At 74.0% G+C, this 227,557-nt stretch carries 207 protein-coding genes, 7 pseudogenes and 2 riboswitches (2 of these 216 cut by a window edge); of the genes and pseudogenes, 100 read left to right on the forward strand and 114 right to left on the reverse strand.

All coding sequences use genetic code 11. The annotated features are described in order from the left end of the window. Window positions 1-1,972: the 5' portion of a hypothetical protein gene (locus FHX32_RS06400; RefSeq protein ID WP_167179871.1), read on the reverse strand. Its footprint begins 710 nt before the window's first position; only the first 1,972 of its 2,682 coding nucleotides appear in the window; the start codon lies at window positions 1,970-1,972; its stop codon lies off the left edge, out of view. A gap of 149 nt (window positions 1,973-2,121) precedes the next feature. Between FHX32_RS06400 and FHX32_RS06405 the strand changes: the two genes are divergently transcribed. Next, the gene (locus tag FHX32_RS06405) at window positions 2,122-2,760 is read left to right on the forward strand and encodes a TetR/AcrR family transcriptional regulator (protein ID WP_043965396.1); all 639 of its coding nucleotides are present in this window, start codon (window positions 2,122-2,124) and stop codon (window positions 2,758-2,760) included. 64 nt (window positions 2,761-2,824) lie between these two features. Beyond that, window positions 2,825-3,052 (forward strand): DUF3107 domain-containing protein, encoded by a 228-nt coding sequence (locus FHX32_RS06410; protein ID WP_088997316.1) that lies wholly within the window; start codon window positions 2,825-2,827, stop codon window positions 3,050-3,052. 172 nt (window positions 3,053-3,224) lie between these two features. Here FHX32_RS06410 and FHX32_RS06415 read toward each other — a convergent pair whose 3' ends face one another. Next, window positions 3,225-3,878, reverse strand: a complete 654-nt coding sequence (locus FHX32_RS06415) for a ferritin-like fold-containing protein (RefSeq protein WP_167179872.1) — start codon at window positions 3,876-3,878, stop codon at window positions 3,225-3,227. A gap of 325 nt (window positions 3,879-4,203) precedes the next feature. Here FHX32_RS06415 and FHX32_RS06420 point away from each other — a divergent pair, with 325 nt between their 5' ends. The 3 genes from FHX32_RS06420 (at window position 4,204) to FHX32_RS06430 (ending at window position 7,862) form a co-directional block, all read left to right on the forward strand. Further along, on the forward strand, window positions 4,204-5,859 hold the full coding sequence (locus tag FHX32_RS06420; RefSeq protein ID WP_167179873.1) for a DEAD/DEAH box helicase: 1,656 nt from the start codon (window positions 4,204-4,206) through the stop codon (window positions 5,857-5,859). Between the two features lie 152 nt (window positions 5,860-6,011). Beyond that, window positions 6,012-7,292 (forward strand): class I SAM-dependent methyltransferase, encoded by a 1,281-nt coding sequence (locus FHX32_RS06425; protein WP_167179874.1) that lies wholly within the window; start codon window positions 6,012-6,014, stop codon window positions 7,290-7,292. 153 nt (window positions 7,293-7,445) lie between these two features. Beyond that, window positions 7,446-7,862, forward strand: coding sequence for a helix-turn-helix domain-containing protein (locus FHX32_RS06430; RefSeq protein WP_088997312.1), 417 nt, complete (start codon window positions 7,446-7,448; stop codon window positions 7,860-7,862). A 13-nt stretch (window positions 7,863-7,875) separates the two neighbouring features. On the opposite strand, the gene FHX32_RS06435 is transcribed toward FHX32_RS06430, so the two are convergent. The 8 genes from FHX32_RS06435 to FHX32_RS06470 all read right to left on the reverse strand — a co-directional run bounded on the left by FHX32_RS06435 (window position 7,876) and on the right by FHX32_RS06470 (window position 17,046). Beyond that, window positions 7,876-8,829 carry a hypothetical protein gene (locus FHX32_RS06435; protein WP_167179875.1) on the reverse strand — a complete coding sequence of 318 codons (954 nt, stop codon included), beginning with the start codon at window positions 8,827-8,829 and terminating at the stop codon, window positions 7,876-7,878. A gap of 237 nt (window positions 8,830-9,066) precedes the next feature. Then, window positions 9,067-11,211 (reverse strand): DEAD/DEAH box helicase, encoded by a 2,145-nt coding sequence (locus FHX32_RS06440; protein ID WP_167179876.1) that lies wholly within the window; start codon window positions 11,209-11,211, stop codon window positions 9,067-9,069. 245 nt (window positions 11,212-11,456) lie between these two features. Further along, window positions 11,457-12,203: an SDR family oxidoreductase gene (locus FHX32_RS06445; RefSeq protein ID WP_167182314.1), complete on the reverse strand. Its 747-nt coding sequence runs from the start codon at window positions 12,201-12,203 to the stop codon at window positions 11,457-11,459. A 121-nt stretch (window positions 12,204-12,324) separates the two neighbouring features. Next, complete coding sequence (locus FHX32_RS06450; RefSeq protein ID WP_167179877.1) at window positions 12,325-13,440, reverse strand: branched-chain amino acid ABC transporter permease; 1,116 nt, start codon at window positions 13,438-13,440, stop codon at window positions 12,325-12,327. Next, on the reverse strand, window positions 13,437-14,327 hold the full coding sequence (locus tag FHX32_RS06455) for a branched-chain amino acid ABC transporter permease (RefSeq protein ID WP_167179878.1): 891 nt from the start codon (window positions 14,325-14,327) through the stop codon (window positions 13,437-13,439). Before FHX32_RS06455 ends, FHX32_RS06450 begins: the two co-directional genes overlap by 4 nt. Next, the gene (locus FHX32_RS06460; RefSeq protein ID WP_208417972.1) at window positions 14,327-15,094 is read right to left on the reverse strand and encodes a branched-chain amino acid ABC transporter ATP-binding protein; all 768 of its coding nucleotides are present in this window, start codon (window positions 15,092-15,094) and stop codon (window positions 14,327-14,329) included. Before FHX32_RS06460 ends, FHX32_RS06455 begins: the two co-directional genes overlap by 1 nt. Continuing rightward, window positions 15,094-15,837: an ABC transporter ATP-binding protein gene (locus tag FHX32_RS06465; protein WP_167179879.1), complete on the reverse strand. Its 744-nt coding sequence runs from the start codon at window positions 15,835-15,837 to the stop codon at window positions 15,094-15,096. The genes FHX32_RS06460 and FHX32_RS06465 overlap by 1 nt, the downstream gene beginning before the upstream one ends. A gap of 3 nt (window positions 15,838-15,840) precedes the next feature. Beyond that, window positions 15,841-17,046 (reverse strand): substrate-binding domain-containing protein, encoded by a 1,206-nt coding sequence (locus tag FHX32_RS06470; protein WP_167179880.1) that lies wholly within the window; start codon window positions 17,044-17,046, stop codon window positions 15,841-15,843. A 766-nt stretch (window positions 17,047-17,812) separates the two neighbouring features. Here FHX32_RS06470 and FHX32_RS06475 point away from each other — a divergent pair. Both FHX32_RS06475 and FHX32_RS06480 read left to right on the forward strand, forming a co-directional pair. Then, complete coding sequence (locus FHX32_RS06475; protein ID WP_167179881.1) at window positions 17,813-18,568, forward strand: SDR family oxidoreductase; 756 nt, start codon at window positions 17,813-17,815, stop codon at window positions 18,566-18,568. A gap of 73 nt (window positions 18,569-18,641) precedes the next feature. Next, a complete protein-coding gene (locus FHX32_RS06480; protein ID WP_167179882.1) occupies window positions 18,642-19,565 on the forward strand; it encodes an RNA polymerase sigma-70 factor in 924 nt (307 codons plus the stop codon). 49 nt (window positions 19,566-19,614) lie between these two features. Here FHX32_RS06480 and FHX32_RS06485 read toward each other — a convergent pair whose 3' ends face one another. After that, a complete protein-coding gene (locus FHX32_RS06485; RefSeq protein ID WP_167179883.1) occupies window positions 19,615-20,745 on the reverse strand; it encodes a glycerophosphodiester phosphodiesterase in 1,131 nt (376 codons plus the stop codon). Between the two features lie 176 nt (window positions 20,746-20,921). On the opposite strand from FHX32_RS06485, the gene FHX32_RS06490 reads away from it, so the two are divergent. Beyond that, on the forward strand, window positions 20,922-22,223 hold the full coding sequence (locus FHX32_RS06490) for a TrkH family potassium uptake protein (RefSeq protein WP_486480935.1): 1,302 nt from the start codon (window positions 20,922-20,924) through the stop codon (window positions 22,221-22,223). Between the two features lie 25 nt (window positions 22,224-22,248). Further along, window positions 22,249-22,881: a potassium channel family protein gene (locus FHX32_RS06495; protein WP_167182320.1), complete on the forward strand. Its 633-nt coding sequence runs from the start codon at window positions 22,249-22,251 to the stop codon at window positions 22,879-22,881. 69 nt (window positions 22,882-22,950) lie between these two features. On the opposite strand, the gene FHX32_RS06500 is transcribed toward FHX32_RS06495, so the two are convergent. The 7 genes from FHX32_RS06500 to FHX32_RS06530 all read right to left on the reverse strand — a co-directional run bounded on the left by FHX32_RS06500 (window position 22,951) and on the right by FHX32_RS06530 (window position 31,800). Next, window positions 22,951-24,606 carry a serine/threonine-protein kinase gene (locus FHX32_RS06500; RefSeq protein ID WP_167179884.1) on the reverse strand — a complete coding sequence of 552 codons (1,656 nt, stop codon included), beginning with the start codon at window positions 24,604-24,606 and terminating at the stop codon, window positions 22,951-22,953. A 70-nt stretch (window positions 24,607-24,676) separates the two neighbouring features. After that, complete coding sequence (locus FHX32_RS06505) at window positions 24,677-26,230, reverse strand: fused MFS/spermidine synthase (RefSeq protein ID WP_167179885.1); 1,554 nt, start codon at window positions 26,228-26,230, stop codon at window positions 24,677-24,679. 36 nt (window positions 26,231-26,266) lie between these two features. Next, entirely contained in the window at window positions 26,267-27,271 is a 1,005-nt protein-coding gene (locus tag FHX32_RS06510; RefSeq protein ID WP_208418405.1) for a VldE C-terminal domain-containing protein, read from the reverse strand. 324 nt (window positions 27,272-27,595) lie between these two features. After that, entirely contained in the window at window positions 27,596-28,405 is an 810-nt protein-coding gene (locus FHX32_RS06515) for an inositol monophosphatase family protein (protein WP_167179887.1), read from the reverse strand. Beyond that, window positions 28,398-28,850, reverse strand: a complete 453-nt coding sequence (locus tag FHX32_RS06520; protein WP_167179888.1) for a response regulator — start codon at window positions 28,848-28,850, stop codon at window positions 28,398-28,400. The genes FHX32_RS06515 and FHX32_RS06520 overlap by 8 nt, the downstream gene beginning before the upstream one ends. Continuing rightward, a complete protein-coding gene (locus tag FHX32_RS06525) occupies window positions 28,847-30,604 on the reverse strand; it encodes a sensor histidine kinase (protein WP_486480936.1) in 1,758 nt (585 codons plus the stop codon). The genes FHX32_RS06520 and FHX32_RS06525 overlap by 4 nt, the downstream gene beginning before the upstream one ends. After that, window positions 30,601-31,800 (reverse strand): fused response regulator/phosphatase, encoded by a 1,200-nt coding sequence (locus FHX32_RS06530; protein WP_167179889.1) that lies wholly within the window; start codon window positions 31,798-31,800, stop codon window positions 30,601-30,603. Before FHX32_RS06530 ends, FHX32_RS06525 begins: the two co-directional genes overlap by 4 nt. A gap of 275 nt (window positions 31,801-32,075) precedes the next feature. On the opposite strand from FHX32_RS06530, the gene FHX32_RS06535 reads away from it, so the two are divergent. Both FHX32_RS06535 and FHX32_RS06540 read left to right on the forward strand, forming a co-directional pair. Further along, window positions 32,076-34,496 (forward strand): M28 family peptidase, encoded by a 2,421-nt coding sequence (locus FHX32_RS06535; protein WP_486480937.1) that lies wholly within the window; start codon window positions 32,076-32,078, stop codon window positions 34,494-34,496. A 69-nt stretch (window positions 34,497-34,565) separates the two neighbouring features. Beyond that, window positions 34,566-34,853: a hypothetical protein gene (locus FHX32_RS06540; protein ID WP_167179891.1), complete on the forward strand. Its 288-nt coding sequence runs from the start codon at window positions 34,566-34,568 to the stop codon at window positions 34,851-34,853. Window positions 34,854-34,871: 18 nt separating this feature from the next. On the opposite strand, the gene FHX32_RS06545 is transcribed toward FHX32_RS06540, so the two are convergent. From FHX32_RS06545 to FHX32_RS06555, 3 genes are all read right to left on the reverse strand, one after another. Beyond that, window positions 34,872-35,126: a Smr/MutS family protein gene (locus FHX32_RS06545; protein ID WP_013736060.1), complete on the reverse strand. Its 255-nt coding sequence runs from the start codon at window positions 35,124-35,126 to the stop codon at window positions 34,872-34,874. Window positions 35,127-35,290: 164 nt separating this feature from the next. Continuing rightward, complete coding sequence (locus FHX32_RS06550; RefSeq protein ID WP_088996159.1) at window positions 35,291-35,659, reverse strand: tetratricopeptide repeat protein; 369 nt, start codon at window positions 35,657-35,659, stop codon at window positions 35,291-35,293. An 89-nt stretch (window positions 35,660-35,748) separates the two neighbouring features. Continuing rightward, on the reverse strand, window positions 35,749-36,519 hold the full coding sequence (locus FHX32_RS06555) for an ROK family protein (RefSeq protein WP_167179892.1): 771 nt from the start codon (window positions 36,517-36,519) through the stop codon (window positions 35,749-35,751). A 139-nt stretch (window positions 36,520-36,658) separates the two neighbouring features. Here FHX32_RS06555 and FHX32_RS06560 point away from each other — a divergent pair, with 139 nt between their 5' ends. The 3 genes and pseudogenes from FHX32_RS06560 (at window position 36,659) to FHX32_RS06570 (ending at window position 39,628) form a co-directional block, all read left to right on the forward strand. Beyond that, window positions 36,659-38,296 carry an ABC-F family ATP-binding cassette domain-containing protein gene (locus tag FHX32_RS06560; protein WP_167179893.1) on the forward strand — a complete coding sequence of 546 codons (1,638 nt, stop codon included), beginning with the start codon at window positions 36,659-36,661 and terminating at the stop codon, window positions 38,294-38,296. A 38-nt stretch (window positions 38,297-38,334) separates the two neighbouring features. Beyond that, window positions 38,335-38,580, forward strand: a pseudogene (locus tag FHX32_RS06565) (hypothetical protein); the annotation flags it as partial. A gap of 322 nt (window positions 38,581-38,902) precedes the next feature. Next, window positions 38,903-39,628: a BON domain-containing class I SAM-dependent methyltransferase gene (locus FHX32_RS06570; RefSeq protein ID WP_167179895.1), complete on the forward strand. Its 726-nt coding sequence runs from the start codon at window positions 38,903-38,905 to the stop codon at window positions 39,626-39,628. A gap of 106 nt (window positions 39,629-39,734) precedes the next feature. On the opposite strand, the gene FHX32_RS06575 is transcribed toward FHX32_RS06570, so the two are convergent. Next, window positions 39,735-40,742, reverse strand: a complete 1,008-nt coding sequence (locus tag FHX32_RS06575) for a LacI family DNA-binding transcriptional regulator (protein ID WP_167179896.1) — start codon at window positions 40,740-40,742, stop codon at window positions 39,735-39,737. Between the two features lie 149 nt (window positions 40,743-40,891). On the opposite strand from FHX32_RS06575, the gene arfA reads away from it, so the two are divergent. The 7 genes from arfA (at window position 40,892) to FHX32_RS06610 (ending at window position 49,368) form a co-directional block, all read left to right on the forward strand. Then, the gene (arfA, locus tag FHX32_RS06580; protein WP_167179897.1) at window positions 40,892-42,406 is read left to right on the forward strand and encodes an arabinosylfuranosidase ArfA; all 1,515 of its coding nucleotides are present in this window, start codon (window positions 40,892-40,894) and stop codon (window positions 42,404-42,406) included. A 60-nt stretch (window positions 42,407-42,466) separates the two neighbouring features. After that, window positions 42,467-43,795 carry an ABC transporter substrate-binding protein gene (locus tag FHX32_RS06585; protein WP_167179898.1) on the forward strand — a complete coding sequence of 443 codons (1,329 nt, stop codon included), beginning with the start codon at window positions 42,467-42,469 and terminating at the stop codon, window positions 43,793-43,795. Between the two features lie 6 nt (window positions 43,796-43,801). After that, the gene (locus FHX32_RS06590) at window positions 43,802-44,767 is read left to right on the forward strand and encodes a carbohydrate ABC transporter permease (RefSeq protein ID WP_167179899.1); all 966 of its coding nucleotides are present in this window, start codon (window positions 43,802-43,804) and stop codon (window positions 44,765-44,767) included. A 10-nt stretch (window positions 44,768-44,777) separates the two neighbouring features. Beyond that, window positions 44,778-45,659, forward strand: a complete 882-nt coding sequence (locus FHX32_RS06595; protein WP_486480938.1) for a carbohydrate ABC transporter permease — start codon at window positions 44,778-44,780, stop codon at window positions 45,657-45,659. Beyond that, complete coding sequence (locus FHX32_RS06600) at window positions 45,656-46,669, forward strand: glycoside hydrolase family 43 protein (protein ID WP_167179900.1); 1,014 nt, start codon at window positions 45,656-45,658, stop codon at window positions 46,667-46,669. The genes FHX32_RS06595 and FHX32_RS06600 overlap by 4 nt, the downstream gene beginning before the upstream one ends. A 321-nt stretch (window positions 46,670-46,990) precedes the next feature. Further along, window positions 46,991-48,652, forward strand: a complete 1,662-nt coding sequence (locus tag FHX32_RS06605) for a family 10 glycosylhydrolase (RefSeq protein ID WP_167179901.1) — start codon at window positions 46,991-46,993, stop codon at window positions 48,650-48,652. 176 nt (window positions 48,653-48,828) lie between these two features. Further along, complete coding sequence (locus FHX32_RS06610; protein ID WP_167179902.1) at window positions 48,829-49,368, forward strand: phospholipase; 540 nt, start codon at window positions 48,829-48,831, stop codon at window positions 49,366-49,368. A 115-nt stretch (window positions 49,369-49,483) separates the two neighbouring features. Here FHX32_RS06610 and FHX32_RS06615 read toward each other — a convergent pair whose 3' ends face one another. Both FHX32_RS06615 and FHX32_RS06620 read right to left on the reverse strand, forming a co-directional pair. Then, a complete protein-coding gene (locus FHX32_RS06615) occupies window positions 49,484-52,327 on the reverse strand; it encodes a winged helix-turn-helix domain-containing protein (protein WP_167179903.1) in 2,844 nt (947 codons plus the stop codon). A gap of 142 nt (window positions 52,328-52,469) precedes the next feature. Beyond that, on the reverse strand, window positions 52,470-52,694 hold the full coding sequence (locus tag FHX32_RS06620) for an FmdB family zinc ribbon protein (protein ID WP_167179904.1): 225 nt from the start codon (window positions 52,692-52,694) through the stop codon (window positions 52,470-52,472). Window positions 52,695-52,732: 38 nt separating this feature from the next. Here FHX32_RS06620 and FHX32_RS06625 point away from each other — a divergent pair, with 38 nt between their 5' ends. From FHX32_RS06625 to FHX32_RS06635, 3 genes are all read left to right on the forward strand, one after another. Further along, window positions 52,733-54,277 carry a lytic murein transglycosylase gene (locus tag FHX32_RS06625; RefSeq protein WP_167179905.1) on the forward strand — a complete coding sequence of 515 codons (1,545 nt, stop codon included), beginning with the start codon at window positions 52,733-52,735 and terminating at the stop codon, window positions 54,275-54,277. A gap of 73 nt (window positions 54,278-54,350) precedes the next feature. Then, window positions 54,351-55,367, forward strand: coding sequence for a GNAT family N-acetyltransferase (locus tag FHX32_RS06630; RefSeq protein ID WP_167182332.1), 1,017 nt, complete (start codon window positions 54,351-54,353; stop codon window positions 55,365-55,367). Window positions 55,368-55,461: 94 nt separating this feature from the next. Beyond that, the gene (locus FHX32_RS06635; protein WP_167179906.1) at window positions 55,462-58,734 is read left to right on the forward strand and encodes a lamin tail domain-containing protein; all 3,273 of its coding nucleotides are present in this window, start codon (window positions 55,462-55,464) and stop codon (window positions 58,732-58,734) included. A gap of 124 nt (window positions 58,735-58,858) precedes the next feature. Here FHX32_RS06635 and hemB read toward each other — a convergent pair whose 3' ends face one another. The 5 genes from hemB to FHX32_RS06660 are packed head-to-tail and all read right to left on the reverse strand — an operon-like array spanning window position 58,859 to window position 64,540. Beyond that, window positions 58,859-59,842, reverse strand: a complete 984-nt coding sequence (gene hemB, locus FHX32_RS06640; protein ID WP_167179907.1) for a porphobilinogen synthase — start codon at window positions 59,840-59,842, stop codon at window positions 58,859-58,861. An 18-nt stretch (window positions 59,843-59,860) separates the two neighbouring features. After that, on the reverse strand, window positions 59,861-61,441 hold the full coding sequence (locus FHX32_RS06645) for a bifunctional uroporphyrinogen-III C-methyltransferase/uroporphyrinogen-III synthase (RefSeq protein WP_167179908.1): 1,581 nt from the start codon (window positions 61,439-61,441) through the stop codon (window positions 59,861-59,863). Then, a complete protein-coding gene (gene hemC / locus FHX32_RS06650; RefSeq protein WP_167179909.1) occupies window positions 61,438-62,406 on the reverse strand; it encodes a hydroxymethylbilane synthase in 969 nt (322 codons plus the stop codon). The genes FHX32_RS06645 and hemC overlap by 4 nt, the downstream gene beginning before the upstream one ends. Beyond that, window positions 62,403-63,773, reverse strand: a complete 1,371-nt coding sequence (locus tag FHX32_RS06655; RefSeq protein ID WP_167179910.1) for a glutamyl-tRNA reductase — start codon at window positions 63,771-63,773, stop codon at window positions 62,403-62,405. The genes hemC and FHX32_RS06655 overlap by 4 nt, the downstream gene beginning before the upstream one ends. Further along, a complete protein-coding gene (locus FHX32_RS06660; protein ID WP_167179911.1) occupies window positions 63,770-64,540 on the reverse strand; it encodes a redox-sensing transcriptional repressor Rex in 771 nt (256 codons plus the stop codon). The genes FHX32_RS06655 and FHX32_RS06660 overlap by 4 nt, the downstream gene beginning before the upstream one ends. Window positions 64,541-64,927: 387 nt before the next feature. On the opposite strand from FHX32_RS06660, the gene FHX32_RS06665 reads away from it, so the two are divergent. Then, on the forward strand, window positions 64,928-66,229 hold the full coding sequence (locus FHX32_RS06665; protein ID WP_167179912.1) for a sensor histidine kinase: 1,302 nt from the start codon (window positions 64,928-64,930) through the stop codon (window positions 66,227-66,229). Window positions 66,230-66,362: 133 nt separating this feature from the next. After that, the gene (locus FHX32_RS06670) at window positions 66,363-67,016 is read left to right on the forward strand and encodes a response regulator transcription factor (RefSeq protein ID WP_167182335.1); all 654 of its coding nucleotides are present in this window, start codon (window positions 66,363-66,365) and stop codon (window positions 67,014-67,016) included. A gap of 23 nt (window positions 67,017-67,039) precedes the next feature. Here the strand turns inward: FHX32_RS06670 and FHX32_RS06675 are convergent, their stop codons facing one another. The 3 genes from FHX32_RS06675 to FHX32_RS06685 all read right to left on the reverse strand — a co-directional run bounded on the left by FHX32_RS06675 (window position 67,040) and on the right by FHX32_RS06685 (window position 69,738). Further along, a complete protein-coding gene (locus tag FHX32_RS06675) occupies window positions 67,040-67,690 on the reverse strand; it encodes an HAD hydrolase-like protein (RefSeq protein WP_167179913.1) in 651 nt (216 codons plus the stop codon). Window positions 67,691-67,847: 157 nt separating this feature from the next. Further along, window positions 67,848-68,099: a glutaredoxin family protein gene (locus tag FHX32_RS06680; protein WP_088996181.1), complete on the reverse strand. Its 252-nt coding sequence runs from the start codon at window positions 68,097-68,099 to the stop codon at window positions 67,848-67,850. Continuing rightward, entirely contained in the window at window positions 68,092-69,738 is a 1,647-nt protein-coding gene (locus tag FHX32_RS06685; RefSeq protein WP_486480939.1) for an AMP-binding protein, read from the reverse strand. The genes FHX32_RS06680 and FHX32_RS06685 overlap by 8 nt, the downstream gene beginning before the upstream one ends. An 805-nt stretch (window positions 69,739-70,543) precedes the next feature. On the opposite strand from FHX32_RS06685, the gene FHX32_RS06690 reads away from it, so the two are divergent. From FHX32_RS06690 to FHX32_RS06700, 3 genes are all read left to right on the forward strand, one after another. Continuing rightward, entirely contained in the window at window positions 70,544-71,500 is a 957-nt protein-coding gene (locus tag FHX32_RS06690) for an ECF subfamily RNA polymerase sigma factor, BldN family (RefSeq protein WP_167179915.1), read from the forward strand. A 293-nt stretch (window positions 71,501-71,793) separates the two neighbouring features. Beyond that, window positions 71,794-72,678: a DUF5667 domain-containing protein gene (locus FHX32_RS06695; protein WP_167179916.1), complete on the forward strand. Its 885-nt coding sequence runs from the start codon at window positions 71,794-71,796 to the stop codon at window positions 72,676-72,678. 133 nt (window positions 72,679-72,811) lie between these two features. After that, window positions 72,812-73,687, forward strand: coding sequence for an HAD-IB family hydrolase (locus tag FHX32_RS06700; protein ID WP_167179917.1), 876 nt, complete (start codon window positions 72,812-72,814; stop codon window positions 73,685-73,687). Window positions 73,688-73,697: 10 nt separating this feature from the next. Here FHX32_RS06700 and FHX32_RS06705 read toward each other — a convergent pair whose 3' ends face one another. From FHX32_RS06705 to FHX32_RS06755, 11 genes and pseudogenes are all read right to left on the reverse strand, one after another. Beyond that, complete coding sequence (locus tag FHX32_RS06705; RefSeq protein WP_167182338.1) at window positions 73,698-74,555, reverse strand: lysophospholipid acyltransferase family protein; 858 nt, start codon at window positions 74,553-74,555, stop codon at window positions 73,698-73,700. Between the two features lie 451 nt (window positions 74,556-75,006). Then, the gene (locus FHX32_RS06710; protein WP_167179918.1) at window positions 75,007-76,080 is read right to left on the reverse strand and encodes an NAD-dependent epimerase/dehydratase family protein; all 1,074 of its coding nucleotides are present in this window, start codon (window positions 76,078-76,080) and stop codon (window positions 75,007-75,009) included. 120 nt (window positions 76,081-76,200) lie between these two features. Continuing rightward, entirely contained in the window at window positions 76,201-76,302 is a 102-nt protein-coding gene (locus FHX32_RS06715) for a 30S ribosomal protein bS22 (protein WP_007465623.1), read from the reverse strand. 222 nt (window positions 76,303-76,524) lie between these two features. Further along, complete coding sequence (locus FHX32_RS06720) at window positions 76,525-76,734, reverse strand: helix-turn-helix domain-containing protein (RefSeq protein ID WP_007465625.1); 210 nt, start codon at window positions 76,732-76,734, stop codon at window positions 76,525-76,527. 223 nt (window positions 76,735-76,957) lie between these two features. Further along, window positions 76,958-78,142, reverse strand: a complete 1,185-nt coding sequence (locus tag FHX32_RS06725) for an ABC transporter permease (RefSeq protein ID WP_167179919.1) — start codon at window positions 78,140-78,142, stop codon at window positions 76,958-76,960. Further along, window positions 78,139-79,080, reverse strand: a complete 942-nt coding sequence (locus FHX32_RS06730; RefSeq protein WP_486480940.1) for an ABC transporter ATP-binding protein — start codon at window positions 79,078-79,080, stop codon at window positions 78,139-78,141. The genes FHX32_RS06725 and FHX32_RS06730 overlap by 4 nt, the downstream gene beginning before the upstream one ends. Before the next feature lie 97 nt (window positions 79,081-79,177). Next, window positions 79,178-80,571, reverse strand: a pseudogene (locus FHX32_RS06735) (efflux RND transporter periplasmic adaptor subunit). Between the two features lie 115 nt (window positions 80,572-80,686). Beyond that, window positions 80,687-81,991 (reverse strand): hypothetical protein, encoded by a 1,305-nt coding sequence (locus FHX32_RS06740; RefSeq protein WP_486480941.1) that lies wholly within the window; start codon window positions 81,989-81,991, stop codon window positions 80,687-80,689. 118 nt (window positions 81,992-82,109) lie between these two features. After that, complete coding sequence (locus FHX32_RS06745; RefSeq protein WP_167179920.1) at window positions 82,110-82,445, reverse strand: YrdB family protein; 336 nt, start codon at window positions 82,443-82,445, stop codon at window positions 82,110-82,112. Then, on the reverse strand, window positions 82,445-83,011 hold the full coding sequence (locus tag FHX32_RS06750) for a TetR-like C-terminal domain-containing protein (RefSeq protein WP_486480942.1): 567 nt from the start codon (window positions 83,009-83,011) through the stop codon (window positions 82,445-82,447). The genes FHX32_RS06745 and FHX32_RS06750 overlap by 1 nt, the downstream gene beginning before the upstream one ends. 1 nt (window position 83,012) lies before the next feature. Then, entirely contained in the window at window positions 83,013-83,810 is a 798-nt protein-coding gene (locus FHX32_RS06755) for an alpha/beta fold hydrolase (protein WP_167179922.1), read from the reverse strand. A gap of 77 nt (window positions 83,811-83,887) precedes the next feature. Here FHX32_RS06755 and FHX32_RS06760 point away from each other — a divergent pair, with 77 nt between their 5' ends. Next, the gene (locus FHX32_RS06760) at window positions 83,888-84,292 is read left to right on the forward strand and encodes a VOC family protein (RefSeq protein ID WP_167179923.1); all 405 of its coding nucleotides are present in this window, start codon (window positions 83,888-83,890) and stop codon (window positions 84,290-84,292) included. Window position 84,293: 1 nt separating this feature from the next. On the opposite strand, the gene FHX32_RS06765 is transcribed toward FHX32_RS06760, so the two are convergent. Continuing rightward, window positions 84,294-85,214 (reverse strand): proline dehydrogenase family protein, encoded by a 921-nt coding sequence (locus tag FHX32_RS06765; protein ID WP_167179924.1) that lies wholly within the window; start codon window positions 85,212-85,214, stop codon window positions 84,294-84,296. 143 nt (window positions 85,215-85,357) lie between these two features. Here FHX32_RS06765 and FHX32_RS06770 point away from each other — a divergent pair, with 143 nt between their 5' ends. Genes FHX32_RS06770 through FHX32_RS06780 form a run of 3 tightly spaced genes read left to right on the forward strand, consistent with a single transcriptional unit; the run spans window position 85,358 to window position 87,399 of the window. Further along, window positions 85,358-85,627 carry a hypothetical protein gene (locus FHX32_RS06770; protein ID WP_486480943.1) on the forward strand — a complete coding sequence of 90 codons (270 nt, stop codon included), beginning with the start codon at window positions 85,358-85,360 and terminating at the stop codon, window positions 85,625-85,627. A gap of 1 nt (window position 85,628) precedes the next feature. Continuing rightward, window positions 85,629-86,795, forward strand: a complete 1,167-nt coding sequence (locus FHX32_RS06775; protein WP_167179925.1) for a glutathionylspermidine synthase family protein — start codon at window positions 85,629-85,631, stop codon at window positions 86,793-86,795. 19 nt (window positions 86,796-86,814) lie between these two features. Next, window positions 86,815-87,399, forward strand: a complete 585-nt coding sequence (locus tag FHX32_RS06780; RefSeq protein WP_109900003.1) for a CGNR zinc finger domain-containing protein — start codon at window positions 86,815-86,817, stop codon at window positions 87,397-87,399. A gap of 25 nt (window positions 87,400-87,424) precedes the next feature. Here the strand turns inward: FHX32_RS06780 and FHX32_RS06785 are convergent, their stop codons facing one another. Both FHX32_RS06785 and FHX32_RS06790 read right to left on the reverse strand, forming a co-directional pair. Further along, a complete protein-coding gene (locus FHX32_RS06785; RefSeq protein WP_167179926.1) occupies window positions 87,425-88,231 on the reverse strand; it encodes a sugar phosphate isomerase/epimerase family protein in 807 nt (268 codons plus the stop codon). A gap of 75 nt (window positions 88,232-88,306) precedes the next feature. Further along, entirely contained in the window at window positions 88,307-89,251 is a 945-nt protein-coding gene (locus FHX32_RS06790) for a Ppx/GppA phosphatase family protein (protein WP_167179927.1), read from the reverse strand. Window positions 89,252-89,325: 74 nt separating this feature from the next. On the opposite strand from FHX32_RS06790, the gene FHX32_RS06795 reads away from it, so the two are divergent. Continuing rightward, window positions 89,326-90,135 (forward strand): DUF3109 family protein, encoded by an 810-nt coding sequence (locus FHX32_RS06795; protein WP_167179928.1) that lies wholly within the window; start codon window positions 89,326-89,328, stop codon window positions 90,133-90,135. Between the two features lie 96 nt (window positions 90,136-90,231). On the opposite strand, the gene FHX32_RS06800 is transcribed toward FHX32_RS06795, so the two are convergent. Then, window positions 90,232-90,915 (reverse strand): response regulator transcription factor, encoded by a 684-nt coding sequence (locus FHX32_RS06800; RefSeq protein WP_167179929.1) that lies wholly within the window; start codon window positions 90,913-90,915, stop codon window positions 90,232-90,234. Between the two features lie 23 nt (window positions 90,916-90,938). Then, a complete protein-coding gene (locus FHX32_RS06805; RefSeq protein ID WP_167179930.1) occupies window positions 90,939-92,225 on the reverse strand; it encodes an ATP-binding protein in 1,287 nt (428 codons plus the stop codon). 197 nt (window positions 92,226-92,422) lie between these two features. On the opposite strand from FHX32_RS06805, the gene phoU reads away from it, so the two are divergent. Continuing rightward, window positions 92,423-93,076 (forward strand): phosphate signaling complex protein PhoU, encoded by a 654-nt coding sequence (gene phoU, locus FHX32_RS06810; protein ID WP_167179931.1) that lies wholly within the window; start codon window positions 92,423-92,425, stop codon window positions 93,074-93,076. Window positions 93,077-93,121: 45 nt separating this feature from the next. On the opposite strand, the gene FHX32_RS06815 is transcribed toward phoU, so the two are convergent. Further along, window positions 93,122-93,889 (reverse strand): phosphoglyceromutase, encoded by a 768-nt coding sequence (locus tag FHX32_RS06815; protein WP_167179932.1) that lies wholly within the window; start codon window positions 93,887-93,889, stop codon window positions 93,122-93,124. A 150-nt stretch (window positions 93,890-94,039) separates the two neighbouring features. Between FHX32_RS06815 and FHX32_RS06820 the strand changes: the two genes are divergently transcribed. Both FHX32_RS06820 and FHX32_RS06825 read left to right on the forward strand, forming a co-directional pair. Continuing rightward, complete coding sequence (locus tag FHX32_RS06820; RefSeq protein ID WP_167179933.1) at window positions 94,040-95,473, forward strand: MDR family MFS transporter; 1,434 nt, start codon at window positions 94,040-94,042, stop codon at window positions 95,471-95,473. A gap of 81 nt (window positions 95,474-95,554) precedes the next feature. Beyond that, a complete protein-coding gene (locus FHX32_RS06825; RefSeq protein ID WP_167179934.1) occupies window positions 95,555-96,937 on the forward strand; it encodes an MFS transporter in 1,383 nt (460 codons plus the stop codon). A gap of 437 nt (window positions 96,938-97,374) precedes the next feature. Here the strand turns inward: FHX32_RS06825 and FHX32_RS34915 are convergent, their stop codons facing one another. The 3 genes from FHX32_RS34915 to mshA all read right to left on the reverse strand — a co-directional run bounded on the left by FHX32_RS34915 (window position 97,375) and on the right by mshA (window position 100,771). Beyond that, complete coding sequence (locus tag FHX32_RS34915; RefSeq protein ID WP_486481083.1) at window positions 97,375-97,935, reverse strand: hypothetical protein; 561 nt, start codon at window positions 97,933-97,935, stop codon at window positions 97,375-97,377. A gap of 740 nt (window positions 97,936-98,675) precedes the next feature. Continuing rightward, window positions 98,676-99,281: a type III secretion system chaperone family protein gene (locus FHX32_RS06835; protein WP_167179936.1), complete on the reverse strand. Its 606-nt coding sequence runs from the start codon at window positions 99,279-99,281 to the stop codon at window positions 98,676-98,678. Between the two features lie 125 nt (window positions 99,282-99,406). Next, window positions 99,407-100,771, reverse strand: a complete 1,365-nt coding sequence (gene mshA / locus FHX32_RS06840; RefSeq protein WP_167179937.1) for a D-inositol-3-phosphate glycosyltransferase — start codon at window positions 100,769-100,771, stop codon at window positions 99,407-99,409. A gap of 189 nt (window positions 100,772-100,960) precedes the next feature. Here mshA and FHX32_RS06845 point away from each other — a divergent pair, with 189 nt between their 5' ends. Both FHX32_RS06845 and FHX32_RS06850 read left to right on the forward strand, forming a co-directional pair. Continuing rightward, on the forward strand, window positions 100,961-101,728 hold the full coding sequence (locus FHX32_RS06845; protein WP_167179938.1) for an SDR family NAD(P)-dependent oxidoreductase: 768 nt from the start codon (window positions 100,961-100,963) through the stop codon (window positions 101,726-101,728). 14 nt (window positions 101,729-101,742) lie between these two features. Further along, on the forward strand, window positions 101,743-102,540 hold the full coding sequence (locus FHX32_RS06850) for a class I SAM-dependent methyltransferase (RefSeq protein ID WP_167179939.1): 798 nt from the start codon (window positions 101,743-101,745) through the stop codon (window positions 102,538-102,540). A gap of 111 nt (window positions 102,541-102,651) precedes the next feature. Here the strand turns inward: FHX32_RS06850 and FHX32_RS06855 are convergent, their stop codons facing one another. Next, window positions 102,652-103,743, reverse strand: a complete 1,092-nt coding sequence (locus tag FHX32_RS06855; protein WP_167179940.1) for a UDP-N-acetylmuramate dehydrogenase — start codon at window positions 103,741-103,743, stop codon at window positions 102,652-102,654. Window positions 103,744-103,812: 69 nt separating this feature from the next. Between FHX32_RS06855 and FHX32_RS06860 the strand changes: the two genes are divergently transcribed. The 7 genes from FHX32_RS06860 (at window position 103,813) to FHX32_RS06890 (ending at window position 111,024) form a co-directional block, all read left to right on the forward strand. Then, window positions 103,813-104,574 carry a maleylpyruvate isomerase family mycothiol-dependent enzyme gene (locus FHX32_RS06860; protein ID WP_167179941.1) on the forward strand — a complete coding sequence of 254 codons (762 nt, stop codon included), beginning with the start codon at window positions 103,813-103,815 and terminating at the stop codon, window positions 104,572-104,574. A 252-nt stretch (window positions 104,575-104,826) separates the two neighbouring features. Then, a complete protein-coding gene (locus tag FHX32_RS06865; protein ID WP_088996216.1) occupies window positions 104,827-106,131 on the forward strand; it encodes an ABC transporter substrate-binding protein in 1,305 nt (434 codons plus the stop codon). 134 nt (window positions 106,132-106,265) lie between these two features. Then, on the forward strand, window positions 106,266-107,267 hold the full coding sequence (locus tag FHX32_RS06870; protein ID WP_167179942.1) for a carbohydrate ABC transporter permease: 1,002 nt from the start codon (window positions 106,266-106,268) through the stop codon (window positions 107,265-107,267). Next, window positions 107,264-108,097 (forward strand): carbohydrate ABC transporter permease, encoded by an 834-nt coding sequence (locus FHX32_RS06875; protein ID WP_167179943.1) that lies wholly within the window; start codon window positions 107,264-107,266, stop codon window positions 108,095-108,097. The genes FHX32_RS06870 and FHX32_RS06875 overlap by 4 nt, the downstream gene beginning before the upstream one ends. Continuing rightward, a complete protein-coding gene (locus FHX32_RS06880; protein WP_167179944.1) occupies window positions 108,094-109,467 on the forward strand; it encodes a GH1 family beta-glucosidase in 1,374 nt (457 codons plus the stop codon). The genes FHX32_RS06875 and FHX32_RS06880 overlap by 4 nt, the downstream gene beginning before the upstream one ends. A 20-nt stretch (window positions 109,468-109,487) precedes the next feature. Next, window positions 109,488-110,495, forward strand: coding sequence for a LacI family DNA-binding transcriptional regulator (locus tag FHX32_RS06885; protein ID WP_167179945.1), 1,008 nt, complete (start codon window positions 109,488-109,490; stop codon window positions 110,493-110,495). Window positions 110,496-110,610: 115 nt separating this feature from the next. Continuing rightward, the gene (locus tag FHX32_RS06890) at window positions 110,611-111,024 is read left to right on the forward strand and encodes a RidA family protein (protein ID WP_167179946.1); all 414 of its coding nucleotides are present in this window, start codon (window positions 110,611-110,613) and stop codon (window positions 111,022-111,024) included. Window positions 111,025-111,195: 171 nt separating this feature from the next. On the opposite strand, the gene FHX32_RS06895 is transcribed toward FHX32_RS06890, so the two are convergent. From FHX32_RS06895 to FHX32_RS06905, 3 genes are all read right to left on the reverse strand, one after another. Beyond that, window positions 111,196-111,468 carry a hypothetical protein gene (locus tag FHX32_RS06895; protein ID WP_167179947.1) on the reverse strand — a complete coding sequence of 91 codons (273 nt, stop codon included), beginning with the start codon at window positions 111,466-111,468 and terminating at the stop codon, window positions 111,196-111,198. 297 nt (window positions 111,469-111,765) lie between these two features. Then, the gene (locus tag FHX32_RS06900) at window positions 111,766-112,278 is read right to left on the reverse strand and encodes an O-acetyl-ADP-ribose deacetylase (RefSeq protein WP_167179948.1); all 513 of its coding nucleotides are present in this window, start codon (window positions 112,276-112,278) and stop codon (window positions 111,766-111,768) included. A gap of 1 nt (window position 112,279) precedes the next feature. Beyond that, window positions 112,280-113,071 carry an EI24 domain-containing protein gene (locus FHX32_RS06905; RefSeq protein WP_167179949.1) on the reverse strand — a complete coding sequence of 264 codons (792 nt, stop codon included), beginning with the start codon at window positions 113,069-113,071 and terminating at the stop codon, window positions 112,280-112,282. Between the two features lie 155 nt (window positions 113,072-113,226). Here FHX32_RS06905 and FHX32_RS06910 point away from each other — a divergent pair, with 155 nt between their 5' ends. Genes FHX32_RS06910 through FHX32_RS06930 form a run of 5 tightly spaced genes read left to right on the forward strand, consistent with a single transcriptional unit; the run spans window position 113,227 to window position 117,855 of the window. After that, on the forward strand, window positions 113,227-114,135 hold the full coding sequence (locus tag FHX32_RS06910) for an ABC transporter ATP-binding protein (protein WP_167179950.1): 909 nt from the start codon (window positions 113,227-113,229) through the stop codon (window positions 114,133-114,135). Next, complete coding sequence (locus FHX32_RS06915; protein ID WP_486480944.1) at window positions 114,132-114,881, forward strand: ABC transporter permease; 750 nt, start codon at window positions 114,132-114,134, stop codon at window positions 114,879-114,881. The genes FHX32_RS06910 and FHX32_RS06915 overlap by 4 nt, the downstream gene beginning before the upstream one ends. 11 nt (window positions 114,882-114,892) lie before the next feature. Next, window positions 114,893-116,161, forward strand: a complete 1,269-nt coding sequence (locus FHX32_RS06920) for a sensor histidine kinase (RefSeq protein ID WP_167179951.1) — start codon at window positions 114,893-114,895, stop codon at window positions 116,159-116,161. Then, window positions 116,158-116,799 carry a response regulator transcription factor gene (locus FHX32_RS06925; protein WP_167179952.1) on the forward strand — a complete coding sequence of 214 codons (642 nt, stop codon included), beginning with the start codon at window positions 116,158-116,160 and terminating at the stop codon, window positions 116,797-116,799. Before FHX32_RS06920 ends, FHX32_RS06925 begins: the two co-directional genes overlap by 4 nt. A 24-nt stretch (window positions 116,800-116,823) precedes the next feature. Then, the gene (locus tag FHX32_RS06930; RefSeq protein ID WP_167179953.1) at window positions 116,824-117,855 is read left to right on the forward strand and encodes a helix-turn-helix transcriptional regulator; all 1,032 of its coding nucleotides are present in this window, start codon (window positions 116,824-116,826) and stop codon (window positions 117,853-117,855) included. On the opposite strand, the gene FHX32_RS06935 is transcribed toward FHX32_RS06930, so the two are convergent. Further along, window positions 117,846-118,760, reverse strand: coding sequence for an SDR family oxidoreductase (locus tag FHX32_RS06935; RefSeq protein ID WP_167179954.1), 915 nt, complete (start codon window positions 118,758-118,760; stop codon window positions 117,846-117,848). The two genes, FHX32_RS06930 and FHX32_RS06935, sit on opposite strands and share 10 nt — an antisense overlap. Before the next feature lie 77 nt (window positions 118,761-118,837). On the opposite strand from FHX32_RS06935, the gene FHX32_RS06940 reads away from it, so the two are divergent. Both FHX32_RS06940 and FHX32_RS06945 read left to right on the forward strand, forming a co-directional pair. Beyond that, window positions 118,838-119,536, forward strand: a complete 699-nt coding sequence (locus FHX32_RS06940; RefSeq protein WP_167182352.1) for a DNA polymerase beta superfamily protein — start codon at window positions 118,838-118,840, stop codon at window positions 119,534-119,536. Between the two features lie 159 nt (window positions 119,537-119,695). Continuing rightward, the gene (locus tag FHX32_RS06945) at window positions 119,696-120,598 is read left to right on the forward strand and encodes a GNAT family N-acetyltransferase (RefSeq protein WP_167179955.1); all 903 of its coding nucleotides are present in this window, start codon (window positions 119,696-119,698) and stop codon (window positions 120,596-120,598) included. Window positions 120,599-120,643: 45 nt separating this feature from the next. Here FHX32_RS06945 and FHX32_RS06950 read toward each other — a convergent pair. From FHX32_RS06950 to FHX32_RS06960, 3 genes and pseudogenes are all read right to left on the reverse strand, one after another. Further along, window positions 120,644-120,769 (reverse strand): annotated as a pseudogene (locus tag FHX32_RS06950) (alanyl-tRNA editing protein); the annotation flags it as partial. A 15-nt stretch (window positions 120,770-120,784) separates the two neighbouring features. After that, window positions 120,785-122,071: an MFS transporter gene (locus tag FHX32_RS06955; protein ID WP_486480945.1), complete on the reverse strand. Its 1,287-nt coding sequence runs from the start codon at window positions 122,069-122,071 to the stop codon at window positions 120,785-120,787. A gap of 7 nt (window positions 122,072-122,078) precedes the next feature. After that, on the reverse strand, window positions 122,079-123,326 hold the full coding sequence (locus tag FHX32_RS06960; protein ID WP_167179956.1) for an aminotransferase class V-fold PLP-dependent enzyme: 1,248 nt from the start codon (window positions 123,324-123,326) through the stop codon (window positions 122,079-122,081). Here FHX32_RS06960 and FHX32_RS06965 point away from each other — a divergent pair. Further along, window positions 123,325-124,746, forward strand: a complete 1,422-nt coding sequence (locus FHX32_RS06965; protein WP_167179957.1) for an aminotransferase-like domain-containing protein — start codon at window positions 123,325-123,327, stop codon at window positions 124,744-124,746. The genes FHX32_RS06960 and FHX32_RS06965 overlap by 2 nt on opposite strands. Window positions 124,747-124,961: 215 nt before the next feature. On the opposite strand, the gene FHX32_RS06970 is transcribed toward FHX32_RS06965, so the two are convergent. The 5 genes from FHX32_RS06970 to FHX32_RS06990 all read right to left on the reverse strand — a co-directional run bounded on the left by FHX32_RS06970 (window position 124,962) and on the right by FHX32_RS06990 (window position 128,275). Beyond that, complete coding sequence (locus FHX32_RS06970; RefSeq protein ID WP_167179958.1) at window positions 124,962-125,699, reverse strand: alanyl-tRNA editing protein; 738 nt, start codon at window positions 125,697-125,699, stop codon at window positions 124,962-124,964. Window positions 125,700-125,710: 11 nt separating this feature from the next. Further along, complete coding sequence (locus FHX32_RS06975) at window positions 125,711-126,598, reverse strand: alpha/beta fold hydrolase (protein ID WP_167179959.1); 888 nt, start codon at window positions 126,596-126,598, stop codon at window positions 125,711-125,713. After that, window positions 126,595-126,909 carry a DUF2516 family protein gene (locus tag FHX32_RS06980; protein ID WP_167179960.1) on the reverse strand — a complete coding sequence of 105 codons (315 nt, stop codon included), beginning with the start codon at window positions 126,907-126,909 and terminating at the stop codon, window positions 126,595-126,597. Before FHX32_RS06980 ends, FHX32_RS06975 begins: the two co-directional genes overlap by 4 nt. 71 nt (window positions 126,910-126,980) lie before the next feature. Then, window positions 126,981-127,676, reverse strand: coding sequence for a hypothetical protein (locus tag FHX32_RS06985; protein ID WP_167179961.1), 696 nt, complete (start codon window positions 127,674-127,676; stop codon window positions 126,981-126,983). After that, the gene (locus tag FHX32_RS06990; RefSeq protein ID WP_167179962.1) at window positions 127,673-128,275 is read right to left on the reverse strand and encodes a helix-turn-helix domain-containing protein; all 603 of its coding nucleotides are present in this window, start codon (window positions 128,273-128,275) and stop codon (window positions 127,673-127,675) included. The genes FHX32_RS06985 and FHX32_RS06990 overlap by 4 nt, the downstream gene beginning before the upstream one ends. Window positions 128,276-128,385: 110 nt before the next feature. On the opposite strand from FHX32_RS06990, the gene FHX32_RS06995 reads away from it, so the two are divergent. Continuing rightward, the gene (locus FHX32_RS06995; protein ID WP_167179963.1) at window positions 128,386-129,183 is read left to right on the forward strand and encodes an alpha/beta fold hydrolase; all 798 of its coding nucleotides are present in this window, start codon (window positions 128,386-128,388) and stop codon (window positions 129,181-129,183) included. Between the two features lie 60 nt (window positions 129,184-129,243). Here the strand turns inward: FHX32_RS06995 and FHX32_RS07000 are convergent, their stop codons facing one another. The 4 genes from FHX32_RS07000 to FHX32_RS07015 form a co-directional block, all read right to left on the reverse strand. Then, window positions 129,244-130,203: an asparaginase gene (locus FHX32_RS07000; protein WP_167179964.1), complete on the reverse strand. Its 960-nt coding sequence runs from the start codon at window positions 130,201-130,203 to the stop codon at window positions 129,244-129,246. 94 nt (window positions 130,204-130,297) lie between these two features. Beyond that, window positions 130,298-131,140, reverse strand: coding sequence for a beta-keto acid cleavage family enzyme (locus FHX32_RS07005; RefSeq protein ID WP_167179965.1), 843 nt, complete (start codon window positions 131,138-131,140; stop codon window positions 130,298-130,300). A 93-nt stretch (window positions 131,141-131,233) separates the two neighbouring features. Beyond that, window positions 131,234-132,346, reverse strand: coding sequence for a CAF17-like 4Fe-4S cluster assembly/insertion protein YgfZ (gene ygfZ / locus FHX32_RS07010; RefSeq protein ID WP_167179966.1), 1,113 nt, complete (start codon window positions 132,344-132,346; stop codon window positions 131,234-131,236). Then, the gene (locus FHX32_RS07015; protein WP_088996240.1) at window positions 132,343-132,771 is read right to left on the reverse strand and encodes a Fur family transcriptional regulator; all 429 of its coding nucleotides are present in this window, start codon (window positions 132,769-132,771) and stop codon (window positions 132,343-132,345) included. The genes ygfZ and FHX32_RS07015 overlap by 4 nt, the downstream gene beginning before the upstream one ends. 68 nt (window positions 132,772-132,839) lie before the next feature. Between FHX32_RS07015 and FHX32_RS07020 the strand changes: the two genes are divergently transcribed. Beyond that, window positions 132,840-133,685, forward strand: a complete 846-nt coding sequence (locus tag FHX32_RS07020; RefSeq protein ID WP_167179967.1) for an aminotransferase class IV — start codon at window positions 132,840-132,842, stop codon at window positions 133,683-133,685. Between the two features lie 84 nt (window positions 133,686-133,769). Here the strand turns inward: FHX32_RS07020 and FHX32_RS07025 are convergent, their stop codons facing one another. Together FHX32_RS07025 and mtfM are read right to left on the reverse strand one after the other, a co-directional pair. Continuing rightward, a complete protein-coding gene (locus FHX32_RS07025; RefSeq protein WP_109898116.1) occupies window positions 133,770-134,363 on the reverse strand; it encodes a heme-binding beta-barrel domain-containing protein in 594 nt (197 codons plus the stop codon). A gap of 173 nt (window positions 134,364-134,536) precedes the next feature. Then, on the reverse strand, window positions 134,537-134,641 hold the full coding sequence (mtfM, locus tag FHX32_RS34920) for a small membrane protein MtfM (protein WP_043966460.1): 105 nt from the start codon (window positions 134,639-134,641) through the stop codon (window positions 134,537-134,539). Window positions 134,642-134,664: 23 nt separating this feature from the next. Between mtfM and FHX32_RS07030 the strand changes: the two genes are divergently transcribed. From FHX32_RS07030 to FHX32_RS07040, 3 genes are read left to right on the forward strand one after another with little or no spacing between them, the layout of a single operon-like run. Next, window positions 134,665-135,027 (forward strand): DsrE family protein, encoded by a 363-nt coding sequence (locus tag FHX32_RS07030; RefSeq protein WP_167179968.1) that lies wholly within the window; start codon window positions 134,665-134,667, stop codon window positions 135,025-135,027. Between the two features lie 58 nt (window positions 135,028-135,085). After that, window positions 135,086-135,466: an SCP2 sterol-binding domain-containing protein gene (locus FHX32_RS07035; RefSeq protein WP_167179969.1), complete on the forward strand. Its 381-nt coding sequence runs from the start codon at window positions 135,086-135,088 to the stop codon at window positions 135,464-135,466. Next, window positions 135,463-137,520: a glycogen debranching N-terminal domain-containing protein gene (locus FHX32_RS07040; protein ID WP_167179970.1), complete on the forward strand. Its 2,058-nt coding sequence runs from the start codon at window positions 135,463-135,465 to the stop codon at window positions 137,518-137,520. The genes FHX32_RS07035 and FHX32_RS07040 overlap by 4 nt, the downstream gene beginning before the upstream one ends. A gap of 62 nt (window positions 137,521-137,582) precedes the next feature. Here FHX32_RS07040 and FHX32_RS07045 read toward each other — a convergent pair whose 3' ends face one another. From FHX32_RS07045 to FHX32_RS07065, 6 genes are all read right to left on the reverse strand, one after another. Further along, window positions 137,583-138,440 carry a hypothetical protein gene (locus tag FHX32_RS07045; protein WP_167179971.1) on the reverse strand — a complete coding sequence of 286 codons (858 nt, stop codon included), beginning with the start codon at window positions 138,438-138,440 and terminating at the stop codon, window positions 137,583-137,585. Window positions 138,441-138,573: 133 nt separating this feature from the next. Further along, window positions 138,574-138,900 carry a DUF1416 domain-containing protein gene (locus tag FHX32_RS07050; protein ID WP_167179972.1) on the reverse strand — a complete coding sequence of 109 codons (327 nt, stop codon included), beginning with the start codon at window positions 138,898-138,900 and terminating at the stop codon, window positions 138,574-138,576. A 1-nt stretch (window position 138,901) separates the two neighbouring features. Continuing rightward, window positions 138,902-139,750, reverse strand: coding sequence for a sulfurtransferase (locus FHX32_RS07055; protein WP_167179973.1), 849 nt, complete (start codon window positions 139,748-139,750; stop codon window positions 138,902-138,904). Window positions 139,751-139,953: 203 nt separating this feature from the next. Then, window positions 139,954-140,031, reverse strand: coding sequence for an Ms5788A family Cys-rich leader peptide (locus FHX32_RS34925; protein WP_311202345.1), 78 nt, complete (start codon window positions 140,029-140,031; stop codon window positions 139,954-139,956). Window positions 140,032-140,148: 117 nt separating this feature from the next. Beyond that, on the reverse strand, window positions 140,149-140,934 hold the full coding sequence (locus FHX32_RS07060) for an LmeA family phospholipid-binding protein (RefSeq protein WP_167179974.1): 786 nt from the start codon (window positions 140,932-140,934) through the stop codon (window positions 140,149-140,151). A gap of 78 nt (window positions 140,935-141,012) precedes the next feature. Further along, entirely contained in the window at window positions 141,013-142,068 is a 1,056-nt protein-coding gene (locus FHX32_RS07065) for a hypothetical protein (RefSeq protein ID WP_167179975.1), read from the reverse strand. A 243-nt stretch (window positions 142,069-142,311) separates the two neighbouring features. Between FHX32_RS07065 and FHX32_RS07070 the strand changes: the two genes are divergently transcribed. From FHX32_RS07070 to FHX32_RS07085, 4 genes are all read left to right on the forward strand, one after another. Further along, complete coding sequence (locus FHX32_RS07070; protein WP_486480946.1) at window positions 142,312-143,031, forward strand: winged helix-turn-helix transcriptional regulator; 720 nt, start codon at window positions 142,312-142,314, stop codon at window positions 143,029-143,031. 158 nt (window positions 143,032-143,189) lie between these two features. Further along, on the forward strand, window positions 143,190-144,044 hold the full coding sequence (locus FHX32_RS07075) for a polysaccharide deacetylase family protein (protein ID WP_167179977.1): 855 nt from the start codon (window positions 143,190-143,192) through the stop codon (window positions 144,042-144,044). Window positions 144,045-144,105: 61 nt separating this feature from the next. Then, complete coding sequence (mshD, locus tag FHX32_RS07080; RefSeq protein ID WP_167179978.1) at window positions 144,106-145,032, forward strand: mycothiol synthase; 927 nt, start codon at window positions 144,106-144,108, stop codon at window positions 145,030-145,032. 40 nt (window positions 145,033-145,072) lie between these two features. After that, window positions 145,073-145,213, forward strand: a complete 141-nt coding sequence (locus FHX32_RS07085; protein ID WP_486480947.1) for a hypothetical protein — start codon at window positions 145,073-145,075, stop codon at window positions 145,211-145,213. A 134-nt stretch (window positions 145,214-145,347) separates the two neighbouring features. Here the strand turns inward: FHX32_RS07085 and FHX32_RS07090 are convergent, their stop codons facing one another. After that, on the reverse strand, window positions 145,348-146,577 hold the full coding sequence (locus FHX32_RS07090; protein WP_167179979.1) for an IS110 family RNA-guided transposase: 1,230 nt from the start codon (window positions 146,575-146,577) through the stop codon (window positions 145,348-145,350). A 236-nt stretch (window positions 146,578-146,813) separates the two neighbouring features. Then, entirely contained in the window at window positions 146,814-147,647 is an 834-nt protein-coding gene (locus FHX32_RS07095) for an NUDIX hydrolase (protein ID WP_167179980.1), read from the reverse strand. 71 nt (window positions 147,648-147,718) lie between these two features. Here FHX32_RS07095 and FHX32_RS07100 point away from each other — a divergent pair, with 71 nt between their 5' ends. Continuing rightward, window positions 147,719-148,687, forward strand: coding sequence for a Gfo/Idh/MocA family protein (locus FHX32_RS07100; RefSeq protein WP_167179981.1), 969 nt, complete (start codon window positions 147,719-147,721; stop codon window positions 148,685-148,687). Window positions 148,688-148,868: 181 nt separating this feature from the next. Here the strand turns inward: FHX32_RS07100 and FHX32_RS07105 are convergent, their stop codons facing one another. The 3 genes from FHX32_RS07105 to FHX32_RS07115 form a co-directional block, all read right to left on the reverse strand. Next, window positions 148,869-149,873 carry an inorganic phosphate transporter gene (locus FHX32_RS07105; RefSeq protein WP_167179982.1) on the reverse strand — a complete coding sequence of 335 codons (1,005 nt, stop codon included), beginning with the start codon at window positions 149,871-149,873 and terminating at the stop codon, window positions 148,869-148,871. 4 nt (window positions 149,874-149,877) lie between these two features. Further along, window positions 149,878-150,504: a DUF47 domain-containing protein gene (locus FHX32_RS07110; protein WP_088996260.1), complete on the reverse strand. Its 627-nt coding sequence runs from the start codon at window positions 150,502-150,504 to the stop codon at window positions 149,878-149,880. Window positions 150,505-150,649: 145 nt separating this feature from the next. Beyond that, entirely contained in the window at window positions 150,650-150,877 is a 228-nt protein-coding gene (locus FHX32_RS07115; protein ID WP_167178312.1) for a hypothetical protein, read from the reverse strand. A 598-nt stretch (window positions 150,878-151,475) separates the two neighbouring features. Between FHX32_RS07115 and sigJ the strand changes: the two genes are divergently transcribed. Further along, entirely contained in the window at window positions 151,476-152,441 is a 966-nt protein-coding gene (gene sigJ / locus FHX32_RS07120) for an RNA polymerase sigma factor SigJ (RefSeq protein WP_167179983.1), read from the forward strand. 80 nt (window positions 152,442-152,521) lie between these two features. Here the strand turns inward: sigJ and FHX32_RS07125 are convergent, their stop codons facing one another. Next, a complete protein-coding gene (locus FHX32_RS07125) occupies window positions 152,522-153,028 on the reverse strand; it encodes a ribonuclease FAU-1 family protein (RefSeq protein ID WP_167179984.1) in 507 nt (168 codons plus the stop codon). A 226-nt stretch (window positions 153,029-153,254) separates the two neighbouring features. On the opposite strand from FHX32_RS07125, the gene FHX32_RS07130 reads away from it, so the two are divergent. Next, entirely contained in the window at window positions 153,255-155,384 is a 2,130-nt protein-coding gene (locus FHX32_RS07130; protein WP_208418438.1) for an ATP-dependent DNA helicase, read from the forward strand. Window positions 155,385-155,519: 135 nt separating this feature from the next. On the opposite strand, the gene FHX32_RS07135 is transcribed toward FHX32_RS07130, so the two are convergent. Further along, the gene (locus FHX32_RS07135) at window positions 155,520-156,884 is read right to left on the reverse strand and encodes an AI-2E family transporter (RefSeq protein ID WP_167179986.1); all 1,365 of its coding nucleotides are present in this window, start codon (window positions 156,882-156,884) and stop codon (window positions 155,520-155,522) included. A 93-nt stretch (window positions 156,885-156,977) separates the two neighbouring features. Between FHX32_RS07135 and FHX32_RS07140 the strand changes: the two genes are divergently transcribed. After that, on the forward strand, window positions 156,978-157,316 hold the full coding sequence (locus FHX32_RS07140) for a GroES family chaperonin (RefSeq protein ID WP_109902438.1): 339 nt from the start codon (window positions 156,978-156,980) through the stop codon (window positions 157,314-157,316). Window positions 157,317-157,463: 147 nt separating this feature from the next. After that, window positions 157,464-157,631, forward strand: coding sequence for a hypothetical protein (locus FHX32_RS07145; RefSeq protein ID WP_167179987.1), 168 nt, complete (start codon window positions 157,464-157,466; stop codon window positions 157,629-157,631). A gap of 49 nt (window positions 157,632-157,680) precedes the next feature. Here FHX32_RS07145 and FHX32_RS07150 read toward each other — a convergent pair whose 3' ends face one another. Continuing rightward, on the reverse strand, window positions 157,681-159,165 hold the full coding sequence (locus FHX32_RS07150) for a PrsW family intramembrane metalloprotease (protein ID WP_167179988.1): 1,485 nt from the start codon (window positions 159,163-159,165) through the stop codon (window positions 157,681-157,683). A gap of 23 nt (window positions 159,166-159,188) precedes the next feature. Continuing rightward, window positions 159,189-159,310, forward strand: a riboswitch (SAM riboswitch). 45 nt (window positions 159,311-159,355) lie between these two features. Between FHX32_RS07150 and FHX32_RS07155 the strand changes: the two genes are divergently transcribed. Further along, a complete protein-coding gene (locus tag FHX32_RS07155; RefSeq protein ID WP_167179989.1) occupies window positions 159,356-160,615 on the forward strand; it encodes an aminotransferase class V-fold PLP-dependent enzyme in 1,260 nt (419 codons plus the stop codon). Between the two features lie 31 nt (window positions 160,616-160,646). On the opposite strand, the gene FHX32_RS07160 is transcribed toward FHX32_RS07155, so the two are convergent. Further along, window positions 160,647-161,930 carry an FUSC family protein gene (locus FHX32_RS07160; RefSeq protein WP_486480948.1) on the reverse strand — a complete coding sequence of 428 codons (1,284 nt, stop codon included), beginning with the start codon at window positions 161,928-161,930 and terminating at the stop codon, window positions 160,647-160,649. Between the two features lie 45 nt (window positions 161,931-161,975). Between FHX32_RS07160 and FHX32_RS07165 the strand changes: the two genes are divergently transcribed. Then, window positions 161,976-162,638 carry an HD domain-containing protein gene (locus FHX32_RS07165; protein ID WP_167179990.1) on the forward strand — a complete coding sequence of 221 codons (663 nt, stop codon included), beginning with the start codon at window positions 161,976-161,978 and terminating at the stop codon, window positions 162,636-162,638. Here FHX32_RS07165 and FHX32_RS07170 read toward each other — a convergent pair. Next, complete coding sequence (locus tag FHX32_RS07170; RefSeq protein ID WP_167179991.1) at window positions 162,583-162,894, reverse strand: DUF4031 domain-containing protein; 312 nt, start codon at window positions 162,892-162,894, stop codon at window positions 162,583-162,585. The genes FHX32_RS07165 and FHX32_RS07170 overlap by 56 nt on opposite strands. Window positions 162,895-162,960: 66 nt before the next feature. Between FHX32_RS07170 and FHX32_RS07175 the strand changes: the two genes are divergently transcribed. Then, complete coding sequence (locus FHX32_RS07175; protein WP_167179992.1) at window positions 162,961-164,361, forward strand: FAD-linked oxidase C-terminal domain-containing protein; 1,401 nt, start codon at window positions 162,961-162,963, stop codon at window positions 164,359-164,361. Window positions 164,362-164,392: 31 nt separating this feature from the next. On the opposite strand, the gene FHX32_RS07180 is transcribed toward FHX32_RS07175, so the two are convergent. Next, window positions 164,393-164,923 carry a hypothetical protein gene (locus FHX32_RS07180; RefSeq protein ID WP_167179993.1) on the reverse strand — a complete coding sequence of 177 codons (531 nt, stop codon included), beginning with the start codon at window positions 164,921-164,923 and terminating at the stop codon, window positions 164,393-164,395. An 84-nt stretch (window positions 164,924-165,007) separates the two neighbouring features. Next, entirely contained in the window at window positions 165,008-166,822 is a 1,815-nt protein-coding gene (locus FHX32_RS07185) for a glycerol-3-phosphate dehydrogenase/oxidase (protein ID WP_167182360.1), read from the reverse strand. A gap of 79 nt (window positions 166,823-166,901) precedes the next feature. Here FHX32_RS07185 and FHX32_RS07190 point away from each other — a divergent pair, with 79 nt between their 5' ends. From FHX32_RS07190 to FHX32_RS07200, 3 genes are all read left to right on the forward strand, one after another. After that, window positions 166,902-169,340, forward strand: coding sequence for a S8 family serine peptidase (locus tag FHX32_RS07190; protein WP_167179994.1), 2,439 nt, complete (start codon window positions 166,902-166,904; stop codon window positions 169,338-169,340). A gap of 86 nt (window positions 169,341-169,426) precedes the next feature. Next, window positions 169,427-170,362: a GNAT family N-acetyltransferase gene (locus FHX32_RS07195; protein ID WP_167179995.1), complete on the forward strand. Its 936-nt coding sequence runs from the start codon at window positions 169,427-169,429 to the stop codon at window positions 170,360-170,362. A gap of 75 nt (window positions 170,363-170,437) precedes the next feature. After that, window positions 170,438-170,683, forward strand: coding sequence for a hypothetical protein (locus tag FHX32_RS07200; protein ID WP_167179996.1), 246 nt, complete (start codon window positions 170,438-170,440; stop codon window positions 170,681-170,683). Window positions 170,684-170,740: 57 nt separating this feature from the next. On the opposite strand, the gene groL is transcribed toward FHX32_RS07200, so the two are convergent. The 3 genes from groL to FHX32_RS07215 all read right to left on the reverse strand — a co-directional run bounded on the left by groL (window position 170,741) and on the right by FHX32_RS07215 (window position 174,105). Then, on the reverse strand, window positions 170,741-172,363 hold the full coding sequence (groL, locus tag FHX32_RS07205) for a chaperonin GroEL (protein WP_088996274.1): 1,623 nt from the start codon (window positions 172,361-172,363) through the stop codon (window positions 170,741-170,743). 273 nt (window positions 172,364-172,636) lie between these two features. Then, window positions 172,637-173,797, reverse strand: a complete 1,161-nt coding sequence (locus FHX32_RS07210; protein WP_167179997.1) for a hypothetical protein — start codon at window positions 173,795-173,797, stop codon at window positions 172,637-172,639. Between the two features lie 104 nt (window positions 173,798-173,901). Then, window positions 173,902-174,105 (reverse strand): cold-shock protein, encoded by a 204-nt coding sequence (locus FHX32_RS07215; RefSeq protein WP_013288855.1) that lies wholly within the window; start codon window positions 174,103-174,105, stop codon window positions 173,902-173,904. Window positions 174,106-174,325: 220 nt separating this feature from the next. Between FHX32_RS07215 and FHX32_RS07220 the strand changes: the two genes are divergently transcribed. After that, window positions 174,326-174,856 (forward strand): GNAT family N-acetyltransferase, encoded by a 531-nt coding sequence (locus tag FHX32_RS07220; protein WP_167179998.1) that lies wholly within the window; start codon window positions 174,326-174,328, stop codon window positions 174,854-174,856. A gap of 174 nt (window positions 174,857-175,030) precedes the next feature. Here the strand turns inward: FHX32_RS07220 and paaN are convergent, their stop codons facing one another. Beyond that, a complete protein-coding gene (paaN, locus tag FHX32_RS07225) occupies window positions 175,031-176,704 on the reverse strand; it encodes a phenylacetic acid degradation protein PaaN (RefSeq protein WP_208417980.1) in 1,674 nt (557 codons plus the stop codon). A 139-nt stretch (window positions 176,705-176,843) separates the two neighbouring features. Here paaN and FHX32_RS07230 point away from each other — a divergent pair, with 139 nt between their 5' ends. Beyond that, window positions 176,844-177,134 carry a hypothetical protein gene (locus FHX32_RS07230; protein ID WP_167180000.1) on the forward strand — a complete coding sequence of 97 codons (291 nt, stop codon included), beginning with the start codon at window positions 176,844-176,846 and terminating at the stop codon, window positions 177,132-177,134. Window positions 177,135-177,162: 28 nt separating this feature from the next. Here FHX32_RS07230 and FHX32_RS07235 read toward each other — a convergent pair. The 3 genes and pseudogenes from FHX32_RS07235 to FHX32_RS07245 all read right to left on the reverse strand — a co-directional run bounded on the left by FHX32_RS07235 (window position 177,163) and on the right by FHX32_RS07245 (window position 181,057). Beyond that, window positions 177,163-178,182: pseudogene (locus tag FHX32_RS07235) on the reverse strand (GNAT family N-acetyltransferase). Window positions 178,183-178,568: 386 nt separating this feature from the next. Then, window positions 178,569-179,855 carry a threonine synthase gene (gene thrC, locus FHX32_RS07240; protein WP_167180001.1) on the reverse strand — a complete coding sequence of 429 codons (1,287 nt, stop codon included), beginning with the start codon at window positions 179,853-179,855 and terminating at the stop codon, window positions 178,569-178,571. A gap of 11 nt (window positions 179,856-179,866) precedes the next feature. Next, a riboswitch (SAM riboswitch) is annotated at window positions 179,867-180,002 on the reverse strand. A 74-nt stretch (window positions 180,003-180,076) separates the two neighbouring features. Then, window positions 180,077-181,057, reverse strand: a complete 981-nt coding sequence (locus FHX32_RS07245; protein ID WP_167180002.1) for a DMT family transporter — start codon at window positions 181,055-181,057, stop codon at window positions 180,077-180,079. 91 nt (window positions 181,058-181,148) lie between these two features. On the opposite strand from FHX32_RS07245, the gene FHX32_RS07250 reads away from it, so the two are divergent. Continuing rightward, window positions 181,149-181,472: a metalloregulator ArsR/SmtB family transcription factor gene (locus tag FHX32_RS07250; protein WP_167180003.1), complete on the forward strand. Its 324-nt coding sequence runs from the start codon at window positions 181,149-181,151 to the stop codon at window positions 181,470-181,472. Between the two features lie 233 nt (window positions 181,473-181,705). Then, window positions 181,706-182,374: a DUF4232 domain-containing protein gene (locus FHX32_RS07255; RefSeq protein ID WP_167180004.1), complete on the forward strand. Its 669-nt coding sequence runs from the start codon at window positions 181,706-181,708 to the stop codon at window positions 182,372-182,374. Between the two features lie 79 nt (window positions 182,375-182,453). Here the strand turns inward: FHX32_RS07255 and FHX32_RS07260 are convergent, their stop codons facing one another. The 3 genes from FHX32_RS07260 to FHX32_RS07270 all read right to left on the reverse strand — a co-directional run bounded on the left by FHX32_RS07260 (window position 182,454) and on the right by FHX32_RS07270 (window position 188,814). Further along, window positions 182,454-184,889 (reverse strand): choice-of-anchor D domain-containing protein, encoded by a 2,436-nt coding sequence (locus tag FHX32_RS07260; protein WP_167180005.1) that lies wholly within the window; start codon window positions 184,887-184,889, stop codon window positions 182,454-182,456. A 149-nt stretch (window positions 184,890-185,038) separates the two neighbouring features. Continuing rightward, complete coding sequence (locus FHX32_RS07265) at window positions 185,039-185,944, reverse strand: ABC transporter permease subunit (protein ID WP_167180006.1); 906 nt, start codon at window positions 185,942-185,944, stop codon at window positions 185,039-185,041. Further along, window positions 185,944-188,814 carry an alpha/beta fold hydrolase gene (locus FHX32_RS07270; protein WP_167180007.1) on the reverse strand — a complete coding sequence of 957 codons (2,871 nt, stop codon included), beginning with the start codon at window positions 188,812-188,814 and terminating at the stop codon, window positions 185,944-185,946. The genes FHX32_RS07265 and FHX32_RS07270 overlap by 1 nt, the downstream gene beginning before the upstream one ends. 382 nt (window positions 188,815-189,196) lie before the next feature. Between FHX32_RS07270 and FHX32_RS07275 the strand changes: the two genes are divergently transcribed. From FHX32_RS07275 to FHX32_RS07320, 11 genes and pseudogenes are all read left to right on the forward strand, one after another. Then, complete coding sequence (locus FHX32_RS07275; RefSeq protein ID WP_167180008.1) at window positions 189,197-190,387, forward strand: hypothetical protein; 1,191 nt, start codon at window positions 189,197-189,199, stop codon at window positions 190,385-190,387. Continuing rightward, window positions 190,374-192,695 (forward strand): nitrate- and nitrite sensing domain-containing protein, encoded by a 2,322-nt coding sequence (locus FHX32_RS07280; protein WP_167180009.1) that lies wholly within the window; start codon window positions 190,374-190,376, stop codon window positions 192,693-192,695. The genes FHX32_RS07275 and FHX32_RS07280 overlap by 14 nt, the downstream gene beginning before the upstream one ends. Next, window positions 192,692-193,168, forward strand: a complete 477-nt coding sequence (locus tag FHX32_RS07285) for a roadblock/LC7 domain-containing protein (protein WP_167180010.1) — start codon at window positions 192,692-192,694, stop codon at window positions 193,166-193,168. The genes FHX32_RS07280 and FHX32_RS07285 overlap by 4 nt, the downstream gene beginning before the upstream one ends. Beyond that, a complete protein-coding gene (locus tag FHX32_RS07290; protein ID WP_167180011.1) occupies window positions 193,165-193,638 on the forward strand; it encodes a DUF742 domain-containing protein in 474 nt (157 codons plus the stop codon). The genes FHX32_RS07285 and FHX32_RS07290 overlap by 4 nt, the downstream gene beginning before the upstream one ends. Continuing rightward, complete coding sequence (locus tag FHX32_RS07295) at window positions 193,616-194,359, forward strand: ATP/GTP-binding protein (RefSeq protein WP_167180012.1); 744 nt, start codon at window positions 193,616-193,618, stop codon at window positions 194,357-194,359. The genes FHX32_RS07290 and FHX32_RS07295 overlap by 23 nt, the downstream gene beginning before the upstream one ends. 43 nt (window positions 194,360-194,402) lie before the next feature. Further along, window positions 194,403-194,564: a hypothetical protein gene (locus tag FHX32_RS07300; RefSeq protein ID WP_167180013.1), complete on the forward strand. Its 162-nt coding sequence runs from the start codon at window positions 194,403-194,405 to the stop codon at window positions 194,562-194,564. Between the two features lie 9 nt (window positions 194,565-194,573). Next, window positions 194,574-195,161: pseudogene (locus tag FHX32_RS34930) on the forward strand (AAA family ATPase); the annotation flags it as partial. Window positions 195,162-195,299: 138 nt separating this feature from the next. Then, window positions 195,300-196,922: pseudogene (locus tag FHX32_RS07305) on the forward strand (AAA family ATPase); the annotation flags it as partial. Between the two features lie 141 nt (window positions 196,923-197,063). Beyond that, window positions 197,064-198,455: an N-acetylmuramoyl-L-alanine amidase gene (locus FHX32_RS07310; protein ID WP_486480949.1), complete on the forward strand. Its 1,392-nt coding sequence runs from the start codon at window positions 197,064-197,066 to the stop codon at window positions 198,453-198,455. Between the two features lie 166 nt (window positions 198,456-198,621). Then, window positions 198,622-199,563 carry an NAD-dependent epimerase/dehydratase family protein gene (locus FHX32_RS07315; protein WP_167180015.1) on the forward strand — a complete coding sequence of 314 codons (942 nt, stop codon included), beginning with the start codon at window positions 198,622-198,624 and terminating at the stop codon, window positions 199,561-199,563. Between the two features lie 8 nt (window positions 199,564-199,571). Further along, a complete protein-coding gene (locus FHX32_RS07320) occupies window positions 199,572-200,495 on the forward strand; it encodes an RNA polymerase sigma-70 factor (protein ID WP_167180016.1) in 924 nt (307 codons plus the stop codon). A gap of 119 nt (window positions 200,496-200,614) precedes the next feature. On the opposite strand, the pseudogene FHX32_RS34430 reads toward FHX32_RS07320, so the two are convergent. Then, a pseudogene (locus tag FHX32_RS34430) lies at window positions 200,615-201,004 on the reverse strand (gas vesicle protein K); the annotation flags it as partial. A gap of 266 nt (window positions 201,005-201,270) precedes the next feature. After that, window positions 201,271-201,780: a GNAT family N-acetyltransferase gene (locus FHX32_RS07330; RefSeq protein ID WP_167180017.1), complete on the reverse strand. Its 510-nt coding sequence runs from the start codon at window positions 201,778-201,780 to the stop codon at window positions 201,271-201,273. Between the two features lie 207 nt (window positions 201,781-201,987). On the opposite strand from FHX32_RS07330, the gene FHX32_RS07335 reads away from it, so the two are divergent. The 3 genes from FHX32_RS07335 (at window position 201,988) to FHX32_RS07345 (ending at window position 204,573) form a co-directional block, all read left to right on the forward strand. Next, entirely contained in the window at window positions 201,988-202,971 is a 984-nt protein-coding gene (locus FHX32_RS07335) for an ATP-binding cassette domain-containing protein (protein ID WP_167180018.1), read from the forward strand. Continuing rightward, window positions 202,968-203,624, forward strand: a complete 657-nt coding sequence (locus tag FHX32_RS07340) for a methionine ABC transporter permease (RefSeq protein WP_167180019.1) — start codon at window positions 202,968-202,970, stop codon at window positions 203,622-203,624. The genes FHX32_RS07335 and FHX32_RS07340 overlap by 4 nt, the downstream gene beginning before the upstream one ends. A gap of 133 nt (window positions 203,625-203,757) precedes the next feature. Continuing rightward, on the forward strand, window positions 203,758-204,573 hold the full coding sequence (locus FHX32_RS07345) for a MetQ/NlpA family ABC transporter substrate-binding protein (protein ID WP_167180020.1): 816 nt from the start codon (window positions 203,758-203,760) through the stop codon (window positions 204,571-204,573). 64 nt (window positions 204,574-204,637) lie between these two features. Here FHX32_RS07345 and FHX32_RS07350 read toward each other — a convergent pair whose 3' ends face one another. The 8 genes from FHX32_RS07350 to FHX32_RS07385 all read right to left on the reverse strand — a co-directional run bounded on the left by FHX32_RS07350 (window position 204,638) and on the right by FHX32_RS07385 (window position 211,326). After that, a complete protein-coding gene (locus FHX32_RS07350) occupies window positions 204,638-205,537 on the reverse strand; it encodes a hypothetical protein (protein WP_167180021.1) in 900 nt (299 codons plus the stop codon). Further along, the gene (locus tag FHX32_RS07355; RefSeq protein WP_167180022.1) at window positions 205,506-206,261 is read right to left on the reverse strand and encodes a DUF3618 domain-containing protein; all 756 of its coding nucleotides are present in this window, start codon (window positions 206,259-206,261) and stop codon (window positions 205,506-205,508) included. The genes FHX32_RS07350 and FHX32_RS07355 overlap by 32 nt, the downstream gene beginning before the upstream one ends. Before the next feature lie 22 nt (window positions 206,262-206,283). After that, entirely contained in the window at window positions 206,284-206,679 is a 396-nt protein-coding gene (locus FHX32_RS07360) for a phage holin family protein (RefSeq protein ID WP_167180023.1), read from the reverse strand. Continuing rightward, the gene (locus FHX32_RS07365) at window positions 206,676-207,383 is read right to left on the reverse strand and encodes a hypothetical protein (protein ID WP_167180024.1); all 708 of its coding nucleotides are present in this window, start codon (window positions 207,381-207,383) and stop codon (window positions 206,676-206,678) included. The genes FHX32_RS07360 and FHX32_RS07365 overlap by 4 nt, the downstream gene beginning before the upstream one ends. A 330-nt stretch (window positions 207,384-207,713) precedes the next feature. After that, window positions 207,714-208,259 carry a DUF3263 domain-containing protein gene (locus FHX32_RS07370; RefSeq protein ID WP_167180025.1) on the reverse strand — a complete coding sequence of 182 codons (546 nt, stop codon included), beginning with the start codon at window positions 208,257-208,259 and terminating at the stop codon, window positions 207,714-207,716. 136 nt (window positions 208,260-208,395) lie between these two features. Further along, on the reverse strand, window positions 208,396-209,412 hold the full coding sequence (locus FHX32_RS07375) for an ABC transporter permease subunit (RefSeq protein ID WP_167180026.1): 1,017 nt from the start codon (window positions 209,410-209,412) through the stop codon (window positions 208,396-208,398). Continuing rightward, on the reverse strand, window positions 209,409-210,419 hold the full coding sequence (locus FHX32_RS07380) for an ATP-binding cassette domain-containing protein (RefSeq protein WP_167180027.1): 1,011 nt from the start codon (window positions 210,417-210,419) through the stop codon (window positions 209,409-209,411). The genes FHX32_RS07375 and FHX32_RS07380 overlap by 4 nt, the downstream gene beginning before the upstream one ends. A 121-nt stretch (window positions 210,420-210,540) precedes the next feature. Then, window positions 210,541-211,326, reverse strand: coding sequence for a DeoR/GlpR family DNA-binding transcription regulator (locus FHX32_RS07385; RefSeq protein WP_088996312.1), 786 nt, complete (start codon window positions 211,324-211,326; stop codon window positions 210,541-210,543). A 196-nt stretch (window positions 211,327-211,522) separates the two neighbouring features. Here FHX32_RS07385 and FHX32_RS07390 point away from each other — a divergent pair, with 196 nt between their 5' ends. The 3 genes from FHX32_RS07390 to nagA are packed head-to-tail and all read left to right on the forward strand — an operon-like array spanning window position 211,523 to window position 214,478. After that, window positions 211,523-212,452: a sugar isomerase gene (locus FHX32_RS07390; protein WP_167180028.1), complete on the forward strand. Its 930-nt coding sequence runs from the start codon at window positions 211,523-211,525 to the stop codon at window positions 212,450-212,452. Beyond that, window positions 212,449-213,372: an ROK family protein gene (locus FHX32_RS07395; RefSeq protein ID WP_167180029.1), complete on the forward strand. Its 924-nt coding sequence runs from the start codon at window positions 212,449-212,451 to the stop codon at window positions 213,370-213,372. The genes FHX32_RS07390 and FHX32_RS07395 overlap by 4 nt, the downstream gene beginning before the upstream one ends. Beyond that, window positions 213,369-214,478 carry an N-acetylglucosamine-6-phosphate deacetylase gene (nagA, locus tag FHX32_RS07400; RefSeq protein WP_167180030.1) on the forward strand — a complete coding sequence of 370 codons (1,110 nt, stop codon included), beginning with the start codon at window positions 213,369-213,371 and terminating at the stop codon, window positions 214,476-214,478. Before FHX32_RS07395 ends, nagA begins: the two co-directional genes overlap by 4 nt. A gap of 284 nt (window positions 214,479-214,762) precedes the next feature. Here nagA and FHX32_RS07405 read toward each other — a convergent pair whose 3' ends face one another. After that, a complete protein-coding gene (locus FHX32_RS07405) occupies window positions 214,763-215,971 on the reverse strand; it encodes a DUF4032 domain-containing protein (RefSeq protein ID WP_167180031.1) in 1,209 nt (402 codons plus the stop codon). A 168-nt stretch (window positions 215,972-216,139) separates the two neighbouring features. Between FHX32_RS07405 and FHX32_RS07410 the strand changes: the two genes are divergently transcribed. Both FHX32_RS07410 and FHX32_RS07415 read left to right on the forward strand, forming a co-directional pair. Further along, the gene (locus FHX32_RS07410; RefSeq protein ID WP_486481084.1) at window positions 216,140-216,877 is read left to right on the forward strand and encodes a phosphatase PAP2 family protein; all 738 of its coding nucleotides are present in this window, start codon (window positions 216,140-216,142) and stop codon (window positions 216,875-216,877) included. Between the two features lie 10 nt (window positions 216,878-216,887). Continuing rightward, window positions 216,888-218,117 carry an APC family permease gene (locus FHX32_RS07415; RefSeq protein WP_167180033.1) on the forward strand — a complete coding sequence of 410 codons (1,230 nt, stop codon included), beginning with the start codon at window positions 216,888-216,890 and terminating at the stop codon, window positions 218,115-218,117. Window positions 218,118-218,171: 54 nt separating this feature from the next. Here the strand turns inward: FHX32_RS07415 and FHX32_RS07420 are convergent, their stop codons facing one another. Then, window positions 218,172-220,172 carry an NAD-binding protein gene (locus FHX32_RS07420; RefSeq protein WP_167180034.1) on the reverse strand — a complete coding sequence of 667 codons (2,001 nt, stop codon included), beginning with the start codon at window positions 220,170-220,172 and terminating at the stop codon, window positions 218,172-218,174. 94 nt (window positions 220,173-220,266) lie between these two features. On the opposite strand from FHX32_RS07420, the gene FHX32_RS07425 reads away from it, so the two are divergent. The 3 genes from FHX32_RS07425 (at window position 220,267) to FHX32_RS07435 (ending at window position 223,041) form a co-directional block, all read left to right on the forward strand. Continuing rightward, entirely contained in the window at window positions 220,267-220,758 is a 492-nt protein-coding gene (locus FHX32_RS07425; RefSeq protein WP_167180035.1) for an MSMEG_6728 family protein, read from the forward strand. A 39-nt stretch (window positions 220,759-220,797) separates the two neighbouring features. Then, window positions 220,798-222,327 (forward strand): FAD-dependent oxidoreductase, encoded by a 1,530-nt coding sequence (locus FHX32_RS07430; RefSeq protein ID WP_167180036.1) that lies wholly within the window; start codon window positions 220,798-220,800, stop codon window positions 222,325-222,327. Between the two features lie 270 nt (window positions 222,328-222,597). Then, window positions 222,598-223,041, forward strand: coding sequence for an HNH endonuclease (locus tag FHX32_RS07435; RefSeq protein WP_167180037.1), 444 nt, complete (start codon window positions 222,598-222,600; stop codon window positions 223,039-223,041). 70 nt (window positions 223,042-223,111) lie between these two features. On the opposite strand, the gene FHX32_RS34435 is transcribed toward FHX32_RS07435, so the two are convergent. From FHX32_RS34435 to FHX32_RS07450, 3 genes are all read right to left on the reverse strand, one after another. After that, a complete protein-coding gene (locus FHX32_RS34435) occupies window positions 223,112-224,659 on the reverse strand; it encodes a serine/threonine-protein kinase (protein ID WP_486480950.1) in 1,548 nt (515 codons plus the stop codon). A 126-nt stretch (window positions 224,660-224,785) separates the two neighbouring features. After that, window positions 224,786-225,553, reverse strand: a complete 768-nt coding sequence (locus FHX32_RS07445) for an enoyl-CoA hydratase-related protein (RefSeq protein WP_167180038.1) — start codon at window positions 225,551-225,553, stop codon at window positions 224,786-224,788. A 115-nt stretch (window positions 225,554-225,668) separates the two neighbouring features. Continuing rightward, window positions 225,669-227,557 carry the 3' portion of a M4 family metallopeptidase gene (locus tag FHX32_RS07450; protein ID WP_167180039.1) on the reverse strand. 505 nt of this gene lie beyond the right edge of the window, so the window shows 1,889 of its 2,394 coding nt (coding positions 506-2,394); its start codon lies beyond the right edge, outside the window; it ends in the stop codon at window positions 225,669-225,671.

Genomic DNA, 227,557 nt, shown 5'->3' on the forward strand with positions numbered 1-227,557 from the left:
CGCCGGCCCGGGGCTCGACGGACCGGCGGCGCACCGGGGGCGGTGGCGCGGCGGGCAGGCCGGGCACGTTCTGCGGCGCGGCGGCCAGCCCCATCCGCTCCTGGAGCAGGCGGGCGACCTGCCGGCTCACCTCGGCCGGGTCGGCGCCGTCGGCCAGGTCCAGCCGCAGGCTGTGCGCCCCGGCCGGGGTACGGCGCAGCGCCGCGTCCCGCACGCCGGCCACCTCGCGGACGGCGTCCAGGATCGCGTTGACGTCGAAGCCCTCCGGCCGCTCCCGCATCGGTGCGGGCTCGTCGTCGCGGCGCAGGTGGGTGGCGATGCGGGCGAGTTCCGGGGTTTCGGCGGACGGCTCCACGGCTGGCGGCTCCGGCACTACGGGCACGTCCGGCTCGGCCGGGACGCGCTGCGGCAGCACCGCCGACGTGTGGTCCGGCAGCCGGTCTTCGGCCGTCCGGGCCGCCGGCACCGGTTCGGAGGCGGATCGGCGGGCCGCGTAGGGAGGGGCGCTCGTCGGTGCGGGCGCGGGCGGAGTGCGGTCGCGGCGGGCGTCCCCGCTCGTGGCGGGCGCGGAGGCGGGACCAAGCGGGGTCGACGGGTCGCCGGGCGGTTCCGGCGTCGCGGCGGCCGGTTCGGCCGACCGGAAGCGGAACGGCCGGGTGTTCCGGGGCTCGTCCTCGGCCGGGGACGACGCGGCGCCGGACGCCTCGGGCGGGTACGGGGACGGGGGCCCGCTCGCCGGCACGGTGGCCGACGGGCCGCCCGCCCAGGACGGGCGCTGGGTCGGCGCGGGCCGCTCGACCGGGGCCGTCGGTGGCTCGTACGCCGGCCGGGGCTCGGCTGGTGGCTGGTACGCCGGGCGCGACTCGGCCGACGGCTCGTAGGCCGGCCGGGGCTCGGACTCGGCGCGGGTCGGCTGGTAGGGGCGGGACGGCTCGGGCCGGGGCGTCTCGTAGGGGCGGGACGGCTCGGCGCGCACCGGCTCGTACGGCCCGTTCGGCTCGCTGGCCCAGCCCGGGGTGGACTCGTCGCGGGCGCGCCGGCCGCCCTGCTCGGCCTCGTCCCGGACCCAGGACGGCGCCCAGCCACTGCCCCAGCTCGGTCGGTTCCAGTTCGGACCGGACCAGTCGGGCTCAGTGGGCGGCGTCCGGTCCGCGGGCGGCCCGGCGGCCGGAGCGGCCTGCTCACCGGCGCTCAGCGCGCGGTCGAGGCCGGCGGTGCTGTCGCCGCCCGGCGGGCCGGGGCGGGGCTCCGCGGTGGACCGCTCCGGCGGGAACTGGTCGCCCCAGCCGCGCTGGTCGACGGCGGTCGGCGGTTCCCCGGCCACCGACCGGTCGACCGTCGGCGCGTGGAAACCGGGCGGCACCTCGAACCCCGAGGCGGTCGTCCCGACCGGCGGCACCTGCACCGCGGGCGGCGCGGAGGTGGGCGGGCCCGGCTCCGCCCAGCGGTTCGGCGGGTCGTCGGACGCGTGCCGGGCCGGGCCGGGCTCCGGCTCGGCGAGCCCGTGCTGCGGGGCGGGCTGCTCGGCCGCCGGAGCGGGGCGCTGCGCCGGCACCACGAGGCGGTCGCCGTCGGAGTCCCGGCGCGGATCGCCGAGCGGACCGGGCGGGGCGCTCACCGGCGCCGCGCGGCCGGGCGGCGCGCTGACCGGGGCCGACCGGTCGGCCGGGTGCTGGCCGACGCCGTTGGTGTGCCGGCCGTTGGCCCGGGTCGCCGGGGCGTCGGCGGGCACGCCGGGCAGCGGTGGCGGCAGGTCACCGTGCCGGGGCGACGAGGCGCCCCAGCCGAGGGTCGGTTCGGGCTGGCGCCAGGACGGCGTCGGCTCCCGGGAACCAGCGGTCTCCCCGCTCCGGGCCCAGCCGGCCGGCGCGGGTGCCCACCCGTTGCCGGTACGGGCCAGGTCGTCCTGCTGACCCGTCCCGTCGCCGTGCTCTCCCGGGGTGGCGGCACCGGGTTGCCCTGATTCACTCACCGCGCGCTCCTTGGTCGCCCCCGCTGAGGCTACCGTGTGGTGACAGTGGCGATAAGTTACAGCGGCGGGCCAATTCCGCGACGGGTCACGAGCCCGGACCGGTTCGGGGGAAAAGTGCCGGCTCGTACACAGGAAACTCGGAGGTTCCCATGACCGCTGTGGGGAACGGCGCCCAGACCGCCGGCCGGCCCACGCGCCTACCCCGGTCCGCGCGTCGCAAGCAGTTGCTCGCCGCTGCCCAGGAGGTGTTCGTCGCACAGGGCTACCACGCTGCCGCGATGGACGACATCGCCGAGCGGGCGGGGGTCTCCAAGCCGGTGCTCTACCAGCACTTCCCGGGCAAGATGGAGCTGTACCTCGCGCTGCTCGACACCCACTGCGACGCGATCGTGGCCAAGGTGCACGACGCCATGCGCGGCACCAACGACAACAAGGAACGGGTCAGCGCCTCGGTCCGCGCGTACTTCGACTTCGTCGACCACGAGAGCGAGGCGTTCCGGCTGGTCTTCGAGTCCGACCTGCGCAACGACCCGGCCGTACGGCAGCGGGTGGAGCGGGTCGAGCAGGGCTGCATCGCGGCGATCACCGACACCATCATCTCGGACACCGGGGTGAGCCGGGCGCACGCCGAGCTGCTGGCCTCGGGCCTGGTCGGCGCCGCCGAGACCGCCGCGCAGTTCTGGCTGGCCGGCGGCCGGCAGGTGCCCAAGGCCGAGGCCGAGGCGTTGGTGGCGGCGCTGTCCTGGCGCGGCATCGCCAGCTTCCCGCTGCAAGGTGAGTCAGCCTGACCGCCACCCCCGAGATCGGATAGCCTTCGCACGGCGGCTTTTTCGCCCCAGTTGAGGAGGCACCGTGGAGGTCAAGATCGGCGTGCAGTACGCGCCGCGCGAGCTGGTTCTGGAGAGCGCGCAGTCGCCGGCCGAGATCGAGCAGATCGTGACCGACGCCATCGCGAAGAACACCGGCACGCTGTCCCTGACCGACGAGAAGGGCCGGCGGGTCGTCGTCCCGGTCGACAAGGTCGCCTACGTGGAGATCGCCGAGGCGTCGCCGCGCGCGGTCGGGTTCACCGTCCGCTGAGCGGGCCCTCCGTCCGCGGCAGGTGACCCCGCGCACCTGCCGCGGACCACGCGGCACCACCCCGAGGCGGCATCCGGCGAGTACGCCACCAGCTTCCGCCCGGCGCGCCACTCAGCGAGGCCACCTCCCCGAGCAGGCACGCGACGCCGTCCCGAGCGGGTGGGTCGGTGTGCTAGTTGTTCAGGCCCGCCGCGGCCATCCGCTCGGTGTGCGCGGCGGTCAGCCGGCGGAACAGCGCCTGCACGTCCACCTGGTCGCCCTGGGCGATCAGCGCGGTGAGCGCGCCCCGGTCGGCCGCGGCCACCCGGCCGGCCTGCGACAGCGCCTCGCCCACCAGCCGCCGCGCCCACATCGAGAGCCGGCCGGCCACCCGCGGGTCCAGCTCGATCGCGGCCCGGATCTCGGCGGCGGCGAACTCGGCGTAGCGCGACTCGTGCAGCACGTCGAGGACGAGCTGACGGTCCGGCTCGGCCAGCGCCACCGCGATCTCGCGCAGGAAGTCGTCAGTGATCGCGTCGCCGACGTACGCCTTGGTGACCGCCTCGGCCCAGTCCCGCGGCTCGGTCGAGTCGTGGTACGCCTGCAACGGCGCGACGTACGGGGCCATGGCGTCGTCGGGCAGCACGCCGAGCGTGGTGAGCCGGTCGGCCAGCCGCCGGTAGTTGCCGATCTCGGCGGCCGCCATCTCGCCCAGCGCCGCCCGACGGCGCAGGTCGGGGGCGAGCCGCGCGTCGGCGGCCATCCGTTCGAAGGCGAGCAGCTCGCCGAGGGCCACCAGGCCGAGCAGGTCGACGACGGCGGGGCCGGGCGGGGCGGGGGCGGACACGAGCGCAGGCTACCGCCCGCCGACGCCCCGTGGGGGACGCCTCGGACGACCACCTCGACAGTGACCTGGGTCACATCGCTTGCCCCCGGGCGCGAGGGCGCCAACCGGAATCAGGACGGGGTCCAGGCGGTTCAGGTAAGATGTAGCAGTTGCCGCGGGCGCCCATCCGGCCGGCCTTCGATCCGGTCGCAGTCCGACCCGCGGCGCGCGTGCGGCCCGGTCCGGCTCGGCAGTCTGCCGCCCCCGACCGTGTGGCCCGCGCCATACCGATCGCGCCCTGAGGACATGACGGGGCGCACCCACGAGAGGGCACCCCCAAATCCATATGAGCGAGCTGACCCAAGACCTCATGGACGGCCAGGAACTGGCCCCCACCGCTCCGGTACGCCCGGAGGCTCCCACCTTCGCCCAGCTCGGCGCGCGTCAGGAGACCGTCGACGCGCTGGCCGCCTCGGGCATCACCCGCGCCTTCGCGATCCAGGAGTACGCGCTGCCGATCGCGCTGCGCGGCAGCGACCTGATCGGCCAGGCGCCCACCGGCACCGGCAAGACCCTCGGCTTCGGCGTTCCGCTGCTGGAGCGGGTCTTCGCCCCGGGCGAGGGCGGCGAGGACGGCCTGCCCCAGGCGCTGGTCGTCGTACCCACCCGCGAGCTGGGCCTCCAGGTCGCCAAGGACCTGGCCGCCGCGGGCCGCACCCGGGGCGTCCGGGTGCTGCCGATCTACGGCGGCGTCGCGTACGAGCCGCAGATCGACGCCCTGCGCAAGGGCGTGGAGATCCTGGTCGGTACGCCCGGCCGGCTGCTCGACCTGGCCAAGCAGAAGCACCTGCGACTCGACCGGGTGCACGCGCTGGTGCTCGACGAGGCCGACCGGATGCTCGACCTGGGCTTCCTGGACGACGTCGAGAAGATCCTCGCGATGCTGCCGGAGGACCGGCAGACCATGCTCTTCTCGGCCACCATGCCGGACCCGATCGTCGCCCTCTCCCGGCGCTTCCTGCGCCACCCGGTGACGATCCACGCCGGCCACACCGCCGAGACCGGGCCGTCGCCGCAGACCCAGCAGCTGGCCTACCGCACCCACTCGCTCAACAAGATCGAGATCGTGGCGCGGATCCTGCAGGCCGAGGGTCGCGGACTGACCATGATCTTCACCCGTACCAAGCGGGCCGCCGACCGGGTCGCCGAGGACCTCGACTTCCGCGGCTTCGCGGTGGCCGCCGTGCACGGCGACCTCGGGCAGGGCGCGCGGGAGCGGGCGCTCCGGGCGTTCCGGGCCGGCAAGATCGACACGCTGGTCGCCACCGACGTGGCCGCCCGCGGCATCGACGTCAGCGGCGTCACCCACGTCATCAACTACGACTGCCCCGAGGACCAGGACACCTACACGCACCGCATCGGGCGCACCGGCCGGGCCGGCGCGACCGGTGTCGCGGTGACCTTCGTCGACTGGGACGACATGCCCCGCTGGCGGATCATCGACAAGACGCTGGGCCTGGACATGCCGGAGCCGCCGGAGACCTACCACACGTCCCCGCACCTCTACACCGACCTGGACATCTCACGCGACATCACCGGCACGCTGCCCACCGCGGAGCGCACCCGGGCCGGGCTGTCGGCCGAGGTCGAGGAGGACCTCGGCGGCGGCCGGTCGCGCCGGGGCGAGGGCCGGGGTGGCCGGCGCGGCGAGGGCCGCGGCCGGGAGCGCCACCGCGGCCGCGGCGAGTCGACCACCGGGCCGGACACCGACGAGCCCGCGGCCGAAGGCGCCACCGAGGAGGCCACCCGCACCCCGCGCCGCCGCCGGCGCCGCCGGGCCGGCGAGGTGGTCGCCGGTGAGCCGACCGCGGTGATCAGCGCCGAGGCCGCCGACGCCCCGGCCGCCGCCGAGGGCGACGCCCCGAAGCCGCGCCGCCGCCGGCGCCGCCGTGTTGGCGGTGGCTCCGCCGCCGGTACGCCGGCCGAGGCGACCGCCGACTGACGCACGCACCATCCGACGTCCCCGTACCGGGCTCCGGTGCGGGGACGTCCGGCTGAGGACCACCGAGACCCCTTCCGCGACCGCACCAGGCGCGGCCATGATCCCTGCCGCCGCACCCGATTCGGGCCGGGCCCGACCTGGAAGATGGAGCAATGCCGGAACCGCTGGACGCCGCCCTGACCGAGGTGCGGTCACTGTTGCTCGACCCCGCGCTGACCCGGGCGGTCGCCGCCGGACGCCGCCGCGGCCAGCGACCCTCGGTGGTCCGGGCCGAGCTGCGCCCGGTGGCGCTGAAGGCCGGCCCGCGGTTGCAGATCTCGACCTCGGACGGGGCCCGGCCGTACACCCGCAACGTCGCCCCCGGCCCGGAGGCGGCCGCGGCGGTGGACGCGCTGCTGGCCGAGCCGTTCGGCAACTGGCACGTGGAGACGGCCGAGGCGACCCTGCAACTGCGGGTGACCAAGTCCGGCGAGGCGCAGGTGCACCGGTCGGCGGCGACCCGGCCGACGGTTGAGCCGACCGGGCACGACCGGGCCAAGGAGTACCTGCTCGACCCGGGCGATCCGATCTTCGCCGAGATCGGCGGCTCGGCGGCGAAGCGGCGTCAGGTGGACGCGTTCCTGCGGGCCCTGGCGGCCACCCTGCCGGACGAGCTGACCGGCCCGCTGCGGGTGGTCGACCTGGGCTGCGGAAACGCGTACCTGACCTTCGCGGCGTACCACTACCTGGCCCAGCGCGGGCTGGACGTCGAGCTGGTCGGGGTGGACGTCCGGGAGGACCAGCGCCGGCGCAACACCGAGCTGGCCGAGCGGCTCGGCTGGGCCGACCGGGTCAGCTTCGTGGCCGGCACCATCGCCGACGCGGTGGTCGAGCCCACCCCCGACCTGGTGCTGGCGCTGCACGCCTGCGACACCGCCACCGACGAGGCGCTGGCCCGGGCGGTGCGCTGGCGGGCCCGCTGGGTGCTCGCCGCCCCCTGCTGCCACCACGACATCGCGGCCCAGCTGCGCGCCCGGCCGGCCCCGGCGCCGTACGAGCTGCTGACCCGGCAGGGCATCCTGCGCGAGCGCTTCGCGGACGTCCTCACCGACGCGCTGCGCGCCGGGCTGCTGCGGCTGCACGGCTACCGGGCCGAGGTGGTGGAGTTCGTCGACTCCCGACACACCCCGCGCAACCTGCTGATCCGCGCCCGGCGCTCCGGCGCCGAGCCGACCGGGCCGCAGCGCGCCGACTACCGGGCACTGGTCGACCAGTGGGCGGTCACCCCACGGCTGGAGGCCCTGCTCGCGGCGGCCCCGGCCAGGACGACCGCCGGCACGCCCGCCGGAACCCCGGCTGACACCATCCCGGTGGACACGCCGGCCGGGACGACCGCGAACACGCCGGCCGGGACGACCGCGGACACGGCCGGGACGTCGGCGGACACGGCGTAGGACGGCCCGAGGCCGCGCTCGCACCGGCCCTCGATCCGAGAGAAGTCCCGCCGGCGGGACGGTCTGGTCGATCAGTCAATTGTTTCCGCGCCGGGCCGTACTACCCTCGGAGGCGCACCGTCGGCGCCGGTCGGGAGGAGAGAGCCCGCAGGAATGGGTGCGGCAGACGTATCGCCACAGATGGCGTTCGCACGTTTCGTGCGGCGTGCCATCGACGACGCCCGCGAGGAACGCGGGTGGACCGTCACGGACCTGGCCGCCCACACCGGCGTGGGCCGCTCGACCGTCTTCCGTTGGCTGGCCGGCGACTGGCAGGACTACCCCGAACTGGCCAAGGTCCGCGGCTTCTGCGCCGCGCTCGACCTACCGGTCGCCGCCGCGTTCCGCGCCCTCGGGCTGCCCGACGCCGGTCCCGCCCCGCGCCGCCGCACCGACGACGGCCCGGTGGAGGCCGACGTCCGGGTGATCCTGCAACGGCTGGCCGACCCGACCGTGCCGGTCGAGGAGAAGCACCACATCCGCGACCTGCTGCGCTACCTCGCCCGCCGCCCGATCCGCCGCGCCGGCTGAGCCCGCGCCGCCGTCAGGGGACGGTGACGGTGAACTCGGCGGTGCGTACCTCGCCGGCCACCTGGAAGTCGAGGTAGAGCCGGTACCGGCCGGGGCCGGGCGTGGTCAGCCAGAAGCGCACCGCGCCGTCGACCAGTTCCGGCTCCGGGTGGACGTGCAGGTAACCGAGGTCCCCCTCGCGCAGCGCCACCAGGTGCCCGTACGCGCCGAGGTAGCGCTCCAGATCGGGAGTGCCGCCGCCGGGGGCGGTGATCCGGAAGGTCAGCGGCACGGTGAGCCCGGCCTGCGGGGTGCCCTCGACGCCGACGGTGAACCCGTCGACGGTGGCGGAGGCAGCCGGCGCGGGCAGCGGCCGCGGGGCGTACTCGCCGGACGCGACCAGGTCCGCCCCGAGGGTCAGCGGGACCTGCTGACCGTCGTCGGCGACGGCGGTGAAGTCGGCGTACGCCCGCCAGACGCCGGCCCGCGGCAGGGTCAGCGGCACCGACCAGGTGCCGTCGGCCGCCATGGCCGGGTGCAGGTGCTGATATCCGGTGAGGTCGCGGCGGACCACGATCAGGTGCATCGGCTTCTCGTGCACCACCGCGAACCGGGTGACCGCCCGCCGCTGCGCGTCGCGTACCTGGAAGCGCAGTTCGCCCTCCCTGCCGGCGGTGAACTCCCCGCTCAGCGGGGTCAGCGTGTAACCGGACGCGGTGACCGCCAGCCCGGCCGCCTCGGCCGCTGCGCTCTGGTCCGCGCCGTGCTCGTGCGCCCCGGTGCCCGGGGAGTGGATGTGGTCGGCGAGCGCGCTGTCCAGCCCGGTGCCGGCCGGCGACCCGTCGCCGTTGATCCGGCCCAGACCGAAGCCGAGCAGGACGGCCAGCACCAGCCCGCCGACCACCAGCGCCAGCCGCACGGTGCTTTCGTCGGGACGGGCGGCGTCCCGCTCGGGCACCGCCGGCGACCCGGGCTGCGGCTCGGTCATGGCGCCCACGCTACCGGCGCGACCAGCGACGATCGGCCAGGTGGCGGCGCGGGGTGGCGCCCGTCGCAATCCGCCCCGCCCGGGAACTTTCCCGCCAGCGCCGCCAGCGACTGACCACCCGGACCGGGGAGCCGTGCCAGCGACGGCACGGGCGGGCGGCCGTCAGCCGGCGAGGGCACGGGTGGCTTCAGCCGGACGGCGAGCAACCGTCAACCGGCCACCACGGGCGAGCCGGCGTCAGCCGGCGACGGCCAGGGCGAGCGGGAGCACGTCGGGGGCGCCGGCCCGGCGCAGTTCGCGGGCGGCCATGGTCATCGTCCAGCCGGAGTCGACCAGGTCGTCGACGAGCAGCACCGGCCCGTCCAGCCCGGCCAGGGCCGCCGCCAGGTCGTCCGGCACGGTGATCGCGCCGTGCAGGGCGCGTACCCGCTGCGCGCTGTTGCCGCGCGGCCCGCCCACCGGACCGGCCGCCGTCACCTGCCCGAGCAGCGGCAGCCGCCCGACCGTGGCGATCCGCTCGGCCAGCGAGCCGACCAGCCGGGGCCGACGACGCGAGCCGACCGCGACCACGCCGGCCGGGCGGCGCGGCCAGGGGTCGTCGCCGTGCGCCCAGGCCTTGAGCACCTCGACCACGGCGGCGACCACGTCGTCCGGCACCGGGTCGTCGGCCGCCTCGGGCCCGACCAGGCCGCGCAGCCGCCCGCCCCAGCCCAGGTCGGAGAGGCGGCCGACGGCGCGGCCGGGCAGCGCCTGCTCGCCGGGGGCGATCCGCCCCTTCAGCGGTACGCCAACCGCGTCCAGCCCGGTCGGCCAGAGCTTCTTCGGCGGGAGCTCCACGCCGGGCCGGCCGAGGAAGGTCTGCGCGGCGGCCAGCGCTGCGTCGGACACCGCGGGCGGGAACAGCGGCCCGGCGCATCGGTCGCACCGGCCGCAGTCGGCCGCCCCGGTGTCGTCCAGGCACTCCCGCAGGTAGCGCATCCGGCAGTCGGGCGTGGTCGCGTACTCCCGCATGGCCTGCTGCTCGGCGGTGCGCGCGGCGGCGACGCGGCGCAACCGGGCCTCGTCGTAGACCCACGGCTCGCCGGTGGCCAGCCAGCCGCCGCGGACCCGGCGCACCGCGCCGTCCACGTCGAGCACCTTGAGCATCAGTTCCAGCCGGGCCCGGCGCAGGTCGACGATCGGTTCCAGGGCCTGGGTGGAGAGCGGCCGGTCGGTGTGCAGCGCGGCCAGCACCGCCCGGACCTGCTCCTCCGGCGGGAAGGCGAGCGAGGCGAAGTACCGCCAGATGGCGGCGTCCTCGGGCCCGGGCAGCAGCAGCACCTCGGCGTGCTCGACGGCCCGGCCCGCCCGGCCGACCTGCTGGTAGTACGCGATCGGTGAGGGCGGTGCGCCGAGGTGCACCACGAAGCCGAGATCCGGCTTGTCGAAGCCCATGCCCAACGCGCTGGTGGCGACCAGCGCCTTGATCTTGTTGTCCAGCAGGTCCTGCTCGGCCGCCCGCCGGTCCGCGTCGTCGGCCTGCCCGGTGTACGCGGCGACCGGGTAGCCGCGCGCGCGGAGGAACTCGGCGGTCTCCCCCGCCGCGGCCACGGTGAGCGTGTAGACGATGCCGGAGCCGGGCAGCCGGTCCAGGTGGTCGGCGAGCCAGGCCAGCCGGTGCGCCGGGCCGGGCAGCTCGACCACGCCGAGCCGCAGCGACTCCCGGTCCAGGGTGCCGCGCAGCACCAGCGCGTCGCCCAGCTGCTCGGCGACGTCGGCGGTGACCCGGGCGTTGGCGGTGGCGGTGGTGGCCAGCACCGGCGTGCCGTCGGGCAGGTTGCCGAGGAAGGTACGCAGCCGCCGGTAGTCGGGCCGGAAGTCGTGCCCCCAGTCCGAGACGCAGTGTGCCTCGTCCACCACCAGCAGCCCGGTGGTCGCGGCCAGCTTGGGCAGCACGGTGTCCCGGAAGTCGGGGTTGTTCAGCCGCTCCGGGCTGATCAGCAGCACGTCGACCGCGCCGGCGTGGATCTCGGCGGTGATCTCGTCCCACTCGTCCAGGTTGGCGGAGTTGATGGTCCGGGCCCGGATGCCGGCCCGGGCGGCCGACTCGACCTGGTTGCGCATCAGCGCCAGCAGCGGCGAGACGATCACCGTCGGCCCGGTCAGCGGCCCGGCGGCCGGGCCGGCGGCAGAGCCGTCGGTCTGCCGCAGCAGGGCGGTGGCCACGAAGTAGACGGCCGACTTGCCCCATCCGGTGCGCTGCACGCAGAGCACCCGCCGCCGGTCGACCACCAGCGCCTCGATGGCCCGCCACTGGTCCTCGCGGAGCCGGGCGTGCTCGCCGGCCAGTCGCCGCAGCACCGCCTCGGCCCGTTCCCGTACCGCCGCCCGATCCTGGCTCATCCGGCATTTCTACCAGCGGCGGGTGACGACGCCCCGGTTCGCGCGGGAGTCTCCGGTCACGGTCCGGCCGGTGGCGTCCGTTCAGGCGCGGGGGACGCTCGGCACCGAAGCTCGCCGCGCCCAGCGGCGACGCGGCGCAGCCGGCGCCGAAGCTGGCGTACCAGATGCTCAACAGCTGAGCGTCGACGCGTCCACCGGGTGCCGCGGCCGCACGGAGAGCCGCGGCACCCGGTCGCGTTCGGCGGTCAGCGGCCGAGCACGGAGCCGCCGTTGACGCCGAGCACCTGCCCGGTGACGTAGCCGGCGGCCGGGCCGGCCAGGTAGCGGACGGCCTCGGCGATGTCGTCCGGTACGCCGGCCCGCCCGACCAGCGTCGCCGCCACCCGCTTCGCGTGTCCCTCCGGGGTCATCCGGTCTCCGAAGAACTCCGTCTCGGCCACGTAGCCGGGGCTGACCACGTTGACCGTGATCTGTTCCGGGCCGAGTTCCCCGGCCAGGTCGTACGCCCAGCCGTGCAGCGCCGCCTTCGCCGCCGAGTACGCCCCGCCGCCGCCCCGCTGGGCGGCGATCGAGCTGACCAGGATCACCCGGCCGCCGGGGCGACGCAGGGCCGGCCGCAGCGCCTCGGTGAGCAGCACGGCGGTGAGCACGTTGGCGTCCAGGTTGGCCCGCCAGTGCGCGGCGGTGCCGGCGAGCGTGCTGGTGTTCCCGCCCAGATAGCCGCCGGCGTTGTTGACCACCACGTCGACCGGCCGCCCGGCGACCGCCTCGACCACCCGGTCGAGCTGCTCCGGATCGGTCAGGTCGGCGCTGACCGCGCGCACCGCCCCCGCCCGCCCGCACTCGGCGTCGAGGCGCTCGGCCGTGGCCAGCAGCACATCACCGCGCCGCCCCACGATCAGAACCTCACACCCGTCCTTGGCGAGCCCGAGCGCGACAGCCGCCCCGATCCCGGTCCCCCCACCACTAACCACGGCCAACCGCTCACCCATACCGCACCGCCCCTCCCGCGAGAAGACCCCGTCGATCATGAAGTTAGCGTCACCGCCATCGGCGTGTCGCGACAATAACTTCATGATCAACGGGGTCAGCCCGAGGGCGCCCGGGTGGGGGTCAGGGGTGGGGGCGGAGGGTGTTGCGGAGGTGGGTGAGGCGGGGGGCGAGACTGGCCAGGCCGCCGGGGAAGAAGTAGACGGCCAGGATGAAGACGGTGCCGAGGACGAAGAGCGGCTGGGACAGGGGGCGGCTGAGGATCCCGGGCAGGGCGTCCACCGCGTCGCTGGTGCCGAACGCGACCAGCCGGTGGTCCAGGTACATGTAGAGGATGCCGCCGAGCACCGGGCCCCACCGGGTGCCGGGCCCACCGAGCACCACCATGACCAGCAGCGACAGGGTCAGCTCGGAAGAGGTGATGTGCGGCGAGGCGCCGCCGACGATCAGGCAGTAGACCACGCCCCCGGCCGAGGCCAGCCCGCCGGCCAGGGTGAACGCCACCAGCTTGAACCGGTACGGGTCGAGCCCGAGCACCCCGATCCGCCGCTCGTCGTCGCGCAGGCCGGCGAGCACCCGCCCGGTCGGCGAGCCACTCACCCGGTGCACCACGAAGATCACCACGACCAGGTAGGCCAGCGCCAACCAGTAGAGGTTGACAGTGTTGGCCACCCCGACCAGCGCCGGGGGCACGCCGGCGACGTCCAGCGGCAGCCCTTCCTCGCCGCCGGTGAGCCCGCCGAAGTCCCGAGCCACCAGGATCGCGCCGACCTGGGCGAACGCCAGCGTCACCATGGCGAACGCGATCCCGACGGTACGCAGCGCGACGGCGCCGAGCAGCGCGGCGAGAATCGTGCCGCCGGTGATGGTCAGCAGCGCGGCCTGCCACAGCGACAGTCCGGCCTTGGTGACCAGGATGTCGGTGCCGTAGACGCCGGCGGCGAAGTAGAGCGCGTGCCCGAAGGAGAGCATGCCGGTGCGGCCGAAGAGCAGGTCGTAGCCGGCCGCCAGGCCGCCGAAGACCAGGCACACGGCGAGCAGTTGCAGGGTACCGGGCGAGTTCAGCGGGCCCTCGAAGATGCCCGGCAGGTGCACGGTCGAGTACGGCAGGATCAGCGCGACCACCAGCGCGACCAGCGGCAGGAACGGGCGGACCCGGTGCCACCGGCCGGTGTCCGGCGTCAGTTCGGCGGGCACCGCCGGCGGCGCCGGAACCTCGGGACTCTTGACCTCGGTCATGCCGTTGCCACCTTTCCGGCAATGCCCTGCGGGCGCAGCAGCAGCACCACGGCCAGCAGCGCGACCACGCAGATGTCGCCCAGCCCGGAGGTGCCGTAGTAGTTCACGAACTGTTGCAGCAGGCCGACCGCGACCGCCGCGTACGCGGACCCGACCACCGAGCCCATCCCGCCGATCACCACCACGATGAACGCGAAGATCAGCAGCGAGCCGCCCTGGCCCGGCGAGACGGTGCCGAAGTAGACGCCACCGAGCGCGCCGGCCAGTGCCGCGGCCGCCCCGCCGGTCGCGAAGACCAGGGTGAACGCCTTACGCACGTCGATGCCGAGCGCGGTCACCATCTCCCGGTTCTCCACGCCGGCCCGGATCACCAGGCCGTACCGGGTCCAGCGGAGGAAGGCCAGGATCGCGCCGAGCACCACCACCGCGGCGATGATCAGCAGCAGGCCGCCGTTGGGCACCTGCGCGCCGAGGATGCCGGTCACCTCCCGGGTCCAGTCGGGGCGCGGGAACGGCCGGGCGTCGGCGCCCCAGGTGGCCTGGAGCAGCGCCACCCCGGCCAGCGACAGGCCGACGGTGACCAGCACCTGCTCGATGGTGCGGGAGTAGAGCGGGCGGATCAGCACCAACTCGACCAGCACCGCCACCAGCGTGCCGGCAGCCACCCCGAAGGCGACCGCGACCAGGAAGCCGAAACCGTCCCCGCCGGCTCCGGGCAGGTTGCCCGCCGCCCACCAGGTGGCGTACGCGCCGACGCCGAGGAACAGCCCGTGCGCGAAGTTGAGCACGTCGGCCAGGCCGAAGACCAGCGAGAGCCCGGAGGCGACCAGGAAGTAGAGCGCCGCCAGGCCGAGCCCGGTCAGCGTCAGCAGGACGATGGTGTCCATCAGTGCGCGTCCTTCCCCCCGGCCGGCCCACCGGACGCGGCCGACGCGTGCCCCTCCGCGGAGCCCACGCCGAGCAGCGACTTGGTCAGCGCGGTTTCCAGCAGCAACTGCTGCGCGTCCCCGGCCCAGGCCACCTGGCCGGCGGCGAGCACCACCGCGTCCCGGGCCAGCCGCCGGACCACCGCCAGGTTCTGCTCGACGAGCAGCACCGGCACGGACTCGGCGACCCGTTCCAGCACCTCGGCCACCTCGGTCACCACCTTCGGCGCCAACCCCTTGGTCGGCTCGTCGACCAGCAGCAGTCGGTTGTCGTTGAGCAGCACCCGGCCGATGGCGAGCATCTGCTGCTGCCCGCCGGAGAGCGAACCGGCGCGCTGCCGGCCCCGCCGGTCCAGCTCGGGGAAGAGCGCGTACACCTTGTCGTACGCCGGGGTGGTGCCGCGCCGTTCGGCCAGCCGCAGGTTCTCCGCCACGGTGAGCCCGGCGAAGACGCACCGGTCCTCGGGCACGTAGCCGAGCCCGCCGCGGACCAGCCGGTGGGTCGGCCGGGCCAGCAGGCTCTGCGCGCCCATCCGGATGGTGCCGCGTACCTCCCCACCGCGCGGGGTGAGGCCGACGATGGCGCGCAGGGTGGTGGTCTTGCCGACCCCGTTGCGGCCGAGCAGCACGGTGACGCCGGTCGGGGCGACGGTGAACGACACCCCTTGCAGGATGTGCAGCCCGGCGATCCGGACCGACAGGTTCTCCACGTCGAGGATGGGTTCCATCAGAGCGACTCCCCCAGGTAGGCCTCTTGCACGGTGGGGTTGGCCATCACCGTCTCCGGGGTGTCGCAGGCCAGCAGGGCGCCGTGGTGCATCACGGCGATCCGGTCGGCCAGCTCCAGGATCACGTCCATGTGGTGCTCCACCATCAGCACCGACCGGCCGCTGTCGCCGGTCAGCGAGCGGATCACCGCGACCAGCTCCGGCACGTCCTCGGCGCTGACCCCGGCCATCGGCTCGTCGAGCAGCATCACCCGCGGCTCGCCAGCCAGCAGCAGCGCGATCTCCAGCTTGCGCTTCTCGCCGTGGGCCAGCGTGCCGGCCAGCGCCGCGCCCCGGTGGGCGAGGCCGACGCGCTCCAGCGCCGCGTCGGCGGCGGCGGCCACCTCCCGGTCGGCCGCCGCCCGCCGCCACAGCTTCATCGAGCCCCCGCGGTGCGCCTGTACGGCGAGCCGCACGTTCTCCCGCACGCTGAGCGAGCCGAAGACCGAGGACGCCTGGAAGGTACGGCCCAGTCCGAGACGGGCCCGCCGGTGCGGCGGCAGGGACGAGATGTCCTGCCCGTCGAGGGTGACTCGTCCTTCCGTGGCCCGGCGCAGGCCGGTGATCAGGTTGAACAGTGAGGTCTTGCCGGCACCGTTCGGCCCGATGACGCCCAGGAACTCCCCGGGCGCCAGGTCGAGGTAGACGCTGTCGACGATGGCGACCTCACCGATCCGCCAGGTCAGACCGCGGGTGGCGAGCATGGTTCAGCCCTTCATCGCCACGGCCGGCGGCGCGCTCTCGTCGCCGGTGAGGCTCTTCTGCGCGGTGGCCGTGAAGGTGCTGCCGCTGCCGGTCAGCTTGGCCTGGAACATCGGCTGGAGCAGGGCGTGGTCCTCGGCGCGGATGGTCATCTTGCCCTTCACGCCGTCGAAGCTCCAGCCCTCCAGCGCGGTGATCATCTTCTCGACGTCGTCGCCACCCTCCTGCACGGCGCGGACGACCATCTGCGCGGCGGCGAAGCCGTCCGGGTGGAACAGGTCGAGCGTGCCACCCGGAATCTTGGCCTTGGCGGCCTTGGTGGCCTCGTTGTCGGTGGCCCCGTCGAAGTAGTGCGACAGGAACGAGATCTTGCTGCCGGCGGCGCCGAAGGTCGGCCAGCTGGCGCGGATGTCCAGGCCGGTGACGACCGTGGTCGAGGAGAGCACGCCCTGCTGGTCGAGGGTCTGCCACATGGCCGGGGCGGTGGTGCCGGCCCAGGCGACGAAGAGCAGGTCCGGCTTGGCGGCCTTGATCTGGCTGGCGAACGGGGTGAACTCGGTGGCGCTGGCCGGGGCCCGGACGCTGCTGACGGTCGCGCCGGCGCCGCCGATGACGGTCTTCACGGCCGCCTCGTTGGCGTCGCCGAAGGCGCCGTCCTGGGCGAAGACCACGACCTTCCTGCCGGCCGGGTCGCCGATGAACGACTTCGCGGTCAGCACGTCCTGGTACGACTGCCGGCCGGACCGGAAGGTGTACTTGTTCGCGCCGGTCACCGCGTCGGTCGCGGCCGGCCCGGAGATGAACAGCACCTTGTTCTGCGCGGCGATCGGCGCGACCTGCAGGGCCACCCCGGACGCCGTCGAACCGGCGATGATCTTGTGTCCCTTGCCGATCAGGTCCTTGGCCGCGGAGACCGCCTTCGCCGGGTCGCCGGCGTCGTCGACCTCGGTGATCTCGATGGCCCGGTCGCCGACCTTGTTGGTGCCCTTGGTGGCGAAGTCGAGGCCGGCCTTGAACCCCTCGATGTACTGCTTGCCGTAGCTGGCCAGCGCTCCCGACTGGGAGTAGACCAGGCCAACCTTGACCGGGGCGGCGCTGTCGCCGCCACCGGAGGCGGTGTCCTGCGGGCTGCCACAGGCCGTGGCGGCGAGCGCCGCGGCCATCATCGTGGCGGTGGACAGGAGCAGCCGCCGCGTCGTCCGGACCGTCATTGCGACTCCACGTGAGGACTCGGAGGGAGGGAACTCATTTGTCGGCTCACGCTAGAAGTGACGTCACGCACGGGCTATGTGGCCGAAACACACAAGTAACAGGGGTCGGGTGGCCGACCGTGACAGCTGTCGACCTGCGGCACTGACGGCGTACCGCCGCGATGGGCGCGGTAGCCATGACCGAAACCGGGCATGTGTCGCACCCCGCCACCGACCCCCACCGAACGCGGTACGTCGCTGCCCCGTCCCGCCGCCGGGGCCGGCCGTCCGGGTGTGCCGAGTCGCCACCCGACCGGCGGCGCTGTCACTGCCGCACGACCGCGAGCTGAGCCTTCCGCACACTTTCGGGTGCCCGCGCGCCGACCCTGCGGGCGCCCCGGCCGGCACCCGATAACGTCCTGTCGAGCTGCCCTCACAGACGGGGCACGACCCGCTGACCGTCGCTGGCTTCCGGCCGGCGACGAAGCAGCAAGACCGCGCTCGATCACGGTTGTGGTGGCCTCCCACCGCCTCCGAGGCCACCACAACAACGAAACAGCGCGATCTTGAGGTGTCCGGCCCGCGCCGCCCGGCCCGGTGGGATGGCTCGGCAGCTCGATGGTCCGGTGCGTGGGGCGGCTCGACAGCGTCCTTCGCGCGCACGCCACTTGCCACCGGGTGCGCCGGCTCACTACCGGCGGACCGTTGTCACGAATCGCCGCCCTGGCCGGTCGTAGGTGCTTGACTGCGGCGTGAGATGCCGCAGCAGGAAGGGAAGAGATCGATCATGAAGATCGTCGTCATCGGCGGCACCGGACTCATCGGCAGCAAGGTCGTGGCCATCCTGGAGGGGCAGGGCCACGAGGCGGTCGCCGCGTCGCCCAAGACCGGCGTCAACACCCTCACCGGTGAGGGCGTCAAGGAGGCACTGGCCGGCGCGGACGTCGTCGTCGACGTGTCCAACTCCCCGTCGTTCGAGGACTCGGCGGTGCTGGACTTCTTCCAGACCTCCACCCGTACCCTGCTCGCCGCCGGGGCCGAGGCCGGCGTGGCCCACTACGTGGCCCTGTCGATCGTCGGCTGCGACCGCATTCCGGACAGCGGTTACATGCGGGCGAAGGTCGCCCAGGAGAAGCTGGTGACCTCCGCCGACATCCCGTACTCGATCGTGCGGGCCACGCAGTTCATCGAGTTCGTCCCGGCCATCGTCGCGTCCGGGACCGACGGGGACACCGTCCACCTCTCCCCGGCGCTCATCCAGCCGATCGCGGCCGACGAGGTCTCCGGCACGGTCGCCGAGGTCAGCCTCGGCGCGCCGGTGAACGGCGTGGTCGAGGTCGGCGGACCGGAGCAGATCCCGCTCGACGAGCTGGGCCGGGCCACCCTCGCCGCGCAGGGAGACACGAAGGAGGTGGTCACCGACCCCGAGGCGCGGTACTTCGGCGCCCGGCTGGACGACCGCTCCCTGGTGACCGCCGACGGCGCGCGGAGAGGTACGACGACCGTGGCGCAGTGGCGCCAGCGGGCCGGCCAGCGGGCGTAGCGCCGGTCTGCGCCGTACGCGATGGGCCGGACTCCTCCGCCGGCCCACCGCGGCGCCCGCTACGTTTGGGCACATGGTGAGCGGTCGAGCGGACGCCGACGGCACCTCGGCCGCACCCGGATGCTCGGCCGTGACGGCCGACGACCTCACCGAGTTCCTCGCCATCCGTCCGCGCCTGTTCGGCATCGCCTACCGGATGCTGGCCAGCGTCACCGAGGCCGAGGACGTCGTCCAGGACGCCTGGCTGCGCTGGCAGGGGACGGACCGCCGGAAGGTCCGCAACGCGGCCGCCTTCCTGACCACCACTACCACCCGGCTGGCCGTCAACGCCGCCGGCTCGGCACGCGCGCTCCGCGAGCGGTACGTGGGGCCGTGGCTGCCGGAGCCGGTGGACACCAGCGCGGACCCGACGCTCGGCGCTGAACGGGCCGAGGCGCTGGACGCCGCCGTCCTGCTGCTGCTGGAGCGGCTCACCCCGAGCGAGCGGGCCGCGTACGTGCTGCGGGAGGCATTCGACTACTCGCACCGGCAGGTCGCCGAGGTCCTCGACATCACCGAGGCGAACGCTCGGCAACTGCTCAGCCGGGCCCGCCGGCACCTCGTCTCGCATCGGTCCGCCCCCGCGCCCCGCAGCGAGCGGCGGCGGCTGGTCGAGACGTTCGTCGCGGCGGCCCGGGACGGGAACCTGGCCCGGTTGGAGCAGCTCCTCGCCGAGGACGTGGTCGCCCGCTCCGACGGCGGCGGTCGGGTGGCCGCCGCGCGCAAGGACGTCAACGGGCCCGCCCGGGTCACGAACCTGCTGGACAACGTCTGGCGCAAGTACTGGCGCACCTCGAACTTCCGGGTCGTCGAGGCGAACGGCGACCCGGCGCTGCTGGTGGCGAACGCCGACGGCACGCCGGAGGCCGTGGTCTGCCTGGACGCCACGGACCAGGGGATCTCGCTGCTGCTCATCGTGGTCAACCCGGACAAGCTGCGGCAGTTCGCGGCCGGCTGAGACGGTGCCGGCCCGCCACCCGGAACGGTGGCGGGCCGGCGCGGGCGGGTCAGCGCTGGGCGAGCCCGGCGCGGGCGGCGACCGCGGTGTCCGGGTGGTCGGCGAAGACCCCGTCCAGGCCCAGGCCGAAGAAGAGCTCGTACTCGGCCTGGATGTCGCCACGGGCGTTCGGGTCGGCGCCGATCCGGAGGTCGGCCGGCAGGAACTGGTTCTCGGCACGGAACGTCCAGGCGTGCACCACCAGCCGCTGCCGGTGCGCGTCCCGGACCAGGGTGGTCGGGGCGAGCAGCCTCCCGGCGGCGTCGCGCGGGACGATCAGGTTCTTGTTCGCCCCGACGCCGTCGGCGTACCGGGCGATCCACGCCAGGCCGGCCGGCTTCGCCAGGTCCTGGTAGGTGCGGGGGTCACCGGCGACGGTGAAGTCGTACGGGCGGCCGCTGGCGTCGAGCAGCTGGGCGAGCCGGACGTCGATCATCCGGTCCAGCCTGCGCAGGTTCGCGGTCTCGAAGGACTGCACGATGACCGGCGAGTTCTTCCTGGTCAGCTGGTTGGCCCGGAGCACCTTCACCAGCGGCTCCTCCAGCGGCAGCCCGATCGAGGCGAAGTAGCTGGGGTGCTTGGTCTCCGGGTAGACGCCGATGGTGCGGCCCCGTGCCCGCCCCTCGGCCCGGGCGAGGTCGATGACCTCCTGGAGCGTGGGCACCGCGAACCGGCCGTCGAAGGCGGTGTTGGCCACCCGTACCTGCGGCAGCCGCTCCTCGGCCCGCAGCGTCTTCAGCTCGGCGAGCGTGAAGTCCTCGGTGAACCAGCCGGTCACCCGGGTGCCGTCGATGGTCTTCGTGGTCCGGCGGGCGGCGAACTCCGGGCGGGTGGCCACGTCGGTGGTGCCGGAGATCTCGTTCTCGTGCCGGGCAACCAACACGCCGTCGGAGGTGGAGACCAGGTCCGGCTCGATGAAGTCCGCGCCCTGCCGGATGGCCAGCCGGTACGCCTCCAGGGTGTGCTCGGGCCGGTATCCGCTGGCGCCCCGGTGGGCGATCACCAGCGGGCGGTTGCCGGCCTTCTCGGCACCGGCCGCCGGACCGGCCGCCGGGTCGGCCGACGCGCCCATGGTCGGCACGGCCACCACGGCTGCCAGCAGGGCTCCGGCCAGGCCGAGGGCGGAAAGGGTACGTCGCAACGCCGTCTCCTGTCGTCGTCGAGGAACGCCCACAGCAGACCGGCCCGGGTTGTCCGGCAGTTGGTCGACGGCTGGCGGCCAGGTGAACCCTCCGGGATACCGGTTTCTCCACCCCGATCCGGGCGGAACAGGAAGATTGTCTGGTGCTCCGGTTTTTTCGTCACCCCGTACGGCTGGTGCCGTTCGGTTTTCTGGCGACGATCCTGCTCGGCACCGGCCTGCTGATGCTGCCCTGGGCGACCAGTGATCACCAGTACACCCCGTTCGTCACCGCGCTGTTCACCGCGACCTCGGCGGTGTCGGTGACCGGGATGGCGGTGGTCGACACCCCGAACTACTGGAACGAGTTCGGCCTCGCGATGATCACCGTGCTCACCCAGGTCGGCGGGATCGGCATCGTCACCGGGGCGACCCTGGTGGTCCTGGTGGTCGCCCGGCGCCTCGGGCTGCGCAACCGGCTGCTGGTGCAGGCCGAGACCCAGGAGTTCGGGTTCGGCGACGTACGCCGGCTGCTCATGCGCATCGCCGCCACCTCGCTGATCTGCGAGGCGGTGATCGCGACGATCCTCACCGTCCGGCTGGCCGTCAGCCACGACTACCCGCTGGACCGGGCGCTCTGGCACGGCGTCTTCCACGCCGTGCAGGGCTTCAACAACGGCGGCTTCGCGCTCTACACCGACAACCTGATCGGCTTCTCCACCGACGCCTGGGTCACCCTGCCGCTGGCCATCGGCGCGATCATCGGCGGGCTCGGCTTCCCGGCGCTGTTCGAGGCGGTCCGCGAGTGGCGACAGCCGGCCCGCTGGGCGGTCGGCACCAAGCTGACCGTCTGGGGCAGCCTGGTGCTGCTCCTGGTCGGCTTCCTCGCCCTGCTCGTGGTGGAGTGGGGCAACCCGCGCACCCTCGGCCAGTTCGGCTGGCCGGACAAGCTGCTCGCGGCGTTCACCCAGGACGCCTTCATCCGCACCGGCGGGTTCAACGTGCTCGACACCAGCGGCCTCGGCGAGGAGACGTACCCCACCTTGGTCGCGCTGATGTTCATCGGCGGTGGCAGCGCCAGCACCGCCGGCGGGATCAAGGTGGCCACGTTCTTCCTGCTCGCGTTCGTCATCTGGGCCGAGCTGCGCGGCGAGCCGGACGTGACGATCGGGCACCGCCGGGTGGCCACCGCCAGCCAACGACAGGCGATCACCGTGGCGCTGATCAGCGTCGCGCTGGTGGTGGCCGGCACGGTGGGACTGATCGTGATGACCGAGGGTGTGCCCTTCTACGCCGCGCTGTTCGAGGTGACCTCGGCGTTCAGCACCACCGGGCTCTCCGTCGGCGTCGCCCCCACCCTGCCGGAGAGCGGCCAGCTCGCCCTCATCGCCCTGATGTACATCGGCCGCGTCGGGCCGCTCACTCTCGGGTCGGCGATCGCCCTGAACACCCGGCGACGGCTCTACCGCTACCCCGAGGAGCAACCCATTGTCGGCTGACAGCACCAACGACGGCGGCATCCTGGTGATCGGGCTCGGCCGGTTCGGCGGCTACCTGGCCGAGTCGCTGACCCACCTCGGCCACGAGGTGCTGGCCGTCGACCGCAACCCCGAACTCGTGCAGCGCTGGTCCGACCAGCTCGACCGGGTGGTGCAGGCCGACGCCACCGAACAGGACGCGCTGCGCCAGCTCGGCGCGTCCGACTTCCAGAGCGCGGTGGTCGCCATCGGCGCCTCGGTCGAGGCCAGCGTGCTCGCCGTGCTGGCCCTGGTGGAGCTCGGCGGGCCGCAGGTCTGGGCCCGGGCCACCTCGACCAAGCACGCCAAGATCCTGGCCTCGGTGGGGGCGCACCACGTGATCTTTCCGGAGGCGGAGACCGGGGAACGGGTGGCCCACCTGATCGTCAGCAAGATGCTCGACTTCATCGAGTTCGGCGAGGACTTCGCCATCGCCAAGGTACGCGCCCCGGAGAGCCTCGCCGGCCGGTCACTGGCCGAGGTGCGGCCGGCCGAGCGGCACGGCGTACGGGTGGTCGGCGTGCAACTGCCGGGCGAGCGGTTCCGCTACGCCACGGACGACACCATCGTCCTGCCGGGCAGCACGCTGATCGTCGAGGGAAGCATCGACGAGGTGCAGCGCTTCGCCGCGCTGACCTGACCAATCGCCCGGCCCGCCGTCAGGCCGCCCGCCCGGCCCGCCGTCAACTCGACGGCCGCCGGCCCGCCGTCAGGCCGGCGCGACCCGATCAGTCGTCGTCGCGGTCGTCGTCATCGTCCCCGTCTCTTTCCCCGGCTTTTTTCCACCACCGCTCCCCTTGCCCTTGCCGGAGTCGTCGGCCTTCGCCGTGCCGCCACCGGCCTTGCTGGTGGCCTTCTTCTTCGGCGGGGCCTTGGTCGCCGGGGGCTTGGGCGCCGTGCTGGGTGCCGCGCCGGCCACGCCGGACACCTGCACGCCGCAGGTGTCGCCGCCCAGGCGGAACTCGACCGGCAGCGGGTTCACGCCGGTGTGCCGGCCGGTCAGGGTGAGCTTCTCGGCCGCGCCGGGCGCCAGCGCGGGCCGCCCCGGCGCCGGCCGTACGGTCACCGTGCTGCCCTGCTGGTTTACCGGCGCGGGCGCCGCCTTCGTCACCGTCTGCCTGCCCGGGAAGGTGAAGCTCATCGTCCAGTCCCGCAACTCGCGGTCACCGGTGTTGGTGAGGGTCAGCTCGGCGGTGAAGTCCCTGCCGGTGTCGGTGCGCAGCGCGTACGCCACCCGGCAGGGGGCGGGCTTCTCCACCCCCATCCGGGCCGGCGTGGGCTCGTCAACGCCGCCGCTGGCCGGGCTGCGCGAGGTCAGCCCCCACAGCGACGCGGTCACCGCGACCAGCCCCGCGGCGGCCACCCCGGCCTCCAGCTTCCGGCGCCGGGCCACCGCCCGGCGGTTGCGGGTAAGCGAGAACGGCAGCGCGTCGGTCGCCGCCGACCAGGGCAGGATGGTGGTGCCGGCGCTGGCCAGCGTGGCCGCGTCGGCCGGCGCGGCGGCCGGGGAGACCGGCACCGCCGGCAGCATGCCGGCCGCCTCGGCGAGGGTGGCGGCCACCTCGACGGTGGCCGGCCGGGCCTCCGGGCGCTTGGCCAGGCAGCGGCGCACCAGGTCGGCCACCTCGTCGGCCAGCCCCGGCACCGGCGGCATCGGCTCCGGGTCGTTGTACATGTGCGCGCGCAGCATCTCGGTGGTGGTGCTGGCCTGCCAGGGCAGCCGGCCGGTGAGCATCCGGTAGAGCAGCAGGCCGACCGCGTACACGTCGGTGGCCGGCGAGACCTGTCCGTTGTCCAGCCGTTCCGGCGCCAGGTACGCGGGCGTGCCGAGCAGCGCGCCGTCCGGTCCCTTCTCGCTCTCCCCGACCAGCGCCGAGATGCCGAAGTCGACCACCTTCACCCCGGTGGGGGTCAGCATCACGTTGCCCGGGGTCACGTCGCGGTGCACCACCCCGCGGGCGTGCGCGGTGGCCAGCGCCGAGGCCACCTCCGCGCCGATCGTCACCACCTCCCGCCAGGGCAGCTGCCCGCCACGGCGCAACCGGCCGCTCAGCGACTCCCCGTCGATCAGCTCCATCACCACGTACGGCACGGTCAGCCCGACCTGCTCGGACTCGCCGTAGTCGTACACGTTGGTGATGTTGGGGTGGCAGAGCCGCGCGGCGGCCTGCGCCTCGATCCGGATCCGGTGCCGGAAGGCACGGTCGCTGGCGAGCCGGGAGGCGAGCACCTTGACCGCCACCTGCCGGCCGAGCACCTCGTCGTAGCCGCGCCAGACCACGGACATGCCACCCGCGCCGAGCTGCTCGATCAGCCGGTAGCGCTCGCCGAGCGGTTGCGCGCCGTTCTGAACCCCTCCACCCATGGTCAGCGTTGTTGCCCCGGCCGGCCCGGACTACACCTCCAGGGTCGGAATCGGTCAGGAAGTCACCCGTTCAGGCGGTCGCCAGCAGTTGGTCCACCGGGGCGTAGTCGTCGGTGAGCACCAGCGCGTCGCCGACGAATCCGCTCAGCTCCGCGCCGGACAGCAGGCTGGTCGCCTCGTCGAGGGTGTCCAGCCGGGCCCGCACCGCGGCCAGCGGAAGCGGGGCGTCGGAGGCGACGATGAGGAAGTTGGACCCCTGCTCGCCGGCGAGGGCGGCCGGCGGGGCGATCAGCGCGACGTTCCGGAACTCGGCGGCGACGGTGGCCAGTTCGCTGCGGATGAAGCGCAGCGGCGGGTAGTCGATGACGTTCTGCACGTAGACGCCGCCCGGCCGGGTCACCCGGCGGATCTCCGCGGCCATCTCTCGGGTGGCCAGGTGCCAGGGCACCACCAGGTGCCCGAAGGCGTCGCCGACCACCAGGTCGCGGCTGTCGCCGGGCTCGCCGGCCACCAGCATCCGGGCGTCACCCACCACCGCCCGCAGCGCCGGCCCCTGGCGTACGCCCAGCTCGCGCTCGCCCAGCTCGACCAGCCCGCCGTCGATCTCGAAGACCACGTTGTCGGTGCCCGGCCGGGTGGCGGTCAGGTAGCCCGGCACGGTGAACCCGCCGCCGCCCAGGTGCAGCGCGTCCAGCCGCCGCCCCGGCGGCGCCACCACGTCGGCCACCGCCCCGATCCACTGGGTGTACGCGTACTCCAGGTGGGTCGGGTCGGCGAGATCCACGTAGGAGTGTTGGGCCGAGTTGAGCAGCAGGGTCCGGCCGCTGCCGCGGTCCGGATCGGTCTCGACCCGGGCGCAGTGGTACGCCGTCTCGATGTCGCACGGGTTCGGGGCGACCGTGGTCAGCCCCGCCCCGACCAGGCCGAGCACGGCCAGCGCGGCCCTGGCCCGGGCCGGGCCGGGGGTGGCGGTGCGGTCCCGGCGGCGCAGCCACACCCCGAGGGCGAGCCCGGTGATCCCGAGCGCGGCGGCCAGGGCGAACAGGATGATCGTGCTGGGCAGGGCGGCGACCAGCACGAAGCCGGTGCCCAGGGTGGCCGTGATGCCGCCCAGCGTGCCGATGCCGGAGAGCCGGCCGACCACCTGGCCGGTACGGCGCAGGTCGGCCAGTTGCAGCTTCACCACCAGCGGGGTGACCGCGGCGAGCAGCGCCGCCGGCACGAAGACGGCGAGCGCGACCAGCAGCAGGATGGCGGTCGCCGCGCCGCCGCGCAGCACCTCACCCGCGTACCGGACCACCGGCAGGGTCACCGCGGTGGCGATGCCGGCCAGCACCAGCGCCGGGGCCAGCAGGGTGCGCGGGTCGCGCCGGTCGGCCAGCCAGCCGCCGGACCATGCCCCGTACGCGATGGCGGCCAGCGCGATGCCGATCACCGAGCTGGTCACCTGGAGGGTCACCCCGACGTACGGTCCCACCAGGCGCAGCGCGACCGTCTCCAGCACCAGGACGGCGCCGCTGGAGAAGAAGACCAGGAATGCGGCGAGGCCTCCTGGCAGGGCCCGGCCGGTGGCCGGCTCGGGCTGCGCGGGCGGGACCGCGACATCGGGCGATGGGGAGTTCACCGTCGCGATGGTACGCAGCGAACCTGGCGCTCCGGGTCAGTACATCGAGAGATGAACATGGTTCGTATGGTCGGCGGCCGGGCTGCCGCCGCCGCTGTACGAGCGCCAGCCGGTGCCCGGATGCCAGATCTGCCGGTACCAGATCACGTAGAGTACGCCGAGCCGGCTGGCGTTGCGCACGTGCCAGGCGGCCAGGCTGTCCCCGTACGCCTTGTCCCCGCCGGTCGCGGTCTTGTCCTCGAACCCGCCGGCGGCAGCCGAGAAGTCGCAGGCCCGGCCCTTCGGATGCTCACCGGAGCCGCCGCTGCGGTAGCAGGAGACGTAGCGTTTGTAGCCGGCCGCCTTGGTCTGCTGGAGGGCGTTGAGGGTGCGCGGGGTGATGCATCCGGAGGTGGTCGGGTCGTTCACCGAGCAGGACTCCGACGGCCAGGAACCGTCCGGGTTGCGCGGCGCCGGCTTGGCCGAGGTCGAGCTGGCCCCGCTGAAGCCGCCGCTGCCGCCGCCGCTGACCGCGGCGAGCGCGGCCTCGGCCTCCTTCTTCTTCTTCGCCATCACGGCGAGCTGCTTCTGCTGTTCGCGGACCTCGGTGTCGAGGGCGATCTTCGCGTGCTGCGCCTGCTGGCGCGCCTCGGCCAGCTCGCGCAGCCGCTTGCCGTCGCGCTGCGCCATCAGGTCCAGATTCGCCGCCCGCTCCAGGAACGCCACCGGGGAGGCGCTGTTGAGCAGCATCGAGGCCGGGGTGAGCCGCCCCACCCGGTAGGACTGCGCGGCCACCTCGGCTACCTGCTCGGTCAGCTCACCCAGCCGCGCCTCCAGCCCGGTCAGCTCCCCCACCAGCTCCTTCTGCCGGCGCTTGGAGTTGTCGAGCTTCGACTTGGCCTCGAGGTGCGCCTTCGCGGTTGCCTCCAGGGCGTCCCGGAGCTTCTTGGTGCCACCCTCGTTCGGCTCCGCGTACGCGGGCACCGCCCCCATCCCGAACAGCAGCGCGACGGCGGCGAGCAGGGCGATCAGCGGGCGGCGGCCACGACGCCCGGCGGGCATGGTCCTGGGCACGAAAGCATCCTTCCGTCAGCCGCCGGCCCCCGTGGTAGCGCTGCCTGGCGGCGGTCACCGCCGGCGCCGGTCGGCGGCCTGCTGGCGGAGACCGGCGGTCAGGATACCGGACCGTCGAGCCCGGACCAGCCCCCCGCGCGTCCGACGCCCACATCATCGACCCCCCGTACCCACCCCCTCACCCACCGCGCTCGCCACCCCGCTCACCGCCCCCCGTTCCGACCTCGCTCGGACACGGAAAGGGTGGCCTCTCCGCGTTGGGAGGCCACTCTTTCGGTGCACGTGCGCGGACCCTGAGCGGCGGGTGGCGGGTCAGGGAGTGAGGAGGGCGTCGCGGACCTGGATCCAGATCTCGTCGTTGGCGGCGACGAGCAGGCCGTGGCCCTCGTCCGCCGGGTGGTAGTCGGTGCCGTCGAAGCGCCGGGCCACCCCGCCCGCCGCCCGGACCAGCAGGGTGCCCGGCCCGTGGTCCCAGGGCAGGGTCCGCCAGAAGAGCACGAACTGCTGGTCGCCGAGGAGGATGTCGAGATACTCCCGCCCGGCGCAGTGCTGCCCGGGCAGCAGTTCGCCGAAGCGTGCGGCGCCCGTGTCGACGGTGGCCCGGGACGCCGGCGGCAGGAACCGGGTCATCGCCGCGCCGCGCAGCTCGCCGACCGGCGGCGCCGCCCGGGTGGTCCGCACCGGCCGCCCGTCCAGCCAGGTGCCCTCCCCCATCCGGGCGCTGGCCAGCGTGTCGGCGAGCGGGTCGAGCACCCACGCGGCGGCCGGCTCGCCGTCGGTCAGCAGGGACACCATCAGCGCGAACGGCCGCCGGCCGGCGGCGAAGTTCGAGGTGCCGTCGACCGGGTCGACCAGCCAGACGTCGCCCGACCCGCGCAGGTGACGCAGCAGGCCCGGATCATCGGCCACCGCCTCCTCGCCGACCACCACCGAGCCGGGACGCAGCCGGCGCAGGGTCACCGAGATCATCTCCTCGGCCCGCCGGTCAGCGACGGTGACGATCTCGCCGGGCGCCTTCTCGGCGACGTCGGCGTCGTCCAGCTTGCGGAACAGCGGCAGCACGACCTGGTCGGCGGTCTCGCGCAACAGCCCGCCGACGTCGTCGAGCAGGGTGTCAGCCACGCGGCGGCAGCTTCACCACGCTGACGAAGAACTCGTCGATCTGCCGGACCACCGAGATGAACCGCTCGAAGTCCACCGGCTTGGTCACGTACGCGTTCGCGTGCAGCTGGTAGCTGCGCAGGATGTCCTCGTCGGCCTGCGAGGTGGTCAGCACGACCACCGGGATCCGGCAGAGCTGCTCGTCCTTCTTGATCTCCTCGAGCACCTCCCGGCCGTCCCGCTTGGGGAGGTTCAGGTCGAGCAGGATCAGGTCGGGGGTGACCGCGTCCGCGTACCGGCCCTCGCGGCGCAGGTAGGCCAGCGCCTCGGCGCCGTCGGAGACGACGGTCAGCCGGTTGCGGAGCTTGTGCTCCTCGAACGCCTCCTGGGTCATCAACACGTCACCCGGGTCGTCCTCGACGAGCAGGACCTCGATCGGGCTCTTGCCGTCTGCCGGCGCGGTCATCCCACGGTCTCCTTCATGCCACCCGTTCTACCCTCGTCCGGCGCGCCCCGGAGGCCGTCCGCCGGCTGCGCCTCCTCGGCCCGTCCGGACTGCTCGGGCGCCGCCTCGTCGGCCGGCGCCGCCGGCTCGCCCGCCGGCCCCTCCGCGCCCGCCGTCGCGTCGTCCGCCGCCCCGGCGTCCTCGGTGGCCGCGGTCACCGCCGCGACGTCCGCCGGCAGCGCGGGCAGGGTGAACCGGATCGCCGTCCCCTCGGGCACGTCGGTGTCCACCCAGACCCGGCCGCCGTGGTACTCGACGATCTTCTTCACGATCGCCAGGCCGATCCCGGTGCCCGGGTACGCGTCCTTCGAGTGCAGCCGCTGGAAGATGACGAAGATCTTGTCGGCGAACTCCGGCTCGATGCCGATGCCGTTGTCCTGGCAGGTGATCTCCCACTCGTCGCCGACCAGGCGGGCCGACACGTGCACCCGCGGCCGCACGTCGGGACGGCGGAACTTGATCGAGTTGCTGACCAGGTTGGCCAGCAGGTTGGTCAGCAGCGGCTCCTCGCCGCGGATCACCGGCAGCTCGGACCAGGTCAGTTCGGCGTCGGCGTACTGCCGGGCCGCCTCGGTCTGCCCGGCCACGTCACCCATCACCTTGTTCAGGTCGACCTCGGTGAAGCCGGCGGTGAGCCGGCCGATCCGGGAGAAGGCCAGCAGGTCGTTGATCAGGCGCTGCATCCGCTGCGCGCCGTCGACGGCGAAGGCGATGTACTGGTCGGCCCGCTCGTCGAGCTGCCCGGCGTAGCGGCGCTGGAGCAGCTGGCAGAAGCTGGCCACCTTGCGCAGCGGCTCCTGCAGGTCGTGCGAGGCCACGTAGGCGAACTGCTCCAGGTCGCGGTTGGATCGCGTCAGCTCCTCGGCCTGCTTCTGCAGCTGGCTGTTGACCCACTCGATGCGTTCCCGGGCCTCGCGTACCTCGGCCAGGTCCTTGGCGATCTTCCGCCGCATCGCGTCCACGTCGTCGGCGAGGCGGCGGAACTCGGGCGGGCCGGCGCCGGTGATGCCCTGCTGGTAGTCGCCCTCGGCGACCTCGCGAACCTGGTCGGCGAGCGCGGTCAGCGGGCGGACCACCATCCGGTCCAGCGACAGCAGCAGCATCGCGCCGGTGACCACCACCACCAGCGCGGCGACGATCAGCAGGACGACCAGCAGGTTGCCGGTCCGCTGCACGTCCCGGGCGCTCTTCTCCCGGGCCGAGACGATCTCGTCCTGGAGTGCGTTGACCGCGTCCCGGACCTCGTCGAACTGCTGGCGGGCCTGGTCGGTGACCAGTGCCTGGCCGGCGGCCGTGCCCTCCTGCTCGGTCGTGGCGATCACCGGCAGGGCGACCGCCTGCCGCCACTGCTCGGCCTGGCTCTCAACCTGCCGCAGCTCCTCCCGGATCTCCGGGTGGTCGTCCAGCAGCTGCCGCATCGAGGCGACCCGGTCCCGTTCCAGCCGCAGCCCGTCGTCGTACGGGGCCAGGTCGGCCCGGTCGCCGCTGACCGCGAAGCCGCGGACCGCGGTCTCCTGATCGAGTAGCGCGTTGAGCAGCTCCTGCGCCTGCACCCGCAGCGGGGCGGTCTTGTTCAGCACGGCGTCGGTCTTGGCCCGGTTCTGCGCGGCCACGTACGCCTCGGCCACGGCCAGGCCGACCAGCAGCAGGCCGACCACGGCGAGCAGCGTGACGACCCGCTGGCGCAGGGTCCAGCCGGAGGTCTGTGCGGTCACCGGCCACCACCCCGGCTGAGCAGCAGCATGGCGACGTCGTCGGCGAGCGGGCCGCCGTTGAGCTGCTCGGCCCGCCCGACCAGCCAGGCCGGCAGCTCGGGCAGCGGCACCTGCCGGCTGGCCGGTTCCGCGAGCAGGTCGTTCAGGCCGGGCACGTCGAGGCGTTCGTCGCCCTCGCCGATCCGACCCTCGATCAGGCCGTCGGTGTACATCAACAGCGACCAGTCGTCGGCGTCGAACTCCAGGTCGTAGGCGACCGGCCGGCGCGGTCGTACGCCCAGCAGCAGGCCGCCGGGGGCGGGAACCGGTGCGACCCGGCCGCGGGAGAGCAGCAGCGGTGGCGGGTGACCGGCCAACCGCACGGTGGCCCGGTTGGCGTCCAGGTCCAGCCGGGCGGTGGCCACCGTCGCGAAGATCTCCTGCAGCCGGCGCTCGCTCATCAGCACCTGCTCCAGCGCGGGCAGCACCTCGTCGTCGGGCACCCCGGCGAGGATCAGGGCCCGCCAGGCCACCCGCAGTTCGACGCCGAGCGCCGCCTCGTCGGCACCGTGCCCGCAGACGTCACCGACGATCAGGTCGAGCCGGTCGGGGCGGGTCTGCACCACGTCGTAGAAGTCACCGCCGATCAGTGCGGCGTGCCGGCCCGGCCGGTAGAAGGCGTGCACCGCGACCTGGTCGGTGGTCATCAGCGGCTGCGGCAGCAGGCCGCGCTCCAGCCGGGCCGACTCGGCCTGGCGCAGCTCCACCTCACGCAGCCGGCGGGCGTTCTCGTCGGCCCGCTTGCGCTCCACCGCGTAGCGCAGCGCCCGGGTCAGCAGCACCCCGTCGACCTGGCCCTTGACCAGGTAGTCCTGCGCCCCCTCGGCGACCGCGACGATGCCCAGGTGCTCGTCCGAGCGGCCGGTCAGCACGCAGACCGCGGCGCCGCTGGCCATCTCCAGCACCGCCCGCAGCCCGTCCAGCCCCTGCGCGTCGGGAAGGCCGAGGTCGAGCAGGACGCAGTCCACGCCCATCACCCGCTGCCGGGCCTCGCTCAGGCTGGTCGCGACGAGCAGGTCGATCATCGAGTTGGTCTCGGCGAGCAGCTCGCCGACCAGGAAGGCGTCCCCCTCGTCGTCCTCGACCAGCAGCACCCGCAGCCGCTCGCCCGGCGGCAGGTTGGGGTGCCGTCCCAGCCCGCCGTGCGGGTACGGCACGACGGGGGAACCGGCCAGACCGGTCCCCCGGTACGGCCGGGTCACCGCCGCGAGACGCGGGAGTTCACTGGTGATTTCGGGCTCCTTCCGAGTGCCCTGCTGATCCTGTATCAGACAACGGTCGCACACAACACGACGGACCCGGCGCGGGGCGGGATGGCACGGATCACCACCCGTTGCCGGACAAACCGGATCCACGCCGGATCGGCCAGTGCCACCGGCGGCCAGGGCCGGGCAGGATGGTGCCCACCCTGGTCCCACCCCGAGGAGTCCCCGTGGGCGCACCCCCCACCCCCGCGGCGGAGCACGCGCCGGCCCGCCCCGGCTCGCCCGTGCTCGCCGCCGACCGCGCGTTCGCCCGGCCCCGCCGCCGGTTGCTCGCCGCCGCGGCGGCACTGGTCGCGCTGCTCGCCGTCGGCGCCGGCACCCTGCTCGACCTGCGCACCCCGGCGCCGCGCCCGGCCGACGCGCCGCCGGGCGAGTTCAGCGCGGCGCGGGCGTACGAGAACGTCAAGGTGATCGCGGCCCGGCCGCACGTGGCCGGCAGCCCGGCCAACGACCAGGTCCGCGCCCACGTCGAGGGGGTGCTGCGCGGGCTCGGCCTGGAGACCGAGGTGCAGGACACCGTGGCCCCGGAGGCCGGCCAGCTGAGCGGCTCGGCCGGCGGCGCCACCCTGGCCCGCGTGCGCAACGTGGTGGCCCGGCTGCCCGGCACCGACCCGACCGGCAAGGTGTTCCTGGTCGCCCATTACGACTCGGTGCAGACCGGCCCGGGCGGCAACGACGACGCGGCCGGCACCTCGGCCATCCTGGAGGTGGCCCGGGCGCTGGCGACCGGTCCGCGACCGCGCAACGACATCGTCTTCGTGCTCACCGACGCCGAGGAGGCGTGCCTCTGCGGCGCCTCGGCCTTCGCCGCCAGCCACCCGCTGGCGGCCGACGGCGGGGTGGTGCTCAACCTGGAGGCCCGCGGCTCGACCGGCCCGGTGATCATGTTCGAGACGTCCCGGAACAACGCCAAGCTGGTGGACGTCTTCGGGCGTGCGGCGCCGCACCCGGTGGGCACCTCGTTCGCGGTGGAGATCTACCGGGCGCTGCCCAACGACACCGACTTCACCGCGTTCCTCGACCAGGACTTCCTCGGGTTGAACTCGGCGTACATCGACGGCGGGGCGATCTACCACACGCCGCTGGACACCCCGGCCGCGCTGGACCGGGCGAGCCTCCAGCAGCACGGGGACAACGCGCTCGGCCTGGCCCGGGAGTTCGGCCGGGTGGACCTGGCCACGCTGCGCGCCGGCCAGGACGCCACCTACTTCCCGGTGCCCGGCGGGCTGGTCCACTACCCCGGCTGGCTGACCCTGCCCCTGGCCCTGGTCGCGCTGGCCGCGGTGGTCGCGCTCGGCTGGTTGACCCGCCGGCGCGGCCGGGCCACCACCGGCCGGCTGGCCGCCGGGTTCGGGCTGGCGCTACTGCCGATCGTGGCCGCCCCGGTGGCCGCGCAACTGCTCTGGGCTGCGGTCACCGCGCTCCGGCCCGGCTACGCCGGACTGCTCGACCCGTACCGGCCGACCTGGTACCGGCTGGCCGTGGTGGCGCTGGCCGTCGCCATCCTGTTCGCCTGGTACGCGCTGGCCCGCCGCCGGATCGGCCCGGCCGCGCTGGCGGTCGGCGCGCTGAGCTGGCTGGCCCTGCTCGGGGTGCTGCTCGCCGTGCTGGTGCCCGGCGGGGCGTACCTGCTCACCCTGCCGGCCCTGGCCGGCGCGCTCGGCGGGCTGGTGGCGCTGGCCACCCGGCTCGACGGCCCGTGGCCGGTGGTCGCGGTGACGGCGGCCGGCGCGGTGGCCGTGGTGATCCTGCTCCCGACGGCGGTGCTGCTCTTCCCGGCGCTCGGCATGGCGATGGGCGGGGTGGCCGCGCTGGTCGCGGTGCTGCTCGGCCTGGCCGCGCTGCCGGTGGTGGACCTGCTGCATCCGCAGGCCGGCGGCCAGCGCGGCCTGGTCGCGGTGCGCGCCCGCCGGTTCGGCGCGCTGCCGGCCGCGGCCGCCGCGCTCGCCGCGGTGGTGTTCACCGGGGTCGGGCTCGCCGTCGACCGGTTCGACGCCGCGCACCCGGCGCCCACCCACCTGATGTACGCCCTGGACGCCGGCACCGGCCAGGCCCGCTGGCTCAGCCACGAGGCCGACCCGCAGCCCTGGACCGGCCGGTACGTGGACGGCCCGGTCTCGGTGGCCGACGACTTCCCCGGCCTGGGCGACGGCGAGTTGCTCGGCGGCCCGGCGCAGGCAGCGAACCTGCCCGCTCCGAAACTGGACGTGCTCGCCGACAGCACCGCCGACGGCGAGCGCACGCTGCGACTGCGGCTCACCCCGCAACGCCCGGTCCGGCTGGCCACCCTGCACGTCGGCTCGGCGACGGCGACCGTGCTGCGCGCCGAGGTGGCCGGGCGCTCGGTGCCGGTCGAGACGCGGGACGGGAGGTGGGGCTTCGGCGTGGTCTTCCACGCCCCGCCGGCCGAGGGCATCGAGGTGACACTGACCGTCACGCCGAAGGCGGAGCGGGTGGAGCTGCGCGCGATGGACGCCAGCGACGGCCTGGACGCGCTGCCCGGCTTCCAGCCCCGCCCGGCGGACGTCGGGGTGGTCGGCTCGCACAGCTCGGAGATGCTCGCGGTCGCCCGCACCTATCCGCTCTGACAGCGTCGGGAGTGGCCGCCGCGACGGCGGCCACTCCCGGCCGTGGCGTTCGTCTGTCACGCTGGCCTCGTGAGCGACCGCTTCCGCCGGCTGCCGCCGCGGATCGAGCCGCGGTACGAGACGCAGGACGTCTCCCCGCCCCGACCGTTGCCCGAGGTGTCCGAGACGGTCGGGCTGACCGCGGGCGGCCAGGTCGCGGACCTCCAGCGGTTCGCCGAGGCCGTGGCCCGCGACCGAGCGGCACCGCACCAGTCCGAGGGGCAACCCCGCCGGTCGCGTCACCGGGTGCTGGTGTTCCTCCTCGCCGCCCTGGCGCTGGGGATGCTCGCCGTGTCGGTGCTCAGCTGGTGGGGCTGAGGCCAGCAGCGCCGGCCGCTACTTCCAGCGGAAATGCACGAAGAGGCGGCCGAAGTTCTTCGAGTCCTTCTCGACCCGGTGGTAGAGCTGCTTGACGTCCTTCTGGTCGAGGAACCGCAGCACCCGCTTCTTCAGCTGGCCGGAGCCCTTGCCGGGGATGATCTCGACGAGGGTGGCCTTCTTCGCCACCGCCTCGTCCATGATCCCGCGCAGCGCGCGGTCGATGTCGTGGCCCTTGTTGAAGATGTCGTGCAGGTCCAGCTTCAGCTTCACGCCGCACCCGCCGGCAGGTCAGGTCCCATGGGGTCGATGGTAGGCCGCGCCGCGGCGGCGGACCCGGGCGCGGCTGCGGCGGGCGGCGGAGACAGGTCGGGGCAGCCCTGTCGAACTGCCCCGTCCATGCGACCACACCCCGGGCTCGTCGCCCGGTCTCCACGTCACCGACCGCCGGCCACCCGGGTCTCGACCCGGCGCAGGGCGGTGCGGTAGTCGTCGTTGCCCGAGTGCATCGCCGCCGCGATGCGCAGGTGCCGCAGCGCGTCGGCGGGCCGGTTCAGCCGCTCCAGCGTCCGGCCCAGCACGTGGTGGGCGTAATGGTCGCTGGGGTCCCGGTCGACCAGTTCCCGCAGCTGCTCCTCGGCCCGGTTGAGCTGGGCCGACTGGAAGTAGGCCCGGGCCAGCAGCTGGCGGACCGCGGCGTTGCCCGGCTCGGCCTCGACGATCGGTTCGAGCAGCCGGGCAGCTCCGGTCGGGTCACCGGCTTCGAAGAACAGGTTCGCCCGCCGGTACTCGGCCAGAAGATCCATCGCACCCACCCCCTCGGGTCACGCCGCCACTGAGTCGACGCTGGCACAACACCTGCCGGACCGCGACTGTTCCCCGGCCGGTCGCCGGCTCAGGCGGTGGCGTCGTGCCGCCCGGCGGCCAGTTCCCAGGCGCGTACGCCGCCGACGATGCCGGCGCTGTTCGGCACCACCACCACGTCGTCGCCCATCCGGGCCAGCTGCTCGGGCCGGATCAGCCGGGAGTTGCCGCCGCCCAGGTAGAGCCGGTCCCAGCGGAACACCGGGCGCAGCCCGTCCACCACCTGCCGGATCCGGCGGGACCAGAACGCGTCGCCGAGCCGGCGCCGCTCCGGCTCCCCCACGTACGTGTCGTAGGTGGTGTTCCAGCGCACCGGGGCGTGCGACAGCTCCAGGTGCGGGGCGAGCACCCCGCCGTCGAAGAGCGCGCTGCCCAGCCCGGTGCCCAGGGTCAGCACCAGCTCGCAGCCGGTCCCGGCGACCACCCCGGCGCCGTGCACCTCCGCGTCGTTGAGCACCAGCGCGGGCACCCCGAACGCCTCGGCGAGGGCGGTCCGCGCGTCGTACCCGGACCACTCGGCGAGCAGCTCGGGCAGGATCTTGCTACGCGGGCCGGACCGGGTGACGTAGTGCGGGGTGGCCACCACCACCCCGTGCCGGATCATGCCGGGCATCCCGACGGTCAGCCGGTCCGCCGCGGGCAGCCGGGCGCCGAGGCCGAGCAGCGTCTTCACGAAGAGCGCGGGCGGCAGCGGGTACGGCGTGGGCACCCGCAGCGGCCGTGCCCGCATCGTCCCCGCCTCGTCGAGGACGGACGCCTTGATCCCGCCGCCCCCGCAGTCGATCGCCAGAGTGGTCACCACGCCGAGCAGTGTGCCCGCTCCACCGCGAATCTCCTCACCGATCTTGCACTTTGTGCCCGCGACATGCGGCTTTCCAGCCGACTTGCCCGGGCGCAAACTGCAAGATCGCCGAGTCCAGGCGGGGTAGGGTGGCGGGCTGATGAGCGCGACGATGATCGTCAAGGGGCTGGCCGCGGGGCATGGGGACCGGGCGTTGTTCTCGGGGTTGGACCTGGTGGTCGCGCCGGGGGACGTGGTGGGGCTGGTCGGGGTGAACGGGGCCGGCAAGTCGACGCTGCTGCGTACCCTCGCCGGGTTGCTGCCGGTGGAGGCCGGCAGCGTCACGCTCAGCCCGCCCACCGCGACCGTCGGGCACCTGCCGCAGGAGCCGGAGCGCCGCGCCGGCGAGACGGTCCGCGACTTCCTGGCCCGGCGCACCGGGGTGACCGGTGCGCAGGCCGCACTCGACACGGCGACCGAGGCGCTCAGCGCGGGCACCCCCGGCGCCGACGACGCGTACGCCGAGGCGCTGGAGCGCTGGCTCGCCCTCGGCGGCGCGGACCTGGACGAGCGGGCCGAGCAGGTGGCCGCCGAACTGGGCCTCGCGGTCGACCTGGAGCACCCGATGACCGGGCTCTCCGGCGGCCAGGCGGCCCGGGCCGGGCTCGCCTCGCTGCTGCTCAGCCGCTACGACGTTTTCCTGCTCGACGAGCCGACCAACGACCTGGACCTGGCCGGGCTGGAACGGCTGGAGCAGTTCGTCACCGGGCTGCGCGCCGGCACCGTGCTGGTCAGCCACGACCGGGAGTTCCTCACCCGAACGGTGACCCGGGTGCTGGAGCTGGACCTGCCGCAGCAGCAGGTCAACCACTTCGGCGGCGGCTACGCGGCCTACCTGGAGGAGCGCGAGGTGGCCCGCCGGCACGCCCGGGCGGACTACGAGGAGTACGCCGAGACCCGCGCGGCGCTGGAGGCGCGGGCCCGCACCCAGCGGGCCTGGATGGAGAAGGGCGTCAAGAACGCCCGGCGCAAGGCCACCGACAACGACAAGATCGGCCGGAAGTTCCGGACGGAGGCGACCGAGAAGCAGGCCGCGAAGGCCAAGCAGACCGAGCGGCTGATCGAGCGGCTGGACGTGGTCGAGGAGCCGCGCAAGGAGTGGGAGCTGCGGATGGAGATCGCCGCCGCGCCCCGCGCCGGCGCCGTCGTGGCCACGCTCCGCGATGCGGTGGTACGCCGGGGAGACTTCACCCTCGGGCCGGTGAACCTCCAGATCGACTGGGCCGACCGGGTCGCGGTGACCGGGGCGAACGGCTCCGGCAAGTCCACCCTGCTGGCCGCCCTGCTCGGCCGGCTGCCGCTGGACTCCGGGCAGGCCAGCCTCGGTCCCGGCGTGGTGGTCGGCGAGGTGGATCAGGCCCGTGGACTGTTCCTCGGCGACGCGCCCCTGATCGACGCGTTCCGGGCCGCCGTACCGGAGCTGTCGCCGGCGGACGCGCGGACCCTGCTGGCCAAGTTCGGCCTGCGCGCCGGGCACGTGCTCCGCCCGGCGGCCACCCTCTCGCCGGGTGAGCGGACCCGGGCGGCGCTGGCGCTGTTGCAGGGGCGCGGGGTCAACCTGCTGGTGCTGGACGAGCCGACCAACCACCTCGACCTGCCCGCCATCGAGCAGCTGGAGTCCGCGCTGGCCAGCTACCCCGGCACGCTGCTGCTGGTGACCCACGACCGGCGGATGCTCGCCGCGGTGGCGACCAACCGACGGCTGCGGGTGGACGCGGGACAGATCGCCGAGGATTGATCCGTGCCGGCCGGCGGCCACGGGGTGAGAATGACCCCATGCTCAAGTGGGAGTACGCGCTGCTGGTCCGTCGACGCCAGGCCGCCACCAACGACATCGGCTGGGAGGTCGTCTTCGTCTGGTACGGCCCGGACGGCTCCATGGTCGACGTGACGCCCTACGGCGACACCGCGCTGGCCCACCTGAACCGGGCCGGTGACCAGGGCTGGGAGCTGGTCGCGATGAGCGAGGACCCGTCCCTGCCCGGCAACAACGAGCTGCACCGCTACCACCTGAAGCGGCCGAAGCCGACCGTCCCGCCACCCCGGCAGCGAATGCGCGTCGGCGGCCGATCCCGCCGCACCGTCACCGGCTGACCCCGCCCCCGGACACCGACGAGGCCGATCCCTGGTCCGGCGGCCCGCGGCCCCTCGCCCCGCGGCCCGGCGCACCCGCAGGGGATGCCTCCGCCCGGCGCTCGGAACGTCCGGCGCCGTCGGAGCGCACCAGTCTTCCGGGCCCCGGCCTGCTCGGCCCTGCCGCCGGTGGGTACTTGGTCCGCTTCCGGGAGCGGCGGCCAGGCATATCGGACGGAGATGCGGGTAACGGGCGGCCGGAGGTGGGCCGATGGTCGCGATGGCACCGACTCCGCCCTCGGCCGAGCGGCTGCGGGCGGTCGACGGATTTCTCACCGAGGCGTGGGCGGAGCAGGTCCGGTACGACGACCGGCTGCGTGACCTGGCGGTCGAGGTGCGCTTCGACCGCGGGGTGGCCCATCTCAGCGGCGAGGTCGCCGAGCCCGCCCAACTGCGCCTGGTCCGGGACCTGGTCGGCCGGCTGGCGGGGGTGTTCGGGGTCTGGTGCCGGGTCCGGATCGGCGGTCGGGACCCGGTGGTGGTCGACCTGGGCTGCGGCGCCACCAAGCAGTGGCCGGGAAACCTGGGGCTGGACATCTACCCGGCGCCCGGGGTGGACGCGGTGGCCGACCTCTCCGGGTCGCTGCCGCTGGCCGACGACTCGGTCGACGTGTTCTTCGCGGTGCACATCCTGGAGCACCTGATCGACTTCCTGCCGCTGGTGGACGAGTGCCACCGGGTGCTGCGGCCGGGCGGCGTGCTGCACGTGATGAGCCCGTGGTGGGGGCACGTGAACGCGGTCGCCGACCCGACCCACGTCCGGCTGCTCGACGTACAGACGATCAAGGGGATCTGCCTTCAGCGCCCGCCCGGCACCCCGCGCTGGTACCCGCTGCACGCCGGCTGCGACGGCGCCTCCATCTTCGCCGACCTCACCCCGCTACCCTCCGACGCCGACCCCCCACCCCCCACCCACCTCTCCCGCTTCTTCGCCTGACCTACCCCCGATCCCGGAGGCCCAGCGTCGATCATGAAGTTGTTGACGTGACATTCGAACGGAGTGGCAACAACTTCATGATCAACCGGGTGGGCCCCGGAGGGGGTTAGGGGCCGAGGGTGGATTCTCGGGGGGTCAGGTGGTAGGGGGCGGGGAGTTCTCGGGGTGGGGCGGTGGGGTCGGAGTCGAGGCGGTTGGCGAGAAGTTCGACCGCGAGGCGGGCGATCCGCTCCTTGTCCGGCGCGATGGTGCTGAGGGTGGGGATGGAGAACCGGCCGTCCTCGATGTCGTCGAAGCCGGCCACCGCGACGTCCTCGGGCACCCGCAGGCCGGCCTCGTGCAGGGCGCGCAGGGCGCCGAGCGCCAGCGTGTCGTTGAAGCAGAAGACCGCGTCGGGGCGTATGCCGGAGGCCAGCAGGCCGCGCATCGCGGCCGCGCCGTCGGCGCGGTGCCAGGCCGGCGCGGGCGCCACCAGGCGCTCGTCGTAGTCGATGCCGGCGTCGGCGAGCGCGGCGGTGTAGCCGGCGAGCCGGAGCCGGGCGCTCGCGCCCTCCGGGGTGCGCTGCGAGCCGATGGCCGCGATCCGGCGCCGGCCGAGCCCGATCAGGTGGGCGGTCATCTCCTGGGCCGCGGCCACGTTGTCGATCACCACGTGGTCGGCCGGGCCGTGGTCGACCCGCTCGCCGAGCAGCACCATCGGGGTGCCGTCGAGGCCGGCGAGATCCTCGGCGGCGAGCGCCAGCGGGCTGAAGATCAGGCCGTCGATCAGGTGGTCGGTGATGCCTGAGGCGACCACCCGCTCCTGCTCGCGCCCGCCGCCGGTCTGGTCGATCAGCACCGTCCAGCCCAGCTCGGCGGCGGCGGTGACCACGTGCCGGGCCAGTTCGGCGAAGTACGGGATGTCCAGCTCCGGCACCGCCAGCGCGATCACGCCGGTACGCCCCTTGCGCAGGTTGCGGGCGGAGAGGTTGGGCCGGTAGTTCAGCTCGGCGATGGCCTGCTCGACCCGGGCTCGGGTGTCCGGCCGCACGTGGACGTAGCCGTTGACGACGTTCGAGACGGTCTTCACCGACACGCCGGCCCGCTCCGCGACGTCCTTGAGCCTGTGCCGCACTGACTTCCCTCCCCGAGTTGCTGACCGCACCTTACCGCGTCGCGGCCGAGAAACAGCCTCTTTACAACGTTGCTTACAACGTTGTAGAAACCAGGGACACCCGGTGACCGCGGTCACTGGGGCACCGGCAACAGGAAAGGTGGCACCCCTTGCGGACCGCGCAGCTCACCATCGACCCGGCCTTCGCGATCGGACCGGCCGACCGGCGCCTCTTCGGCTCGTTCGTCGAGCACATGGGCCGGTGCGTCTACGGCGGGGTCTACGAACCCGGGCACCCGACCGCGGACCCGCGGGGGCTGCGCGGCGACGTGCTGGCGCTGACCCGCGAGCTGGGCGTCTCCGTCGTCCGCTACCCCGGCGGCAACTTCGTCTCCGGCTACCGGTGGGAGGACGGGATCGGCCCGGTCGGCGACCGGCCGCGCCGGCTCGACCTGGCCTGGAAGACCATCGAGACCAACACCTTCGGCCTGGACGAGTTCATGACCTGGGCCGCCGAGGCCGGCGTGGAGCCGATGATGGCGGTCAACCTGGGCACCCGGGGCGTGCAGGAAGCCTGCGACCTGCTCGAGTACGCCAACCACCCGGGCGGCACCCAGCTGTCCGACCTACGCCGCAAGCACGGCGCCGAGCAGCCGTACGGGGTGCGGCTCTGGTGCCTCGGCAACGAACTGGACGGCCCGTGGCAGGTCGGCCACAAGACCGCCGACGAGTACGGCCGGCTGGCCGCCGAGACCGCCCGGGCGATGAAGATGATCGACCCGTCGATCAGCCTGGTCGCCTGCGGCAGCTCCAACCGGACCATGCCCACCTTCGCCTCCTGGGAGGCGACCGTGCTGGAGCACACCTACGAGCACGTCGACTACATCTCCGCGCACACCTACTACGACCCGTCCGACGGCGACCGGGCCAGCATCCTGGCCTCCGCCGTCGACATGGACAACTTCATCCGTGAGGTGGTCGCCACCGCCGACCACGTGGCCGCCAAGCAGCGGCACGGGCGGAAGCTCAAGATCTCCTTCGACGAGTGGAACGTCTGGTACCAGTCCCGCCTCCAGGCCGACCTGGACCGGCGCGGCTGGGTGGAGGCCCCCGCGCTGATCGAGGACGACTTCACCGCCGTCGACGCGGTGGTGGTCGGCGACCTGCTGATCACCCTGCTCCGGCACGCCGACCGGGTCGGGGTGGCCTGTCAGGCGCAGCTGGCCAACGTGATCGCCCCGATCCGCACCCGCACCGGCGGGCCGGCCTGGCGGCAGAGCATCTTCCACCCGTTCGCGCTGACCGCCCGCCATGCCCGGGGCACCGTGCTGCGCACCGAGCCGGTCTCGCCCCACTACGAGACCAGGCGGTACGGCGACGTGCCGGTGCTGGACACCGTCGCGGTGCACGACGAGGAGACCGGCGAGCTGACGGTCTTCGCCGTCAACCGGGACAACACGGACCTGGAGCTGAAGCTCGACCTGCGCGGCCTCGCAGGACTATCCGCTTCGTCCCACCTGAGCCTCGCCGCCGGGGACGACCCGTCGGCGACGAACACCGAGGCCGAACCCGACCGGGTGACGCCCCGGCAGTTGAACACCCCCACCATCGACAGCGGCCGGTGCTCCGTGCGCCTACCCGCCGTCTCCTGGAACGTGCTGCGTTTCGCCCCTGCCGGCGCCTGACGCCGGACCAGCCCTGACCAGGCACAATTTCAACCCGTCCCCCAAGGAGAGATACCAGCCATGATGCAGAACGACATGAGCCGGCGGCGGCTGCTCGGCCTCGGGCTCGGGCTCGGCGCCGCGGCCACGCTGACGCTGGCCGGCTGCGGCGGCGACGACGACGCGTCCGGCCCGGCGGCGGGCAACGGCGGCAAGGACTACACCGGTCCGAAGGTGGACCTGAAGCTCTGGAACGGCTTCACCGGCGGCGACGGCGACATCTTCAAGGCCCTGGTGAACCAGTTCAACACCGAGCACCAGAACATCGCCGTGTCGATCGCCACCTACCAGTGGGACGACTACTACAACAAGCTGCCCGGCGCCGCCTCGAGCGGAAACGGCCCGGACATCGCCGTCATGCACATGGACCAGCTCGCCACCTTCGCCGCCCGCGGCGTGATCACCGAGCTGGACGACGTGGCCAAGACCCTGGAGCTCTCCGAGGGCGACTTCGCCCCCACCGTCTGGCAGGGCGGCCTCTACAACAACAAGCGGTACGGCATCCCGCTGGACATGCACCCGCTCGGCTTCTACTACAACAAGGGGGTCATGGAGAAGGCCGGCCTGGACCCGAACAAGCCGCCGACGACGAAGGACGACTACACCGCCGCGCTGACCGAGCTGAAGAAGTCTGGCGTGCAGGGCTTCTGGGTCAGCCCGTTCCAGTTCACCGGCGGGATGACCTTCTACTCGCTGGTGCACCAGTGGGGCGGCAGCGTGTTCGACGCCGAGGCCACCAAGGCGGTCTTCAACTCCGACCAGGCCGTCGAGGCGTGCACCTGGCTGGTTGACCTGATCAAGCAGGGCCACTCCCCGGCCAACGTCGGCCAGGACGCCGACTACCTGGCCTTCAAGAGCGGCAAGAACGCCTTCAACTGGAACGGCATCTGGCAGATCAACGACCTGAAGAAGAGCCCGGAGATCCAGTGGGGCGTGGCGCCCCTGCCGCAGATCGGCAGCCAGCCGGCGGCCTGGGCCAACTCGCACAACTTCACCATCGTCAAGCAGCGGGCCAACGACGCCAACAAGGTCTCCGCGGCGAAGGTCTTCATCAACTGGCTCAGCCAGCACTCCCTCGACTGGGCCAAGGGCGGCCAGGTGCCGGCCCGCAAGACGGTCCGGGACAGCGCCGAGTTCAAGGCGCTCACCGAGGTCAACGCGCTCGCCCCGGAGCTGGAGTACGCGGCCTTTCCGCCGGCGGCCCCGGGCCTCGGCGAGGTCATGACCACCTTCTACAACTCCTTCAACGAGGCCGCGCTGGGCAAGAAGTCGCCCAAGCAGGCGCTGGACGACGGGGCGGCCAAGGCGAACAAGCAGCTCGAGGACAACCGCAAGAAGTACGGGAGCTGATGTCCCGTGGCGGACGTGATCGAGGTCGGGGCGGCGCGTGGTGACGCGCCGCCCCCGGCGGCCGGCACCGCCCGCCGGGGCGCCTCGCCGCGCCGGACCGGTCGGCTGACGCCGTACCTCTTCCTCGCCCCGTACCTGGTGCTGTTCGGGGTCTTCGGCCTGCTGCCGATCCTGCTCGGCGGCTGGCTCAGCGTGCACCAGTGGGACTTCCAGCTGCCCAACCGGCCCTTCGTCGGGCTGGACAACTACCGGGAGCTGTTCTCCGGCGACTCGGCCGTCTACGGCGACTGGTGGCAGAGCGTACGGGCCACGGCGATCTTCACCGTGTTCTCGGTGCCGCTGCTGGTGGTGGTCCCGCTGGGGCTGGCGCTGCTGCTGAACCGCTCGTTCCCCGGCCGGACCTTCTTCCGGGCGGTCTACTTCGCGCCGTACGTGCTCGGCGTGGCGGTGATCGGCCTGCTCTGGCGGTTCCTGCTCGATGCCAACCTGGGTCTGGTCAACCGGCTGCTCGGCGCGGTCGGCCTGCCGTCGGACACCCCGTGGGTGACAGACGTGCCGTGGGCCTGGGTGTCGCTGGTCGGGGTCACCGTCTGGTGGACCTCCGGCTTCAACGCGGTGATCTACCTGGCCGGCCTGCAGGACATCCCGGCCGAGCTGTACGAGGCGGCGAAGGTGGACGGCGCCAGCGCCTGGGACCGGTTCCGGCACGTCACCCTCCCCGGGTTGCGTCCGGTGCTGCTCTTCGTGATCACCACGACCGTGCTCGCCTCGGCGAATGTGTTCGGCCAGTCGTTCCTGATCACCCAGGGCGCGCCGGGCACCGAGACCCGCACGGTGGTGTGGTTCATCGTCGAGGAGGGGCTGCGGGACAACGACGCGGGTCGGGCCGCTGCGATGAGCATCGTGTTCGCCCTGATGCTGGCGGTGGTGAGCATCGCCAACTTCCGCCTCTTCCGCTACCGGGAAGACTGAGGGGACCGCCATGACGACGCCCACCCCCACCACCGTCGACCGGCGCGCCGGTGCCACGCGCGCCCCGGGCACGGCGCTGCGCCGCACCGCGCTCTACGCCACCCTGGTGGCGCTGGCCCTGGTCTTCCTGACCCCGCTGGTGTGGATGGTCATCACCTCGCTGAAGACCTACACCGGCGCCCAGCAGATCCCGCCCACCTGGCTGCCCGATCCGGTCTCCGGATACGGCTACGAGCAGATCGTGAACAACTCGGCGAACCCGGTGCTGCGCTGGTTCCTCAACAGCATGCTGGCCGCCACGCTGCACGCGCTGCTGGTGCTGGTCACCGCCTCGATGGCCGCGTACGCCCTGGCCCGGATGCGGTTCCGGGGTCGGGGGGCGACCTTCGCCCTGATCGTCGGGACGCTGTTCATCCCGCCCACCTCGCTGATCGTGCCGAACTTCCTGATCGTCGACACGCTGGACTGGATCGACACCCTCACCGTGGTGATCGTGCCGGGCGCGGCGAGCGCGTTCGGGGTGTTCTTCCTGCGGCAGTTCTTCCTCTCCCTGCCCCGGGAGTTGGAGGAGGCCGCGGTGCTGGACGGCGCCAACCAGTGGCAGATCTTCGTCCGGGTGGTGCTGCCGCTGTCCAAGCCGGCGCTGGCCACCCTGGCGGTGCTGTCGTTCCTGACCAACTGGAACGACTTCCTCTGGCCGATCTTCGTGCTGTTCAGTCCCGAGATGCTCACCCTGCCGCCGGGCCTGGGCCTGCTCCAGGGCGCCTACGTGACCGACTATCCGGTGATCATGGCCGGTGCGGTGCTGGCCAGCGTGCCGGTGCTGATCCTCTTCGTGCTCGCCCAGCGGCACATCATCCAGGGTGTGTCCCGCAGCGGCCTGAAGGGATGACCGTCCGCTGGCGCGGCGCGGCGGCGGCCCTCGCCGCCGCGCTGCTCGCCGCCGGCTGCGGCGGCGCCGACGATCCGAGACCCACGAGCACCGGGAGCGACCCGAACATGTTCACCAACCCGGTCGTACGCACCGACGCGCCCGACCCGCAGGCGATCCGGGTGGACGACACCTGGTACCTGTTCCACACCAACGCCGGCGGCCGGGACGTTCCGGTGCTCAGCTCGCCCGACCTGGTGGACTGGACTCCGATCGGCGACGCGCTGCCCGAGTTGCCCGGCTGGGCGGACGCCGGGAAGACCTGGGCACCGGAGGCGATCCAACTCGCGCCGGACCGGTTCCTGCTCTACTACACGGTGGCCGGGCGCGAGTCCGGCCGGCAGTGCGTCGGACGGGCGGTCGCCAGCGCGCCGCAGGGTCCGTACCGGGACGACTCGGCCGGGCCGCTGATCTGCCAGGCGGAGCTGGGCGGCTCGATCGACGCGAGTCCGTTCCGGGACACCGACGGCAGCCTGTGGCTGCTGTGGAAGAACGACGGCAACGCCATCGGGGTCGACACCTGGCTCTGGTCGCAGCGCCTCTCCGACGACGGGCTGCGTCTGGTCGGCGAGCCGACCAGGCTGCTCAAGCAGACCGAGCCGTGGGAGGGCACCCTGATCGAGGGCCCGTTCTTCCACCGGCAGGACGGGCGGCTGTACCTCTTCTTCGCCGCCAACGCCTACGACCGGGCCGAGTACGCCGAGGGCTACGCGGTCTGCGAGTCGCCCACCGGCCCGTGCGTGAAGGCCGCGGAGAACCCGATTTTGAAGACCAACGAGGTGGCCTCCGGCCCGGGGCACGCCTCGATGGTGGTCAAGGACGGCCGCACCTGGCTGCTCTACCACGCCTGGCCGCCCGGCCAGGAGGGCAGCGTCGACCCCGGCCGCCAGGTCTGGCTCGACGAAATCACCTGGCACGACGGCAAACCCCAGGTCAACGGCCCCACGGCAGAGCCACAGCAGAAGCCCTGACCAGGAACTCCTCCCACCGCGCCGACCACCACGGTGGCGGCCGGCGACCGCCGTCGGTACCCAGACCGGATCCCTGCCGACCGCCATCCTTCGGGCCGACCCGGCCAGCACGCCAGGTGTGCGCCTGATCACGAGGAGGAACGTGACGGCCGGACGCAGACGGCCACCTGTCCGACGGACGGACCGTTCCGGCCCGGACCCCTTGCGCGCGGCCGCCTGGTGTGAAAATTTCCTACCAGCGGCAGATAGCCGACGGCGAATGTTGCCGAGGGCCGCCGCGACCAAACCTGCCACGGGATTCCCGACGAAGGGACACACCGCATGAAGGCAACTCGGCTCGGAGCCGCCGGGCTGGCCGCGGCACTGCTCGGCGCGCTCGTCGCCGGCACCCCCGCGCATGCCACCGAAGCGGCGGCGACCGATGTCTCCGCCACCACCACCTGCGTCACCGACCCGGCCACGCCCAAGCGGCAGTTCCGGGCGATGTGGATCGCGTCCGTCACGAACATCGACTGGCCCACCAAGGCGTCCTGGACCGCGCCGGACCAGATCGCCGCCCAGAAGGCCGAATACCTGGGCTGGCTGGACCTGGCCGAGCGGCTGAACCACAACGCCGTCGTGGTCCAGGTCCGCCCGACCGCCGACGCGTTCTGGCCGTCGCCGCACGAGCCCTGGTCGGAGTACCTGACCGGGGTGCGCGGCAAGGACCCGGGCTGGGACCCGCTGGCCTTCGTCGTCGAGGAGGCGCACAAGCGGAACCTGGAGTTCCACGCCTGGTTCAACCCGTACCGCGTCTCCATGCCGGCCCCGAGCGGCGCCGGCGCGGACATCAACCAGCTCGCCCCGAACCACCCGGCGCGGCAGCACCCGGAGTGGACCTTCGCGTACCCGCCGGCCGGCGTCGCCGGCAGCCGGCTCTACTACAACCCCGGCATCCCCGAGGTCCGCGAGTTCGTGCAGACCGCGATGATGGACGCGGTCAAGCGGTACGACATCGACGGCGTGCACTTCGACGACTACTTCTACCCGTACCCGAGCGGCACCCACCAGGTGCCCGACGACGCCACGTTCGCGGCGTACAACCGCGGCTTCACCGACAAGGCCGACTGGCGGCGGGACAACATCAACCTGCTGATCCAGGAGATGAACGCCAAGATCAAGGCCGAGAAGCCGTGGGTGAAGTTCGGGGTCAGTCCGTTCGGCATCTGGCGTAACAAGTCCGCCGACCCGCTGGGCTCGGACACCACCGGCAGCCAGTCGTACGACATCATCTCCGCCGACACCCGCAAGTGGGTCAAGGAGGAGTGGATCGACTACGTGGTGCCGCAGCTGTACTGGTACATCGGCCAGTACCCGGCCGCCGACTACGCCCGGCTGGTGCCGTGGTGGGCGGACGTGGTGAAGGGCACCCGGGTGCAGCTCTACATCGGGCAGGCCGACTACAAGAGCGGTGCGCCGGCGTACGGGTCGTTCTGGATGAACCCGCAGGAGTTGTCCAACCACCTGACGCTGAACCGGGAGCACCCGGAGGTGCTGGGCAACGTGCACTTCTCCGCGGTCCAGGTCCGGGCGAACCGGCTCGGCGCGACCGACATCTACGCCGCCGAGCACTACTCCCGCCCGGCGCTGATCCCGACCATGTCGCACCTGCCGGCCAAGCCGCTGCTCATGCCGGTGGTCACCGGGTCGGCCCGGGAGGACGCCGGGATCCGGCTGCACTGGCGGCAGCCGGCCGACGGGATGGGCCCGCTCGGCACCGCCGCCTCGTACGCGATCTACCGCTTCGACGGCCTCGACCTGGCCGGCAAGTGCGACGTCGCGGACGCCGCGCACCTGGTGGACACCGTCCGGGCCACCCCCGGCGCGGTGCAGTCCTGGGTGGACACGACCGCCGAGCCGGGCAAGCGCTACACGTACTACGTGACGGCGCTCGACCGGCTGGCGAACGAGAGCCCGCTCAGCCCGCCGTACTTCGTGCACTGACCCACCGACCGAATGCCCCGGGCGTCCCCCGACGCCCGGGGCATTCGTCTGTTTCAACTCATGTCACCAATAGTTCACAGAGATACAAGATCCGGGGCGGGCCACTCATCGACACTAATCGACACCCGGTAACCCACCGGTAACAAAAGTTCCGCACACCCTCGCGGAGGTCCGCCATGCCCCGTCGTCTCGCCACCCTCCTCGCCTCGGGCGCGCTCGGTCTGCTGGTCGCGCTCGGCATCGCCAGCCCGGCCGCCGCCGTCACGCCCCAGCAGAAGCTCTCCGTCCTGTCCAGCTGGACCCAGACCAGCGCCACCAGCTACAACTCCTGGAACGCCGCCCGGCTGAACAAGAGCGCCTGGGCCGACTACGCGTTCGACTGGTCCACCGACTACTGCTCGTCCAGCCCGGACAACCCGCTCGGGTTCACCTTCAACCTCTCCTGCTACCGGCACGACTTCGGGTACCGCAACTACAAGGCGATGGGCCAGTTCCCGGCCAACAAGTCCCGCCTGGACAGCGCCTTCTACGCAGACCTGAAGCGGGTCTGCGCCACGTACAACTCGGTCGTCCGGCCCGCCTGCTACAGCCTGGCCTGGACCTACTACCAGGCGGTCAGCATCTTCGGCTCGGTCGCCGCCGTCCAGCAGGCCGACATCGACCGCGCCGCCAGGATGAAGGCCGACGCCGAACGCCGCGCCGCCGCCCGCTCCTGACCCCGGTGACCCTGCGGTGCTGCTCTGGTGATCAAGGGGTTCACGTCAGATCCGGGCCGGATCCTGACGCGAACCCCTTGATCAACCGTGTCGGGTCGGGCCGGGGCGGGGCGGGTCAGGCGTGCCCGGTGTGGGGGGTGGGGTGGCGGTGCGGGTCGGCCGCCGAGCGACGGGGGGACGGGGTCGGGACGCCGGTGGTGAACCGGGTGGAGTCGGCCGCCAGGTCGGGGTGCTCCACGCCGAGCGCGAGCGCCGCCGCCTCCTCCAGGCCCAGCTCGGCCCCCTCGCCGTACGCGTCGTCGAAGGCCGCGTCGCCCAGTTCCGCGCGCAGCTCCGACTGCCGCTCAGCCCAGTAGGCCCCGTAGATGCCCGGGGTGGAGCGCAGGTTGGCCCGGGTGGCCTGGGCCGCACCGAAGAGCCGGGCCGCGGTCAGCGGCTCGCCACCGGCGGCGCAGCGCACCGCTACCGCGTTCAGCGTGTCGCAGGCTCGGCCGTGGAAGCCGTGACTCATCCGGGACCGGAGCGCCACCAGCAGGTGCTCGTGCGCCGCGACCAGGTCACCCCGGGCCAGGGCGACCATGCCGAGCAGCATGTCCACCGAGCGCCGGCCCCGCTCCACCGGGCGGGCCGCCTCGACCGGGCGGGCGGCGCCCAGCAGCTCCGCCGCCTCGTCCAGCGCGCCCCGCCGCCAGAGCAGCTCGGCCAGCCCGAACACGGCGAACAGCGCGTCGCCCAGCACGTCCTGACCGTGTGCCCACTCGATGACCTCCCGGCAGACCCGCTCGGCCTCGGCGAACTGTCCCATGTCGACCAGCGGGGCGGCCCGGCCGGCGAGCACCCGCGCCAGCAGGCCGGCGTCCCCGGCCTGCCGGGCCGCCGCCTCGGCCCGCTGCGAGAAGCGCAGCTCCTCGGCGAACTCGCCGTCCGCGCCGGCGTGCAGCGAGTGCATGTGGTACGCCGCCGCCAGCTCGTCCTCCGGGATCACCTCGCCGGTTTCCGCGATCCGGCCGTAGAGCCGGAACAGCCAGAGCCGCCCCTCCCGGGCCAGACCCCGCTCCCGCCACCACTGGTCCAGCCCACCGGCCAGCCGCAGGCCGGCCCGGGCGCTGCCACCGGTGGTGCACCAGCGCAGCGCGGCGCGCAGCTCGCCGGCGAGCGGGTCGAGGGCGTACAGGGAGAGGGTGACCGGCCGGCCGTCCGGGCCCAGGTGGGCCCGCTCCAGCGCGTGCGCCGACCAGGCCACGTGCCGGTCCCGGGCGGCCCGCTCCTCGCCGGCCTCGGCCAGCCGCCGCGCCGCGTACGCCCGGATCGGGTCGAGCATCCGGTAGGTGCTGCCCGCCGCGTGCGGCTCGGCCAGCACCATCGACTTGTCCACCAGCACCGAGAGCGGGTCGAGCGGGTCGTCGCCGAGCAGCCACTCCACGGTGGCCAGGTCCACCGGGCCGGCGAAGACCGCCAGCCAGCGCAGCAGCCGGGCCGCCCGCGGCCCCAGCGTCCGGTACGACCAGGTGACCGTCGCCTGCATGGTGAGGTGCCGCTCGGTGGCCGACCGCTGCACCGCCCGGGTGGCCGGGGTGGGCGGCGTGGCGCCGGCCGCCGCCGCGACCAGGTCCACCGTGTCCTGCTGGTTGCCCGTCCAGCCGCGCTCCATCGGAAGCGGCTCCGGGTCGTCCCGGCCGGCGTCCAGGGTGCCGAGCACGTCGTCGAGGCGCTCGGCGAGCTGCCCGACCGAGAGCACCCGCAGCCGGGCAGCGGCCAGCTCGATGGCGAGCGGCAACCCGTCCAGCCGCCGCACCACCCGGCGCAGGTCGGCCGACTCGGCCGGGTCCGGCTGCCGGCCGCCCCGGGCCGCCGCGGTCCGGTCCAGCAGCAGCGCCACCGCGTCGCTCTCCGCGCCGTCGGCGGGCGGGTCGACCGAGAGCGGCGGGATCCGCCACACCACCTCGCCGGGCAGGCCGAACGACTCCCGGCTGGTCGCCAGCACCCGCACGCCCACCCCGCCGGCGAGCAGCCGGGAGATCACGTCGGCCGAGGCGGCCGGCTGGGCGTCGCAGGTGTCCAGCACGACCAGCATCCGACGGGCGGCGGCGTACTCGACCAGGGTGTCCACCATGGGCCGGCCGGGTTCCGGGCGCAGCCCGAGCACGGCGGCGATCGCGAACGCCACCAGCCCCGGGTCGGTGACGGTGGCGATGTCGACGAACCAGACCCCGTCCGGGTACGTCTCCACCAGGTCGGCGGCGAGCTCCACCGCGAGGCGGGTCTTGCCCGCCCCGCCCGCGCCCAGCACGGTGACCAGCCGGTGGTCCTCGACGAGCCGGCGCAGCTCGGCGCGCTCGGCCTGCCGGCCGACGAACGAGGTGACCTGGGTGGGCAGGTTGTGCGCCACCGCGTCGGCGGTACGCGGCCGCGGGAACTGCCGCTCCAGCCCCGGGGCGACCAGCTGGAACAACCGCTCCCGGTCGTCGAAGCCACGCAGCCGGTGCAGCCCGAGGTCGAGCAGGGAGGCGCCGGCCGGCAGCGGGTCGGCGTGCCGCGCGGTGGCGGCCGAGCAGAGCACCTGGCCGCCGTGCGCGGCGGCGGCGATCCGCGCCGCCCGGTGCACCTCGGGGCTGGCGTACTCGCCGTCGCGCGGCTCGGCCCAACCGGTGTGCAGGCCCATCCGCACCCGGGGCGCGGCCTCCGGGGTCGGCCACTCGTGGTCGACCAGGGCGCGTTGCGCGGTCAGGCACGCGGTGAGCGCCGCGGTCGCGTCGCCGAACGCCAGGAAGAACGAGTCGCCCTCGGTCAGCAGCTCCGCGCCCTCGGTCGCGGCGATCGTCCGGCGCAGCAGCCGGCGATGCTCGCGCAGCACCGGACGGTAGTCCGGGCCGAGCAGCTGGGCCAGCCGGGTCGAGCCTTCGATATCGGTGAAGACGAAGGTCACCCACCCGGTCGGGAGGTGGATCCGTGGCGACATGCGTGGAACCTCCGCCCGTGACGTCGGGTTCATGCTGCCTGATACCGAGCCGTCACGCATCGTGAGAACGGCCGGGCAGGTTCCGACCCAAGGTGCCACTGGACCTCGACGCGGGCAAGCGCCACGGCCCGAGCGCACGGAATCAGCAGCCGCAGGCACCCCCGCAGCAGCCACCGCCGCCACCCGCGGCGGGCGTGTCGCCGGACGCCGTGGCACCGCCCCGGCCGGTCACCGCGACCGTGGAGAGCAGTTTGACCGTGTCGTCGTGCCCCTGCGGGCAGGAGGCCGGCTCGCCGGCCCGGATCATCGGACGGTTGACCTCGAAGGTGTCGCCGCAGGCGCGGCAGCGGAACTCATACCGGGGCATGGCACCAGGGTACGACCGGACCTGACTCTGGACGGGACATGGGTGATACTCGACGGGTGGTGGACGGCGAGGACAGATCGACCCATCGACCCCTGCGCCCGGCCGCGCCCCTCGACGGGCCGCTCGCCGGCTCGGGCGCCGCGCCGGACGAGCCGGCGACCCGGCTGCCCCGCCCGCGTCGCCCGTGGCTGAGATCGGCCGCCCCGCGGGAGAAGACCGACGCGGCGAAGGGCGAGACGAAGGCCGGCGCCCCGGCGCGCGACACCGCCGCATCCGTCGGGGCCGAGGCCCGGCCGGGCGCCGCCGCGGACGCGCCGGACGCGGACGCCGCGAAGGCCGCCGCCACCACGCCGACCGCCGACGCGGACGCGGCCACCAAGGTGGACGGCAGCGCGGACACCGCCACCACCAGGTCGGGCGACGGCAAGGACAGCACGGCGGCCACCGCCGTCACGACCACGCCGAGCAGCAGCGCGGACGCCACCACCGCCAAGCCGGAGGGCAGCGCGGACGCCGGCACCACCAAGCCGGGCGGCGACGCGAAGGCCGCCAGCACCAAGCCGGGCGACGGCGAGGACGACAGCACGGGATCCACCGCCAAGTCGGATGACAGCGCGGGCAAGCCGGGCGCCGCGGGGGGCGGCGCGACGACGCCGGGGCGGCCGACGGGAGCCCGGCGGCGCCGGGTGCCGTTCGCGCACGCCGTACGGCAGCCGCCGCACCGGGTGGCGCTGGCCGCCGCCCGGGACTGGTCGCGGCGCTCCAGCGGCCGGCTCACCCTGCCCGGGGTGTTCCTGCTCGCCCTGGTCCTGACCACCGCCGCGGCCGGCGCCCTGGTGGTGCCCGCGACGGTCCGCGCGCCCCGGCCGGTCGCCGCCGACGACAGCGCCACCGCCACCCCGCCACCGGCACAGCCGGTACTGCCGGGCGGCACCCCGCTACCCACCGGGACGCTGCCACCGGGCGGCACGCTGCCCACCGGGCCGGCGGTGGGTGCGGTGGCCACCGGCCGGCCGGCCGACGCGCTCGCCGCCTGGGCACAGCAGGTCGGCCCGAAGGTCGGCATCTCGCCGGTCGCCATGCAGGCGTACGGCTACGCCGAACTGGTGCTCGCCGAAACCAACCGAAGCTGCGGCCTGAGCTGGACCACCCTCGCCGCGATCGGGTTCGTCGAGTCCGGGCACGGCCAGGCCAACAACGCCAAGCTCGGCCCGGACGGCCGGGCGCTGCCGGAGATCATCGGGCTGCCGCTGGACGGCCAGGGCGGCCGGATGCGGATCACCGACACCGACCGGGGCCAGTTGGACCGGGACACCACCTACGACCGCGCCATCGGGCCGATGCAGTTCATCCCGACCACCTGGCAGGAGATCGGCGCCGACGCGGACAACGACGGCCGCAAGGACCCGCACGACCTGGACGACGCCGCCCTGGCCGCCGGCAACTACCTCTGCAAGGGCGGCCGGAACCTCACCATCCCGGGCGACTGGTGGAACGCCATCCTGTCGTACAACGACGTCCGCCGCTACGCCCAGGACGTCTTCGACACCGCGAACCGTTACGGGCAGGCCAGCCGTACGTGAAGTGATCGTCCGCATACATTTGGAGAACTGGACCCTTCCTTCGGGCAGCCGTTAGCGGCAAGCTAGACGGGTGATGGTGCGCGAGTGGGACCCCAGGACCGCGTCGTCCGCCGAGATCGCGTCGCTGCTGGACACGCTGAACGCGGTCCTCGCGGCCGATCTGCCGCAGGATCCACCGTGGCGGGAGAGTTCCCTGCGTGAATACCTCTCCGAGGTGATGCCGGGCGAACGGCGGCTCTCCTGGGTCGCCCAGACCGAGCCGGACGGCAACGGGGCGCCGGGGCCCATCCTGGGCCAGGTGCAGGTGCTGCTGCTCGGTGACATCGGCGTGCTGGAGGTGCTGGTGCACCCGTCGGCCCGGCGTTCCGGGCTGGGCCGCGACCTGGTGCGGGTGGCCGCCCGCCGGGTCTACCACGAGGGGTTCCAGTCGATCGGGGTCGAGGTGGTCGGCGACACCCCGGCGGTGGCGTTCTACGAGGCGCTCGGCTTCACCCGGGAGTACGTCGAGACCCGCAGCGTGCTCGACCTGTCCACGGTGGACTGGGCCGAACTGGCCGAGATGGCCACCGGCATCGGCGCGGGCTACCACCTCGAGTTCTGCCCGGGCGGGCCGCCGGACGACCTGATCGAGGCGTACGCGCGGGCCAAGGCCGAGGTGCGCGACGTCGACGACGGCGAACTGCGCCCCAGCTCGTACGACCCGGAACGGCTCCGGGACAGCCTGGACTGCCTGCACCGGCGCGGCATGAAGCCGTACATCGTGCTCGCCCTGCACGAGCAGAGCGGCGAGGTGGCCGGGCTGACCGAGGTGGTGGTGCCGGCGCAGCACCCCACCCGCGCCGACCAGTACGACACCATCGTGGTGCAGGATCACCGGGGCTACGGGATCGACCGGGCGATCAAGGCGCGGATGCTGCTGGAGCTGCGCTCCGCCGAGCCGGAACTGGCCGAGGTGCAGACCTGGAACGCGCAGGCCAACGAGGCGATGCTCAAGGTCAACGCGGAGCTGGGCTACCGCCCCGACCGCGACTGGTGCGAATACAGTGTCGACGTCGCCGACCTGGTGCACCGTCTCGACGCCGCGCGCTGACCGGAATTCACGAAACAGTCCACCGGAGGATGGACGCTGGACAGCGACGCCCCTTAACGTGCGTTAGTTCCCGTCCACCCATCGTGGAGGCCCCATGCGCCCGCGCCGCACCATAGCCGCGCTCGCGACCGCCGCCGCCGTCACCGCCACGGCCGTCGGCGTCGCACCCCCCGCGGCCAGCGCCGCGCCCACCGACCTGTTCATCTCCGAGTACGTCGAGGGCTCGTCCAACAACAAGGCGATCGAGCTCTACAACGGCACCGGCGCCGCCGTCGACCTGGCCGCCGACGGATACCAGCTGCAGCTCTACTTCAACGGCTCCACCACCCCGACGAACGTGCCGCTGACCGGCACCGTGCCGGCCGGCGACGTGTTCGTGTTCGCCCACGCCTCCGCCGGGCCGGCGATCCTCGCCCAGGCCGACCAGACCATCACCGCCGGCTTGTTCAACGGCGACGACGCGGTCGTGCTGAGCCGCGGCGGCACCGTGCTCGACTCGCTCGGCCAGGTCGGCGTCGACCCGGGCGCCGAGTGGGGCAGCGGGCTGACCAGCACCGCCGACAACACGCTGCGCCGGTTGGCCGGCGTCACCGCCGGCGACACCGAACCGGCCGACGCCTTCGACCCGGCCGCCCAGTGGGCCGGCTTCGCCACCGACACGTTCGACGGGCTCGGCGCGCACTCCGCGGGCGGCGGCCCGATCGACGCGCCGGCCACCCTGGACTGCGGCGGCGCGCTGGTCACCCCGGTCGGCACCGCGGCGACCCGCGAGGTCACCGCGACCGACACCGACGACCGGATCGTCGACCTGGCGGTCACCTCGGTCACCCCGACCCCGACCGCGGGCGCGATCGGCCGCACCGCGGTCACCCCCGCCGACGCGGTCGGCGGCACCGCCCGGGCCACCGTCACGGCGAGCGCCGACCTGGCCGCCGGGGCGTACACCGTCGTGCTGACCGCCACCGACGCGGACGGCGGCACCGCCACCTGCACCCTCTCCGTGCAGGTCACCCGGGAGCTGACGATCGGCGAGGTGCAGGGCCCGACCACCGACGGCGAGTCCGGCCCGGCCGACCGCTCCCCTTACGCGCCGGCCAGCGGCAACGGCACCAGCAGCGCCCTCTACGACGTGCGCGGCGTGATCACCCAGCTGACCCTGGCCCGGAGCTCCTCCGGGCGGGACCAGCGCGGCTTCTTCCTGCAGAGCCGGGCGGACGCCACGGACGGCGACCCGACCAGCTCCGACGGCATCTTCGTGTTCATGGGCTCGTTCACCTCGCTGATCGGCGGCTACGTGCCGACCGTCGGCGACGAGGTGGTGCTCCGCGCCCGGGTGTCGGAGTACTTCAACATGACCCAGCTCTCCAGCGCCTCGCTGGTGCGGCGGATCGCCACCGGGGTCGACGTGGCCACCGCCGTCGCGGTCGCCGACGCGGTGCCCCCGGCCGACCTGGCCGCGGCGGGCCGGTTCTGGGAGCGGCACGAGGGCGCCCGGCTGCGGGTGCGCGCCGGCAGCGGCGTGGTGAGCGGGCGGAACGTCTTCGACTCCACCGCCGACGCCGAGCTGTGGGTGGTCGACCGGGACGACCCGCTGCTCGACCGCGCCGACCCGTACGCCCGCCGGGTGTTCCGCGACGCGCACCCGCTGGACAACGACCCCGGCCGCCGCTTCGACGACGGCAACGGCCAGCGGATCATGCTCGGCAGCATGGGCGTGAAGGGCAGCACCGGGGACAGTGGCGCGCTGCTGCCGCCGGCGCACACCTTCGACACGCTGAGCGCCGACGCGGTCGGCGGCCTCTACTACTCGTTCGAGAAGTACGGCGTGCAGGTCGAGCGGGCCGAGTTCGCCGCGGGCACCGACCCGTCGACGAACCACCCGCCGCAGCCGGCCAACCGGCCGGAGGAGGTGGCCGTCGCGACCTACAACGTGGAGAACCTGTACGACTTCCGGGACGACCCGTTCGACGGCTGCGACTTCGCCGGCAACGGGGGCTGTGCCGGCGTGGACCCGCCGTTCGACTACGTGCCGGGCAGCGAGCAGGAGTACCGCGACCAGCTCGCCGCGCTCGCCGACCAGATCACCACCGACCTGCACAGCCCGGACCTGATCCTCGTGCAGGAAGCCGAGGACCAGGACATCTGCGCCGTCGCCGACGGTCAGCTGAGCTGCGGCAGCACCAACAACGCCGACGGCGCGCCGGACAGCCTCCAGGACCTGGCGCTGACCATCGCGGCGGCCGGCGGTCCCGCCTACGCCGCCGCGTACGACCGGACGGGCGCGGACGCCCGGGGCATCACCGCCGCGTTCCTCTACCGCACGGACCGGGTGTCGCTGGCCGAGGCCACCGCGGCCGACCCGCTGCTGGGCTCGGCGCCGACCGTGCAGTACCGCGCGCCGGGGCTGGCCAGCAACGCGGACGTGCAGAACCCGAAGGCGCTCAACGCGGTGCTGCCGGCCGACGTGGACACCTCCACCGGCCGGGACGGCAACAACGTCTTCACCCGCGCCCCGCAGCTCGGCAAGTTCACCGTGGCCGCGGCGCCCGGTTCGACCGAGCGGTTCACGCTCTGGGCGGCCAGCAACCACTACTCGTCCGGCCCGGACAGCCGGGTCGGGCAGCGCCGGGAGCAGGCCGCGTACGGGGCCGCGATCGTCACCGCGATCGAGGCGGCGGACCCGCACGCCCGGGTGGTGTACGGCGGGGACCTGAACGTCTTCCCCCGCCCCGACGACCCGATCGCCACCGCTGACCGGCCGACCCCGTCGGACCAGCTCGCCCCGCTGTACGAGGCGGGGATGCGGAACCTCTGGGAGGACCTGCTCGCGGACGCACCGTCGTCGGCCTACTCGTACAGCTTCGAGGGGCAGGCGCAGACGCTGGACCACCTCTTCGTCAACGAGGCGCTGCACCGGGACCTGGTGCAGATGCGGGCCGCGCACATCAACGCGGACTGGCCGGCGGCGCACGCCGTTGACGGCACCCGCGGTTCCAGCGACCACGACCCGCAGGTGGCCCGGTTCCGCTCCCGGGCCACACTGAGCGTCGGCGACCTGGCGGTGGCCGAGGGCGACAAGGGCACCACTCCGCTCACCTTCACCGTCACCGTCTCCCGGCCGCTCTCCCAGCCGGTGCTGCTCTGCGCCGCGACCATCGGCATCACCGCCCGGTCCGGCCAGGACTACGACCCGTACGTCGGCTGCCGCACGCTGGCCGCCGGGCAGACCTCGCTGGCCTTCCCGGTGACCGTACGCGGCGACCGGAAGGCGGAGCCGGACGAGAAGCTCACCCTGGTGGTGGCCGGCGTGCCGGGGCTGCGCCTGGCCGATCCGATCGCCGCCGGCACCATCTCGAACGACGACTGACCCCCGTTCGACCGCCGACAGACGACGGCCCGCCCGCCCTGCTCCTCCGGGCGGGCGGGCCAACCGCGCCAACCTGAACGGCGAACCACCGCCCGGGTTGCAGCGGGACGGCCACCGGCTCGGGTCAGTAGCGCTGGCGGAGCAGCTGAGCGGCCTCGACCGCCCAGTAGGTGAGGATGATCTGGGCACCGGCCCGGCGGATCGAGGTGAGCGTCTCCAGCATCACCCGCTCCCGGTCGATCCAGCCGTTCGCGGCGGCCGCCTCGACCATCGCGTACTCGCCGGAGACCTGGTAGGCGGCGACCGGGACGTCGACCGCCGCGCGGACCGCGGACACCACGTCGAGGTACGGCAGCGCCGGCTTGACCATCACCATGTCGGCGCCCTCGGCGACGTCCAGCGCCACCTCGCGCAGCGACTCCCGCAGGTTCGCCGGGTCCTGCTGGTAGGTGCGCCGGTCACCCTCCAGCGCCGACTCCACCGCGTCGCGGAACGGGCCGAAGAACGCCGAAGCGTACTTCACCGCGTACGCCAGCACGGCGACGTCGGTGTGGCCGGCGGCGTCGAGCGCCTTGCGGACCACCCCGACCTGGCCGTCCATCATCCCGGACGGCCCGACCACGCCGACCCCGGCGGCGGCCTGGGCCACCGCCATCTCGGCGTACGCCGCCAGGGTGGCGTCGTTGTCCACCTCGCCGTCCGGGGTGAGCAGACCGCAGTGCCCGTGCGAGGTGAACTCGTCCAGGCAGAGATCGCTCATCACCACGGTGGCGTCACCCACCTCGGAGACCACGTCCCGGATGGCCACGTTCAGGATGCCGTTCGGGTCGATCCCGCCGGAGCCCTCCGGGTCCCGCCGCGTCGGCACCCCGAACAGCATGATCCCGCCGACCCCGGCCTGGACCGCCTCGACCGCGGCCTTGCGCAGCGAGTCCCGGGAGTGCTGGAGCACCCCGGGCAGCGAGGCGATCGCCCGCGGCTCGGTCAGCCCCTCCTTGACGAACATCGGCACGACCAGCTCGGCCGGGTCGACGCGGGTCTCGGAGACCAGCCGCCGCAGCGCCGCGGTGCGGCGCAGCCGGCGGGGCCGGATCTCGGGGTACGACATACGGGCCTCCTGCTGCGACTAGCGGAAACGGAGGGCGGTCGGCCCCTGCACCTTCGAGCCCCGGCGCTGCTTCGCCGGCATGGCGGCGAGCTTCTCGCGCAACTCGACGGCGTAGGCGGCGAGCGCCTCCACCAGGTCGGGGACCGAGGCGTGCGGCGGCTGGACGTCGACCCGCAGGCCGAACTCCGTCGCGGTCTCCGCCGTCTTGGGCCCGATGACGGCAACAACGGTACGCGCGTGCGGCTTCCCGGCGATGCCGACCAGGTTCCGGACCGTCGAGGACGAGGTGAAGAGCACCGCGTCGAAGCCACCCGACTTGATCGCGTCACGGATCTCGGCCGGCGGCGGGGCGGCCCGCACGGTCCGGTACGCGGTCACGTCATCGACCTCCCAGCCGCGCTCGGTGAGCCCGGCGGCAAGTGTCTCGGTGGCGATGTCGGCGCGCGGCAGCAGCACCCGGCCGACCGGGTCGAGCACCTCGTCGTGCGGCGAGAACTCGGCCAGCAACCCATCGGAGGACTGCTCCCCGGACGGGATCAGCTCCGGCTGGATGCCGAACGCGCGGACCGCGTCGGCGGTCGCGTCCCCGATGCAGGCGATCTTGACGCCACCGAAGTGCCGGGCGTCCAGACCGTGCTCGGCGAACTTCTCCCAGACCGCGCGGACCGCGTTCACCGAGGTGAAGATCACCCAGGCGTACCGGCCGTCGACCAGGCCCTTGACCGCCCGCTCCATCTGGGCCGGGGTGCGCGGCGGCTCCACCGCGATGGTCGGCACCTCGCACGGGATGGCACCGTACGCGCGCAGCCGGGCGCTCATCACCCCGGCCTGCTCCTTGGTCCGCGGGACCAGCACCTTCCAGCCGTACAGCGGCCGGTTCTCCCACCAGCCGAGCTTGTCCCGCTGGGTGACGCCGGCACCGACGGTGAGCACCACCCGGCCGGTGAAGCCGAGCGCCGCGGCGACGAAGCTGTCCACTGTCGATGTGGTGGTGTACTGCGTCTCCCCGGTGCCGTCGCCGGTCACCCCGACCGGGGTGGCGCCGTCGACTCCGGCGGCGAGCAGGCCGTCCCGGATCGCGGCGAGGTCACCGGCGTCCACGGCCAGCGCCAGCGAGCCCCGGCCGACGGCCGCCGCCAGCGCCTCGAAGTCCAGCTCGCTGACGTCCTCGACGTCGGCCGCGGTCCGTACGCCCGGCAGCGGCACACCCGCGTAGGTGGCCACCCCCTCGGCCTGGCCGACCCCCGGCACCACCTCGAAGTGCGCGGCGGTGCGCGCCACCGCCTGCACCTCCTTGACCACCGAGTCGTGCCCGAACGGGTCACCGGCGACCAGGTGCACGGCGTTCAGCCCGGAGCGGGCCGCCGAGATCAGCACCTTCGCCACGTCACCCGGCGCGCCCTCGGCCGGCGTGAACTGGGCGTCGGTCTTGGCCTGGGCGCGGACGGCGTCGAGCAGCGACTCGGGGACTCCCCGGTCGTACACCACCTGGTCGGCGTCGACCAGGGCGTCGTGCGCCCGACGGGTCAGCAGGCCCGGGTCGCCGGGACCGGCCCCGACGAACGCGATGCGGCCTACGGGCTTACGGGTGCGGGTCATTCTGTGCTCCCAAATTGCTGGGTCCCCGGGCCGGTGGGTCCTGCTTGGCCGAGGATCGAGTCGGCGCCGAGGTCGAGGAGTTCGGCGGCGAGTGCCTTGCCGATCTCCGCCGCGTCGGCGGGCGTACCGGTGCGGGACAGCCGGAGGTCACGGGTACCGTCCGGGCTGATCACCGCCCCGCGCAGGTAGATCTCTTCGCCGGCGTCGCCCTCGGCGAGCTCGGCGTAGGCGGCGACGGGTGCGCTGCACCCGGCCTCCAGGGTGGCCAGCAACGCCCGCTCCGCGACGACCGCGGCGCGGGACGGTGCGTGGTCGAGCACGGCCAGCAGCTCGACCAGGTCTTGGTCGTCGACCCGGCACTCCACCGCCAGCGCGCCCTGGGCGGGCGCGGGCAGCATCAGCATCGGGTCGAGCGTCTCGGTGACCACGTCGGTACGGCCCAGCCGGGCCAGGCCGGCCCGGGCCAGCACGACGGCGTCCAGGTCGGCCTCCGGGCCGAACACCCGTGCCAGGCGGGTGTCCACGTTGCCCCGGATCGGGGTGACCTCCAGCTGCATGCCGAGGGCGTGCAGCTGAGCGATGCGGCGCAGCGCACCGGTGCCGACGAGCGCGCCCGGCGGCAGCTCGGTGAGCGTCCGGCCGTCGCGGGCGACCAGCGCGTCCCGCGGATCCTGCCGCGGCGGCACGGCGGCGATGTGCAGCCCGGGCGCCGCCGCGGTGGGCAGGTCCTTGTAGGAGTGCACGGCGAAGTCGATGGTCCGCGCGGCGAGCGCGTCGCGCAGCGCGGAGACGAAGACGCCCACCCCGAGCCGGTGCACCGGCGCGGCGGAGCGGTCGCCGGCGGTGACCACCTCGACCAGTTCGACCGGGCGCCCGGTGGCGGCGGTCAGGGCCTCGGCGACGTGGCCGGACTGGGCCATCGCCAACTGGCTGCCCCGGGTACCGAGGCGCAGGGGCGTGCTCATCGCTCACCTCCGGCGGGCGGAACGGCGTCGGTGGCGCCGAACGCCGGGCTGACGTCGGTCTCCACGACGTCGGGGACGGTGTCGACCGGCGAGGTCTGCGGCACCTGGAGGTCGAACAGCTCGCGCAGCAGCGCCGCGTACTGGTCGCCGCCGGGCTCCGCGGCCAGCTGGCGGACCCGCACGGTGGGCTGGTGCAGCAGCCGCTGGACCACCCGGTGCACCGTCCGGGCCACCTCGGCCCGCTGGTCGTCGGTCAGGTCGGGGCGGCGCTGGGCGAGCCGGCGCAGCTCGGCGGTGACCACGTCGTCGGCGCGTCCGCGCAGGGCGGCCACGGTCGGCGCCACGTCCGTTCCGCGCAGCCAGGTGAGGAAACCCTCCACCTCGGTGGCGACGATCCGCTCCACGGCGGCGGCGTCGGCAGCGGCCGGCCCGTCGGCGAGCAGCGCGGCCATCCGGTCGATGTCGATCACCTCGACGCCGGGCAGCTCGGCGACGCCGGGCGCGACGTCGCGCGGCACGGCCAGGTCGAGCAGGATCAGCGGACCCCGGTCGGAGTCGCGGTCGGCCAGCGCCCGGCTGACCACGTCGCGGGTGAGGACCGGTTCGGTGGCCGCGGTGGCGGCCACTACGATATCCACTGTGGATAGAGTCGCGGTCAGCTCGGCCATCGGGGCCGCCGCGGCGCCGTACGACTCGGCCAGGCGGACGGCGCGGTCGGCCCCCCGGTTGGTCACGGTGAGCGGCCCGGCGCCCAGCCGGGAGAGGGTCGCCACGCCCAGCGAGCCCATCGCGCCGGCCCCGACCACCAGCGCCGGACGGCCGGCGAGGTCACCGTCGAGGTGGCCGGCCGCCAGCTCCAGCGCGGCGGTGACAACGCTCTGGCCGGCCCGGTCGATGCCGGTCTCCGCGTGGGCGCGCTTGCCCACCCGCAGCGCCTGCTGCATCAGCTCGTGCAGCAGCCGCCCGGCGGTGTCCGCCCCGCTCGCCCAGTGGTAGGCGTCACGGAGCTGGCCGAGGATCTGCGCCTCGCCGACCACCATCGAGTCCAGCCCGGCGGCGACCCGGAAGACGTGGTCGACGGCGGCGGCGTCGTAGTGCACGTAGAGATGGTTGGCGAGCGTGGCGGGCGGGCTGCCGGCCTGCTCGGCCAGCACGGCGCAGATGTCACCGAGGCCGCCGTGGAAACCGGACACCGCGGCGTAGACCTCCACCCGGTTGCAGGTGGAGACCAGCACGGCCTCGGTCACGTACGGCTGCGCGACCAGGCGGTCCAGGGTGCGGGTGAGCTCGGCGGGAGCCACCGCGAGCCGCTCCAGGGTGGCGACCGGAGCGGTGCGGTACGACGCGCCGACGACGAGCAGTTTCACTTGCCGATCGCCTCCTGGGTGTCGGTGACCGCGAGCCCGCCCGGCAGGGCGGTGAGGGCGGACCCACCGGTGGCGGGGAGCGCGGTCAGCGACGCCTTGCGGTGCTCGTGGAAGGACAGGATCTGCAGCTCGATGGCGAGGTCGACCTTGCGCACGTCGACCCCCTCCGGCACCGAGAGTACGCACGGCGCGAAGTTCAGGATGCTGGTCACACCGACCGCGACGAGTTGGTCGGCGACCCGCTGGGCGGCCGCGGCGGGGGTGGCGATCACGCCGATCGCGATCGACTCCGCGGCGGCGACCCGGGGCAGCTCGTCGACGTGCTGCACGACCAGGCCGTTGATCTCCTCGCCGACCCGCGCCGGGTCGGCGTCGAAGAGCGCGGCGATCCGGAAACCGCGGCTGGCGAACCCGTCGTAGCCGGCCAGGGCGTGACCGAGGTTACCCACACCGACCAGGGCGACCGCCCGGCGCTGGGTGAGCCCGAGCACGAACTCGATCTGGTCGATCAGCAGCGCCACGTCGTAGCCGACCCCGCGGGTGCCGTACGAGCCGAGGTGGGACAGGTCCTTGCGCAGCTTGGCGGAGTTGACCCCGGCGGCGCTGGCCAGCCCCTCGCTGGACACCGTCTCGTGCCCTGTCTCGGCGAGATTGTGCAGGGCACGAAGGTATTCGGGGAGCCGCGCGACCGTCGCCTCGGGCAGGTCAGGTAGCGCCGGTACGGCACCGGCGCGACCGGGCGCGCCAGGGTGACGGTGCTGACTCATGAGACTCCGTGCGGTGCGATCCTCGTCCAGCTCCAGTGGCCGGCCGTTTCGGGACTCCCGCTGGCGACCGAGATTGCCGGCTGTGCTAGCAGGGCGCGTCGGAATTACAGAGTAGGCGCTTGTGAACGCACGCACAAATCGCGATCTTGAAAGCTCGCGACGCGGCTCCACCAGGCCCTCCATTCCGCAAGATCGATCCGGCAACCGTGCCGGCGCCGCTCGGCGATTATTGCTCAATTACGACTTCTCTGACCAATCGCGCGACCGCGCGTCGCGGCCCCGACCGGCTCGGCGGCCACCCGCCCGGCCCAGGTAGGGCCAGCCCTACGCCGGAAACGGCGGCCGGCGGGATGGGTGGGCGCCCACCCCGCTGCCTAGCCTCGTGACATGACCGCCGTTCCCGCCACCGCCGACCAGCCGGCGCTGGCCCCGACCATCTCCCGCCAGCTCTTCATCGACTCCGGGTACGTCCTGGTCGGCCTGCCGCTGGCGCTGACCAGCTTCGTCGTGCTCATCGTGGGCCTCGCCGCCGGTCTCGGGCTGGTGGTGACCGTGATCGGCCTGCCGATCCTGAGCGGCACCCTCTACGCCGCCCGCGGGCTGGCCGACATCGAACGGTTGCGACTGCCCGCCGTGCTGCGACAGGCCCGAATCCGCCCGCAGTACCGGCTCGCCGAGCCCGGCGCGAGCGCCTGGCGGCGGATCTTCGTGCCGATGGGCGACGCCCAGTCCTGGCTGGATCTGGCGCACGGCATCCTCAAGCTGGTGGTGGCCGTCGCCAGCTTCGTGGTCACGCTGGTCTGGTGGGCCGGCGCCGTCGCCGGCTCGCTCTACTGGGCGTACGACTGGGCGCTGCCGCACGGCGACCCGGAGGACGTCGAACTGCCCCAGCTCCTCGGCCTGGGCGACTCAACCACCGCCCGGATCGGCCTGCACACCGCGATCGGGCTGTTCTTCCTGATCACGCTGCCGATCGTGGTCCGCGGCTGCGCCCTGATGGAGGCCAGCTTCGGCCGGGCGATGCTCACCGGGGTGGCCGAGATGCGCAACCGGATCACCGTGCTGGAGGAGCAGAAGCGGGCCGCCGTGTCGGCCGAGGCGAGCGCGCTGCGCCGGCTGGAACGGGACATCCACGACGGCCCGCAACAGCGCCTGGTCCGGCTGGCGATGGACCTGAGCCGGGCCCGCCAGCAGCTCGCCTCCGATCCGGAGGCGGCCGGTCGGACCCTGGACGAGGCGGTCACCCAGACCCGGGAGACGCTCGCCGAGTTGCGCGCGCTGTCCCGGGGCATCGCGCCGCCGATCCTGGTCGACCGGGGGCTGCCCAGCGCCCTCGCCGCGCTCGCCGGCCGCGGACTGATCCCGATCGAGCTGCGGGTGGACCCGGACCTCGGCACCCCGGCCGGGCGGCTCGACCCGGCGGTGGAGAGCACCGCGTACTTCGTGGTGGCCGAGGCGCTGACCAACGTCGCCAAGCACAGCCGGGCCACCGAGTGCCAGGTCGCGGTGACCCGGCAGGACCAGCGGCTGGTGGTCGCGGTCGGCGACGACGGTCAGGGCGGGGCACACCTGGCCAAGGGGCACGGGCTGGTCGGCATCGCCGACCGGGTCCGCGCCGCCGGCGGCCGGCTCGACGTGACCAGCCCGGCCGGCGGCCCCACCGAGGTCCGCGCGGAACTCCCGCTGTGACCCCGGTCGCCCCGCTTCGGGGTACGCGGTCCGTCGCGGCGCGGCGGGCGCGGTCCGACGTGGGCGTGGGGGCCCGGCCGGCCGCGCCGCGCTCCCCCGGCCCGGTGGTGCGCACGTGGTAGACAACGACACCATGCGGATCGTGATCGCGGACGACGGCATACTCCTGCGGGAGGGGCTGATCCGGCTGCTCAGCGAGCAGGGGCACGAGGTGGTGGCGGCGGTCGGCGACGGCGAGGCGCTGGTCGAGGCGGTGGTGGCCCACCGGCCCGACGTGTCGATCGTCGACGTCCGGATGCCGCCCTCGCACACCGACGAGGGGCTGCGCGCCGCGGTGGAGGCCCGGCGGCTGGTGCCGCGTACGCCGATCCTGGTGCTCTCCCAGTACGTCGAGGTCTCGTACGCCGACGACCTGCTCGCCACCACCGGGGCCGGCGGCGGCGGGATCGGCTACCTGCTGAAGGACCGGGTGGCCGCGATCGACGAGTTCCTCGACGCGCTGGACCGGGTTGCCGTCGGCGGCACGGTGCTCGACCCGGAGGTGGTCGGCCAGCTCTTCGCCCGGCGCCGCCGGGACGACCCGCTGCGCGAGCTGACCCCGCGCGAGCGGGAGGTGCTCGGGTTGATGGCCGAGGGCCGGTCCAACACCGCCATCGCCCGGACCCTGGTGGTCAGCGACGGCGCGGTGGAGAAGCACGTCCGCAACATCTTCACCAAGCTCAACCTCCCACCCGACACCGAACAACACCGCCGCGTCCTGGCCGTCCTCACCTACCTCCGCAACTGACCCTCCCCGGGGTGGACGCGGGGTTAGGGGAGGGTTTGGGCTAGTTTTACGGCTTCGGCGAGGGTGTCGGCCACGGGGTGGCCGGAGGCGTGCAGGCGGGCGGGGTCGGTGAAGCCGCCGGTGTAGAGGACGGCGCGGGCGCCGACCGAGGCGGCCGCGTCGGCGTCGTCGATGGAGTCGCCGATCAGCACCACGCCCCCGCCGTCCAGGCCCAGCTCGGCCAGGTGCCGCTCAAGCGACTCGGCCTTGCGGTCGCCGCCGATCTCGGCCCGCAGGCCGTCCACCCGGACGAAGTGCCCGCTCAGCCCGTAGGTGTGCACGGTCGGCACCAGTTCGTCGTGGAACCACATGGACAGCAGCGACTGGCTGCCCGACCAGGCCGCCATTGCCGACGCGGCGTCGTGCGCCAGCTCGCAGGTGGTCAGCCCCGCCCGGTACGCGTCGTGGAAGAGCCGGTCCAACCGCCCGAACGCCTCCTCGTCGACGGCCCGGCCGAGCACCTCGGCGTAGTAGTCGGCGACCGGCCGGCGGAACCGGACCCGGTGCTCCTCGGCGGTCACGCTCGGCCCGCCGACGCTGGCGAAGGCGGCGTTGGTGGCGGCGACCACCAGGCTGAGGTCGTTGAGCAGGGTGCCGTTCCAGTCCCACACCAGGTGGGTGCGTGCAGGGGTCATCGCCGCACCCTACCCAGCGCACACCACCGCCGTCCCGCCGTGCCCCGGCACGACCGGACAGGCCGACCCGCCCGTGCACCGGACAGGCCGGGCGGGACCGGACAGACCGGGCGGGACCGGCCGGTCCGCCGCGCCCGGTGGACCGGCCGGCGACGCGCTACAGCTGGGGCGTCGTGAGGTCCCGCAGCAGCCGCTCCTCCTCCACCCGCCAGTAGCCGTGCTCCTTGCCGTCGAGCAGCACCACGGGCAGCCGGTCGCCGTACTCGCGCTCCAGCTCGATGTCGCCGGTGACGTCCTGCTCGACCCACCGGTCGCCGGTGACGGCCACCACCCGGTCCAGGGCCGCCTTGGCGTCGTCGCAGAGATGGCAGCCGGGCCGGGTGATCAGGGTGAGTCGGGGTTCACGCATCGGTGTCCTCCGTGTTGCTGGCGCCGGCGCGAGCCGACGGGCGGTCGCCGGCCGGGTCCGCCGGGGACGGGTCCGACCGGAGCAGGGTCTTGCGCACCTTCCCGATCGCCGAGTGGGGCAGCGCGTCGACGAACTCGACCGCGGTCGGGCACTTGAACCGGGCCAGGTTGCGGGCGCAGTGGGCGAGCAGGTCCTCGCTGGTCACCGAACGCCCCGGCGCCGGCACCACGTACGCCCGGACAGTCTCGCCGGTCCGCGGGTGCGGCACACCCAGTACCGCCGACTCGGCCACGCCCGGGTGCGCGGACAGCACCAGCTCGACCTCGTGCGGATAGACGTTGAAGCCGTTGACCAGGATCAGCTCGCCGATCCGGTCGACCAGGAAGAGATCGCCGTCGGCGTCCGCGTAGGCGACGTCGCCGGTGGCCCACCAGCCGTCGGCGTCCGGCCCGCCCCGGCCGTCCGGCCAGTAGCCGGAGAAGAGGTTGGCGCCGCGTACCACGATCTGCCCCGGGTCGGTGCCCGGCGCGGGGTCGGCGAGGTCCAGCTCGTCGTCGTCCTCGTCCGGCTCGGCCACGCCGTCGCGCCACAGGTCCGTCCCGTCCGGGCCGACCAGGCGCAGCTGCACGCCGGGCAGCGGCCGGCCGATCGAGCCGGCCTTCGGCACCCCGCCGACCAGGGTGGTGGTGAGCACCGGGGCGGTCTCGGTGAGGCCGTAGCCGACGTGCACCGGGCGGCCGGCCACCTCGGCGAAGCGGGCCGCGACGGCCGGTTCCAGCGGCGCCGCGCCGCAGACCGCGACCCGTACCGAGGCCATCGCCGCGGCGGCCGCGCCGGCCTCCGCCGTGGACCAGGTCAGGAACATCGACGGTACGCCGACCAGCACGCTGACCCGGTGCCGGGCGATCTCGGCGAGCCCGCCGTCGCCGCCGAGGTCGTCGACCAGCACCCCGGTCGCGCCATGGTGGACCACCGCACCCAGCCCTGAGTTCAACCCGTACGCGTGGAACAGCGGCAGCGCCAACAGCACCCTGTCGTCCGGCCCGACCACCGGCGGTTCGATCCGCTCCACCTGCTCGTGGTTGGCCAGCAGCGCCCGGTGCGAGAGCATGGCGCCCTTCGGCCGGCCCTCGGTGCCCGAGGTGTAGAGCAGCACCGCGAGGTCGTCGCCGCCCCGGGCCGGGAACGGGCCGCCGACCGACGGCGCGCGGGGCGGGGTGGGGTGCACGGCGGTGAGCGCGGGCAGTTCCCCGGCGACGCCGGCGACCAGGTCACGGACCCGCTCGGTGCCGATCAGCACGGACGCGCCGGAGTCGGCGAGCACGTGCCGCAGCTCGGGGCCGGTGAACCCGGGGTTGACCGGCACCGCGACCAGCCCGGCGCGGAGCGCGCCGAGCAGGCCGAGCACGAAGTCGGGCGAGTTGGGCAGGGCGACCGCGACCCGGGCGGGCCGCCCGGCCGGGTCGGCCGCCGGCACCGCCGCCAGTGCGGCGGCCACCTCGGTCACCGCCGCGTCCAGTTCGGACCAGCTCAGGGTCTGTTCCCGCCAGTGCAGCGCGGGTCGGTCGCCGTGGGCGACGGCCGCCCGGCGGAGCCGGTCGGCGAGGTTCGGCGCGGAGCTGTCGGCTGCGTCCTGCACGGTGGCTGAGTCTGGCACAGCGCGGGCCGCCCGGCCATGCCGGACGCCGGCCCCGAACCCGCTCCCGGGCAACGCACGGAGTCGCCCCCGCCGCCGTGCCCGCCACCGAGCGGGTGCCGCCGGTCGGAGTGGACGTCGCTTCCGGACCCGACCTGCCGTGGACGCGCCGGCCGCCGCACGCCGTCCCGAGCGGGTGCCGCCGGTCGGGGTGGCTGCCGGCGGCCGGCACCGGCTCGGTCGGTCTCTCGGCGGGGCGACCCGACCGGGTCGGTGAGGCGGGCTCGGCCGGACGGCGGACGGGTCCCGTCCACAGGACACGCCGGGGTCGACCTCCGAGACACCTCCGGTCCCGTGGACAGGACGCACCGGCGCCCGCGGGACGGCTGGTCCGACGCACCGCGCGACCGTCCGCCCGGGACGGTCGACAAGCCCCAGGACGCCCTGCTGACCAGCATTTCCACTGCGGACCACGGGCCGTTGGGAAAGTCAACCGCACACGACGGACAACCGGTCCGCCATCGGTGCGACGCGGCGGGAAATACTTCCGCCCTGTGTAACGGACTTGCCACGCGCGGGTGACGTTGGCCCCTATCATCACTCGGGTCGGCTCACCCCATTTGCCGTGAGTCGACACCCCTCAGCCCGAGGAGGCCCCCGTGCCTGTGAGCGCATTGGACCAGCACCTCAAGGGGATCTGCCGCCCGTCGGCACACCCCGGACCCGCCCTGCCCGACCACAGACCCGACCCGGTGGCGGCGACGCACCGGCCGGCGCGGTCGACCGCCGGCGGGACGGAGGCGGCGCGGTGACGACCTTCGGCTACGCGGAGCGCCCCCTTGGTCTGACCGGCCCGGCGGCCCGCGCCACGGTGAACGAACGGCTCGCCGCCCGGGGCCCGGTGGAGGACACCGGCAGCCTCTCCGTACGGGGGGAGGGCACGTCGAAGCGGCTGCGCAACCGGCCGCACCACAACGACCCGCCACCGCGGCCGGCCACCCCGGGAGGAAACGCGAAGCCGGTCGGCGGCCGGGTCGCGGTCCCCGCCCGACCGTCCATGCCGGCGCAGAGCCGCCGTACCGGGGAGCCGCCAGCGGTGACCGACCCGTCCACGACCGAGACGGCGGTGCTCCCCGCGGTGCCGGCGGCCGCCCCGGTCAACACCTCCACGGGCTACCCGAGCCGGCCCGACCCGTCGGACCCGGCCACCGAGGTCTGGGCCCTGGTCGAGCGCGCCCAGGCGGGCGAGTCCGAGGCGTTCGGGCTGATCTACGACCGGTACGTGGACACCGTCTTCCGGTTCGTCTACTTCCGGGTCGGCAACCGCCAGCTCGCCGAGGACCTCACCTCGGACACGTTCCTGCGCGCCCTGAAGCGGATCGGCAGCTTCACCTGGCAGGGCCGGGATCTCGGCGCCTGGCTGGTCACCATCGCCCGCAACCTGGTCGCCGACCACTTCAAGTCCGGCCGGTACCGGCTGGAGGTGACCACCGGCGACGTGCTGGACGCCGACCGCGAGGACCGTGGCCCGGAGGGCAGCCCGGAGGCGGCGGTGGTCGAGCACATCACCAACGTCGCCCTGCTCAGCGCCGTCAAGCAGCTCAACCCGGAACAGCAGGAGTGCATAGTGCTCCGCTTCCTGCAGGGCTTCTCGGTGGCCGAGACGGCCCGGGCGATGGGCAAGAACGAGGGCGCGATCAAGGCGCTCCAGTACCGGGCGGTCCGGGCCCTGGCGCGACTGCTCCCCGACGGCTTCCAACCGTAGTCCCATCAGCGGGACTCGCACCCGTCGATCAGGGTTCCCCCAGCTCAGCGCCCTTCTCGTCGGGTGACTTCGGTCACTTTCTGTGATTTCGCACCCGCCGGGGCCGTAACCCGTGCCCGTCGCGGACCGTTTCTCCGGGTGCGACCGGTTGGTGGCTCCGGCATCCCCCCGGACCCCAGCGAGACAGGTTCCGGCGGCATGGCCGACCACGAACGTGGATTCGTGGTGCCCGCCGCCCGGTCGTCGGCGACGACAAGGCCCACCGGCCGTGACCAGCGAGAGGAGGGCCTGCGGTGGACAGCAACCTCTTCTCCCGTCGGCGCGCCGAGCGCTTCGCGCAACTTCTCGACGAGGCCAACGGCGGTCGGCGCCGCCACGCCCGGTCCCGGGCCGACGACCAGCTCGCCGCGCTCGTCGCGGTCGGGCAGCGGCTGCGTACGGAGGTGCCGGCCGTCGAGGTCGACCCGGACTTCCGTACCGGACTGCGGGCGATGCTGCTGGCCACCGCCGAGCGGGAGGGCATCGGCGCCCCGGCCGCGGCGGAACCGGCCGCCCAACGCGTCACCACCACCGCCACCACGAGCCGCGGTTCGCTGCTGCCCGCGGTCACCGCCCGCCGGGCCCGGGCCCGGGGCGCGATCCTGGTCGGGATCGCGGCCGGGGCGATCGCCGTCTCCGGCATCTCGGCGGCCAGCGAGAACGCCGTGCCGGGCGACGCGCTCTACGGGATGAAGCGGTCGACCGAGCGGGCCCAGCTCGCCCTGACCAGCTCGGACATCAGCCGGGGCCAGCTCTTCCTGGACTTCGCCCGGACCCGGCTGGGCGAGGCGGCCGCGCTGCGCGGGAACCAGACCGGCTTCAGCGCCGTGCTCGACGACATGGACGCCGACACCCGGCAGGGCGTACGCCTGCTGAACAGCGCGGCGGTGCAGCGCTCCGACCCGGCGGCGCTGGACGCGGTGAACTCCTTCCTGACCGGGCAGCGGCGGTCGGTGAACGCGCTGCTCGACGACGCGACCCGGGCCGAACGGGACCGCGCCCGGCGGTCGCTGGCCCTGCTGGACGCGATCCGCGAGCGCTCCGACGCGCTGCGCGCCGCGATCGCCTGCGGCCTGCCGGCCCCGGCCGGCAGCGACGCCCTCGGTCCGGCCCCGGCCGCCTGCCCGCCCGGCCGCTGACGCCCGCACCGGCACCTGGGTCCCGGAGAGCCGGACACGCCACAGCTCACCCGCCGGCCGGCCGCCGGACGCCCGCTCCCGGCTACCCTCGCCAGGAGGCACACGTCGCGCCGGTCGAGCGGAGGGAGGTCGCGTGGCCCGCAGCCGCAAGGTGACCGTCAGCACCGACGCCCACGGTCATACCGCCGGCTGGGCGGAAACGGACCCGGCGGCGCCGACTCCCCCGGAGCCGGACCCGACCACGGCGGCCTTCTTCGACGTGGACAACACGATGATGCAGGGCGCCTCAATCTACTGGTTCGCCCGCGGGCTCGCCGCGCGCAAGTACTTCACCACCTCCGACCTGGTCCGGTTCGCCTGGCAGCAGCTCCGGTTCCGGCTGCTCGCCACCGAGCACGCCGGCGACATGTCGCAGGCCAAGGAGGCGGCCCTCGCCTTCATCGAGGGCTGGCGGGTGGAGGACGTGGAGCGGCTCACCGAGGAGATCTTCGACGAGCTGATGGCGCCGCGGATCTGGAGCGGCACCCAGCGGCTGGCCCAGCGCCACCTCGACGCCGGCGAGCGGGTCTGGCTGGTCAGCGCCGCGCCGGTGGAGATCGGCCGGGTCATCGCGGCCCGCCTCGGGCTGACCGGCGCGATCGGCACGGTGGCCGAGATCGTGGACGGCGCGTACACCGGGCGGCTGGTCGGCGACCTGATGCACGGCCCGGCCAAGGCCGAGGCGATCACCCGGCTGGCCGCGGTCGAGGGACTGGACCTGAGCCGGTGCGCCGCCTACAGCGACTCGGCGAACGACCTGCCGATGCTGTCGGCGGTCGGCCGGGCGGTGGCGGTCAACCCGGACGGCACCCTGCTGCGGCAGGCCCGGCAGCACGGCTGGGAGGTGCGGGACTTCCGCACCGGGCGCCGGGCCGTCAAGATCGCCGTACCGTCCACCGCCGCCGCAGGCCTGGTCGCCGGGGCGGTAACCGCCGGCCTGGCGCTGCACCGCCGCCGCCGCGCCGACTGACCGGCCCGGGTCAGGGGCCGAACGGATCCGGCCGGCGCTCCAGCAGCTTGTGCAGGGTCTGCTGGATGGTCTCCCGCACCTGGTCGGCGAGGTTGAACACCACCAGCGGGTCGTCCGCCGAGTCGGTCAGGTGGGCGGTCGGGATCGGCGGGCAGAACTCGATCAGCCACTTGCTCGGCAGCGGCACCATGCCCAGCGGGCCGAGCCACGGAAAGGTCGGTGTGACCGGGAAGTACGGCAGCTTGAGCAGCCGGGCGAGCGGCTTGATGTCGGCGAGCATCGGATAGATCTCCTCGCCGCCGACGATGGCCACCGGCACGATCGGGGTGCCGGTACGCAGCGCGGCCGAGACGAACCCGCCGCGGCCGAAGCGTTGCAGCTTGTAACGCTCGGAGTAGAGCTTGCCGACGCCCTTGAAGCCCTCCGGGAAGACGCCGACCAGCTCGCCGTTGCCGAGCAGCCGCTCCGCGTCCGGGTTGCAGGCCACCGTGCCACCGGACTTGCGGGCCAGTTCGGAGACGACCGGCATCCGGAAGACCAGGTCCGCGCCGAGCAGCCGCAGGTAGCGGCGCGCCGGGTGCTGGTCGTGCAGGGCCGCCGAGAGGATCAGCGCGTCCAGTGCCACCGTGCCGGAGTGGTTGCCCACCACCAGGCCGGCTCCGTCGGTCGGCACGTGCTCGATGCCGGTGACCTCGGTGCGGAACCAGTCCCGGTAGAGCACCCGCAGCAGCGGGTGGAAGACCGCGCTGGTCAGCTCCGGGTCGAAGCCGAACTCGTCCACCTCGTAGTCGCCGGCCAGTCGGCGGCGCAGGAAGGCCAGGCCGTTGGCCACCTTGCGGTCCCAGTGGTCACCCGGCCGGTCCGGCACCGCCGGCCCCCGCCCGACTCCACCGCCGCCCTGCCCGTCACCGTCCTGGCCGTCACCGCGTTGGCCGTCGCCGTCCTGACCGTCGCCGTTCTGGCCGTCGCCGTTCCGGCCGGGGCCCGCCGCCGGCACGACCGGCGCGTCGCCGGCTGGCGCGTCGCCGGCGGTGGCGTCCGGGGCGTCGGTGGCCGGCTCCTCGCGGCCGGCCGGGGCGTCGGTGGCGGCGTCAGCCTGCGCGGACGTCACCGGCTCGTCGGTGGCCGCGGTGTCGGGCTCGTCGGCGGCGGGCCGGTGCCCGTTGGCCCGCGCCGCGCCCGGGTCGGCCACGGTCAGCGGTACGTCGTACCGGCGGTCACGCCGCTCCTCCGGCCCGCTCATGCCGGCACTCCGCTCCGCTCCGTGCCGTCATGAGGCACCTTCGCGCTGAGCCTGATGATTCGCTCGCTCCGCTCGCTCATGTGCGCTCCCGTACGGCGGCACGGATCTGCCGGATCCCGTCCAGCACGAGCCGCTCGGCGGCGGCCAACTGGTCCCGGGACACCACGACGCCACCGTGATGCGCCCGGATGAAGTCGTCGAAGGCGGCCGCCGTGGAGCGGGGCGTGAAGCCGTACTCGCGCTCCAGCCGGCTGGTGTCGACCACCCGGCCGTGCACGAAGAGGTCGACCTGGTCGAGACCGTAGCGGCCGAAACCGAGGTTACGGGCGAGCGCGGCGGCCCCGGACAGGCCCGGCTCCAGCACCGGCACAGCCACCCGGCCGGCCCGGCGGATCGCCTGTGAGAGCGAGAGCACCCCGGGCCCGGCGACGTTGTAGGTACCCGGGTGGTCCTCCACGATCGACCGGTGCAGCACCTCCAGCGCGTCGTCGAAGTGCAGGAACTGCAACCGGGGATCGCGGCCGAAGACGGTGGGCACCACCGGCTGGGAGAAGTACCGGGTGAGCGTGGTGTCGGCGGTGGAGCCGATGAACGGCGCGAAACGCAGCACCGTGGCGGTGACGTCGGGCCGGCGCCGGCGGAAGCCGCGCACGTACGCCTCGATGTCGAGGATGTCCCGGGCGAACCCGCCGCGCGGCACCTCGCGGGGCTCGGTCTCCTCGGTGAACACCGCCGGGTCCCGGAAGGAGGCCCCGTAGGCGGCGGTCGAGGAGCGGACCACCAGCTTGCGCAGCCGGGGCGCGCGCTGGCAGGCGGCGAGCAGCTGCATGGTGCCGATGACGTTCTGTTCCTTCATCGCCGACCGGCCGCCGTGCTGCTGGTCCGGGGCGCTGACCAGCGCGAGGTGCACCACCGCGGCCACCTCGAGGTCGGCCAGCAGCCCGCCGAGCGAGCCGGCGTCGACGCGGATCCGCTCGACCCGGTCGAGCAGGTCGGTGAACTCGGCGCCGGGCTCCGGCGGGTCGACGCCGATGACCCGCTCGATCCGCGGGTCCGCGGCGAGCCGGGCGGCGACGTGCGCGCCGAGGTAGCGGCCGACCCCGGTCACGACGACGACCCCCGGAGCACCTGGGGTGCCACCGGGGGTCATGTCTCGCACCTCCCCCGGCAGGCGGGACCGAGCCGGGACAGCCACGGCCTGATCACCTGAGCCTCCGAGGGTCTGCAGTCGGCGAGTGACGACGGACGCCGGGCCGTGGCCCGGCTCCGGTCACTTGCCGAGACGGCGACGCTGGACGCGGGTCTTGCGCAGCAGCTTGCGGTGCTTCTTCTTAGCCATGCGCTTGCGGCGCTTCTTGACCACCGAGCCCATACGAAAGCCTTTCGATGCAACGTGCGGGGCGACCGGATGACACCACCCTCCGGTGGCGTCGGCGACCGCTTGCGGACAACGGACCGGACCAGCGTGGGGGCGGCGGGGCGCACCGGTGTGCGGTCACGGTCGGGTCCAGGGTAGCGGGAGAGCTTCAGCAGGACCAACGCGACCCCGGTCGACGGGCGTCAACGCGCACCGGTCGAGGGGCCTGGGGGCGGCTCAGGCGGTTTCCTGAAAGGCTCCCCGGAGATATTCGTGCACCGCGTGCTCGGGCACCCGGAACGAGCGGCCGACCCGTACCGCGGTCAGCTCACCGCTGTGCACCAGGCGGTAGACCGTCATCTTCGACACCCGCATCACCGTCGCCACCTCGGCGACGGTGAGGAACTTGACCTCCGACAGCCGACCGTCGGACTGCGACCCGGCCATGGCTCACCGACCCATCCCATGCCCGGCGCGTGCCACCGGACGGGATCTCCCGCCCGGCACCGGCGAACGCGCGTGTTACCAGTACGGTAGCGGGGCGGCTGTTACCGGCGCGATCCCTTCGTACAACTGATCATAGTTCGGCCCCCGATTCACCCGTTCTGACCTGCCGATATCCGCCCGGCTACGCCTGGCGTCCGGTTGCCGGGACGGCCCGCCGGTTGGCTCACTCGGCACGGAGCGCCACCACCGGGTCGAGGCGGCCGGCCCGCTGCGCGGGCACCACGCCGAAGACGATGCCGACCGCCGCCGACACGCCGAACGCGAGCGCCAGCGACCACCAGGTGATCGCCGCCGGGATCGGCGACAGGGCGTCCACCAGCAGGGCGGTGCCCACGCCCAGGGCCATCCCGGTGAGCCCGCCGACCGAGGTGAGCAGTACCGCCTCCAGCAGGAACTGCACGCCGATGTCCCGGGGCCGGGCGCCGACCGCCTTGCGCAGGCCGATCTCCCGGGTCCGCTCCCGCACGCCGACCAGCATGATGTTGGAGACGCCGACCCCGCCCACCAGCAGCGAGATGCCCGCGATCGCTGCCAGTACGCCGGTGAGGACGCCCAGGATGTCGCCGAGCACGCCGAGGATCTGCTCCTGGGTCACCGCGCTGAACTCGGTGCCCGGGTGCCGGCGGGTCAGCTCCGCCACGATCCGGTCGCCCAGTTCGTCGATCCGCTCCCGGTCCGGCGCCTTCACCGCGATGCCGTCGACCCGCTGGGTGCCGTAGAGCCGCTGCGCGGCGGTCACCGGGACGTGCACCTCGTCGTCGCGGTCCACGCCGAGGCTCTGCCCGAGCGGGGCGAAGACGCCGATCACCCGGAACCGCACCCCGGCCACGGTGATCTGCCGCCCGACCGGGTCCCGGTCGGGGAAGAGGGCGCGCGCCACCGAGGCGCCGAGCACCGCCACCCGGCGGCTGGTGTCCACGTCGGAGCCGCTCAGGTACCGCCCGCGGGCCAGCTCGCGGGTGAACACCGACGGGGTGGTCTCCAGCACCCCCTGCACGGTGCTGAAGTCGGCCCGGCCGCCGGCCCGTACGGTCGCACCGGAGGCGACCGTCACCGCGACCCGGTCGCGGTCGCCGACCACCCGGGCGACGGTGTCCACGTCGGCCAGGGTGAGCGGGGAGACGGCCGGCGCGGCGCCCACGTCCAGCCGGCCGGGCACGACCAGCAGCAGGTTGGAGCCGAGCCCCTCGACCTGTTGCTCGACCTTCCGCTTGGTGCCGGTGCCGATGGCCACCAGGATCACCACCGAGGCGACCCCGATGATCACGCCGAGCATGGTCAGCGCGCTGCGCAGCCGGTTGGCCCGCAGCGCGCCCAACGCCACCCGCCAGGCCTCCGCCACCCTCACGAGCCGGCTCCGTCCCGGTCGTCCGGCGGGCGCGGAAGGCGCCCGGTGGCTCCGGTGGCGCCACCGGAGCCACCGGGCGGGTGCCCCGGGCCGCTTCCGGACGCGGACCGGGGCTCCGCGCTGGGAGCGGGCACCAGTGTGTCAGGTCCGTCCACGCCGCCGGACGGCGGTCGATCATGAAGCTCCGCGCGCCGGTCGGCGGCCCGGCGACCCGTTCCGCCCTCCGTCACCGGCGCACCGGCCGGCGCGGCGCTGTCCACGGCGACCACGCCGTCGCGCATCGCGATCCGCCGCCGGGCCCGGGCGGCCACCTCGTGGTCGTGGGTGACCAGCACCAGCGCCACGCCCGACTCGGCGTTGAGCCGCTCCAGCAGTTCCAGCACCGCCGCGCCGGTGGCGCTGTCGAGGTTGCCGGTGGGCTCGTCGGCGAGCAGCACGGCCGGGTCGGTGACCAGTGCCCGGGCGATGGCGACCCGCTGCTGCTCGCCCCCGGAGAGCTGGTTGGGGCGGTGGTTGAGCCGGTGACCGAGCCCGACCCGGTCGAGCACGGCGGCCGCCCGCGCCCGCCGCTGCCGGGCCCCGACCCCCCGGTAGACCAGGGGCAGCGCCACGTTGTCCAGCGCGGAGGTGCGGGGCAGCAGATGGAACGCCTGGAAGACGAACCCGATGGTCCGGTTGCGCAGCGCCGCCAGCTCCGCCGCGGAGAGCGTGGCCACCTCCCGACCGCCGATCAGCAGCCGGCCGCCGGTCGGCCGGTCCAGCCCGCCGAGCAGGTGCATGAGGGTCGACTTGCCGGAGCCGGACGGCCCGACCAGGGCCACGTAGTCGCCGGACGCGACGGTCAGCGAGACGCCGCGCAGCGCCGGCACCGACACTCCGTCCAGCTGGTACGTCCGGGAGACGTCGGTCGCCTCGATGGCGGCGGGCACCGCGCTCACCGGGCCACCCCGGGGCGACGCGGTCGCGGCCCCACCGCGCCTCCTGGCCGCCGGCTCCGCGGCCCCGCCGCGCCTCCTGGCCGCCGGCTCCGCGGCCTCACCGCAACTCCTGGCCGTCGCGGACCTGGTCGGTGCCGCGGACCACCACCCGGTCGCCGGGCTGGACGCCGCTGACGATCTGCACCAGGTCCTCGCCCTGCACCCCCAGGGTCACCGTGGCGCGGCCGGCCCGGCCGTCGCGGACCAGCCAGACCGCGTCCCGGCCGTCGGCCGAGAAGACCGCCGACGCCGGTACGGTCACCGCGTCGGCGGCCTCCCGGACCCGTAGCCGCACCACCGCGTTCATCCCGGGTCGGGGCACCGGCGCCGGCTCCCCCTCGCCGTAGCTGCCGGCCTCGAGGCTGAGCCGTACCCGGTAGGAGACGCCACCCCGGGCGGAGGTGGTGGGCAGCACGTCGACCGAGCGCACCCGCGCCGGATAGGTCGCCCCGGTCACCGCGTCGAGTTCGGCGGTGGCGACCAGACCGGGACGCACAGCAGCACGTCGGTCTCGTCGACCTCGGCGAGCAGGCCGAGGGCGCCGACGTCCACGATGGTCAGCACCGGTGTCCCGGCGGTGACCAGCCCGCCGACCGGCACCGCGTCGTCCACCCCGGCCGGCGGCCGGCCACCGGGCGGTACGAACGCGGACGGGTCCAGCCCGGCGGGCGCGCCGCCGGCCGCCCCGAGCAGGTCGTCCAGCCCCGCCGGCGAACCACCGGCGGCGGTGCCGCCCGGCTGCACGACGCCGGCGATGGGAGCACGCAGGGTCAGCGCGTCGACCGTCGCCTTCGCCAGGTCGTACGCCTGCTGTGCCTGCAGCCGTTGCGCGGCGGACAGCGCGCCGACCGCCGAGTCGAGGCCGGCGACCCCCCGCTGCACGGCCCGGATCGCCTGGTCGGCCTCGCGGGCGGCGACCCGGTACTGCTCCTGCGCGGCGGCGACCTGGGCGAGCAGCGCGCCGCGCAGGTGCGGGTCGCCGATCTTCCCGGCGGCGGCCCGGGCCGCCTCGAACGCCTCGGCGGCGGCCCGGTCGGTGCCCCGCCGGGAACCGCCCAGCTCGGTGCCGCCGATGCCCCGCCCGGCCCGCCTGGCGGCGGCGAGCGCCTCCCGGGCCTGGCGGAGCCGGGCCCGGGCGGCGGGCGAGTCGATCACGGCCAGCACCTGGCCCTTGCGGACCCGCTGGCCCGGTTGGACGCGCAGGCTGGCGAGGGTGCCGTCGGCGGCCGCGGTGAGGGTCGCCGCGGCGCGGGCGGTGACGGTGGCCGGGGCGTCCACCACCTCGGCGACCGCGGCGCGTTCGGCGGCCGCCAGGGCGACGTCGGGTTGCTCCTCGCCGCAGGACGCCCCGACGGTTCCGGTGAGGACGGTGACGGCGAGGAGGGCGGTGAGCAGGCGGGGCCGCGTCGCTGCGCGCAGCCGCGGCGAGTGGGTGCGGCGCACCCCGTCGATCCTACGAACGCGTCGCCACCAGCACCATCACGCGAAACCGCCGCCGTCGGCCGCCGACCCGACCCACCAGGTCGGCCCGCGGCGGGCCGGCGGACCAGCCGTGACGGCCGGGAAATCAGCCGGACAGGCCGCGGACGTACGCCACGCAGGCGTCGTGCAGGGCCGGCCAGGGCTCGCCGAAGACCTCCTCGGCGGCCTCGGCGACCGCCCGGCGCTCGTGCACCACGGCCCGGAAGAAGGCGAGCAGCCGCTCCTGCCCGAACCGGTCGACCAGATGCCGGACCGCCAGGTAGGAGATGCCGTAGCTGCCGGCGACCCGGTCGGCCGGGGCGTCGTCGGCCGGGCTGAGGTCGTCGAGCCGGCCGGTCCAGCCGCCGGCGGCCAGCCGACGCACCTCGTCCAGCCCCTCGTACCGGTCGACCGGCTGGCCGTCGACGCCGGCGAACTCGGCCAGCCCCTCCACCAGCCACCAGGTCGCGGTGCCCGGATAGCCGCGCTCGGGCAGCGACGCGGCGTGCGTCAGCTCGTGCCGGAGCAGGTCGTCCAGCCCGGCGGGGCTGAGCCCCTCGGCGTTCAGCACCACCTCGTGGTGACCGCCGCCGACGGTGACCGCGTACCCGCCGGTCCACTTCGGCCGGCCGCCGCCGTACCAGCGCTGCCACTCGGTACGGCCGGCGAGGAAGACCCGGTACCGGTCGGGCGGGCTGCCGTCCACCGCGTACGAGTCGGCGACCCGCGCCGCCGCCTCGGCCTGGCGCAGCAGCCGGGGCAGTTGCCCGCGCAGCGCCGGGGTGGTCGCCACCAGGGTCCGCGCGCCGACCGTAACGACCAGCTCGCTGGTCTCCCAGGGCCGGGTGCCGGTCGCCGCCGACCGGGACTCCTCCATCGCGACCAGGCGCGGCTGTTCCCCGCCCTCCGTCCACCGGGTGCCGACGAGCACCGGGCTGGGCCGGCAGTCCGGCGTCACGAAGCAGTACCGGAACTCCACCAGCAGGCGCCACTCCCCCGGCCGGCCGGGCACCGTCTCGGGCAGGCCGTTCGGGCTGGCCTGCCAGACCGTCACCCGGAGGGCGCGCAGCGCGGCGAAGCGCCGCCGCAGGTCGGGATGCGCGGCCGGCTCGGCCACCGCCAGGAAGCCGGCCCGGTCTCCGGCCAGCAGCGCGGTGGCCTGCCGGTCGAGCTGCCCGGTCATCCGCTCGGCGAGCTGGCGGGCGGCGACCGTGGCCGGGTCGGGGGCGGGGGTGCCGAGGCGGTCCAGCACGGCCCGGGCACCGCTGTCCCGGACCGCTCCGACCAGCAGCGCCACGGGCAGACCGCAGCTCAGCAGCAGCAGGAACACGGTGAGCGCGGCCCACAACTGCCGGCGCCGGCGGGTTGGGGACACGTCCAGCCGGTCGGTTTCCGGCGCCCCGTCAGTCACCCGCCGAAGGGTACGACCCTTCGGTCGCTCGGGCGAGAGCGGCCCGGCAGGTCGCCGTGCCCGACCGGCCGGCTAACAGCGCCGACCGATCCGGCCGCCCTGAGCCGGGTGACTCCGGTCAGGCCGGGCGGCCGGCACGGCGGAGCAGGGTGACCGTGACCGCCCAGGCCACGACCAGCGCGGCACCGGCCACCGGCCGGCCGAGCAGGGCGAGCAGCACGCCGCCGACGACGAACCAGGCCGCCTGGAACGCGTGCTTGGCGGCCGGCCGCAGTGGCACCGTCGCCTTGGGGGAGCCGAGGACGCCCCACAGCGCGGCGAGCAGCAGCGGGACGCCGACCGCGGCGGCCAGCCGGACCGGGACGGCGGCGTCCAGCGTCCAGCCCCACCAGCCGCCCACCACCAGCACGGCCATCTCCAGCACGAAGAGCAGCAGCAGACCCAGGGCGTACATCAGGACTCCTCGCGGGGCCAGGACCGGAACGCGGCGTCCAGGGCGGTCACCAGGTGGTCGAACGAGCGGTCGACCGCGCGGGGCAGGCCGAACCCGCCGGCCGCCTCCAGCGAGACGAACCCGTGCAGGGTGCTGCGCAGGATCCGGGTGGCGTCGGTGGCCGCCTCGCCGTCGAGCCCGTAACCCCGCAGGATGGCGAAGATGGCGCCGACGGCGCGCTCCCCGGCGGCGACGTGCTCCGGGTCGGTGGGATCGGGCACCCGTTGGGTGGCCGGGTAGCGACCGGGGTGCCGGCGGGCGTACGCCCGGTAGGCGTGGGCGGCGGCCCGCAGCGCGTCCCCGCCGGCCCGGCCGACGGCGGCCGTGGTCAGCTCGTTCGCCAGCTCGGCGGTGGCCAGCGCGGAGAGCTTCTGGGCCAGCGCGTCCGCGCCCCGGACGTGCTTGTAGAGGCTGGGCAGCGCGACGCCGAGCCGGCTGGCCAGCGCGGCGAGGGTGAGCTGGTCGGCGCCGACCTCGTCGGCGAGCCGGGCCGCCTCGCGCACCACCGCCTGCTGGTTGAGCCCCACCCTAGGCACCGGTGACCGCCAAAAACTCGGTGAGCTGGGCGGTCATCCGCGCCGGCTGGTCGGCGTGCGGGTAGTGGCCGGAGTCCTCGATCATCCGCGCCTCGGCGGTGGCGAAGAGCCGGCGGGCGGCCCGGGCCTCCGCGCCGGGGTCGGGGAAGTCCGGGTCCTTCGTGCCCATCAACACCAGCACCGGCTGTCGCACCTCCCGGGCGCGTGCCGTCCAGTGCGGCTCGACCGGCGCGGCCACGCCCCGGGTCGCCGCCATCCGGCCGGGTTCGCGCAGCTTGGCGACCATCGCCTTGCGGTACGTCGCGTCGTCGGCCGGCCGGCCGCACGGGAAGAGCGTGCGGTGGAACAGCCCGAACAGCCGGGGGCTGTGCAGCACGGCGGCCAGCGCGACCCGCAGGAACGGGTTGAGCTTCGGCTGCCGGACGAACGGGCTGACCTGGACGATGCCGTTGACCAGCTCGGGGGCGTCGGCGGCGGCGAAGACCACCGCCGCCGCGCTGGACGAGCTGCCGACCAGGGTGGCCGGCCCGCCGCCGAGGTCGCGGACCACCGCCAGCAGGTCGGCGGCGACCTCCGCCGGGGCGTACGACGGCCAGCCGGCGGTGGAGTCGCCGTGCCCCCGTACGTCCACCGACGCCACCCGGTGCCCCGCCGCCACGAGGAGCGGGACCAGGTGGCGGAAGGAGCCCCGGTTCTCGCCCATGCCGTGCGAGAGCACCACCAGCGGCCCCTGACCGCGCACGTCGTAGGCGATCCGGCCGCCGTCCCGCGCCACGTAGCTAATGTTCATAACCTAAAGGCTAATCGTATTAGCCGCGCCCGTCAAGGCTTGACCTCTACCCGACTTCAGGTCGCAGGATTCCCGGCATGCCGATCACCAACCCCGTTCCCCATCTGCGCATCGCCCGCCCGAGCCGCGACCTGGCCGCCGCCGAACGCTTCTGGGTCGGTGGGCTCGGCCTCGACGTGCTCTGGCGGTCCACCGCCACCGGGCCGGGCACGCACGACCTGCTGATGGTCGGCTGGCCGGCCGCGCACTGGCACCTGGAACTCGTCGGCGGTGCCACGCTCGCCGAACCGACCCCGACCGACGAGGACCTGCTCGTGCTCTACCTGGACGGGCCGGTCGACGCCGACCTGGTGAGGGAACTGGAACGGGCCGGCGGGACGAGGGTCTCCGCCGGCCCGTACTGGGACCGCTGGGGGGTGACGGTGGCCGATCCGGACGGCTACCGCCTGGTGCTCAGCACCCGGGGCTGGTCGAACAGCTGACTCACTTCTTCGAGATCAGGGCCCGGCCGAAGAACATCAGGTTGGCCGGGCGCTCGGCGAGCCGGCGCATCAGGTAGCCGTACCAGTCCTCGCCGTAGGGCAGGTACGTCCGCACCGTGTAGCCCTCGCCGACCAGCCGGGCCTGCTCCTCCGGCCGGATGCCGTACAGCATCTGGAACTCGAACCGCTCCGGCCCGCGGTCGAACCAGCGGGCCCGGTCCTCGCCGATCGCGATCAGCCGGGGGTCGTGGGTGGCCAGCATCGGGTAGCCCTCGCCGGACATCAGGATGTTCAGGCACCGGACGTAGGACTTGTCCACCTCGCGGGCGGACTGGTAGGCCACCGACTCCGGCTCCTTGTACGCGCCCTTGCACAGCCGCACCCGGGAACCGGCCGTGGCCAGCTCGCGGCAGTCCGACTCGGTCCGCCGCAGGTAGGCCTGCAGCACCGCGCCGGTCGACGGGAAGTCCTTGCGCAGCTTGGCCAGGATGTCCAGGGTCGAGTCGGTGGTGGTGTGGTCCTCCATGTCCAGGGTGACCGTGGTGCCCACCTCGTCGGCCGCCAGGCAGATCGCCCGCGCGTTGTCGTACGCCAACTGCTCGTCGAACGCCTGCCCGAGCGCGGAGAGCTTGACGCTCACCTCGGCGGCCGGGGTGAGCCCCGCCTCGGCGAGCATCCGCAGCAGCCGCAGGTACTCGTCCCGGGTGGCGTTGGCCTGCTCGGGGGTGACGGTGTCCTCGCCGAGGTTGTCGAGGGTGACCGCGAGACCGTTGTCGACGAGCCCGCGGGTCGCGCGCAACGCGTCGTCGGTCTTGGCGCCGGCGACGAACCGGCGGACGACGTCCCGGGTGAAAGGGGCCGTCGCGACGAGCCGCTCGACCTGGGATGACCGGGAGGCGGCGAGGATGACGGAACGGAGCATGCGCTGAGCGTAACGCCCCTGTGCGGCCGTGCGCCGGGCGGCGGCGGGGTGCGCTACCCGACGGCCGGCCGCCCCGCCCCGGGCCGCCCGGACCGGCCCACCCGGGGGCGGCGCGACTGGCGGAGATCGGCTACAACGATGCCGTGGAACAACGCCCCCGCCGCCGGCTCCGGTCGGCCTCCGTGCAGCTCGGCGCGCTGACCGCGCTGGCCCTCGCCCTCTCCGGCTGCAACCTGACCTCCGACGACGATGACGACGACTGCGCCCTCGGGCCGGTCGGTGGTGGCGACACCGTCGCGCTGGCGCTGCGGGCGCCGGCGGCCACCGCCGGCCGCGGCGCTCCGGAGCCGGTCGCCGCGGCCGTGCCGGAACGCGGCGGGTTCGGCACCCACCTCGCCGCCTGCGGCGGCTGAGGTGCGCCGCGAGTCGGTCATCCCACGGCCCGGCTGGGACGCCACCATCCGGGAGCAGGGGCTGGTGTACGTCGACACCGAACTGCCCGACGGCGGGGTGATGTCGTACTGGGACGAGACCGCGGCGTACGCCTTCGAGCTCGACGAGGTGCTCCGGCTGGAGGAGGCGACCGAGGAGCTGCACCGGATGTCGGTGGCCGCCGCCGAGCACGTGGTCGCCCGGCAGCGGTACGCCGAGTACGGGATCCCGGCCTGGGCGGCCGAGGCGGTGGCCCGGTCGCTGCGGGAGCGGCCGCCGACCCTCTACGGGCGCTTCGACCTCTGGTACGACGGCAGCTCGCCGCCGAAGCTGCTGGAGTACAACGCGGACACGCCCACCGCGCTGGTCGAGGCGGCGATCATCCAGTGGTACTGGCTGGAGCACACCCGGCCCGAGCTGGACCAGTGGAACAGCCTGCACGAGCAACGGGTTGGCGCCTGGGCCAAGATCGGTGCCGGCCTGCACGACCGGCGGGTGCACGTGGTCTGGTCGAACGAGGAGGAGTCCGGCGAGGACCACATGACCGCTGGCTACCTGGCCGAGACCGCCCGCCAGGCCGGGCTGGACGTCGAGCTGCTGCCGATCCAGCAGATCGGCTGGGACGGCCGGCGCTTCGTCGACGCCGCCGACCGGCCGGTCACCACCTGCTTCAAGCTCTACCCGTGGGAGTGGATGCTGGCCGAGCCGTACGGGCCGCTCGCGCTCGATCCGGGCACCCCGACCACCTGGATCGAGCCGGCCTGGAAGCTGCTGCTGTCGAACAAGGCGCTGCTGGCCGCGCTCTGGGAGCTCTATCCGGGGCACGAGCTGCTGCTGCCGGCGTATCTCGACGGGCCGCGCGGGATGTCCGAGTACGTGGCCAAGCCGTTGCTCGGCCGGGAGGGCGGCTCGGTGCGGATCGTCACCGCCGGCACCGAGTTCACCAATCCCGGGATCTACGGCGACGAGGGCTGGTGCTATCAGGAGTTCCGGGCGCTGCCCGAGTTCGCCGGCAACCGGATGGTGCTGGGCAGCTGGATCGTCGACGGTGAGTCGGCCGGGGTCGGGGTCCGGGAGAGCGTGAGCCTGATCACCGACGGTTACGCCCGGTTCCTGCCGCACTACATCGACGCACCGCGTGGCGGGTGAGTCGTCTACCGTTGGGGGCGTGAACTTCGACGCGTACGCCCGGACCGGCGTTGACCTCGTCAACGCCCGCCTGGACGACCTCGACAACCTGCGGGCCCTCTTCCCCGACGACAACGCGTGGATGCGCGACGAGGTGGCGGAGCGGGACCTGGCGATCTTCCGGCGGGCGCAGAAGCGGCTGCGCGACGTCTTCGAGTACGGCACCTCCGGGCGGGACGCCGAGGCGGTGGCCGAGCTCAACTCGCTGCTGGAGGCGTTCCCGGTGCAACCGCGCATCTCGGGGCACGACTCCAGCGACTGGCACATGCACGTGACCAGCCGCGGCTCCTCGGTGAGCGCCGAATACCTCGCCGGCGCGGTGTGGGGGCTGTCGGTCTGGCTCTGCGAGTACGGCAGCGCCCGGTTCGGCGTCTGCGCGGACGAGCGCTGCGGCAACGTCTACCTGGACACCTCGTCCAACTGCTGCCGGCGATTCTGCTCGGAGCGCTGCGCCACCCGCTCGCACGTCGCCGCGCACCGCGCCCGCAAGCGCGCGGCGGTCGGCGAGCAGGCGACGGTGGCCGCCCAGCCGGCCCCGGCCGAGTCGCTGACCCCGGTCAGCTGAGCCCGCCCCGTCCGGCGGGCGCCGGTCAGGCGTCCACCGGGGACGGGGTGCTCAGGTGCTCGCGGGCGAACTCCAGCGCGGCGCGCAGGTCCGCTTCGCGCACCGCGCGACTCTTCGCGCCCCGGGTGGTGACCTCCACCGCGACCGAGCCGGTGAAACCCCGCCCGGCCAGCGAGGAGAGTAGCTCCGCGCAGGGCTGGGTGCCGCGCCCCGGCACCAGGTGCTCGTCGCGTCCCTCGCCGGTGCCGTCGCCGAGGTGCACGTGGACCAGGCCGGCGCCCATCCGGTCGGCCATCGCCATGGCGTCGGTGTGCGAGGCGGCGCAGTGCGACAGGTCGAGCGTGTAGGAGGGGTAGCCGGTGGCGGTCGGGTCCCAGCCCGGGACGTACGGCACGAACTGCCGGCCGGCCATCCGGACCGGAAACATGTTCTCCACCGGGAACCGCAGGTCTGGGTACTCCTGGCCGATCTTGTCGAGCCCGTCGGCGAAGTTGCGGGCGTAGTCCCGCTGCCAGGTGAAGGGCGGGTGGACCACCACCGTCGGCGCCCCGAGCGTCGCGGCCAGCTCGGCGGAGCGGCGCAGCCGCTCCCACGGGTCGGGGCTCCACACCCGTTGGGTGACCAGCAGGCAGGGTGCGTGCACGGAGAGCACCGGCACGCCGTAGTGCTCGGAGAGGCCGCGCAGGGCGCCGGCGTCCTGGCTGACGGCGTCGGTCCAGACCATCACCTCGAGGCCGTCGTAGCCCAGCGCCGCGGCCAGCTGGAACGCCGCTGCGGTCCGCTCAGGGAAGACCGAGGAACTGGACAGGAGCACCGGGACTGGGGAAGTCACACCTGTCAGAGTAGCCCGCTCAGGTGACGGCATCGTGACGAGCAGCCGCAAACCGGTGCCAACCGTGCGGGTGGATCACACCGGATCGAGCTGGTCCAGGCGGCGTAGGATCACGCCCTCGCGCAGCGCCCAGGGGCAGATGTCCAGCGCGTCCACGTCCAGCCGGCGCATCGCCGCCTCGGCGACCACCGCGCCGGCCAGCAGCTGGTGGGCGCGGCCGGCGCTGACCCCGTCCAGTTCGGCCAGCTGCGCCGGCGGGATGTGCCGGATGAAGCCGAGCACCTGCCGCAGCCCGGCCCGGGTCAGTCGGCGGCGGGCCCAGAGCCCGGCGCCGGACGGGGCCGCGCCGGCCAGCCGGGCCAGGGTGCGGAACGTCTTCGAGGTGGCCACCGGCCGCTCCCAGCCCACCTCGGTCATCCGCTTCACCACCGGGTCGAGCAGCCTGTCGACGTACGCCCGCAGCTCGTCCACCCGCTCGGCCGACGGCGGGGCGGCACCGTCCGGGGTGGTACCGAGCCGGTCGCGGGTCAGTCGGCCCGCGCCGAGCGGCAGCGACTCCGCGACGTCCGGCTCCTCGTCGATGCCGGCGGCGAGCTCCAGCGAGCCGCCGCCGATGTCCAGCACCAGCAGCCGGCCGGCCGACCAGCCGAACCAGCGCCGGACCGCGAGGAAAGTCAGTCGGGCCTCGTCCGCACCGGAGAGCACCGCCAGGCGTACGCCCGTCTCGTCGTGGACCCGGGCCAGTACCTCGGGCGCGTTGGTGGCGTCCCGGACGGCGGAGGTGGCGAACGCGAGCAGGTCGTCGGTCGCCAGCCCGGCGGCCGCCGCCCTGGCCATGCTGACCGCCTTGACCAGGCCGTCCGCGCCGGCCTCGGTGAGCGCGCCGTCCGGGCCGATCTGCTCGGCGAGGCGCAGCACCACCTTCTCCGAGTGCGCCGGCCACGGGTGCGCCCCGTGGTGGGCGTCGACCACCAGCAGGTGCACCGTGTTGGAGCCGACGTCGAGGACACCCAGTCGCATGCTGTCGACCCTAGGGCCAACTCGTTTGCGCGGCTCGGCGGCCCGCGGGCGGCACCGCGCGTACGCTGGGCCGGGTGACAGGGCAGATCGAACTTCGCGTGCTGGTGGACGACCCGGCCGACCCGCGCAGTCGCGAGGTGCCGCTGGACTTCCCCCGGGAGTGGGTCGAGTTCGCCGACCCGGCCGACGAACAGCACCTGATCCGGGCCGACCTCACCTGGCTGCTCTCCCGCTGGACGTGCGTCTTCGGCCGGGGCTGCCACGGGATCATCGCCGGCCGCTCCGCCGAGGGCTGCTGCTCGCACGGCGCGTTCTTCACCGACTCCGACGACGAGAAGCGGGTCCGCTCCGCGGTCAAGCGGCTCACCCCGGAGACCTGGCAGCACTTCCGGCGCGGCTTCAAGCAGTGGACCGAGGAGGACACGGTCGACGGCAAGAACCCGGCCCGGCGGACCGCCACCCAGGACGCGGACGGCCCCTGCGTCTTCCTGAACGACGCCGACTTCCCGGCCGGGGGCGGCTGCGCGCTGCACGCCCAGGCGCTGCGTGACGGGGTGCACCCGCTGGAGTACAAGCCGGACGTCTGCTGGCAGCTGCCGATCCGCCGGGACCAGGACTGGGTCAAGCGGCCGGACAACACCAAGGTGCTGGTCTCCACGCTGTCGGAGTTCGACCGGCGCGGCTGGGGCTCCGGCGGGCACGACCTGGACTGGTGGTGCACCTCGTCGACCGACGCGCACGTCGGCGCCGAGCCGATGTACATCTCCTACGGCCCGGAGCTGACCGCGCTGATCGGCGCCCCCGCGTACGCCAAGCTGGCCGAACTCTGCGGCGCCCGGTCCCGCCAGGGCATGGTCGCCCCGCACCCCGCCGACCCCACCTGAGCCAACCGCGGTGATCTTGTTCGGACCCGAGAGGGATCCTGGTGCCGGACAGCCCCTCCGTGGGCGGTTCCGTACCAGGACCTCGCGGGGGCGGGATCAGGGCTCGAACTTGTAGCCGAGGCCCCGGACGGTGACGATGAAGCGCGGCGCGGACGGCTCCGGCTCGATCTTCGAACGCAGCCGCTTGACGTGCACGTCCAGCGTCTTGGTGTCGCCGACGTAGTCGGCGCCCCAGACCCGGTCGATGAGCTGCCCCCGGGTGAGCACCCGGCCGGCGTTGCGCAGCAGCAGCTCGAGCAGCTCGAACTCCTTCAGCGGCAGCTGCACCGGTGCGCCGTCGACGGTCACCACGTGCCGCTCGATGTCCATCCGGACCGGGCCCGCGGCCAGCGTCGGGACGCCCGACTCGGTCACCTCGGCGCTCTGCCGGCGCAGCACCGCCCGGATCCGGGCGACCAGCTCGCGCGGCGAGTACGGCTTGGTCACGTAGTCGTCGGCGCCGATCTCCAGACCGACCACCTTGTCGATCTCGCTGTCCCGCGCGGTGACCATGATGATCGGCACGTGCGAGCGCTGCCGCAGCTGCCGGCACACCTCGGTGCCCGACATCTCGGGCAGCATCAGGTCGAGCAGCACGATGTCGGCGCCGGTCCGGTCGAACTCGGTGAGGGCGGTCGGGCCCGTCGCGGCGACGGAGACCTCGAAACCCTCCTTACGGAGCATGTACGACAGGGCGTCGGAGAACGACTCCTCGTCCTCGACCACCAGAACGCGGCTCAACGGGCTCTTCCTTTCCATTGCTGTCAGACCTGCCGGAGCTCGGCCGGACCGGCCTCGATCCCAGCGGATGGCAGTGTCGCCAGGAGGTCGTCCGGGGGACGGGCGGGCAGCCGCAGGGTGAACGTCGATCCACCACCAAGAGTGCTCGCCACCTCGACCCGTCCGCCATGGTTGCTCGCGATGTGTTTGACGATGGCCAGCCCGAGGCCGGTGCCGCCGGTGTCCCGGGAGCGCGCCTGGTCGGCCCGGTAGAACCGCTCGAAGATCCGGTCGACGTCGGTCGGGGCGATGCCGATGCCCTGGTCGGTGACGGCGATCTCGACGTGCTCGTCGTCGGCCCGGGTGGCGATTCGCACCGTGGTGTCCTCGCCCGAGTAGTTGATGGCGTTCTCCACCAGGTTGGACACGGCGGTGGCGAGCTGGGTGTCGCTGCCGTACACGGTCAGGCCGCGCTCGCCGGCGACCTCCACCTCGATCCGCCGGGCGGCGGCGCTGGTGCGGGTGCGGTCGACCACCTCGGCGACCACCCAGTCCACCGCGACCGGCTCCGGCGGCGGCTGCGGCTCGGCGCCCTGCAACCGGGTCAGCTCCAGCAGTTCCTGCACCAGCCGGCCGAGCCGGGTCGACTCGTGCTGGATCCGCTCGGCGAAGCGCCGGGCGGCGACCAGGTCCTCGGACAGGTCCGGCGCCTCCGCGCCGGCCGGCTCGGTGGCGTCCAGCAACGCCTCGGCCAGCAGTTGCAGGGCGCCGATCGGCGTCTTCAGCTCGTGGCTGACGTTCGCCACGAAGTCCCGCCGCACCCGGGCCAGCCGGTGCGACTCGGTCACGTCCACCGCCTCCACGGCGACGTGCCCGCCGCCGATCGCCATCGCCCGCAGGTGCACCCCGAGCGGGTTCTCCCCGGCGGAGTCGCGGCCACGCGGCAGGTCCAGCTCGATCTCGCGCCGCACGCCGGTGCGGCGCACCTGGCCGGCGAGCGTACGGATCAGCGGGTGGGCGGCGACCGAACCGGGCGTCGCGCCGGTGCGGAGCAGCCCCATCGCCCGGGCGGCCGGGTTGACCCGGACGGGCTGGTCGTCCGCGTCCAGCACCACCACGCCGGCGCGGAGCGAGTCGATCGTCCGGCGGCCGAGCCCCGCCTGCTGGTCGTCGGGTATCGCGAGCCTCCCCATGCCGAGACGGCGGCCGGACCGGCCCGCCGCCGAGGTGACCCGGGCGCGTACCGCCGGGACCATCACGACCAGCAGCAACCCGGTGGCCAGCCCGGCCACCAGGCCCACGACCACACCGACGGTCACCGCCCACTCCACCCGGCGATCGTAGGGTCATTGTTAACCTGGGCATCGCCCATAACAGGACGAACCACCTTCACGTCCGGGAAAGTTCACCCCCGCGTCCGGCGTCGTTCACCCGGGTTCATCTGCGGTCCGCCCGTGCGGCCTAGCGTGGGCGGCGCACCTGCCCACCCGCGCCGGCCCGACCGGCCCACCGATTCCAGGACGTGAGAATGCGCGACGAGTTCCGGGCTGACCTGCAGATCGTCAGCCAGCTGCTGGTGGACATGGCGGAGGGGATCCGGGCCGCGATGCGGCAGGCCACCCGCGCCCTGCTCACCGCGGACCGCCGGGCCGCGGAGACGGTGATCGAGCGGGACACCGAGATCGACGACCTCTACCGGCACGTCGAGGAGCGGGTCTGCGACCTGCTCGCCCGGCAGGCACCGGTCGCCTCCGACCTGCGCGCCATGATCACGGCGCTGCACGTCGCGGCCGACCTGGAGCGGATGGGCGATCTGGCCGACCACGTGGCGAAGACCGCGCTGCGGCGGCACCCGTCGCCGGCCGTGCCGGCCGAGCTGCGGCCGATCTTCACCGACATGGCCGCGATCGCCGACCGGATGGCCGAGAAGATCGCGTCGGTGCTGGCCAAGCCTGACGTGGCGGTGGCCGCCGAGCTGGACCGCGTCGACGACGCCATGGACGACCTGCACCGCAGCCTGTTCGCGGTGCTGCTGGGCGAGGACTGGCCGTACGGGGTGGAGACCGCTATCGACGCCACCCTGCTCGGCCGCTTCTACGAGCGGTTCGCCGACCACGCGGTGAACACCGCCGAGCACGTGATCTACCTGATCACCGGGGAGACCGCGCCCTCGGCCAGCTGAGCCGCCGCTCGGGGCCCCGGCCGACCGGCCGGGGCCCCGACGCGTTCAACGGCCCTGGTTCGCCACCGCGGCGGCGGCCTCCTTGGCGGCCGCCGGGTCGAGGTAGGTGCCGCCCAGGGTGTGCGGGCGCAGGTGCGCGTCGAGGTCGTAGCGCAGCGGGATGCCGGTCGGGATGTTCAGCTTGGCGATCGCCTCGTCGGAGATCTGGTCCAGGTGCTTGACCAGCGCCCGCAGCGAGTTGCCGTGCGCGGCCACCAGCACCGTACGGCCGGCCAGGATGTCCGGCACGATCGAGTCGTACCAGTAGGGCAGCATCCGCTCGACGACGTCCTTCAGGCACTCGGTACGCGGCATCAGCTCGCTCGGCAGCAGCGCGTACCGCGGGTCGCCGACCTGGGACCACTCGTCGCCGTCCGCGATCGGCGGCGGCGGGGTGTCGTACGAGCGGCGCCAGAGCATGAACTGCTCCTCGCCGTACTCGTCCAGCGTCTGCTTCTTGTTCTTGCCCTGCAGCGCGCCGTAGTGGCGCTCGTTGAGCCGCCAGGACCGGCGGACCGCGATCCAGTGCCGGTCCGCGGCGTTCAGCGCCAGCTCGGCGGTACGGATCGCGCGGCGCAGCACGCTGGTGTGCACCACGTCCGGCAGCAGGTCGTGCTCGCGCAGCAGCTCGCCGCCGCGGCGCGCCTCGTCCTCGCCCTTCTCGGTGAGGTCGACGTCGACCCAGCCGGTGAAGAGGTTCTTGGCGTTCCAGTCGCTCTCGCCGTGCCGCAGCAGGACCAGCGTCCCGACGGTGGGCCCCTCGCTCGCAGTCATGCGGATCATCCTGCCGTACCCGGCGGTCGGACACGCGGCGAGCGGTCGTGACGACCACCACGTGGAAAAGCCGATGACCGGCAAACCGGCCCGGCACTAGGTTGTAAGGCGCTTGTGATTGATCGGTCATTACCGAGGCGGGGGCGGCAGATGCGGACGGTACGGGGCTGGTTCAGGGACACGGCGGGCGGACTGCCGGCGCGGTTCTGGTACCTCTGGACCGGCACCCTGATCAACCGGCTCGGCTCGTTCGTGCTGGTGTTCCTGGCCATCTATCTCACCCAGGAGCGCGGCTTCTCCGCCTCGCAGGCCGGCCTGGTGATCGGGCTCTGGGGCGTCGGCGGCGCGGTCGGCACCACGGTCGGCGGCACGCTGACCGATCGCTGGGGTCGCCGACCCACCCTGTTCACCGCGCACCTGGGCGCGGCCATCATGATGCTCACCCTGGGCCTCGCCCGGGACCTGTGGGCGGTGGCGCTCGGCGCGCTGCTGCTCGGCATGTTCGCCGAGGCGGCCCGGCCGGCGTTCGGCGCGATGATGATCGACGTGGTGCCGGCCAAGGACCGGCTGCGGGCCTTCTCGCTGAACTACTGGGCGATCAACCTCGGCTTCGCCTGCGCGGCGGTGCTCGCCGGTCTGGCCGCCCAGGCCGACTACCTGCTGCTCTTCGTGGTCGACGCGGTCACCATGCTGGTCACTGCGCTGATCATCTTCATCAAGGTCGGCGAGACCCGGACCGCGGTCACCGTGGCGCCGGGACAGGCCAAGGGCAAGCCGCCGGCCGGGGCGCTGCGCACCATCCTGACCGACCGGGTCTTCCTGGGCTTCGTGGCGTTGAACCTGCTCTCCGCGCTGGTCTTCCTCCAGCACATCTCGATGCTGCCGATCGCGATGGGCGACTCGGGCCTGACCCCCGCCACCTACGGCTCGGTGATCGCGCTCAACGGCGTGCTGATCGTGGTGGGACAACTCTTCGTACCCCGGCTGATCCGGGGCCGGAGCCGGTCGCACGTGCTCGCCCTGGCCTCGGTGGTGATGGGCGTCGGGTTCGGGCTGACCGCGCTCGCCGACGCCGCCTGGTTCTACGGCATCACCGTGCTGATCTGGACGCTCGGCGAGATGCTCAACTCGCCGTCCAACGCCACCCTCATCGCCGAACTCTCCCCCGCCGACCTGCGTGGCCGCTACCAGGGCGTCTTCTCGCTCTCCTGGCAGGTGGCCGGCGCCGTGGCCCCGATCCTCGGCGGCCTGGTCCGGGAGCAGGCCGGCAACGGCGCGCTCTGGCTCGGCTGCGCGGCGATCGGCGCCGTGACGGCGGTCGCCCACCTGGTCTCCGGGCCGGCCCGGGAGCGGCGCGCGGCCGCGCTGCGGGCGGCGGCCGAGCAGGTCGTGCCGGTCACCGCCACCCGGACGCCGGCGCCCGAGGCGGCCGAGGCGGCGGCCACCGCCCCCGCCCTGCCGGTCCGGCCGGGTGCCGCGGATGCCGCACCGTCGGCCGCCGCTACCGACGGGGCCGGGGTGAACGGTTCGGCGGACGGCGGCCCGGGCCGGGCCCGGTCGACCGAGTCCGCCGGGGCCCGGTGACCAGCGACACGTGGCGCCCGACGACCGGGCTCCCTACGGTCTGGACGGAACTGTTAGTTAACTGAACTGTTCGGAGGACGCGTGCGGTCCCTGCGGCGCTGGCTGGACGACACCGTCGGCGGTCTGCCCGCCACCTTCTGGTACCTCTGGGCCGGGCTGCTGATCAACCGGGCCGGCGCGTTCGCGATGCTCTTCCTGTCGCTCTACCTGACCTCGGCGCGCGGCGCGAGCGAGGCGGTGGCCGGCACGGTGGTCGGGGCGTACGGGGCCGGCGGGGCGGCCGGGGTGCTGCTCGGTGGGGTGCTCGCCGACCGGTGGGGCCGCCGGTCCACGCTGCTCGCGGCGCACCTGGTCACCGCCGCCCTGATGGTCGCGCTGGCGTTCAGCCGGCACCTGGTGGTGATCGCGGTGCTCGCCGCGCTGGTCGGCGTCGTCCACTCGATGCCCAGCCCGGCGTTCGTCGCGGCGATCGTCGACGTGGTGCCCGAGCAGCGCCGCTCGCGCGCCTTCAACCTCCAGTTCTGGGCGTTCAACCTGGGCATGGCGGTGGCCTCGCTGCTGGCCGGCGTGCTCGCCGAGGCGAGCTTCGTCGCGCTGTTCCTGGTCGACGCGGCGGCCACCCTGCTGGCCGCGGTGGTGATCGCCTGGAAGGTGCCGGAGACCCGCCCGGGCCCCGCCCGTAGCGCCCGCCGCGCTCCGATCCTGGATCGTTTCCGTTCGTCCGGCCCGGAAACTGTCCAGGATCCGGGCTACCGAGCTGCGGCGACGGCGGCCGACCGAAGCCGGGTCGGCCCGGACGGCAGGCCGGTGGGGCCGGGCGGAAGGTCCCGTCGGCCCGGGCTGCACACCGCGTTGACCGACCGGATCTTCGTGGTCTTCGTGGGCCTGACCTTCGTGCTGGCCGTACTGACCCTGCAGACCTCGACCATCATGCCGCTGGCCATGCGGTCGGACGGACTCGGCCCGTCCGCGTACGGAGCGGTGGTGGCGCTCGGCGGGGTGCTGATCGTGCTCGGCCAACTCTTCGTGCCCCGGTTGATCGAGCGGCACCGCAAGGACCATGTGCTGGCCGTCTCCACCGGGTTGCTCGCGCTCGGCTTCGGCGTCCTCGCGTTCGCCGACGACCTGCCGGTCTACCTGGGTGCCGCGGTGGTCTGGACGGTCGGCTCGATGCTCGCCGCGCCGCCGAACGCGCAGATCAACGCCGACCTCGCCCCGCCCGAGCTGCGGGCCCGCTACCAGTCGGTCTTCTACCTGGCCTTCCCGGCCGCGTCGTTCGTGGCGCCCACCCTCGGCGGGGTGAGCCTGCAGTACCTCGGCGAGCGGCACTGGTTGATCGTCGGCGGGTTGGGACTGCTCGCCGCCGCCGGGCACCTCTGGGCCGGTCCGCCACGGGAGCGGCGGGTGGCCGCGCTGCGCCGGGCCGCCGCCGAGCGCCCCGAACCGGCGCTCACCGGCCGTTGACCGGCGGACAGCCGACCCGTCCGAAACGCAAAGCGCCCGCCACGACCCAGTCGTGACGGGCACTCGCACCGTATGACCGGCGGCGGCGGGCGGCACTCACCCCCGTAAGCGTCGCCCGCTCGCGCCGCCGGTCCAAACGAGTGGACACCGTCCCCCAACGATGTTGCTCCACTCGTCCCCTGCGCCTCGCTCGGTGCACGGATCTGATCGATCCGCCGCTCCCCCGAACGTTTCCAAGCGTGGCGCGGTGCAATAAAGTTAGTTCGCCCGGTTTACGGATTCAACCCGCTCCGGCTGTCTCGCCGGTCACACAGATCCCGTGGACCGTTTCACCGGGCCTCGTCTGTGGCCAACAGCGCATACCCGCCGGCAATTCCCACAAACACCCCGGGCCCCGGAAACCCGACCGTCGTGCCGGGCACCGGGCAACCCGTTCCTCACGCGTCCTCCCGGTCCGGGGACTCGGTCCGGAAGAAGTTGCTCTGCCGGCCGTCGCGCAGTTGCTCCTGGTAGATCAGGTTCAGCTTGCGCAGGTCGAAGGTGTGGAACCACTCGTCCCAGGTGATCTCGCGGATCCGGCTGCTCTCCCGGTAGCCCGGGATGTTGAACGTCAGCACGCCGGCCCGGCCCTCCCGCTCGGTGCCGGTGATGGTGGCCGGCTTCGCGCCCCGTTCCCGGGCCCAGCGCTGGATCACCTCGTGGTTGCTGGTCACCAGGCTCCGCCCCGGGCGCTCCGGCTGATCGGCGAGGGACGAGATCACCTGCGACGAGGTGGCCGAGCGGGAACTGCTCCGCCCGGTACGGACCCCGCCACCCGCGGTCGGCGCCGGCATCTGCTTCGCCGCCGCCGTGGTCTTCCCGGCCGCCGGCGCCTTCTTCGCGGCCGTGGTGATCCGCCGCGCCGCCGTGGTCTTCTTCGCCGCCGTGGTCTTCTTCGCCGCGGGCGCCTTCTTCGCGGGCGCCTTCTTGGCCGCCGCCGTCGTCCGCCGCGCCGCCATGGTCTTCTTCGCGGCCGGCGCCTTCTTGGCCGGCGCCTTCTTCGCCGCCGCCGTCGTCCGCCGCGCCGCCGTGGTCTTCTTCGCCGCCGTGGTCTTCTTCGCGGCCGGTGCCTTCTTCGCGGGCGCCTTCTTCGCGGGCGCCTTCTTCGCCGGTGCCGTGGTCCGCCGCGCGGTCGCGGTCTTCTTCGCGGCGGTCGCGCCAACCGTCTTCTTCGCCGGCGCCTTCTTCGCGGCAGTCTTCTTCGCGGCGGTCTTCTTCGCGGCGGTCTTCTTCAGCGCGGCCTTCTTCGCCGGGGCGGTCTTGTTCGCCGGGGCGGCCTTGGCGCGGGCCGGTGCCGCCTTGCCGGCCGCCTTCTTCGTGGCCGCCGCGCGGCCCGCCGCCGCCCGGGTGCCCGTGGCACGGCCCGCCGGCCCGGTGCTCCGCCGTCCCGCTCCACCGGCCGCCCGCAGCGTCCGGACCAGCGTCTTCACCAGTTCCGGCTTACGCAGCGCGGATATTCCGGAGACCCCGTGCCGGCGCAGCTGGCCGCGGAGGTCGTCGACCCGCATCCGGGAGATCTCCGACTCGGAGATCCCCGGGGTGTTCGGGGTCCGGTTGCCCGCCTGCCGTTTCGTCCTGGTCGCAGTCCCGCCGCGACCTGAGCTGTTCCGCTGAGCCATGGGACGCTCACGCTCCTCGACAGTCCGTCTTCGGCACGCGGCGGGTCCCAACTGCCGCACCGCGCGGTGCGGCATACCCGTCAGGACGGGTCCGAACCTCCGGCGGTCACATTGGTGCGCCCGGCACCGGAATCGGCGTTCCCGGAGCCGCCCGTCCCCCCGGCGGCGGACCCGTCACCCGCGGCACCTCCGCCGGACGGTTCGAAGAGGTGCGCGAACGCCGCCAGGTTCGCGGTGGATTCGCCGCGCTTGACCCGCCACTCCCACTCCCGGCGGATCGAGCTGCCGAAGCCGATCTCCAACATCGTGTCGAAGGACTCGTCGGCGTACGTCAGCACCGCGCCGAGCAGCCGGTCGAGCTCGTCCGCGTCGACGCCCGCCGGATTGACCCGACCGGTCAGGTAGACGTCCCCCACCGCGTCGATGGAGAAGGACACCCCGTACATCCGGGCGTTGCGCTGCAACAGCCAGGCCCACAGCTCCTCGCGGCGCTCGTCCGGCTGGCGCATCACGAACGCCTCGATCCGCAGCGCGTGCTCGCCGATGATCAGGTTGCAGATGGTCTTGAGCTTGTGGGTGCCGGGCAGGATGACCGCGTACGACCCCGGGCCGGTGGACTCCCAGGCCAGCTCCCGCTCGTCGCAGACGGACTCGATCAGCGCTTCAAGATCGCTCTTCCCGCTCACCGGACCCACTCTACGGCCGCCCCGGCCGGCTCACCCGACGGCCGAGCCACCGGGCCCGCGACGGGCCGCCCGCCGCCCGCGACCGCGACCGAGGCACGGACGCGACGCGCGGCCAGGGCGTGGGGTCACCAGGAACAGGAGAGGGCTGGATCGCCGGCCAGTTCGGCGGCGAGCCGGGCGCGGTGCGCGGAGATCGCCTCGCCGTAGACGTCGAGCAGCCCGGCGACCGTACGGTCCCAGGAGAAGTGGCGCGCGTGCCGCTCGGCGTTGCGGGACAGCTCCTCCCGGCGCCGCCGGTCCGGCAGCAGGCGGCCGAGCGAGGCCGCCCAGTCGGCCGGGTCGTGGCCGTCGACCAGTTCCCCGCTGACCTGGTCCCGCACCGCGGTCACCAGGCCGCCGACGGCGGCCGCCAGCACCGGCGTACCGCAGGCCTGCGCCTCCAGGGCGACCAGGCCGAAGGACTCGTTGTACGACGGCACCGCGACCAGGTCCGCGGCCCGGTACAGAGCGGGCAGGTCGTCCCCGGTCTGCGGGGGCAGGAAACGCACCCGGTCGGCGATGCCGAGCGAGCCGGCCAGCTCGATCAACGCGGTCGGCCGGTCGAGGCCGCTGCCGCTCGGGCCGCCACAGACCACCACGGTCAGCTCGGCGGCCAGCTCCGGATCGCACTCGCGCAGCGCGGCGGCCGCCCGGACCAGCACGTCGGGCGCCTTCAGCGGTTGGATGCGGCCGACGAACGCCACCACGTACCCGGTGGTGGGCAGCCCGAGCCGGCGGCGAGCCGCGACCCGGGCCGCGTGCCGGTCACCCCGGGCCGGCCGGAACCGGGCCAGGTCGACGCCGGGTTCGACCACCGCGACCCGGGCCGGTTCGGCGTCGTACCGGCCGATCAGGTCCCGGGCCTCGACCCCGGTGTTGGCGATCAGCCGGTCGGCCTCGGCGACCACCTGTTCCTCGCCGATCACCCGGGCCTTCGGCTCGGGCCGGTCACCGGTCGCCAGCTGGGCGTTCTTGACCTTCGCCAGGGTGTGCGCGGTGTGCACCAGCGGCACCCCCCACCGTTCCTTGGCGAGCCAGCCGACCTGGCCGGAGAGCCAGTAGTGGGAGTGGATGAGCTCGTACCAGCCCGGCGGGCGGGCCGCCTCGGCCCGGAGCACCCCGGTGCTGAAGGCACACAGCTGGCCGGGCAGTTCCTCCTTGGTGAGCCCTTCGAGCGGGCCGGAGATGACGTGCCGGACGTGCACCCCGGGTGCCATCTCGACGACCGGGGGCAGGTCTCCGGAGGTGGCCCGGGTGAAGATGTCCACCTCGACGTTCGCCTCGGCCAACCGCCGCGCCACCTCGAGGATGTAGACGTTCATCCCGCCGGCGTCGCCGGTGCCCGGCTGGTGCAGGGGTGAGGTGTGCACCGAGAGGGTCGCGATCCGCCGGGGCCGCGGCCACGGCCGGGCACCTCGCTGCCGACCGACGCCGGTGTGCAATTCCGCCACGTCCGCTCCCTCTGCCACGGTTGATGCCGTCCCGCACGCCCGGCGCTTTTCGGACAACGTCCTCGCCGGATGTCATCTTCCCCATCGGGCATCGGTAATGCTCCGGGAGGCGGCCGGGCGTGACGGACCTCATCGCGGCACCGCCCGCCCGGCGCGAGCCGGCGCACCGGCCGGGGTGACAATGGCCGGATGAGCAGCCCAGTCGCCATCGTCACCGGAGCGTCCAGCGGGATCGGCGCGGCCACCGCCCGCCGGCTCGCCGCCGAGGGTTTCCACGTGCTCGCCGCCGCCCGCCGTACCGACCGGCTGGCCGGCCTGGTCGACGAGATCACCGCGGCCGGCGGCACCGCCGCCGCGGTGACCTGCGACGTCACCTCCGACGAGTCGGTCGCCGGGCTCGCCGAGGCGGCGGCCGCGGCACCCGGGCCGGTCACCCTGCTGGTGAACAACGCCGGCGGGGCGCGCGGGCTGGACCCGGTGGAGTCCGGCTCGGTCGCCGACTGGCAGTGGATGTACGACACGAACGTCCTCGGCACGCTGCGGGTCACCCAGGCGCTGCTGCCGGCGCTGGAGTCCTCCGGAGCCGGCACCATCGTGATCGTCTCGTCCACCGCCGGATTGGTCGTGTACGAGGGCGGGGGCGGCTACACCGCCGCCAAGCACGCGCAGACCGCGGTCGCCGGCACGCTGCGGCTGGAACTCTGCGGCCGGCCGGTCCGGGTGATCGAGATCGACCCCGGGATGGTGAAGACCGACGAGTTCGGGCTGGTCCGGTTCGACGGCGACGCCGACAAGGCCGCCGCGGTCTACGCCGGGGTGGCCGAGCCGCTGGTCGCCGACGACGTCGCCGACTGCATCGCCTGGTGCGCCACCCGTCCGCACCACGTCAACGTGGACCGGCTGGTCGTCCGCCCGCTGGCGCAGGCCGCCCAGCACAAGGTGCACCGGGTCGGCTGAGGCGGGGCCCGGGCGTGGCGGGGACGGCGCGGCGCCGGCCGCTCGGCGTGGTGACCCGGGGGACCACCAACCCCAACCGGTTACGCCGGGTGGACAACTGGATCGTCGCGACCTGCGGGGACCGGTTGCGCGCGGCGGCCGACCCGCTGGTGGTCGACCTCGGCTACGGGGCGACCCCGGTGACCGCGGTGGAACTGCGCGCCCGGCTGGCCGCCGCGGTCCGCGCCGACGTGCGGGTGGTCGGGCTGGAGATCGATCCGGTACGCGTGACCGCCGCCGAGCCGGCCGCCGACCCGCCGTGGCTCACCTTCGCCCGGGGCGGCTTCGAACTGGCCGGGCTGCGGCCCGCCCTGGTCCGGGCGTTCAACGTGCTGCGCCAGTACGACGAGAGCGAGGTCGCCGGCGCCTGGCGGACGATGACCGGCGGGCTCGCCCCCGGCGGGCTGCTGGTCGAGGGGACCTGCGACGAGCTGGGCCGGCTCGGCGGCTGGGTGCTGCTCGACGCCGACGGGCCGCACACGCTGACCCTGGCCGCGAAGCTCGGCACCCTGGGCAGCCCGGCCGACCTGGCCGAGCGGCTGCCCAAGGCGCTGATCCACCGCAACGTGCCGGGCGAGCCGGTGCACGAGTTCCTCCGCGCGCTCGACGACGCCTGGCACGCCGCCGCCGGCTACGTCCCGTTCGGCCCCCGGCAACGCTGGCTGCGCGCCGTCGAGTCGGTCAAGTCCGCCGGCTGGCCGATCCTCGACCGCCCCCGCCGCTGGCGCCTGGGCGAACTCACCCTCCCCTGGCCCACCATCGCCCCCACCTGACCCCCATCCTCCACCCCGACGATCTTGCACTTTCGGCCCTCGAATCGCACCCGTTCGCCGGTTATGCCCGGCCCACAACTGCAAGATCGCGGGAAGACCCAGGGGTGGGGGTCAGATGGTGCAGTTGATGAGGACGGGTTCGGGGTGGAGGGTCACGCCGAAGCGGTGGTGGACGCCGTCACGGATCTCCCGGGCCAGTTCGACGAGGGCGGCGGTGCTGGCGTTGCCGCCGCGGTTGGTCAGCGCCAGGGTGTGCTTGCTGGAGATGGCCACGCCCTCCGGGCCGGGGTGGCCCTTGCCGAAGCCGGCCTTGTCGATCAGCCAGGCGGCGCTGACCTTGACCACGTCCCCCGCACCCGGCCAGGCCGGCGGGTCGCCGAGGTCGGCCGCGCGCTCGCGCAGCAGCTCGTACGCCGACCGGTCCAGCACGGGGTTGGTGAAGAACGAGCCGACCGAGCGGGTGTCCGGGTCGGTGGGGTCGAGCACCATGCCCTTGCCGGCGCGCAGCCGCAGCACGGTGGCCCGGGCGTCGGCCAGCGGCACCCGGTCACCCACCTCGCCGCCGAGCGCCCGGGCCAGTTCCGCGTAGCGCACCGGGCCGGAGAGCGGCGACCGGGCGAGCCGGAAGTCGACGGCGAGCACCACCCAGCGGTCGCTGTACTTGAAGATGCTGGACCGGTAGGAGAAGCCGCAGTCGGCGGCGGCGATCCGCCCGGTGACGCCCTCGACCCGGTCGTATACCTGGACGGCGGTGATGGTCTCGGCGACCTCCTGCCCGTACGCGCCGACGTTCTGGATCGGGGTGGCGCCGGTCGAGCCGGGGACCCCGGAGAGGCACTCCAGGCCGGACCAGCCGTTGGCCACGGTGGCGGCGACCAGTTCGTCCCACGGCTCGCCCGCCTCGACCCGTACGGTGACCGAGTCCTCATCCTCGGCGAGCACCCGCAGCCCACGCGAACGGACCAGCACCACCGTGCCGGGGAAACCGGCGTCCCCGATGACCACGTTGCTGCCGCCGGCGAGGATCAGGACCTGTTCGTCCCGTCCCTGCGCCTCCCGTACGCTTCGGACGATTTCCTCCCCGCTGGTGGCTGTCGTTATCCGCCCTGCCGGCCCGCCCAGGCGCAACGTGGTGAAACGCGCCAGATCGCACATGGCGTCGGGTCCGGCTCCGGTTGTCGGCTGGGCGTAGACGTCTGACACGCCTTTCACCCTAGGCTGTGGGTAGCCGCGGCACCCACTGGTGGCCGAGTCACCCCCGGGAGGATGGCGATGAGCAGACTGCACGGCACCAAGGACTTCTGGATCGGCGCTCTCCGTACGGAGGGGCCGGCGTTCGCCGCCGCCGTGGCCGAGGCACCCCCCGAGACCCCGGTGCTCTCCTGCCCCGGCTGGACCGTCGCCGACCTCACCCTGCACCTGGCCGCCTTCTACCGCTGGGTGCACTCGTTCGCCGGCTCCGGAGCGACCACCGCCCCGCCCAAGCGCCCCGACCTCGCCGAACTCGACCCGGGCAGCACCCCGTCGCAGGTGTGGCAGCACGAGTTCGACCAGTTGATGACCCTCTTCGACGGGCTCGACCCGGAGGCCCCGGCGTGGAACTGGGCGCCGCAGCCGAAGCGGGCCGGATTCTGGCCGCGCCGGGCCGCGCACGAGACGACGGTGCACCGCTGGGACGCGCAACTCGCCATCGCCGCCGGCGCGCCGGTCGAGGCGAAGCTCGCGGCCGACGGGGTGAGCGAGGTGCTGGACACCTGGCTGCCCGCCGGCCGGCGACGCACCCAGGGCCAGTGGCACGGGGTGGTGCATCTCTCCGCGGTGGACGCCGCTCAGGAGTGGTACCTGCGGCTGCGCGGCGAGGGGGTCGCCCTGCTGGACACCGCGACCATCTTCGATCACGACGACCACCATGCCCGGGTGCAGGTCAGCGGCACGGCGAGCGACCTGCTGCTGGCGCTGTGGGGCCGGGTCAGCTTCGACACCCTCGACGTGCTGGGCGACCGCGCCCTGCTCGACGGCCTCCGCACCGGCTGACCGCCGCACCCGTCCCGAGTCAGTGGCCTCCCGGCACCGGGGGGCCACTTTCTTGTCGCCGACTCGGCGCGGCAGCCGCGCCACGTCGGGAGCCGGCGCCCGCCACCTGCGCCGGTAGCGCCGAGGTAACGATCCGGACGCCTCAGAGAGCGCTCTCTTGACACCGGGTCCGAGCGGCCAGCAGTCTACGTGAGAGCGCTCTCTCAGATTCATCCACCACCACCCGCCCGACCTGAGAGGGGTCCAAGACAGATGGGTGCCTTTTCGCGCCGCCGCCTCGCGGCGGTCGCCCTGGTCGCCGCCAGCGCACTGCTCGTCAGCACCGGCTGCGGTGGCGACGACGCCGCCGACGACGGCACGATCACGCTGACCGTCGACGTCTTCGGCCAGTTCGGCTACGAGCAGCTCTACCAGGAGTACATGGCCAGCCACCCCGGCGTGAAGATCGTCGAACGGGGCACCGGCGGCAACCTCGACGAGTACTCGCCGAAGCTCACCCAGTGGCTCGCCGCCGGCAAGGGCGCCGGCGACGTCGTAGCCATCGAGGAGGGGCTGCTGGTCGAGTACAAGGCCAATCCCGGCAACTTCGTGAACCTGCTCGACCACGGCGCCGCCGAGCTCAAGGGCAACTTCCTCGACTGGAAGTGGAACGGCGGGCTGACCGCCGACGGCAAGCAGCTCATCGGCCTCGGCACCGACGTGGGCGGCATGGCGATGTGCTACCGCAAGGACCTGTTCGCCAAGGCGGGGCTGCCCACCGACCGCGAGGCGGTCTCGAAGCTCTGGCCCACCTGGCAGGACTACATCCGGGTCGGCGAGCAGTTCACCGCGAAGAAGACCGGCGCGGCGTTCCTGGACGCGGCCACCAACACCTTCAACACCATCCTGCTGCAGACCGCCGGCAACGCCCAGGGCTACAGCTACTACGACACCTCGGACAACCTGGTGGTGGACAGCAACCCTGCGGTCCGGCAGGCCTGGGACACCACCATGGACATCATCGACTCGGGCCTGTCCGGCAAGTACGGCGCCTGGTCCGAGGAGTGGGTCTCCGCCTTCAAGCAGGCCAAGTTCGCCACCATCGCCTGCCCGGCCTGGATGACCGGGGTCATCGAGGGCAACGCCGGCGCTGCCGCGTCCGGCAAGTGGGACATCGCCCAGGTGCCCGGCAACGGCGGCAACTGGGGCGGCTCCTACCTCGCGGTGCCCAAGCAGAGCAAGCACCAGGCCGAGGCGATCGAGCTGGCCAAGTTCCTCACCAGCGCCAAGGGGCAGATCGGCGCGTTCAAGGCCAAGGGGCCGCTGCCGTCGTCGCCGCAGGCCCTCGAGGACCCGGCGATCACCGGGGCGACCAACGCGTACTTCTCCGGCGCGCCGGTCGGCCAGATCTTCGCCGCCGGGGCGAAGAACCTCAAGCCGGTCTACATGGGGCCGAAGAACCAGGCGGTCCGGACCGAGGTGGAGAACGCCGTGCGGACCGTCGAGCTGGGCCAGCGCAACCCCGACCAGGGCTGGACCGACGCGGTCGCCAACGCCAAGAAGGCCGCCGCCAAGTAGCCCTCCGCCGCCCCTGCCCGCCCCCGGGCTCGGCCGACCCCGGGGCCGGTCGTCGCGCCCCCGCGACGCCCAGCCCCGGGCGGCCGGCGGGGCGCCGGACCCGGGGCGGTCGGCGTGGAAAGGAGTTTCCGGCCATGAGCGTCCAGCTCGACGCGCGGCCTCCGGTGGTACCGGCGGCCGCCGCCCGGCCCACCCGGGCACACCGGCTCAGCCGGTTCGACACCAGGTACTCGCCCTACCTCTACATCGCCCCGTTCTTCCTGCTCTTCGCGGTGTTCGGGGTGTACCCGCTGGTGTACACCTTCTGGGTCTCGCTGCACGACTGGGACCTGCTCGGCAGCGACCATCCGTTCGTCGGCGCGGAGAACTACACCCGGCTGATGGCCGACGCCGACTTCTGGCACGCGGTGGTGAACACCCTCGGCATCTTCGTCATCTCCACCGTCCCGCAACTGCTCGCCGCGCTCTGGTTGGCCAACCTGCTCAACCGGTCGCTGCGGGCCCGCACCGGGTGGCGGATGGCGGTGCTGATCCCGAACGTCACCTCCACCGCCGCCGTCGCGATCGTCTTCGGAGTGCTCTTCGGCCGCGAGTTCGGCATGGTGAACTGGCTGCTCGACCTGGTCGGGATCGACGCGGTCAACTGGAAGTCGGACCGGTTCGCCTCCTGGGTGGCCATCTCGACGATGGTCGACTGGCGGTGGACCGGCTACAACGCGCTGATCTTCCTGGCCGCCATGCAGGCCATCCCGCGGGACCTCTACGAGTCGGCGGCGATCGACGGGGCGAACCGCGCTCGGCAGTTCTGGTCGATCACCGTGCCGCTGCTCAAGCCGACGATCATCTTCGCGGTCATCATCTCCACCATCGGCGGGCTCCAGCTCTTCACCGAGCCGCGGTTGTTCCACTCCGGCACCAACCCGATCCGCGGCGGATCGCTGCGCGAGTCACAGACGGTCACCATGTACATGTTCGAGAACGCCTTCGCGCCGCACTACAACTTCGGCTACGGCTCGGCGGTGGCGTGGCTGCTCTTCGCCCTGATCGCCGTCGTGGCGGCGGTCAACGTACTGATCATCCGGCGGCTCGGCGGGCAGACGCCCGGTGGCCGGGCCGCGAAGGGAGACCTCCGATGAGCCGGCTGTGGCGGGCCAGCCCGCTGACGTACGGCGCACTGCTCGCCGCCGCGTTCCTGTCGATCTTCCCGATCTACTGGATGTTCGTGGTGGCCAGCCGGTCGAGCGACGCGATGGGGCAGGTGCCGCCGCCGGTCACCCCCGGCGGCAACCTGGGCGCGAACATCGCCCGGCTGTTCGAGAACACCGACGCGTACTTCCTGACCGGGCTGATCAACTCGGCGATCGTGTCGACCACCGTCACCGTCTCGGTGGTGTTCTTCTCCACCCTGGCCGGGTTCGCCTTCGCCAAGCTGCGCTTCCGGGGTCGCAACGCGCTGCTGCTGGTGATCATCGCGACCATGATGGTGCCGACCCAGCTCGGCGTCATCCCGCTGTACATGCTGATGACGAAGCTGAACTGGAACGACCGGCTGCCGGCCGTGATCGTGCCGGCGCTGGTCACCGGCTTCGGAGTGTTCATGATGCGGCAGTACGCCGGCCAGGCGGTCAGCAGCGAGCTGATCGAGGCGGCCCGGGTCGACGGCTGCGGCACGGCCCGGATCTACTGGAACGTGGTGCTGCCCGCGCTGCGCCCCGCCGCGGCGGTGCTCGGCCTGCTCACCTTCATGACGACCTGGAACGACTTCCTCTGGCCGTACGCTGTGCTCAACGACCCGGAGAACCCGACCGTGCAGCTCTCGCTGCGGGCCCTGTCCGACGGGTACTACCAGGACATGTCGCAGGTGTTCACCGGTACGGCCATCGCGACGCTCCCGCTGCTGCTGGTCTTCGTCCTGTTCGGCCGCCAGATCATCGGCGGCATCATGGAAGGTGCGGTCAAGGCTTGAGCAATCTCCGATTTCCCGAGAACTTCCTCTGGGGCGCCGCCACCGCCGCCTACCAGATCGAGGGCGCGGCCCGCGACGACGGTCGCGGTCCGTCCATCTGGGACACCTTCAGCCGTACGCCCGGAAAGGTGCACCAGGGGCACACCGGCGACGTGGCCTGCGACCACTACCACCGGTACGCCGACGACGTGGCGCTGATGGCGGAGCTGGGGCTGCGGGCGTACCGGTTCTCGGTGGCCTGGCCCCGGATCCAGCCGGACGGCACCGGCCCGGTCAACCCGCGCGGCCTGGACTTCTACGACCGGCTGGTCGACGCGCTGCTCGACCGGGGCATCGACCCGATCGTCACGCTCTACCACTGGGACCTGCCGCAGGCCCTGGGCGACCGGGGCGGCTGGACCAACCGGGAGACCGCCGAGCATTTCGCCACGTACGCCACCGCGGTGCACGCCCGGCTCGGTGACCGGGTGGGCACCTGGACCACGCTCAACGAGCCGTGGTGCTCGGCCTACCTCGGGTACGGCAACGGGGTGCACGCGCCCGGCGAGCAGGACCCGGCGGCGGCCTTCACCGCCGTACACCACCTGCTGCTCGGGCACGGCCTGGCGGCCCGGGCGCTGCGCGCGGCCGGTGCGGAGACGATCGGGGTCACCCTCAACCCGGCCGACGTGCGCCCCGCCGACCCGGCCAGCGCCGCCGACGCCGCCGCGGTACGCCTGGTCGACGGCCTGCACAACCGGATCTTCCTGGACCCGCTGCTGGCCGGCGGCTACCCGGAGGACGTGCTGGAGCACGTCGGCGGGTTCGTCGAGCCGTCGTTCGTCCGGGACGGCGACGAGAAGCTGATCGCCGCGCCGATCGACCTGCTCGGGGTCAACTACTACCAGCCGACCTACGTCGCCGGCCGGCCCGGCGGGGCCGGGGGCGGCGGCGCCTATCCCGGCACCGAGGGCGCGGTGGAGTTCCTGCCGCCGGTCGGGCCGCTGACCGACATGGAGTGGATGATCGAGCCGGCCGGGCTGACCCGGCTGCTGGAACGGATCGCCACCGACTACCCGGGCGTGCCGATGCTGATCACCGAGAACGGCGCGGCGTTTCCGGACAAACCCGGGGTGGACGGCGCGGGCGGCGTGATGGACACCGACCGGATCGCGTACCTCGACGGGCACCTGCGCGCCGCGCACGAGGCGATCGCCCGGGGGGTGGACCTGCGCGGCTATCTCGTATGGTCATTGCTGGACAACTTCGAGTGGGCGGAGGGTTACCGCAAGCGGTTCGGGATCGTCCACGTCGACTACCTGACCCAGCGGCGCACACCGAAGGCCAGCGCCCGGTGGTACCAGGAGGTGATCTCCCGGAACGGGCTGTGACGAGCGGGGGGATGGCGGCCATGACGACGGCGCAACGGCCGACGCTGGAAGCGGTGGCCCGCCGGGCCGGGGTCTCCCGGGCGACCGTCTCCCGGGTGGTGAACGGCTCCACCACGGTGGCCGAACCGATCCGGGAGGCGGTCAACCGGGCGGTGGCCGAGCTCGGGTACGTGCCGAACCTGGCCGCCCGCAGCCTGGTCACCCAGCGGACCGACTCGATCGCCCTGGTCATGCCGGAGGCGGCCACCCGGGTCTTCTCCGACGACCAGGTCTTCCCGGGCATCATCCTCGGGGTCAGCCAGGAGTTGGAGGCGGCCGACAAGCAATTGGTGCTGATGCTGGCCGGCTCGCCGGCCGGGCACGCCCGGGTGGAGCGGTACACCACCGGGCGGCACGTCGACGGAGTGCTCTTCGCCTCCCTGCACGGCGCCGACCCGCTGCCCGGCCGGCTCGCCCGGCTCGGCATCCCGGTGGTGTGCAGCGGCCGGCCGCTCGGCGCGGCCGACGTGCCGTACGTGGACGTCGACCAGGTGAGCGGGGTGACCGCCGCGATCCGGCACCTGATCGACACCGGCCGGCGACGGATCGCCACCATCGCCGGCCCGCAGGACATGGTCGCCGGGATCGAGCGGCTCTCCGGCTACCGGGACACGGTGTCCGCGGCCGGGCTGCCCGAGCTGGTGGCGTACGGCGACTTCACCCGGGAGTCCGGGGCGGCGGCGATGCGGCAACTGCTGGCCGAGCATCCCGACCTGGACGCGGTCTTCGCCGCCTCCGACCTGATGGCGCACGCCGCCCTGCGTACGCTGCGCGAGGCCGGGCGGCGGGTGCCGGAGGACGTGGCGGTGATCGGCTTCGACGACATCGAGACGGCCGCATACACCGAGCCGCCGCTGACCACCGTCCGGCAGCCGATCCAGGAGATCGGCCGGCAGATGACCCGCCAGCTGCTCCGGCTGGCCGCCGGCGAGACCGTCGAGACCGCGATGGTCCTGCCGACCGAGCTGATCCGGCGCGAGTCCGCCTGACCGGGCCGCGCACCCGCCCGCGCATCCAGCCGCGTCCCGGCCTGGGCCGGCCCGATCTCGGGCGGGGGAGGATATTTCGGTCGAGGGGTGGGGCGGCCGGCGGTAGCGTCGGGCGGTGCCCGATCCGACCCGCCTGATCCACGTACCCGCCCTCTCCGACGTCGCCGAGTACGCGTACGCCGCCACGGTGGAGCCACCCGCCCGGCTGGTCTTCACCGCCGGCGCCTGCCCGCTCGACGCGGACGGCCGCACGGTGGCGCCCGGCGACCACGCCGCCCAGGCGCGGCAGGTGATGGCCAACCTGGAGACCGCCCTCGCGGCGGCCGGCGCCCGGCTCGCCGACGTGGTCAAGACCACCGTCTACGTCGCCTCGAACCGGCAGGACGACCTGGTCACGGTCTGGGAGGTGGTCCGCGACCACTTCGGCGACCACGACCCGCCGAGCACCCTGCTCGGGGTGGCCGTGCTCGGCTACAACGACCAACTGGTCGAGGTGGAGGCGGTAGCCGCCGTCCGGCCGGCAGCCTGACCGCCCCGGGCCGGCGCCCGGCCACCGCCCGAGCGTCCCGACCGCGCGCCGGGAACCGCCCCGGTACGGCAGCGGGGGCCTCTCCCGGCGACGGAGAGGCCCCCGGCCTCGTAGCCCGGCTCCCACGACCGCACTGCGCGGAGGCCGGAGCTACGTTCGGGCAAAGCTGTTTCAGTCGTCCGCCCGTTGACGGTGGGCGCCGTTGAGCACGCTGCCGAGCACGACCAGGCCGAGCCCGAGTGCTGCCAGCGGGACGACGTCCCCGCCCCACGATCCGGCCGGCTGTGCGTCCCGGCCGACCGGTGCGTCGGCGGCCGGTGGTTCGGCGGTCGGCGTGGCGCTCTGGTCGAGGTCGGTCCAGGCCAGGGCCGACGACGCCGCTCCCCACACGAGCACGCCGGCCGCCACCGCGGCGGCGGCCAGGCGCGCGAAGCCTGCCCTCATCGCTCACCCCCATGTCGTCACCGGCGTCGATTACCAGACGGAGGAAATGTATAGGCGAATAGCCCCATGAAGGCGTTTTTCAGGCGGATTGCCCTGCCGTTATTTGCCGACATAATGACCCAGAGAATGCAATTCTTCACGGGTTGGCAAAAACAGGTATCGAACGTCGATACCGGGCGAGGCGAGCAGAAACGACGATCCACAGACGAAACCGGGCGCGAATCGCCGACAGATCCGGAATCATCTTCGCAAGAACGGTTCGGGTACGCGACCGGCGGGGCGCGCTGCGCTGAGGGCTCAGCCGGCGTGGACGCGCTGGGCGACCCGGTAGGTGTCGGGCCCGAAGAGCACCAGCCGCGCCTCGGTGACGTTCGCCGGGGTGGCGGCACCCAGCACGGCCAACGCCTGGCCGGCCGCGTCCTCGACCGGCCAGCCGTAGACGCCGGCCGAGACGAGCGGGAACGCCACCGTCCGCGCGCCCAGTTCGTCGGCGACCCGGAGGCTGTTGGCGTAGCAGTCGCGCAGCAGCGCCGAGCGGTCCTCGGTGGCCGACCAGACCGGCCCGACGGTGTGCACCACCCAGCGGGCCGGCAGGTCGCCGGCGGTGGTCGCCACCGCCTGACCGGTCGGCAACCCGCGCCCGTAGCGGGAGGCGCGCAGCGCCCGGCACTCGGCCAGGATGGCCGGGCCGCCGCGCCGGTGGATCGCGCCGTCCACGCCCCCGCCGCCGAGCAGCGACGAGTTCGCCGCGTTGACGACCACGTCCACCTGCTGTGCGGTGATGTCCCCCTCGACCAGGACGACCCGCATCTCAGCCCTCCTCGATGGACTGGCCGAGCGACCGGCGGGCCAGCAGCGTGGCGCCGGCGACCGCGGCCGGCATGACGAGCACCGCGCCGAGCGGGATCAGGAAGCAGACGAACACCGCCACCCCGAAGCCCAGCGCGGCGGGCCGGTCCGCCTTGAGGATCGAGCGGCGGTCCGGCAGTCGCATCCCGCGCCGGTAGAAGGGCGCGCCGACCAGTTCCAGCGCGAGCAGCCAGCCGCCAACCGCCGCGCCGATCACCGGAACCACGGTCTGCCCGACCACCGGAATGAAGCCGGCCGCGAAGAGCGGGACCCCGAGCAGCACCGACAGGGCCACCAGCCGGACGGAGTCGGCCAGGCTGCGGCGCAGCGACGACCAGAACGGCACCTCGACCGCCCCCGGCGTGCCGCCGAGCCGCTCCTCCACCCGTTCGGAGATCTTCTCGTAGAACGGGTCGCCGATCACCAGCGTGACCGCAGTGAAGGTGAGCACCCCGAGCAGGCCGCCCAGCCCGAGGAAGGCCAGCGCCGCGACCACCCGGACCAGGTTGCGCGCGGTCGCCGACCAGTCGTCGGCGAACGGGGTGACCAGCGCGGCCAGGTCGTCCACGAAGAACGCCAGGGCGACGAACGCGGCGACGAAGAGCGCACCGGAGATCAGGGCCGGCACGATGCCGAGCAGCATCAGGCCGGGGCTGCGGACGTAGAGGGCGAGCCCACGCAGCAGCAGCCCGACGCCGGTGAAGAACCGACGGGCGGCGCCGGTCACGGGCGCGGCGAGGCGGGGTGCGTTCACGACGGAGAGCCTAGTGGCCGTCCGCGCATCAACCGGTTGGTGGATCGCCGGGGTCGACCGGTGCCGTCCCCAAGATCGCCGCGTGGTCGATCCGCCGCCGCGTCCGCGCGGCCATCCTCGAAACGTACGGACAGCAAGCGGCGGAAGGCGGCGCGATGCCGGTCATCGAGGTGACCAACCTGCACAAGCGGTACGGCGATCTGGTGGCCGTGGACGACGTGTCGTTCACGGTCGAGGCCGGGGAGATCTTCGGCATCCTCGGCCCGAACGGCGCCGGCAAGACCACCACGGTGGAGTGCGTCGCCGGCCTCCGGTCGCCGGACGGGGGCCGGGTGTCGGTCCTCGGGCTCGACCCCGGCCGACACGGGACGCAGCTCCGGGAGCGGGTCGGGGTGCAGCTCCAGGAGAGCCAGTTGCCCGACCAGATGCGGGTAGGCGAGGCGCTGGAGCTGTACGCCTCGTTCTACCGCGACCCGGCCGACCCCGCCGAGCTGATCGACAAGTTGGGTCTGGGCGACAAGCGGAAGACCGCGTACAAGAAGCTCTCCGGCGGCCAGAAGCAGCGGCTGTCCATCGCGCTCGCGCTGGTCGGCAGTCCCGAGATCGCCATCCTGGACGAACTGACCACCGGGCTGGACCCGCAGGCCCGGCGGGACACCTGGGCTCTCATCGAGCAGGTGCGGGACAGCGGAGTGACGATCGTGCTGGTCACCCACTTCATGGAGGAGGCCGAGCGGCTCTGCGACCGGGTGGCGGTGATCGACCGCGGGCGCGTCGTGGCGCTGGACAGCCCGGCCGGCCTGGTGTCGCGGGTGGCGCCCGAGCAGCGGATCCGGTTCCGGCCGTCCGCCCCGGTGGACGACCGGCTCTTCACCGACCTGCCCGAGGTGACCGCCGTGCGCCGTACCGGCAGCCAGGTGGTGGTGACCGGCGCCGGTGACGTGCTGCACGCGGTCACCTCGGTGCTGGCCCGCAACCAGATCATCGCCGCCGACCTGCGGCTGGAGCAGTCCACCCTGGACGACGCCTTCGTCGAGCTGACCGGGCACCGGCCCGCCGAGTGAGAGAGAACGACATGCACGCCTTCGGGCAGATCCTCAAGATCGAGACGAGACTCTACCTGCGGGACCTCGCCGCGCCGCTGATCACCATCGCGTTGCCGCTCCTGCTGCTGGCGGTGTTCGGGCTGATCCCGGCGATGCGGGAGCCGAACCCGGACTTCGGCGACCTGTCCTTCGTCCAGTACTTCGCACCGTCGCTGCTGGTGATCACGCTCGCCATGGCGGCGGTGAACATCCTGCCCACCGTGCTGGCCACCTACCGGGAGCGCGGGGTGCTGCGCCGGCTGGCCACCACCCCGGCCAGCCCGGCCGCACTGCTCGCCGCCCAACTGGTCATCTCGCTCGCCACCATCGTGATCAGTGCCGTGCTGCTCATCGTGGTCGGCCGGCTGGCCTTCGACGTGCCGCTGCCCCGGCATCCGCTCGGCTTCGCGCTGGCGCTCGTCGTCGGCACGGCGGCGCTGCTGGCGCTGGGGCTGCTGGTGGCGGCGGTGGCCCGCACGAACAAGGCGGCGCAGGCCGTGGCGGTCCCGGTGTTCATGCTGGTCATGTTCTTCGGCGGGGTCTACGTGCCCCGGTTCCTGCTGCCGGACTTCCTGGCCCGGATCGGTGACTACACGCCACCGGGCGTGCAGGCGCTGCTCGACGCCTGGACCGCCGACGCACCGCAACCGCTGCACCTGGCGATAATGGCGCTCATCGCCGTACTCGCGGGCGCCGCAGCGGCGAAGCTGTTCCGCTGGGAGTGAGCGAGGGTCCGATGACCAGCACCGCCGAGCAGGTCGACCGGCTGGCCAGCTGGGAGACCCGGGAGGCGCGCCTGCACCGGGTGCTCCCGTACGTCGGGCTGGCCGTCGGGGCGCTGCTCACCACCGCCGCGCCGGCGCCCCTGGGCCTACCCCTGGCCCCGCACCTGCTCGTCGCCGCGACCGCGGCGTGCTGGATCGCCTGGTTCGTCAGCCTGCACCCCGGCTGGGCGACCCGGCGCACGCTGATGGTCGTCTACTACGTCGGGCTGCTCGCGCTCAGCGCCGTGCTGGTGCTGATCAGCCCCTGGTACGGCTTCTTCAGCTGGGCCGGATTCCTGCACTCGTTGCTGCTGCCCGGCAACTGGCGGTTCGCCGGGGTGGCCGCCTCGGCCGTCCTGGCGGCCACCGCGCAGGGCGGCGGCATGCCGGCCTCCCTGTCGCACTGGCTGCTCTGGTGCGTGCTGGTGCTGTTCAACCTGGGCGCGGCCGGGGGGCTGATCTGGTTCAGCACCATCGCCGACCGGCAGCACGCCAACCGCAAGCGGCTGGTCGAGGAGCTGGCCGAGGCGAACCGCCGGCTGGCCGAGACGATGCGGGAGAACGAGGGGCTGCACGCCCAACTGCTCACCCAGGCCCGGGAGGCCGGGGTGACCGACGAGCGGCAACGGATGGCCCGGGAGATCCACGACACCCTGGCCCAGGGCCTCACCGGCATCATCACCCAGCTGGCGGCGGCCGGGCAGGCGCGGGACCGGCAGGCCGACTGGCAGCGGCACGTGGACACCGCGGTCGCGCTGGCCCGGGAGAGCCTCACCGAGGCGCGCCGCTCGGTCCGGGCGGTCCGGCCCGAGGCGCTGGAGACCGCCCGGCTGCCCGAGGCGCTCGCCGAGCTGACCCGGCGCTGGTCGACCATCAACGAGGTGCGCGCCGAGGTGAGCGTCACCGGCGACGCCCGCCGGCTGCACCCGGAGGTCGAGGTGACCCTGCTGCGGACCGGCCAGGAGGCGCTGGCCAACGTGGCCCGGCACGCCAGGGCGTCCCGGGTCGGGTTGACCCTGTCGTACATGGGCGACGTGGTCACCCTGGACGTCCGCGACGACGGAGTCGGCTTCCCGGTCGCCGACCCGCCCGCGCCCCGCCGGCCCGACGGCGGATACGGGCTGACCGCCATGCGGCAGCGGGTGGCCGGGGTCGGCGGCGAGTTGGCCATCGAGAGCGAGCCGGGCGGCGGCACCGCCGTCTCGGCGTCCGTTCCCGCACACCCCGGAGGTGCCGGTTGACCGCCCCGGTCCGGCTGCTCATCGTCGACGACCACCCGGTGGTGCGGGACGGGTTGCGCGGCATGTTCACCGGCGACCCCGGCTTCGAGGTGATCGGCGAGGCCGGTGACGGCGCCGAGGCGCTCGCGCTCGCCGCCCACCTGCACCCCGACGTGGTGCTGATGGACCTGCGGATGCCCGGGATGGACGGGGTGACCGCGATCGGCCGGCTGGCCCGCGCCGGCAACCCGGCCAAGGTGCTGGTCCTCACCACGTACGACACGGACGCCGACGTGCTGCCCGCGATCGAGGCCGGCGCCACCGGCTACCTGCTCAAGGACGCGCCCCGGGACGAGCTGGTCCGGGCGGTGCGGGCCGCCGCGCGGGGCGAGGCGGTGCTCTCCCCCAGCGTGGCCGGCCGGCTGATGGGGCGGCTCCGCGCGCCCGCCGAGGAGCCGCTGAGCCAGCGGGAGCTGGAGGTGCTCACCCTGGTGGCCAAGGGCGCGTCCAACCGGGAGGCGGCCGCCCGGCTGTTCATCAGCGAGGCCACCGTCAAGACCCACCTGCTGCACGTCTACGCCAAGCTCGGGGTCAACGACCGGGCCGCCGCGGTGGCCGCCGCGTACGACCGGGGCCTGCTCACCCCCGGCGGGCGCTGAACCCGCCGCGGGCAGGATGGACGGGTGCGCGCATCCCGGTTGATCTCCCTGGTCCTGCTGCTCCAGGCGCGGGAGACGATGACCGCCGCGGAGCTGGCCCGGGAGCTGGAGGTCTCCGAGCGGACGGTCTACCGGGACGTGCTCGCGCTCTCCGCCGCCGGCGTGCCGGTCTACGCCGACCGGGGCCGGGCCGGCGGCTACCGGCTGCTCGGCGGCTACCGGACCCGGTTGACCGGGCTGACCCGGGACGAGGCGGAGGCGCTCTTCCTGGCCGGGCTGCCCGGCCCGGCCGGCGACATGGGGCTCGCCGACGCGGTCGCGGCCGCCGAGCTGAAGGTGCTGGCCGCGCTCCCGCCCGCGCTGCGGGACGCGCCGGTCCGCACCGGGCAGCGGTTCCACCTGGACGTGCCGGGCTGGTTCCGGGAGACCGGTCCGCCGCCGCGGCTGAGCGAGCTGGCCGGGGCGGTCTGGCGGGACCGGGTGGTCGAGCTGCGCTACCGGCGCGGCGACCGGGAGGTCACCCGCGAGCTGTCCCCGTACGGGCTGGTGCTCAAGAGCGGGATCTGGTACCTGGTCGGCCGGGTCGGCGACAGGTACCGGACGTACCGGGTGGACCGGGTCACCGGCGTCGAGGTGCGGGCGGAGACCTTCGCCCGGGACGAGGGGTTCGACCTGGCCGGGTACTGGCGGGAGCAGGCCGAGGCGTTCCTGCGCAGCATGCTGCGGGCCGAGGTCACCGTCCGGCTCAGCCCCACCGGCCTGCGCCAGCTCCGGCACACCGCCGACGCCCCCTTCGCGTACGAGGAGGCGCTGGCGGCCGCCGGGGAACCCGACGGGCAGGGCTGGGTGGTGACCCGGCTGCCCGTCGAGTCCCTCACGGTGGCGTACAGCCAGCTGCTGGGGCTGGGGCCGGAGGTCGAGGTGCTCGAACCGCCGGAACTGCGGGCCCGGCTGGCCGAGGCGGCGGCCCGCACCGCCGCCCGCTACGCCACGTCGCCGGCACCCCGGCCGGACGGCGCGGACGGGCAGCCACCGGAGACCGCCGGTCAGCGGTAGCCGGTGACGTCCGCCGGCTTGCCGGGGTCCTGCACCTCGACGATGTACCGCCAGGCGTCCGGCCGGCTGCCGTCGAGGTCGGTGAAGCCGTACACCTGGGCCAGCTCGCCGCTGGAGACGGACCTGCCGTTCCAGCGGGCCCGGTCCTCGTCGGCGGCCAGGGCGGCGACCGCCCGCCCGACGAACGCCGGCGACTCCGAGATGGCGAAGTGCGGCTCCCGGGCCAGCGCGTCCCGCCAGTTCTCCTCGGTCACGCCGAAGTGCTCCAGCATGAGCTCGGACCGCAGCCAGCCGGGGGTGAGCGCGACGGAGGTGCAGCCGTACGGCTCCAACTCGTGCGCCCAGCTCCGGGCGAGCCGGTTCACCGACACCTTGGCCAGGTCGTAGAAGACCGACAGCCGGTAGTTCGCGTCGTTGTACTCCCTGGTGCCGTCGCCGATCTCGACGACCAGGCCGCCGGGGCGGCGGATCAGCAGCGGCAGGGCGAAGTGGCTGGTGACGATGTGCGTGTCGATCGCCAGCCGGAGCGTCCGGAAGCCGGCGTCCAGCGGCTGCTCCCAGACCGGCTTGTGCCAGGTGACCAGCGACTCGGCTCCCCAGATGTCGTTCACCAGCACGTCGAGGCGGCCCTGCTCGGCGTCGATCCGGGCGACCAGGTCGCGGACCTGGTCGGGGACCAGGTGGTCGACCACGACCGGGATGCCTTCGCCGCCGGCCGCGGTGACCAGCTCGGCGGTCTCCTCGATGGTCTCCGGCCGGCCCATCTCCGACCGGCCGGCGCGGCTGCTGCGCCCGGTGGCGTAGACGGTGGCTCCGGCGGCGCCCAACTGCACGGCGATCTGCCGTCCGGCGCCCCGGCTCGCCCCGGCCACCAGTGCGATCTTCCCTGTCAGCGGTTTCGTCATGGGTCGAGCGTGCCAGCAATACCTGACAGCCGAAGTCGGGTTTCGCGCGACGGGTGTCGTCCGTCATGCTCGCCGGCATGCACCTGCTGCTCTCCGGCATCGTCGGCTCGGTCGCGTACGGGCTGGCCCGGCCCGGTTCGGACGTGGACCGGATCGGCGTGTTCGCGGCGCCCACGGTGGCGTTCCACGGCCTGCACCCGCCCCGCGAGTCGGTGGTCACCACCGACCCGGACGTCACCCTGCACGAGGCCGCCAAATACGCGAGGCTGGGCCTGAGCGGCAACCCGACCGCCACCGAGCTGATGTGGCTGCCCGACGACTGCTACGAGACCCGGACGGAGTTCGGCGAGCGGCTGATCGCCATCCGGTCGGCCCTCCTCAGCGCGCCCCGGGTCCGCGACGCGTACCTGGGCTACGCCAGCCGGCAGTTCCGCAAGCTGGAGTCGCGCGGCGACGGGAGCTTCTCGGCCGACACCCGCCGCCGGACCGCGAAGCACGCCCGGCACCTGGCCCGGCTGGTGCACCAGGGTCGGTTGCTCTACGCCACCGGCGTGCTGGAGATCCGGCTCGCCGACCCGGAGTGGTTCCGGGCGTTCGGCGAGCGGGTGGCCGGCGGCGAGCTGGACGAGGCGCGGACGCTGCTGGCCGAGGCCGAGCGGGACTTCGACCGGATCCGCACCCCGCTGCCGGACCGCCCCGACGAGGGTGCGGTGGAGCGCTGGCTGCTCGACGTCCGCGCCGCCCACCTGCCGCCGGAGCTACGCGGTGTCGGGTAAACCCGTTGGCCGGCGGCACGGGTGGGCTGCTAGCGTCCCGGGGCGCCCTCGTCGACGGGAAGGGAGGTGAGCACCGTGTCCACGACATCGCTGTGCTCCCGCCCGGTCACGAGGGCGACACGGTTCTGAGCCGGGAGCACGTCAACCCGGAAGGACCCCATGACCGACCTGGTCATCCGCCCGCTCACCGCGGGTGAGGAAGCACTGTTCGACTCCCTGCCGCACACCAAGCTGGTCGGGCGCGCGGCGTTCGGCGAGAACTACACCGACATGGCCGCCGACGGCCAGTACCGTCCCGAGTGGAGCTGGGTCGCCCTGCGCGACGGCGCCGTGGTGGCCCGGGCCGCCTGGTGGGGCGGGCCGGACGACGAATCGCCACTGGCGCTCGACTGGTTCGACTACACCGACCGCGCGGCGGCGGTCGAGCTGCTGCGAACCGCGCCGCTGCGGGCCGAGTACTCGCTCTCGCTGCCGCCCGGCTGGCGGGACGACCCCGCGGTCCGCGCGGAGGCGCAGGCCCGGATCGACGCCGCGGTCGACGCCGGCATGGCACCGCTGGTCGAGCGGTACCGGTACCGCTGGACGCCGGAGTGCGGGCTGCCGACCCGGCCGGGCCGGCTGGAGTTCCGCCCGGAACCCGACGACGACGTGATCCTCGACGTGCTGCGCCGGGTGGGCGAGGGAAGCCTCGACGCGCACACCCGGCACACCACCGCCGAGCACGGGCCCGACGCGGCGGCGCGGGAGGAACTCGACCTGCTGCGCTGGCTGCCGAGCCCGCGGGACTGGTGGCGGCTGGCCTGGACGCCCGACGGTGAACTGGTCGGCATCACCGTGCCGGCACGCAACCACAGCGACCCGATCGTCGGCTTCGTCGGAGTGCTCCCCGAGCAGCGCGGCCACGGGTACGCGTACGACCTGCTGGTCGAGGCCACCCACCTGCTCGTCGAGGCGGGGATGGAGGTGATCGTGGCGGCCACCGACCAGACCAACCACCCGATGGCCGCCGCCTTCGCCCGGGCCGGCTACCCGATCGAACGCGAACGCATCGACCTGGTGTGAGGTCGCGGCTCCCGGCACCGGTGTCCGGTGCCGGGAGTCACCCGCTCAGTCCGCCAGACGTACCCGGACCCGGCGGTTGCCCCGGCCCTTGCTCTCCACCTTGACCACCTGCACCTTGCCGATCTGCGCCGTCGAGGCGACGTGCGTGCCGCCGTCGGCCTGCACGTCCAGGCGTCCTTGTCTGTGCTATTTCGCCGTTGCCGCCGCCGGGAAGGCGCGCAGCCGGCGCACGGGTGATGCGACGAGCACGATCACCACGGCGGCCGAGGCGGTGGCCGCGACGGCCAGTGCTGCTTTGGCGCCGATCGCTCCGGTGAGTAGACCTGCCGTGAGTCCGCCGAGCGCTCCACCGCCGAAGAGCAGGGTGCGGAAGACGGCGGTCATCCGGCCCATCATCGATTGCGGGGTGACCGCCTGGCGGAGGCTGACGATGACGACGCCGGCCACGCCGAGCCCCAGGTACGTGGTGAAGAACGACAGCGCGCACAGCCCGACAGCCAGCGGTCGCGGACCGGCTGCCACGACGATCAGCGTCGGGCCGAGCAGCAGGGCTGACTGGGCGACGAGGTAGACCCGCCCGATGGGGAACCGTTGGATCACCTTGCGCGAGATGACCGCGCCGAGCAGCCCACCGACCGACGCCGTTGCGAAGACGCCACCAAGGATGGTCGAGCTCAGCTGCAGATCACGGGTGCCGTAGAGGAGGAACATCGTCCACACGGTGATCATCGAGAAATTGCAGCAAAAGCCGATTCCCGCAAGCCAGCGCAGGATGCGGCTGCCGATCACCCACCTAAGGCCGTCGCGCAACTCGGTCCTCAGGTGGCGGCGTTCGGCGGCCGGTGGTTGGGGTTCTCGGGTGCGTATCAGCAGAAGCATCACCAGCGAGACCAGATACGAGACGGCGTTCACGACAATGGCCACCGGCGCGGTCACCGCGCTGATCAGGGCCCCGGCAAGGCCCGGCCCGGCGATGTCGGCGGCCGAGGAGCTGATGCCCATCTTGGCGCTGGCCTCGACGTAGTGCCTAGGGCCACGAACGAGCGTGGGCACATACGACATCCAGCTCACGTCGAACAGCACCGAGGCGACACCGACAGCGCACGCGATGATCATCAGCGGAGCCATGCTCAGCGCGCCTGTCCAGTACAGCGCGGGCACCAGGGCCAGCAGCAGCATCCGGGCCAGGTTGGCGGCGAGCATGATCGGTCTACGCCGGGCACGGTCGACCCACACCCCGAACAGCACGGCGAGCCCGAGGTACGGGACGAGCTGCAGGAAGCGCAGCAGGCCGACCTGTTCGTCGGTGGCGCCGAAGGCGTTGATCGCAGTCAGTGGTAGGGCGAGGGTGGTGACCTGCGTACCGAGCAGGGAGATGCTCTCGCCGAACCAGAACTTGAGGAAGTCCCGGTTGTGCCACAAGCTTGCCGGTGGGCCGACCGATGCCTGGTCTGTCGTGTCCAGGGTCTGCACGACCTTGCTACCTTCCGTTGGTGCGCCGGCTGGCGGTGAGGTGGGCGACGGCATCGGCGACGGCATCGACCTCGTCCTCCGTGTTGTAGTAGTGCGGCGAGAGTCGCAGCGCCCAGGCGACGTCCTTGTCGGCGAAGTCGAACTGGGCGAAGTGCTGGTAACTGAGCGCCGAGTTGATGCGCTGTGAATCCAGGGCCTGCTTGAAGGGCACCGGTTCCCAGCCGGCGACGTCGAAGGTGACCAGCGCGGCGGGGTCCGGACCGCGGTCGAGCACGCGTACGCCGGGAATCTGCCTGAGCTGGTCGCGTAGCCGGGCGGCCAGGGCGGTAGTGCGCCGGGAGATCGGCTCGATGCCCACGCGCAGCGCGTAGCGGGTGGCCGCGGCGCTGCCGATGACGGCTGCGTAGGGGAACTCCCAGTCCTCGAACCGCGCCGCGGTGTCGACCGGGCGATAGGTGTCGGGACCGGTCCAGCGCGCGCCGTACATGTCGATGAACAACGGCTCGAAGCCGTCGCGCAGGATCCGGTCGGCGACGTAGAGGAAGCCGGTGCCGCGCGGTCCACGCAGGAACTTGCGGCAGGTGGCGGTCAGGAAGTCGCAGCCGATCTCGTCGACGTCGATCGGGTACTGGCCGACCGACTGGCAGGCATCGACCAGATACACCAGGTCCAGGTCCCGGCAGTGACGGCCGATCTCCGCGATGGGCTGGACCAGCCCGGAGTTGGTGGGGATGTGAGTTACCGCGACCAGCCGCGGACGCCGTGTTCGCATGAGCTGCGCCATCGCCTCGACGTCAACGCCGCTGCCGTCATTGTGGTCGGGTGCGTGCACGATCTCGATGCCGAACCGCTTCCGTAGCGACAGGAAGGCGATCTGGTTGGAGATGAAGTCGTTGCGGGTGGTGAGGATGACGTCACCGGGCTGGAACGGGATGGACGACAGCGCCCGGGTGTAGGCATCGGTGGCGCTGGCCGCGAAGGCGATCTCGCCCGGCTGGCCACCGATCAGCTCCGCGGTGGCGGCGTAGAAATCGCTGACCTCGGCGGCGCGGACGTCGGCGGCCTCGTAGCCGCCGATGCGCGCCTCCAGGTCCAGGTGCTCGACCATCGCCTGGTGTACCGGCCGGGCCAGCAGGCCGCAGCCGGCGTTGTTGAAGTGGATCACCGACTCGCAGCCGGGGGTGTCGGCCCGGAGGGCGCTGAGGTCGAGGAGCGCTTCTCCAGAGGAGACAATAGCGCTATCGTATTCTCTCATGTCCGAGAGTAGCACTATTGCCGTTCTGGTCTCCACGCTGCGGGCGGAGATCGCCCGCCTGGCACCCGGTGACCGACTGCCCAGCAATCGTGACCTCGTGCGTAGCCACAGCGTGAGCCCCGTGACGGTGGCGCGGGCAGTCGCGGCGCTGGCCGCCGAAGGCACAGTGGTGACCAAGCCCGGAAGCGGGACCTTCGTGGCTCCCCGCCGGTCGCGCACGACCCACGGCGCGGTTGACACGTCTTGGCAGACGGTCACGCTCGGCGACCGCAGCGTCGACGCCCGCACCGCCACCGACCTGCTCAGCCCGCCACCGGCGAGCACGATCACCCTGGCCGGCGGCTACCTGCACCGCTCCCTGCAGCCGACCAGAGCCCTGGGCGCGGCGCTGAGCCGGGCAGCCCGGCGACCCGACGCCTGGGACCGCGCACCAACCGCCGGACTGGAAGCACTGCGCTCACAGTTCGCCCGGCTTGCCAGCGCCGACGTCGACGCCGACGACGTGCTGATCACCAGCGGCGGACAAGACGCCCTCTCCATGGCGTTTCGATCCATCGCCGCGCCCGGCAGCCCGATCCTGGTCGAGTCGCCCACCTATCAAGGTGCCATCGCCGCCGCGCGCGCCGCCGGACTACGCCCCATACCCGTCCCGATCGACGCCCACGGCATCCGCCCCGACCTGCTCGCAGACGCGTTCGCGACGAACGGCGCCCGGCTGCTCTACTGCCAACCGACCTTCCACAACCCCACCGGCGCGGTTCTGCCACCCGAGCGCCGCCGCCAGGTCCTCGACATCGCCAGCGCCGCCGGGGCGTTCATTCTCGAAGACGACTTCGCACGACTGCTCGGCCACGGCGGACCGATGCCCCGCCCGCTGCTGGCCGACGACAACGACGGCACAGTGGTCTACCTGACCTCCCTGACCAAGCCCGCGTCACCGAGCCTGCGCATCGGCGCGCTGATAGCCCGCGGCCCCGTGGCCCACCGGCTGCGCGCGACCAGGCTCGTCGACGACTTCTTCCTCGCCCGACCGCTGCAGGAAGCCGCCGTCGAGTTGATCAACACACCGTCATGGGATCGGCACCTGCGCGGACTGGCCACCGCGCTGCGCGAGCGCTGCGCGGCCCTCGCCGCCGCAATCGCCACGGAGATTCCGGAATGGACGCTCTCCAGCGTCCCTGAGGGCGGCCTGCATCTGTGGGTACGCGTACCGGGACCCCTCCGGTCGGCTACCGCGATCGCCGATGCTGCTCTCGCCCGAGACGTCGCGGTCAGCGTCGGCAGCGGCTACTTTGCCGCCGAACCCACAGGGGCGCATCTACGTCTCGGCTTCGCGGCTACGGCCGACCTGGCCCAGCTATCCGAAGGCGTGCACCGACTGAAGAAGGCGACAAGACACTTGCATGGTGCCGATTCGTAAGCACCCGTCGCTGGCCAGCACATCACGCTCCAACCCTGGGCCGATGCCCCCTCCCGCAACCGGCCGGAATGCTCCCATCGATCTGGGACGCTCAGTGGTGGCCCAACGTAACGATCCGCCTGTTCGGCACCGCCTGGCGGGCCAGGCGATCGTTGCTGGGCACCCGGGCGTAGAGCAGTCCCGTTGTTCATGCGAGTCGGGTTCGGTGGTGGTCGTCAGTCCGCCAGGCGTACCCGGACCCGGCGGTTGGCCCGGCCCTTGCTCTCCACCTTGACCACCTGCACCTTGCCGATCTGCGCCGTCGAGGCGACGTGCGTGCCGCCGTCGGCCTGCACGTCCAGGCCGACGATGTCGACGATCCGGACCTCCTGCTCGTCCGGCGGGATCAGGTTCGACTGGGTGCGGATGATGTCCGGCAGGGCGAGCGCCTCGGCCCGGGGCAGCACCCGGACGGCCACCGCCCGGTCGGCCGCCACCTCGGCGTTGACCAGTTCCTCGATCCGGCTCTTGAAGTCCGGTGGCACCTCGGGCAGGTTGAAGTCCATCCGGGCCTCGCCCGGTTCCATGTTGCCGCCGGTGACCAGCGCCCCGAAGTCGCGGAAGACCACCCCGCAGAGCACGTGCAGGCCCGAGTGGGTACGCATCAGCCGGGTGCGGCGTTCGTCCTCCACCGCACCGGTCACCGTGCTGCCGGCCGGCGGCAGCGGGTCACCCTCGGCCGGGATCAGCCAGAGGTCGTCGCCCTTGCGGGTGCCGACGATCCTGGTCTGCACCCCCTGCCAGAGCAGTACGCCGTGGTCCGGCGGCTGGCCGCCGCCGCCCGGGTAGAACGCCGAGCGGTCCAGCACGATGCCCTGCTCCGGGTCGGCGTGCAGCACGGTGCACTGCCACTCGCGCAGGGTCGGGTCGACGAGGTCCAGCCGGTGTGTACGTCCGTGGTGTGTGACGCCCATGACAAAGCAGGTTACTCGTTGAGGAAGGCGGAGATCCGCGATCGCAGGTCGGCGCGTTCGGTCCAGAGCAGGCCGGGCCGGTCGTACACGTGCAGGGTGGCCGCCGGCAGCGCGGCCGCGAGCTGCTCGGCCACCTCCACCGGGTGCAGGTCGTCGCCGGCGCAGCCGATCACCAGGGCCGGTGCGGTCACCGCGGCCAGCGCCCCGGCGTCGCGCAGCGGCACCTGCTCGGGCAGGCTGGCCAGCCCCGGCGCGAGCCCGTCGCGCAGCAGTTGGTCCAGTCGCTGGCGCAGGTATGCCCAGCCGGCCGGGGTGTTGCGCACGCCCGGGGGCAGCTCCACCGAGACCACCTCGGCGACCGCCGAGGCGTCGCCGCTCTCCACCGCGTCGAGCAGCGCGGTCAGCCGGGCCTGGGCGATCTCGCCGCGCGGCCGGTCGAGCACCGCCGGCAGGAAGAACACCAGCCGGTCGAAGCGCTCCGGGCTCTCGGCGAGCAGCCGGCAGAGCGCCCCCGCGCCGAGGCTCGCGCCGAAGGCCCGGGTGGCCCCGCCGAGGTCGGCGACGGCTCGCAGGTCGCGGGCGAGGTCGAGGTAGGTCCACGGACCGGGCGGCGCGTCGGAGCGGCCGTGCCCGCGGAACTGGAAGAAGAGCTTGCGGCCGGTGACACCGCTGCCGAACGGGCGGGTGGTGGCGATGCCGTTGCCCAGCCCGTGGGCGAACACGGTGACCGGGTCGCCGGCCCCGGTGACCAGCCGCTCCAGCCGTACGCCGTGCGGCGTGGCGACCAGCTCGGTCTCCGGTTCGGGCAGCGCCGGCCGCCCGGTACGCGGGCCGCCCGGCCCCGGGCCCCAGGTGCGCGGCCCGCCGTCCGGCGGTGGTGGCCAGCGGAAACCTCTCACCAGAACCCTTTGCCGTCGCTCAGGTCGCGCAGCCCGACCCGGACGTCGAGCAGGTAGATCAGCGCGGCCGCGATGCCGATCAGTCCGAAGAGGCTGATCGGGCCGAACCCGAGCAGGGTCAGCACCAGGCAGACCGCCAGGATGGCGACCCAGCCGCCCTTGGGCAGCGTGCCGATGGCGGGGAAGGCGTCGGATCGCTGGGTGATGGCGTGCACCAGCGCGACGCCCTGGATGATCAGCGCGAAGACGAGCAGGATCAGCTCGATCACGTAGCGGACTTCGAAGGCGAAGAGCGGCGCGGCGTTGGCCATGACGGCAAGCTTATGCCGGCGACCCCGGAAACGTCCGACAAGGACGCCTCCGGGGTCGCCGGCTCAGCGGATCACTCGGCGGCCGGGCGGGTCCGCTTCGTGGTCCGGGGCAGCTTCGCCGACGGGGTGGCGGCCGGCTTCACCGCCTTCGTGGTGGTCTTGCGGGCCCGGGTGGTGGTCTTCTTCGCCGCGGCCGGCTTGGCCTCGACGACCTCGGCCACCTCGGCCGGGGTGGGCACCTCGGCGACGACCGGCCCGGCCGGCTTCGCGGCGGCGGCCGGGTCGGCGGCTCCGGTCGCCTCGATGTCGGCGTTCACCGTGTCGGCGGCCTCCAGCACGCCGGCGCCGACCACCCGCTCGCCCCGGGCGACCAGCGCGCCGTACGCGGCGAGCGCCCGCTCCTGAGCGGCCTGGGCGCCCGCCAGCACGACGGCCGCGTTGCGGGTGGCCACCGCGCGCAGCCGGTCCAGGTCGGCGACCTCGCGCAGCTTGTTCAGGTCGGCCGCCTCCCGCAGCTTGTGCAGGTCGGCCGGGGCCTTCTCGCGCAGGTTGCCGGCGGTCTGGTTCGCGGTGCGCAGCCTCTCGTTGGCCTTCTGGCGCAGCTCGACGCCGGTGACGACGGCCTTGCCACCGAGGTCGGCGACGACCTTGGTGCCGAGGTCGCTGACCACGGCGGGGAGCTTGCGCAGCTGCTGGAGGGCCAGCTCGCCGGCGCCGGCGGCGGCGTAGATCGGGGCCGGGATGCGGTTGGTCTTCGGCTGGGTCATGACTTCTCCTCTTCGGCCGCCTCGGCGGCCTTCTTCGCGGGGGTCGGTGCGGGAGCGGCGCCGGCCTCGGTGACGGCGACCGACTCGAGCACGGCCTCGGTCGGCGTGCCCGCTTCGGTGGTGGGACCGGTGACGGTCGGGTTGACCAGGGCGGGCGCCTCCTCGGCGGACCCGGGTGCGGACGGCCGCGGCGCCTCGGTTTGCTCCGCCGCCGGGGGCTGGTGGGCAGTCTCCGCCGCGGCCGTCGCCTCGGCGAGCCGCGCGTTCTCCCGGCGGAACGTCTCGTAGATCTGGCTGAGCGACTGCTTCTGCGCCATCGTCAGGTCGGGGTCGACGGCGATGGCCGCGAGCACCCCCTGACCCTCCTTGTCGTCGAGCAGCCCGGCCCGCAGGTACATCGCCGGGGTGGAGACCCGCAGCGCGCTGGCCAGCTGCTGGAGCACCTCGGCGCTGGGCTTGCGCAGGCCGCGCTCGATCTGACTGAGGTACGGGTTGCTGACCCCCGCCTGCTCGGCGAGCTGCCGGAGCGAGATCTTCGCGTTGCGGCGCAGGTCGCGAATGAACCCGCCGACGTCGGGAAGGTCCTTGGGTGTGGCCATACCCCGACGCTAGCCCGCCCTGCTAACTCCTGCAAGCAAAGTGCTAACCAGAGTTAGCGAGGTCTCAGTAGACGGTTGCGTCCGGGACGCCCCGTGCGTACGGTCCTCCGGTGAGCAAGATCGAGGTGAACGGCGCCCAGCTCGTGTACGACGAGGTGGGCAGTGGTACGCCGGTGGTGCTGCTGCACGCCGGCATCGCCGACCGGCGGATGTGGCGCGAGCAGGTCGGCGCGCTGGCCGGACGGCACCGGGTGATCGCGCTCGACCTGCGCGGCTACGGCGACTCCGAACTGCCGCCCGCCTCGTTCGCCCACCACGACGACCTGGTCGGGTTGCTGGACGCGCTCGGCGTGCCGCAGGCCGCCCTGGTCGGCTGCTCCTTCGGCGGGGCGGTGGCGGTCGACACCGCGCTGGCCCACCCGGAGCGGGTCACGGCGCTCGCCCTGTTCGGCACCGCGATCTCCGGCCACGAATGGTCCGAGCAGGCCAACGAGCTCTGGGACCAGCTGGTGGGCGAGGTCGACCAGGAGGACTTCGCGGCCAGCGCCGCCGCCGAGGTGCGGTTCTGGGTGGTCGGCCCCGGCCGGAGCCCCGAGCAGGTGGACCCGGAGCTGCTCGCCTTCGCCCGGGAGATGGACCAGCGCGCCCTCGCCGCCGAGCTGGCGCTGAGCGCGGTGGACGTGGCCGAGTTGGACCCGCCGGCCATCGGCCGCCTCGGCGAGCTGCGGATGCCCGTCCTGGTCACCGCCGGCGCGGCCGACGTGCCGGACATCAGCCGGCTCGCCGACCGGATCGCCGCCGAGGCACCCGACGCGGTACGGCTGCCCGACGTGCCGGACGCCGCCCACCTGCTCCCGCTGGAACGGCCGGAGCCGGTCAACGCCGCCCTGCTCGACTTCCTGCGCTGAGCCGGTCGCCGGTCACCAGGCCGGGCGGACCCGTCGCCTCCGCCGTGGGCGCCCTGCCGGTCACCAGACCGGGCGGACCGCGCCGACCGGGACGCCGCCGCCGAAGAGCGGCAGTTCGGCGTACTCGGTCAGCACCGGCGCGGCCACGCCGAGCCGGCGCAGCGCGGAGACCAGCACCGGCATCCGGGCCCGGCCCGCGCCGTCGTCGATCTTCACGGCGACCGCCCCGACGCCCGGCAGCGCCGCCGCGACCACCCCTTCGGCGCCCACCTTGGCCAGCAGGCCGGGGATCCCGCGCATCAGCCGGGTGTCGTCCGCCTCGGTGCCGCCGACCAGCTCCGGGTGGGCGCGCATCGCATCGACCACCGTCCGGGGCACCGAGCCGGGCTCCGCCGAGACCAGCCGCAGGTACGCCCCGGCCAGCCCGGTCAGCGATACCGCGAGCACCGGCGCTCCGCAGCCGTCCACCCCGACCGCCGCCGCCCGCTCGCCGGTGAACTCCTCGATCGCGTCCCGCAGCCGCTGCTGCAACGGGTGTTCCGGGCGCCAGTAGCCGTCCCGCGCCCAGCCGGCGGCACCGCAGGTCAGCAGCATCCCGCTGTGCTTGCCGGAGCAGTTCATCTGGATCCGGCTGGGCCCGCCGCCGGCGCGCAGCACGGCGGCCCGGGCCGCCTCGCCGACCGGCAGGTCCGGCGGGCAGTGCAGCGCCGACTCGTCCAGGCCGGCCCGGGCCAGCAGCGCGCCGACCCGGGCCAGATGGAACTCCTCACCGGCGTGGCTGGCCGAGACCAGCGCCAGGTCGGCCGGATCGGTCAGCGGCAGACCGGCGCGGAGCATCCCGACCGCCTGCATCGGCTTGTTCGCCGAGCGGGGGAAGACCGGTGAGGTCACATCCCCCGTACCGGCCGCGGTCGCCCCGGTCGCGTCGAGCACCACCACCGAGCCGCGGTGCACGCCCTCCACGAAACCGGACCGGACCACCTCGGCGAGCGGCGCGCCGCCCTCGTACGTCTTTCCCACAGGGTGGACGGTACCGACGGTCGGGCGACCGTGGGCGGCGGGGTGACCAGGTCGTCCGCGCTGCCGGGTACAGGAGCGGTGGCGAGCCCGCCGCTTACCGGCCGGCGGTCGGCACGCCGAGCAGTTCGCGGGCCTGCGCGGTGGTCAGCGGCGGGCGCTGGGCGAGCTGGGCGAAGCCGACCGCCCGGGCGACGAGCTGCATGTTGGACTCCACCGGGCTGCCCTTGGCGTACGTGACGGTGTCCTCCATGCCGACCCGCAGGTGCCCACCGGTGGACAGCGAGGCCAGCATCACCGGGATGGTGCTGCGGCCGATGCCGGTGGCCGAGAAGGTGGTGCCCTCGGGCAGGTCGCGCAGCGCCTGGCGGCAGGCGACCAGCGCCTCGGTGGTGCCCGGCATGCCGCCCGGCACGCCCATCACGAAGTCGACGTGCACGTGCCCGCCGGCCGGCAGGCCGTACTTGCCGAGCAGGCGCTGCAGCGCGGTCAGGTGGCCGAGGTCGAAGATCTCGTACTCGGGCACGACGCCCCGCTCCTGCATCCGGGTGTGCAGGTCGACGATGAACTCCCAACGGTTGAGGAAGACGTCGTCGCCGAAGTTGACGGTGCCCATGGTGCAGGAGGCCATGTCGGGGCCGGCGTCGAGGACGGCGAGCCGGTCGGCCTCCGGGTCGGTCACCGCGCCGCCCGAGGAGAGCTGCACCACCAGGTCGGTGCTCTCCCGCAGCGCCGCCACCGTCTCGCGCAGGCGACCCTGGTCCAGGGTGGGCTTCGCCTCGTCGTCGCGGATGTGGACGTGGATCACGGCGGCGCCGAGCGCCTCGCACTCCTTGGCGGTCAGCAGCAACTCGTCCAGGGTGACCGGCAGCGCCGGCACCTCCGCCTTCGCCGACTCCGCGCCGGTGGGGGCAACCGTGATCAACGTCCCTGTCGTCATGTCGGGATCCTAGACCGCGGCTCCGAACCCAGTCGACCGGAACTTTTCCGGCGCTGGCGTCGCCAACGGGAGATCTTTTCGCCGTCAGGTGCCTCAGACCGGATCGATCGCGGCGGCGGTCTCCCCGATCAGCAACCGGGCGTCGTCCGGGACGTTCCGCTTGAGCACCGCGAGGGCGACCTGGCCCAACTCGTGGTGGTGCACCGCGGTGCCGACGAAGCCCACCGTGCGGCCGTCCAGGCTCACCGGCGTACCGGCGGCCGGCGGCTGGTCGGTGGTCACCCCGTCCAGGTGCAGCAGGACGAGCCGGCGCGGCGGGCGGCCCAGGTTGTGCACCCGGGCCACCGTCTCCTGGCCCCGGTAGCAGCCCTTCTCCAGGTGTACGGCCGGGCCGATCAGGTCCACCTCGGCCGGGATGGTCCGGTGGTCGGTGTCCACCCCCACCCGGGCCCGCCGGGCGGCCACCCGGATCGCCTCGTACGCCCAGAGCCCGACCGGCGGCACCCCGGCGCCGCGCAGTTCCGCGACCACCTGTTCCATGGCGGCCCGGGGTACCAGCAGGTCCACCCCGAGCGGGCCGCGCCGGGCCCACCCGCCGACCGGCAGCGGCCGGACGTCGTACAGCGCGGTGGGCCGGGGCGGCACGGTGCCGGAACGGAACTTCGGGCCCGGCACCGCGACCACGTCCGGCTCGGCCAGCCCGGTCACGCCGAGCGTGGCCAGGGCGTCGGGCGCCGCCGGCCCGACCAGCGAGAGCAGCGCGTGGTCGGGGGTCGCGTCGCGCGGCTCGACCCGGCTGAAGAACCGCATCTTCTCCAGGTACGACAGCAGGCCCTCGGTGGCCCCCGGCTCGGTGTCCAGCCAAGTGGTCTCGCCGTCCTCGGTCACCATGGCGTGCTGCTCGACGTGCCCGTGCGGGGAGAGCACCAGCAACTCGGTGCCCTGGTAGGGGGTCAACTGCGCCAGGTGCTGGGTGGTGAGGGTGTTCAGCCAGCCGATCCGTTCCTCGCCCGGCACCGCGACGATCCCCCGGTGCGAGCGGTCGACCAAGCCGACCGCGGTGTCCAGCGTCCGCTGCTCCCGCATCGGGTCGCCATAATGCGCGGCCACCCCCCGGACGCCCGCCGCGGCGTGCGCCGGCTCGGGCTGGTCCCGGCTGGCCTCGTCGATGCTCTCGACGGCCACCGCTCCCGCGATGTCGATCATTCCTGGTCCCCGTTCTGACAGCGGCCGCAGACTCCGAAGAGTGACACATGCCCGATGTCCACGCCGAACCCGCGCTGGCTCGCCAACTGGTCGGCCAGCGGGCGGAGCAGCTCGGGGTCGATCTCGTCGATCGCGCCGCACTCCCGGCAGACCAGGTGGACGTGCTGGTCCTCGCCGGCGGCGTGGTAGGTCGGCGAGCCGTGCGAGAGGTGGGTGTGGGTCACCAGGCCGAGCCGTTCCAACAGCTCCAACGTGCGGTAGATGGTGGTGATGTTGACCCCGGCCGCCACCTCCCGGACCGCGTTGTGCACCTGTTCCGGGGTGGCGTGCCCCAGGTCCAGCACCGCCTGGAGGACCAGCTGCCGCTGCGCCGTCAGCCGCAGCCCACGGGCCCGGAGCAGTTCCGCGAGGGAGGATTCGGACACCGTTCGATCATAGTTCGGCAATCGCGCCGACCCCCGTTCCGGCGGGCACGCGGTTACGCTCGGCGGTCATGGCGTCGAGGATCGCGGTGCTCGGGCGGGGACTCGTTCCGGCCGGGGAGCCGGTGCTGCGCGGTGACGACCTGGGCGTGCTGCGCGGCGACGGGCTCTTCGAGACGATGCACCTGCGCGGCGGCCGGCCCTGGCTGCGCGACGAGCACCTCACCCGGATGGCCCGCGCGGCGGCGGCCGTGGAGCTGGCGCTGCCGCCCGCCGCGGCACTGGTCGAGCTGCTGGACACCATCTGCGCCGGCTGGCCCGCCGAGGTGGAGGGCGCACTGCGGCTGGTCTGCACCCGGGGCCCGGAGGACGGCGGGCCGCCGACCGTCTACGCCACGCTGGCCGAGGTGCCGGCCGCCGCCCGGGCCGCCCGCCGGGACGGGATCAGCGTGGCGACGCTGCCGCTCGGCGTGCCGGCGGTGGCCCGGACCGGCCTGGACTGGCTGCCCGCCGGGATCAAGTCGACGTCGTACGCGGTGAGCACCGCGGCCCGCCGCTGGGCACGACGGGCCGGCGTGGACGACGTGCTCTGGGTCTCCAGCGACGGGTACGCCCTGGAGGGGCCCACCGCCAACGTGGTCTGGCTGGCCGGCGACACGCTCTGCACGGTGCCCGCCGCCGACACCGGCATCCTGCCCGGCACCACCGCCGCCTGGCTGCTCGGGCACGCCCACGAGCTGGGTCTGGCGGCGGCCGAACGGCTGGTCACCCCGGCCGAACTGGCCGCCGCCGACGGCGTCTGGTTCACCTCGTCGGTGCGCGGCCTCACCCACCTGCGCAACCTCGACGACACCGACCTCCCCGACTCCCCCCTGACCCCCCGCCTCCACGCCCTCCTGTCCTTCCCGCTCCCCTGAAAACCCGTCGATCACGACGTTGTTGCCGCGACACGCCGAGGCGGATGGCACAACTTCATGATCATCGGGGAGTGTCCCGGGAGGTCAGCCGGCTACGCGGGTGAGGCGGGCGGAGAGGTGGGGGGAGAGGCCGTGGCCGACGGCGGCCATCTCCTGGGCGTAGAGCAGGGCGCCCTCGACGATGCCGAAGAGCCGGTGGCCGGCGGTGACCTCCTTGGCGGTGGCCGTCCGCACCACCGCGTCGGTGACGAACTCCACCTGGGTGCCGGTACGCCGGCCCAGGTAGAGCTCCATCACGCCGGTCGGCGTGGTCATCAACGCCTCCAGCTCGTCGGTGGCCCGGTCGTCCTTGAGGACCGGGCGCCACCAGCCGACCTCACGACCGGCCGGCCGGACCGGCCTGCTCTGCTCGTCGAGGATCCACGCCCGGGACTCGTAGAACAGGAACGGCCGGCCGTCGTGGCTGATCCGGATCTCCTGCGCGAAGTCGAAGTCCTCGATGGTGGGGAAGCCGCCCCGACCCCGGCCGCGCCACACCCCGATGTACGGCAGCAGGCCGTCCAGCGTGGGATGCAGCTTCGGGCCGACCCGCAGGTCGTGGCTCTCCTCATACGGGTAGGGGTCGACCGGCGGCGCGTTCAGCCACGGCGGCGGCTGCAGCGGGTTCTCGTCGCTCACCGGGCCACCTTCGTTCGCGACTGCGGGGCTCGCAAACCCGGCTCACTCCTCGCGCTCACCGGGCCACCTTCGTTCGCGACTGCGGGGCTCGCAAACCCGGCTCACTCCTCGCGCTCACCGGGCCACCTTCGTTCGCGACTGCGGGGCTCGCAAACCCGGCTCACTCCTCGCGCTCACCAACGTCCTCTCGATATGCGTACGGCGACGTAGACCAGGCCACCGGCGAGCGCGCCCAGGCCGGCGACCAGCAGGCTGACGAACCCGATCTCGGTGACCATCCCGACCATCCTATGCTGGCGACATGGCCCGCACTCTCGTCGTCAAGGCCACCGCCGGCGCGGACGCTCCGGAACGGTGCGCCCAGGCCTTCACGGTCGCCGCCACCGCGGCCGCCGCCGGGGTGGACGTGTCGCTCTGGCTGACCGGCGAGTCGACCTGGTTCGCGCTGCCGGGGCGGGCGCAGGAGTTCGAGCTGCCGCACTCGGCGCCGCTGGCCGAGCTGCTGCACGTGATCCTCACCACCGGCACGGTCACCGCGTGCACCCAGTGCGCCGCCCGCCGGGACATCGGCCCCGGCGACGTGCTGCCGGGCGTACGGATCGCGGGCGCGGCGGTCTTCGTCGAGGAGACGATGGCCGAGGGGGCGCAGGCGCTGGTCTACTGACCCGCGAACGCGGCGCGATACCGGCCCGACAAGTCGGACCAATGCCTACGATTCGGTTGTGGGCGAGGCGACCGAGCGATTCTTCGAAGCACTGCCGGCGCGCGCCCCGGAGATCCTCCGTGGCCTGATCAGCGGCACCCTCCAGATCGAACTGGTCGACGGCGACCGGACCGACCACTGGCTGGTGCGGATGCGGCCGGGCGCGATCGAGGTGAGTCGGGAGCGGGGTCCGGCCGACGCCATCTGGTACAGCAGCGAGAACCTCTTCGACCGGCTGGTCACCGGCCGCGCCCAGGGCGTCGCCGCGGTGCTGCGCAACGAGAGCACGTTCAGCGGCAACGTGGTCCTCTTCCTGGCCTTCCGGCGGTTCTTCCCCACCCCGCCCGGCACCCGGGATCCTCGGGACGTCGCCCGCGAGCAGGCCGGACGGCGCACGTGAGGTCGCTGGTCAGCATCCTGGACGGCAACACCTTCCTGGTCAGCGACCGCCGGGGAGACATCGAGCCCTCCCTCGACTACCCCACCGGCCTCTTCTCCTTCGACACCCGGTTCCTCTCCACCTGGCGGCTCACCCTCGACGGCGAACGGCTGCACGCGCTCTCCGTCGACGACGCCGAGTCCTACCGCACCCGCTTCTTTCTGGTGCCCGGTGACCCGACGCACTACCTCGACGCGAAGGTCTCGGTGATCCGCAGCCGGGCGATCGGCACCAGCATGGAGGAGGAGTTGACCGTGATCAACCACGCCGGACGCGAGATGGAGTTCGCCGTCCGGGTGGACATGGGGGCGGACTTCGCGGATCTGTTCGAGATCAAGAACGTACGGCAGAAGCGCGGCCGCATCACCGCCTCGGCCGGCGAGAAGGAACTGCGGTTGAGCTACCGCCGGGAAGCCTTCCACCGGGAGACGGTGATCACCACCACCGCGCCGGGACAGCTCGACGTCTCGGGCATGACCTTCCGGATCCGGATCGGGCCGCACGACGAGTGGACCACCCGGCTGTACGTGAACACCATCGTGTACGGGGCGCGCGGCGAGGACATCCGGGCCAACCTGCCGCTGTACCGCGGCAGCCGCGGCGTGGCCGCGATCGAGACCGAGCAGAACGAACTGATCAACCAGGCTCCCAAGCTCGGCTGCGACTGCGAGCCGCTGGCCGGCGCGTACCGGCGCAGCCTGAACGACATCTCGGCGCTGCGCTACGAGTCGATCGCGCTCGGCGTCCGGCTGCTGGCCGCCGGGCTGCCCTGGTTCATGACCCTGTTCGGCCGGGACAGCATCATCACCTCGCTCCAGTTGCTGCCGTACCTGCCGGAGCTGGTCCCGCCGACCGCCCTGATCCTGGCCGGTCTGCAGGGCTACCGGCTGGACGACTTCCGCGACGAGGAACCCGGCAAAATCCTGCACGAGCTGCGCTACGGCGAGATGGCCGGCTTCGAGGAGCAGCCGCACTCCCCGTACTACGGCAGCGCCGACTCGACCCCGCTCTTCGTGATCCTGCTCGACGAGTACGAGCGGTGGACCGGCGACGTGCGGCTGGTGAAGCAACTGGAGCCGGCTGCCCGGGCCGCGCTGCAGTGGATCGACACGTACGGGGACCTGCTCGGTACCGGCTACATCTGGTACCAGACCCGCAACCCGGAGACCGGCCTGCAGAACCAGTGCTGGAAGGACTCCTGGGACGCCATCTCCTACGCCGACGGCCGGCTGCCGGGCTTTCCCCGGGCCACCTGCGAGCTACAGGGGTACGCGTACGACGCGAAGATGCGCGGCGCCCGGCTGGCCCGCGCCGTCTGGGGCGACCCGGTGTACGCCGACCGGCTGGAACGCGAGGCGGCCGCGCTGAAGCAGCGGTTCAACCGGGACTTCTGGATCCCGGAGAAGGAGTACTACGCGCTCGCCCTAGACGCCGACGGCCGGCACGTCGACGCGCTCAGCTCCAACATCGGGCACCTGCTGTGGAGCGGCATCGTCGACGAGTCGCGGGCCGGCCGGATCGCCCAACACCTGCTCGGGCCGCGGCTCTTCTCCGGCTGGGGCGTCCGTACCCTCGCCGACGACCAGGGCCTCTACAACCCGATCGGCTACCACGTCGGCACCGTGTGGCCGTTCGACAACTCGATCATCGCCTGGGGGCTGTGGCGGTACGGGTTCCGGGACGAGGCCGGGCGGATCTGCGAGTCCATGCTGGCCGCCTCCCGGTACTTCGGCGGGCGGCTGCCGGAGGCCTTCGCCGGCTACGAGCGCGACCTCACCCAGTACCCGGTGGAGTATCCGACCGCGTGCAGCCCGCAGGCCTGGTCGACCGGCACCCCACTGCTGCTGCTGCGGGTCATGCTGGGCCTGGAGCCGCAGGGCGAGCACCTGATCATCGACCCGGCCCTGCCGAAGGGGATGGGTCGGGTCGAGCTGCTCGACATCCCCGGCCGCTGGGGACGGGTGGACGCGCTGGGCCGCAGCCGCATCCCGCACGACGGCGCGCACGACCGCTGACCGGGCCGACCCCGCGGACGTCGGGTCGCGGCCCGGCGACCGCCAGGCCGGGCAGCCGCCGGTCAGGCCGGGCAGCCGGTGCTGGCGGTGAGCACGGGCGGGTCACCGGTCAGGTCGACGACCACGGTGGCGGCGCCCGCGCGGTAGGCGTACGCCTGCGGGGTGTCCAGCAGCGGGACCCCGGCGGCGAGCGGGCGCAGCGCGGCCGCCGGGGACTGCGGGGCCGGTGCGGCGACCGCACGGAGGCTGTGGGCGGTGGCGGCGCCGCCGGGGCACGGCGCGGTGACCCGCTCGACCGCCGGAGCGGCCGGGCCACCGAGGGCACGCAGCGCACCGGCCAGGGCCTCGCCCTCGGTCCCGGGGGCGCCGGGCGCCAGCTCCCGGTAGCCGGCCCCGTACGGCCGGCAGCCGGTGTCGGCCGTCAGCCGTACCCGGCCGTTCTCCTCGGCGGTGCCCTCGACGGCCACGAACTCGCCCGCGTCGGCGCGCAGCAGCGGGCCGTCAGCACTGGCCCGGACACCGGGCCGCCAGCCGCCGGGAAGCCGGTCCGCGACGCGCTCCAGCAACTCCCGTTCCGCGCCCTCGGCCACGAAGACGTCCACGTGCCGGAGCAGCCGGGCGCCGTCGGTGAAGGGGGTGACCCGGCAGCCCCGATCGACCTGCGGAGGGAACATCACGGCGGTCGGGCCGGCGGCCGCGACCAGTTCGCCGACGGCGCGGTCGACCACCGGGCCGGCCTGGTCCAGGGAGCGCTGCTCGCGGACGGTTGGCGGGTCGTCGCGTACGGACACCCAGGTGAGCGCCGCCAGCAGCACCGCCCAGGCCACCACCACGACGAGCAACCAGCGCCGCCGCCGGGGGGCGGCCGGCTGGTCGGGACCGGTCGGTGGGGCGTACCCCGGCTGGACGACACCGCTCACCCGTTCATGGTGTCACGCGCCGGCGGCGGGCCCGCCGCCGCGTCGGCCCTCCCCGGTGTGCCCGCCCGGAAACGGCTCGTGGCCCGCCTCCTCGGGCGCGGACGGCGGGCCACGGGGCCGATCAGAGCGTGGGTCAGGCCAGGGCCACCGTCACGGCGACCTCGTTGATCCCCCGGCCGGCGGTCACCGCGGTGTCGCCGTTGCCGAACCGGGACAGCGCCCGCAGGGTCCAGTCGCCCGGGGCGGCGAAGAACCGGAACTGCCCGGCGGCGGAGGTCACCACCTCGGCGGTGAACTCGCCGGTCGAGTCGAGCAGCCGGACGTACGCGCCCGGCACGACCTCACCGGACTCGGCCGTGACCAGGCCGGTGATGACGGTCTCCTTCTCCAGATCGAGGCTGGCGGGCAGCGGGGCGGCCTGGTCCGGAGCGGCGCAGCCGGCAGCGGTCGGTGCGGTCATCTCAGGCCTCCCCCGGTTCGTCGCCCAGCGCCACCGGTACGCCGACCAGCGAGCCGTACTCGGTCCAGGACCCGTCGTAGTTCTTCACGTTGCGGTGGCCGAGCAGCTCCTGGAGCACGAACCAGGTGTGCGAGGAACGCTCGCCGATGCGGCAGTAGGCAATGGTCTCCTTGCCGTCGTCCAGCCCGGCGTCGGCGTAGATCCTGCGCAGCTCGTCGTCGGACTTGAAGGTGCCGTCCTCGTTGGCCGCCTTGGACCACGGCACGCTGATCGCGGTCGGCACGTGCCCGGCCCGCTGCGCCTGCTCCTGCGGCAGGTGGGCGGGGGCGAGCAGCCGGCCGGCGTACTCGTCGGGGCTGCGCACGTCGACCAGGTTCTTGGTGCCGATCGCGGCCACCACCTCGTCGCGGAAGGCCCGGATCGAGGTGTCCGGCTCCTGCGCGACGTACTGCGTCGCCGGGCGGGTCACCGGGTCCTTGACCAGCGGCCGGGCGTCCAGCTCCCACTTCTTGCGGCCGCCGTCGAGCAGCTTGACGTCACGGTGGCCGTAGAGCTTGAAGTACCAGTACGCGTACGCGGCGAACCAGTTGTTGTTGCCGCCGTAGAGGATGACGGTGTCGTCGTTGCTGATGCCCCGCTCGGAGAGCAGCGCCTCGAACTGGCTGGAGTTCACGAAGTCCCGGCGCACCGGGTCCTGCAGGTCGGTCTTCCAGTCGAGCTTGACGGCGCCGGCTAGGTGGCCGGTGTCGTAGGCCGAGGTGTCCTCGTCGACCTCGACGAAGACGACGCCCGGGGCGTCGAGGTTCTTCTCGGCCCACTCGGCCGAGACGAGTGCGGTGTCGCGACTCATCAGATCACTCCCTGGTGAGGATGGATGGTGAGCCAGCGCGCGGAGATCGATGATTGTCAGTGTCGCACCACGCGCGGGACCCATGGACAGAACGGATCACGGGTTCGTGCGACGGCGCCGCTGCCGGGCGATGGTGGGATCACCGGAGGGTACGCGGACCCTGCGTGCCGATGGCCGCTAGGCGGCCGAGGACAGCCCCGCCGTCAGATGACGGGGCGACACAGGCAGGTGGCCACGCGGCACAGGTCGACCGCGCGCCGTTTGGTGAGGAGCGTCCCCATGGCCAGGGAGCCTACCAGCCGGACCGGGGCCCGCCACCGGGCCGACCAGCATCCGGGACGCGGCGCGACCGACGGCGCGGCCGGGCCGCCCGTTCGCCCCGATGGCTGACCGGCGGCTCAGCCGGCCGAGTTGATCGGTACGTCGCGCGCGTCCGCCGTCACCGCCAGCCCCTCGGGCAGCGGCCGGACCTCCCGCACGGTGAGCTGGAACGGCAGGTCGGGCAGGGGGACGTCGACCGAGATGCCCTTGGCGTAGTTGCTCAGCAGGGTGCGGGCCAGCGGCACGTTCGGCAGCCCCTCGGCGTCCAGGTCGTTGAAGCGCAGCGACACCCGGCCCTCCTTGCCGACGGTGATGTCGGCGGTGCCGGTGACGGTCAGCCGCTGGCCGAGGATGTCCACCGGCGCGGTGACGGCGAGCCGGCCGTCCTGCTCGGCCAGTCGCAGCCCCGGCCGGTCGAGCAGCTTGGCCAGGCTGTCGTAGCTGATCGTGCCGGTGCCGTTGACCGTCTCGGCCACCACCTCGCCCTGCCCGGAACGGATGGTGTCCAGCGAGGCGCGCACGTCGCGGGCGTCCACGTCGAGCCGCGGCACGCTGACCGCGTCCCCCCGCACCGAGCCCTGCACGTTGCGCAGCACGATGGAGATGCGCTCGTAGCGGCCGTCGAGCACCTGGGTGAGGAAGGGGAAGCCGCCCACCTCGACCTCGGGCGGGGCGGACTGCGCGTCCTGCTTGGCGACCTCCTGCCGCACCTGGTCGGCGATGGCGCGCTCGGCCACCCCGGCCGCCACCCGGTCGGCGACGACCAGCAGGCCGGCCAGCACCAGCAGCAGGACCGCGAGGGTGATCAGCACCTTGCGGCCCCGGCGCCGGGGCCGCTCCTCGTACGGATAGTCCTGCGCCACGCCGCCTCCTGTCTCCGCGCCCCGGCCCGCGCCGCGGCGGTCCGTTCGTACCCGAAAGGGGAAAAGCTCAATCTCCGGTCACAGCACCAGCTTGCACATGGCGTACGCGGCGGGCGCGGCCAGCGCGAAGCCGCCGAGCGGGCCCTGCATGTGCCGGGCGATCCACATCGTCGGCGGCTCGCCGGCCATCAACCGCCCCGCCTCGGCGTAACCCACCGCGAGGTCGGCCAGTACGGCGGCGACCGCCGCCACCAGCCCGATGATCGCGGCCCGGGTCGGCGTGAACGGGGTGACCAGGTAACTGCCGAGGAGCGCGCTGACCAGCGTGCCGACCATCGCGCCGGCGACCACGCCGGCGGCGCCGCGGGGCACCTGGGGCGCCAGCCGCGGCCACGGCGCGACGGCGTCGGTCAGCCGGGCGACGGTGAGCGCCACCCCGCTGGCGGTCAGACAGACGGTGATCGCCTGGGTGCCGGCGGGGATCCGGCTGAGCACGATCAGGGTGCCGAAGGCCACCACGCCGACCACGATCAGCAGCGTGCCGCCGAGCGAGTCGGTCACCCGTACCCGGTCGACCCGCCGGACCAGCTGACCGAGCACGCCGAGCACGAAGCCGCCCACCGCGACGAAGCCCAGCGGCGCCAGCCCGGCGACGTCCGACTGCACCGCCGCGGTGTCCGCGGCGACCGCGGTCGCCACGCTGACGCCCGCGACCAGCAGCACCGCGGGCGGCCGCATGGCCATCGTCCAGGCCAGCACGAACAGCACCTGGACACCGAAAATGATGAACGCGAACGGCAGCCGGTGCCCCGGGCCGGAGGTCTGCGCGCCGAGCACCAGACCCACCCCGAGCAGCGCGGCGAACCCGGCGACGGCGACCGCCAGCGACCGGCGTACCTCTACCGGCGGCACGGCCTCCTCGTCCGGGTCGCCCGCCTCGTCGTCGGGGCGGCGGGCCGGCTCACCGCCGCGGCGGGCCCGGCGCGGCCCGCTGCGCTCGCGGCGGTCGTCCTGGTCGACGGCCGGCCCACCGCGGGGGGCCGGCGGCTGGCCCCGGGACGGGCCGGCCGGCTGCGGGCGGGTGCCGTCGGGCCACGGGTCGCGGCCGGTCTCGGGCGAGCTGGAGGGAAACACGCCCCGATCGTGCCAGACCCGCCGGCAACCGCGGGGATCACGGTTTCCGCGACGTTAAAACCTGAGCCGCGATCAGGGACAAGCCGGGCAAACAGGAAAGCGCACGGAGGCGCAGCCGGGGCGATCGGTTACGCTCAAGCCGATACCCGCCCGTCAGCGACGCCGGGACCCACGCCTAGTTCTCAGCGCCACGTCCATGCGGAGTGCCGCTGGTCACGTGCGGCGACAGCCGCCGGGACGGAGGTGATCGTGGAGATCCTGCTGCTGGTGACCGCGCGAGCGAGCGAACCGTCCGCCGTCCTGCCGGCGCTCGACCTGCTGCCCCACTCGGTCCGCACCGCGCCCCGCGACGTCCGCACCCTGGTCGCCGGCCCCAGCCCGGACGCGGTGCTGGTGGACGCCCGGTCGGAGCTGAGCGAGGCCCGGGCCACCTGCCGGATGCTGCACGCCACCGGGCTCGGGGTGCCGCTGGTCGCCGTGGTCACCGAGGCCGGGCTGATCGCGCTCAACGCCGACTGGGGCGTGGACGACGTCATCCTCGCCTCGGCCGGGCCCGCCGAGGTGGAGGCCCGGCTGCGGCTGGCGGTCGGCCGGCTGAGCAGTGCGATCGCCGGGGCCGGCGGCTCGATCCGGGCCGGCGAGTTGACCATCGATCCGGACACCTACGCCGCGAAGCTCAAGGGTCGCCCGCTCGACCTCACCTACAAGGAGTTCGAGCTGCTGAAGTTCCTGGCCCAGCACCCGGGCCGGGTGTTCACCCGGGACCAACTGCTGCGCGAGGTCTGGGGCTACGACTACTTCGGCGGCACCCGCACGGTCGACGTGCACGTCCGGCGGCTGCGGGCCAAGCTCGGCTCCGAGTACGAGTCGATGATCGGCACGGTCCGCCAGGTCGGCTACAAGTTCGTCGTACCGCCCGCCCGGTCGCTGCCGGACGCGGAGCCCGCGCCGCTGCCGGTCTGAACGGCGCACTACCCCTCTCGGGGACACTGTCCCAGTTACACCCTTTTCAGGTAACCCGCCTCACTTATCCTGAGTGCCGGGTTTGCCGGTGATGAGGGGGCGGCGGTGCGCGCAGTGACCACGGGGACGGGGACGGGTCGACCGGGGCGGGGGCACTGATGCCGGAACCATCCGCCCTGCGTGCCGCCGGCATCGTCACGCTGGTGGTGACCGCCCTGCTCGGCACCGCGTACGCCCTGGGCCGCAGCCTGGTGCCGGACCGGCCCGACCCGCGCGCGTCCGGCGTGGTCACCAGCGCCACCGGCCCGCACTACGGCGAGCAGCCGTCGCCCGGTACCGACCACCCCGACGGACCGGACACCACCGACCAGGACCGGACCAGCCGTTCCCCCGAGCCGACCGAGAGCGACGGCCCGTTCGGCACCCGCACCACCACCGGCACCTCCCAGGTCACCCTGACCTTCGACGACGGCCCGGATCCGCAGTACACCCCCCAGGTGCTCGACGCCCTGCGCGAGTACGGCGTCCGGGCCACGTTCTGTGTCGTCGGCGAGAACGCGCAGGCCCATCCGGAGCTGATCCGCGCGATTCTGGCCGAGGGCCACACGCTCTGCAACCACAGCTGGGACCACGACGTCACCCTCGGCTCCCGCTCTCCCGAATGGATCCGGGCCGACCTGATGCGTACCAGCGACGCGATCCGGGCAGCGGCGCCGGACGCGCCGATCGCCTACTACCGACAGCCTGGCGGCGCGTGGACCTGGCCGGTGGTGTCGACGGCCCGCAAGCTCGGCATGACGCCGCTGCACTGGACCGTGGACCCGTCGGACTGGCAGGCACCGGGCGCCGGGCCGATCGCCGCGACCGTGGTCGGTCAGGTCGGGCCGGGCTCGGTGGTGCTGCTGCACGACGCCGGGGGCGACCGGCAGGGGACGGTGGACGCGCTGTACCGGATCCTGCCGGAGCTGACCGGTCGGTTCCAGCTGGAGGCGCTGCCCGCCGAGCCGACGTGACCCGGCCCTCCGCAGTGGACGGCGCGGCCGGGCGCCGGCGACCGAGGGCTACGGTGGCGGGATGAGCAGCGCCGAATCGACGACCGACCAGGTGACCCGGACCGACCGACTCTCCCCCGGGGAGATCGCCGACGTGCTCGCGCTGGCCCGCCTGGCCGGGGACACCGACGGCGCGGACCCGCTGGACGAGCACGTGCTGCTCCGGCTCCGCGACCCGCAGGCCCCGGCCGTGCACCTGACCGCCCGGAACGACGACGGCCTGCTCACCGGGTACGCCCACCTGGACATCACCGACACGGCGACCGGCATCGGGGTGGAACTGGTGGTGCACCCGGCGCACCGGCGGCGGGGCACCGGGCGGGCACTCGCCCGGGCCGTGCTGGCGGCGGCCACCGGCCCGTTGCGCGCCTGGGCCCACGGCGACCACCCGTCGGCCGCCGCGCTCGCCGTCGACCTCGGCTTCCGCCGGGCCCGGGTGCTCTGGCAGCTGCGGCGGCCGCTGACCGCCCCGCTCGACGAGCCGCGGCTGCCGGACGGGGTGACGCTGCGCGCGTTCCGGCCGGGCGCGGACGACGCGGCCTGGCTCGACCTGAACGCCCGGGCCTTCGCCGAGCACCCTGAGCAGGGCCGCTGGACCCAAGACGACCTGCGGGTACGGCTCGCCGAGCCGTGGTTCGACCCGGCCGGCTTCCTGTTGGCCGAGGAGTCGGCGACCGGCCGGTTGGTCGGCTTCCACTGGACCAAGGTGCACGAGCGCCCTGGCTCGGCCCGGATCGGCGAGGTCTACGTGCTCGGGGTGGACCCGTCCGCGCACCGCGGCGGGCTCGGCCGGGCGCTGACCTCTGCCGGGCTGGCGTACCTGCGCGAGAAGCGCGGGCTGGACCGGGTGATGCTCTACGTGGACGAGTCGAACACCGCCGCGGTCGCGCTCTACCAGCGGCTCGGCTTCGCGCACTGGTCGGCGCACGTCAACTACCACCTGGGCTGAGCAGCGGGCCGGACCGGCCCTGCCGTTCGACGCCCAGGACGTGTCGGACCGGACCGTCTCCTTCTCCATCGAGAAGACCGCCGACCCGGGCCGCCTCATCGAGTACGACAACACCCAGAAGATCCTCAGCAACCCGAGCGTCAAGAACACCGAGGACCACCTCGCCGGCCGCTTCGGCTGACGCCCGCCGGCCACGTCGCGGCCGCCTGCTGCACCTTCTCCGAATTAGTGGCCATTCCCCGCGGAATGGCCACTCTTTCACTGTTCGAGCCGGTCGCGGATGAGGTGGGGTCAGACACCCCAGGAGCTGAGGTGTCAAGCAGCGGTGGGTAGGGCGGTTCGGTGTGACCAAGCGGTGGCTTGGTCGTAATGGGTGTTGGTCTTGAGGCAGCCGTGGAGGATGCCGACGAGGCGGTTGCCGATCTGGCGTAGGGCGGCGGGGTGGCTGACGTCGCGGGCGCGGAGTTCGTCGTAGTAGGCACGGACGGCGGTGTCGTGCAGGATCGCGGCGCCGGCCTGCATGTGCAGGGCGTCGACGAGTCGGTCGTTGTGCACGAACCGGGCGTGGACGGTTTTGGTTTTGCCGGATTGGCGGGTGATGGGTGCGGTGCCGGCGTAGTTCTTGCGGGATCTGGCGTCGGTGTAGCGGCCGGGAGCGTCACCGAATTCTGCGAGCACCCGGGCGCCGAGGATGGCGCCGATGCCGGGCTGGCTGAGGTAGACCTCAGCGTCCGGGTGCTGGCCAAAATGGGCCTCGACCTGGCCTTCCATGGTGCGGATCTCGGTGTTGAGGGTCTGCAGGATTGCCACTGTGGCCCGGACGGTCGCCGCGTATGCGCCGGTGACGATCTCGGACTGGCCCAGGTGCGCGGTGCGCAGTGCCTGCCGGATCGCTGCCGCCTTGGTGGGGATGTCGCGTCGGCGGGCCCGTTTGAGTGCGGCGCTGATCTGCGCCACGGTCAGCTTGGCCGCCGCAGCCGGTGTCGGGGCCTTGGCCAGCAGTTCCAGGGTGTCCGAACCGGTGAGCGTCAGGACCTCGTATGCCTGCAGCGCGGCGGGGAAGTACTCCCGCAGCGCGGCCCGCAGCCGCAGCGTGTGCCGGGTGCGTTCCCAGATCAGCGTCTGGTGGGCCCGGGCGACGACCTTGACCGCCTCGGCGATGTCGGAGTCCGCGGCGACCTGCCGCAGCTGGTGCCGGCGGGTCCGCACCATGTCCGCCAGGGTGCGCGCGTCGGCCTTGTCGCTCTTGGCGCCCGAGATCGACATCAGCTCCCGATGCCGGGCGGCCTGCTTCGGGTTGACCCCGTAGACCTGATAGCCGGCCGCGACCAGCGCCCGCACCCACGGGCCACGGTCGGTCTCGATACACACCAGCACCTGCGCCGGCGAGGCATCCTCCGGCAAGAACCCGGCCACCAGGTCATGGAAACGAGCCACGCCGTCCACACCCTCGGGCAGCCGCACGGCCCGCAACGTCCGGCCGCGCTCGTCCTGCACCTCTACATCGTGATGATCTTCTGCCCAGTCGTCCCCGACGAACAGCACACCCGCCTCCGCTTCACCACACCGACCACTCTCGGCAGCCCACGGAAGAGCCCGGCGGCCTAATGGACCAGTGCTCACGCGCAGCGGCGGGCACGACACCCCATCAGCCGTTCCTCTCCCGACCACGAGCGGGGGCACGCTCTGACCCCAGGACTTCCAAGTCCAGGCGAGGGGAGTGCTCACCCACCCGCGGCTACCGGTGTCGAGTCTGCCAACGGCTCACCCGACAGCTCCCATTAGGCGAGGAGGAAGCGGGGTGGGCCGGTTTCAGGGAGGTGGAGGCGGGGGGTGATCGGGGTGGCGGCGTCCCGGGTGGCGGCCGCGCGGACCACCCCGTCGAGGTCGCTGGCGGCGGCCACCTGGGCGAGGGTGACCAGGGTGGGCGGCAGCATGGTCAGCTCGCCCGCCTCGGCCCGGGCGCGGGCGTCCGCCGGGCGGGCCCAGAGCGTCCGGTCGGCCTCGCCGGAGACGTCCCGGGTCCGCTGCCCCTCGGGCAGCAGCGCCACGAAGAAGTACGTGTCGAAGCGGCGCGGCTCGAACTCCGGCGTGATCCACCGGCTCCACGGCAGCAGCAGGTCCGAGCGGAGCGTCAGCCGGCGCTCCGCCAGCAGGTCGGCGAAACCGACCCGGCGCTGCTCCAGGGCGACCCGGGCGGCCTCCCAGTCGTCGCCGCTGACGTCCCCGACCACGGTCGCCGGGTCGGGGCCGGCGAGCAGCACACCGGCCTCCTCGAAGACCTCCCGGGCCGCGGCGCAGACCACCGCCTGGGCGGCGGCCGGGGCCAGCCCGAGCCGCTCGCCCCACCGGGCCGGGTCCGGACCGGCCCAGCCCGGGTGCGCCTGCGAGTCGGACGGGTCGACGCCGCCGCCGGGGAAGGCGTACATCCCGCCGAAAGCCATCGCGGCGACCCGGCGGATCAGGTAGACCTCGAAGCCGGCCTCGGCCGGGCGGAGCAGCAGCACGGTGGCCGCCACCCGGGGCACCGCGGGGGTGCCGCCCTCGGCGATGAACCGGCGGGCGTGCTCCACCAGCGCCGGCGGGGCGGCGAAGCCGTCGCTGTCGATCGTCATGCGGCGAGCCTAGTTCCCACCTGCCGGATGGCCCGCGCCCCGGCCGGTTGATCGTCGCTACGGTTGCCGGCATGACTCGTTGGGGCATCCTGGCCACCGGCCACATCGCCGGCCGCTTCGCCGAAGACCTCCGACTGGTGCCGGGCGCGGAACTGGTCGCGGTCGGCTCGCGTACCGCCGAGAGCGCGCAGCGGTTCGCCGCCCGGCACGGCGTGCCGCGGGCGTACGGCTCCTGGCAGGAGTTGGCCGCGGACGCCGACCTGGACGTGGTGTACGTGGCCACCCCGCACGCCGCGCACCACCAGGCGGCGCTGACCTGTCTCGCCGCCGGCCGGGCGGTGCTGCTGGAGAAGCCGTTCACCCTCGACCTGGCCACCAGCACCGAGCTGGTCGACACCGCGCGGGCCGCCGGGGTCTTCCTGATGGAGGCCATGTGGATGCGGACCAACCCGTTCCTCCGCCGGGCGTGCGAGCTGGTCGCCGGCGGCGCGATCGGCACGGTGACCAGCGTGCAGGCCGACTTCGGGGCGGCCGGGCCGTTCCCGCCCGAGCACCGGATGCGAGCCCGCACCCTGGGCGGCGGCGCGTTGCTGGATCTCGGCGTCTACCCGGTGAGCCTGGCCCACCTGCTGCTCGGCGTGCCGCAGCACGTACGGGCCTGGGCCAAGATCAGCCCGGAGGGGGTGGACGAGAACACCGGAATCGTGCTCGGCTACGACTCGGGCGCGGTCGCCACGCTGAGCTGCGGCATCGTCGGGGTGACTCCGCTGACCGCGGCGATCACCGGCACCACCGGGCGGATCGACCTGCCCGAGCCGTTCTACCGGCCCGGGCGGGTGACCCTGCACCGGGCCGGCGCCGAGCCGGAGACCATCCACGCGGAGCTGGTCGGCGGCGGCTACCAGCACGAAGCGATCGAGGTGCAGCGCTGCCTAACCGAGGGCCTGCTGGAGAGCCCGCTGGTGCCGCACTCGGCCACGCTGGAGGTGATGGCCCTGCTGGACACCATCCGCGCCCAGATCGGCGTCGACTACAGCTGAGCCGGCGGGCCGGTCCGCGACCGCGGACCGGAGGCCGGCGCGGGGTCGAGGGCCGGGACCGGGCCGCGGGCCCGCGAAGCAGCGGCCGAAGCGCCGGTGGACGACCCGCCGGGACGCGCGCGCCTCGCCGGGAAACGTCGAGGGGCCCCGCCGTGCGACGGGGCCCCTCGACGTCGGCCGGTCAGCTGAACAGCGGACGGACCAGCAGGTACATCAGCGCGCCGATGGTGCCGGCGGCCGGGAAGGTCAGGATCCAGGCGCCGACGATGTTGCCGGCCACGCCCCAGCGCACGGCGGAGAGCCGCTTGGTGGCGCCGACGCCCATGATCGCCGAGGTGATGGTGTGCGTGGTCGAGATCGGGGCACCGAGCACCAGCGCGTTGAAGTACAGCACCGAGCTGGCCACTGTCTCGGCCGCGAAGCCCTCCGGTGGCCGCAGGTCGATGATCTTCCGACCCAGGGTCCGGATGATCCGCCAACCACCGGCGTACGTGCCGGCGGCCAGCACGGCGGCGGAGGTCCAGAACGCCCACTCCGGGATGTGGGTCGGGTCGTTCTGGTAGCCGCCGACGTAGAGGGCGAGCACCACGATGCCGATGGTCTTGGCGGCGTCCTGCATGCCGTGGCCGACCGACATGGCCGCCGCGGACGCGGTCTGCGCCCAACGGAAGCCCCGGTTGAGCTTGCCCGGGTGCCCCTTCCGGAAGATCCACTGCACGGCGATCATCACGACGTAGCCGAGCAGGAAGCCGACCATCGGCGAGAGCACCATCGGGATGATGACGCTCTCTCCGATGCCGGTCCAGAGCACCGTGCCGGAGGCGGCGATGGTCGAGCCGACCAGGCCGCCGATCAGCGCGTGCGAGGACGACGACGGCAGGCCGAAGTACCAGGTGATCAGGTTCCAGACGATGGCGCCGACCACGCCGGCGAAGACGATGCCCAGGCTCGCCGTGCCGGTGGGCAGCTTCACCAGCCCGCTGCCGACGGTCTTGGCCACCTCGGCGCCGAAGTGCGCGCCGATGAAGTTGCCGACGGCCGCCATGGCCAGGGCCACCCGAGGGGTCAGCGCCCGGGTGGAGATGCTGGTCGCGATCGCGTTGGCGGCGTCGTGGAAGCCATTGGTGTAGTCGAACGCCAGGGCCACCGCGATCACCGCCAGCACGGCGATGAGTTCGGGACTCACAGGATCAGGACTCCTTGACCGCGATGGTCTCGACGGTGTTGGCCACGTGCTCGAAGGCGTCGCAGGCCGCCTCCAGCTCGTCGGCGACCTCCTTCATCTTCAGCACGGTCAGCGCGTCGTACTCACCGGAGAAGAGCCGGACCAGCAGCATCCGGTACGCCTGGTCACCGTCGTTCTCCAGCCGGTTGCACTCGATCCAGTAGTCCTCGAGGTCCTTCATCGACTTCAGCCGGGGCATCGCCTCGGCGGTCAGCTTCGCCTGCTGGTCGAGGACGTTGACCAGCTCGTGCATCTCGCGCGGCAGCGACGGGAGCTTGGTCAGCCCGTAGAGGTAGAGCAGGTTGCCGACCGCCTCCAGGTGGTCCATCACGTCGTCGAGCAACGACCCGAGCCGGTAGATGTCCTCCCGGTCGAACGGGGTGATGAAGGTCGAGTTGATCTTCTTGTACAGCTCGTGGGTGATCTGGTCGCTGTCGTGCTCCACCTCGGTGAGCCGCTCGCTGACCGACTGCACCTCGACCCCGGGCAGAGCCAGCTCGTTGAGCAGCTCGGTACCCCGCACCAGGTTCTGCGCGGCCCTGGTGAAGAGCTCGTAGAAGGCGCCCTCGTTCGGGCGGAAGGAAAACTTCACAGCACGGACCTCGTCGTGTCGGTGGAAGGGTGGCGGCCGCCCCCAAGGGGTGCCCGCCTGGGAATGCTAGGAAACGGCGGAACCGCGAATTCGCCGGCCCACCCCTGGCCAGGCTGCATTCATCACTCGTTCACCTACTGTTCACCTACGGCGAACTCTCAGGTCCCAGCAGCCGCTCCCGTTCGTGCCGCACGTCGAAACCGGCTGGCGGATACCCGAGTTGGAGTGTGTCGAACGTCTCCCGGGGCGGGTGCGCCAGCGCCCAGTCCCGGTACCACTTGCGGTCGGCAGGCAGCACGTACCCGGGCGCGGCCGGCAGCGCGCGGCGGATCCGCTCGCCGCCCGGCGTCCTCGGCCAGCCGCTCCCCACCACGCCCGCACTCCCGAGCCCCGCCACCGCCGATCCCCGGCGATTCGGCGCCGAGCCTCGCCGGATCACTGCCCTGCCTCGGCAGGTCACCGTCGAGGCCGGTCGGGTCGGCGCGCGCCGCTGGGGCCTTGGCGGTGGCGAAGAGCCTCTCCTGCTGCCGACCCAACTCCGCGCCGACCAGTTCGATCTGGCCACGGGCCCAACCTTCGCGGTTCTCGCCGGTCACCTCCGGCCCGGGCAGTCCCCGGCGTGGACCGCGGATCGATCGACCCCAGCTCGACCGCTCCGCCCGGCGGCACCCGCAGCAACTCGCGCAGCCGCCCGCCCACCGGCGCCACGACCCCGGCCTCCACACCCGCCCTCATCCCCGGATCATCACCCACCCCCGCCAAACCTTGCCCGCCGAGCCGCCCGCCCACCGCTGCGAGGACCGGCGGTCGTGGCGGGGTAAAGAGGGCATTTCTCCCCTCTGCGAGGGCCGCCAGGCCGATCGTCCGGTGGCGCGTCACATTCCGGGTGGGTGGCGCGCCCCCGCGGGCGGGAGAATGTGCGTCTGTCGGGGCGTTGGTCGGACGTTGTCGGCACTGGGAAGGGGGCGGTGGTGCGGGACCTGGCGACGGAGTTCGAGGCCGAGCGGGGGCGGCTGCTGGCGGTCGCGTACCGGATGCTGGGCAGCCACAGCGAGGCCGAGGACGCCGTGCAGGAGACCTGGCTGCGGTACGCGGGAGCGCTCGCCGATCCGGCCGCCCGCGCCGAGGTCGACCACCTCGGCGCCTGGCTGACCACCACCTGCGCCCGGATCTGCCTCGACGTGCTCCGCTCCGCCCGGGTCCGCCGGGAGGCGTACCACGGCCAATGGCTGCCGGAGCCGGTGGTGACCCCGCTCGACCAGGGGCCACGCGCCGACGGGTACGCGCCGGACCCGGCCGAGCGGGCCGTCCGCACCGACCTGGTCGGCATCGCCCTCCAGGTGGTGCTGGAGCGGCTCGGGCCGGAGCAGCGGGTCGCCTTCGTGCTGCACGACGTCTTCGCCGTCCCGTTCTCCCGGATCGCCGACGTGCTCGGCACCAGCGAGGCGGCCGCCCGCCAGCTGGCCTCCCGGGCCCGGCGCGCGGTGAACGCGCCGGACGTGCCCCGGCACACCGCGGACGCTGCCGAGCAGCGGCGGGTGCTCGCCGCGTTCGTGGCCGCCGCCGAGTCGGGTGAGCTGGCCGAGCTGGTCAAGCTGCTCGCCCCCGAGGTGGTGCTGCTCGGCGACAGCGGCGGGCACTTCCCGGCGGCCCGCCGCCCGGTGGTCGGCGCGGACAAGGTCGCCCGGTTCACCCTCGGCATCTTCGGCCGCGCCGGCCGCTACGCCGGCACGCTGCGGGCCCGCCCGGTGCTGGTCGACGGGGTGCTCGGGCTGCAGCTGGAGACGGTGCACTCGGACGGCCGGCCGATCCGGCTGATCAGCACGGTCGCGGTGCACGACGGCCTGGTGACCGGGATCTTCAACCAGCTCAACCCGGAGAAGGTGGCGCACCTACCCCCGCTCGGCCCCGAGGACGCCTGGCCGCCCCGGCTGTGACCCGGCTGCCGGCCCACCGGCCGCGCCCACCGCCGGATTCGCTGACGGCGCACGGCCGCCGGTCACCGCCGGCCGCCGGCTCAGACCACCAGGGCGAGCCACTTCCGGTACGAGGTGGCGAACGGCTCGGTGCCGTCGCCGAGCGCGCCGAAGAGCCAGCGGGCGGCGGCCTCCGCCTCGGCGACCACCTCGTCCGGGTAGCCGAACCGGACCCGGTGCTCGGCGAACTCGTCCTCGTCGCGCAGCTCGACCGCCCCGGTGGCGCGCCGGCGCACCACGTCGAGGTCGAGGTCGACCAGGTGGACGGTGTCGTCGTTCTGCCATCGGGCCGGGCTGGCGATGTCGCAGTAGACCTCGCTGGTGCGCGGGGGCGGGTTGAACATGCCGGTCCACCACGCGTGGTGCGGCACCAGCAGGACGAACGGGATCTGTTCCACCGACGGCCGGCCGTGGTAGACGGACTTCGTGCCGGCGGTCACCCCGAGCCAGACGCCGAGGTCGTCCTCGGTCAGCCGGCGGGCCGGGTAGTCGCGGTGGGCGCTGCCGTCGTACTTGCGGTAGATCACGCGGACCACGTCGCTCGGCATGAGTCGCACCCTAACCGATACCGCCCAGGGGCCGCCGCACGGGAAGTAACCGGGCGCCCCCGGAGAGTCCGTACCGTTACCTCGCCACCCGCGGAGCGCTCCGGCCGCTGTCGGCGCGGACCGGTACCGTCGCACGGTGACCCCGCCCCGTACCGCCGCCGGTTCCGCCGTCCCGCCGACCCGCGCCGGCGGCCGGCGCCGGGGCGAGCGGCCGAGCGCCGCGGAGCTGCTCGCGGCCGCGGTGGGCGCGGTGCCCGGCGGCGCCGCCCGGCCGGGCCAGCAGCAGATGGTGGCGGCGATCGAGGAGTGCGTAACGGCCCGCGAGCACCTGCTGGTGCAGGCCGGCACCGGCACCGGCAAGTCGCTGGCCTACCTGGCGCCGGCGCTCACCGTGGACGGGCCGGTGGTGGTCTCCACCGCCACCCTGGCGCTGCAGTCTCAGCTGGTCGACCACGACCTGCCCCGGCTGGCCGACGCGGTCACCCCGCTGCTCGGCCGGCGGCCCACCTTCGCGGTGCTCAAGGGGCGGCACCACTACCTCTGCCTGGCCCGGCTCGACAACTCCACGGAGGAGGAGCCGGAGGACACCCTCTTCGACGCCCCGGCGTCCCGGCCCGGTGGCGGCACCAGGTGGCTGGGCGAGGCGGGGCGGCTGGGCAAGCAGGTCCAGCGACTGCGCGACTGGGCGATGGAGACCGACACCGGCGACCGGGACGAGCTGGACCCGGGCGTCGACGACCAGGCCTGGCGGCTGGTCTCGATGCCGGCGCGGGAGTGCGTCGGCGCGTCCCGCTGCCCGTTCGGCGCCGAGTGCTTCGCCGAGGCCTCCCGGGCCCGCGCCCGGGAGGCGGACATCGTGGTCACCAACCACAGCCTGCTCGCGGTGGACATGCTCGCCGGCCGGCAGATCGTGCCGCCGCACAAGCTGCTCGTCGTCGACGAGGCGCACGAGCTGGCCGACCGGGTCTCCTCGGCGGCGCAGGCCGAACTGGTGCCGGAGCTGATCGACCGGTCCGCGCGGCGGGCCCGCCCGCTGCTGCGGCCGGAGACCGCCGAGGCGCTCACCGCGGCCGGTGACGCGCTCGCGGTCGGGCTCGCCGAGGCGCCCGCCGGGCGGATCACCACCGGCCTGCCCGGCCCGCTGCGCGAGGCCTGCACCCTGCTCGACTCGGCCACCCGGACGGCGCTCGACGCGATCGGCGACATCAAGGCCGACGACCCGGACCCGGTACGCAAGCAGCAGGCCAAGGCCGTGCTCGACGAACTCAACGGCACCGCGCAGCGGCTGCTGGAGGAGGCCGACCACGACGTCGCCTGGGTGGAGAAGAACGACAACACCGGGCGCCGGGCGCTGGTGGTCGCGCCGCTCTCGGTCGCCGGCACCCTCGCCACCCACCTCTACGCCGACCGCACGGTGGTCGCCACCTCGGCCACCCTGGCGCTGGGCGGCCGGTTCGACACGGTGGCCCGGGCGCTCGGCCTGGACGCCCCACCCGCGTCGCCGCCGTCGCCGGCCGCTGCGGCCCTCGCCGCCTCGACCGGACGCCCCGACCGGGCCACCGGCGGGTCGGGCACGGCCCCCTCGGGTGCGGCCGACGGTCGCGGGGACGCGCGCGGTTCGACCGGCGACGCCGACCCGGCCGCCGGCGGAGCGGGGACGGCGGGCGGCGCGGTGGCCGGCGGGCCGGGCTGGCGGGCGTTGGACGTCGGTTCGCCGTTCGACTACGCCCGGCAGGGCATCCTCTACGTCGCCGCGCACCTGCCCCGGCCCAGCGTCTCCGGCCTACCCGACGCGGCCGGCGAGGAACTGCTCGCGATGGTCGGCGCGCTCGGCGGGCGTACGCTCGGGCTCTTCTCCTCCCGGCGGGCCGCCCAGCAGGCGGCGGAGCTGGTCCGGGCGCGGACCGACCTGCCGGTGCTGTTGCAGGGCGAGGAGTCGCTGCCGCTGCTGGTCCGCCGGTTCCGCGAGGAGCAGTCCAGCTGCCTTTTCGGGGTGATGTCGCTCTGGCAGGGGGTGGACGTGCCGGGCGACTCGTGTCAGCTGGTGGTCATCGACCGGCTGCCCTTCCCCCGCCCCGACGAACCGCTGGCCGCCGCCCGCGCCGCCGCCGTGGACGCCAACGGCGGGTCCGGCTTCGCCGCGGTCAGCGTGCCGATCGCCGCGGTCCGGCTGGCGCAGGGCGTGGGCCGGCTGATCCGGGCGACCGGTGACCGGGGCGTGGTGGCGGTACTCGACTCGCGGCTGGAGACCGCCCGTGGCTACGGCCCGTTCCTGCGCCGCTCGCTGCCGCCGTTCTGGTACACCACCCGCTCCGACGTCGCCCGCGGCGCCCTCGAGCGCCTCGCCAAGTCCTGACCCCCGACACCCCCTGGCCACCCCCACCCAAGATCGGTGCATTTACAGAGAAAGAGTGGCCTCCCCGGCTTGGAAGGCCACTCTTTCTCTGTTCGTGCGCGCTTGCGAGGCGGCGGGGGCGGGGCGGGAGGGGGGTCAGGGGGCTTGGGGGGCGACCACGACGGCGTCGGGTGGGGTGTCCGGGACGGTGCGGGCGGCGAGGCGGCGGACCGCGGTGTTCAGCACGGCGATCAGCGGCACCGAGACGAGCGCGCCGGTGATCCCGGCGAGGACCACCCCGGCGGCGATGCCGATGATCACGGCGAGCGGGTGGATGGCCACCGCCCGGCCCATGATCAGCGGCTGGAGCACGTGCCCCTCCAACTGCTGCACCCCGATCACCGCGCCCAGGATGATCAGCGCGGTCACCGGGCCGCTGTCGACCAGCGCGACCAGCACCGCGACGCCGCCGGAGAGAGTGGCGCCGACGATCGGGATGAACGCGCCGAGGAACACCAGCGCGGCGAGCGGGAAGGCGAACGGGATGTCGAAGATGACGAGGAAGATGCCGATGCCGACCGCGTCGATGAAGGCGACCAGCACCGTCGCCCGTACGTAGGCGACCAGCGTCGACCAGGCCGCGCGACCCGCGTCGTCGACCTTCCAGCGCGCCGCCACCGGCAGCAGCCGGACCAGGAAACGCCAGATCCGGTTGCCGTCGCGGAGGAAGAAGAAGGTGGCGAAGAGCACCAGCAGGGTGCCGGTGAGCACCTCAGCCAGGGTTGCCGCGGTGGAGAGCGCGCCGCTGGTGAACTTCTCGGTGTTGTTGTTGATCCACCGCTGACCCTCGTCGATGTAGCGGTCGAGTTGCCCGTCGGAGAGGTGCAGCGGGCCCGTCTTCAACCAGTTCTGGATCTGCCGGACGCCCTCCGAGGACTTCTCGCTGAGCTCCGGCACGCCCTGGATGAACTCGTTCACCACCAGGGTCAGCGTGCCGATCACCGCGGCCAGGCCGCCGACCAGCACCACCGCGGTCGCCAGTGACCGGGGCAGGCGGGCCCGCAGCAGCCAGCCGACCGCGGGCGCGAGGAGCGCGGAGAGCAGCAGGGCGACCGCGAGCGGGATGATCACGATCCGGATGGTGCCGACGATCTTGAGCAGCGCCCAGGCCACGACGCCGATCACGATCAGCCGCCAGGACCAGGCGGCGGCGATCCGCAGCGCGTGCGGCACGTCCGCGTCGTCGCGGCTGGAGGTCGAGTTGTGCATGGCGGCCGGCGGCTCCGCCCCGACCACCGTCGCCGTCACCGGGGCCGCCGGCCCGGGAGCGGCCGGGGTGGCCACCTCGGCCGGCTCGGGAACCGCCGCGGACCTGGTCCGGCTGGAGCGCACCGATTCGCGTCCCGACTCGTACGCGCGACGCAGCCGTCCGCGTACCCGCTCGAAGCGGCTCAAGCGCACCTCCTGGCATGAGAACCGGCCCGTCCACGGTGTCAGGTCGCACAGGATACGCCTGACCATGTCACCGTAGGGCAGTTCCGCCACCCGGTGCCCCGGCGCCGGGCGGCGTAACCACCGGCCGCCGGTCAACCCGGACACGGTACCGTCTGCGGCGTGACCGCCGACAAGAATCTCGACTCCGGCCTGCCGATCCGGCTGCTGCACGACCGGGTGCTGGTGCGGATGGAGGGGAGCGAGGGCGAGCGCCGCTCCACCGCCGGCATCGTGATCCCGGCGACGGCCGCCGTGGGCAAGCGCCTGGCCTGGGCGACCGCGGTCGGGGTGGGGCCGAACGTCCGCTCCATCGTCTCCGGCGACCGGGTGCTCTTCGACCCCGACGACCGCTCGGAGGTCGAACTGCACGGCCGCGGGTACGTGCTGCTGCGCGAGCGCGACGTGCACGCCGTCGCCGCCGAGCGGGTGGAGAACGACTCCACCGGTCTCTACCTCTGATCCGGCCCGCGTCCGCCCGCCGCCACCCGGTCCGGCCGGCACGCCGCCGCCCTCGCTGACACGCCGTCCCGTCGCCGACGCGGCCGGCCTCGTTTGCACCGCTCCCCGCCGGGAAGCCAGCCGCACCACCGGCCCTGGGGAGGGACGATGCCGGTACTCGTGAAGAAGGTGTTGCTCTGGGGCTTCGTCGCGTTCCTGATCTACTTCATGGCGTTCCGGCCGGAGGGCGCGGCGGAGATGTTCAAGTCGATCGGGGCGGGGCTGATGGCGATGTTCCAGGGCTTCGGTGACTTCCTCACCAGCCTGATGAGCTGACCGGCGCGGCGCCGGCCCGGGGTGCGGGCACCGCGCGGGGCATCCGGCGTCAGGGGTGCCCGGGTGGCCAGGGCGCGGCCGGGCGCGGGCCGGGCCAGCCGTAGCCGGCCGGGAAGACCGGCGGCGGTGGCGGGGCCAGCACCACCGGGATCGGCACCACCGGCTCGTCGGGCGCCTCCACCGGCCGCTGCGAGCCGTCCGGGAAGCGCAGGTGGTAGCGCTGCCCGTCCCAGATCCCGGCCGGCGCCTGCGGATCCCTCCCCACGAAGAACGAGCGGTACGCGGTGATCGCGTCCAGCAGCTCCCGTTCCTCCCGTGCCGTCCGTTCCCTGTCCACCGGCCGGCGGTCCAGCCCACGCAGCGCCCCGTCGCGCAGCAGCGCCAACCGGGTCGCCGCGAACTGGTAGCCGCGCATCGCCTTCACCCCGGCGTCGCCGCCCACCCGGCGGGCCCACACCCGGGCCGCGTGCCGGCGCCCGAGACTGCTCAGCGCGGCCACCTCGGGCGGGGTGAGCCAGCCGGCCCGGACGTAGTCGGGCAGGGTGCGCTCGGTGAGCCGCCCCTCCCAGGCACGCAGCCACACCGCCAGCCCGACCATGCCGAAGAAGATCGGCACCATCACGCCGATGAAGCCGTACAGCATGATCAGTGCCTGGCCGGTGGCCTGGGTGAGGGTCGGCAGCAGGTTCCAGGTGCCGTGCAGCATCATCGCCAGCAGCAGGCCGGCAACCGGGGCGAGGAACCGGACCCGCCGGTCCGCCGTCCGGGCGGCGATGCCCAGGCCGACCCCGGTCATCGAGGTGAACAGCGGGTGGGCGAAGCCGAAGAGCAGGATCCGGACGATGAAGATCGCGATCACCTGCTGCGCGCCGGTCGCCGGGCCGTACCGGTCCACGCCCGACGCGTAGCCGTAGCCGCCCAGGTAGAGGATGTTCTCCACCATGGCGAAGCCGACCGCGGAGAGCCCGCAGTAGACCAGGCCGTCGGTGATGCCGGACCACTCCCGGCGCCGGAACACCAGCAGCAGGATCGGCCCGAGCGCCTTGGTCAACTCCTCGATGAACGGCGCCACCAGCACCGCGGTGAGCGCGGTCGGCAGGCCCATCTCGGCGAACACGCCGGCCGCGAACCCGTTGACCTCCAGTGAGGCGGCGGTGGAGACGAACGCACCCCAGGCGAAGCAGAAGACCAGGTACTTGAGCGGTTCCGGTTCGTACCGGTCGAGCCAGAGGAAGCAGGCCACCAGCACCGGGACCGGCAGGATCGCCGCGGCCACGCCGATCAGCAACGCCTCGATGCCGAGTTCGTCGTTCAGCACCGACACCATGTAGATCGCGCAGGCGGTGATCAGCAGGAACACCCCGACCAGCACGAGGATCCGCCGCCAGCCCAGCCGGCGGCCCGGCATCGCGGGAGCGCCGGCGGGCACGACGGCGACGGCGGGCGCGGTGGGCGACGGCGGTCGGGGACCGCCGGGCGGGGTGTCGGCCATGCGGTCAGCGTAGTCACCCCCGGCCCGCTGTTCCGGTCGCATCGGCGGCCGCTATGCTGCGGTCAGGTCACGAGTGCCAGCGTCAAGCCCCGGCTTGCTGGCCGGCAACCCTCGTCGAGGTTCGCGGTGGGGTGCCCCGGGTGATGACCGGGCCCGGCCCGATCCGCGCGCCGGGCAAGCGCGGACCCCGCCCTGCGCCCGCCCCGGGGTCCCTGGACCCGGAGGTCGTGCCATGACCATCACCCTCGTACCCCCGTCGCACCGCGCCCGCACCGCGCCCCCGGCCGGGCTCGACGTGCTCGGCGTGCCCGGCGAGATCAACCTGGACTACGCGGCCACCGCGCCGTGCGCGCGGGCCGCGGCCGACGCGGTGGCCGAGCTGCTGCCCTGGTACGCCAGCGTGCACCGCGGCGCCGGGGCGCTGTCGCGGCGCTGCACGCTCGCCTACGAGCGGGCCCGGCAGACCGTCGGCGACTTCTTCGGCGCCCGCGCCGACGACCACGTGGTCTTCACCCGCAACACCACCGACGCGCTGAACCTGCTGGCCCGGGCGCTGCCGGCCGGCACCACGGTGGTCTCCTTCGCCGCCGAGCACCACGCCAACCTGCTGCCCTGGCCGCGCGGCTCGGTCCGGCTGCCGGTGCCCGGCTCTCCGGGCGAGGCGGTACGCGCGCTGGACGCCGCCCTCGGCGAGCTGCGCCGCGACGCCAGTCCCGGCGTACCGGTGCTGGTCGCGGTGACCGGGGCGAGCAACGTGACCGGGGAACGCTGGCCGGTGGCCGAACTGGCCCGGGTGGCCCGGCGGCACCACGCCCGGATCGCGGTGGACGCCGCGCAGCTCGCCCCGCACACCCCGGTCGACCTGCTCGCCCTCGACGTGGACTACCTGGCCGTCTCCGGGCACAAGCTGTACGCGCCGTTCGGCGCCGGGGTGCTGATCGGCCGGGCCGACTGGCTGGACGCCGCATCGCCGTACCTGGCGGGCGGGGGCGCGACCAGCCACGTCGGGGCGGCCACCCACGACGTACGGTGGGCGACCGGCCCGGCGCGGCACGAGGCGGGCACCCCGAACCTGCTCGGCGCGGTGGCGCTGGCGGCGGTCTGCGCGGCGCTCGACGGCGCCGACCGGGCCGCGCTGCACGACCGCGAGCAGGAGCTGCTGGCCCGGCTCCGGGACGGGATCGCCGCCCTGCCGCACGTGGTGGAGCTGCGCACCTTCGGCCCGGACGCGCCCCGGGTGGGCATCGTGTCGTTCGTGGTGGCCGGCCGGGACTCGTCGGCGGTGGCGGCGGAACTGGCCCGCGAGCACGCCATCGGCGTCCGGGACGGCCTGTTCTGCGCCCACCCGCTGGCCCGCCGGCTGCTCACCGAGGCGGCGAACCGCAGCGGCCGGCGCGACCTTCCGCCGACCGCGCTGCGCGCCAGCATCGGCCTGGGCAGCACCGCCGAGCACGTGGACACGCTGCTCGCCGCGCTGGCCGCCCTCGACTGACCGGCCGCGCCGGGATCGGCACCCGGCGGGTTCAGCCCACCGGCGGGGCGGTCGGCGGCTTCGGGGCGGTCTCCGGCGCGCTCTCGCCGGTGGGCCGCTCCAGGTCGCCGAAGGACTGCCGGATCAACCGGTTCGCGTCCTCCTGGCCGATCCCGGAGGCCACCATCAGATCACTGGCGGTGGTGCGCACCTGGGCGATCACCACGCTGCCGGAGAAACCGACCCCCTGGGCGTACGCCCGGCCGGCCTCGCTGACCGCGCGCAGCGCGCATTCCCGGGCCTTCTCCGGCTCCTCGTTGTTGGCGAACTCGTGCTTGAGCAGGCGGACCGACTCGGCGAGGTGCTTGACCGCGTCCGGCATCGGCTCGGGCACCGACTCCTCGTCCTCGATCAGGGTGACCGCGCGGCGGATCAGCGTGCCGCTGTTACGCATCGCCCGGTCGATCGGGTCGGCCGCCTCGGCGTAGTGGGTGAGTTCGTCGCGCCGGTGCCAGCGGGCCGGCGAGAGGGTCACGGTCTCCTTGGCCCCCTCGATCGCTTCGCTGAAGGTGGCCAGCTCCTCCTTGTTGTCGCGGAGCCGTTCCAACGCCCGCTGGACCGCGTCCCGGTCCCGGCTGCGCAGCCCCTCGGCCGCGGCGTCCAACTGGGCGGCGAGCAGGTCCAGCGCGGGCCGGGCGGCCCGGTTGATCACCCGTAGCGGGTTGAGCGGGAGCAGGATCGCGGTCACCAGCAGCGCGATCCCGCCGCCGACGAACGCGTCGACGAACCGCGGGATCTCCAGGTTCTCGGTGGACGGGGTCAGCGTGACGATCAGCACGGCGGTGGCGGCGGCCTGGATGACGATCCCCACGCTGGCCCCGGCGAAGACGGTCAGGATGACAGCCAGCGTGACCACCAGTCCGAGCTGCCACGGTCCGGTGCCGACGAAGTAGATCAGGAGGTCGCCGAGGGCGACGCCGATCGCCACCCCGATGATCAGCTCCAGGGTCCGGCGGAACCGCTGCCCCACCGAGACCGCGAGGGTGCCCACCGCGGAGATCGGCGCGAAGACCGGCTGCGGGTTGCCGAGCAGCTCGTGCGCCGCCAGCCAGGACAACCCGGCGGCCACCCCGGCCTGCAGCGCCAGCCCCATCGCCAGCCGAACCCGCTGCAACCGGTCGTGCAGGGTGGCCTTGCCACGCTGCCGCAGCTCCCGGGTGGCTTCCTCGACCTGCGGGAAGTCGGGTTCCTCCCGCCTCCGGTGCAGCACGACCCGGCGCAGCAGCGAGCGGGTCCGGTACCGGGACAACGGCATGGCCGGGACTACCCGCACCACCGCGGGTGAATCCTCACCTTCGGCGATCTGCGGCAGACTGTTCGGGTGGCGGAACTGATCGACCGGTGGCGGCGGGCGGCGCGGAGCGCCGGGGCACCCGACGGGGCGGCCCTGACCACGGCCGGGGAGGAACTGCTGGCCCGGTGGCGGGAGCCGCACCGGCACTACCACACGCCGCGGCACCTGACCGCGGTGCTGGACGTGGTGGACGGGTACGCGACGCTCGCCGGGCGACCGGACCTGGTCCGGCTGGCGGCCTGGTGCCACGACGCGGTCTACGACCCCCGCGCCGCCGGGGACGCCAACGAACGGGACAGCGCCGCGCTGGCCGGGGCGCTGCTCACCGGGCTGGGGCTGCCGGCCGGCGCGGTCGCCGAGGTCCGCCGGCTGGTGCTGCTCACCGCCGGGCACGCGGTGGACCCGGCCGACCCCGACGGAGCCCTGCTCTGCGACGCCGACCTGGCCGTGCTGGCCGCGCCCCGGCCGGCGTACGACCGGTACGCCGCCGCCGTCCGCCGGGAGTACGCGCACGTGCCCGAGCCGGCCTTCCGGGCCGGACGGGCCCGGGTGCTGGCCGGGCTGCTGGCGCTGCCGGCGCTGTTCCGGGTGCCCCCGCTGGCCCGGCGCTGGGAGGCCGCCGCCCGGGCGAACCTCACTCGCGAGCTGGCCGCGCTGACCGGGCCGGCGCCCGATCGGGAGCCGACCTGACCAGGTGCTTCGGTCGACGCAGGCCGGCCGCGCGGAGCAGCCGGACGAGTTCCCGGCTCGGCACCACCCGGGCACCCAGCCAGACCGCCGCGGCGAACCGTTCGGCCGGGATGTCGTAGTGGTCCCGGTCGAAGCCCCGGCGCGGCACGCCCAGCATCTCGGCGAAGGCGTGCAGCTCGGCGAGGGAGACGTCGCTGATCAGATGCGACCAGAGCCGCCCCCGCCACGGCCAGCCGGGCCGGTCCAGATACAGCATGGCGGCAATCTAACCCGCCGCCGGTGCGGTTGATGATCGCCGGAGGGCGACCGTAGCCTTCCCCGCATGGCCGGATCCCCCCTGCTCGACGACCTGCGGGCCGCGCTCGGTGACGACGCGGTGCTGACCGACCCGGACCTGCTCCGGATGCACGAGCGGGACGAGGCGGACCTCTGCGCCGCCGGCACCCCACTGGTGGTCACCCGGCCGCGCGGCACCGCGGAGGTGGCCGCGGTGGTCCGGGCGGCCGCCCGGCACGGCGTACCGGTGGTGCCGCAGGGGGCGCGGACCGGGCTGGCCGGTGCGGCGAACGCGGTGGACGGCGCGGTGGTGCTGAGCACCGCCGCGATGGACGCCATCCTGGAGATCGACCCGGTGAGCCGGATCGCCGTGGTCCAGCCCGGGGTGGTCAACGCGACGCTCGCCGCCGCGGTGGCCGAGCAGGGGCTCTGGTATCCGCCCGACCCGGGCTCCTGGGAGTCCTCCACCATCGGCGGCAACGTCGCCACCAACGCCGGCGGCATGTGCTGCGTCAAGTACGGCGTCACCACCGAGTACGTGCTCGGCCTGGAGGTGGTGCTCGCCTCCGGCGAGGTGCTGCGCACCGGCCGGCGGACCGCCAAGGGGGTCGCCGGTTACGACCTCACCCGGCTCTTCGTCGGCTCGGAGGGCACGCTCGGGATCATCACCGAGGTGACCGTGGCGCTGCGCCCCGCACCGGCGGAGTCGCTGTCCCTGGTCGCGGTCTTCCCGTCCACCGCGGCGGCCGGCGACGCGGTGGCCGGGATCGCCGCCCGGGGCCTCTCCCCCAGCCTGCTGGAACTGCTCGACCAGACGCACCTGCGGGCAATCGAGGCGTACCGGCCGATGGGGCTGCGCACCGACGCCCAAGCGCTGCTGCTGGCCGCCGCCGACACCGGCTCCCGGGCCGCCGACGACCTGGCCGCGCTCGCCGAGGTCTGCACGGCGGCCGGCGCCGACGAGGTGTACGCGGCCACCGACGCGGTCGAGGCGGCGGCGCTGCTGCAGGCCCGCCGGCTGGCCCACCCGGCGATGGAGAAGTTCGCCGCGGACGCCTTCCCGGGCGGCAACGGCGGGCTGGTCATCGACGACGTGGCGGTGCCCCGCGGGTCGCTCGCCGCGCTGCTCGACGGGGTGGCCCGGATCGCGGCCGAGTGCGACGTGCCGATCGGCGTGGTCGGGCACGCCGGGGACGGCAACATGCACCCGAACATCGTGGTCGACCGGGCCGATCCGGCGAGCCTGGCGCGCGGCCGGCGCGCCTTCGACGAGATCATGCGGCTGGGCCTGGACCTGGGCGGCACCTGCACCGGCGAGCACGGAGTGGGTCTGCTCAAGCGGGACTGGCTGGCCCGCGAGATCGGCCCGGTCGGGGTCCGGGTGCACCAGGCGGTCAAGGCCGCGCTGGACCCGACGGGCCTGCTGAACCCCGGCAAGGTGCTCTGACCCGGCGAGGTGCGCTGACCGCGCGAGGCCGTCAGGCGGTGGGCTCGGCGGGGGTGGCCTGGGTGAGCAGCAGCAGGATCTCGTACGCCACCAGCGGCTGCTCCTCGCCCGGGCAGTCCTGCGTGGTGATCATGCCGACCGAGGTGAGCAGGCTGGAGGTGAGCGCGTCGATGCAGGTCACCCGGTACTGCCGGGCCTGATCGGTTTCCTGCGGCAGCCGCGGGTCGTCGAGCAGCACCTGGAGCCGCTGCACCTGCTCGGCGCCGAGCGTGCCGGACGAGGTCACCCCGTCGCCGGCGCAGTCGACGCACTCCCACCGGCCGTCCGGCTCCACGTTCAGCGTGCGCAGCGGGCCGTTCGAGCCGAGCTTCTGCAGCAGGCTGACCTTGCCCTTGCCGATGGTCGCCGCGCCGCCCAGCCCGGGCTGCACCGCCGCCGACTCGGCCGATCGCGGTGTCGGTTTGTCGTCGGCGTTGCCCGGGCGGGTGCACCCGGCGAGGCTGACGGCCAGCAGAGCGGCGACGGAGAACGAAACCAGACGGAACCGGAAAGCGGGAACCACGCGCCGCAACCTACCCCACCGTAGGTAGCGCCGGAACCCGTCGAGCGTACCGAGATCGTTGCGTAACGTTACCGGCCGGTTAGGTTACCGTGACGAGGAGGGGAGTTCGGCCGCGTCGTCGTCGGAACCCCGGTCCCGGACGAAGCCCCGTACGTCGGGCGCGCCCAGCCGGGCCGCGTCGGCCGCGACGTCGTCCGGCATCTGCTGCGACTGCCGTTCGGCCGCCACCCGGGCCCGGTAGTTCGCCACCTCGCGGGCGCGCGTCGCCGCGCCCCAGCCGAGCACCGCGCCCATCAGTTCGGCGGCGTGCTCGGCCGACTCCAGCCCCCGGTGGCTGGTCTCGAAGGAGATCCGGGTACGGCGGGTGAGCACGTCCTCCAGGTGCAGCGCCCCCTCGGCCCGGGCCGCGTAGGTCACCTCGGCGGCCAGGTATTCCGGCGCGCCGGCCAGCGGGGAGGCGAGCAGCGGGTCGGCGTCGATCAGCGCGATCAGGTCGAGGGTGAGGGTGCCGTAGCGCTCCAGCAGGTGCTCGACCACCCCGACCGGGACGCCGTGCCGGCGGGCCAGGTCGGCCCGGTCCCGCCACATCGCGGCGTAGCCGTCCGCCCCGAGCAGCGGCAGGTCGGCGGTGCGCGACGGGCGTACGCCGCCGAGCCGGCGGGCGGCCCGGTCGACCACGTCCGAGGCCATCACCCGGTACGTCGTGTACTTGCCGCCGGCGACCAGCAGCAGCCCGAGCATCGGCTCGAAGACCGCGTGCTCGCGGGACAGCTTGGAGGTGGAGTCGGCCTCGCCGGCCAGCAGCGGCCGCAGCCCGGCGTAGACGCCCTCGATGTCGTCGCGGGTGAGCGGCCGGTCCAGCACCGTGTTGACCTGCTGGAGCAGGTAGTCGATGTCGCGGGCGGAGGCGGCCGGGTGGGACCGGTCGAGCCGCCAGTCGGTGTCCGTGGTGCCGATGATCCAGTGCCCGCCCCATGGAATGACGAAGAGCACACTGGTCGCGGTGCGCAGGATCAGCCCGGTCTCGCCGGTGATCGCCGAGCGGGGCACCACCAGGTGCACCCCCTTGGAGGCGCGCACCCGGATGCCGGGGCGCAGCCCGACGTCGTTGAGCATCCGGGACATGTCGTCGCTCCACACCCCGGTGGCGGCGATGACGGTGCGCGCCTGCACCTCGAACTCGGCGTCCGGCGAGCCGGCCGGCGCCTCCAGGTCGCGCACCCGGACCCCGGTCACCTCGCGGGCCTGCCGGATCAACCCGACCGCCCGGGCGCTGCTCACCACGGTCGCTCCCAGGCTGGCCGCGGTGCGGGCCAGGGTGACCACCAGCCGGGCGTCGTCGACCTGCCCGTCGTAGTAGCGGATCGCGCCGGCCAGCCCATCGGCCTTCAGGCTGGGGAAGATCCGCCGCGCGCCCTCGCGGGTCAGGTGCCGGTGCAGCGGCATGCCCCGGCCACCGCCGAAGACACCCGCGAAGGCGTCGTAGGTGGCCACCCCGGCGCCGTAGTAGGAGCGGCGGAAGAGCCGGCCCGCCAGGTCGCGTACCCCCCGGCCGGGGAGCGGGACTAGGAACGGCACCGGTCGGACCAGGTGCGGCGCCAGCCGGGTGGCGAGCAGTCCGCGCTCGGTGAGCGCCTCGTGGACCAGGTGGAACTCCAACTGCTCCAGGTAGCGCAGCCCGCCGTGGATCAGCTTGCTGGACCGGCTGGAGGTGCCGGCGGCGTAGTCGCGCGCCTCCACCAGGGCCACCTTCAGCCCTCGCGAGGCGGCGTCCAGGGCGGCGCCGGCGCCGGTCACGCCACCGCCGATGACCAGCACGTCGAACCGCTCGGCCCGGAGCCGGCGCAGGTCGTCGGCGCGGCGCTCCGGGGAGAGCTGACCGGCGACTGATCGGGACACGTTCGGATCGCGCACCCGTCCACCGTAACCGTCGCGGGCACTCCGGCGGCAGGCGGCGCTCGGGCCGTACTGTCTGGGGATGCAGGTCGGTCCCCCGTCGCCCACCGGTCCGTACGTGCCGCAGCCCCCGCCCGCGCCGCCGCGGCCCAGCCCGTGGGCGGTGGTGGCGGCCACGCTGGCCGGCGGCTGGATCGTCGGGTGCACCCTGCTCACCCAGGCCGGCGGATGGCTGACCGACCAGGTGCTGCTGGCCAGCGGGCTGGACCGGCTGGTCTGGCTCTGGCCGGCGCTCGGCCTGCCGACCGTCCTGCTGGTCGGCACGCCCGCGCTGCTGCTGGCGCTGGTGCCCCGCTCGGCGGCGGTCCGGGCCACCGGCCGCGCCTGGCTGGCCGGGGCGCTGTTGCTCGCCGCCCTCGGGCTGCTGCGCGCCATCCCGCCGGTGCACCACGAGGCGTACCTCGCGGCACTGGCCGCCACCGCCGCGTTGGCCGCCGCCCTGCTGGTCCGGCTGGCCCGCCGCCGCGGCCAGCCGGCGACGGCCGCCCGGGGCCGCCGGCCGGGCAGCCTCAGCTTGCTCGGCGTGGCCGCCGGGCTGGTGCTGCTGCTGCCCTGGGTCTGGCTGGGCGCGCTCGGCGGGCCGTTGGAGACCGGGCTCGCCGCGCTGGCGGCGGCCGCCCTCGGCGCGCTGGCCGGGGCACTGCTGGACGCCGGCTTCTGGGCCCCGTTCGCGGTCGGCGAGTCGCCCCGGCCGGCCCGGCTGGTGCTGGTCGGCGGGCTGGTCGCCGGGGTGGCGCTGCTGCTGCTGGCCGCCGGGATCGGCCAGCCCGGTGCGCAGCTGCCACTGCTGCTGACCCTGCCGCCGGCCGGCTTCGCGCTGGCCGCCCTCCAGGCGGCGGCCCGCCGCCCCGGCGTCCGCCAGGCCGCCGACCGCGCTCCGGCCGGCTGGCTGGTCGGGCTCGCCGTGCTCGGCCCGCTCGCCTTCACCGACCCGGAAGAGATCACCCTGGTCCTCACCAACACCCGCGACGTGCCGTTCTGGGTGGCGGCCGCCGCCGGCGCGGGGCTCGCCGTCGCGGCCCTGCTGGCGATCGCGTACGGGGTGCTGCTGGCCCGGCCGCGCGGCCGCACGCCGAGCCGGCGGGTGGCCACGGTTACCGCCGCGGCCCTGCTGGTGACGACCGGAGTGGTCGCCGCCGGCCCCGGCCAGCCCGGACTGCACGGCGAGCGGCTGCTGGTGGTGCTGCGCGAGCAGGCCGACCTGACCGGGCTGCCGGCCGGCGCGCCGGGGCGGGCCGGCCGGGACGCCCGCGCGGCCGAGGTCTACCGGCGGCTGGTGGCCACCGCCGACCGCAGCCAGGCCGAGCTGCGCCGCGACCTGCGCCGGCTGCGGCTGCCGTACACCCCGTACTACCTGGTCAACGCGGTGGAGGTGGCCGGCGGGCCGGCGGTGCGGGCCTGGCTCGCCGGCCGGCCGGAGGTGGACCGGGTGCTGGTCAGCCAGCGGCTGCGGCCGCTGCCGGCGCCGGCCGGGATCAGCCGGGGCACCGTGGCCGCCCCGACCGGTCCGGAGTGGAACATCCGGCTGATCGGCGCGGACCGGGTCTGGTCGCAGCTCGGCGTGGACGGCTCGGGCGTGGTGGTGGGCAGCTCCGACTCCGGGGTGGACGGCGGGCATCCGGCGCTCGCCGGCGGCTTCCGGGGCGGCGACGACTCCTGGTACGACCCGTGGAACGGTAGCCGCGCGCCGGCCGACCGGGGCGGGCACGGCACCCACACGGTGGGCAGCGCGGTGGGCCGGGGCGGCGTCGGGGTGGCCCCCGGCGCGCAGTGGGTGGGCTGCGTCAACCTGGACCGCAACCTCGGCAACCCGGCGTACTACCTGGACTGCCTCCAGTTCATGCTGGCGCCCTTCCCGCCCGGCGGGGACCCGTTCACCGACGGCCGGCCGTCCCGGGCGCCGGACATCCTCACCAACTCGTGGGGCTGCCCGTCGATGGAGGGCTGCGACCCCCGGGTGCTCCGTCCGGCCACGGCCGCGCTGGACGCCGCCGGCATCCTGGTGGTGGCCGCCGCCGGCAACACCGGGCCGTACTGCGGGTCGGTCGACGACCCGCCCGCGCCGTACCCGGACGTGCTGACCGTGGGGGCGGTGGACCGGCAGCGCCGGGTCACCAGCTTCTCCTCGCGCGGGCCGGCGCCGGGTGGCGCGGCCAAGCCGGACCTGGTGGCGCCGGGCGCCGAGGTGGTCTCGGCGATGCCCGGCGGCGGGTACGCCCGGCTCGACGGCACCTCGATGGCCACCCCGCAGGTGGCCGGCGTGGTGGCGCTGATGTGGTCGGCGAACCCGGCGCTGGTCGGCGACCTGGCCCGGACCCGGCGGATCCTGCGGGAAACGGCCAGCCCGGCGATCGCCGGCTACCGCTCCCGTGACCCGGCCGACGCCTGCGGGGGCGACCGGAACATCACCGGCGCCGGCCTGGTCGACGCGTACGCCGCGGTCCAGGCCGCCCGCTCCTGACCGGCCGCCGGGAACCCGCTGGGCTTCGGGTGATCGCTGCGCCGCCCTTGCGCACCCCGGTACCCGGTGATCTAGGGTCGGCCACCATGGACGCGGAGATCGTCGAGCTGACCGCCGACCGGGCGCCGGCCGTGGTGGAGCTGTGCCGGCGGGCGCTGGACCTGCCGGAGGACGCGGCCGAGGCCGCCGAGATCGTGGCCGCCCTGTGGACCCGGGCCGGCGCGGACCGCCCGGTGGTCGCGCTGGGCGCGTACCGGGGCGGGGACCTGGTCGGGGTGCTGATCTGCTCGGTCGCCGCCGACCCGCGGCTCGGGCACGTGGACCTGGTGGCGGTCGACCCGGCCGGGCGGCGCCGGGGCATCGGGCGGGCGCTGCTCGGGCACGCCGAGCGGACGCTCGCCGGGCTGGGCGCGGCCGAGGTGCTGCTGGCCGGGAACCCGCCCTACTACGCCTGGCCCGGCATCGACGTGCGCTACACCCCGGCGATCTGCGCCGCGCTGGCGCTCGGCTACCGGCAGGACCGGACGGCCTGGAACATGACCGCCGACCTGTCGTACGCGGGGTCGCCGGCGCTGCGGTCCACCGGGGACGCCGAGCGGCGGCTGGCGGGGCAGGGCGTCACCGTACGCCGGGCCGAGCCGGCCGACCTGCCGGCGCTGACCGCGTTCGCCCGGTCCACCTTCGGCGGGGCCTGGGACGCCGAGCTGCTCGGCTCGGTCGGCCGGGACGGGGCGGGCTGCCACCTGGCGGAGCGGGACGGCGAGGTGCTCGGCTTCGCCGCGTACGGGTCGAGCCGGCCGAGCTGGTTCGGGCCGATGGGCACCGCCCCGGCGGCCGAGGGCTCCGGCATCGGCGGCGTGCTGCTGCGCCGCTGCCTGCGCGACCAGCGTGCGGCCGGGGTGGAGGCGGCGCAGATCGGCTGGGTCGGGCCGGTGCCGTTCTACTCGGGCAGCGCGGGCGCCCGGATCGAGCGGGTCTTCTTCCTGTACCGCAGGACACTCGACGCGCGACAGGGTGAATAGGACATAGATCCCGATAACGCCGTTCACCCACAGCGCCCACCGCCGCCTCCTACCGTTTCGGTAGAGGAGGCAGCCATGACCACGGACGACGAACATACCGACGACGTCCAGCCCGTCACCTGGACCCCGGTCGGCGAACTCCCCGGGCAACTGCCGTTCGACCGCCTCGACTACGGCGACGCCGAACAACTGGCGGAGATGGTCGGCGCCGAGGAGGCCGAGGCCGAGGAGCCGCTGGAGATGGTCGACGCGCCGATCCAGCTCCGGCCGCCGTACGACCGGCCACAGAAGCGGCGTAACCAGCGCCCGTTGCCCACCTGACGACGAAACGGGGCGGACCGCGTCAGCGGCCCGCCCCGTTTCCGGTCGGATCTGGACTCAGAAGTCCATGTCCCCGCCACCCGGACCAGCCGGGGCGGCCGGGGTCTTCTCCGGCTTGTCCGCCACGACGGCCTCGGTGGTGAGGAACAGCGCCGCGATCGACGACGCGTTCTGCAGCGCCGAGCGGGTCACCTTGGCCGGGTCGATGATGCCCGCGGCCAGCAGGTCCACGTACTCGCCGTTGGCGGCGTTGAGGCCGTGGCCCGCCTCCAGGTTGCGGACGTGCTCGACGACCACGCCGCCCTCGAGGCCGGCGTTGACGGCGATCTGCCGCAGCGGGGCGTCCAGCGCGATCTTGACGATCTGCGCGCCGGTCGCCTCGTCGCCGGTCAGGTCCAGCTTGTCGAAGGCGGTCTTGCCGGCCTGCACCAGCGCGACGCCACCACCCGGGACGATGCCCTCCTCGACGGCGGCCTTCGCGTTGCGGACGGCGTCCTCGATGCGGTGCTTGCGCTCCTTCAGCTCGACCTCGGTGGCCGCGCCGACCTTGATCACCGCAACACCGCCGGCCAGCTTGGCCAGGCGCTCCTGCAGCTTCTCCCGGTCGTAGTCGGAGTCGCTCTTGTCGATCTCGGCCCGGATCTGGTTCACCCGGCCCTGGATCTGCTCGGCGTCACCGGCGCCGTCGACGATGGTGGTCTCGTCCTTGGTCACCACGACCTTACGGGCGCGGCCCAGCATGTCGAGGCCGACGGCGTCGAGCTTGAGGCCGACCTCCTCGCTGATGACCTGGCCACCGGTGAGGATGGCGATGTCGGTGAGCATGGCCTTGCGGCGGTCACCGAAGCCCGGCGCCTTGACGGCGACCGACTTGAAGGTGCCGCGGACCTTGTTGACCACCAGGGTGGCCAGGGCCTCACCCTCCAGGTCCTCGGCGATGATCAGCAGCGGCTTGCCGCCCTGCATGACCTTCTCGAGGATCGGGAGCAGGTCCTTCACCGACGAGATCTTGCTGTTGACGATCAGGATGTACGGGTCGTCGAAGACGGCCTCCATACGCTCCGGGTCGGTCATGAAGTACGCGGAGATGTAGCCCTTGTCGAAGCGCATACCCTCGGTGAGCTCCAGCTCCAGGCCGAAGGTGTTGCTCTCCTCGACGGTGATGACGCCTTCCTTGCCGACCTTGTCCATCGCCTCGGCGATGATCTCGCCGACGCTGGTGTCACCAGCCGAGATGGAGGCGGTGGAGGCGATCTGCTCCTTGGTCTCCACGTCCTTGGCGAGCTTGAGCAGCTCCTCCGAGACGCTGGCCACGGCGGCCTCGATGCCCCGCTTCAGGGCCATCGGGTTGGCGCCGGCGGCCACGTTGCGCAGGCCCTCACGAACCAGGGCCTGGGCCAGGACGGTCGCCGTCGTCGTGCCGTCACCGGCCACGTCGTCGGTCTTCTTGGCGACCTCCTTGACCAGCTCGGCGCCGATCTTCTCGTACGGGTCCTCGAGCTCGATCTCCTTGGCGATGCTCACACCATCGTTGGTGATGGTGGGGGCACCCCACTTCTTCTCGAGCACGACGTTGCGGCCCTTGGGGCCGAGCGTCACCTTCACGGCGTCGGCGAGCTGGTTCATGCCCCGCTCGAGGCCGCGGCGCGCCTCTTCGTCGAACGCGATCATCTTGGCCATACGGCGTTGTCCTCCTGGACACTCACGGGCCACCCGAGTGTGTGTCCCGGATGGGCCGCCTGGTGTACGCACCTTGGGACGTCGCCACCGGATGACGGCGACGCCTCCTCGGCCGGGCCGGATAGCCCGCGACGACCGGCCACGCGCCTCGCCAACGGTTGTCCGCCGGCGTGGCCGCGGCCCCACCGCCCCGACCATTGGCACTCACAGGTTGCGAGTGCCAATGACTTGTTTAGCACTCTCCCTGGGCGAGTGCAAGCACGACCGCCCCGGTCAGCCGAGTTCGCCGGCCAGCCGGGCGGCGTTCACCGGGCCCTCATGGGCCCGCTGCTCGGCGTAGGTCACGACCAGGCCGACGAGCTGCACGACGTGCGCCGGCAGGGCCAGCACCGCGGCCGCCAGGATGACCATGGTCACGCCGACCGCCGAGCCCGCGGAGTCGAGCGGGGTGGTGCCGAACGGCACGGTCCCGGCCGTCTCGATCACGCCGGCCACCATCGAGCCGACGATCACCGCCGCGACCACCATCGCCACCCGGCCGAGCAGCAGGCCAAGCCGGTCGTGGAACATCCGCCAGGCCCGGCCGATCGGGGCCTGCCGCTCGAAGAGCCAGACCGGACCGGCCATGCTCAGCGCGAACGCGAAGTAGATGCCGGGGATCACGCAGAGGCAGACGCCGAGCGCCACGATCAGGCCGATCAGCAGCGTCCAGCCCCAGAGCCCGAACGCCCGGCGCAGGCCGTACCGCAGCGCCGCGCCCAGCCCGACCGGTTCGCCGGCCGCCTGCCGGGCGACCACCCAGCTGCCGGCGGCCCAGCCCACGCTCTGCACCAGGCCGAAGAGCAGGCTGCCGCCGATCAGCACGCCGAACAGGGTGGCCAGGTCGGTCAGGAAGGTGTCCGGCAGCGCGTCCGGGTTCTGGCTGGCCGCGGCGTCCCACTCGGCCGACGGGTCGACCAGCAGGCTGATCACCGAGAGCGCCGCCGCCGGCAGCACCTGGGTGAGCAGCAGGATCGGCAGCAGCAGCCGCCAGCCCCGCTGCACCGCGCCGACGCACCGGTCGAACCAGCCGGACACCCCCGCCCCGGGCGGGGTGACCAGCGGGTCGGTCTGGTCGAAGCCGTAGCCGGGCGGGTACCAGCCCGGCTGGCCGACCGCCGACTGCGGGTACCAGGGCACGCCGTACCCGCCGGGCGGGAACCCGCCGGTGGGCGGCGTCGGCCAGCCCGGCCCACCGGCGGCCGGCGGCCAGCCCTGCGGACTGTACGGGGTGCCGCCCGGCCACGCCTGCGGTGCGGCGGGATCCCACGCCGGGGGCTGCTGCGCCCCGGGCGGTGGCGGCGCGGCCGGATCCCACGGCTGGGGTTGCTGGGCGGCCGGGCCGGCGGCTCCCGGGGTGGGGGACGGCGCGTCCGGGGGCGGCTGGTCGGACATGAACCCTCCTCAGCGACAGCTGGAACGGCTCACGATCTTTCCTGGTGCGGTGGCCGCACCGCAGCCCCGCCGACCCGGCGCGTCGGAAGGGTGGGGGCGCCGGGTCAGGCGATGACGCGCACCCGCTCGGCCTGCGGCCCCTTCTGGCCCTGGGCGATCTCGAACTCCACCCGCTGGCCGTCGTCCAGCGCCTTGTAGCCGTCCATCTCGATCGCGGAGAAGTGGACGAAGACGTCCTGCCCGCCGTCGACGGCGATGAAGCCGTAGCCCTTTTCGGCGTTGAACCACTTCACGGTGCCCTGTGCCACGGTGCACTTCCTCACTCTGCGCGGCGTACCACAACCCGGAGGCCGGCAGGCCGGCATCCCGGGGCCACCGTTCGGCGATCGGCGACGGCCGCTGAAACGGTGACCGAAATCGCACGCTACACGAGGCGTGACTACGGTGCACGACCACAAATCGGGCATATTCCGTTTGATCGCGGACTCCCTCGGGATCGCCGTACGTCGTTGTGGTAGGCATGCGGGCATGACCAGCGATCCGGGCGGGCCGGGCCGCCGGGTGGCGGAGGTCCGGCGGGTCCGGCCGCGGGACGCCGCCCGGATGCGGGCGCTGCGCCTGGAGATGCTCGCCGACGCGCCGCTGGCGTTCCTGGAGACCCTGGCCGACGCGGCGGCCCGGCCGCACGCCGAGTACGCCGCGCGGGTCGCGTACACCTCGACCGGCACCGACACCGCGCAGTTCGTGGCCGACCCCGGCGGCCGGTTCGTCGGGCACGCCGGCGGCACCACGGTCCGCGCGGAGCCCGGTCTCACCGTGATCTACGCGGTCTACGTGACCCCGACCTGGCGCGGCAGCGGACTGCTCGCCGAGCTGGTGGAGGCGGTGGCGCAGTGGTCAAGGGCGTGCGGCCGCCCCGAGCTGATGCTGGAGGTGGTGGTCGGCAACGACCGCGCCTACCGGGCCTACCAGCGGCTGGGCTTCGTCGACACCGGCGTCCGGGTACCCCACCCCACCATCCCGGCCCTGACCGAACTCCAAATGCGCCGCCCCGCCTGACCCCGCTGACCGTAAACCCAACGCTGGGCAGCACCCGAAGATCAACGCCCCCAGGGCCCGGAGTCCCGACGCAGGACGACCCGGAAGGGTTTCCGGGGCAGCCCGCCCCGCGTCGGGATCAAGCCTGACCGCCCGGAGCGGGGCGGGCTGCCCCGGAAACCCCCAACCGCAACCTCAGACGTGACGACGCGACTGCACGATCCGGAACCGGTTAGCCACATACGCCCCGTCCGTCAGCGCCGCGTTCGCCGCCGGGTTGGCGCCACTGCCGTGAAAGTCGGAGAAGGCCGCCGACTGGTTCACGAACACCCCGCCGGTCAGGTTGCAGGACAGGTGCACCCCGACCTCGATCGCCGCCGCCTCGGCGGCGTCCAGCACCGCCTCGTCGACGGAGTAGACGCCGGCGGTGAGCGCGCCCTTCTCGCCGACGGTCTTCCGCATGATCTCCAGGCTGTGCGCGGTCGATTCGGTGGGGATGACGAACGAGATCGGCCCGAACCACTCCCGCCCGTAGGTCGTGGTGTCGTCCGCGCCGACCTTGACCACCGCCGGGGTGCGGACCACCGCGCCGGGGAACGCCGGATGCTCGACGGTACGCGACTCCAGCACCGGCTCGCCGACCTTGGTCACCTCGTCCAGCCGCTCCAGCACGCCGTCGTTGACGATCGCCCCGGTCAGCTCCACCCCGCGCGCCGGGTCGGCGGTGAGCTTGCCGACCGCGGCGGCGATCCCGCCGGCCACCTCGTCGAAGCTCTTGTGCCCCTGGTCGGTCTCGATGCCGCCGGCGGGGATCAGGATGTTCTGCGAGGTGGTGCACATCTGGCCGCTGTAGAGGGTCAGCGTGAAGCCGAGGTTGCGGCACATCCCGGCGAAGTCGTCGGTGGAGTCGATCACCACGGTGTTCAGGCCGGCCTTCTCGGTGTAGACCGCGGCCTGCCGGGCGTTGGCCTCCAGCCAGTCGCCGTACTCGGTGGAGCCGGTGAAGTCGACGATCTTCACGGCCGGGTGCAGGGCCAGCGTCGAGGCGAGCTTCTCGCCCGGGGCCTCGGCGGCCAGCAGCACCAGGTTGGGGTCGAAGCCGGCCTCGGCGAGCACCTCGCGGGCGTACCGGACGGTGATCGCGAGCGGCAGGACGGCGCGGGGGTGCGGCTTGACGATCACCGGGTTGCCGGTGACCAGGGAGGCGAACAGCCCCGGGTACGAGTTCCAGGTCGGGAAGGTGTTGCAGCCGATGACCAGGCCCACCCCGCGGGGCACCACGTGGAAGGTCTTGGTCATCCGCAGCGGGTCGCCCTTGCCGGCCGCCTTCTCCCAGCCGGCCGTCCCCGGGTGCCGGGTCATCTCCGCGTACGCGTAGGCCAGCGCCTCCAGCGCCCGGTCCAGGGCGTGCGCGCCGCCGGCCTGGAAGGCCATCACGAACGCCTGCCCGCTGGTGAACTGCACCGCGTTGGCCAGCTCGAAGATGTGCTTGTGCAGCCGGTCGAGGATCTCCAGGCAGACGCCCACCCGGGCCTGCGGGCCGGCGTCGCGCCAGGCGGGCAGCGCGGCGGTCGCGGCGGCGACCAGTTCGTCGGCGCCGGCGTGCGGGTAGCGGACGTCCAGCGCCACGCCGAACGGGCTGGTTTCGGTGGCGACCCGGTCGCCGGCGCCCGGCTGGTCGAGGGGGAAATCGCCGCCCAGGTACGCCTCGAAGGCGGCCTTACCGTCGGCGGCGGCGGTCTCGCCGTAAACCCGGGGGCTGGGTGACTCGGGATAGGCGGACCAGTACCCGCGCTCCATGATCGCGGTCAGCGCCCGGTTGAGGGTGTCGGCGTGCCTGTCGTACAGGGGGTGCGGGGTCTCCGTCATGCCCGCCATCATGCAACAGGTGGCACCAAAATCAGTAGGGCGGTGTCACAACCTCGATCGTCCGCCCGCCACGCATGCTCGCCCGGTCGCCGGGAATGCGCGCTCCCGGTGGAGGATTCCGTTGCGGGAGGTGGACCAGATGCCGTTCGTCCAGGTCATCGAGTACGAGACGGACCAGCGCGACACGGTGCGGAAACTCAGCGAACAGTGGAACCGGGAGCACCCGGCCGACGGCCCGAGCCGGGTGATCGTCGCCGAGGACCGGGACCGGCCGGGACATTTCGTGATGGTCGTCGAGTTCGACAGCTACGAGCAGGCGATGGCGCACAGCGACCGGCCGGAGACGAGCGAGTACGCCGAGCGGATGCGGCAGCTGGCGAAGCGGGATCTCCGCTTCGTCAACCTGGAGGTCGCCCACCAACAGCCCTGAGCCTCCGCCCGCCGCCGCCGGCGATGGATCAGAGGGCGAGCTGCCAGTCGGTCCAGCCGTCGACCGGGCGGAAGCCGAGCTGTTCGTTGATCCGCACCATGTGCGCGTTCTCAGCCGCGTTGAAGGTGTCGATGGCGCGCACCGCCGGCTCGTGGGCCAGCAGGTGGCGCAGGTTCTCGATCTTGGTGAGCAGGCCGAGCCGGTGACCGCGGTGCTCCGGGTCGACGATGGTGATCTGCTGGAACGCGTGCCAGTCGGCGGACGCGCCGACGTCGAGCAGCGTCCAGGCGACCAGCCGTCCGGACTCCTCGTGGCGTACCGCCGTGTGTTAGCGCCGCCGGCCGCGGGCGTCCAGTGCCCGCTCGGTGCCCCGGACCCGTTCGGCGTCCACCCGCTCCGCCTCCCAGTGCAGGTCGCCGATGGGTGAGTCGGTCATCAGCCGGCCGTCCAGGTAGGCGATGTCGGCGAGATGCTCCGCCGGCGTCCCGCCGCGCCACTGGACCGTCCGGTAGCCCGTGGCGCCGCCCCTGGCCTCGGCGAGCAGCGCGTCCAGCCCGGCCCGGTCGAGCCGGGTGGTGTCGAGCCGGCGCCGGACCTCGAGGAGCGCCGGCTGCGCGCCCAGTGCGGCGGCGAACGCCGCCCCGGCCCCCGGGCGGGACGGACCGCCGGGCAGGGCGGCGACCGCCATCCCGACCACCCGCTTGCGGCCCCGCTCGCGCAGCAGGCGTACGCCGTGCTCGTGCAACGCCCGGCCGACGCCGCGCCGCCGGTACGCCGGGTGCACGATCAGGTCGGCGGTGGCGTTGTCGGTGTTGTCCAGTTGGGGCAGGTCGAGGGCGAGGTAGCCGGCCGGTTCGCCGTCCAGTCGGGCCAGCGCCCAGAGGGCGGCGGTGCCCGGCATCGGGTGCCGGACGGCGGCCTCGAACCGCCGCCGGCAGAACGGCGGAAAGTCGGGCAGGTCGGCGTCGTTGGCCGCGGCTCCGACCCGGTACGCCGCGTCGATCGCGGCCTGGTCGGTGGCCGCGATCGGCGCGATCGTGATGCTCATGCAGCGAGGGTGCGCCCCGCAACGACGATCGGGCCAGCGAATTTCGCCGGCCCGATCGGGAGGTTGGTCGGGAGGGACGCTCGCACAACGCCGCCGGCGTTGGGTCGTAAGGACTCGCAAGTCTTTCGGCGATACGCCCTCCCGCACGGAGCATCTTGCGCCGTCCGGTTCCTACCGTCAAGTCCCCGACGGCAGGTTTTCCGCACCCAGAGCGAAAAGCCCGTTACCCGGCGGATCGGCCGCATCCCCCGTCCGGGTGATCCCGCCTCGCGTGAGCGGCCGAGTCGGGGCTCCGCGCGCCGGGTCGACCCACTCCGTTCTCCGGAAACGGCGGTGTCCGACCGGGCCGGAGACCGCTGTTTCCGGGATGTCGTGTGGATCTCGGATCAGCCGAGCAGGCCGGCGTCGCGGGCGGCGCGCAGCGACGGCTTGATCCGGTGGGTCGGGCCGACCTGGCCGGCCACCGCGTCCAGCGTCTTCAGCCCCTCGCCGGTGTTGAAGACCACGGTCTCCGCGGCCGGGTCGAGCCGCCCCGACTCGACCAGCTTGCGCAGCACCGCCACGGTCACCCCGCCGGCGGTCTCGGCGAACACCCCGGTGGTCCGGGCGAGCAGCCGGATGCCGGCGCGGATCTCGTCGTCGGCGGCGTACTCCATCCAGCCGCCGGTGCGCCGCACCGCCTCCAGCGCGTAGAGGCCGGCCGCCGGGTCGCCGATGTTCAGCGACTTGGCGATGCCGGTCGGCTTGACCGGGGTGATGGTGTCGGTGCCGGCGTGCAGCGCGGTGGCGATCGGGTTGCAGCCGGCCGACTGGGCGCCGAACACCTTCCAGCCGCCGGCCGGCGCCTCGACCAGGCCGATCTCGACCAGTTCGGCGAACGCCTTGTCGATCTTGGTGAGCAGCTCGCCGCTGGCCATCGGGATCACCACCTGGGCGGGGATCCGCCAGCCGAGCTGCTCGGCCACCTCGTAGCCGAGCGTCTTGGAACCCTCGGCGTAGTAGGGGCGCACGTTCACGTTGACGAACGCGGTGTCCTCGAACTCGTCGGTCTCCACCAGCTCGCCGCAGAGCCGGTTCACGTCGTCGTACGAGCCGTCGATGGCGACCAGGTCGCCGCCGTAGACGGCGGTGGTGACCACCTTGCCCTGCTCCAGGTCGCTGGGGATGAAGACCACCGACGGCGCGCCGACCCGGGCCGCGTGCGCGGCGACCGAGTTGGCCAGGTTGCCGGTCGAGGCGCAGGCGAACCGGGCGAAGCCGAGCGCCCGGGCGGCGGTCAGCGCCACCGACACCACCCGGTCCTTGAACGAGTGGGTCGGGTTGGCGCTGTCGTCCTTGACCCAGAGCGGCGCGGTGATGCCCAGCTCGGCGGCGAGCTGCGGGGCAGCGACCAGCGGGGTGAGCCCCGGGTCGAGGGTCACCCGGGCCGCCGGGTCCTGGCCGGCCGGCAATAGCGCCGCGTACCGCCAGAGGTTGGCCGGGCCGGCCTCGATCTGCTCACGGGTGACCTTGGCCAGCTCGGCGATGTCGTAGTCGACCTCCAGCGGGCCGAAGCACTCGTAACAGGCGTGCTGGGCGGCGAGCGGATAGCGGGCCGAGCAGGCGCGGCAGACCAGGGCGCGGGCGGGGCTGGCGGCGGTGTCGATGCCGGAGGCGGCGAGCGTCGACGTCATGTCGAGGAGTCCTCTCATCTTTCCCCGCATCGCACTCTGCGGCGGGGACGGAATTGGCACCTGCCCCGCCGGTCGCTCAGCGGTGAGCGCGCGGGGTGGTTGCCGGGGCGTCGTCGGGCCGTATCCCTCAGCCCCTCTGGATGAGGTATGCAGTTGTGCCGCCGAGTCTATGCACTCCCCCCGGCGTACCTCTGCCGGGTTCCCACGGTGTGAGCGGGCCCCTACCGGCCGACCACGGCGACCGGGTCGACCACCGCCACCGGGTCGGCGACGGCCACCGCCTCGGCGTGGTTGGCCGGGCGCGGCCGGGTGGCGCGGCGCGGCCGGGTGGCCAGGTTGGCGGCGACCAGGGCGGCGATGGTGAGCGCCACGCCGACCAGTTCCACCGCGCCGGGCCGGTAGCCGCGGGCGATCTGCACCGCGAACGTGGTCACCGGAACCAGGTTCATGAACAGCGCCGCGTTGGCCGCACCGAGCCGCTGCACGCCGGTGTTCCAGGCCAGCACCGCGACCACCGCGGCCACGATGACGGCGTACGCCAGCTGCGGGGCGACCGCGACGAGGTCGGCGACGGCCGGCGCGTGCTGCCAGCCGGCCAGGTCGGCCAGCACGCTCGCGGCCAGCATGGCGGCCGTGCCGGCGAGCGAGGTCAGCGTGGTGTACCGCAGCGGCGACCACTCGCCGAACCGGCTCCCGCCGTGCGTGTAGACCGCCCAGCCGAGCACCGCGCCGGTCGTCAGCAGCGCGCCCACGCCGAACTCACCGAGGCCGTCCAGCCGGCCCCGGGTGAGCACCAGACCGATGCCGACCAGCGCCACCAGGGAGAGCGCGAAGAGCGCCGGGCGCGGGCGTACGCCGTCGCGCGCCCAGCGGACCAGCTGGGTGACCAGCGGGATGGTGGCGGCGAAGAGCGCGATCTGCTGCGGGGCGGCCTGCCCGAGCGCCAGGTTGATCAGCAGGTTGAAGCCGGCGAACCCGAGGACGCCGAGCGCCACGACCTCGGTGGCCCGGCCAGCGGGCCGCAGCGCGCCGGCGCCCTCGCGGAACAGCAGCAGAGCGACCAGGATCGCGGTGGCCAGGACGTACCGGGCGGTGGTCAGGTTGAGCGCGTCGACCCGGACCAGTGCGCTGGCCAGGACGGGGAACATCACGCCCCAGCTCAGCACGGCGAGCAGGGGGAAGGCGGCGGCCCGAGAGCGCATCCACAACTCCTATGTTCGAGTATCTTCGAACCAACGCCACCGACCCTAGGGCGATGTTCGACGAAAGTCGAACAACGGTTACACTGGTCACATGGAGCTGCACGAACCCGAGTTGCGCGACGTTCCGGTCACCGCCGTACTGGCCGCGTTGGCCGACGATGTCCGGCTCCAGATCGTCCGCGCGCTCGCCGAGGGCGGCGGCGAGTACGCCTGCGGCACCTTCGAGTTCGGCGTCTCCAAGGCCACCCGCAGCCACCACCTCAAGGTGCTGCGCGAGGCCGGGCTGACCCGCACCCGGGTCGCCGGCACCAGCCGCTTCGTCCGGCTGCGCCGCGAGGAGCTGGACCGCCTCTACCCCGGCCTGCTCGACGCGGTCCTGACCGCCCCGCCCTCCACCCCGCCAGCCGCCGACTGACCTCCCCCGCCTCGGGCCGGCCCGGCCAGGCGGCAACCCATGACGTGCCGGCAGAACAGCAACCCAGGAGGCCCAGGCCGGGCGGCAACCCGAAACGAGCGCCGGCAACGCGGGACGCGCGAGCAGAACAGCAACCCAGGATGCGGGCAGGGTGGCCGCCCGGGACGCGCGAGCCGGATGGCAACGCGGGACGGGCATGCGGGGCGGGAGTGGGTGGGTGCGAGGATCGGCGGATGGCATTCCGACCGGTGGCGCGCCGCCGCCACGCGCTTCTCGGCCCGCCGATCGCCGCCGCGCTACTGCTCGGCGCCTGCACCGGCGGCCACGCCGGGATGGGCGGGGACGGGCCGGCCGCGTCCGGCGCGGTCGGGGCGAGCCCGACGGCGGCCGGGGACGGCCCAGCCGCATGCCCGGAGTCGGGCGTCCGGGTCCGGGCCCTCGGGACCGACGCCGCGATGGGGCTGCGCGCGCTCGGGGTGGAGCTGGTCAACTGCGGTACGGCGGCGTACCCGCTGCACGGCTACCCGGCCCTGCGGCTGCTCGACAACGACGGCACGCCGATCCCGGTCCAGGTGGTCGAGGGGGCGAAGGGCATCACCTCGGGCTTCGACGACCCGCCCCGGCCGCTGGTCCTGCAACCGGGCGAGCGGGCCGGCGCCGCCCTGCTCTGGCGCAACCTGGTCACCGACTCCACGGTGGTCGCGACCAACGGCGAGCGCCTGGAGGTGGCCCCGGCCGCCGGCCAGCCGCCGCAGGTCGTGGAGCTGGACGGGCCGATCGACCTGGGCAACACCGGCCGGGTCGGGGTCAGCGCCTGGAAGAAGCTCACCGACCCGGAACCCACGCCCACCCCGGCGGTACCGGACACGCCGGAGCCGAGCCGGTCGGCGCCGCTGCTGTAGCGCGGCGACAAAGACGACGGCGGTGGCCTTCGCCTGCGCGAAGGCCACCGCCGGTCGGTGGTGCCAGCGGGTCAGCCGGTCACTCCCGGACCTTGTCCGGCGTCGGCAGGTCCCCGAGGTTGTACGGCGACCGCGAGGTGTCACCGGAGACGCCCTGCCCGGCGGAACCGCTGGCGGTGCCCGGGTAGAGCCAGTACGTGCCGACGACGTCGGCCACCACGCCGGTGGTGCCGGAGTGGTTGTAGACGTTGAACCGGTCGGTCGGGCCGATCAGGGTGACGGCGGCGTTCGCCACCGTCTGTCCCGCCGCGGCGTTCAGGTTGCTCACGTCCGGCTGGTCGATGCCGGTGATGCCGTTCGGCCACAGCTTCAGGTAGGTGCTGGCGGTGGGGCTGACCGCTGTGACGTTGAGCGCCAGCGCCCGGGTGTTGTCGGCCACCACCGATCCGGGCGCGGTGACCGTGCCGATCACGGCCGGGCCGGGGTTGGTGGGCAGGCCCTGACCGATCCGGCTGTCCACGATCCGGGTCGGCGTCTTCGGGTCGAAGCGCAGACCGTTGGCGAGGCTGCCGTCGTCGATGAAGCCGACGATGTCGATGATCACGTGGGTGTCCTTGTGCGTGTAGACGCCGAAGGTCGGCAGATCCACCCCCCATGGGCAGTCGGTGCAGTGCCGGACCGGCACGACCGCCAGGTTCGGCGTGACCGACCCGGCCCCGTAGTTGACGGTGGACGTCGTCGGTTCCGGCCACTCGCCGTTCCACGCGGTGAGGAACCCGCTGGCCGACGGCGACACCGCGGTGATGTTGACCACCACGGCCCGCATCCGCCAGTTGGCGTCGGGGCCGTAGTTCACGGCGAGGCGGACCTGGTTCCCGGCCGGCAGCTTGCTGCCCCAGTCGCTACGGCTGTCGAACAGCCGCAGCGGCACGACCGGCTGCAACTGCCCACCGACGCCGACGCCGCTGATGATCGGCGTGTTGTCGCTGGCGTAGTAGCCCACCACGTCGACGATCGCGTGGGTCGAGCCGGCGTAGTTGGTGATGGCGACCTTGCCGCCGGCGCCGACGGCCACCGTCACCGAGTTCGAGCGGATCCAGCCCTTGCCGAAGTTCAGCGACGAGGCCGTGGGCTTCGCCTGCCCGGCCGGGTACACGGTCAGGTAGCTCGACGCCGTCGGCTCGGCGACGGTCACGTTGAGCACCACCGCGCCCACCCCGGCCGGCGGCACCCCGCCCCGCCCGGTCACCTGCAGGTTCACCGTGCCGTTGGGGCCCAGCTTGGCCTTCGGGGCGCCGTTGCCGGTGCGCGTGTCCATGATCCGCACCGGCGTCAGCGGGTAGTAGGTGCCCCGCGCGCCCACCACGCCGTTGAGGGTCAGCGGCACGGTACGCGGGTTGGTGAGGCTGTCGTTCGGCAGTTGGAGGGTGGCGCTCCGCGCTCCCCCGCCGGCGGCCTTGGCGACCACGTCGACCCGGCAGGTCTGGTTCTTCGCCAGGGTGGCGCCCTTGCAGGTGTCGGCCTTGACGCCGAACGACGCGGCGTCGGTGCCGCCGATGGTGGCGGCGCCGAAGGTGATCGGGGTGTCACCGGTGGCGGTCACGGTCACCGACTGGGTCGAGCCCGTCTCGGCGATGTACTGGTCACCGAAGGCCAGCGACGCCGGCGAGACGGTGACCGTACGCGGGTCGACGCCGTTGACGCCCAGTTGCACCAACCGCTCGCCGACGACGGTGTTGTCGGGCAGCCGCAGGGAGGTCCAGGCGCCGCCCAGCTTGGTGGGCTGCACGCTCACCGTGACGGTGCACGTCTCGCCGGCCGCCCGGGTCGTGCCCGAGCAGGTGTCGGCCGTGATCGAGTAAGGGCCCGAAGTGTCGTGGATCTCGGCCGTGCCGTACTCCACCGGGTGGGTGCCCATCGACCGTACGGTGATGGTCCGGCTCGCCGCCGGACCGCCGACGGTGCGGTCGCCGAAGTCGTGCGACATCGTGTCGGTGCCGGCGGCGGCGTAGCCGACGCTCGAATTCCACCGGATCTCGCCGAACAGGTCGTGGCGGCTGGAGCCGCACGAGATCACGTAGAAGGCGGCGAACGAGGTGAGCCGGTCGGTCCCGGCGTCCCGGGTGGCCTCGCTGACGGAGAGGTAGCCCGGCGTCTCGGCGCAGGTGGCACCGTTGTGCGCGACGTCGATGAAGGCGAAGCCCTCGGCCGACTCGACCCCGGTCAGCTCGTAGGTGGTCCCGACGGCCCAGGTCTCACCGCTCGGTGGCGACATCCGGAACGTCCAGGCGTCGCCGGCCTGGTCGGCGCGGAAGTCCAGCTGGTCACCGGCGCCCGGAGTGACCGTGAAGGCGGCGCCGCCGGCCTGGTCGAAGACCCGCGACCCCTGGTGCCACCAGGAGTACGGGTTGCCGTCGACGGTCAACGCGGTGTACGGCGCGGCCGGCGCCACGGCGGCGCTGGCCGGAGCGGCCACCGCCGTCACCGCGACCATCGCGGTGATGGTGCCGATCACGGCACCACGAAAGGTACGCAAGAAGACCCCCGTCTCGTTGTGCAGGGAAATGCCAGCGGACCGTAGATCATCGATCCGTCGGCGGGCAAGACGGGCCGGGCCGGAACTGCCCGAAGGGGCCGGGAGATCGGTCGGCGCGGCGGCGACCGCTACGACACGACGTCCTTGCGGGTGAACCGCCAGAACGCCAACCCCCAGAAGAGCGTCGCGTAGCTGATCGCCGAGATCGAGCCGCGCACCACGTCGTCGGTCTGCACAGGCGTGGAGAGCAGCCCCAGCCAGGCGGTGCTGTAGTGGGTGGGCAGGAGGGCGCGCAGCGCGCCGAGCGCGGTGATCTGGTCCAGGATGCTGGAGAGGATCCAGAGCAGCACCGCCCCGCCGACCGCGCCGAGCGCGGCGTCGGTGGTGACCGACAGCAGGAACGCGAGGCCGGCCACCACCAGCAGGACGACGGCCAGGTAGCCGAGCACCGCCAGCAGCCGCAGCAGCCCCTCCCCCGGTTCCAGTTGCGCGGCGACCGTGCTGCGCAGCGGCTCCCAGCCGTAGCGCAGGGTGCCGGCGAGCAGCGCGGTGCCGGCCAGCAGCAGCAGCGCCAGCGCCGAGTACGCGAGCGCCACCAGCAGCTTCACCGCCAGCAGCCGGGCCCGGGGCACCGGGATCGCCAGCAGGTAGCGCAGGCTGCCCCAGCTCGCCTCGCTGGCCACCGTGTCACCGCAGAACAGCGCCACCACCACGACCAGCAGGAACGACGCGGAGACGAAGATGGTGAACAGGGTGAAGTTCAGCCCACCGGTGGTGGCGAACTCGATCAGGCTGCCGAACTCGCCGCGTCCGTTGTCGTCGTCGTCGCCGGAGTCGAACTGGAACGCGATCAGGATGATCAGCGGCAGCAGCACCATGAACCCCAGCGCGAGCTGGGTACGCCGCCGCGACGCCTGGCGGCGGAACTCCGCCGCGAACGGCAGGGTGGCCGAGGGCCGGTAGCCCGGCGCCGCGCCGATCGAGCCGGTCCCGCCCCCGCCGTCCGACCGCGCCTCGACGTGAGAGCCCGCCATCACCGGTCCCCGCTTCCCCGAGAGTTCTCGCCCACCAGGGCGAGGAACGCGTCCTCCAGGCGGCGCCGCGGCACCACCCGGTCCACCCCGATCCCGGCCCGGACCAGTTCGGCCACCACCTCGCTGCGGGCGGTGCCGTTGGTGTCCACGACCAGCTGCCCCTCACCGTCGGGCAGCACCCGCACCCCGTCCAGCCGGTCCAGCACGGTACGGGCGGCGGCCGGGTCGGTCACCTCGAACAGCACGCTCGGCGACTCGCCGACGATCTCCTCGACCGGGCCGGCGGCCACGATCCGGCCCTTGTTCACCACCACGGCGTGCGTGCAGGTCTGCTCCACCTCGGCCAGCAGGTGACTGGAGACCAGCACCGCCCGGCCGTCGGTGGCGTAACGCTGAAGCACCCGGCGCATCTCGGCGATCTGCGGCGGGTCGAGCCCGTCGGTCGGCTCGTCGAGCACCAGCAGCTCCGGCAGGCCGAGCATGGCCTGGGCGATGGCCAGCCGCTGCTTCATGCCGTGGCTGTAGGTCTTGATCTTCCGGTGTACCGAGGCGCCCAGCCCGGCGATCTCCAGCGCCTCGTCGAAGTGCGCGTCCGCCGCCGGCCGGCCGGTCGCCCGCCAGTACGCCTTCAGGTTCTCCAGGCCGGACAGGTGCGGCAGGAAGCCAGGCCCCTCCACCAGCGCGCCGATCCGGGACAACACCGGGGAGCCGGGCACCAGCCGGTGCCCGAAGACGTAGATCTCGCCGGCTGTCGGCTGGGTCAGCCCCATCAGCACCCGCAGGGTGGTGGTCTTGCCGGCGCCGTTCGGGCCGAGCAGGCCGACCACCTGACCGGGGTGCACCTCGAAGTCCACGTTGGACACGGCGACGAAGCCGTCCGCGTACTCCTTGCGGAGCTGGCGCACGGCCAGCGGGGTGTCCGCGTACCCGGGATGGACGGAGCTGTCCTGGCGGCGGTGCCGGCGGCGGACCACGGCGACGACCACGACGAGCCCGACCGCGATCGCGGCGAGCAGCCCGGCCAGCACCCAGCGCCAGATCGTCGCGGTGGTGGGGATCGGCTCGCCGGTCACGGTGGGCAGGGTCACCGCGCCGTCGCCCGGGGCCACCGTGTGGACAGCCGGCTCGACCGGCGTGGCGTACGCCTGGTCGGAGGTGGCCACCACCACCCGGAGCCGGTGCCCTGCCTCGATCCGCCGGACGATCGCCGGCAGCGTCACCGTGACCGGCCGCGCCGCGTCGATCCCGCTCGGCAGGCCGGTCAGCCGGATCGGGGCGACCAGCCCGTTCGGCAAGGTGGCCGCGCCGCCCGGCTCGACGTCGTAGAGCTTGACGAAGAGCACCGCCTCACCGGTCGGCGACGCGACCCGGACCGACACGGTCGGCGCGCCCACCACGTCCACCGCCTCGGCCAGCGGCGCCGACTCGAACCGGGCGTGCTGGCCGGGCACGTCCCCGGCCACCCCGCCGAGCAGCGCGGAGAGTTCCCCCGCGAAGGGCACCGAGGAGATGGCGGCCGGGTTACCGGCCGGCGGGTTGGCGATCGGCTGCGCCGGGCCGGCCACCGCGATCTCCCGGCGCGCGTCGCCGGCGGTGCCCGGGTAGTCGGCGGTGCGGTAGCCGGTGGCCACCAGGCCGCGGTCGAGGGCGTCGAAGCCGGCGATCCGGGACCAGGTGAAGTCGTCGCCCGGGGCGTCGCCCGCGCCCTTGACGTAGTGGTCCAGCCACTGGATGGTCAGGTACCGCACCCGGTCGGAGTCGGTCTTCGGACCCTCGCCGCCGTCGTGGCCGCCGGTGAACCAGGCGACCCGGACGGGGGTGCCGGCGGCGGCGATGCCCCGGGCGTTGGCGTCCGCCTCGCTCAGCGGGAAGAGGGTGTCCGACTCGCCCTGCACCAGCAGCGTGGGCGCGGTGATCCGGTCCAGGACGCCGGCGGGGCTGGAGCGGCGCAGCAGGTCCACGGCGGCCGGGTCGGCCCGGCCGGTGGTGGCGATCCGCAGGTACGCGGCGCAGACGTCGGGGGCGAACCGGCCGCAGGACGGGTCGGCGGCCCCGGCCGGGGCGCCGCCCGGACCGGTCCCCGGCCCGGCGCCGGGCCCGGGTGCGGGCGGGCCGGCGGACGCCGGTGCGCCCTCCGGCTGGGCGGCGGCCGTCCCGGCGAGCCCGGCCGGCCCGGTGCCGGCGTTGCCGCCGCCGCCGAAGAAGAGCCCCGCCCAGCCCTTCTTGAACACCCCGTCGACGGGCTCCCGGCCGGTGCTCTCCGGCAGGAACGCCCGGGACAGGTCGTTCCAGGTGATCATCGGGACGATCGCGTCGACCCGCCGGTCCTGCGCGGCGAGCAGCAGCGCCAGCCCGCCGCCGTACGAGCCGCCGACCACGCCGACCCGGGGATCCCCGGCGGCGTCGGTGCGGATCTCCGGCCGGGCGGCCAGCCAGTCCAGCAGGCGGGCGGCGTCCCGGACCTCGTAGTCGGGGTGGTCCAGGTGGATCTGCCCGCCGCTGCGGCCGAAGCCGCGGGCGGTCCAGGTCAGCACGGCGTAGCCCCGGCCAGCAAACTCCTCGGCGTCGGCACGCACCGAGTCCTTGGTGCCGCCGAAGCCGTGCGCCAGCAGCACCGCCGGCACCTTTCGGCTGGCCGAGGCGTCCTCGGGCAGGTAGAGCGTGGTGTCCAGGTCCACGGGCTGGTCCCCGGCCGGCCCGGAGCGGACGGTGAGCATCGCGGCCTCGGCGCGTACCGGCGGCTCCTGCGGCCACACCGCCCAGGTGACGGCGGCGGCGAGCAGCACGACGGCCGCCGCCGCGGCGGCCACGCGACGGCGGCGGGTGGGCAGGGCACGCCGGATCCGCGCGGCCGACAACGGCGATCTCATGCGGCACACGCTACGGGCCGGTGGCTGAGCGTTGGCTGAGATCCTCCGTACGTCCGTCCGGTTGCCCCGATCGGCGTCCGACGCGGTGCGTCCGCGCGAGGTCCAGTCCCGTCCCAGCGCGGCGAATTCGGATCACGTGAATTCGGATCTTCGACGGAAAGCGCTCCGATCCATCCATGTCACTCCGTGGATCGCACGGAGCGTACTCGTGGGCTCCGCGTCAGGTGACCTGGCGCGAAGTGACGCGAAGCCGACTGATTGACGGGGGACAACTGTGCGGGGATGTTCGGTTACGTTTCCGGTCCGGCGGACGGGACTCCACCCACGACACTCCCGCACCGGCCGTTTCCCCTTCCCGCGCACCCGCCGGAGGACACCGACCATGACCGTCCCCGCCCCGCGGGCTCGCCGCCGACCCTCCGCACCGGCCCGCCTGCTGCCGCCGCTGCTCGTGGTGGCCCTGCTGGCACCGGTCGCGCTGCTGTTCGGCCTGACCTGGCGGCACACCGACGACGACCGGGCGCTGGCCGCCCGGGAGCGGCTGGGAGTGACCTACCTGTCGGCCCTGGCCCCGGTCACCGACGCGCTGGTCGACGCCCAGTCCGCCGCGGTCGCCGGCCGGCCGATGCCCGGGGAACCGCTGACCCGCGCGGTCGAGGCCGCCGCCACCGTCGACACCCGGATCGGGCGCGAGCTGCGCAGCCAGGAACGCTGGGCCGGGCTGCGGGCGAAGCTGGAGGCGCTGCGCGACCGTCCGCCGGCCGAGCCCGAGGCCGCGTTCGCGGCGTACGGCGAGGTCACCGACCTGCTGCTGGACCTGTACCGCAAGGTTCGGGAGAGCTCCGGCCTGGTCCGCGACCCGGGGTCGGACTCCTTCTTCCTGCAGGACGGGGCGGGTCAGGAACTGCCCGAGGCGGTGGTCGCCACCGGTCGGCTGGCCGACCTGACCACGCTCGCCGCCCACCGGCCGGCCGCCGACCGGCTGCGCACCGCCACCGAACTCGCCGCCCTCCGGGTGGCCGCCCTGACCCCCGCCGGCGATCTGGTCACCGACCTGCGGGCGGCGGTCGACAGCACGGAGAGCACCGAACTGGGCGCCAACGTGCTCACCCCGCTCGACACCTACCAGCGCGCGGTCGAGGCGCTGGCTGCCGCCTCCGCCCCGGCCGCCCGCACCGGGGTGGTCGACCCGACGCAGGTCGCCGCGGCCCGGCTGAACGCGCAGGCGGCGGCCACCCAGCTCCAGCCGGTCATCCTCGCCGAACTCGACGCCCTGCTCGCCGGGCGCGTCGACGCGCTGGACCGGGACCGCCGGCTCGCGCTCGGCGCCGCCGGGCTCGCCGTCCTGCTGCTGGCCGCGCTGGGCGGGGTGCTGCTCGCCGCGGCCCGGCGGGCCCGGCGCCGCGCGGCCGAGGCGCGGCGGGCCCCGGCGGAGGCCGGCGCCGCAGCGGAGAGCGACGCGTGGCGACCGCCGGCCGGCTCGCGTCCCGACGAGCCACGTCCGCTCCAGCCGGTCGGCCCGGCCGGCGACCCGGTCGCCGCGCAGTGGGGGTCGGTCGATGCTGCTCGGTAGGCTCCGCATCCGCGGCAAGCTGGCGCTGCTCGTGGTCATCCCGCTGATCAGCACCGTCGGCCTCGCCGTACCGGTGGTGATCGACCGGGTGGCCGCCGCGCAGCGGGCCGGCGACATCGCCGATCGGGTCCAGCTGGCCGGCCGGATCGGCACCCTCGTGCAGGACCTGCAGCAGGAGCGCATCCTCTCGGTCGGCCTGCTGCTCGGCCGGGTCAGCCGCACCGAACTGGTGCGCAAGAGCGCCACGGTGGACGACCGGGTGGCCGACCTGCGGGCCGAGCAGGGCGACGCGCTGCCGGCGCCGGTCGCCGACGCGCTGGACGGGGTACGGTCGCTGACCGACCTGCGCCGCGCGGTGCTCGCCGGCACCGCCACCCCGAGCCAGATCATGGACGCGTACGGGCCGGTCGACCTGGCCCTGATCGAGTCCCTGCGGCTGCCGTTCAGCGTGGACACCGAGACGGCGGCCGGGCGGCAGGTGCTCGCGCTGGACGCGCTGCTGCGGGCCGACGAGGGGCTGGGCGCCTGCGCCACGCTGATCGTGCTGGTCAAGGCGAGCAACGACCCGACGACCAACGCCGCCTTCGTCGCCTGCATGGCCGCGCTCACCGTGGACAACCGCCGGTTCCGCCGCCTGATCACCCCCGAGCAGCTCAAGCTGGCCGTGCTGAACGACGCGGCGGTGGCCGCCCGGACCAGCGCCGACTTCCTGACCACCAGCGTGATCGACCCGTCCGGCGCGGTCCGGAACGTGACGCTGGACGCGCTCTTCCCGTCGGCCCGCTCGATGATCACCCTGGGCCAGTTCATCGAGAAGAAGATCGTCGCGGACGTGCTCGCCGAGGTGACCGACGAGCAGCGCCGGGCGCTGACCGCCGCCTACCTGGTCGGCGGGGTGGCCGCGGTGATCCTGGCGGTGGTGCTGCTGCTCAGCGTCGCGGTCGCCCGGACGGTGGCCCGGCCGCTGACCCGGCTCACCCGCTCCGCCGACCGGGTGGCCCGGCTCGCCGAGACCGAGCTGGTCCGGGTCGTCGACGACGAGACCGAGAACGTCCCGCCGGTGCGGCTCGACCCGGTCGACGTACGGGCCCGGGACGAGATCGGCGACCTGGCCCGGGCGTTCGACCGGGTGCAGGCCACCGCGGCCCGGCTGGTGGAGCGGCAGGTGGCCGGCCGACGCAACGTGGCGCAGATGTTCGGCCACGTCGGCCGGCGTACCCAGAACCTGGTCGGCCGGCAGATCGCGCTGATCGACCGGCTGGAACGGCAGGAGACCGACCCGGCCCGGCTGGAGCACCTGTACCGGCTCGACCACATCTCCAGCCGGCTGCGCCGCAACGCCGGCAGCCTGGTGGTGCTCTCCGGGTCGACGGGCGCCGACGCCCACGTGGCGCCGGTGCCGCTCGGCGACGTGGTACGGCTGGCACTCGGCGAGATCGAGGACTACACCCGGGTGGACGTCCGGGTGCCGCCGGGCGTCTCGGCGGCCCCCGGCACCGTCGGCGACCTGGTGCTGGCGCTGGCCGAGCTGATGGAGAACGCCACCGCCTTCTCCCCGCCGCACACCCGGGTGGTGGTGACCGGTGAGCTGACCGGCGCCGGCGCCCGGCTGGCCGTGGTGGACCAGGGGATCGGCATGACCGCGGAGCGGCTGGCCGAGGAGAACGCGCGGCTCACCCGCCGGGAGCGGCTCGACCTCGCCCCCACCGAGGTGCTCGGCCTGTTCGTGGTGGGCCGGCTGGCCCGGCGACACGGGTGGACGGTACGGCTGGCTCCAACCGTCGGCGGCGGGGTGACCACCCTGCTGGACGTCCCGCTGGCCGCGCTGGTGGTGCCGCGTACCGAGCGGGCCGGTGCCACGGTGGCGCGGGCCACCGTGCCGGCCCGGGAGCGGCGGCTGCCACCCCGGGTGGACGATGCGGCGGGCGGGCGGGCGCTGGCCGCGGCGGGCGCGGGGCGGCCGGCGGCCGCATCGTCCCCGGCGGCGGACGCGCCGGCCGGCCCGGTCGCGCCGGGCGAGCCGGGGACGACCCCGGCCGGCCTGCCCCGGCGGTCGCGCCGGAACCCGCCGCCCCCCGACGCACCCGCCACCGGGGCGCCGGACGGGCCGGCCCGGACCGGGGCCGGCATCCGGCGGCGGGTGCCCGGGGCGAACCTGACCACCTCCCCGGCCCAGCAGCCGGTCAGCCACCACCCCGGTGACCCGGCCGAGGTCCGCGACCTCATCACCGCGTTCGAGGCGGGCGTCGCCCGCGCTCTGCACGAAGTCCGCCCTGACCGCCCCGACGAAGAGGGATCATCACGGTGACCAGCACCTTCCCGCACGACGGCCTCGACCACCAGAGCCACCCCGACTCCGGCGGTGACCTCAGCCCGGAGGCCCGCACCTTCAACTGGCTGCTGGACTCCTTCACCTCCGGCACGGCCGGCGTGCTGGAGGCGATAGCGGTCTCCTCGGACGGGCTGCTGATGGCGATGTCCGCGATCAAGGACCGGTCAAACGCCGAACGGCTCGCCGCCGTGGTGTCCGGCATGACCAGCCTGGCCGGCGGCGCCGCGAGCTGGTACGCGCTCGGCGGGTTGAACCGGGTGGTGGTCGACATGGCCGAGGGCTACCTGCTGATCACCGCGATCAGCAGCGGGTCGGTGCTCGGCGTGGTCGCCGACCGGACGGCCAACCTGGGCACCGTCGCGTACGAGATGACGCTCTTCGCCGGCCGGGCCGGCGGCGCGCTCACCCCGCGCCTGATCGCCGAGTTGAAGAACGCCGCCCAGCAATGACCCCGGACGCCCCCGGCGAGCCCGATCCGGAACCGCTGGTCCGGATCCGGCCCTACCTGCGGGCGTCCGCCGACGAGCCGGGCGTACCGGCGGTGGTGGACGAGCCGGAGCCCGAGCCGGACGGGCCGGCCGGGCCGCGCCCGTTCGTGCTCACCGCCGGCCGGGTGACCGGCGCCGACCCGGCGATCGGGCTGGAGACCCAGGTGACCGCCCGGCCGGACACCACCCCGTGGACGGTCCCACCGGCCCGGCTCGCCCCGGAACTCGCGGCGATCGTCGCGCTCTGCGCCGAACCGATCTCGGTCGCGGAGATCTCCGCCCGGACCCGGCTGCACTTCGGCGTGACCCGGGTGCTGGTCGGCGACCTGCGCGCCGCCGGCCACCTGGACGTGCACGTCACCGATGCCGACGACGCCCACGACCCCGACCTCATCCTGCGAGTGATTGATGGACTTCGTGCGATCTCCTGACTGGCCGGGCACCCCGCAGGGCGCGGTCGCGACCAACAGCGCCGCCGCCCGGTACGGCGCCCCGAGCGGCACACCGCCACCGGTCGGGCGGGCGAAGCCGCCGGCGGCCCCGCCCGCCGGGCGCGTCCCGGCACCCCGCCCGGCCCCGGCCGGACGCGCCGCGCCGCCGATCCCGGTGAAGATCCTGATCGCCGGCGGCTTCGGGGTCGGCAAGACCACCACGGTGGGCGCCATCTCGGAGATCGCCCCGCTGACCACCGAGGCGGAGATGACCACGGCCGGGATCGGCGTGGACGACCCGGGCGTACGCACCACGAAGACCACCACCACGGTGGCGATGGACTTCGGCTGCGTCACCATCGACCGCAGCCTGAAGCTGTACCTGTTCGGCACGCCGGGGCAGGCCCGGTTCGGCTTCATGTGGGACGACCTGGCCCGCGGCGCGCTGGGCGCACTGGTGGTGGTGGACAGCAGCCGGCTGGACGACTGCTACCCGGCCATCGACTTCTTCGAGCGCGCCGGGCTGCCCTTCGCGGTCGGGGTGAACGCCTTCGACGGGCGGCTGGCGCACGACCTCGGCGCGATCCGGTGGGCGCTGGCTATCGGCGATCACGTGCCGCTGGTGCAGTTCGACGCCCGGGACCGGCTCTCGGTGCGGGACGCCCTGCTGGTCGTCCTGGACCGGGCGCTGGACCGGGCCACCCGGGAGCGGGGGGACTGAACTCCCGGGCGCTCAGACCCGTTTCATCGAAGGGGTGGTCGTGATGAGGGTGGCCAACACCGTGCCCGACCTGCCCTCCGGCCGGGACGGGGTACGCCCCGACCCGGCGGGCCGGCTCGCCGAACTGATCCGCCGGGACCCCACCCTGCTGACCGACGGCGACCACCCCCGGTTACCACGCGCGGGGGGTGACGCCGGCGGCTAGGGTCGGGCGGTGGATCGACCCGACCTGACCCTGACCGCGAGCCTGCGGCCGGCGGCCCTGGACGCGCGGCGCGGCGTCGTCCGGTTGCACCCGGAGGTGCTCACCGCGCTCGCGTTGCTCCCGGGCGACCCGGTGCGGCTGGCCGGCCGGCGGGTGACCGCGGGCATCGTGGCGGCGGCCGAGCCGACCGCGAGCACCGCCCTGCTCTACGCCGACGACCTGACGCTGGGCAACCTCGGCGTCCGGGACGGCGGCCAGGTCACGATCAGCCCCGCCCCGGTCACCCCGGCCCGGCGGGTGCTGCTCGCCGGGCCCGCCGAGATCGTCGCCGTGGTCTCGCCGGAGATGCTCCGGCTCGCCCTGCTCGGCAAGGTGGTGACCACCGGCGACGACGTGTCGCTGCTGCCGCAGGACGTGCTGCCGGACGCCGCGACCCGCGGCCTGGTCGAGGCGGCCCGGCGCAGCCTGTCCAACCGGGTCGGCTACGCGTGGACCAGCACCCTGCTCGGGGTGGTCGCCGCCGAGCCGGAGGGTGCGCTGGTCACCATGGACACGCTGGTCGGCTGGGAACATGGCCCGGTCACCCACGGCTCGGCCGGCGCCTCGGCGGGGCCGGCCACCGGACCCGGTGGCCGACCGGCCGGCGCCGGTGGTCCGGCCGTCGGGGGTCCGCGCGACGGCGGGACGCGAGCGGCGACCCGGCCCGGCGCGGCCACCGGTGGCGCATGGTCACCGGCCGAGCCGGCGGCCCGCGTCGGCACCGGGGCCGGCGACGCCGCGGCGGAGGCGGAGAGCGCCCCGTCGGTGGACGAGCTGCCCGGGCTCCGGGCCCAGGCCGAGGAGTTGACCGAACTGCTCGACCTCGGCTTTCACCACCGGGAGGTACTCGGCCGGCTGGGCACCACGGTCTCGCTCGGGGTGCTGGTCAGTGGGCCGGCCGGCTCGGGCAAGTCGGCGCTGGTGCGCGCGGTGGCCGCCCGGGTCGGCGCGCGGGTCTGCCCGCTCTGGGCCCCGGAGGCGGCCGCGCTGACCAATCAGGCCGCCGCCGAGCGGCTGCGCGCCGCCGCCGCCGAGGTACGCGCGGCCGGCCCGGCGGTGCTGCTGGTCACCGACGTGGAGGCGCTCGCCCCGGCGGACGAGCCGGGCCCGGTGGCGACCGTGTTCCGCCAGGTGCTCGCCGAGACGGTCCGGGCCGGGGCGGCGGTGATCTGCACCACCGGCCGGCCGGAGGCGGTCGACCCGGCGCTGCGCGCGCCGGACCTGCTCTCGCTGCGGATCACCGTCCCGCTGCCGGATCCGGCGCTGCGCCGCGAGCAGTTGACCGTGCTGACCCGGCAGGTGCCGCTGGCCGACGACGTCCGGCTGGACGAGGTCGCCGGCCGTACCCCCGGGTTCGTCGCCGCTGACCTGGCCGCGCTGGTCCGCGAGGCCGGGATCCGGGCGGCGCTGCGGCAGAAGTCGGCCGAGACGCCGACAGTGGCGATGGCCGACTTCACCGCCGCGCTGGAGGTGGTCCGGCCGACCACGATGGCGGCGTCCACCCTGGAACTGGCCACGGTGACCCTGGACGACGTGGGCGACCTGGTCGAGGTGAAGGAGCGGCTCACCGAGTCGGTGCTCTGGCCGCTGACCTACCCGGACACCTTCGCCCGGTTGGGCGTGCAGCCGCCGCGGGGCGTGCTGCTCTACGGCCCGCCCGGCTGCGGTAAGACCTACCTGGTCACCGCGCTGGCCGGGTCGGGGCGGGCGAACGTGCTCTCGGTCAAGGGCGCGGAGCTGCTCTCCAAGTGGGTCGGCGAGAGCGAGCGGGCGGTCCGCGAGCTGTTCCGCCGGGCCCGGGAGGCCGCGCCCACGCTGGTCTTCCTGGACGAGGTGGACGCGCTGGCCCCGGTACGCGGCCAGGCCACCGATGGGGGCACCACCGACCGGGTGGTGGCCGCCCTGCTCACCGAGCTGGACGGGGTGGAGGCGCTGCGCAACGTGGTGGTGGTCGGCGCCACCAACCGGCCGGACCTGGTCGACCCGGCGCTGCTGCGTCCCGGGCGACTGGAACGGCTGGTCTACGTGCCGCCGCCGGACGGGCCGGCCCGGGCCGAGATCCTGCGGGCCGCCGCCCGGAACGTGCCGCTGGACCCGGAGGTGGACCTGGCCGGGCTGGGCGAGGAGTTGGACGGTTTCTCGGCGGCGGACTGTGCGGCGCTGGTGCGGGAGGCGGCGCTGGCCGCGATGCGCGAGTCGCTGACCGCCTCCACGGTCACCGCCGCGCACGTCGCGGCGGCCCGCACCCGGATTCGCCCGTCGCTGGACCCGGCCCAGGTCGCCTGGCTCGCCGCGTACGCCGAGCAGCGGGCGGGCTGACCGCCCGGCGGGACCGGCCGGGCCCGGAACCGTAGGAAAACTTCGCACGGACAGCACGGGCCGTAGACAACTTTTGGAACGCTGCCTATCGTCACTCCTCATAAATAGAGAAATCTCCATGAGTCGATCTAAGGAGTGGCAGTGAGCGTGCGATCTCGCGTACCACGACCTCGGCGCCTGCTCGGCGCCATGCTGGTCGCCACCCTCGGCCTGGCCGGCGCGGTCGGCACGGCCGCGTCCCCGGCCGCGGCCCGGGCGGTGTCGACGCCCGGCTCCCTGGCCGCCGCCTTCGACGGCGCGGCCGCGCGCTACGACGTCCCCCGCGACCTGCTGGTCGCCCTCGGCCAAGCCGAGACCCGGCTGGACGGGCACGCCGGCGAACCCAGCGCGTCCGGCGGGTACGGCGTCATGCACCTGGTGAGCAATCCCCGGGTGCACACCCTGGCGGAGGCGGCCCGGCTGACCGGGCTCGGCCTGCCGGCGTTGCGCACCGACCCGGCCGCGAACATCACCGGCGCGGCGGCGGTGCTGCGCTCCTACGCCGACCAGGCCGGCCTCGGCCGGGCCGAGCGCGCCGACGTCGACCGCTGGTACGGGTCGATCGCCCGGTACGGCGGCGCGAGCGACCCGGCGGTCGCCCGGCTCTACGCGGACGCCGTCTACGACCTGCTGCGTACCGGCTTCACCGCCAGCGCCGAGGCCGCGGTGACGGTCCCCGGCCGGCCGGTCGCGCCGCACCGGGGAGCCCTCGGCCAGGCGTCCCCGACCGGCGGCGTCGGCACCCTCAGCACCGACTACGGGCCGGCCGCCTGGGCGCCGGCCAGCACCAGCAACTACACGGTGGCCAGCCGGCCCACCAGCCACCCGGTCAGGTACGTCGTCATCCACGTGACCCAGGGCTCCTACGCCGGTTCGATCAGCTGGTTCCAGAACCCGGCGGCCAAGGTCAGCGCGCACTACACGTTCCGGTCCTCGGACGGGGCGGTCACCCAGTCCGTGCGGGAGAAGGACATCGCCTGGCACGCCGGCAACTGGACCTACAACACCCAGTCCATCGGCATCGAGCACGAGGGGTACGTGGACAACGCCAGTTGGTTCACCGACGCGATGTACCGCGCCTCGGCGGCGCTCACCCGCAACCTCACCAGCAGGTACGGCATCCCGCGGGACCGGACGCACATCATCGGCCACCGCGAGGTGCCCGGCGCCACCCACACCGATCCCGGCCCGAACTGGAACTGGACCTACTACATGCAGCTGGTCAACGGGATCACCGGCATCGGCTCCGGCACGGTCGGGACCAGTGGGTCGAGCCTCAACGTCCGCTCCGGTCCCGGCACCGGCTACGCCGTCGTCGGCTCGGTCGCCGACGGGAGCGGCGTGAGCATCTACTGCCAGGCCACCGGCACCACGGTCACCGGCACCTACGGCACCAGCAACGTCTGGAACCGGATCGGTACCAACCGCTACGTCTCCGACGCCTACGTGCTGACCGGCCACGACGGTTTCATCCCCGGCGTGCCGCGCTGCTGACGCTCCGCCCCGTCCGCGCGCTGACGGCGGTGAGCGCCCGTCCCTGCCGGGGACGGGCGCTCGCGTCCGCCGCCCCGGACCTGTGAGCTGGGTAACTGCCGTTCATGGGCGGCGGTGGCGTCCCGTCTTGAGTTGGTGAGCAGCACACCGAACGAACGGAGACGCCATGAAGATCTTCATCGCCGGCGCGTCGGGCGCGATCGGCAGCCACCTCGTTCCCCAGCTCGTGGCGCGCGGTCACGAGGTGGTCGGCACGACCCGCTCGGCCGCCAAGACCGGCGCGCTACGGGCGCTCGGCGCCGAACCGGTGGTCGTCGACGCGCTCGACCCCGACTCGGTGGCCGACGTGGTGGCCAAGGCCGAACCCGAGGTGATCGTCCACCAGCTCACCGCGCTGGGCGGACCGCCGGACTTCCGGCACGCGAAGCGGATGGCGGCCGCCACCAACCGGTTGCGCACCGAGGGCACCGACCACCTGCTGGCCGCCGCGCGCGCCGTCGGCGTCCGCAGGTTCGTGGCGCAGAGCAACGCCATGTGGATGGAACGCACTGGAGCGCCGGTCGCCGACGAGAACGGCCGGATCGAGCCGAACCCGCCGGCGGACGCCGCCGAGGCGGTGGCCGCGCTGCGCCACCTGGAGGCGGCGGTCACCGGCATCAGCTGGGCCGACGGCATCGCGCTTCGCTACGGTGGCTTCTATGGCCCAGGGACCGGCCTCAGCGCCGCGCCGGACGCCGTCATGACCGAGCAGGTCCGCCAGCGGAAGTTCCCGATCGTCGGCGGCGGCGGCGGAGTGTGGTCGCTGGTCCACATCACCGACGCCGCGTCGGCCACGGTCGCCGCCATCGAACGCGGCAGGCGCGGGATCTACCACGTCGCCGACGACGACCCGGCGCCGGTGCGCGAGTGGCTGCCGGAACTGGCCCGCGCGGTCGGCGCCAGGCCGCCGCGCCGGGTGCCCGCCTGGCTGGTACGGCTGGTGGCCGGCAAGGGGCCGGTGGACCTGATGACCCGGACCCCGGGGATCTCCAGCGAGAAGATCAAGCGCGAGCTGGGCTGGACGCCGCGCTACCCGACCTGGCGTACGGGTTTCGTCGAGGGATTGTGACAGCCGGAATGTCCGCCGCGGACCTGTACGGCGAGCTGCGCCGCAGGGCGTTCGCCATCGCCTACCGGATGCTCGGCAGCGTCAGCGAAGCCGAGGACGTCGTGCAGGAGGCCTTCCTGCGGATGCACCAGACCCTGCAACGCGACGAGCCGATCACCTCGCCGCGCGCGTACATCGCCACGCTGGCCACCCGGCTGGCCATCGACCAGCTCCGCTCGGCGCGGGCCCGGCGCGAGCGGTACGTGGGCGAATGGCTGCCGGAGCCGCTGGTCACCGACCCGTCCCCGGCCGAGCACGCGGAGACCGCCGACTCGCTGTCGCTGGCGTTCCTGGTGCTGCTGGAGAGCCTGTCGCCACAGCAGCGGGCCGCGTTCCTGCTGCGGGAGGTGTTCGAGTACCCCTACCCGGAGGTCGCCGAGATCATCGGCACCGACGTGGACAGCACCCGGCACCTGGTGGCGCGGGCCCGGCACCACGTTCGGGAGCGTCGACCGCGCTACCACGCGTCCCGGCGGCAGCGGGAAGAGCTGGCCCAGCGCTTCATCGCCGCCGCCGGGCAGGGCGACCTGCGGGCGCTGGAGGCGCTGCTGGCGCAGGACGTGGCGCTGCACGTCGACGGCGGCGGCAAGGTGCCGGCGATGGCCCGACCGGCGTACGGCCGGGAGCGCGTGGCCCGGACCCTGTCGGCCGGAATGTCCACGCTGACGCGCCGGGGCTACCGGGTCCAGCTCGGCGAGGTCAACGGCAACCCCGGCATCATGGCCTTCGACGCACGGGACCAGCTGGTGGGGGTCATGGGCCTCGGCATCGCCGACGGCCAGATCCAGACCATCCACTCGATCGTCAATCCCGACAAGTTGCGGAACGTCGACCGGGCCGGCGACGTCGGTGCCCTGCTGCGGGCGGGCCGCCGACCCGGCGACGCCGGCTGAACGGCTGGCCGCGCCGCTACGAACCGTTTCCGGTACGGCCGTCGGCTGGCGATCGGCCGGTGTGCCAGCCCGAAGTACTCGCGCAGCCCGGCCATCTGTTCCTCCAGCGCCATCAGCGTCACGCCGATCCGCTCGACCTGCTCCTCGGTGAGGTCGCCGAGGTCGACCCGGCGCAGCGCCTGGCGTTCCGCCAGCTGCCGAAGCAGCTCGATGGCGGTGAGCACCAGGCTGGCCAGCCCCCGCTCGACGGAGTCCCGGTCAACGGCGAGCCGGCGGTCCAGCGGTGTGACCCGCGGCTGCTGCCACTGCTGCGGCTCACCGAGCGCCACGGCCAGGTCGGCCGGCCCAGCGGACCCTCCAGCGGCACCTCGCTGACCAGCGCGGGCCTGCTCGCCGTGCCGGATCGCGTCGACCTCCCCCTGCGGTTCGCCCAAGCCGACCGCGTCCGCGGTGGGCTCCACGTCGGCGGGCACGATGCCGTAGCGGAACAGTCCGGTCTCCTCGGCCATCTCAGCGCTCCTCGTCCCGGCGCCGCCAGCGGGGGCGTCTGGCCGGCGGCCCGGCGGCGCAGCGCGTCGGCCGAGCCGCGCAGCTTCCCGCTGATCGCGTCGATGCCACTGCCGGCGGCGGCGGTCGCGGCCGCCTTGCCCGCCGACTGGTGAGGCCGGTCCGCTACGGAAGCTCGGACCGGCGATTCACCAATCCGGTATTACGGACAGAGATGCCCGGACGAGCAGCGCGGACACCAGAGCGGCCTTGCTGAAGAGAGGCGGAATCAGAAAGTCGGCGGCGTCGAATCGAGGCATATCTCGGCGTGCACCCGATCGCCGTCCTCGCGCAATTTCGCGCCGCATTTCTCAAGCACCGCGATCGCCCCGGAATTGTCCCGGGTGGTTTCCGCGACGACGAGTCGCATACCGGCCGCCGCCGCCTCGTTCAGCAGTTCACGCAGCGCCGCCGCGCCCACCCCCTGGCCGCGCGCGGACCGGCCCAGCCACATCCCGGTCTCGACGGTGCCCGGCTCGTCCCGGCGGGCCATCCGGATCATGCCGACCACCTCGCCGCCGACCAGGATCGCGTACATCTGGGTGCGGGTGGGGCCGGCCAGCCCGCCGAAACTGGCCCGGTGGAACTCGCGGAACGCCTCCCGGCGGGCGTGCGACCACCCCGCCGGCGCCTCCACCGGCGGCATGACGTCGCCGGGCTCCGCCTCGGCCGCCGCTACGGAGAGCAACGGCTCAAGGTTTCGCTCGTCCACCGGCTCCAGCCGGACCGTTCCCGCCACGTGCCGCAGTCTGCCGCCCCTACCGGCCCAAGTCCACCCCATTCGGCACCGACTGCCGGTACGTCGGAGGGTATCGGCCGGTCGGGCCGGATCGTGTTCCGCCTCACGCTCCGCTGTCAAACGCGGATCCGCGGATTAACCTACTGAGCCGGTAGACAATCCGGGAGCGACCGCTCCCGCCGCCAGGCGACGAGGACGGGATCAGCTGTGATCGAGCTCGACGGGCTGCGCCGCACGTACCGCGGCCGGGGGCGGTCAGTGGTCGCCGTCGACGGGGTCAGCCTCTCGGTACGCCCCGGCGAGGTGTTCGGCGTGGTCGGGCGCAGCGGCGCCGGCAAGAGCACCCTGCTGCGCTGCGTCAACCTGCTGGAGCGCCCGGACGAGGGCACCGTCACGGTGGACGGGGTGAAGCTGACCGCGCTCGGCGGGAACCGGCTGCGCGCGGCCCGGCAGCGGATCGGCATGGTCCACCAGCACTTCGCCCTGCTCGGCTCCCGCACCGCGGCGGGCAACGTCGCCTTCGCGCTGGAGGTGATGGGCGTACCGCGCCGGGAGCCGGCACGGCGGGTCGCGGAACTGCTCGACCTGGTGGGGCTCACCGACCGGGCCGACGCCTACCCGGCCCAGCTCTCCGGCGGGCAGAAGCAGCGGGTCGGGATCGCCCGGGCACTGGCCGGGCGGCCGAAGGTGCTGCTCTGCGACGAGGCCACCTCGGCGCTCGACCCGGAGACCACCCGCTCGATCCTCGGCCTGCTCCGCGACCTCAACCAGCGGCTCGGGCTGACCATCCTGCTGATCACCCACGAGATGGACGTGGTCAAGCGGCTCTGCGACTCGGCGGCGGTGATGCGCGACGGCCGGCTCACCGAGTCCGGCCGGGTCACCGAGCTGATCGCCCGGCCCGGTTCGGAACTCGCCGCCGAGGTCTTCCCGCTCGGGACGCCCCCGGCACTGCCCGGCAGCACGGTCGTCGACGTCACGGTGGCCGGCCCGGACGCGGACACCGCCTTCGTCGCCGAGCTGACCCGCCGGTTCGACCTCGACGCCCGGATCCTCGGCGGCACCGTCGAGCAGCTCGCCGGCGGGCGCACCGGCCGGCTGCGGCTGGCCCTGCCCGGCGACGCCGAGCGGACCGCCCCGGCAGTGGCCCACCTGCGTGCCGCCGGCCTCGCCGTGGAGGTGGCAGCGTGATCGCCGACGACCTCGTGCCGCTGCTGACCCAGGGGCTGCGCGAGACCGCGTACATGGTCGCCGTGGCGGCGCTGCTCTCGGCACTGGGCGGGCTGCTGGTCGGCGTCCTGCTGGTGCTCACCGGGCGCGACGGCCTGCTGCCCGCGCGGCCGGTGAACCTGCTGCTCGGGCTGGTCGTCAACGTCGGCCGCTCGCTGCCGTTCATCATCCTGCTGGTGGCGATCATCCCGGTCACCCGGGCGGTGGTCGGCACCACCATCGGCACCACCGCCGCCATCGTCCCGCTCACGGTCAGCGCGATCCCGTTCTACGCCCGGATCGTGGAGACCGCACTGCGGGAGGTCGACCGGGACGTCATCGCGGCGGCCCGGGCGATGGGCGCGAACCGCCGCCAGATCGTCGGCAAGGTGCTGCTCCGCGAGGCCCGCCCCGGCCTGGTCGCCGGCTTCACCCTCACCGTGGTGGCGCTGATCGGCTACTCGGCGATGGCCGGGGTGATCGGCGGCGGCGGCCTGGGCGACCTCGCCCTGCGCTACGGCTACCAGCGGTTCGAGAACGACGTCATGATCGCCACCGTGGTGCTGCTGGTCGCCTTCGTCCAGCTGGTCCAGGTGGTCGGTGACGTGATCACCCGAAGACTCTCCCACCGGTGACCCCGGACGAGTGAACCGGCGCGGGCCCACCCGGCCCGCCGGACCCGGCCCGCGCCCACCCGCGCGGCCGACCCGACCACCCGGCCGCCGCCCCGACGGGCGGGCCGGTCAGATCCGAAGAAAGGCAACAACCGTGCGACGCATCACCGCAACCCTCGCCGCGGCCGCGCTCGCCCTGGGCCTCGCCGCGTGCGGGGCCGACGGCGGCGACGCAAGCGACCCCAGCGCCCCGCTGAAGGTCGGTGTCAGCCCCGTACCGCACGGGGAGATCCTCACCTACATCAAGGACAACCTCGCCGAGCAGGCCGGGCTGAAGCTGGAGATCGTCGAGTTCACCGACTACGTCCAGCCGAACCGCGCGCTGCAGGAGAAGCAGCTCGACGCCAACTACTTCCAGACGGTGCCCTACCTGGAGACCGAGGAGAAGTCCAAGGGCTACGCGTTCACCGCGCTGAAGCCGGTGCACATCGAGCCGCTGGGCCTCTACTCGAAGAAGGTGGAGCGCCTCGCCGACCTGCCGACCGGGGCGGTGGTGGCGATCCCGAACGATCCGACCAACTCGGGCCGGGCGCTCAACCTGCTCGCCCAGCACGGCGTGATCACGCTGAAGGACGGCGCCGGGGTCGCCGCCACCCAGCGGGACATCGCCGACAACCCGAAGCAGCTCCAGTTCAAGGAGTTGGAGGCGGCGCAGCTGCCGCGCAGCCTGGACGACACCGGCGCCTCGGTGATCAACGGCAACTACGCGATCGAGAGCGGCCTGAAGCCGGCCACCGACGCGCTCGCGCTGGAGAAGGCCGAGAACAACCCGAACGCGAACCTGGTCGTGGTCCGCGACGGCGACCAGGACGACCCGCGGGTGGTCAAGCTGGAGCAGTTGCTGCACTCCGCCGAGGTGAAGGCGTTCATCGCGGAGAGGTACCAGGGTTCGGTGCTGGCCGCGTACTGAGCCGGGCGTCCGTCGAGCCCGGTCCCGTCCAGCGGGGCCGGGCTCGCGTCGTGTCCGGCGGCGGTCAGGACGGTTCGGTGTCGAACTCGCAGAGCACCACCGAAGCGTCGTCGGCCGGCTTGTGCCGGCGCAGCCGGTCCGGGTGGTCGCGCTCGGCCGCCCGCACCCGGTCGATCAGCGCGCCCGGACCCTCGGCGGTCACCACGTCCAGCAGCCCCGCCCAGTCCAGCAGGCCGAACTGCTCCACCACCGCCGACGCGCCGTCGCTGAGCAGCACCGCCCGGCGTACCGCCCCGGGGCCGCGCAGCGGCAGCGTGCCGGCCACCGCGTGGAACGCGGCGTCCGGGTCGGCGGCGGCCACCCAGTAGCCGTGAGTGCGGTTCATCCGCTCCCGCTGCACAGCGACGGCCTGCCGGAACCGGGTGCTCCGGTCGGCCGAACCGGCCGGCACCGCGGCCACGGTCTCGCGCAGCTCGGCCATCGCGGCGTTCAGCCGCTCGTCGGAGACCACGCTCGCCTGCCCGCCCGCGTCGAACACCAGCGGGCTGTCGCAGAGCACCAGGTAGTCGACGTGGTCGCCACCGTCGCGCAGCAGGCAGACGGTGCTGGACGGGGTGCCCGGGTGGTCCAGGTCGCACAGGTCGCCGTGGTCGGACCGGACGGCCAGGATCGCCGCCGCGAGGTTGCTCATCAGGGTCGCCGTCGGCCGGGCCGCCTCGGCCAGCCCGAGCCGGGCGGCCAGGTGCCGCACGTACCAGGACGGTCCGTGCACGCAGCCGGTGTCGAAGCCCTCCGGCACGGTCGCACCGTCCAGCACCCCGACCAGCGGCCCGAACCGGAAGACCAGGTCCTCGTTGAGCGCACGGCCGGGGGGCGGCGCGGACGCGGAGCATGCCCGCATCGTCCGCGCCGCCCCCACTACCCGCATCGCCTCAGCGGCGGCGGAGGTCGCCGGCTGCCTCATGCGCCTGCTCCCGCACCTCGTGGCCGGCCGACCGGCCCTCGTGCGCCACCGCGGACGCGCCGTGCATCGCGGTCGAGCCCACCGACGACGCGGCGTGCCGCACCGGCTCGCGCATGGTGTCGCGCATGTTGTCGCGGACCTGGTGACCCACCTGGCTGGCCTGCTGCCGCAGCATGTCCGAGTGCTCGCTGACCTTGCCGCGGGCCTGCCCGGCCCACTGCCGCTCAGGGCGGCTCGGCGGGATCAGGGACGAGACCAGCAGCCCGGCGCCGAAGGCGATCAGGCCGGCGGCCAGTGGATTGCCCTGCGTCTGCTCGCGGGACTGCTGTCCCAGGTGACGGGCCGATCCCGCCGCGTGCGACATCTGCTCACGGGACTGCTGCCCCAACTGGCGGGCCGATCCCGCCGCGTGCGACATCTGCTCACGGGACTGCTGCCCCAACTGGCGGGCCGATCCCGCCGCGTGCGACATCTGCTCACGGGACTGCTGCCCGAACTGGCGGGCCGCGCCCGTCGCCTGGGACATCCGCTGGCTGGCGCCGTGCCCGTCCGACTGTGCACCCATCACCTTCTCCTTCACCCTGGTCAGCGCGCCGCGGGCCTGCCCGACACGCTCACCGGCCATCCGTCGCGGGTTGACCCGGTCGGCCAACGCCTCGATGTCACTGCTCAACTCGTTCCGGGTGTTCTCGATCTCCCACCGGATCCGGTCCGGATCGGACATCGTCTGCTCCTTCCCGGTCGGTTCACCGGCCACGTATCGCGTTCGGCAACTGCCGCGCGGTTTCCTGGGTACGGGGCAGCACCCCGCGCATCTCGCGCAGTTTGCCGCGCGCTCTGGCGAGCAGGACCGCCCCGATCACGGCCCAGGCGATCGCCACGAGCAGCGCGGCCCAGCCCTGGTCCATCACGTTGGACAGGCCCCACCACACCGCGTACGACACGAACAGCACGGCCAGGAAGCCGGCCAGACCCGCGCCGCCGAACATTCCGCCGGCCTTGCCGGCCTGGCTCGCCTCCTCGCGGAGCTCCGCCTTGGCCAGCTCGACCTCCTTGCGCATCAGCGTGGAGATGTCCCGGGTCACGTCGCCGAGCAGGTCGCCGACGGACGCCTGGGTCCGCTCCTTCTCCGGGGCACTCATGGCGCCACCCCGCCGGGGATCTCGCCCTCCGGCCGGCCCGGCGGCGTCGAGCTGCGCACCCGGGCCGCACCCATGTACGGTGACTCGACCTCGTACGGTGCGGCGACCGTCCGCTCGTACGGCCGCGGCCCGGCCTGCATCTCGCCAGGCTGGACACCGGCGGGACCCGGTTGCGGCGCCTCGCTCGGCGCGCCCCGGCCGCCGTCGCCGCCCGAGGTCAGGCTCCGGGTGAGCCGCCCGAACAGCAGGCCGGCCACCGCAGCCCCGGCCAGGAAGGTGCCCGGATGTCGGCGCGCGTATGCGCGCACGTCGTCCATCATGTCCGCCGGCTCGTTGTGCTCGATCCAGCCGGCCGCCTGCTCGGCGGCGTTGGCCGCCCGCCGGACCACCTGGGCGGCCATCCCGGAGTCCTGGCTGCGTTCCGCCATCGAACTGAGTTCGCGGCCGAACCCGCGCAGGCCGTCCGCGGCCCGCTGCTTCTGCGCATGGGCCTGGCCGCGCAACTGGGTGTTGGCCTCTCCGGTCAGGTTCCGCATCTGCTGCCGGGCCTCGTGGGCGACGTGGCCGCCCTGTTCGGCCGCGGCGTGGGCCATCTGCCCGCCGGCCTGGGTCGCCTGGTGCCCGACCCGCGACGCCTGCTGCCGGGCCTGCTGCCCGGCGCCGGTAGCACCGTCTGGTGGCCGGCTCGGGTTCATCCCCGTCATTAGCCCGCTCCCTCCGTCGGCCCCGGGGCGGCGGTCGCGCCCCGGAACGTGGACCGGCCGCGACACTCGCGGCCCGGAACGCCATCCGCCTACCCGCGCGGCTCGCCGGCATTCCGTCCCGGGTGTCGGGGCAGGGATCGGAATCCGGACCAACGGCCGGTGAGCGGGGCGGGTGGCTCGACGGGTGCGACGGCGGTCGAGAAGGACGGCCGGGTACGCACCGAACAGGCCAGTACGGTCCACCTGCCGGAAACTGGGAGCTACCGTTCGGCGAGTGGGTTCAGCGCAACCTCCACGCGTCCCGTTAGGCGTCCGGCGGGGCGACGGCGGTCAGCGGCGGCGGTCGCGAGCCCGGGAGGAGCGCAGCCGGCGCAGCCGCCCGATCAGCACGGGCTCGGCGGCCAACGCGGCCGGGTGGTCGAGCAGCGCGTTCAACAACTGGTAGTAGCGGGTGGCGGAGAGGCCGAAGGTGTCCCGGATGGCCTGTTCCTTGGCGCCGGCGTGCCGCCACCACTGCTGCTCGAAGGCGATGATCGCGCGTTCCCGCTCGGTGAGCGCGGCCGCCGGCCCGGCCGGGTCACCGGCACCAGGCACCGTCGCGTCTGCCGGGCCGGGCTGATCGGTGGCGCCACCGGTCAGGGCCTCCGGACCGGGCGTCGCGTCCGTCTCCGGTACGCGACCCGCCGGCCCCGCACCGGGCGCCGGGGCGCGGGGCGCGGTCTCCGCCTCCGGTGCGGTGCGGGGCGGTGGGACCGGGGCGGTCTCCGGGGCCGGTGCCGGGCGCGGCGTCGGTGCGCCCGGGCGGGAGCCACCCGTCCGCCCACCCTGGCCGGCCGCGGCGGTCTCGCTGGCCGGGGCGGCTTCGGCGGGCTGCATGGCGCTCCTCGCGGGCGACGGGCGGCCGGCGCGACGGGGCCGACCGGGGGGACCTCAGCCTAACCAGGGCCGGCCCGGACCGCACAGACGGCGCGGCCCGGGTCGGGGAGGACCCGGGCCGCGCCGCCGCCGTACGTCAGGAGATGTCCCGCCGGCGCATCGCCCAGAGCGCGGCCCCGAGGATCACCACCAGCCCGACGCCCAGCAGCACCGAGGACTGCTGCCAGGTGACGTCGAAGGTCTCCGGCCGGCACTCCCCGGTGAAGGTGGCGTTGCACGCCTCCCAGTCCTCCAGGGTCACCTTCTTCTGCATCCACGCCACCGCGTACGTGGGCAGCAGCCAGGCCTCGGCGAACCGCACCCCGGCCATGTCGAGCAGGATGGCCAAGCCGAACTGGCCGACCACCATCACCGCGATCGCCCCGCCGAGCGCCATCGCGGTGTGCCGGCCGAGCGAGGCCAGCGCGAACCCGACGGTCGCCATGAGCAGCGCCAGCACGATGCCGCGGAGCCCGGTCAGCGCGAACGACTGCCAGACCCCCGAGGTCACCTTCTCGGTGCTGCCCCGATACACGGCCACCAGCCAGAAGCCACCGAACCACGCCACCGCGGCGGGCAGCGCCACCGCCAGTACGCCGGTGAGCAGCGCCGCCAGCTTGGTGAGCAGCACGGTCAGCCGCTTCGGCCGCCACAACAGCAGGTTCATCATGCCGCCGGTGCTCCACTCCGCCCCGACGAACGACGCGCCGACCACGAATCCGACCAGCGCCAGGATCGCCGCGAAGGGCAGCAGGGTGAAGCCGAAGCTCTCCCGGAAGTCGAAGGTGGACGGCAGGAACCACTGCGCCTCGAACGCCTCCCGCGGCGGCGGGGTGATCACCGAGCAGTCCGCAGGGAAGCGCTTGGCATCCGCCGCGCCCTCGGTCTTCGCCCGCTCGCAGGCGAGGCGTTCCTGCTCGCTCCAGCGGACCTGCTCCTGGTACTGCTGCTCGGCCTGGCGCTCGGCCTTGGCCACCGCCGCCGCGTCGATCTTCTGGTTGCTGAAGAAGACGCCGATCATCACGGTGGCCAGCACCAGCAGGGCCAGCAGCGTCATCCAGCGGGTGAAGCGCCGCTTGGCCAGCCGGCGCAGCTCGGTACGGTAGAGACTCACGCGCCCCAACCTCCTCCGGTGGCGCCGGGCTGCCCCACCCCACCGACCTTCGTGGACTGGTCGACCTGCCGGTGCTGGCCGGGTACCGGCGCGGTGGCGGTCAGTTCGAGGAAGACGCTCTCCAGGTCGACGGCGACCGGCGCCAGCTCGCTCACGTACAGGCCCCGCTCGGCGAGCAGTCGGGTCACCGTGGCCGGCTTGTCGACCCCGGCGAGCATCAGGTGGTCGGGGTGGCCGGTCACCCGGATCCCGGCCCCGGTCAGCGCCTCGGTGGCCACCGGCAGGTCGGTGACCGCCTCCAGCCGCACCCGCACCGCGCCGGAGGAGTGCTCGGCCAGCACCTGCTCGACCGGGCCGAAGGCCACCCGCCGGCCGAGCGAGATGATGGTGACCGAGTCGCAGATCAGCTGGATCTCGCCGAGGATGTGGCTGGAGAGCACCACTGTCATGCCCGACTCGGCGAGGTTGCGCATCAGTGTGCGCATCTCCCGGATGCCGCCGGGGTCGAGACCGTTCGCCGGTTCGTCGAGGATCAGCAGCTTCGGGTTCTTCAGCAGGGCGGAGGCGACCGCGAGCCGCTGCTTCATGCCGAGCGAGTAGGTCTTGACCCGCTCGCCGGCCCGGTCGCGCAGGCCGACCAGCTCCAGCACCTCGTCGATCCGGGTGGCCGGGACGCCTCCCGCGCCGGCCAGCAGGGAGAGCGTGTCCCGGGCGGAGAAGTGCGGGAAGAACTGCGGGCTCTCCACGATGGCGCCGACCTGGCCGGCGACCGTGGGCAGCGCCGCGGGCACCTCGTGCCCGAGGATGGCCATCCGCCCGCCGTTCGGCCGGATCAGGCCGAGCAGCGTACGCAGGGTGGTGGTCTTGCCGGAGCCGTTCGGGCCCAGGAAGCCGTGCACCTGCCCCGCCTCGACGCGCATGTCGAAGCCGTCCAGGGCGTTGCGGGTGCCGCGCCGGCGACTCTTGTACGTCTTACGTAGACCTTCTATCTCCAGGACAGCTGGCAAGCTGCACCTCCCCCGATACGGGCGCTATGACAGCCGACACCATACGCGGTATGCAGCTCACCGCAATACCCGGTATGCATCGACGCGCCGGATGACTACCGACAGTGAGGAAACGAGTGGATCAGGCGCAGATGACGCTGACCCCGGCGGCCCGGAAGGCCTCGACCACCTCCGGGTTGGCGCCGGAGTCGGTGACCAGGGTCTCCACCCGGTCCACCGGGCAGATCCGGGCGAACGCGTGCCCGCCCAGCTTGGACGAGTCGGCGATGATGACCACGCGCTTGGCCCGGGCGACCATGAGGTTGTTCATCGCCGCCTCCCCCTCGTGGTGGGCGGCCGCGCCGAGCTGCGGGTCGATGGCGTCCACGCCGAGCAGCGCGACGTCCAGGGTGACCTCACGCAGCAGCGCCCCGCCGAGCGGCCCGACCAGCTCGAACGACTTCGGGCGCACCACCCCGCCGGCCACCACCACCTTCATCCGCGAGCGGACCAGCAGCTCGTTGGCGATGTTCAGCGCGTTGGTGACCACGGTGAGCTGGGCACCCTCGGCGCTGGTGTTCAGGTCCGGCCGGACGGCCAGCGCGCGGGCCACCTCGGTGCTGGTGGTGCCGCCGTTCAGGCCGACCACGGTGCCCGGCGAGACCAGCGCCGCCGCGGCCGCGCCGATCCGCTGCTTCTCGGCCGAGTGCTTCGCCGTCTTGTAGCGCAGCGGCAGGTCGTAGGAGACCCCGTTGGCGACCGCGCCACCCCGGGTCCGGGTGATCATCTGCTGCTGGGCCAGCTGGTCGAAGTCACGCCGGATGGTGGCCTGCGAGACGTCCAGCCGCTCGGCGGCCTCCTCGACGGTGACCCGCCCGCTGTCGGTCAGCATTTCGAGCAGGGCGTTCCATCTGGCGTAGCGGTCCACCCCAGGGCCTCCAGTTACTGCGCGGTCGGTGATTGATTGCGTGCACACTAGTGCGCGAAACTACGAGGGCGCAAAACCCTGGCCTGCTCGATCGCGCCACCGGTTGCCACGGCCCACCGGGTTCACGCAGAATGACGCGCGAAAGACGGGTCAAACGAGCCGTATTGCGCACCGTTCTCCCCTGCGAGGAGTTCTCATGGCGTACGTGGACGCGGAGATCGCCAGCCAGCCCGAGTGCTGGCGGGAGGCGGCGCAACTGGTGGGCGCGGTCGCCGGGCACCTTCCCCGCCCCGGCGAGCGGGTCGCCGTGGTCGGTTGCGGCACGTCGTGGTTCATGGCGATGGCGTACGCGGCCCGCCGCGAGGCCGCCGGCCAGGGCGAGACCGACGCCTTCCAGGCGTCCGAGTTACCCGCTGGCCGCCGCTACGACCGGCTCGTCGCGATCACCCGCTCCGGCACCACCACCGAGGTACTCGAACTGCTCACCGCGCTGCGCGGGCAGGTGCCCAGCACGGTGCTGGTCGGCGACCCCGACTCCCCGGCGGTCGGGCTGGCCGACGCCGCGGTGACCATGCCCTTCGCCGACGAGCGCTCGGTGGTGCAGACCCGCTTCGCGACCACCGCGCTGGCGCTGCTCCGCGCCCACCTGGGCGACAACGTCGGCACGCTGGCCGCCGACGCCGAGGTGGCGGTCCGCGCCCCGCTGCCGATCGACCCGGCCCGGATCGAGCAGGTCACCTTCCTCGGTCGCGGCTGGACGGTCGGGCTGGCCCAGGAGGCCGCGCTGAAGTGCCGCGAGGCGGCCACCTTCTGGGCCGAGGCGTACCCGGCGATGGACTACCGGCACGGCCCGATCTCGATCGCCGCGCCCGGCCGGCTGGTCTGGGCGTTCGGCGAGCTGCCCGACGGGCTGGCGGAGGACGTGGCGGCCACCGGCGCCACCTTCGTGCACAGCCGCACGCACGGCTGCCGCACGGTGCTGAGCAGCTGGGCGGCCGGTCGTACGCCGGTCGACCCGATGGCCGACCTGATCCTGGCCCAGCGGTTCGCCGTCACGCTGGCCACCAGCCGGGGCCTCGACCCGGACGCCCCGCGCCACCTGACCCGCTCCGTGGTGCTCGCGTGAGTCCAGCCGACGCCGTCGTCGCGCTGGACGTCGGCGGCACCGGGATGAAGTGCGCCCTGGTGGACCCGGACGGCACCGTGCTGCACACCGAACGGCACCCGACCGGCGCCGAGCGGGGTCCGGCGGCCGTGGTCGACACCATCCTGGAGGTCGCCGAAGGGCTGGCCGGCAAGGCCCGCGCCGACGGCCGCACCCCGGTGGCGGTCGGCATCGCCGTGCCCGGGGTGGTCGACGAGGCGCGCGGGTTGGCGGTCTGGTCGGCGAACGTGGGCTTCCGGGACGTACCGCTGCGCGAGCTGGCGCAGACGCGGCTCGGGCTGCCCGCGGCGCTCGGCCACGACGTGCGGGCCGGCGGGCTCGCCGAGGCCCGGCTCGGTGCCGGCCGAGGCGCCGACCACGTGCTCTTCGTCGCGATCGGCACCGGCATCGCCGCGGCCCACGTGGTGAAAGGCGCGGCCGCGGTGGGCGCGCACGGCGCGGCCGGCGAGATCGGGCACATCCTGGTCCGCCCGGGCGGCCCCCGCTGCGGCTGCGGCCGCCCCGGCTGCCTGGAGGCGGTGGCCTCGGCGTCCGCGGTCGGCCGCCGGTACGCCGAGCTGGCCGGGGAACCGGCGACCGCGGCCGACGTGGCGGCCCGGGCGGCGGCCGGCGAGGTGCTGGCCGGGCAGGTCTGGCGGGAGACCGTCGAGGCGCTCGCCGACGGCCTCGCCAGCGGCCAGGCGCTCTTCGACGTGGCGACCATCGTGCTCGGCGGCGGGTTGGCCCGGGCCGGCGCCCAACTGCTCGACCCGCTGCGCGCGGCGCTGCACGAGCGGATGACCTTCCACCGGGAACCGCGCCTGGTCGCGGCCGCCCTCGGCGACGAGGCCGGCTGCCTCGGCGCCGCCCTGCTCGCCCTCGACGACCTGGAGAACCGATGACCGTGCGGGTGAACGGCAAGGTGGTGACCCCGACCGGCGTGATCCGGCAGGGCTGCGTGGAGATCAACGGCGACCGGATCACCGCGGTGGCCGAGTACCCCTCGGTGCGCGACGGGCACTGGATCCTGCCCGGCTTCGTCGACATGCACACCCACGGTGGCGGCGGGCACACCTTCACCACCGGCGACGCCGAGCAGGCCCGGCAGGCCGCCGCGTTCCACCTTCGGCACGGCACCACCACCCTGCTGGCCAGCCTGGTCAGCTCGCCGTTCGAGCTGATGCGGTCGGCCACCGCCGCCTACCGGCCGCTGGTGGCCGGGGGCGTGCTGGCCGGTATCCACTTCGAGGGTCCGTACCTCTCCGCGGCCCGCTGCGGCGCGCAGAACCCGGAGTTCCTCCGCGACCCCTCCACGAAGGAACTGGCCGAGCTGATCGAGTTGGGCGGCGACGCGATCCGGATGGTGACGCTGGCCCCGGAGCGGGACGGCGCGCTGGAGGCGATCAAGCTGCTCACCGCCCACCGGGTGGTCGCCGCGGTCGGCCACACCGACGCGTCGTACGACGAGACCCGCGCGGCGGTGGCGGCCGGCGCGAGCGTCGGCACCCACCTGTTCAACGGGATGCGGCCGGTGCACCACCGCGAACCCGGTCCGGTGGTGGCCCTGCTGGACGCCCCGAACGTGGTCTGCGAGCTGGTCGCCGACGGCGTGCACCTGCACGACGGCATGCTCACCTTCGCCAGCTCGGTCGCCGGCCCGGAACGGTCCGCGCTGATCACCGACGCGATGGCCGCCGCCGGCATGCCCGACGGCGAGTACGAGCTGGGCGGGCAGGCGGTCACCGTGTCGGACGGGGTGGCCCGGCTGACCCGCGACGGCGCGATCGCCGGCAGCACGCTCACCATGGACGCCGCGCTGCGGCACGCGGTGGCGGCGGGCATCCCGATGGCCGACGCGGCCCGGATGGTGGCCACCACCCCGGCCCGGGCGATCGGCCACGGCGACCGGCTGGGTGCCCTCCAGGTCGGGCTCCGCGCCGACCTGGTGGTGCTCGACGACGACCTGAACGTGATCCGGGTGATGCGCGGCGGCGCCTGGCAGGAGTGACGCCGGGGGCCGTTGGCGCTCGGGCAGCCTGGCCGAGGGCGTGGTCCGCGGACCGATTCCCCCGCGACGTCGCCCGCCTGGCGGAACTGGCCGAGAGGTTCTCCCCTGGCGGGCGGTCGCCGTTCAACCCCCGCGCCGCTGACCATGACATCCACTCGTCGGACCCTGTCGAGCTGCCCCATCGGTGAGACCACCACCGCGCTCCACCGGACCGCCGGTGCCCGCAGTTGCCGCACCGCGCCCGGCAGCCACCGGCGTGCCTGGCAGCGGCTGTCCGTCGGTGGTCAGGCGGTGGGCATCTCGACGCCGAGCACGGCCTGCTCGTCCGGGCGGTGCACCAGCACGTCCGACAGGAACGACTGCACCGCCGGGGCCATCCCGACGTCCCGGCCGGCCCGCTCGGAGAGCAGCCACTTGTGCTCGATGATCTGCGCGAACAGCTCCTGCGGCTCCAGCTTGCGGCGCAGGTGCGCGGGGACCGCCCGGACCACCGGCTCGAAGACCTCGGTCAGCCAGCGGTGGGCGGCCTGCTGCTCGTCGGTCAGGTCACTCTCCGCCCGGTACGCGTCCAGGTCGTTGAGCAGCCGGCGGGCCTGGTTCTCCTCGGCGTCCAGACCGGTGAGCCGGAGCAGCCGGCGGGTGTGGTAGCCGGCGTCGACCACCTTTGGCCGGATCAGGTAACGGCCGTTGTCGATGGTCGACATGGCCACCTCGGCCACGTCGAAGCCCAGCTCGTTGAGGCGCCGGATCCGCCCCTCGATGTCGTGCCGGGCGTCCCGCTCGACCTGCTGCTCGTAGGTGATCTCGTGCCAGAGCCGCTCGTAGCGCTGCACGACCTCCTCGCACACCACCTCGGGGTCGATCGACTCGTGCAGCAGCCCGGCGGCCTGCAGGTCCAGCGCCTCGCCGAAGATGTTGACCCGGGCGATCTCCAGGTCCTCGCCGCGTTGGCCGTTGGAGAGCGACCGGTGCAGCGCCCCGGTCTCCGCGTCCACCAGATACGCGGCGAACGCGCCCGCGTCCCGCCGGAACAGCGTGTTGGACAGCGAGCAGTCGCCCCAGAAAAAGCCGGTCAGGTGCATCCGGACCAGCAACGCGGCGAGCGCGTCGAGCAGCCGGCCCATCGTCTCCGGCCGGAGGGTGTGCGAGAAGAGCGCCCGGTAGGGCAGCGAGAACTGCAGGTGCCGGGTGATCAGCACGGGGTCGAGCGGCTCACCGTCGTCGCTCTGCCGGTCGGCGACGATCGCCACCGCCTCGACCGACGGAAAGTCGATCCGCTCCAGCGCGCGGAGCAGGTCGTACTCGCGCTCGGCCACCCGCTCGCCGGTCTCCTTCACCGCGTAGACGTAGCCACCGAGGCGGACGAAGCGGACGACGTGCCGCGAGATGCCCTGCGGCAGCGCGACCAGGTGCCGGGCGGGCCACTCCGCCAGCGGGGTCGACCAGGGAAGGTCGAGCAGCGCCGGGTCGACGAGGGCCGAGGTGATCCGCACGGCGACAAGTGTGACGCCTCGCCCCGCCCGAGCGCTCCCCCACGTGGCTCGGCACACAGCCACCCCCGGGCCGCGCGGACCGGCCAAGGCGCCGGGCCGGACGGGCCGGCCGCCGCGCCGGGCCGGTAGCGTGGTCGCGTGCGGGAGACCACGACGGTACGGCGGACGGTGCGGCTGCGGCCGGTCCGCCCGGCCGGCTGGTGGTTCGACGCCGCACTGCTGGTCGCGCTGGTCGGGCTGACCGTGGCGCTCGCCGACGACCGGCTCTTCGCGATCGACCGGGCGGTCGCCGACTGGTCGGCCGCACACCGGCCGACGGTCGCGCACTGGACCGCGGTAGTGCTCAACTACCTCGGTCAGGGCACACCGTTGACGCTGATCGCGCTGGGGCTCGGCGTGCTGCTGGCGGTCCGGCTCCGGTCGGTGCGGCCGGTTCTGCCGCCGGTGCTCGCGTTCGTGCTCACCTACCTGACCATCGGCCCGCTCAAGGTGTGGACGGCCCGACCGGCGCCGAGCGCCAGCGTGAAGGAACCGTTCCTGCCGCCGGAGCGGACGCTGCCGCTCTTCCAGGACGACCTGCCGATCCGGTTCGCCCAGTCGTACCCGTCCGGGCACGTGGCCAACGCCATCGTCTGGTACGGCGTGATCGCCCTGCTGCTCGCTCCGCTGCTGCGCGGCCACGGGCGCGCCATGCCGCCCCGACTGGTCGCCGTGATCCGGGTGGTGCCGCCGCTGGTCGTGCTCTGCACCACCACGTACCTGGGCTGGCACTGGCTGACCGACTCGGTGGCCGGGCTGCTGCTGGGCCTGCTGCTGGACCGGCTGCTGCACCGGATGCCCTGGGACGACCTGCCGTTGCCCGGCGCGCTGCACGTCGGGGACCGTCCGTTCACCTCCGTCACCTAGCCTGCCCGTCGTGAATGAACTGGCGCGCCGGCTGGGCGTACCCGACGCGTTGGTCATCGGGCTGGGGTCGATGCTCGGTGCGGGCGTCTTCGTGGTCTTCGCTCCGGCCGCCGCGGCCGCCGGCGGGCCCGGGCTGCTGGCGGCGCTGGCGCTGGCCGGCTTCATCGCCTTCTGCAACGCGACCAGTTCGGCCCGGCTGGCCGCCCACTACCCCGAGTCCGGCGGCACCTACGTCTACGGCCGGGAGCGGCTCGGCCCGTTCGCCGGTTTCCTCGCCGGCTGGGGGTTCGTGGTCGGCAAGACGGCGAGCTGCGCGGCGATGGCGCTGACCATCGGGGCGTACCTCTGGCCGGGGCAGGCCCGGCCGGTGGCGGTCGCGGCGGTGCTGGCGGTGACCGCTGTCAACCTGCGCGGCATCGGCAAGACCGCGACCGCGACGAAGATCCTGGTCGGGCTGGTGCTGGCGGTGCTGGCCCTGGTCGCGGTCACCGGCGTGCCCGACGTCTCGCCGGACCGGCTCGGCGCGGCCGGCGGCTCGGCCCGAGGCGTACTCACCGCCGCCGGCCTGCTCTTCTTCGCCTTCGCCGGGTACGCCCGGATCGCCACCCTCGGCGAGGAGGTCCGCGAACCGGAGCGCACCATCCCCCGGGCCGTGCCGATGGCCCTCGGCCTGGTGCTGGCGATCTACCTGGTGCTGGCGGTGGTCGCGGTCGGCGTGCTCGGCGCCGACCGGCTGGCCGCCTCCGCCGCGCCGCTGGCCGACGTGGTGACCGCCGCCGGGCTGCCCGGCCTGGCCTGGGTGGTCCGGGCCGGGGCGACGGTCGCGGTGACCGGCGTGCTGCTCTCCCTGCTCGCCGGGGTGGGCCGCACCGCGCTGGCGATGGCCCGCCGCCACGACCTGCCCGGCGCGCTGGCCGACGTGCACCCGGTACGCCAGGTGCCGCACCGGGCCGAGCTGGCGGTGGCCGGGGTGGTGATCCTGGTCGTCGCGCTCGGCGACGTGCGCGACGCGATCGGCTTCTCCAGCTGCACCGTGCTGGTCTACTACGCGATCACCAACGCCGCCGCGCTGACCCTGGGCCGCGACCCGGCGCGCAAGCTGCCGGTGCAGCTGCTGGCGGCGCTGGGGCTGGTCGGCTGCCTGCTGCTCGCGGTCAACCTGCCGCTGTCCAGCGTGCTGGCCGGTTTCACCGTGCTGGCCGCCGGCGCCGCCTGGTACGCCCTCCGCCCCCGCCACTGAGCGGCGACTCCGGCGCTGGACGTCGGGTCGCCACTGCTCGCGCCGCCGGGCAGTTCAGGCCGGCTGGCCGGTGCCGTCCGGCCGCCGGGCCGACCCGCCGTCGTCCGGCACCGAATCGGTCGGCGGGCCACCGTTGCCCGCCGGCGACGCCGGAATTGACCCGGACCGGTCGGCGGACTGCCCTGGCAGGGCACCGCCAGTGGTCGACGGCGCGCTGGGCGCACCGGACGTGGCCGGGTTGGCGGCACGGGGCAGAGCACCCGACCGGGACGCCGGCACCGGCCGGGCCGGCGGGGCCGGCGGGGCCGGGGGCGCGCACTGCCGGGTCAGCCAGTCCAGGCCGGCCCGGCGGGCCACCACGGTGAGCCGGTCGCCGGCGAAGATCACCTGGCGGGGGTCGAGGTCCCGCCAGCTCGTCCGGCCGCCACCGGCCGGGGTGCGGGCGATCAACCGCACCTGCCCGTCCCGCGAGGCGGCGCTGAGTGGCCGGCCGTCCAACTCGGACCCGGCGGCGACCGGCACCTCGGCGACCGGCAGGGCGTGCCGGCCGACCGGGATGGTGACGATCACCGCGCGTTCGGTCAGCGCGCCGGTGAACGCCGGGGCGGCCAGGTAGGAGACCGAGCGGGAGACGCCGATGCCGAACGCCTCCTCCACCCGCTCGGCGAAGTCGCCGTCGAAGAGCCGCAGCACCACCCGCAGGTCCTCGCGGACGTCCCGGGCGGCGAGCGCCGCCTCCAGGTTGGCGACGTCGTCGGTGGAGACGACCACGAGCGCCTGGCAGTCGCGGATCGCGGCGGCCTCCAGCGTCTCGGGCAGGGCGGCGTCGCCGACGATCAGCGGCACCTCGAGCTGCCGGGCCAGGGCGGCCCCGCGCGGCTCCGGGTTCTTGTCGATGGCCACCACCTCGACGTCGTACTCGCGCAGCTGCGCCATCACCCGGGTGCCCACGTTGCCGAGGCCGACCACCACCACGTGCCCGGAGTGGTCGGCCTGCAACCGGCCGGTGTGCAGGGCCAGCCGGGCGTTGACGATCCCGTCCACCACCACGGCCGTGATCAGCGGGATCAGCGCCAGGCCGGCGAGGTTCAGCACCACCTGCATGACCTGGGCGTCCGGCGGCTTGGTGGTGTCCGGGTCGGCGCCGCTGAGCGTGGTGACCAGGGTGAGATAGAGCGCCTCCAACTGCGACACGTCCTCGGCCCGGGAGATCAGCGCGCCGAGCACCGCGATCAAACCGAGCACCAGCATCACCGCGATGCCGATCTTGCGGGTGGCGAAGCCGCGGATCGCGCGGACCGTGACCGCGATCGGCCGCCGCCGGCGGCGGGCCCGGACCAGCCGCCGGGCGGCCACCTCGGTGCCGGGCGGCTGCCCGGTGGCCTCGGCGAGCACCAGGTCGGCGGTGGACTGGTCGGCGGGGAGCAGCCGGACCCGCTGCGGGTCGCTCAGGTCGGCCAGCCCGCAGACCACGTCCTGCTCGCGTACGTCGGCACGGCGGGCCACCCGCAGCGTGCGGTCGCGGTGCTGGAAGTGGGTCGGGTCGACCTCGCCGAGCGCGGCTGCGACGAACGCCGGGGCGGCCATCTCGGCGTCGGAGAGCACCTCGACCCGGGCCTTGAGCAGGGTGCGGACCCCGTCGGCCAGGGTGTTGTTGAACATCCGCAGCACCTGGCGGACCTCGTCGTCGACCGCCTGGGCGCAGAGCGCGGCGTGCAGGTTGCCGACGTCGTCCTGGTGCAGCAGGGCCAGCCCGCTCGCCCCGGCCAGGCCGGCGGCCTGGAAGGTCGGCACGTCCAGCCGGTCGGAGCGGACCACCCGCACCCCGCGCAGGCCGGCCACGTCGGGCCCGTCCACCCGGTAGCGTTCCGGCACCACCACGGTGACCCGGGCGCCACCGGCCGGCAGTTCCGTCTCCAGCAACGCCTTCGCGACGTAGTAGGCGAGCGCGTCCCGCCCGCAGATGACGTAGTGCGGCCGAGGATCACCGGCGGGCCGGAGCCGCCAGTTCCACTCGACCGCCCGTCGCGCCCGGTCCCGCCACGGCTCCCCCATGCCCGAATCGTAGTCAGGACCACCACACTGGGCGACCCCGTCCGGTTCGTACCGGCCAGGCATGCCGGCCCGCCCGACGGGTAGAGCAGGCGGCATGCAGACGTTCCTCCCGTACCCGGACTTCCTGGCGAGCGCCCGCACGCTGGACCAGAAACGGCTGGGCAAGCAGCGGGTGGAGACGATCCAGGTGCTGCGCGGGCTGACCTGGCCGATGTACGGCTGGCGCAACCATCCTGCGGTGAAGATGTGGGCCGGGTACGAGGAGGCGCTGACCCGGTACGGGCTGGACATGTGCGCGGTCTGGTCCGAGCCGGGGCGGGCGGACACCTGCGCCGCCACCATGACCCGCGACCTCGCCGCCGCCTGCGGCATCGAGACGGTCCGCGCCCAGGCGGAGTTGGCCGCCGCCGGCGATCTGCCGCCCTGGCTGGGCCGGGAGGACCTGCACCTGAGCCACCGTTCGTCGCTGGTCCGCAAGGACCCGGAGCACTACCGGCCCATCTTCGGCGACGTCCCGCCCGACCTGGAGTACGTCTGGCCGGCCTCGGACCGTCAGCGGCGCTGTCTGCTGCCGACAGAGCGCTGACCGGGCAGACTGGACACACCCACCGGCCGGGAGGTGTCCGTGTCGTTGTCGCAGTTGCTCGGCCGGTTCGTCGGCGTACGCCAACACGTGGTGGACCCGGGCGGCGGTGGCGCCCCGCGCGTGCCGCAACCGGTGGAGACCGTGGTGGTGGGCGGCGGCATCGCCGGGATGTCGGCGGCCGTGGTGCTCGCCGAGCGCGGTGTCACGGTGACCGTGCTGGAGTCCGCGCCGACCCTGGGCGGGCGGCTCGGCGCCTGGCCGGAGGCGCTCGCCGACGGCGTCCAGCGGGTGGAGCACGGCTTCCACGCGTTCTTCCGGCAGTACTACAACTGGCGGTCCATCCTGCGTCGGGTCGATCCCGGCCTGGGCCTGCTCAAGCCGATCCCGGGCTACCCGATCCTGAGCCGGCGGTGGCCGACCGAGGAGTTCGGCGACCTGCCGCCGGCGCCGCCGCTGAACCTGCTGGCGCTGCTGCTGCGCAGCCCCAGCCTGCGCCTGGCCGACCTGCGCGGGATGGACCGGGACGCGGCGCTGCCGCTGCTCAGCTACGACCGGGTGCGCACCTACGCCGAGTTGGACACCACCACCGCCGACGAACTGCTCACCTCACTGCGGTTGCCGGACCGGGCCCGGGCCATGCTCTTCGAGGTCTTCTCGCACTCGTTCTTCAACCACGAGGCCGAGATGTCTGCCGCCGAACTGGTCGCCCAGTTCCACTTCTACCTGCTCGGCAACCCGGAGGGGCTGGCCTTCGACTGCCCCGACGAGGACTACGCCACGGCGATCTGGGAGCCGCTGGCCCGGCACGTCGAGCGGCACGGCGGGCGGGTACTGACCGGCGTCGCGGCCACCGCGCTGAATCGGGAGGCCGGCGGCTGGCGGGTGACCACCGGCGACGGAGCGTCCCACCGCGCCGGGCACCTGGTGCTCGCGGTCGACCCGCCGGCGCTCGCCGCGCTGGTCGCGGCCTCCCCCGACCTGGCCCGGGTCGCGCCGGAACTGGTGGCCCGGATGCCCGCGTACGGCCGGCCCGGCCCGCCGTACGCGGTGGCCCGCTACTGGTGCGACGGGGACGTCGACGCCGGCCGGGCGGTGTTCAGCGGGGTGTCCCGGCAGCCCACGCTGGACTCGGTGACCCTCTACCACCGGCTGGAGAACGAGTCCCGGCGCTGGGCGGTGCGCACCGGCGGCTCGGTGCTGGAACTGCACGCGTACGCCTGCGAGCCGGACGTGCCGGCCGAGGTGCTGGCCGAGCGGATGCGCGGCGAACTGGCCGAACTCTGGCCGGAGGCGGCCCGGTTGCGGGTCCGTGAGCTGCGGGCCCGGGTGGAGGCCCGGGCGCCCGCGTTCACCCCGGGCAGCAACGCCGAGCGGCCCGGCGTGCGCACCGACGCGGCCGGGCTCTACCTGGCCGGGGACGGGATCGCCACGGCCTTCCCCAGCGCGCTGATGGAACGCGCCGCCGCGACCGGCATCGTCGCCGCGAACCACATCCTGCGGGCGGCGGGCGGCGCGGCCGAGCCGGTGTACTCGGTCCGCCCGCGCGGCCTGCTGGCCAGCCAGCGCTAGATCGAAATGCGTTGCCGCCCGCCGCCGGGCGCGCCTACCGTGATCCGCGCAAGGTCAACCACCGCCACGGGAGCCCGTCATGTCGATGTCGCACGGCACGCGCGTGCGGTCGGTGCTGCCCGGCGGCGGTTGCCGAGCCGAAGACCACCGGGGCGGCCGGCCCGACTGACGCGTGCCCGACGTCGAGCCGCCCGTTCCGCAGCAATCGGACCGGGCGGCTCTCTCGTCGTCCGGGCCACCCGTCCGTCACCGCCCTGGAGGGAGATCCCGGTGGACGCCGTCCTTGTCATCAACGCCGACCTCGGCCCGCTGCACCGGGTCACCGTCCAGCACGCGATCCGGATGCTCTGCCGCCGGGTCGCCGAGATCCACGAGGCCGAGCCGGACCGGGTGATCGGGGTCTTCCCGGTTCCCCGGGTGGTGCGGCTCGTCCGGTACGTGGTGACCCGCTGGCGGTTCAGCGCCGGGCCGGCGTGGTCCCGCGCCGGGGTGTTACGCCGGGACGGCCGGTGCTGCGCGTACTGCGGCGGGCCGGCGAGCACCATCGACCACATCCTGCCCCGCTCCCGGGGCGGCCGGAACACCTGGAGGAACACCACCGCCGCCTGCTACCCGTGCAACCAGCGCAAGGGCGACCGGACGCCGGCCGAGGCGGGCATGCCACTGCGGCGGGAGCCGGTGACGCCAAGCTGGGCGGCGCTGGCTGCCCGCTGAGGGACCGGCCGGCGGGAACGGGTGCCACGTCGGGGCAGCACGCCCGGCGTGGCACCCGCCGGCTTCCGGCTCAGCGTCGGTGGCGCCCGCCTGCGGTCAGCGACCGGCCCGGATTCCGCTCGCGGGCGGCGGCGGGCCGGGCCGCCTCGCGGGCCCGCTCCTTCACCCGGGGCACCGGCCGGCCGTTGGCACAGCGGACGGTCACCACGCTCCGGTTGTCGGCGGAGACGAATTCGACCCGGATCTCCCGCGCCGGGCCGGGCTCGTGCGCCTCGACCTGGTAGCCGGCGGCCGGCGTCACGCCGAGCACCTCGATCATCTGACGGTCACAGGCGACCCTGACCACTCCGCCGCGCGCCGACACCGGCACCCCGGGCTTCCCGCTCGGTGACGGTCGGCCGGTCGTCGGGGCCGGCCTGCCTGGAGTCCGGGCGGGCAGGGCCGATATTGCGGAGGTGGCCGGGGCTGGGGTCGCCCGGCCGGCCGACGCGCCCGGGTCGGGTTCCTCCTCAGCGTCAGCGGTGACCGGCAATCCGACGGCTGCCGTGCCGCTGGTGGTCGCGCCGCCCGGCGGCTGGCCGTCCGGCGCCGGCCGCACGGACGGGTCGCCGAGGGCCCCGGCGAGGCCCACCGCGGCCACCACCGCGGTGCCCACGGTCAGCACCAGCCGCCCGCCGAGCCGGGTGACGCGACGGGCGGACGGGCCGGTGGCGGCAACCGGGGCGCCCGGCGGGCGCACGGTGGGCTGGTCCGACCCGGACCGCTCCGGCGCGGGCCGGTCGGCCTCGACCGGGTCCGGCTCGGCCATCCGGACGACCGCCGCGCCCAGCACCCGGGCCACCTCGGCTGCCGGCGGCCGGTCCAGCGGGTCCTTGGCCACGCACCGCCGGTACAGCCGGCCCACCTCGGCCGGCACCCCGGCCACCGCTGGCAGCGGACCCGGTTCGGCGTACGCGTGCGCGCGCAGCGTCCCGGTGTGGGTGGCCATCTGCCAGGGCAGCCGGCCGACGAGCACCCGGTGCAGGAGCAGCCCGAGCGCGTAGACGTCGGAGGCGGGCAGCACCTCGCCGGCGTCGAGCCGCTCGGGGGCGAGGTAGGCGGGGGTGCCGAGCAGCCGGCCCTCGAAGTCGATCTCCGGCGCGCCGGCGACCGCGGCGATGCCGAAGTCGAGCATCTTCGCACCGGTCGGGGTGAGCATCACGTTGCCCGGCTTGACGTCCCGGTGCACCAGGCCGAGGGCGTGCGCGGCCGCGAGGGCGGCCGCCACCTCGGCGCAGACCCGCAGGGCGGCCCGGGGCGGCAGTGGCCCGTCGGCGAGCCGCTGTTCGAGCGTACGGCCGGTGAGCAGTTCCATGACCACGAACGGGACCTGCTCGCCGGCCAGCGCCGACTCGCCGTAGTCGTAGACGTTGGTGACGTTCGGGTGGGACATCCGGGCCGCTGCCTTCGCCTCCGCCCGGATCCGCCGTCTGGCCACCACGTCGGAGCCGACCAGCACCTTGACCGCCACGTCGCGCTCCAGCACCTCGTCGTGCGCCCGGTGGACCACGGACATGCCGCCCTCGCCGAGACGCTCACCGAGCCGGTAACGCCCGGCGAGCAACTGATCGCGCTGCACGACGACAGCCTGCCGCACCCGGCGGCCGGACACCAGCGACCCATCGAACGTGTCGGATCCACAGTGGCCGTACCGCGAGCCGCCGTCCTCAGCGGACCGGCGCGTCCAACCGGCCTGGCCGAGGGGTCAGCCCCGACCGGGCGGCGTCCAGCCGAAGCGCGGCGGGCGGCGCTCGGCGAAGGCCGTGACCCCCTCGCGGGCCTCGCCGCTGTCCAGCACCTGCCGGTGCCACCAGGCGATCCGGTCCGCGTCCGCCCTGCCGTCGACGATCTCCTTGGCGGCGGTGACGGTGAGCCGCGAGCGGTCGGCGATCGCCGCGGTGAGCTCGTCGACCCGGTCGGTCAGTCGGTCGGCCGGCAGCACCTCGTCGACCAGGCCGATCCGCAGCGCCCGTTCGGCGTCCACCAGCTCGGCGGTGAAGAGCAGGTGCTTGGCGGCGGACGGGCCGACCAGCCCGGCCAGCCGGCGGGTGGTGGGGGTCGGATAGACCAGGCCGAGCCGGGCGGGCGGCACGCCGAACCGGGCGTCGGCGGCGGCGATCCGCAGGTCGCAGGCGACGGCGAGCTGGCAGCCGCCGCCCACGCAGGCGCCCCGCACCGCCGCCACGGTCGGCTTGGCGAATGCCGCCAGCCGCTCCTCGGCGACCACCGCGATGCTGGCGTCCCCCGCCGCCAGCAGCTCGTCCAGGTCGCCCAGGTCAGCGCCGGCGCAGAAGGTGCCGTCGGCCCCGGTGAGCACCAGCGCCCGGACCGCCGGGTCGGCCTCCAGGTCGTCGAGCAGCACCGGCAGCTGCCGCCACATCGCCGGGGTCATCGCGTTGCGCCGCCCCGGGTTGTGAATCACCACGGTCGCCACCGGCCCGGTCACCTGGACCACGAGTTCCGCGTCCGCCACCGTCCTGCCTCCCTCGTCCCGGTCCGGCTGACCATAACGGCGCGGGCCCGGCCGCCACCCGCGTGGGGTGGCCGCCGGGCCCGCCGTGGTCAACCGGGCTGGCGTCGCCGCCAGGTCAGCTGAGGTAGACCGCGGTGTCGTCGAGCACGAAGGAGGTCTGCAGCGAGGCGTCCTCGGTGCCGGTGAACTTCAACGTGACCGTCCGACCGGCGTACGGGGCCAGCGAGAAGGTCTTCCGGTCGTACCCGGTGGCGCGGTCCAGGTTCGAGTACGTGGCCAGGGTCGCCAGCACCGTCCCGGTGGAGCCGATCACCTGCACCCGCAGCGTGTCGTACGCGGTGCCGATGTTGGTCTCCGCCGAGTCGATGTGCAGCCAGAAGCTGAAGTTGTACGACGTGCAGCCCATTGGCAGGCTCACCGTCTGGGTGAGCATGTCGGTGTGCGCGCTGCCGTACCCACCCAGCCAGGCGCTCCAGCTGCCGCTGTGGGCGGGCTGCCGGGTGCCGTGCTTGCCGATCACGCCGGTGGTCTGCGCCCAGCCGGTGGCGCCGTACTCGAAGCCCGGGTTGGTGAGCTGCTGCCCCGGACTGGTGCAGCTGCCACCGGAACCGCGCACGGTCAGCGTGTAGCTGGTGCTCCGGGTTACCGAGCCGGCACCGTTCACCCGCACGGTGTAGACGCCGGGCGGGGTCGCGGCCGTGGTGGTGATGGTGAGGGTGGACGAGCCGCCGGAGGTCACCGAGGCCGGGCTGAACGAGGCGGTGGCGCCGCTCGGTAGGCCGGTCGCCGACAGCGTCACGGTCTGCGCCGAGCCGCTGGTGGTCGTGGTGGCGACGGTGGTGGCGACTGAGCCGCCCGGGTCGACCGCGCCGGCGGTCGGCGACAACGTGACGCCGAAGTCGCTTCCGGTGGAGCAGGTCGCGTCGTTGCCGGCCACGTTCACCGCGGTCCACGCCGCCTGGACGGCCCGGTACTCGGCGGAGCAGCCGCCGTACAGGTCGGTCGCGGCCCGCAGGGTGTACGCCCGCGCGGTGTTCGCCGGGTTGGTGGGGTTCACGTACGACGTGTTGGAGGTGAAGTACACGTCCAGGGCCCGGAACCAGATCTTCGCCGCCTTGTCCCGGCCGATGCCGACCATCCCGGGCGCGCCGCCGCAGACCGGCGAGGTGCCGTACGCGGTGCTGCCGGTGCGCTCGGCCAGGTTGAAGAAGAAGTGGTTGGCCACCCCGGACGAGAAGTGCACGTCCTTGTTCTTGGTGGCGGTGGACCAGCAGCGGTCGGACCAGCCGTCCAGCGCCGGGTCGTACATGTACCGCAGCGGGGTGCCGTCGAGGTTGATGTTGATCTTCTCGCCGATCAGGTAGTCACCCGGGTCGGCTGTGGTGTTGGCGTAGAACTCCACCATGGTGCCGAAGATGTCGCTGGTGGCCTCGTTGAGGCCGCCGGACTCGCCCGCGTAGGTCAGGCCGCCGGGCACCACGTTGTCGGTCACCCCGTGGGTCATCTCGTGCGCGGCCACGTCCAGTGAGACCAGCGGCGAGACGTTGGCGTAGCCGTCGCCGTACGTCATCCGGGCGCCGTCCCAGAAGGCGTTGTCGTAGTTCTGGCCGTAGTGCACCCGGCTGGGCACACCGCGCCCGTCACCGAAGATGCCGTTGCGGCCGTGCACGTTCTTGAAGTAGTCGAACGTCTTCGCGGCGCCGAAGTGGGCGTCGATCGCGGCCGACTGCCGGTTGGCGTTGGCGCCGCTGCCCCAGGTGTTGTCCGCGTCGATGAACGCGGTGCAGGTCGACGTGCCGTTGTTCATGTCGCAGGTGGAGCCGTTGCCGTGCGCCGGGTCGATGAGCTGGTACACGCTGCCGGTCTGGGTGGTCTCGACGCTCACCGAGCCGGCGTAGAGGCTGTGGCCGGTGCCGGAGACCGACTCGATCTCGTCGTACGTGCCGATCAGCTTGCCGGTGGTGGCGTCGGTGACGACGTGCAGCCGGGACGGGGTCTGCCCGT

It is taken from the genome of Micromonospora sp. CNZ280 (assembly GCF_011759515.1).

Excerpts from the sequence above, each read along its gene's own strand:
- FHX32_RS06405 (WP_043965396.1), top strand. The coding sequence starts at position 2,122 with ATGACCGCTGTGGGGAACGGCGCCCAGACCGCCGGCCGGCCCACGCGC.
- FHX32_RS06420 (WP_167179873.1), top strand. The coding sequence starts at position 4,204 with ATGAGCGAGCTGACCCAAGACCTCATGGACGGCCAGGAACTGGCCCCC.
- FHX32_RS06425 (WP_167179874.1), top strand. The coding sequence starts at position 6,012 with ATGCCGGAACCGCTGGACGCCGCCCTGACCGAGGTGCGGTCACTGTTG.
- FHX32_RS06430 (WP_088997312.1), top strand. The coding sequence starts at position 7,446 with ATGGGTGCGGCAGACGTATCGCCACAGATGGCGTTCGCACGTTTCGTG.
- FHX32_RS06435 (WP_167179875.1), bottom strand. The coding sequence starts at position 8,829 with ATGACCGAGCCGCAGCCCGGGTCGCCGGCGGTGCCCGAGCGGGACGCC.
- FHX32_RS06440 (WP_167179876.1), bottom strand. The coding sequence starts at position 11,211 with ATGAGCCAGGATCGGGCGGCGGTACGGGAACGGGCCGAGGCGGTGCTG.
- FHX32_RS06445 (WP_167182314.1), bottom strand. The coding sequence starts at position 12,203 with ATGGGTGAGCGGTTGGCCGTGGTTAGTGGTGGGGGGACCGGGATCGGG.
- FHX32_RS06450 (WP_167179877.1), bottom strand. The coding sequence starts at position 13,440 with ATGACCGAGGTCAAGAGTCCCGAGGTTCCGGCGCCGCCGGCGGTGCCC.
- FHX32_RS06455 (WP_167179878.1), bottom strand. The coding sequence starts at position 14,327 with ATGGACACCATCGTCCTGCTGACGCTGACCGGGCTCGGCCTGGCGGCG.
- FHX32_RS06460 (WP_208417972.1), bottom strand. The coding sequence starts at position 15,094 with ATGGAACCCATCCTCGACGTGGAGAACCTGTCGGTCCGGATCGCCGGG.
- FHX32_RS06465 (WP_167179879.1), bottom strand. The coding sequence starts at position 15,837 with ATGCTCGCCACCCGCGGTCTGACCTGGCGGATCGGTGAGGTCGCCATC.
- FHX32_RS06470 (WP_167179880.1), bottom strand. The coding sequence starts at position 17,046 with ATGACGGTCCGGACGACGCGGCGGCTGCTCCTGTCCACCGCCACGATG.
- FHX32_RS06475 (WP_167179881.1), top strand. The coding sequence starts at position 17,813 with ATGAAGATCGTCGTCATCGGCGGCACCGGACTCATCGGCAGCAAGGTC.
- FHX32_RS06480 (WP_167179882.1), top strand. The coding sequence starts at position 18,642 with ATGGTGAGCGGTCGAGCGGACGCCGACGGCACCTCGGCCGCACCCGGA.
- FHX32_RS06500 (WP_167179884.1), bottom strand. The coding sequence starts at position 24,606 with ATGGGTGGAGGGGTTCAGAACGGCGCGCAACCGCTCGGCGAGCGCTAC.
- FHX32_RS06510 (WP_208418405.1), bottom strand. The coding sequence starts at position 27,271 with ATGCCCGCCGGGCGTCGTGGCCGCCGCCCGCTGATCGCCCTGCTCGCC.
- FHX32_RS06520 (WP_167179888.1), bottom strand. The coding sequence starts at position 28,850 with ATGACCGCGCCGGCAGACGGCAAGAGCCCGATCGAGGTCCTGCTCGTC.
- FHX32_RS06550 (WP_088996159.1), bottom strand. The coding sequence starts at position 35,659 with ATGGATCTTCTGGCCGAGTACCGGCGGGCGAACCTGTTCTTCGAAGCC.
- FHX32_RS06560 (WP_167179893.1), top strand. The coding sequence starts at position 36,659 with ATGAGCGCGACGATGATCGTCAAGGGGCTGGCCGCGGGGCATGGGGAC.
- FHX32_RS06570 (WP_167179895.1), top strand. The coding sequence starts at position 38,903 with ATGGTCGCGATGGCACCGACTCCGCCCTCGGCCGAGCGGCTGCGGGCG.
- FHX32_RS06585 (WP_167179898.1), top strand. The coding sequence starts at position 42,467 with ATGATGCAGAACGACATGAGCCGGCGGCGGCTGCTCGGCCTCGGGCTC.
- FHX32_RS06595 (WP_486480938.1), top strand. The coding sequence starts at position 44,778 with ATGACGACGCCCACCCCCACCACCGTCGACCGGCGCGCCGGTGCCACG.
- FHX32_RS06600 (WP_167179900.1), top strand. The coding sequence starts at position 45,656 with ATGACCGTCCGCTGGCGCGGCGCGGCGGCGGCCCTCGCCGCCGCGCTG.
- FHX32_RS06605 (WP_167179901.1), top strand. The coding sequence starts at position 46,991 with ATGAAGGCAACTCGGCTCGGAGCCGCCGGGCTGGCCGCGGCACTGCTC.
- FHX32_RS06610 (WP_167179902.1), top strand. The coding sequence starts at position 48,829 with ATGCCCCGTCGTCTCGCCACCCTCCTCGCCTCGGGCGCGCTCGGTCTG.
- FHX32_RS06615 (WP_167179903.1), bottom strand. The coding sequence starts at position 52,327 with ATGTCGCCACGGATCCACCTCCCGACCGGGTGGGTGACCTTCGTCTTC.
- FHX32_RS06620 (WP_167179904.1), bottom strand. The coding sequence starts at position 52,694 with ATGCCCCGGTATGAGTTCCGCTGCCGCGCCTGCGGCGACACCTTCGAG.
- FHX32_RS06625 (WP_167179905.1), top strand. The coding sequence starts at position 52,733 with ATGGGTGATACTCGACGGGTGGTGGACGGCGAGGACAGATCGACCCAT.
- FHX32_RS06630 (WP_167182332.1), top strand. The coding sequence starts at position 54,351 with ATGGTGCGCGAGTGGGACCCCAGGACCGCGTCGTCCGCCGAGATCGCG.
- FHX32_RS06635 (WP_167179906.1), top strand. The coding sequence starts at position 55,462 with ATGCGCCCGCGCCGCACCATAGCCGCGCTCGCGACCGCCGCCGCCGTC.
- hemB (WP_167179907.1), bottom strand. The coding sequence starts at position 59,842 with ATGTCGTACCCCGAGATCCGGCCCCGCCGGCTGCGCCGCACCGCGGCG.
- FHX32_RS06645 (WP_167179908.1), bottom strand. The coding sequence starts at position 61,441 with ATGACCCGCACCCGTAAGCCCGTAGGCCGCATCGCGTTCGTCGGGGCC.
- hemC (WP_167179909.1), bottom strand. The coding sequence starts at position 62,406 with ATGAGCACGCCCCTGCGCCTCGGTACCCGGGGCAGCCAGTTGGCGATG.
- FHX32_RS06660 (WP_167179911.1), bottom strand. The coding sequence starts at position 64,540 with ATGAGTCAGCACCGTCACCCTGGCGCGCCCGGTCGCGCCGGTGCCGTA.
- FHX32_RS06665 (WP_167179912.1), top strand. The coding sequence starts at position 64,928 with ATGACCGCCGTTCCCGCCACCGCCGACCAGCCGGCGCTGGCCCCGACC.
- FHX32_RS06670 (WP_167182335.1), top strand. The coding sequence starts at position 66,363 with ATGCGGATCGTGATCGCGGACGACGGCATACTCCTGCGGGAGGGGCTG.
- FHX32_RS06675 (WP_167179913.1), bottom strand. The coding sequence starts at position 67,690 with ATGACCCCTGCACGCACCCACCTGGTGTGGGACTGGAACGGCACCCTG.
- FHX32_RS06680 (WP_088996181.1), bottom strand. The coding sequence starts at position 68,099 with ATGCGTGAACCCCGACTCACCCTGATCACCCGGCCCGGCTGCCATCTC.
- FHX32_RS06710 (WP_167179918.1), bottom strand. The coding sequence starts at position 76,080 with ATGACCCCCGGTGGCACCCCAGGTGCTCCGGGGGTCGTCGTCGTGACC.
- FHX32_RS06715 (WP_007465623.1), bottom strand. The coding sequence starts at position 76,302 with ATGGGCTCGGTGGTCAAGAAGCGCCGCAAGCGCATGGCTAAGAAGAAG.
- FHX32_RS06720 (WP_007465625.1), bottom strand. The coding sequence starts at position 76,734 with ATGGCCGGGTCGCAGTCCGACGGTCGGCTGTCGGAGGTCAAGTTCCTC.
- FHX32_RS06745 (WP_167179920.1), bottom strand. The coding sequence starts at position 82,445 with ATGTACGCCCTGGGTCTGCTGCTGCTCTTCGTGCTGGAGATGGCCGTG.
- FHX32_RS06755 (WP_167179922.1), bottom strand. The coding sequence starts at position 83,810 with ATGAACATTAGCTACGTGGCGCGGGACGGCGGCCGGATCGCCTACGAC.
- FHX32_RS06760 (WP_167179923.1), top strand. The coding sequence starts at position 83,888 with ATGCCGATCACCAACCCCGTTCCCCATCTGCGCATCGCCCGCCCGAGC.
- FHX32_RS06765 (WP_167179924.1), bottom strand. The coding sequence starts at position 85,214 with ATGCTCCGTTCCGTCATCCTCGCCGCCTCCCGGTCATCCCAGGTCGAG.
- FHX32_RS06790 (WP_167179927.1), bottom strand. The coding sequence starts at position 89,251 with ATGCGACTGGGTGTCCTCGACGTCGGCTCCAACACGGTGCACCTGCTG.
- phoU (WP_167179931.1), top strand. The coding sequence starts at position 92,423 with ATGCGCGACGAGTTCCGGGCTGACCTGCAGATCGTCAGCCAGCTGCTG.
- FHX32_RS06815 (WP_167179932.1), bottom strand. The coding sequence starts at position 93,889 with ATGACTGCGAGCGAGGGGCCCACCGTCGGGACGCTGGTCCTGCTGCGG.
- FHX32_RS06820 (WP_167179933.1), top strand. The coding sequence starts at position 94,040 with ATGCGGACGGTACGGGGCTGGTTCAGGGACACGGCGGGCGGACTGCCG.
- FHX32_RS34915 (WP_486481083.1), bottom strand. The coding sequence starts at position 97,935 with ATGGCGGCGCGGCGGACGACGGCGGCGGCCAAGAAGGCGCCCGCGAAG.
- FHX32_RS06845 (WP_167179938.1), top strand. The coding sequence starts at position 100,961 with ATGAGCAGCCCAGTCGCCATCGTCACCGGAGCGTCCAGCGGGATCGGC.
- FHX32_RS06860 (WP_167179941.1), top strand. The coding sequence starts at position 103,813 with ATGAGCAGACTGCACGGCACCAAGGACTTCTGGATCGGCGCTCTCCGT.
- FHX32_RS06865 (WP_088996216.1), top strand. The coding sequence starts at position 104,827 with ATGGGTGCCTTTTCGCGCCGCCGCCTCGCGGCGGTCGCCCTGGTCGCC.
- FHX32_RS06870 (WP_167179942.1), top strand. The coding sequence starts at position 106,266 with ATGAGCGTCCAGCTCGACGCGCGGCCTCCGGTGGTACCGGCGGCCGCC.
- FHX32_RS06875 (WP_167179943.1), top strand. The coding sequence starts at position 107,264 with ATGAGCCGGCTGTGGCGGGCCAGCCCGCTGACGTACGGCGCACTGCTC.
- FHX32_RS06885 (WP_167179945.1), top strand. The coding sequence starts at position 109,488 with ATGACGACGGCGCAACGGCCGACGCTGGAAGCGGTGGCCCGCCGGGCC.
- FHX32_RS06895 (WP_167179947.1), bottom strand. The coding sequence starts at position 111,468 with ATGAGGGCAGGCTTCGCGCGCCTGGCCGCCGCCGCGGTGGCGGCCGGC.
- FHX32_RS06900 (WP_167179948.1), bottom strand. The coding sequence starts at position 112,278 with ATGCGGGTCGTCCTGGTCGAGGGGGACATCACCGCACAGCAGGTGGAC.
- FHX32_RS06910 (WP_167179950.1), top strand. The coding sequence starts at position 113,227 with ATGCCGGTCATCGAGGTGACCAACCTGCACAAGCGGTACGGCGATCTG.
- FHX32_RS06920 (WP_167179951.1), top strand. The coding sequence starts at position 114,893 with ATGACCAGCACCGCCGAGCAGGTCGACCGGCTGGCCAGCTGGGAGACC.
- FHX32_RS06935 (WP_167179954.1), bottom strand. The coding sequence starts at position 118,760 with ATGACGAAACCGCTGACAGGGAAGATCGCACTGGTGGCCGGGGCGAGC.
- FHX32_RS06940 (WP_167182352.1), top strand. The coding sequence starts at position 118,838 with ATGCACCTGCTGCTCTCCGGCATCGTCGGCTCGGTCGCGTACGGGCTG.
- FHX32_RS06945 (WP_167179955.1), top strand. The coding sequence starts at position 119,696 with ATGACCGACCTGGTCATCCGCCCGCTCACCGCGGGTGAGGAAGCACTG.
- FHX32_RS06965 (WP_167179957.1), top strand. The coding sequence starts at position 123,325 with ATGTCCGAGAGTAGCACTATTGCCGTTCTGGTCTCCACGCTGCGGGCG.
- FHX32_RS06960 (WP_167179956.1), bottom strand. The coding sequence starts at position 123,326 with ATGAGAGAATACGATAGCGCTATTGTCTCCTCTGGAGAAGCGCTCCTC.
- FHX32_RS06970 (WP_167179958.1), bottom strand. The coding sequence starts at position 125,699 with ATGGGCGTCACACACCACGGACGTACACACCGGCTGGACCTCGTCGAC.
- FHX32_RS06980 (WP_167179960.1), bottom strand. The coding sequence starts at position 126,909 with ATGGCCAACGCCGCGCCGCTCTTCGCCTTCGAAGTCCGCTACGTGATC.
- FHX32_RS06985 (WP_167179961.1), bottom strand. The coding sequence starts at position 127,676 with ATGACCCAGCCGAAGACCAACCGCATCCCGGCCCCGATCTACGCCGCC.
- FHX32_RS06990 (WP_167179962.1), bottom strand. The coding sequence starts at position 128,275 with ATGGCCACACCCAAGGACCTTCCCGACGTCGGCGGGTTCATTCGCGAC.
- FHX32_RS07005 (WP_167179965.1), bottom strand. The coding sequence starts at position 131,140 with ATGACGACAGGGACGTTGATCACGGTTGCCCCCACCGGCGCGGAGTCG.
- ygfZ (WP_167179966.1), bottom strand. The coding sequence starts at position 132,346 with ATGATCGACATCGCGGGAGCGGTGGCCGTCGAGAGCATCGACGAGGCC.
- FHX32_RS07020 (WP_167179967.1), top strand. The coding sequence starts at position 132,840 with ATGGCGTCGAGGATCGCGGTGCTCGGGCGGGGACTCGTTCCGGCCGGG.
- mtfM (WP_043966460.1), bottom strand. The coding sequence starts at position 134,641 with ATGGTCACCGAGATCGGGTTCGTCAGCCTGCTGGTCGCCGGCCTGGGC.
- FHX32_RS07030 (WP_167179968.1), top strand. The coding sequence starts at position 134,665 with ATGGCCCGCACTCTCGTCGTCAAGGCCACCGCCGGCGCGGACGCTCCG.
- FHX32_RS07050 (WP_167179972.1), bottom strand. The coding sequence starts at position 138,900 with ATGACCGCACCGACCGCTGCCGGCTGCGCCGCTCCGGACCAGGCCGCC.
- FHX32_RS07055 (WP_167179973.1), bottom strand. The coding sequence starts at position 139,750 with ATGAGTCGCGACACCGCACTCGTCTCGGCCGAGTGGGCCGAGAAGAAC.
- FHX32_RS34925 (WP_311202345.1), bottom strand. The coding sequence starts at position 140,031 with ATGGGGACGCTCCTCACCAAACGGCGCGCGGTCGACCTGTGCCGCGTG.
- FHX32_RS07075 (WP_167179977.1), top strand. The coding sequence starts at position 143,190 with ATGCCGGAACCATCCGCCCTGCGTGCCGCCGGCATCGTCACGCTGGTG.
- mshD (WP_167179978.1), top strand. The coding sequence starts at position 144,106 with ATGAGCAGCGCCGAATCGACGACCGACCAGGTGACCCGGACCGACCGA.
- FHX32_RS07095 (WP_167179980.1), bottom strand. The coding sequence starts at position 147,647 with ATGACGATCGACAGCGACGGCTTCGCCGCCCCGCCGGCGCTGGTGGAG.
- FHX32_RS07100 (WP_167179981.1), top strand. The coding sequence starts at position 147,719 with ATGACTCGTTGGGGCATCCTGGCCACCGGCCACATCGCCGGCCGCTTC.
- FHX32_RS07125 (WP_167179984.1), bottom strand. The coding sequence starts at position 153,028 with ATGCCGAGCGACGTGGTCCGCGTGATCTACCGCAAGTACGACGGCAGC.
- FHX32_RS07135 (WP_167179986.1), bottom strand. The coding sequence starts at position 156,884 with ATGGTCAGGCGTATCCTGTGCGACCTGACACCGTGGACGGGCCGGTTC.
- FHX32_RS07145 (WP_167179987.1), top strand. The coding sequence starts at position 157,464 with ATGCCGGTACTCGTGAAGAAGGTGTTGCTCTGGGGCTTCGTCGCGTTC.
- FHX32_RS07150 (WP_167179988.1), bottom strand. The coding sequence starts at position 159,165 with ATGCGACCGGAACAGCGGGCCGGGGGTGACTACGCTGACCGCATGGCC.
- FHX32_RS07155 (WP_167179989.1), top strand. The coding sequence starts at position 159,356 with ATGACCATCACCCTCGTACCCCCGTCGCACCGCGCCCGCACCGCGCCC.
- FHX32_RS07170 (WP_167179991.1), bottom strand. The coding sequence starts at position 162,894 with ATGCTGTATCTGGACCGGCCCGGCTGGCCGTGGCGGGGGCGGCTCTGG.
- FHX32_RS07175 (WP_167179992.1), top strand. The coding sequence starts at position 162,961 with ATGGCCGGATCCCCCCTGCTCGACGACCTGCGGGCCGCGCTCGGTGAC.
- FHX32_RS07190 (WP_167179994.1), top strand. The coding sequence starts at position 166,902 with ATGCAGGTCGGTCCCCCGTCGCCCACCGGTCCGTACGTGCCGCAGCCC.
- FHX32_RS07195 (WP_167179995.1), top strand. The coding sequence starts at position 169,427 with ATGGACGCGGAGATCGTCGAGCTGACCGCCGACCGGGCGCCGGCCGTG.
- FHX32_RS07200 (WP_167179996.1), top strand. The coding sequence starts at position 170,438 with ATGACCACGGACGACGAACATACCGACGACGTCCAGCCCGTCACCTGG.
- groL (WP_088996274.1), bottom strand. The coding sequence starts at position 172,363 with ATGGCCAAGATGATCGCGTTCGACGAAGAGGCGCGCCGCGGCCTCGAG.
- FHX32_RS07210 (WP_167179997.1), bottom strand. The coding sequence starts at position 173,797 with ATGTCCGACCAGCCGCCCCCGGACGCGCCGTCCCCCACCCCGGGAGCC.
- FHX32_RS07220 (WP_167179998.1), top strand. The coding sequence starts at position 174,326 with ATGACCAGCGATCCGGGCGGGCCGGGCCGCCGGGTGGCGGAGGTCCGG.
- paaN (WP_208417980.1), bottom strand. The coding sequence starts at position 176,704 with ATGACGGAGACCCCGCACCCCCTGTACGACAGGCACGCCGACACCCTC.
- FHX32_RS07230 (WP_167180000.1), top strand. The coding sequence starts at position 176,844 with ATGCCGTTCGTCCAGGTCATCGAGTACGAGACGGACCAGCGCGACACG.
- thrC (WP_167180001.1), bottom strand. The coding sequence starts at position 179,855 with ATGACGTCGACGCTCGCCGCCTCCGGCATCGACACCGCCGCCAGCCCC.
- FHX32_RS07245 (WP_167180002.1), bottom strand. The coding sequence starts at position 181,057 with ATGCGCTCTCGGGCCGCCGCCTTCCCCCTGCTCGCCGTGCTGAGCTGG.
- FHX32_RS07250 (WP_167180003.1), top strand. The coding sequence starts at position 181,149 with ATGGAGCTGCACGAACCCGAGTTGCGCGACGTTCCGGTCACCGCCGTA.
- FHX32_RS07255 (WP_167180004.1), top strand. The coding sequence starts at position 181,706 with ATGGCATTCCGACCGGTGGCGCGCCGCCGCCACGCGCTTCTCGGCCCG.
- FHX32_RS07265 (WP_167180006.1), bottom strand. The coding sequence starts at position 185,944 with ATGGCGGGCTCTCACGTCGAGGCGCGGTCGGACGGCGGGGGCGGGACC.
- FHX32_RS07270 (WP_167180007.1), bottom strand. The coding sequence starts at position 188,814 with ATGAGATCGCCGTTGTCGGCCGCGCGGATCCGGCGTGCCCTGCCCACC.
- FHX32_RS07275 (WP_167180008.1), top strand. The coding sequence starts at position 189,197 with ATGACCGTCCCCGCCCCGCGGGCTCGCCGCCGACCCTCCGCACCGGCC.
- FHX32_RS07280 (WP_167180009.1), top strand. The coding sequence starts at position 190,374 with ATGCTGCTCGGTAGGCTCCGCATCCGCGGCAAGCTGGCGCTGCTCGTG.
- FHX32_RS07290 (WP_167180011.1), top strand. The coding sequence starts at position 193,165 with ATGACCCCGGACGCCCCCGGCGAGCCCGATCCGGAACCGCTGGTCCGG.
- FHX32_RS07295 (WP_167180012.1), top strand. The coding sequence starts at position 193,616 with ATGGACTTCGTGCGATCTCCTGACTGGCCGGGCACCCCGCAGGGCGCG.
- FHX32_RS07300 (WP_167180013.1), top strand. The coding sequence starts at position 194,403 with ATGAGGGTGGCCAACACCGTGCCCGACCTGCCCTCCGGCCGGGACGGG.
- FHX32_RS07315 (WP_167180015.1), top strand. The coding sequence starts at position 198,622 with ATGAAGATCTTCATCGCCGGCGCGTCGGGCGCGATCGGCAGCCACCTC.
- FHX32_RS07320 (WP_167180016.1), top strand. The coding sequence starts at position 199,572 with ATGTCCGCCGCGGACCTGTACGGCGAGCTGCGCCGCAGGGCGTTCGCC.
- FHX32_RS07350 (WP_167180021.1), bottom strand. The coding sequence starts at position 205,537 with ATGAGGCAGCCGGCGACCTCCGCCGCCGCTGAGGCGATGCGGGTAGTG.
- FHX32_RS07355 (WP_167180022.1), bottom strand. The coding sequence starts at position 206,261 with ATGTCCGATCCGGACCGGATCCGGTGGGAGATCGAGAACACCCGGAAC.
- FHX32_RS07360 (WP_167180023.1), bottom strand. The coding sequence starts at position 206,679 with ATGAGTGCCCCGGAGAAGGAGCGGACCCAGGCGTCCGTCGGCGACCTG.
- FHX32_RS07365 (WP_167180024.1), bottom strand. The coding sequence starts at position 207,383 with ATGACGGGGATGAACCCGAGCCGGCCACCAGACGGTGCTACCGGCGCC.
- FHX32_RS07370 (WP_167180025.1), bottom strand. The coding sequence starts at position 208,259 with ATGCAGCCCGCCGAAGCCGCCCCGGCCAGCGAGACCGCCGCGGCCGGC.
- FHX32_RS07390 (WP_167180028.1), top strand. The coding sequence starts at position 211,523 with ATGGCGTACGTGGACGCGGAGATCGCCAGCCAGCCCGAGTGCTGGCGG.
- nagA (WP_167180030.1), top strand. The coding sequence starts at position 213,369 with ATGACCGTGCGGGTGAACGGCAAGGTGGTGACCCCGACCGGCGTGATC.
- FHX32_RS07420 (WP_167180034.1), bottom strand. The coding sequence starts at position 220,172 with ATGGGGGAGCCGTGGCGGGACCGGGCGCGACGGGCGGTCGAGTGGAAC.
- FHX32_RS07425 (WP_167180035.1), top strand. The coding sequence starts at position 220,267 with ATGCAGACGTTCCTCCCGTACCCGGACTTCCTGGCGAGCGCCCGCACG.